The following is a 230,686-nucleotide window of genomic DNA, read 5'->3' as shown; positions in this document are numbered from 1 at the left end:
GCGGTTCCCGCGATGGCGAGCAGAAAACTCTCCGAGACCAGCAGACGCACAATCTCAAACCGCGATGCCCCGAGAGCGCTGCGCAGCGCAATCTCGCGCTCACGGCTCGCAGCCCGCGCGGCGTTCAGTCCCGCAAGGTTCAGGCAGGCCACCAGCAAAACAGCGAGCACGGCCGCCGTAAGCGCAACGATACTCGAATGGATGTTGCTCACAAGCACCTGTTGCAACGGCCACAGTTTGAACTCCGGAATCGTCTTCGCAACGCTGAGCCACTGTGTCAGAAACGGAAACTCCTTGTACAGCGGCTTGTCGAGTGAGGCGACCTCTTGTTGTGCCTGCTCGACCGTCACGCCATCGCGAAGCCGCGCGAGCATGTTGTAGTTCGTCCCGTAGTAGCCGGGGTCCGCGGTGTCGAGCGCAAGCGGCTGCCAGACGTCGGCTTCGGCGCTCAAGGAACGTGAGTCGTCGCTGCCAAAGCTCATGCTCGCGGGCATCACTCCGACGACCGCGACGCTCTCTCCGTTCAGGTGCACGACGCGATCGATGATGCCGGTGTCGCCGTTGAACATCCGCTGCCACAGACCGTAGCTCAGGATGATCGCCTTCGGCCCGTTGCGCCTGTCTTCCTCAGCAGAGAAGTTACGCCCCAGCATCGGCTGCACGCCAAGCGTCGGAAAAAAGTTGCGATCGACTGCCTGAATCGCAACCTGCACGGCTCCGTCGCTCGTCTGGTTGCCGGTTGCCAGATTTGCACCGGCGGTCCCCTCGGCATACACCGACGCCGACTGAAACGACTTCGCGTGCTGCAACAGGAAGCTCGCCGTGTTGCCTGCCTGGTTGTCATTCGGCGACTGCTGCGGCTGGGTGAAGGCCACTCCTACGAGCCTGTCCTGCTGCGGGAACGGTAGCGGCTCCAATAATGCCGACCGCACGATGCGAACCATCGTGATGGTCGCGCCGATCGACAACGCCAGAGTAAGCGCCGCCGTGATCGTGAAACCCGGCGAGCGGCGAAGCTGCCGCAGCGCAAAGCGCATGTCCTCGATCAAGCCCTCGACGGCGTTGACGCCGCGTTGGTCGCGCACCCGCTGCTCCACCTGCGCCGCGCCTCCCAGCGCCAGCCGCGCGCGACGCATCGCCTCCGCTGCATCGACGCCCGATGCGCGATGCTTCGCCGCCTCGCGCTCGATGTGGAACTCCAGCTCTTCGCGCAGGTCCTCGTTCATCGAGTCCTTGCGAAACAACGCACGCAGGCGGTAAAGCATATCGTTCACCATCGCTTGACTCCCTTCAGGCCATACGGAGTATCTGGTCGACCGCGCCGGTCAGCTTCTGCCAGTCGGCGGTCTCGGATGCCAACTGTTTACGACCCTTCGCCGTCAGTTCGTAATACTTCGCGCGGCGGTTGTTCTCGCTCACCGCCCAGTTGGCCTTGATCCACCCTCGGCGCTCCAGACGGTGCAGCGCCGGGTACAGCGATCCCTGCTGCACCTGGATCACATTGCCCGAGATCTGCTGCAGCCGCTCGGAGATCGCCCAGCCGTGCATCGGCTCCAGCTCCAGCGATTTCAGGATCAGCATATCCAAGGTTCCCTGCGGTAGTTCCAGCCTTTTATCGCCCATCGGTTTTCTCCCCTGCTACTTCGACAGCAGAAGAGTAGCGCAACGTTGTGTCGAAGCGCAAGGGGAGAAAGATGCCTGACAAATCTCTTACGTGTATTGTGACCGCCGTCACATTCTTCCCCGCGTCGTCTCGGTCATCCTTGTCTTTTCAAGGGAGATTGAGCGATGACCCTCCGCGTCCTTCAACCCGGCTCATGCGCCAACGCCTGTGCGAACTGCCCGCGCACAGCCGCTCTCCGTCGCAAGGCCTGCGACCCGCACGCGGCCTGCCCCGGCTACGGGACGAGCGCCAGTTGCCCGCCGCTGATCGTTCTCGCCGTACACGAATGCTTCAACGCCGCGCTGAGCCTGAGCCAGCCCGGCCCTACAGACCTGAGGACCATCCACGCATGAGCACCACCGCCATCCCCACCTCCGTCGTCGCCACTCCGGGGCGCGAATCCGAAGCCAGCTACCTGAACGCCTCGCACGGCCTCAAGAGCTGGCTGTTGACACAGGACCACAAGCGCATTGCCCTGCTCTATCTGATAGGCGTGACGTTCTTCTTCGCCATCGGCGGTCTGCTCGCCTTTATCCTGCGGCTTGAGCTGCTGACGCCGAAGTCCGACCTCATGGCGATGGACACCTACAACAAGGTCTTCACCATGCACGGCATCGTGATGGTCTTCTTCGTACTGATCCCCGCCGTTCCCGCGGTGCTCGGCAACTTTCTTATCCCGATGATGCTGGGAGCGCGCGATCTCGCGTTCCCGAAGCTGAACCTGCTGAGCTGGTACTGCTTTGTCATCGGCGGAATCCTGTTGCTCTATACGGTGATCGCAGGCGGCGTCGACACCGGCTGGACCTTCACGACTCCGCTCTCTACGCGCTTCGTCAATACCAACGTCATCTCAGCGGGGCTCGCGGCCTTCGTCGCCGGTTTCTCGTCCATCTTTACCGGACTCAACTTCATCGTGACGATCCACCGCATGAGGGCGCCGGGGCTGACCTGGTTCCGGCTGCCGCTCTTCATCTGGTCGCACTATGCGGCATCGATCATCATGGTGCTTGGAACACCCGTTGTTGCCATCACCATCGTGCTGATTGCCATTGAGCGGCTGATGGGCATCGGCATCTTCGATCCCGCTATCGGCGGCGACCCGCTCCTGTTCCAGCATCTGTTCTGGTTCTACTCGCACCCTGCCGTCTATGTGATGGTGCTGCCGTCGATGGGGGTCATCTCGGAGATCATCGCCTGCTTCTCGCGTAAGCGCGTCTTCGGCTACTCGGCCGTGGCGTTCTCGTCGGTCGCGATTGCCATCTTCGGCTTCTTCGTCTGGGCGCACCATATGTTCATCATGGGAATCAGCCAGTATGCCGCGCTGGTCTTCTCGCTTCTGACCATGCTCGTTGCCGTGCCCTCAGCGATCAAGGTCTTCAACTGGTCATCGACTCTCTATAAAGGTTCGATCACCTTCTCCGCCCCGATGATCTACGCCTTCTGCTTTCTGGGGCTCTTCATCATCGGAGGATGCACCGGCGTCTTTCTCGGCTCTCTCGGCATGGATGTCCATCTGACGGAGACTTACTTCATCGTGGCGCACTTCCACTTTGTCATGGTCGGTTCCGTCATCATGGGTTACCTGGGCGGACTCCACTTCTGGTGGCCCAAGATCACCGGCCGCATGTACCCCGAAGCCCCGGCCAAGCTCGCTGCCACCACCATCTTCATCGGCTTCTTCCTCACCTTCGGCCCACAGTTCATCCTCGGCTACCTCGGGATGCCGCGACGCTATGCCATGTACCCTCCGGAATGGCAGGTGCTGAACGTCATGTCCACGGCGGGGGCCAGCGTGATGGGACTCGGCTACCTGCTCACCGTCATCTATCTCTGCTGGTCGCTCTACTACGGCCCGGTCGCCGGCCCCAATCCGTGGCGGGCCTATGGGCTCGAGTGGCAGACCAACTCACCGCCGCCAACCGAGAACTTCCCCGAGCCTCCAACCGTCACGCGCGAGGCCTACGACTATGCCTCCATCGACCAACCGGAACATCAACCTCACCCCGCCGCCTGAAGCTGTGTATGACGGCCGAGGTCGAAGCCCGGCCAGACTTTATCTCAGGGCGCGGCGAAGGTGATGCCGTACTCGCTTGAGATCTGGAGGAGGCGAGGCATGTCCTGCGGAAGCTCGAGCGGCGAGATGGCTTCGAGATACTCGTCGAGGCGTCCGTCGATGGCGACGCAGTGCATCTTGCCGGCGGTCTTGCCGCAGTTGCGGAAGGTGTGCACCTGGTTGCGCAGGGCGTGCACCTGTTCGCCGGGCGGGACCTTGTTCCACTGCCTGCCGTCGAAGAGCTCGAACTCCCCTTCGATGACGGTGAAGACCTCGTCTTCAAATTTGTGGAAGTGCGGCGGCGGGCCTCCGCCGGGGGGCGATGTCTGCACCAGCATGCAGAAGGAGTAGTTGGTGGATTCGCTGGTGACGAGGATCTCGACGGTTTCGCCGAGGACGTTGAAGGTCTTGACGGGTTTCATCGTTCTGGTTCCTTGCTCGGCAGATCTGCAATGCCCTGAAAAAGACTGCGTGGTTTCAGATGCGTGACGCTGGCTACTGTCTTATTTTGTGCTTTCGCGGATGCAGCCTGTAAGAGGATACTTGCATCTGCTCATGTTTACGGCCTAATCATACGAAGAAGGGATGACGATCGTGAAGAGGATTCTTTGTACAGCGATTGCAGCAACGGGAGTGGTGCTGGCGGGCGCGGCGCCGGTCGGGGCGCAGACCGCGCCTCCGGTAAAGATGGGCCTGTGGCACGGGACGACGGTGACGAAGATGACGGGAATCAATATCCCGCCGGAGGTCGCCGAGAGGATGAAGGCGATGGGCCGCCCCGTGCCGGGAGCGGAGCCGCGAGCGATCGAGACGGAGTCGTGCCTGACGCCGGAGAAGTGGAAGGAGATGTTCACCAAGGCGCAGGACCGGCAGAACTGCAAGGTGCTGAACCTGAAGCAGGATTCGAGCGGCATGTCGGCCGACATGGTGTGCGGGTCGGCGGACGGCACCGGCAACAGCGCCAAGGGGCACATGCAGATGAGCTTCCTCAGCACGGAGAAGGTACACGGCACGATGCACATGGAGGCGGTGTCGGCACGGCAGCCGCAGCCGATCGTGGTGGACATGACGATCGACAGCGTCTACCAGGGCGCGGACTGCGGGGGCGTTTCGCCGGACACGCCGAAGGTGATCATGAAGTAGGCGGGCCACGGACGCAGCTTGCCGCACTCACCTTCGCCGCCGGCGCCATCGATGCGTGGAACAGCCTCGCCATCGCTTGCAGGTACATCCCTGTCATCTGAACGATCGGCAGCGCACCCTAAAGCGTCATCGCAGGTTTCGTCGAGCAACTGCATGACGCACGGACTGACTCACTGCAACATGCGCCAGGCATCGGCAACGTTCGCCGTACGCGCATCGCAGCTTTGTGTTGATGCGCGTCGGGATGCAGCGCATGTGTTTGTCGAAAGAACATGTACTTTTGCTGCGCGCGCGGTGCACAACGCTTTCATCGCCGCGATGGCAACAAAGTTGCATCAACAATGCAAACGATTCACGGCGCGCGAAGGTATCACAAAGGACACTTTCGTGCAGCGGATTTACACTGATGTCAGTGATATTTTCCCGGTGATGGAGAGAGAGTTTCGACTTCTTCACCATGAATAGTGCAAACAAAATTTTTCGGTCACGGGCCTTGAATCGTGCGCTGTTTTCCGTGCTACTATCAAACCCGTTCGCAAGATGTTTTTCTGCAGGTCCCCCAGCAGTTCCGCACTCTGCCTTTTGGTTGTACAACTCCTCTTCGCAATGCGTAGATCGACACGCGGGGCGGAGAGACTTCTGGCAATACAGACGAATCGACCGCTCTGTCCGCAACCGGACAGGATGGAGTTCTGTTTGCCGGGTTTGATTTTTTTGAGTGAGTCGCCGGTTTCCGTAGCCATTGCGGGCCGCTGGGTGCAAGACAGGGAATAGAAGAAGAAGGATATAGGAATGTCATTCGTCCCGACGGCAACGGCCGTATTGAATTACTGGGTACGCATCCTCGGCGCGCTCGAGAAGAAGATCAATCGCCAGTCCTACGAGACATGGCTCAAGCCGACCCGGTTCTCTCATCTTGAAGGCAGGAAGCTCTTTGTGCGGATCCCGTCATCGGACTTCCAGCACATCGGCGACCGTTACGCCGATCTCATTCAGGAGGCGATCGACAACCTCGCTCTCGATGTCGACTCCGTCACCTTCACGACGCCCGAGCAGGACCCCCGCGCTCCCAAGGTGCGCGAGGACGGCGGGTTCGCCCCGCTGCCCAGCCATAGCCAGAACGCTCCCCGGCAGGCGCGCGCCAACGGCACGCTCACGCAAGGCGCACCCGCCGCTCCCGGACCGGAGCAGTCGCGTTTCGACTGGAACACCGCCGCGCAGCTCAACTCCAAGTATCAGTTCGACTCCTTCGTCGTCGGCTCGGGCAACCAGTTCGCCACCGCCGCCGCGCAGGCCGTCGCCGAGCGCCCGTCGAAGGCCTACAACCCGCTCTTCCTCTACGGCGGCGTCGGCATGGGCAAAACCCACCTGATGCACGCCATCGGTCACGAGGTAAAGCGCCGTCAGCCGCACTCGGCCATCTGCTATGTCTCGGGTGAAAAATTCACCAACGAGATGATCGACTGCGTCCGCTACCAGAAGATGACGAGCTTCCGCGACAAGTTCCGCAACGTCGACGTGCTGCTCATCGACGACATCCAGTTCATCTCCGGCAAGGAGCGCACGCAGGAGGAGTTCTTCCACACCTTCAACGCGCTGCACGAGTCGATGAAGCAGATCGTCATCGCATCGGACCGCCCTCCCAAAGAGCTGGCCGACCTCGATGACCGGTTGCGCTCGCGCTTCGAGTGGGGACTGATCGCCGACATCCAGCCGCCGGACCTCGAGACCAAGGTCGCCATCCTGCAGAAGAAGGCCGAGTCCGAGCAGACGCAGCTGCCCACCGACGTCGCCCTCTTCATCGCATCGAACGTGCGCACCAACGTGCGCGAGCTCGAGGGCGCGCTCGTCCGCGTCATCGCGTGGAGCTCGATGCACGGCGTCGAGATCACGCTCGCCGTCGCGCAGCAGTGCCTGAAGCAGTTCATCGACACGCAGGTGCGCAAGATCACCATCGAGACCATCCAGCGCACCGTCGCCGAGAACTTCGGCATGAGGGTCGCCGAGCTGAAGCAGAAGAACAACTCCCGCCAGATCGTCGTGCCGCGCCAGATCGCCATGTATCTCGCCAAGCAGCTCACCGAGGCCTCGCTGCCGGAGATCGGACGCCAGTTCGGCGGCAAGCACCACACCACCGTCATGCACTCGATCGGCAAGATCGACGAACAGCGCAGGATGGACAAGGACCTCAACCGCACCATCAACAAGATGATGGAGACGCTGAGCTGACGCACTAAACGTCGCGCTTTTGAAAAGCCGCCTCTTTACGAGGCGGCTTTATCTCTTTGCCAGGAGCTTGTCGAAGAGACCTGCATGTTTCGCAGGATGCCTGGGAGAAGCCAACATATGCCACAAAACCGGTGCGCCCTATCTGCCAGTCTCTTCGCCAGATGTGGGACCCTCAATTCTGCATCGCACACATACCACTACAGATGCAGCGTCGTTAGTACGCTCCGCCAAGTAGCGCGGCACCAGAGAACTGCGGAAGACCTGGCCAGCTCGGAACGTTGAACGGCGTCTCTGGATGATGCGGCGCAGCATCCTCCAGGTGATGCTCGCGAAGCGCCTTGAGTATCTCGGGCAACGCCGCAAGCTGGTCGTGCCTGTCCGTGCGTTCCCAGAAGAGGCGGAAGCCCTTTTTGCAGACGGGGCATTTAACATCGGGGGCGATTTCAGTCGGCGAACAAAGGGCCTGCATGGGTCATCTCCATGAGTGCTGCAACTAGGTGCAAAACGGTTGACGTGCCGGAATCTCGTCGAACGCCGCTGCTCATCGAATACGGCCTGCAAAGATAGATGCGCCTTGGAGAGGAGAAGTTGGTGCAAGCGCCCTAAAGCAAATATGCTTGAGAGATACGTCCTATGAGTGAACAGAAGATCAAAGTTGAGCTTCCCGATGGTTCCGTCCGCGAGGTTGCGCGCGAAAGCACCCCGCATGACATTGCGATGAGCATCTCCCCCCGGCTGGCCGCCGCCGTCGTGGTCGCCCGCATCCGGCCATTGACTCCGGGTGCCCCATCGCCTGAGGTGGGCTCCAACGAGACCCAGGCCGAGACCCAGACCGAGGCCGGCATGTACTCCTCGTCCGCTGAGACCGGCGAGCGCCTCGTCGACCTCGCCGCGCCGCTCACCGAAGACGTCGCGCTCGAGCTGCTCAAGGAGAACGACGAGGCGGCGCTCAAGGTCGTGCGCCACTCCGCCGCGCACGTCATGGCGACGGCCATCCTCGAGCTCTTCCCCGAGACCAAGCTCGGCCACGGCCCCGCCACCGAGCAGGGCTTCTTCTACGACGTCTACCGCGAGACGCCCTTCACCGAGGCCGACCTCGCCGCCATCGAGGCCCGTATGGCCGAGGTCGTCGCGCGCGACGAAAAGTTCGTCCGCGAAGAAGAGACACGCGAGAAGGGACTCACCGACTACTCTGCCAACGGCGAGTTCATGAAGGTCCACTTCATCGAACGCTTCACCAAACCCGGCGACGAGATCTCGCTCTATCGCAACGGCAACTTCACCGACTTCTGCCGCGGCCCGCACGTGCCTTCGACCGGCCGCGTCAAGGCGTTCAAGGTCACCAGCATCGCCGGAGCCTATTGGCTTGGCGACGAGAAGAACCAGCAGTTGCAGCGCATCTACGGCACCGCCTTCTTCAACGACAAGGACATGACGGCGCACTTCAAGCGGCTCGAGGAGATCAAGGCGCGCGACCATCGCGTCCTCGGCAAACAGCTCGACCTCTTCTCCATCCAGGAGGTCGCCGGCGCCGGCCTCATCTTCTGGCACCCCAAGGGTGGCCTCATCCGCAAGACCATGGAAGACTGGATGCGCGACGAGTGCATCCGCCGCGGCTACGAGATGGTCTACACGCCGCACATCATGCGCCGCGAGCTGTGGAAGATCTCGGGCCACGACGGCTACTACGCCGAGAACATGTACCCTCCGATGGAGCTTGACGACGCCGAGTACCGGCTGAAGCCGATGAACTGCCCCGGCCACATCCTCATCTACAAGAACTCGCCCAAGAGCTACCGCGACCTGCCGCAGCGCTACGCCGAGCTGGGCAACGTCTACCGTTACGAGCGCAGTGGCACCATGCACGGCCTGCTGCGCGTCCGCGGCTTCACCCAGGACGACGCCCACATCTTCTGCACCCCGGAGCAGGTGGAGAGCGAGATCGCGGCCTGCGTCGAGTTCGCAGACAGCGTGCTGAAGGCCTTCGGCTTCGCAGAGTTCAAGGTGGAGCTCTCCACCTGGGACCCGAAGGACACGAAGAACTACGTCGGCAAGGCCGAGCACTGGGAGGGCGCGGTCGCGTCGCTCAAGAAGGTGCTCGACGCGAAAGCGATCGCCTACCGCGAGATCCCCGGCGAGGCCGCCTTCTACGGTCCCAAGATCGACATCAAGCTGGTCGACGTGCTCGGCCGCCTGTGGCAGCTCTCCACCGTGCAGTTCGACTTCAACCTGCCGCAGCGCTTCGAACTCGAATACACCGGCGAGGACGGCGAGAAGCACCGCCCCGTCATGGTGCACCGCGCGTTGTTCGGATCGGTCGAGCGCTTCTTCGGCGTGCTCATCGAGCACTACGCCGGTGCCTTCCCGCTGTGGCTCGCGCCCGTGCAGATCGGCCTGGTGCCCATCTCCTCTGACAAGCATCTCGACTATGCCCGCACGGTAAAAGCAAAGCTCGAGGCCGCCGGTCTGCGCGTCGAACTCGACGAGCGCAACGATCCGATGAAGGCCAAGATCCGCGACTTCGCCGTGCAGAAGGCCCCCTTCGTTCTCGTGATGGGCGACAAGGAAGCCGCTGCCGAAGCCGTCAGCGTAAGAACGCGCGGCAAGGGCGACGAAGGCTCCGTCGCGCTCGCCGCCTTCATCGAACGCGCGAAGGGGTTGGTCGCCTCAAGAGGCGTCGATCTGTAGGAAATCGCATCGAGACGCCAGGTGCCCCCTCCTTCGTGCAGCGAAGGGTGGGACCTGCGGCCTGTCTCTTCAACAAACCTGGTGAAATCCAAGGCCCATCAGCTCAGCGAGTTTGCGAAGCTGACTGCCCCTGTGCCCGATACCGATCGCGCAGTGGTGCGCGGGGCCGCAGGCACTCCATGCCTCCACAAACCCGCGCGCGCCGAGCGGAAAACGATAGCGGCTGTTTGTATTTCCAATCTCAAGCACCGGCCCTTCCACGCTCTCGCCCTCGGCTGCAAGCAGGCAGAAGCCTCTGTCCTTGTCCTCGACAACCGAGAGCAGCGTGACGGGGCCATGCTTCACGGCCATCTCCACCGAGAGACCGCGCCCCACCTTGCCGTGATAGACCTTCAGCGGACGCACGCGGATCCTGTTCTGCGCAATCCGCGCATGGCCCGGCCCGTCGTGGCCCATCAGCACAAGATCTTCGTTGAAGTCCATCGCATAATACTCGGTGAACGAACCGCCTGCTCCGAGCGCGTCCATGATCTTCATCGCAAGAACGTTCTTGATCTCATACTCACCGGCTATGGGAACTCCCTTGGCCGTAAGCATCGAGGCGCCGAGGATGATGGAGCTCATCGTGTTCTCGTTTTCCGCAATCCCCGAACCCATGTAGTAGTAAGCCAGCATGTCGAGCGCGTTGTCCGCAATCATTCTGTCCAGCGCCGCCGCTGTCGTCGCTGCGCGGTCCAACTCCTCGCGAGAACAATCCTCGTCAATCGTGAAGAAGCTGTGAAACTCCTTGAGCCTGGCTGCTGTCTGCTGCTCCGTCACCTCGCGCCGCAGGGCGCTCAGTTGATCGACCTCGACGATCTCGACATGCGCGCCGAAGCGTCCGCTCACCTGCACAAGGTCGGTCGCGATGTCGAGCATACCGCCGTAGTAATGCCCCATCAGCCCCATGCGGCTGTGGCTCAGTGTCTTCGCAATCTCAGCTGCGATCAGCCACTCCTCGATCACGGCCCAGCACACGGAATCGTCGTGCAATACGCCCGTCACCTGTTGAAACGGTATCTCCAGCCGCCGAAGAACATTCGCAATCTCGGGTACCGGACATGCACTGCAGTAGGCGAGCCACTCGCCCGTCATCTCGGCGCGGCTGCCCATCGCGTTGAAGCGAGCGTAGTCGATCGCTGCCTCGGGTTGCAGGTTCAACAAGACAACCGGAACCTGTGCCCGCAAAATGACTGGAAGGATGTTCGCCGAAAGCGCGTACGTCGTGACGTAGACCAGCAGAATGTCGATGTCCTGCTGCCGGCACGCGTGCCCTGCATCGATCGCCTTCGCGTGGCTGTCGACAAGACCGAGGTTGACGATGGTTCGGTTGCCGCCTTCGATCTTCCGCCGCACCTCGCCGAGATAGCCGCGAAGCCGCTCTTCCAGGCCTTCAAACTGAGACCAGTACGCTTCCAGCCCGATGCCCGCCAGCCCTACTCGAAGACCTTCAGCTCTCACGCACTCTCCTCGCCTTACTCAAACACAACGAGCAGCTTATGGGATTGAGTGGCGAGCGTCTACCGCTATTCTGATTCGTTATCTGAGACTTCCTTCGATTCGCTCGGAATGACACGTCTCTACGCTTCGTCGAAATGGCGGCTCACCTGGAGACGCGACCAGGCATACCCTGAGGCCCTCTATCCTACTTTCCAATGCAGAAGCTCGAGAAGATGAGCCGCAGGATGTCCTCCGCCGTCGTCGCTCCCGTCAGGCCATCGAGCGAGGCCAGCGCTTCGTAGAGATCGAGCAGCAGCATCTCGTGCGGGACGTCTGCTCCGGCAGCGGTCTTTGCATTCGTCAACGCTTCCAGCGCCGAGGTAATCGCCTGCCGCTGACGCAGGTTCGTCACCAGCGCCGTCTCCTGCTCCGGCACGCCCGCGCCTGCAAGCGCGACGATGGCCCTTCGCAGCTCGGCGATGCCCTCTCCTGTTATCGCCGAAGTGCGCACCACACCTGGCCTTTCATCCCTCTGATCGGGAATGCCGTCATTTCGACCGGAGGCCGCAGGCCGCAGCGGAGAAACCTGCTTCTCTACCGAAGAATCCCGGTCCGCCACCACACCCAAGTCGACCTTGTTGAACGCCACCAGCACCGGACGCCCCTCCATCGCTGCCAGCGTCGCCGCATTCTCGGCGTGGGCTTCGCTCGAAGCGTCGACCACAAGCAGCACGAGATCGGCATCGGCCATGGCCTCGCGCGACTTCGCGATGCCGATCGTCTCCGCCTCGTCGCTCGCCTCGCGAAGTCCCGCCGTATCGATCAGTTCGACGGGGATGCCCTCAATTGCAACTCTTTCGGTTACAAGATCGCGCGTCGTCCCCGGCGTCGCCGTCACAATCGCGCGGTCGCGTTCCACCAGGCGATTGAACAGCGACGACTTGCCCGCGTTGGGCCTTCCCACAATCGCGAGACGCAGACCATCGTGGACGATGCGGCCATACGCAAAGCCGCGCTCCAGCTCGCGCAAGGGAGCTTCGACCGCACCGATGCGCGCAGAGATCTCCTCCGCTGCCATCGTGTCGATATCGTCCTCGGCGAAGTCCACGCCAGCCTCGAGGCCTGCGATCAGCGATACCAGCCTCTCCTTGATAGGAGCGACGCTCCGCGAGAGCGCTCCTCCAAGCTGCCGCGCCGCCACCCGCGCCTGGTTCAGCGTCGAAGCCTCAATCAGATCGCGCACGGCCTCGGCCTGAGTCAAGTCGAGCCGCCCCGACAGAAACGCGCGCTCGGTGAACTCTCCCGGCTCCGCCAGCCGCGCGCCCGCGGCAATCGACTGCCGCACCAGGAACTCCAGCACCACCGGCGAGCCATGCGCGGCGATCTCCACCACATCTTCGGACGTGTACGAGTGAGGCGCTTCAAAGTACGTAGTCACCGCCTCATCCAGCACCGCGCCGCTCGCGTCCACGATCAGCGCAAACCGTGCGCGCCCCGCCTCCAGCGGGCGCTTCAGCTCGAGCAGCGATTCACCGATGATGCGGGCCTCAGGCCCAGACAGACGCACCACGCCGATCCCTCCCCGCCCCGGAGGAGTGGAGATAGCGACGATGGTCTCAGTTGCATGTTCTGAATCCATAACGATGAAGCGAACAGCCTCCATGCTCAGACTACCAAGCGTTGTCGGAGCTATATCGGTCAACACCAATAAGTGGAAGAAACAAAAAACTTAGCAAACCGGGCACACTTGCCGCCTCCGAAGAACCAACTCTGTTAACCCAGTGGAGTTTGCCCTCCCATGCCTTGCAATCTCTTGCACGAAATGCGATCCGTACCCCGCACGAAACTACAAATCTCTTGTAAATCGGTTTGGCACCCCAAATGCTCCGAAGGAAACAAAACACCTCCCCCCGGGCCTCTTACTTTTTGCGAACCAATTTAATTCTTTATCCGATGAAGGAGTTTCAATGAAGTTGTCCTGCTTCGCCTCAGTCCTGGCCATGGGCATGATCGTTCCTGCCGCCCTGGCTACGCCTCTTACCACAACCTCGCCCACCGGCGGCGCGATTCCCACGGGCGTCACCGCGGTTGGCGGCATCGTCGCCGACCTGACCGGCACGAACGGCAACCGCATCGTCAGCCAGGTCGCAGCCAGCACAGAGTTCATCGGCAATGCGCCTGCCGTCTCCACCTTCGTCTTCGGAACCCAGACCGGCTTTGACTCCTCCGTCCTCTCGCAGCTCGGCGGCGGAATCGCATCGGCCTCCTTCCGCATCTCGCTGTACGACGGCGACAGCCAGGCGGGCGACTTCGACTACAACCAGAACTTCCTGCTGGTGAACAACGTCAACTTTGGAAACTTCTCCAGCATTGCAACCAACCAGACCGATGGAACCGGCAACACGCTCATCTCCAGCGGCAACGGCTTCGGCAACGACATCCTCGACACCGGATGGTTCTCTTCGACCGACCCGGCCCTGCTTGCCGCACTCTACGCCTCGCTCACCAGCGGGCAGATGGAGTTCCGCATGTACGACCTGAGCCCCGGCGACCAGTACTACGACTTCACCCAGGGCCTTGACTCCTCCGTCATCAACGTCGGCAGCGGTCCGGTTGTCACACCCCCAACCGGCGCAACGCCTGAGCCCAGCACCTTCATCATGCTCGGCACCGGACTCGTCGGCGCAGCCGCTCAGCTCCGCCGCCGCTTCCTCAAAGCGTAACCAACGGCAGCAACAGGCAGTCGCAGAAAGCTCGGGAACGCCACACGGCGTTCCCATTTTTTTGGACTGTAGAGCACATTCCTCGCAGGTGTAGTCTTCAGGGCCGAAGGCCCGTCACATAACAGCCTGGGGCGGCAGGCCTGGGTACGCTGATTTGGAACCACCAATGTGACCCGGCAAAAATGCCGTGTGGAGTCACAAGAAGTTGTTCGCATCGAGTCCAGCGCGAGAGGCCCCGGTCAGCAGTACCTCTTCTCCATCGCCTCGGGCTCCGGCAACACCATCGTCGCCCTCGTCTGCTTCACCATGCCTTCACGGCGAAACTTCGCCAGCAGCCGCGTCACCGTCTCGCGCGAGATCCCGGCCATGTTTCCCAGCTCTTCGTGCGTCAGGGGCATGCGGAACTCCAGCGCTCCCTCGCCGCCACCCATGCGGCCCCACTCCAGCAGAACGCTCGCGAGCTTGCTCGAAGCCGATCCTGAGAGGGCCAGCCTCCGCGCGCTCAGCATCGCGCCCTCGTACTCCAGCGCCATCGTCACCGCCGTGTTGTGGCCCACATCGCGATACCTGTCCATGAATCTGAGAAACTCCGCCCGGGCGATGGCCTTCATCTCGCACTTCTCCAGGGCCTCGGCCGTCACCTTGTGGGTGCTCCCCTTCAGCACCGCCGCCAGCCCCAGCACATCTCCCGGTCCGGCGATACGCACAATCAGCAACCTGCCCTCGGGCGATGAAGCCGTCAGCTTGACCCTCCCATGGCACACCACATAAACCCTGTCGGCCGCGTACCCTTCATGCAGCACGCGCTCTCCGGCCTCGACGTACATCGGACTCCCGAGCGACTGCAGGTTGGCCAGCGACTCCGGCGTCAGGCTGCAGAAGCAGTCCGTCTTCCGCACAGCGCAAGTCTGGCAATCCCGTCCGTCCGTCTTCATTCCAGTGTGCCCCTGCTACCCATGCTACCGCTTCTCCGTTCTTCAACCAGCCTGCGAAGGACATTCGAGCGAAGTTCGAAACTGCTTTCAGCCACACCCATTTACAATCACCCTCAGCATGATTGCCCACCTGCGCGGCCGCCTCCTCTCGAAGACCCCCAACCAGGCCATCATCGACTGCTCGGGCGTCGGCTACGACGTCGCGATCTCGGTTGCCACCTTCTCCGAGCTTCCGGCGGAGAACGCCGAGGCCGCCCTCTATATCCACACCCACGTCCGCGAGGACCAGATCGCCCTCTTCGGCTTTGCCTCCACGCAGGAGAAGCGACTCTTCGAGCGCCTGCTCACCATCTCCGGCATCGGTCCCAAGCTGGCCATCACCGTCCTCAGCGGCATCTCCTCCGACCGCCTCGTCGCCGCCATCCGCTCCGGCGACCACGCCACCCTGACGAAGATCCCCGGCATCGGCAAAAAGACCGCCGAGCGCGTCGTCCTGGAGCTCAAGGACAAGCTCGACGACCTCGCCGTCCCCGGCCTCGAGACGGCGACCGGCGGCGCACATCACGGCCCGGCGGCCGACGATGCTCTCTCAGCCCTGGTCAACCTCGGCTACCCCCGCCCCGTGGCACAAAAGGCAATTGAAGTCGCCATTGAGAAAAACTCTTCCACTCGAGACGACTTCGAATCCCTCTTTCGCGCTGCCATGGCGTCCATTCGCTAGACCGAGTTCACTCACTATCAAACTGTAAATAAAAGGCTTGTCCGGAATTATTCCACTTCCGGACGGGTTTGGCCTGTGCTTTGCATAAACACAGGCATGTACTTCTCCCAGGTCTCTTCGCGGGAATTAAAGGTAAGAAAAAGAGCATGGTAACCAAAGATTAAGTTACTAATGGCTCATATTGATGTTACTCATTAAACCTCGAAGAGTCAGTACTTACGAGTGGTTCTCCTAAGTTGGCTCTTTTGGAGTGAATCTCCCACCAAAGAGTGGTGATTCACAAACAGGTGAAGGGAAACCAAAGCCCCAAAGTGGGTACGTTCTCTTCATCGGCTGTGCTTACTTGTTTTATTGCTTCGGTTCTCCCAGACAACGATTCCTCTAACTCGTAAATTGCGTAAGAACACTCGATACCGAGAGGTGTTAACCGCTTTACCAAGAAAAAACTGGAGATTCCGATGAGCTTCATTTCCTCTTTTTTCCTGGCTGTCTTTCATTTTCTTGTACTGGCTTGGTCGACGATTCACCCCGACGTTAACCCCAACCACCAGAAAGTGGCCTTCCGCCGCATCGCGCATGAGGTGCGCGTCGATTACCAGCAGCACAAGCAGAAGCATCTTGTCCTCGCCTCCACCCGCGCAGCCGATACCGGCTACTGGCACACTGCCGGAACACGGATCGTCGACGACCGTGGCAATACCGTCCGTATTCAGGGCATCAACTGGTACGGCTTTGAGACGGTACGGAAGGTCCCAGGCGGCCTCGCCGTGCAGGACTACCGCGCCATCCTCGACACCATCCACCGCAGCGGCTTCAATACCGTCCGCATCCCGCTGTCCAACGACATGGTCGAGCACCCCATCGTGCCCGAAGCCATCTCCTTCCAGAGTGAACATGGCGTCATCAACCAGCCCCTGCGCGGGTTGAACTCGCTCCAGATCCTCGACCGCATCATCGAGCAGGCTGGCGTTATCGGCCTCAAGGTCATCCTCGACAACCATCGCTCCGAGGCCGGCGACTCCGCCCAGGGCAGCGGCCTGTGGTACACCGCCGACTATCCCGAGTCCTCATGGATTGCGGACTGGCAGATGCTCACGCGCCGCTACGCCGGCAACACCACCGTCGTCGGCATGGACCTCCGCAACGAGCCGCACAACGCCAACTCCGGCGGGGCCTGCTGGTCCGGTTGCGGTTCGGCACGCGACTGGCGCGCTGCCGCAGAACGCGGCGGCAACGCCGTCCTCAGCATCAACCCGCGGCTGGTCGTCTTTGTCGAAGGCACCGATGCGGTGAACAACGACTTCTACTGGTGGGGAGGCAACCTGCAGGGCGTGCGTCACGCCCCCGTCCGCCTCAACGTGCCCAACCAGCTCGTCTACTCCGCGCACGACTACGGCCCGAACGAGTACCGCCAGAAGTGGTTCGACGGTGCGACCCAGGCCTCGCTCGAGTCAGTCTGGAACCGTCACTGGGGCTACATCAGCCGTGAGGGCATCGCTCCAGTCTGGGTCGGCGAGTTCGGAACATCGAACAAGACGCAGGACATCACCGGCTCTGCAACCGGATCGGAAGGACAGTGGTTCCAGGCCCTCGTCTCCTACCTCGGCAAGAACCCCGACATCAGCTGGACCTCGTGGGCCCTCAACGGCGAGGACGCAAACGGTCTGCTCGACTCCGACTACGCCTCGCCCTCCAACCCGTTCAAGCTCGTCGCGCTCAACAGGCTGATGCAGATGCCTGGCTCAGCTCCGGTTGAGGCGCAGCCCATGGCGCCTGTCTATGTGCAACCCACCGCGGCGCCGCGCAACGGCAATGTAGAGATCGCGCAGGCCTATCGTCCCCACCTTCCACCGTCGATTCTCCGTTTCGACGAGGAAAACAATCAGGACGCGCTGTCTCACCAACAACCGTTCCTGCCAACGCAGCAAAGAAAATCAGCTGAGGCGGACGGCTTCTAAAGGCCCTCCTCGAACCCCTCGACCTCGCGCTCCACCGGCCTCTCCCCTCTGTCTCCAGCAGGGGTGTGGAAGATCGGTGGGGCGCAATTTTCTTCTCAGCTCAATCTCGGCCGACGCTCCATATCTGGCGGTCTCATCGCCAGATGTGAATTCATTCGAGCGCATCTCGAACCATCTTTTCACTGCACCGAGGCTCCCACGATCCCACCCGGCACTCCTCATACGTATAAAGAAAACTTAGGAAACACCCGGAAATCGCCCCTTTTTGGCCCCTTGAACCACAAAAACCGGAAAAACCCTAAAAAAACCTGTGGAAACCGGAGAAATCGGGTTGACAAAGCCTTTGAAAAGGCTGAAGGTGAATTGCGGTACGGTTTCTCCGGACCCGCATGAACACTGACGATTCGCACGTTCTGAACCGCGCGACTCAGGTGATTTAGGACGGGCGAGGCGGGCGGCCCCAAATTTACAAACTGATCCACGAAGGAGCAACACACATGGCAAAGGGATTGACCAAGACAGCACTCATTCGCGCACTCGCAGAAAAGCTCGAGCTCACCAACAAGCAGACCGCGGCCTTCCTCGACCTGCTCGCCGAGACCGCCGTCAAGGAGACCAAGAAGAACGGCGAGTTCACGATCCCCGGCATCGGCAAGCTGGTCAAGGCTGAGCGCAAGGCCCGCCTCGGCCGCAACCCCCAAACCGGCGAGACCATCAAGATCAAGGCCAAGACCGTGGTCAAGTTCCGCGTCGCCAAGGTTGCGAAGGACACCATCGCTCCCCCGAAGAAGTAGTTCCATCACGCCTCTCAGGGGGTGATGGAAGCAGCAAGGCCCTCCCATACCGCAGCGCGTCCGAACGCTACAACGCGCTGCGGTAGAAGGAATTAGAAGAGCCCGCACCTCGCATCCATATCGAGGCACCGGGCTCTCTTGTTTCTACAGTTCGTGCGCAGCAGGCCTGGGCACAAACGCCCGTGCGATGAGCGAAACTCCCAGCGAAACCAGCACTCCCTGGATAATGAGGAACGAGTTGTACCTCCACCCCAGGGCGGCGAACGAAATGAAGACGCCCCAGAAATAGATCTCGGCCAGCGCCGCCAGGCCCCATGCGGGCTTTACCGTCGAAGACTGCACGCGCGGACGAAACGAGGGGAAGAAGCGAGGGACCTCGGCGCAGTAGGCGCGATACGGCTCGCCCAGCTTCTCTGCAAGGAACGCCTCTTCGGCGCCGACTAGCCGCAACTGAAACAGCCCGATGGCCACGACAGTGAACAGAGCGCCACTGGGCAGCATCAGCAGCGCCAACGCCAGCGCATGAACAAACGTTCCCCAGTAGAGCGGGTTTCGCATATAGCGGTACGGCCCTGCGGCCACAATGCGGTTGCCGTGCAGCGACGCATCGTTGACAATGCCCGCGCCCAGGTACGCTGCACCCCAGGTGCGCAGCCACGCGGCCTTCAGCGCCCATGCGATTCCCAGTACGAGCACGGCATCGGTAGCCACGCTGAAGCCCAGCCAGCCGTGCCGCGCAAGTTGCGCAGCCAGCCACTGCCACGTGCGCACTGTGTCCAGATGCAGCCAGTAGTTCCACGGCGTTGCAAAGCCAAGCACGAAGACGATCGTGTGGATTAGATAACGAAATCGAAACTCAAACGCAGATGCTTTCATTTTTTCGGGGCGAAGCAACTGGGCGCGCGGTGCGCCCATTCCTTTAGCGAGACATTGAACTCCAGTCCAGTTTATGCGAGTAGATGGCCGGGTGCCCCATCCTTGCGCAGCAAACGTGCTAAACCACCCGCCACCGGCAGCCGATAAACAACAGCAAATGCCGCCGCCATCCAAAGAGCGCCGCCGCTCACCTCGCTACGGCTGCCATGGCCCCGCCGACTTCCGCGTCCACAACTGGTACCTGCGCCGAGGACGTATCCTCGATCTCTGCCTCGACGGCTGCCTGCTTCAGCCGAACCTCTCCACCGGCTACCGGCCTGGCGATGTCATCGACCTGCGCTTCGAGATCAACCATCTCTGCTTCCGCGCCAGTTGCATCGTCCGCCGCGTCAACCCCGACAACACGCTGGGCGTCGAGCTGCTCAAGCTCAGCGGCCGCAATCATGCGCAACTGGCCGAACTCATCGCCGAACTGGACACCTCCGATAAACTGATCCCATGACCGCGCTCATCTTCCGCCTGCGCAAACACGCTGACTACCAGCGCGTCTACCAGGCCAGCCGCAAACAGTTCTCGAAGCAGATGAGCTACTTTGTCGCCGCGCGCCCGGCCGATTCGCATTTCATCGAACCCACTCCCCGCGTCGGACTCACCGTCGGAAAAGTGATGGGCAAGGCCGTCGACCGCAACCGCATCAAGCGCCGTATGCGCGAGGCCGTGCGCCGCAACCTTCACGAACTCGCGCTGCCGGTCGACGTCATCCTGCACCCGCGCCGCTCCGTCATCGATCTCGACTTCGCCACACTAAGCCGCGAGGTCGCGCAGGTCTTCCGCAACATTCAGAAGACAGAGAGTAAACAGGCAGGGAAACCCGTAAAGTTGTCATCCTGAGCGGAGCGCAGCGAAGTCGAAGGACCTGCGTTTTGCCCCCCGGCAACGCTTTACGAGGTCAGAGAAAAAATGCAGGTCCTTTGACTCCGCGTTCGCAAAAACGCGAACGCTCGCTCCGGATGACAGCGTGTGGGCGGGATGAACCCATCTCCGCCTCCTTCAACTGAGCGAAGCCGCGCTGGTTGCCTCATCCTCGCATCGCGAAGGGTGGGAGGGAACGATGGGTTCATTCGTGCGAGCGCAAGCGCGTAAACTGGCCACGCACCTCAAACGAGGCACCTCATGCTCCGCATCGCCCTTCTGTTCTCGCTCGCCCTCCCGGCCTTCGCGCAAACCGGCGACGAGGTCCGCGCCGTCGTCGTCCTCGCACGTCATGGGGTCCGCGCGCCCATCGAAAACGAGACGCGCTCCAGCGCCTTCAACGCGCTGCCTTGGCCCGCATGGTCCGTCTCCCCAGGCACACTCACGCCGCACGGCATCGACGCGCTCAGGCGCATGGGTGAGTTCTACCGCCAGCGCTACGCCTCGCTGCTCAGCGCCGGATGCGACAGCATCTCCGTCGAGTCCACCAACACCTCGCGCACGATTGCCTCGGCAAAGGCAACGCTCTCAGCTGTCGTGCCCAACTGCGTCATCGATGTTCACACCGATCTCGCGCAGGACCCCGCTACCCTCGACCGCGCGCGACTCGCCGACGCCCTCGGCGGGCGCATGGGCAACCAGCCCGCGTGGTTCGAGCACGCCTTCGCCGCGCCGCTCACCGAGATGCACAGCATCCTGACCACATGCAGCGCGAGCGACAAGGATTGCAAGCCGAACCAGCCCGACTTTCGCGCCACCATGCTCGAAGTCGCCACCGCACCCACCATGAGCCAGCCCGGCTCCGCGCGTCCGAACGCGCGGCTGGTGCCCCGCGACTCAAGCAAGGAGAGCGCCGTCGCCCTGGGCGCTGACTTCGCCGAAAACTTCCTCCTCCAATACGTCGAAGGGCTGCCGATGCAGCAGGTCGGCTGGGGCCGCGTCTCACGCCCCACACTCGACCGGCTGATGGAGATGAACACGCGCTACCACGACTTCATCCTGCGCACGCCCTACTACGCCGAGCAGGCCGCGGGGCCACTTGCGGAAAGAATAAGCTCCATACTGAGAGCGAAGGCGCACGAGACAGAGTCCGGCACGCACATTGAAACGATGCCCGACCTGCCGCGCTTCTACTTCCTCTCCGCGCACGACGCCAACCTCACCTGGCTCGGCGGCCTGCTGCGCATCGACTGGCTCGTCTCCGACGAGACCTTCAACGCCACCCCGCCCGGCTCCGCGCTCGTCTTCGAGCTGCACCACAACGCCCGCACCAATGCGGATACCGTCGAGGCCTTCTTCATCGCGCAGACACTCGACCAGATCCGCAACCTCACGCCGCTCACCGGCGGCCTGAAACCTTCCATCTCGCCCATCTACATCCCCAACTGCAGCGGCCCTGCACCCGCCTACGCCTGCTCGCTCAACGACTTCACTGCCGTAGTGGCGAACGCAACCAGACCCGGTAGCATCTCGACCCCCTGAGGAAAACCGCTCTAGCCGCTGAGGGGATCTTTGCGGACCAAATAAGAGGCTCCCTAGCCGAGCCTTAACTCTGGCCCATTCAAGAGCCTCTGAAAGTGCTCGACGAGCTGTGCAACGTGCAGGCCGTCCGTCAGCGCATGGTTCACGTGGATCGACACCGGCATGGTAGTGCGGCCATCCGCTTCGGTGATCTTGCCGAAGGTGATGCGCGGGGCGGAGTCGTTGCCCGAGAGATCGCGCGCGTGCGAGATCGAGGTGAAGTCGAACCACGGCAGCACCGAGTAGCGAATCAGATTCACGTCGGGATAGCGGTCCAGATCGTCGCGCTGCTTCACCTCGTCCACGACGCGCGAGGCTTCGGTCACGAACTCCCCGATGTCATCGTGAAAATTGTAGTGACCGAAGCCAATGGTTCCGTTTGCGCGCCCCACGGCGCTGCCGCCGTTGATCCGTTCATAGCGCCACACCGCACCGTCGACGATGCGCGTCCTGAAGTTCTCCACCATGTGCGCGGCCGCAAGCGAGCGATGCACCAGCGACAAAAACACTGAGAGGCGATGCTGCTTCGCGTAGCGAAAGGTCTCCGTGCAGTCCACGCGAAGGCACACGCCGTGGTAAGGCTCGGCAAATGTGCTGAAGAGGTTGAAGACCGCACGGCGCTCCCACGTCTCCATATCGATCCGCTGCCTGCTGCCGACGGTGAGTTGCTGCATGGTCCTATGCTAACCGTGACGGGCGGGAGCCCGTTTGCTGTGAAGACCCAGGCGATTGCCTGCTTCGCTCTATTTTTGGATATTCGTGGGCCGGCTACCGCCTATTGACTCCGGGGGAAGGTTTCGGACTGCCGCGACAGGGAATTCCACTGTGCCTGCATGGTCTCCATCCATGTCGTGCACGCCGATGCGGAGATAATAATTTCTTGTCGGGAACACTGATCTGCTGAACGAAATGCAGCCCGCCGCGAAACAGCGCTGCATATTCTGCCCGCGAAAGATTGGTGTGGACTTCGTTTCCTGCACGAGTGATGAGCTGCCCGTCCTGATCGTAGACATAGGTGACGAACTGCATCTGGCCGGCATAATTCCCGTCAGCCGTTGGGTGAGAGGTATTCACGCCCTTCGCAATCAATCTGCGAAGGGGTGGGTACCGGTCGATGTTCGGTGCGAGACCCTGGGTTTTACTCGTAACGGATCGCCGTGACCGGCTCGATCCGCGAGGCCCGCAGCGCAGGCAGGAATGAGGCTGCGCAGGCGACGGCCGTCAGCGCTACGATCGATCCGGCGAAGACCACGGGGTCGCGTGGCGACGTCTCGTACAGAAAGCTCGCGAGCACCTTTGAGAGCATAACGGCGGCGGCCACACCAGCTCCGCAGCCGATCACCGCGACCATAACGTTCTCGCGGAAGATCATCGCCATCACTCGTGAGCGCTGTGCCCCGAGGGCCATGCGAATGCCGATCTCGCTGGTACGTCGCGCCGTGGCGTAGGCCAGCGTGCCGTAGAGGCCAATGGCCGTCACCAGCAGGGCGCAGGCGGCGAAGAAGAGGCCGAGCACAGCCATCATTCTCTCCGCGCCGACCGAGCTTTCTATCAGCTCGTCGACGGGACGCATCACGGGAGCGGGAATCGCAGGGGCCAGCCGCGCTGCCAGCGAGCGCGCGGCGGCGGCCAGCGGGGCCGCAGGGCCGTCGACGCGCAGCACGGCCGTCAGCGACGGCTTCGCCTCCTCAATCTGCTGCATGGGCACGTAGGCCACCGGCCCGGCAGGCGTGCGCACATCGCGATACTTTGTGTCTCCCACAACGGCCACCACCTCGAACATAGCCTTGCTTCTGGTGTGGATCACCTGCCGTCCAACGGCGTTGCCCTCGGGGAAGAGCTGCTTTGCCGCAGTCTCGTTGAGAATCATCTTCGAGCCCGATGCCTTGGTATCGCTCCAGGCGAACTCGCGACCTTGCAGCAGAGGGGTCCTCATGGTCTTGAAGTAATCGGGCCCGATACCGTTGAGCCACAGCAGGTGCTGACCTCCGCCGGGGGCCTGGTAGTAGCCGTTCCATCCCCGCGCCGACAACGGAACCATTGACTCGAAGCTCACGTCCTTCACGCCGGGTTGTGCGCGCAGCCCGTCGCCGATCTGGCGGTATATCTCCATCAGCTGATCGCCATCCAGTTGCTGCTTGTCCATGCTGAAGGTGATGTTCACCAGACCTTTGGGATCGAAGCCGAGGCCTGCGCGATAGAGCTTGACCAGGCTCGACGCCAGCAGCCCCGCGCCCGTGACAAGCACCAGTGCAAGCGCCACCTGCGACGCCATCAGCACACGCGGGAGCGTCTTGTTGCGTTCGCGCGCGTTGCTTGCGTGCTGGCCTTCCTTGATGTGGCTGTTCAGGTCGCCGCCGGTCGCCTGTAGTGCCGGAACAAGGCCGATCACAACCGCCGCCGCAACGGAGATGATCGCTGCGAAGAGGAAGACGCGCATGTCGAGCGAGGTATCGAGGGCGACGCCCTGCGCCGCGTCCCTTCCTCCCATCAGCATCACGGCCAGCGAGTGGCTTACGACCGGGGCGAGCGCGAGGCCGAATGCGGTTCCCGCTACGGCGAGCAGAAGGCTCTCGACCAGCAGTTGCCGGATCAGGCGGCTGCGTGTGGCTCCCAGTGCGAGCCGCGTCGCCAGCTCGCGCTCGCGAGCGGCACCGCGCGCCATCAGCAGACTGGTCAGGTTGAGGCAGGCGAGCAGAAGAATTCCTCCGCACATGGCGAACATGGCGACTAGCGGCTTGCGAAAGAGGACGCGCACGTAAGCGAAGCCGTTGGAGCCTGACTCGACCGTAAAGTGGAAGTGACCCTTCTCCGCTTCCGTGATGTGCCTGGGATCGTTTGTCGACTCAAGCAGGATCGGCATCGACACTGGAAGCAGCGCGGCATTGGCCTGCTCCTGCGTTACGCCGGGCTTGAGACGTGCCATCACCGTCAGCCACCATGCGTGAACCCCGGCGTTGATGTGGTCTCGCGGCGCGTCGATGATCGGGTCGGCCGACAGGGGAGCGTAGATCTCGGGCCTCTGCGTCGGGTCGGCTCCCGTAAACCGCTTAGGCATCACACCGACGACGGTGAATGGCGTATTGGCGATCACCAGCTTGCGTCCGACCACATCGGTGGCGCGGTCGAACCAGCGGCTCCAGAAGGCTTCGCTGATGACAACGGCGAGCCCCTCCGGGCTTCCGCCAACCTGGTCATCGGCAGGCGTCAGATAGCGGCCCAGCAGAGGCGCAACCTGCATCGCTTCAAAGTACTGTCCGCTCACCAGCGCGCCGCGGATATTCTCGTTGCCCGACGGCCCCTTCACCTGTAGCGTGTCGTCGTTGTAAGCAAAGACATTCGTAAACGCATCGCGACGCGCTTCGAGGCCGCGAAAGTAAGGCGTACAGAACGCGTACTCCGGCTGCGGGCCACCCTCTTCCGTGCGCAGCACCACCATCTGTGCGGCGTCGGGCACTGGCAACGGCCGCAACAGAAGGCCGTTGATGAGCGAGAAGACCGCCGTATTCGCGCCTACGCCGAGCGCAAGCGTCAGCAGAGCGATCGCTGTAAACCCCGGCGACTTCGCCAGCAGGCGAGTCGAAAATTTTATGTCGCGGACGACGTTTTCCAGCGCGCGGAACTGCCATACCTCGCGCAGCCGCTCCTGCCAGCGGCTGGCGTTGCCGAATGCGCGTTTCGTCGCGGCGACAGCCTCGGCCTGCGAGCGGCCCTCTCGCTCGAGACGCTCGCGCATCAGCGCCTGATGGAACTCCAGCTCCTCCGTCATCTCGCGGTCCATACTCTGCCTGCGAAACAACGACTTCATGCGCCCCAAAAACTCATGTATCGCAGGAAGCATATGTTCTCCTTACGAAGCCTGCATGACAAACGCTACTGCCGCTGAGAGCCGCGCCCAGCGCTGCGATTCGGCGGTGAGCTTTTTGTGTCCTTCAGCGGTTAGCTGGTAGAACTTGGCGCGGCGGTTGTTCTCCGAAGCACCCCACTCGGCTTTGAGCAGGCCACGAAGTTCGAGCCGGTGCAACGCCGGATAGAGCGCACCCTCCTCCACCTTCAGCAACTGTTGCGATGTCTGGTGGATCCACTCCGCTACCGCGTAGCCGTGCAGTGGGCCGCGCAGCAGGGACTTGAGAACGAGCATCTCCAACGTGCCTTGCAAGAGTGCGCCGGAGTCGTTGTTTTCTTCCCTAATCATCTTAGGGGTGAGGGTAGCGATGACCGCTGAATCTGTCAACTTACTTGTGACGGACAGCACTACTCGTCTCACAACTGCCCGGGTGCCCCATCCTTGCGAAGCAAGGGTGGGATGAATACGTTCGTGCTGATTTGTAGAGTGTTCATCCCACCCTTCGCGATGGAACTGCGAAGGATGGGGCACCCGAGCGTAATACCCCTAATTTGGGTGGGTTAGGAAGAGGTTCGAGCTTCGCTCAAATGATCCCACATCTGGCGATAAGACCGCCAGATATGGGGCACCCGGCTACCTTGCTGACCTGATAGACTTTAACCATGCAGGCGGCCGGACGATCGCTGCCGCGCGGACCGCAAGGCGAGCGCGGGGGAGGAAAGTCCGAACTCCGCAGGGCAGTGTGCCGGATAACGTCCGGGACGGATGGTTCAAGCCATCCGGACGGCCAGTGCAACAGAGAACATACCGCCTCAATCGCAAGATTGGGGTAAGGGTGAAAAGGTGCGGTAAGAGCGCACCGCGCGGCTGGTAACAGACGCGGCATGGTAAACCCCACACGGAGCAAGACCAAATAGGCAGGGACTTCGCCGTCACTCTCCAGGCGGCAAAGGCGTATCGGCCCGGTGCGCCCAGGCGGAGAGGCCCCGCAAGGGGCAGCCGAAACCTGCGGGTAGGTTGCTAAAGCGCCGCAGTAATGCGTCGCGTAGAGGAATGATCGTCTAAAACAGAATTCGGCTTACGGGCCGTCTGCAAAAACCGAATGGCCCCGTGAACCGCGAACACGGTTCCGGGGCCATCAACATTTAAACCTGACGGAAGCAGGCATCTGGCAGCCTGCTCTGTGAAGACCAATGGTTAGCCGAGAGGGTGGAAGCTGACCAGGAAGGTGACAAACAGCAGACCAAACGCGATGACCAGCGCGGGCCACCAGCGGTCGATCCAGGGCTCCGATTCATGCGACGAACTCATTCGACTCTCCTTTTCCTGCTTCCCATCCTACCATCCTGCGCAGAGCACCCAGGCATTGTCCAACAACTGTCGGGGTAGCAGAACCGCCGGAAACCTGCGAAATCGAGGAACCTTCTCCGGCAAAATACGTATTCTCTGTGGGATGGACGGTATCGCATTCCCCCGGCCGGACTGATACCCTCAAGCCTGTCCATCACCAGAAGAAGTTAAAAAAACAGCTATGGAATTCAAGGAAGCCGTCAAAATCGCCCTGCAGTCCTTGTGGGCCAACAAGCTGCGCTCGGTGCTGACGCTGCTGGGCGTCGTCATCGGCGTGACCAGCGTCATTGCTGTGGTCACGCTGGTCAACGGCGCTAACACCTATGTGACGACCAAGCTCTCCAGTTATGGGGCGGACGTCTTCACCGTCTCGAAGATGCCGCAGATCATCACCAGCCCCGAGGAGTACCAGAAGTTTCAGAAGCGCAAGAACGTCCTCTTCGACGACTACAAGTACGTCGCCGCAAACTGCAAGCTGTGCACGGGTATTGGCGCGCAGCAGGCGTCGACCGGCAAGGTCGTCCGCGGCACACAATCGACGACCGATACCACCATCCGCGGCTATACCTGGCAGATGCCTTCGCTCCAGAACCTGAACATCGAGCAGGGGCGCGGCTTTACCGACGCCGATGAGGAGCACGCCTCGCACGTGGCCATCATCGGCACCGACATCCAGGACCACCTGTTTGCGGGCGTCGACCCTATCGGGCAGGAGCTGCGCGTCGACGGCCAGCCTTATACCGTGATCGGCGTCAGCGAAAAGCAGGGGAGCACCTTCGGCGCCAGCCAGGACAACTGGGTCGCCGTGCCGCTGACGGCGTATCAGCAGAGCTACGGCACATCGAAGACGCTGACGATCTACGTGAAGGCCGGCGCCGCGGGCGAGGTGCTGGAGACTGCGGCCGACGAGGTGCGGGTGCTGGTGCGGGCCAAACGGCACGACGCTCCCGGCGCGCCCGATTCCTTTGAGCTGGACACGAACAACACGCTGGTCGGCTTCTTCAGCATGATCGCAAGCTCCTTCGGCGCCGTCGCCGGTGGCGTGGCGCTGATTGCGCTGGTGGTCGGAGGCATCGTGATCATGAACATCATGCTGGTGAGCGTGACCGAGCGCACGCGCGAGATCGGTATCCGCAAGGCGCTGGGCGCGCGGCCGAAGGACATCATGATGCAGTTCCTGATCGAGTCGGGCACGATGGCGCTGGTAGGAGGCATCTTCGGCGTGATGGGAGGAATCATCGTCGCCGAGGCGGTCACCATCCTCGCCGGGTTCCCCTCGGCCGTCGCCGTGTGGAGCGTCTTTGCCGGGTTGTTCATGGCCACCAGTACGGGGATCTTCTTCGGCGTCTATCCTGCGCGAAAGGCTGCCATGCTGGACCCGATTGTGGCGTTGAGGGCGGATTGAGATGCGAATCGCCGATACAAAAGAGACGGTAACGATGGCGCTCGACACACTGCGCGCCAACAAGCTGCGCAGCGGCCTGACGATTCTTGGCATCGTCATCGGCGTGATGACCGTCATCATCATCTCGTCGGTCATCAATGGCCTGAACTCGAACGTCTCGAACCTGGTGGAGTCGCTGGGGACCAACGTCATCTGGGTCTTCCGCTTTCCCGTGATCGGCGTGCGCCCGACGACCGAGATGCTGACGCGCAAGCAGTTGACCTACGACGACGCCATGGCGATGCGAGACCTGCCGCACGTCGTCGCCGTAACGCCGGGTTTGCAGTACCGCGACCAGCGCGGCGTGCAGGGCACTGTGGCGGTGAAGTACGGCTCCAAAAATATCGAGGGCACGGTGCTCGAAGGCGACACGGCGAGCGTGAAGGACGTCTACGATCTCGATATCAAGGAAGGGCGTTTCTTTGAAGACGGCGACGTGGAGCGCGCCGCCAACGTCGTCGTGCTCGGCAACGATACCGCGGACATGCTCTTCGACGTGCAGGACCCCATCGGCAAGGACGTCACCATCAGCGGCATGGTGTTTACGGTCATCGGCGTGATGGGCAAGCGTCCGCAGGCCTTTGGAGGAGGTAAGAACCCCGAGGACAACAAGGCGTACTTCCCGGTGACGACCTTCCACAAGATCCACCCCGAGGTGCTGGACTACTGGATCAGCCTGAAGTTCGACGACCAGAAGAACAAGGCGCTGGTGCAGGACGAACTGGAGGAGCTGTTGCGGCGCAGGCGCAAGGTGAAGAACGACGCGCCGGACAACTTCGCCATCTTCGGCACCGACTCGCTGACGCGGCTGTGGGACCAGATCACCTTTGGCTTATTCGCGCTGATGCTGTCGCTCTCGGCCGTGGGGCTGATGGTGGGCGGCGTGGGCGTGATGAACATCATGCTGGTCTCGGTGACGGAACGCACGCGCGAGATCGGTGTGCGCAAGGCCATCGGCGCAACCAGGCCCATGATTATGACGCAGTTCACGCTGGAGGCGATGACGCTGTGCGCCGTCGGCGGCATCATCGGCGTGCTCGGCGGAAGCCTGATCGGCTACTCGATCCACTTCTTCTTTCCGGCGGCGCTGTCGGCGGCATGGATCTTCACGGCCTTCGCCTGTTCGTGCGGCATCGGGCTGATCTTCGGGATCTACCCGGCGTGGAAGGCCGCCAATCTGAACCCGATCGAGGCCTTGCGGTATGAATGAGCGGTGAGGCAGATGGGGGAAGACGGTTCGCGCGTTGCGCGAATGTCCCACACATGCGATGAAACTGCACGTATGGGGCACCCGGCAGTGCAGTCCCAGTATTTTGTCATCCTGAGCGGAGCGCAGCGAAGTCGAAAGGACCTGCATTTTGCACGTGCCAATGGATTACTCCTTGGGAGATGCGAAATACAGGTCCTTTCGACTGCGCGGTTGCGCCGCTTCGCTCAGGATGGCACTTTTCTCGGATACAGTAGGTACCCGGCCATCGTTCATTTCACGGTCTTGAGAAAGGCGATGACGTCCTTGCGTTCCTGCGGCTTAGCGACATGGAAGTCCATGTTGTTACCGGATACAAAAGCGTCGGGATCGGTAAGCCACTGGTCGAGTGTGGTGTCGTTCCATACGATGCCAGCCTTCTTCAGTGCGTCGGAGTATACGAAGCCCGCATAGCTTCCTGATTTTCTGCCATAGACGCCGCCCAGCGCCGGGCCTTCGCGACTGGTTTCGATCGCATGGCATCCGGTGCATCGCTTCTCAAAGACCTGCTTGCCTCGCGCGGCATCGCCCGGCGAAAGCGACGCTCCGGAGTCAGCAGGCGTAGCAGGAGACATCTCGTGCGACCACGCAACGAGACGCTGAATCTCTGCGTCGGTAAGGTTGGCGTCGCGATGAATCAGTGTGTACTGCAATACGGGCATCTTGCGCGAGCGCGCCTGCTGCACGATCTTCGCCGTCAGCGTCTGCCGGTTGTCGGCGGAGTAGGTGTCCCACAGGGTGAGGTTCATCTCGTCGCGTGCCTTCATGATGTCGCGCTCCATCAGCCAGGAGAACGGCGCGAGATGGCCGTAGAATGGCGCGCGCGTCTGCGTGGAGTGACAGTCCGCGCATTTGGCGATCAGCGTCGCACGCACCTCCGGCGGTACTGAGGAGTGCTGCATGATGCTGCTCTGCGGCGTCTTTGTCTGGGCATAGAGGCCCGCGTCACCGAAGGGATGAACGCGGGCCAGCACGAGCGATAGCGCAAGCGTTATCGTCGAATAAAAGACAATGTTCCAACGTTGCATGTCTATGACTTATCCAGCGATGCGTCGATGATGGCGAGATGGCTGTGGCGCGCGATGTAGTTCACCTCGGTGATGCCGAGGACGCTGCGCAGCTTGCCAGCGGGCACCACTATCGGCCCGGCGTTCGGAGCCTTGCCCGGGGCAGGTTGCGGAAACGCCGTCGAGGTTGCGGTGTGAAACGCCACGTTGCCCTCGACCTTCTGCACCACCTGGTGAATGTGGCCGTTGAGCACCGTGACCGAGCCAAAGCGCTTGAGGTACGAGAGCGCCTCCGCGCCGTCCTGCGTACCCCAGCCCCACTCCGGGTAGACCATCCACAGCGGAATGTGCGCGAAGATGACGATCGGCGTCGAGGCGGAGAGCGCTGCGAGATCTTTCTTGAGCCAGCTCAACTGATCCGGCCCCAGCTTGCCCATGGCATCGATCTGAAGCACGTTGTTCAGCCCGATGAAGTGCACGCCCTTGTGGTCGAAGCTGTACCAGCCGTTGCCCACCGTGCCTTTGCCGAAGCGCTCGCGGTACAGCGCGCCGTCGTCGATGGCGGTGTCGTGCTCGCCGGGAACGTAGAAGGTCTGCCCGGCGCGCGCGCCCCTGACGATCTGCTGCGCGGTGTCGAACTCGCTCGCCTTGGAAGACTGCGTGATGTCGCCCGTATGCAGCAGAAGGTCAGGCGCTGTGGGGAGGGCGTTGATCTTGTCGATCGCCGTCTTCAGCGTGCCCGTAACATCCTGGTTGGCGGCCTTGTTGAAGCCGATGTGGCTGTCGCTGATCTGCACAAAGCTGAAGCTGGAGCTGGCGGTGTGCGCGGCCTGGCCGGTCGCGGCAAACAGTTTGGACGTGGGGACTCCGCCTGCCATCGTCCACAGCAGGCCGGTGCCTGCCCAGGCCATGCAGCTCAGAAAGTTTCTGCGGTCGATCCCGTCGTTCGCGGCTGTCTCTGTTGTTGTTGATGGCTCGTGCGTGGGCGTGGGGTTATCGTTATTCTTCATCTCGTAGCTCCTCTGCCGACGTAAACTGCGGGCAGAGGAATTTATTTCATTCGCGATGAAATAAATTCAGGGCCCCCCGGTTCTCATCGTTAGAGCGAGAGGAGAGGCGAGTCAGGCGATGCGGTTGTTGCCCTGGAAACGCGCGGCTACAGAAGGTGCGGTTCAAACGCCTGCGTTTGAGGACCTCGCGCTGCCGCTGCTGCCTTCGCTCTATAACGTGGCCTCGTGGCTTTGCCGCAATCCAGCCGAGGCGGAGGACCTGGTGCAGGAGACGTTTCTCAAAGGCCTGCGCGGCTTTGCCGGTTTTGAAGCAGGCACAAACTTTCGCTCCTGGATCTTCCGCATCCTGCGCAACACCTTTCTTACATCACGTGCGGGACTCGCGGCGCGAAGAACAGTAGCGCTGGACGATGAGCTGAACGAGCAGGACGACTCCGGCCCCGCTGCGTATCCCGAGGCTGTGATCGACAGGCAGTCGCCCGAAGTAAACCTGTTGCGTATGTCCGACCGTGCCGCCGTCGAAGCGGCAATGGAGCAGCTTCCGCCGCAACTGCTGGAGGTCGTTCTGCTGTGCGACGTCGAAGAGATGAAGTACAAGGAGATCGCTGCCGTACTCGACGTTCCCATTGGCACAGTGATGTCGCGCATCTCGCGCGCGCGGCAGCAACTGCGTGAATCGCTCAACACCTATCGTCCGGCAGTCAGGGGGACCGGCGCATGACCGAGCATCTGAGTGCGGCAACCCTAAGCGCGCTGGCCGACGGCGAGCTCTCTTCCGCGCAAATGGCCAGCGTCAACGAGCACCTTGCCGCGTGCCCGCCCTGCACCTCAAACGCGCTGGCACAGGCATTGCTGAAGACCACGGTCGCAAGAACGGGCCAGCGCTACACCGCCCCGCCCGGCCTCAAGGAGCGGCTTGCCGGCATGGCAAAGCAGGAGCGTGAACGATCTGAAGAAGCCCGTCGCGCGACGGAGACAAGGTCGTCCGATAAAGGCCGGTGGGGAACGTTAGGTTGGGGCGCAGCTGCCGCTGTGCTCTTTCTCGCCATCGGTGCCGGTGTCTGGCAGCGGTCAGCTCTTCTGTCGTCGCAGACCGTAAGCGAGGTATGCGACCAGCACATCGCCACACTCGCAGCCAATGCGCCGCCGCAGGTGATCTCGTCTGACAGGCATACCGTCAAACCGTGGTTCCAGGGCAAGCTGCCGTTCAGCTTCAATCTTCCGGAGAACCTTCCGGCGGATACAACGCTGGACGGAGCCAACCTGACCTACCTGCATAATCGCCCGGTGGCGCAGCTTCTCTATAGCCTCGGCAAGCATCGCGTCTCGGTCTTCGTTCAGCAGCGATCCTCTGCAATTCCATTGAAGGGCTTGCGCGCCGAGCGCTCCGGCTTTCACGTGGACGGCTTCGTCACTGGCGACCTCGAAGCCGTCGCCGTCAGCGACGCCGATCAGGCAAGGCTCGCCGATCTGGTGAGCAGGATTCGATCGGTGCAGACGAAGTAAAAGTTCTTCCATGACAAAGCGTCGTTGCGATCCTCGACTTAAGCTCGCTTTGGATGAATCCGCTTCGCCGGGTGCCCCACCCTTCGCGGTTTCATCGCGAAGGGTGGGAGGAACCAGGCACGAACGGGCACGAACGAAATTCATCCCACCCTTCACTTCGTGAAGGATGGGCACCCGCCGATTTGTTGCTGGGGAAAATTGCACAATGCAGGTCCTTCCCATTCGACTTCGCTCAGGGCAGGCTCTCCGCTGCGGCTCGCTCAGGCTGACACTTTTAATAAACAGGTAGAACGAAACAACAACGAACACACGCATTCTCCCCGAGCCGGTAGACTGAAAAGATGCTGGCGACATGGATTGCAGGTGTCACGGCGCTGCTCGCCGTAGCCGGAATCGTCTACATGGCGCTGGCGCTTTGGAGCGCACGGGACTTCGACCGCACCGTGCGGCGACGCGCGCAGACTGGGGAGTTCGCCCCCGGCGTCACCATCCTGAAGCCGGTCAAGGGCGTGGACCAGCGCATGTACGCCGGGTTCGTCAGCCACTGCAAGCAGGAGTACTCCAGCGCCTACGAGATCGTCTTCGGCGTCTCGAGCATGGACGACCCCGCCGTCGCCGAGATCCACCGCCTGATGGCCGAGTTCCCCGAGCGTGCGATTCGGCTCGTGCTCTGCGCCCAACGGCTGGGCACCAGCGGCAAGGTCAGCAACCTGGTACAGATGTTGCCCGAGGCGCGGTACGAGCACGTGATCGTAAACGACAGCGACATCCTCGTCTCGCCAAACTATCTGACGCGCGTGATGAACGTCTTCGCGCCGCGCGGCGAAGCGAAGCCCGTCGGCATGGTCACCGCTCCCTACATCGGCCACAGCGCCGACCGCGCGGGCCTGTGGTCGCGGCTTGAAGCGCTGGGTATCTCCACCGAGTTCTTCCCCGGCGTGCTCACGGCGCGGAAGCTCGAAGGCGGCATCCGCTTTGGACTGGGCTCGACGCTGGCGACGACGAAGACTGCGCTCAACGCTGCCGGCGGGCTCGAACCCCTCGTCGAGTACCTCGCCGACGACTACGAGATGGGCGCGCGCATCGCCGCCGCCGGCTATCGCGTGGAGCTCTGCGACGAGGTGGTCGAGACCTCCGTACCCGCATATACCTTCCGCGGCTTCGTCGACCATCAGCTGCGCTGGTCGCGATCCACGCGCGACTCGCGCAAGCTCGGCTACGTGGGGCTTGGCATCACCTACTGCCAGCCGTGGGCCATCTTCGCCTGCATCGCCAGCGGCTTCGTCTTCGAGAGCTTCACGCTGCTCACCCTCGCCGTTCTGGTGCGCGTGGCCGTGGCGCTCGCGATCGGCGTCGGCATGCTCGGCGACCGCCAGGTGCTGCGCGACCTGTGGCTGTTGCCGGTGCGCGACCTGTTCGCCCTCGGCTTCTGGGCGTGGAGCTTCGCCGGCGACACCATCGTGTGGCGCGGCGAACGCTTCCACCTGCGCAACGGCCGCATATTGAAATAGGCACGAGCTTCTTCCTTCGGCAACAGTCAACCGGCGAGCAAATACCAGGCTCGACGAGCTTCCCCTTAAACCGTCATTCGTCACTTCGTCCCTGCTCTTTGCGAACTGGTCACATTTGCGGAACCTCGTGACGTGGCCCGCGTCTCTCCTCACACGAGGTGAGCCATGCGATGCTGCCCCTCCTTCCTGCGCGGAGCGACGCGCACACGCGCCCTGACGTCGCTGCTTGCCGCATCCTTGTCTGTAATCCCGGCACATGCCGTTGTCCCGCTCCCCGGGTCGCAGGACACAGCGCAGCGTATCGCCCGCTATCAAACGACAATCGCTAACGCAGCCGATCTGAAGCTGACCGAGACCCAGCTTGGCAATCTGTGGGCAAAGATGGCCTCCGCCTATCAGGACCTTGCGCAGTTCACTGAAGCCGAGACCGCCTACACGCACGCTCTTGGCCTGTTCGAGCGCGGCCATGCGCTGGAGAGTTATGCCGTAACGCTGGGCGACCTGGGCTCTCTGTATGGAATGACCGGGCAACTCGATGCACAGGAGAACTGCCGCAAGCGTTCGCTGGCCATCTTCGAAAAACTCGGCGAGCCCCTGCAGATTGCGCGGGCGCAGGCATGGCTTGCCGATGGATACCTCCTCATGGGCAAGAACAAGCTGGCGGAGCGCTACTCAGCGCAGGCGGTCCACGCCATGGCAACGTTGCCCGATGCGACCGACGAGAGCCGAGCGTCGGCGATGGTGACGTTCGTCTATGCCTCGTGCCAGAACAGTCACTGCGGCGAAGGCCTGCGCGCCGCAAAGCTGGCAATGCAGATCGTCGGCAAAAACTTCGATGCCGACTCGTTCGCTTCGGGCCAGACGCACATGGCGCTCGGCTTTGCGGAAGACCGCACCGGCGACCGCGTCGATGCAGAGCAGGACCTGCGCGAAGGCCTGCGTGTCCTTCGCCTCGACCTACCCGCAGGCCACCCTCTTCTGACAAACGCCTTGACGCTCTACCGCGACTTTCTGAGGGAGAATCATCGTGATGCCGAAGCAAAGCGCATCGGCGATGAGATCGAGCATCGCAACGGCTCCGCCCAGACGGTAAGCGTCTACGGCCTGCGCCGGCCATAGGCTTTCTGTAGGCTGCGTTCCTGCATTCACCATGCATTTCACTTGCTTGGTGCCGATGTTCGGGTGCCCCATCCTTGTCGTATGGCAAGGGTGGGATCAATTTGTTCGTACCGGGCAAGAAGGTGTTCCTCCCACCCTTTACTTCGTGAAGGATGGGGCACCCGGACTTCCTCACGATGACAAAGGTTGGAAGAAGGCTTCCCTCAGGATGGCAACGTGGTGAAGGGCTGCGCGGAACGTTCATTAAGCAGAAAAGTGCGTCCTTCTCTCCATCCCAGCGTCAAATAGGTAAAAATAAGTACATCTAACAGGACTTCCTTCAATACTTTGGCCAGCTATCTGATTACCGGCGGCGCGGGATTCATCGGGTCGCATCTTGCTCATACGCTCGTCGAGCGCGGCGAAACCGTTCGCGTCCTCGACAACTTCGAGACCGGCCTCGAAAAGAATCTCGCCCCCATCCGCGACCGCATCGATCTTCGCAACGCGGACCTGATCGATGCCGACGCCGTGCGCAGCGCCTGCGAGGGCATGGACTACGTGCTGCACCAGGGCGCGCTGCCCAGCGTCCCGCGCAGTGTCAAGCAGCCGCGTCCCAGCCACGAGACCAACATCGGCGGCACCTTCAATCTGCTGGAAGGCGCGCGTCTGGCCGGGGTCAAGCGCGTCGCCTATGCGGCGTCCTCGTCGGCATACGGGAACCAGCCGGGGTTTCCCCGCGTAGAGACCATGAGTCCGCAGCCGCTGTCGCCGTATGCGGTGCAAAAGCTGACGGGCGAGCTTTACATGCAGGCCTACTGGAGGGTCTATGGCCTGGAGACGGTGTGCCTGCGCTACTTCAACATCTTCGGCGCGCGTCAGGTCCCCGACTCGCCCTACTCCGGCGTCATGGCACGGTTCATCCTGATGATGATGCGCGGCGAGCGGCCCACGATCTTCGGCGATGGCGAGCAGGGCCGCGACTTCACCCATATCGACAATGTGGTGCGGGCCAACCTGCTTGCGCTCGATGCCCCCGCAACTTCTGTAGCCGGTCGCGTGTTCAATATCGCATGCGGTCAACGGCATACGCTGAACGAAACCTTCGGGTTGCTAGCAACCTTACTCGATTTCAGGCATCCACCTATATACGGACCCGAGCGCGAGGGCGATGTTCGTGATTCGCTTGCGGATATCTCGGCCGCCCGGGATGGCCTGGGCTATGTGCCTCACGTAGGCTTTGAAGAAGGCCTGCGCCGCACCGTAGCCTGGTACGGGGACGAATTCGCTGGGTCGTCAGGACCGGACATAGAGTAAAACAAGGAAGAGTAAATAGAGTGACCCCGATCAACTTTGCACGAACTCCAGACACTCAGACCGGCACGGAAGGTCCGGCCGGCCTTGAAAGCATGGCAGCCTGGCTGGAGGCCGTCGACCGTCGCACCGCAAAGGTTGGCATCATCGGGCTGGGCTACGTGGGCCTGCCGCTTACGCTGCTCTTCAGCGAAGAGAAGTTTCGCGTCACCGGCTTCGACATCGACACAACGAAGGTGGAGAGCCTGAACGACGGCCGCTCCTACATCCACCGCATCGAGACGGGCCACATCCGCGCGGCGCAGAAGTCCGGCTTCCGCGCCACCTCCGGCTTCGCAGAGATCGCTCAGATGGACGCCATCCTGATCTGCGTTCCGACCCCGCTCAAGGATGACCACGCGCCCGACATGAGCTACGTCACCTCGACCATCGAGGCGATCGCGCCGCACCTGCGCAACGGCCAGCTCGTGGTGCTTGAGAGCACAACCTATCCGGGGACGACCGAGGAGATCATCGTCGAGACCATCAACCGGCACGGCCGCGCCAGAGGGGTGCGGGTGCTGCGCAGCGGGCCGGTGGCGGTGGGCGCCAGCCGCGCCTCCACCGCGCTGGACGGCGTGATGGTCGCTTTTTCTCCCGAGCGCGAGGATCCCGGCAATATGATTACGCCGCGCCGCGAGATCCCCAAGGTGATCGGCGGCGTCGACGCGCGCGCCACCGCGGCAGCCGCCGCGCTCTACGGCTCGGTCTTCGCCAGGACGGTCGAGGTCTCCACGCCCGCCGCGGCCGAGATGACCAAGCTGCTCGAAAACATCTACCGCTCGGTGAATATCGCGCTCGTCAACGAGATGAAGCAGCTCTGCCTGAAGATGGGCATCGACATCTGGGAGGTGATCGAGGCGGCCGGAACCAAGCCCTTCGGCTTCCAGGCCTTCTACCCCGGCCCCGGAGTCGGCGGACACTGCATCCCGGTCGACCCCTTCTACCTCAACTGGAAGGCAAAGCAGTTCGGCTTCCAGGCAAAGTTCATCGAGCTGGCAGGCGCGGTCAACGAGGCCATGCCGCAGTTCGTCATCGAGACCACGGCGCGCGCGCTGAAGCGCAAAGGCATCCCGCTCAAGGGAGCGAAGGTGCTTGTGCTCGGCGTCGCTTACAAGCGCGATGTCGACGACCTGCGCGAGTCGCCCGCGCTCGAGATCATCGAGATGCTCCGCCACCAGGGAGCCGAGGTCGCCTACAACGACCCCTTCTTCGAGAAGGTCGGCCACGGCCGCCACTACGCCCTCGACATGCGGTCCACGCCGCTCGACAAGGTAGGCGAGTTCGACTGCGTGCTGGTCCACACCGACCACTCGCTCTACGACTTCGCCGAGATCGTCGAACAGGCAAACCTGGTCATCGACACCCGTAACGCAACACGCGCGATCGACTCCTCGAAGATCGTTCACTGCTAAGCGCCTAAAAAGATTGTCGTCCTCGGCGAAGGGTCTCAATCAGCTTGTTCATTCTGAGTACCCTTAAAATTTGTCATCCTGAGCGAGCCACAGGCGAGTCGAAGGACCTGCATTCTTTCTGTGCGCGGTAAATTCTTGCTGGGATAGGAGAAAATACAGGTCCTTCGACTGCGCTCCCGTTGGTTGCTTCGCTCAGGATGACAAAGCAATTTGTTCCACTACAAACCGGGTGATGTGGATGGGATGAACCCTCTCACCCCCTACTGCACAATCAGCGTAAGACCGACGCTCCGCGCCAGCCCCGCCCCCGTCGCCGTAACAGTGATGTTGTAGCTGCCCGCAGGAGTCGCCGCGCCTCCACCCCCCGCGCCCGGGTTCGAGGCTGCGGGAATCAGCCGGCCCGCGCCGCACCCCGAAGCCATCAGCAGCAGACAGGCCACCAGCGCGGGAAGGATCTTTCTTCTGCGCGCCGCAAACAGGCCCACAGGCATCAGCAATGCTGCCCAGAGGATCTGCCGACCGCCAAAGCGTCCGTCGGGACGTACTGTCGCGCTGGTTGTTCCGGTCAGAACCGTCACTGCGACCGTGGTTGTGTTGCCATCGACCGCAAGCGTTTGCGGCACCACTCTGCATGTCGAGTTGAGCGGCGCGCCCGCACATGCCAGCGCCACTGACTGCCCCGCAACGGCGGGGCCCGAGGTAAACAGCAGAGGGAACGCCGCGCTCTGCCCGCTCGATATCGTCGCCGACGCCGCGCCGTTCGCGGCCAGTCTGAAGTCCACACCCGCTCCCGCAAGCGTAAGCGTCTGCGGCGCGCCCGGCGCGTTGTCGCTGATGGTCAATGCGCCCGTGCGCGTTCCTCCCGCAGTTGGTGTAAAGGCAATCTGCAAGCTGCATGACGCTCCCACGGCCAGCGCGCTGCCGCAGGTGTTCGAGCCCGGCACGACGCTGAAGTCGCCGCTCACCGCCAGTGTGTTGATCGCCAGCGCAACACCGCCGCTGTTGGTGAGCGTGACCGTCTGCGGCGCGGAGCTTAACGCCACTCCGGTCGCCGGAAACGTAAGCCCGAACAGAGGCGACAGCGAGACGCCCGCCGGCGCAACGCCCACGCCGCTGAGCGCGACCGTCTGCGTGCGGTATTGGTCGGCGACGATCAGCGTGCCCGCCGCCGCGCCCAGCGATTTCGGCTGAAAGACCACGCTGACCGCGCACGTCGCATGAGCGGCCAGCGAGTTGCCGCAGGCGTTTGCCGCCGTGAAGTCGCCCGTCGCCTGCGCAGAGATCAGCGTCAGCGCAACGTCGCCGTTGTTGGTCAGCGTCACCTGCTGCGCCGCGCTGCCTGTACCCAGCGCCTGTGCGCCAAAGGTGAGCGACGGCGGCGAGAGCGCGTCGGTTGCGGGCAGCACCGCCGTTCCGCTGAGCGCGGCTGTCAGCACATCGCCTCCGCCGGTGATGGTGAAGCTGCCGGTGCGCGCGCCCGATGCCGTCGGCGCAAACGCAATTGCGACCGTGCATCCAGTGTTCGGCGCAAGCGTCGCCGCGCAGGTGTTCGCTGCAATCGCGAAGTCGCCACTCGACGCTGGCGATCCAAGCGCCACCGCAGCGCCGCCAGTGTTCGAGACGGTGATGTTCTCTGCCGCGCTCGTCGCATTCACCGCCGTCTGCGGAAACGCAAGCGACGTGGGAGTAAGCACCACAACGCCCGCCGCTGTCGCCGTGCCAGAGAGTGGGACGGTGGCCTGTCCTCCGGCGACGTTGGCGTAGATGATCATCGTCGCCGCGCGCGTGCCGGATGCGGCGGGCACGAAGCGGACGCTGATCGTGCAGCTCTGCCCCACGGCGATGCTCGCTCCCACGCATGTGTCCGTCGAGGTGAACTCCGCCTGCGGCCCCAGCGGCAGTGGCGTCTGCGAGATAGCCAATTGGCTGACGCTCAGCGCCGCCGAGCCGCTGTTGGTGAGCGTGATGATTTGCGCTGCGCTCGCCGTCGAGACCTGCTGGCTCGCGAAGCTCAGCGACGGCGGCGACAGTGTCATCGCAGGCTGCGCCGCGCCCGATGCAGTAAGCAGCGGTATCTGCCACACGCCGCGGCCATACGTTGCCACGCGCAGCTCGCCCGTGCGTCCATCGCCGGTCGGCATCGCAGCCGAAGCGGCAAGCTGCACAGCCGGAGCGTTTGGCAGCCCCGTTCCATACACGCTCCAGCAGTTCGCCGTCGCGCACGCCGCCACCTGCGTCGTCGCGAAGACGCCTGCGTCCATCGCCACGTACACCGTGTTGGCGTCGTTCGGGTCAACGGCGATGCCGTTCGCCGGAGCGTTGGGGAGGTTGCGCGTGATGTTCGTCCAGCTCGCCCCCGCGTTGAGAGAGCGATAGACGCTCGCTGCGTTGAAGCCCTTGATCGTCACATACACCGTGCGTCCCGTCGCGTCGTGCGGGTCCACGAAGATCGACGACACATCGTAGCCCGAAGCATTGAACGCGCTCGTAACGCCGTTGGTAATCACCGGCGAGCTATAGAGGTCGCTCCACGCGCTCGTGCTCGTTGCCGTATTCGCTGCCTGTGTGACAAACACATGGCCACCTGCCGCCACGCCGCCCGTCGCTGCTCCCGCCATGCCCGCATAGATCACCTGCGAGCCTGCATTCTGCGCGTTGGCGGCGCTTGCGTTTGCGCCTCCCGCTGCCAGCGAACGTACCGTTCCGTTCGCCGCGACGCATGCAGGCGACTGCGACCCTGCCAGCATCGCGCTGATCGCATTGCTGCTGCTCCACAGCGCGCCGTCGACGCCCGGCCCGCGCCACACGCGGCATGTTCCAAGCACGATGTTCGACGTCATCGCCGGATCGAGCAGCCACGGCGTCTGTATCTGCGTCACATCGCGTGCGACCTGCACGGGACCGATCGTCGGCGCGCCCGCAAAGTCTGCCGTCGTGCATGAAGCGCCATTGGCGCAGCGGTGAACGCTCACTCCCGCGGCGGTCGTGATGTACCACAGCGCGGGGTTCGCGGGATCGATGGCGACGTTGCCGCCCTCGCCCGCCGCAAGCTGCGTCCACGGCGTCGCGTTGTTGCCTGCTGCAACCGTCGTCGCTGCCGTGCCGTTGGCACCCATACCCGCAAGCAGCGTTGCGGCATCGGTCGGGTGCTGCGCGAGGCTCTGCACCTCGGCCAATGACCCCAGGCCGCTGTTGAGATTTTCAAAGTGCGCCGCATCGTCGGCCGAACACGGAGTCGCCTGCTGGTTCACGCCATCGCTCGACCGCCACAGCCCGCCATCGTTGCCGGTAAAGAGCACGGGTTGCGCACCCGTCGCCAACGCCGCCAGCGCGTGCTGCGCCGGGGCCACCTGCGCGGGCGCGGCGCACCCGTTCAGCGCGTTGGTGGTGTTGCGCATCGCGGCGCAACCCGAAGCCAGCCCGCAGCGATAGAGGTCAATCGTTCCAGCGAAGACAAGCGTGTCCGCGCTCGCTCCCGCGCCCTGCGTCACCGCCGCAAGCGAGAGATTATAGTCTCCCTGTGCGACAACTGTGCTTCCTCCACCTGTTTCAAGCGAAGTGCCGCCGAGCCGCTGCGCGAACGCGACTGTACCCGCGCACACGCCGCCGGACGCGGCACAGGCATCGCGCCACAAGCCCTGGTCGCGATTGCCTGCATCGACCGTCAACGCATAGGTGTCGCCGCTCACCGGCTCCACCGCAAGCGCGCCGCGAAAGATCGGACACGCGGTCGAGCCCGTAAGGTCAGTGTTCGCGGGACATGCCGCCGTTGTCAGTCCCACGCCCGGCTGCTGCGCCAGGCGCGTCCAGGTCAAGCCGTCGGCCGACTCGTAGTAGCCGTGATAACGCAGCGCGGCATAGAAGCGTCTGCGCACCGGGTTCCACACGACCGCCGTCGCCGCATTGCCGCTGTGCCCTGTGCCGCTCAGCGGACGCTGCACGATCTGCGCGCCATCCATCACCGTGCTCATCTGCCACGTCGCGCCGTAGTCGGTGGAGTAGAACAGTCCCATCACGCTGCTCGCCGTCACGGCGCCCACCGCCGCGCCCTCAGCCGCCTGCGACACCGCGGCCACCACCGTGCCCGGCGACGTTGTGCTCCACGCAAAGCCGCTGAAGGCAAGCCCCGCAAAACTATGGTTGCCGGTCACTCCGTCGAGCGACCTGGTGATCAGCGTCCACGTCAGACCTCCGTCGGCGGAGCGCAGAATGCCTTCTCCATAAAAGGAGTCGGCCGCATTGTTGGGGTCGCCCGTGCCCGCCAGCACCACGTTGTTCTGCGCCGTCACCGCACCAATCGAGAGCGCAGGCACCGCCGTCGCACCCGCGTTCAGGCTGAAGACCGCAAGCGTGTCCGTAAGCGGAGCAAAGCTCACCGCGGCCGCGGCGCTTCGCGCGTTCGTCGACTTCCACACGCCGCCGCCCGTTGTACCGATATAGAGAGTGTTTCCGGTCACATCCGCGGGATCGATAGCAATCGCGCTCACCCGCCCCGTCACCTTGCCGTAGGATGCCGTGACCACCTGCGCGGGACCAAGCGGCTGCCACGGCGCATTCAGCCCGCTCGTCTGCGCATCCGCAGACGTTGCCATCAACGGCAGCATCAGCGCGAGCAATCGCGTGCAGACGGCGGCGGGTTTTCGAAAGAGACGATGGCCCATGGAGGCGTGCTTGCTGCTCTGCGCAGACACCTAGCCTCGATGCTCAGGCGCAGCACACCGGAAAGTCAATGCCACGCGCGTGCAGGTACGCAGTCAGTATCGGAAAGGGATAAGAGATTTTTAATCCGCGGAGCCTCACCCTTTGCCACCCTGTCTGCTTTGTACCCCCTTACTTTGTCATCCTGAGCGAGCGAAGCGAGTCGAAGGGCCTGCATTTTTCCTGTCTCGGCAACGCTCTACAGGCATGGAAAAATGCAGCTCCTTCCCATGCGCCTTCGCTCAGGATGACAAAGTTTATGAGGTTATGCCATAAACCGACATCTCGCCTCAGAGACCTGGGTTCATGCGCTTCGTCCCGCCGCAGCTCCCGAGGCCCACGCCCATTGGAAGTTGTATCCGCCCAGCCATCCCGTTACGTCGACGACCTCGCCGATGAAGTACAGTCCCGCAGCCTTCCTGCTCTCCATCGTGGCGGCGTGAAGCTCATCGGTGCTCACGCCACCGGCGGTCACCTCGGCCTTGGCGTATCCCTCGGTGCCCGCGGGGACGATGCGCCAGCCATGCAGTGTGCGCTCGAAGCTCTCGAGCGCGGCGTTTGTCCAGCCCGCAGGTGGTTCAAGGGCGAGCCAGCGCTCCGCCAGTCGCGTTGGAAGCGCAGCACGCAGCGCGGCAATCATCGAGGCGGCATCGCGCCGCGCATTCTTCGCAAACAGAGGAGCGATAAGGTCCATGCCGGGCGCGAGATCCAACTCCACTGCCCCGCCCGGCTGCCAGTACGACGAGGCCTGAAGGATCGCTGGCCCGCTGAGCCCGCGATGCGTGATCAGCATCTTCTCGCGGAAGGCCACGGCGCGTTTGCTTCCCGTGATCTTCGCTGTGGAGGCCGAGGCTTCGGCAGCCGCAACCACCTCGGTCGAGACGCCGGAGAGATCGCACCAGCGCTCGCGCGCCTGCTCGCCGAAGACCAGCGGCACCAGCGCCGGACGGCACGGCACGATGGCCAGCCCAAACTGTGTGGCCAGTTGGTAGCCAAAGTCCGTCGCCCCCATCTTCGGGATCGAGAGGCCGCCTGTAGCAACGATGACCGACGCGCAGCGAAAGGTTTCCGCGCTCGTCTCGACGAGGAAGCGTTGGCTGCCACCCGCCGCCTGCTTTACGGAATGGATCGTCGTGCCGCTGAGGATGCGCACTCCCGCATCACCGCACTCGCGCTCGAGCATGGTCACGATCTCCTGCGCCGAGCGGTCGCAGAAGAGCTGCCCCAGCGTCTTCTCGTGGTAGGGGATGCGGTGCTTCTCCACCAGGGCGATGATGCCGGACGGCGTAAACCGTGCCAGCGCCGACTTGGCGAAGTGCGGGTTCGCGGAGAGGAAGTTCTCCGCCCGTGCGTTCACGTTGGTGAAGTTGCACCGGCCGCCGCCGGAGATCAGTATCTTTTTGCCGATTCTCTCGGCATGGTCGAGGACAACGGTACGGCGTCCGCGGCGGCCCGCCTCGATGGCGGCCATCAGGCCTGCGGCGCCTGCGCCAAGTACAACAACGTCAATGGTCTGCACAGAGTTAATGCTATCCAAATCCATGCAACTTAGGAGTCATTGTTGCCAAAACGGGACTGCCATTAAATCTGTGTGATAGTGCTCGGCAGAGCCTTTACGCAGGGACTGCCGGCAGGAGTCCTCCTTGCAAAAGCTCAACCTCCGGTTGTCCCGTGGCATGTCGTCTCTGCTGACCGCCACAGCCGCAACCCTTGTGGTACTTGCTGCCTCGGGATGCAGTCTCTCCGGCACGGCCACCTCGACCCCGATCGTGGGCCAACACTTCAGCGGCCAGATCATGGGCGGCGGCCAGCCCATCGCCAACGCAAGCCTGCAGCTCTACGCCCCCAGCACCAACGGCTATGGAGCGGCCTCGGCACCGCTGTTCACCCGAGCGATCACCTCCGACGCCAACGGCAGGTTCAACTTCACCGGGGCCTATACGTGTCCATCGGCTTCGACGCCGGTCTATCTGACCATCACCGGCGGAAACCCCGGCCTCTCCGCCGGGTCCAACAACGCGGCGCTGGGTCTGATGGGGCTGCTGGGATACTGCGGCGACCTCAACGCCTCCAGCTTCTTCGTCATCAATGAGCTGACCACCGTCGCGGCGGTCTGGTCCATGTCGCCCTTCATGCTGGACTATGCCCACATCGGCACCAGCGCAGCTAATGTAGGCGGACTGAACAACGCCTTCAATACGGCGCAGATGCTGGTGGACATCCACACCGGCAAGGCGGCCGTCAACGCCCCGGCCACCGCGCTGGTCAACACGGCGCAGATTAATACCCTGGGCGCGATCCTGGCAGCGTGCGTCAACTCCAACGGAAGCACCTCGCCAACCGCAGGCTGCGGACGCCTCTTCTCCGCCGCCACACCCTCCGGAGGGCATCCGCCCTTCGACACGCTGGGAGCCGCGCTGAACATCGCCCGCTACCCCGGCAACAATGTCACCACGCTGTACAACATGGCAGCGAGCGTCGGCACCTTTACCCCGCTGCTGGTCTATCCCCCGGCCGACTGGACCATCGCCGTCGACTACATGTCGCCCTCGTTCACGCAGCCCACCGACCTCGCCATCGACTCGCAGGGCAACGCCTGGGTCGTCGCGCAGGGATCGGGAAGCGCCAGCTCCAGCACGATCAGCGTGCTCTACACCTCGGGCGCGGTCTCGTCCTTCCCGCAGACCGGCGTGACCTATAACCGTCTCGCCATCGACCCCTATGACGGCCCCTGGATCACTAGCACCGTCTACTCCAACGTGCTCAAGCTCACCAGCTCCGGCGCGCGCGGCGCAGCCAACCCCTTTACCGGCGGAGGCATGCAGGGCCCCGGGCCCATCGCATTCGACGGCTACGGCAGCGTCTGGCTGGGCAATAACCTGGCGACGATCACCAAGCTGAACTCCAGCGGCACTGCCGTCTCACCCGTCGCAGGATTCAACACCGGCGGCACCGCGGGCGCGGCTGCCATCGCGCTCGATACCTCGGGCGCGATCTGGATCGCCGACAGCGGCAGCGACACGGTAGAGGTGCTGGCCAACAACGGCACGTCGCTTCCCGGCTCGCCCTACACCGGCGCAGGACTCAGCGGTCCCTTCGGCATCGCCGTCGACTCGGTGGGCGGCGCATGGGTTGCCAACATGAACGCAAGCAGCCTCACGCACCTCACCTCCAACGGAACGGCCGTCGCCGGCAGCCCGTATTCCGGTGCGGGACTCAGCACTCCGATCGACCTTGCCATCGATGGTCTGGGCAACGTCTGGCTGGCCAACTCCGGCAACAGCAGCGTCTCTGAATTTCTCAGCACGGGCCGCGCGCAGTCGGGAGGCTCTGGCTACGGCAGCGACATGCTGGCCAATCCCTTCCGCGTCGCCATCGACAAGTCCGGCAACGTCTGGGTCGCCAACCTCGGAACCGCACGCGCGGGAACGGGCATGATCACGCAGATCGTAGGAGCCGCAGCCCCCGTCGTCACTCCCTCATCGGTCGCGATCCAGAACAACGCGCTCAACCAGCGTCCGTAGGCATTGCATGCGGAATAGCAAAAAGGCGCCTCGAACCTGAGGTGCCTTTTACTTTTCTTGCTTCGTAAAGTGTCACCGGGACAGCAAAATGCAGGTCCTTCGACTGCGCTGCGCTTCGCTCAGGATGACAAGTGGTAATAGGTACTTGTTGCTAGAGAGTTATCGGGACGACGATCTCCTTACCCCAGTCTTCGCTCAGGTCGATCCAGGTAGGGTTGTCTTGTTTGATGAGCGCGATCTTTTTGGAGCGCGTCCGGCCTTTGAGCTGCCTTCTCGCGGGCGATGGCGAGGTGAACGTCGCCGTATCGTTCAAACCAGACGAGCCTGTTGCAGTTGTACTGCTTTGAGTAGCCTTCGTAGGCTCCTTCTTTGTGTTGTTTGATGCGGAACATCATGTCTCCAGTGAAGCCTACGTAGAGGTTGAGGCTTCGGCTGGCGACGATGTAGGTGTAGTAGAGGTGTTCTTTCATCTGTAGATGGTTTATAAGCTACCCACACTTTGTCATCCTGAGCGGAGCGTTCGCGCTTTTGCGAACGCGGAGTCGAAGGACCTGTATTTTTTCCATGCCTCGTAAAGTGTTGCTGGAGACAGTCAAAATGCAGGTCCTTCGACTTCGCTGCGCTTCGCTCAGGATGACAACTTTTGAAAACCTCAGCATGACAATTGTCTGAAAGCCGCTGCGCTCCGCTCAGGATGATACGGATGTAGATTCTTCACCACCGGCAGATTGGTAGGGAATGTGTTGATTACTCCCCGCATGTGAATGCAGGGCCTTACTTCTTCGGAACGGAAATAGTGATGTTGCGGTACATGATGACGCCGTGGTGGTCGCCCTGCAGATAGAACGGGCCGGGCTCGGCTTCGTTGCTGTCGAGCGCGCCGCCGGTGGGGCCGGGGAGCTCGGCGTTGTCGTGGTACAGCTTGCCGTCGCGGTAGACCGTGATGTGTCTGCCGACCAGCGTGACGTCGTAGCTCGTCCACTTGCCGAGGTCGTTTTGTGCGCCAGCCGGTGGCGGATACCAGCTATAGATTGCGCCCATCTCGTGCGACGGCAGCTTGCCGCCCTCGGTGCCGATCTGCAACTCATAGCGACCGCGCATATAGATGCCGCTGTTACCGCCTTCGGGGCAGTTCACTTCGATGTGCAGTTTGAAGTCCTGGAACTTTTCCGTGGTCATGATGTTGGCAGCCCCGGGGCCTCTGCGACCGGGGACTTCGGGGTTGTCATTGACCAACTCGCCGTCGCGCGCCACCCACTTGTTGTTCTCGACGTTGCCGATCGGCTCCCAGCCTTTGAGGTCCTTGCCGTCGAAGAGAGCCCGGGGCTTGGTCCACTGCTTCGGCATGGGGCGATCGAGCGAAGGAGCCTTCACGCCAACGAGCGCCGGGCCGTCAGTATCGCCGCGCTTCTCCACGCCGGTCAGCTTGCCCGCGCTGGGAGACGTAAGCTCCCAGTTGACTGCCGGGCCACGGCCCGCCGGCTCCACACCCACAATCAGCTTGCCGGAGTCCACGTGCGCGCCGACAATGGGATGCCATGCGCCGCCTCGCGGCTGGACCTTGCCCTCAATCTTCCCGCCGTTGTCCGTCAGCTCCATCCACTGCGGATACGGCTTGCCGGTGGCCGGGGTGACAGTCATATCCCAGCGGCCAAGAAACTCTTTGACGTCTTGCGCGGAGGCGGTCGAGACGAACGCGATTGCGAGGATAGGTGCAAAGACAGGCAGGAACAGACTCTTCATTCTCATTCGTTCGAGTGTAACGCTCATGCTCAGTCTTGAGAACCGCGCTCGTCCTGCCCGTCTCGACAGGTAATGGGGGTCAGTTTGAACATACTGATGCCGGGCAGTTCAGCACCCGCTCCTGTGCGACCATGAAAAGATGGCAAAAGAGCACAGGGAACGGGTGCCGCGCCTGGTCGCAGCGCAGGCGCAGGGACCGGCGGTCTCCATCACGCGGCGGGCCGCCGAAAGGCTTCGCGCCGGACACCTCTGGGTCTACCGCTCCGACGCTGAGACGCTGGTTCCGCGCGCGAACGAGGCGGAGATCGCCCCCGGCGCTCTGGTGACCGTCGTCGACAACCGGGGCATCCCTCTGGGATCGGGCATCTATAGCTCCGCCTCGCAGATCATCGTGCGCATGGTGAGCGCGGAGGCCGGGCTAACCCGCGCGGCCTACACGCAGCAGGTCCGCGACCGCCTGAACGCCGCGCTGGACCTTCGCGCCGAGCTTGCCCCGGAAGACAAAGAGAACGACTCCTGCCGTCTCGTCTTCGCCGAAGCCGACGCTCTGCCCGGCATCGTCGCCGACCGTTACAACGACCTCGTCATCCTCCAGCTTCTCGCGCAGGGCACGGCGCAGGACGATGTACGCGAGGCATTTGCCTCCACGATCAAGTCCCGGCCCGGCGCTGCGGTGAGCACTATCGTCGAGCGCCCCGACCCAAGGATTCGCGAACTGGAAGCTCTGGAAGCCCCGTCGCCCGAGCCTCTCTATAAAAAGAGCGCGGCCGCAAGGCTGGCCACCGTCTTCACCATCAACGGCCTGCGTCTGCACTACGACGCCGGCGCCGGCCAGAAGACCGGCGCCTTTCTCGACCAGCGCCTGAACTATGCCGCAGCCGCGGCGCACGCGCGCGGACGTGCTCTCGACATCTGCACCTACCAGGGCGGCTTCGCGCTGCATCTCGCCACCCGCTGCGACCGGGTCACCGGGGTCGACGTCAGCCGCGCCGCGCTCGAGGTGGCCGACCGCAACCTTGAGCTGAACAAGGGAAAGCTGCGCGCCGAGGTGGACTGGATCGAGGCAGACGCCTTCGAGCTGCTGCGCGAGTACCAGGCCGCGGGCGAGCAGTACGACACCATCGTCCTCGACCCTCCGGCCTTCGCCAAGTCGAAGCGCGCTGTCGAAGGCGCCATGCGCGGCTACAAGGAGATGAACCTCCGCGCCATCAAAATGCTGCGCAGCGGGGGGACGCTGGTCACCTGCTCCTGCTCCCACCACGTCGGGCGCGAGGAGTTCGTGGGCGCCGTGGCCTCGGCTGCCGCCGACGCCGGGCGAAGGGTGCAGGTGCTTGAAACCAGGGGAGCTGCACCCGACCACCCCGAGGTGCTCACCCTCCCCGAGACGGCTTATCTCAAGTGCCTGATCTGCCGTGTTATCTGAAATTGGCCAGTAACTTGCTCTACGGAACGACTGAGCGTTACCTGTGCCAACCTGTTGCTGATCAATGAATTAACGCAAAAGTAAACCTATTTTTAAGGTGACTTTCGGGCATTTTCCGATACTATCGTTATCTACAACTTTCGTTGCAGACCGTCACCTGCAGCATCGGCCCTCGTCTTGCTGCCGCCAGTGACCAAACGGGAAATTCCGGCACCGAGGACACCATCATGATGAAAAAAACGGCCCTCTCCATTTCAATGCTTGTGTTGGCAGCATTTGTGTTCGTTCCGCTGGCTTCGGCGGACACCATCAACCTTGCGCTGACGAACCCGGTGCAGACGGCAAGTGCCGGCAGCACCGTGTCGTTCGATGCAACGGTGACGGCGGTCTACGACAAGCTGGGGCCTGTTTATCTGAATGGCGCCAGCTTTGGCGTGACGGGGTCGCTTACTGTCAACGATGCTCCCTTTCTCACCAACTTCCCGCTGATGCTGTCCGCCGGTAACAGCGTGACGAACCTGTTGTTCACGGTCTCGCTGCCTGCCGGACTCGCTCCCGGCACCTATACCGGCTTCTTCTCGATTCTGGGCGGGCTCAATGCCAGTGCGGTGGGAACGCTGGATTCGGCGGAGTTCACCATCAACACCAGTACCGTACCCGAACCAGCAACCTGGGCGCTGATCGGCACCGGCATGACGGCGCTGATGCTGGTTGGCTTGCGCCGGCGGACAGCATTCGGGAACGCGGCGTAGTACAAAAATGGTCCATCGTGTGGGGGCCCCTGAGGCCCCCTTCCGCTTTTAGCGGTCTCTGATTAAGTCCTGTTTTGCTTAGAGCATTTTCCTCGCAGGTGCAGTCTTCAAGGCCGAAGGCCCGTCACATAACAGCCCAGGCCGCAGGCCTGGGTACGCTGATTTGGAACCACCGGAGCGCTGTAAGCCCGGCCAAACGCCAACGCCTACACCTTAAGGACAACAGTTTTAAGCAAACGGCCTCACGGCTTCGCCAATCCGCGAGGCGACGGCGGGCCATGTGTAGCGATCAAGCACCGTTTCCCGCGCGCGATGGCCCATCTCCGCAAGCCTCCCCGGATCCGACAGCAGAACGACCAGCTTCTCCGCAAGATCTTCGGCTGAACCCTTCTCCACCAGCTCGCCGTTTATGCCGGGAGTGACGAACTCGCCGAGCGCCCACGCATTGGTCAGCACGACGGGCAGTTGGTAGAGCATCGCCTCAAGCGGCGCAATGCCGAACGGCTCGTAGAGCGACGGCAGCACGAAGAGGCTCGCCGAGCGAAAGAGCTCTTCGAGCCGCTGCTTCTGTGCGGGATCGGCCTTCGAGAGGTGCCCGTGCAGCGTCGCGCCCGCGGGCAGGGTGTCCACCTGCGCCGGCCCGACGATGTCGAGCGTGGCCGCCGGCAGCGCCTCGCGCACTGCCTTGAACGCCGCCAGCAGTTGCTTCCCGCCCTTGCGAGTGAACTCCGTACCGATGAAGAGAATGCGCGGCGCGGCGTAGCTCTTCGCCGGGTCGGCGGCGGGGGGCTGGTCGAGATTGATGCCTCCGCCGACGTTGAAGACGCGATCGGCGGCAACGCCGTAGTTGCGGATGAAGGACTGCCGCAGATACTCGCTGAAGGTGAAGATGGCCGTCATGCGCTGCGCCGTGTCGATTTCGTAGCGCATGGCCTGGTCGATGCGCTTGGCCGTGACGTTCTCCAGGCCGAAGCCACTCGCAATCAGCTCCGCAAGGTTGCCGTCGTGGTACGAGACACACTTGCGCTGCGGAAAGGCCGTGGGCAGCGAGAACATGTGGCTGATCTGCATCAGCACCGGGCTTGCAACAGTGACCTTCGAGGCAGCGCGGGTCAGCGCGTTGCGATACGCCGGGTCGAAGTAGAAGTGCTTGCGCCATGCGGCGCGGTCCGGGGTGAAGTTCTTAGCCAGCAGGCCATAGTGGACCGCCTTCGGCACCTGAATGCCAAGGGCCTTGTCGAGCAGCCCCGTGCCGTCGAGCGCCTTCAGAAAATAAGCGGAGGAGCCGGACCATGTCCTCGGGGAGTAAGGGTCGGAGCCAACCGAGCCGCCGACGAAGACCGTGACCTCGCGCATGGGGTCAGGCTAGCACAGCGGTGGGATTGCGGAGATGCCTTCGGCGCTCGGTTCATACAAGGTCAAGTGATTATCGGTAAGTTCAAATTTGTAATCGGTTTTAGTACCGGATGCTTCGATGTGCAGCGCCGATCCGGAAACTTTGTAGGTGCCATGCTCAGTCTTGAATGGCATGAGAAACAATGATCTACCGCTCCCGTAAAACAACCAATGAGATTCAAGAGTACGACCAGCCATCTCTTGATTTAAGGTCCACTCGCCGATGATGGGGTTACGCTCATCAGCACGAACGCCGACGCGTGTGAGCGCGATGCCAACCGGAGAGCCGTCTGAAAGATTCACATTGTTGTCGTCGTGCCACTTGAGGGTAGACTTCCGCTCTGCACCGCCAACCGTATCAGGAGGTAATACAAGCTGATTGTTTTCGATACGCCATTGCGCTTCAACAACTGCACCGAGGCTGAAATCGGCGATACCGTCCGAGTGAAACTCATACATTGCTCCAATTCCGCCTTTGGTTGTTTCCAGCGAACGCCAGCGCCCCACGATGCTAGCGGAGGGCGACTGCCGAGCAGAATGGAACAACAAAAGCAGGAGCAGTGCCGCTGCAGCCGTGCCAATATAGGTAACCCGCCAGCCCAATTCATTACCCTCCGCGTGCAGACCATCATACGGCCGTTAAGCAAAGAGTCGCGGTTTCCGCGACCATTCCTTCCGGATTATCGGCAATTGCGAACCCACCTTAGCGACGATGAAACTGTCGCGAAGATGGGGCACCCGGCGCCGGCGACGACGCGGAAGAATGTGGGGATTCGGCTTCGCTCGGAATGACACCGTTAGGGATCGGAGGCCGCATAATGGTCTGCATGACGTCACGACGCAGTTTTCTCGTCACCGGTACCGCCGCGCTCGCGGCTGGTTCGCTTCCTTCTTCGTTACTTGCCGCAGGCGAGGAGGCGCTCTCCGCGTGGAAGCCGGGGATGCTGGACATCCACCACATCTCCACGGGACGCGGGAACTCGGCGCTGATGATCATGCCCGACGGCACAACGATGCTGATCGACGCGGGCGCTCTGCATCGCAACACGCCCTACGTCATCGACGAGAAGCCGAACGCGACACACCGGCCGGGCGAGTGGATCGGCCGCTACGTGAAGCGGCAGCTCGACGCGGCGAAGCTCGAGGGCATCGACGCCTTCATGAACACGCACCTGCACGACGACCACCTCGGCGATCTGTCGCCCGGTTTGCCCGACGCTCCCGGTGGAGGCTACAAGCTGACCGGCATCACCGACGTGGCCGAGATCGTGCCGGTCAAGCGGTTCGTCGATCGCGCCTGGCCCGATTACAACTATCCTTCGGCCGCGGTCGATGCTCCGTTCGTCAGGAATTATCGCGCTTTTCTTGCAACGCAGATCAAAACAGGCAAGCGGGTGGAGCGCTTCCAGCCGGGGTCGAAGACGCAGTTTGGCATGAAGAAACCGGGCAGCTACGCGAACTTTGAGATACGCAACCTGATTGCGAACGGCGAGGTGTGGACGGGCGAGGGCGAGGCGACGAAGAAGCTGTTTCCCGATGTTGCAGGTATGAAGGAGGCCGATCTGCCGTCGGAGAACTGCTGCTCGTGCGCGATTCGCGTGAAGTACGGCAAGTTCGGCTACTACACCGGCGGCGACCTGCCCTCGGGGACGAACTTCGGCCGCGATCCCTGGCGCGATGTGGAGACTCCCGCGGCCCAGGCCTGCGGGCCGGTGTCGGTCGCGGTCTTCAACCATCACGGCTACTACGACGCCGAGGGGCCGGGGTACGTGCGCGCGCTCAGGCCGCGCGTCTTCGTGCTGATGGCGTGGGACTCGGCGCATCCGACGGTCAGCACGCTGGCCGCGGTCTACAGCAAGGCAATCTACCCGGGCGAGCGCGACGTCTTCTCGACCGCGCTCAAACCCGAGCTGAAGATCACCAACAAGCGCACCGGCGACTTCAAGAGCTCGAACGGCCACGTCGTGGTGCGCGTCGAGGAGGGCGGCGAGCGCTTCAAGGTCGCCGTCGTGACCAACGCCGATGAGTCGGGTAAGGTGATAGGCAGCTTCGGGCCGTATGCCAGTGTGTGACGAGGGCAACGAATGACTGCTGCACGGAACAACAGGCGTTCTCCATTGTTCATGCTGGCTGTGCTGCTGGTGATTGCAGGAGCGGTTGGCGCGGGCTGGCTCAGGTGGCGCGGCCTGCGGGCCACAACGACCCCGTCGGCGTTTGAGACCGGGGCAGCGCGCAGCATTCGCAACTTCGCCATTCCCCGCAGCGAGCGCCGCAGAACGAACCCTGCTGCCGGAGACCCGGTGGCGATCGCCGAGGGGCGGCAGGATTTTCTGGCGCGCTGCGCTACGTGTCACGGCGTCGACGCGCGCGGACGGACGCCGGTCGGCGCGAACCTCTATCCTCGCGTGCCGAACCTGCGCCTGGAGCCGACGCAGAATCTCACCGACGGCGAGATCCACTACATCATTGAAAACGGGATTCAGTTTACGGGGATGCCCGCGAACGCCAGCGCGCACCGCGAGTCGGCCGCCGAGAGCTGGAAGCTGGTCGCCTACATCCGCAGCGTCCGTTTTCCGTTCGTGAAAGAAAAGGCCGTCGAAACACGAACGCTGACCGCGGCGCACTACACCGGATCGCAGGCATGTCAGAGGTGCCATGCGGAGATCTACGAGCGGTGGAAGAAGACGCCGATGGCCAACGTTGTGCGCGATCCGCGCGAACATCCGGATGCGATCATCCCCGACCTCGCGACGAACAAGGTGGCAAAGTTCACACGCGACCAGGTGGCGCTGGTCTACGGCAGCATATGGAAGCAGCGCTACTTCACGCGCATCGGCGACGACTACTATCCGCTCTCCGCGCAGTGGGACGTCGGCAACAAGACGTGGCGTCCGTACCACGTTCCCGACACCGGCGGCGACTGGTGGACGGCCTTCTATCCGTCGGACAACATGCAGCGCCCGACGGGGCCCACGTGCGATGGCTGCCACTCGGTCAACTACGACATCCACACGAAGCAGGTCACGGAGTGGAACGTCGGCTGTGAGCGCTGCCATGGCCCGGGGAGCGAGCACGTGGCGCATCCCAACGTGCGCGGCAACATCCTGGACCCCGCGCAGATGGACGACGTTGCGGCGAACGACACCTGCATTCAGTGCCACTCGCAGGGGCAGCCGCTCAACAAGCAGATCGAAGGCAAGGCCTACGACTGGCCGGTGGGCTACAACGTCGGCGGTCGTCTTCAGGATTACTGGATGCTTGAAGACGGCACACTCGGCCAGACCTCGTTCACGCACTTCGCCGACGGCACGGCGCACAAGAACCGTATGCAGGGCAACGACTATGTGCAGAGTGTGATGTACCGGCGCGGCGTCACCTGCTCCTCGTGCCACGACGTGCACGGCACGGGCAACTATGCGCAACTGCGCGAGCCGGTGGACAAGCTGTGCCTCACGTGCCACAGCCCCACGTCGCCGAACGGGCCGCATACGGCGAGCCTCGCGGAGCACACGCACCACAAGGACGGAAGCGCCGGCAGCCAGTGCGTCGCCTGCCACATGCCCAAGATCGCGAGCCAGGGTGTGCCCGGCGCGTTTGTGCGCTCGCATACCTTCCGATTCATTACACCCGCGATGACAGACAAGTACAAGATTCCGAACGCCTGCACCTCATGCCATACGGACAAACCGACGGCGTGGGCGACGAAGGAGCTGCTGAGCTGGAGTGGCGTCTCGCCGTGGCGTGTGGGGCAGTGACGGCACAGGGACTGGGTGCACTTCGTTGAGGGTCCTCCATGGAGGATCCTGCAAACCCACCTTAGCGACGATAAAGCCGTCGCGAAGATGGGGCACCCGGGTTTCGTGGCTGGCCCACTCATGCCGCGATAAAGCTGCGTCATGAATGGGGCACCCGGCAGTGAGCGTCCGAGCACCGGATTTGATGGTGCCAACGGTTGCAAGCTGAGGCTATACTTGTCTGACCAATTTCCGGCAGGGTGGGTTCTGGCCGGTATGTCTTCGCGCAAAGGGGCTTGAAAGAGCGGCATGTCGAGAACACCAGCGGTCCTGTTATCAGCGGCCGGACTCCTCTGTCTTACCGTCATCTCTTTTGGCCCGCGTACGACGCGCGTCTCGGCGCACATGCAGGAGCCCAACCTGCAACGCCAGCCCAATGCGAGCAGCGGCGCCGACCGCTCCCATGTGTTTCTCGGGCTTGGCCGCGTTCCCAATGCCGAGGCGGCAAAGCGCGGCGAGCCTCTCTTCAAGCAGAGCTGCGCTGTCTGTCACGGCGCGGACGCGCGCGGCGGCATCGGCCCCAATCTTCTGCGCTCGGTGCTGGTGCTGCACGACAACGAAAAGAACGAAGAGGTCAGCCAGGTCATCAAGAACGGCCGTCCGCAGAGCGGCATGCCCGGCTTCCCGAATCTCACCCCGGAGGAGCGCAGCGACATCGCCGAGTTCATCCAGCATGAGATCGAGCTGGCGGCCAACCGCGGCCTCTACAAATACTCCGGCGAGATGACAAGCGGCGATGCTGCCAAAGGCAAGGCGTTCTTCGCGGCCAACTGCGCAAGCTGCCATTCGGCGACGGGCGACCTGGCCGGAATCGGCAATAAGTTCTCCGACCCGACGGCGATGCTGGCGCGTATCGCCTGGCCGCGCACACGCGGTCCGCGTCAGGCCACGGTGACCACGCCCGGCGGCAAAAAGCTCACCGGAACGCTCGCCCACTACGACGACTTCGAGACGACGCTCAAGAGCGCCGATGGAACAACCTCCACATGGCCGACGCCTTCCGTCAAGGTCGAGATCCCCGACAAGCTCGAAAGACACCGCGCCCTGCTGCCCAAATACACCGACGACGACCTGCACAACCTCACACGGTACCTGTTGACACTCAAATGAAGATACGGCTCCTGCTTTCATGTCTAACGCTAACGGTTCTGTCCGGGTGCCCCATCCTTGCGCAGCAAGGGTGGGAAAGTATGACTCTCCGTTCGGGCGGTCTTCATCCCACCCTTCGTTTCACGAAGGATGGGACACCCGGAGATTCAGCGCAGGGCAACAAGGGTCTTGACCCCAGGGCCCTGTCGCTGTTCCACCAGCCGGCTGATGTATGGCCTACCTATAACGGCGACTACTCGGGGCGGCGCTTCAGCGAGATCAAGCAGATCGACCAGGCGAACATTGCGCGGCTCACGACGAAGTGGAAGTACAAGATCACCGGCGTCCCTCTGCTGCGCGGCTCGGGCCCGCTGATTATCAAGTCGACGCCGCTGATGGCGAACGGCATGCTCTACTTCACCATCCCCGACCACGTCTTCGCCGTCGATGCGCGTACCGGCAAGGAGAAGTGGCGCTTCGACTTCGAGGACCAGGGCGGGCACGTGCTGGGCCAGCGCGGCGTGGGCATGTACGGCAAGTGGATCTTCTTCCTGACCCCGGACGGATGGTTCATCTCGCTCGATGCGGAGACGGGCAAAGAGCGCTGGCGCAAAAAAGTCGCCGACGAGAAGATGCAGTATTTCACTACCATGGCCGCCGTCATCGTGAAGAACCACGTCATCATCGGCGTGGGCGGCGATGCCATGGACGTGCGTGGCTATCTCGAGTCACGCGACCCCGAGACCGGCGAGATGCAGTGGCGCTGGTGGTCCGAGCCCCTGAAGATGGGCGACCCCGGTTCGGAGACCTGGCCCAATCAGCAGTCGATGGACCACGGCGGCGGCATGACGTGGATGCCCGGCACCTACGATCCCGAGCTGAACCTGATCTACTGGGGCACCGGCAACACCAACCCGGTCTACGCCGGACAAGGCCGCAAGGGTGCGAACCTCTACACCGACTCCATCGTTGCGCTGAACCCGGATACGGGCAAGCTCGTCTGGTACTTCCAGGCTTCGCCGCACGACACCCACGACTGGGACAACGTCGAGACGCCCGTCCTCTTCGACATGGAGATCGACGGCAAGCCGCGCAAGCTGCTGGCGCAGGCGGCGCGCTGCGGCTACTTCTTTGTGCTCGACCGCACCAACGGCAAAAACCTTGTCTCGAAGCCCTTCACCAAGACTGCCAACTGGTCGAAGGGGATCGATGAGCGCGGCCAGCCGATTCCCGACCCCGGCAAGGAGCCGCACGTCGACGGTTCGATGGTCGACCTACCGGGCGGAGGCGGGACCAACTGGTGGCCGCCCAGCTACAGCCCGCTGACAAAGCTCTTCTACGTCAATGCGCAGGAGGGCTACAGCGTCGCCTATCTCTACGACACCTCGCGCGAGCCCCAGGGATACGGCGGCGGCAGCACAGGCTTCTTCGATCCGGCCTCGTCGCTGATCGCGCTCGACGTGACCACCGGCGATGTGAAGTGGAAGCACATCGCCAAAGGCGAAGGCGGCGGAGAGGGAGGCGGCATCGCGGGAGGAATTCTGACCACCGCCGGCAACCTGCTCTTCGTCGGAGACTCCGACCGGCTGGCCGCCTTCGATCCCGCCAACGGAAAGATCCTCTGGTCGGAGAAGGTCGGCGGCCGCGTCAGCAACGGCCCCTCAACCTGGACGCTCGACGGCAAGCAGAACATCATCGTGGGCGCCGGCGACACGCTGTACGCGATGACGCTCGACGGCAAGTAGCTCTTATCCCATCCTTCATGCCGTGACGGGTGGGAACGAGAACTGCCGGCCCGGGTGGCCTACAGCACGCGATTCTTTGGTGATTCGATCAGGAGAGAGCCGTCACTCCGTCCCATCCTTGCCTCAGGCTCCCAACCCTGCGATACTTAATCGTGCACACCACGCACAAACTTCCAGGTCATTCAAAGAGGTCGCGGAAATGTCTGCAAAGTACATCTTCGTAACGGGCGGCGTTGTGTCTTCGTTGGGTAAAGGCCTCGCGGCGGCCTCGATCGGCTGCCTGCTTGAGGCGCGCGGACTTCGCGTCAACCTGATGAAGTTCGATCCCTACCTGAACGTCGATCCCGGCACCATGTCGCCCTTTCAGCACGGCGAGGTCTTCGTGACCGACGACGGCGCCGAGACCGACCTCGACCTCGGCCACTATGAGCGGTTCACCCACGCCAAGCTCAGCCGCGACAACAACCTGACCACCGGCCGCATCTACGAACAGATCATCACCAAGGAGCGCCGCGGCGACTACCTTGGCAAGACCGTCCAGGTCATCCCCCACGTTACCAATGAGATCAAGAACGCCATGCGCAAGGTGGCGCAGGACACCGACGTCGCCATCGTCGAGATCGGCGGAACCGTCGGCGACATCGAATCGCTCCCCTTCCTTGAGGCGATACGACAGATGCGGCAGGACTTAGGCCGCGAGAACACCGTCTTCGTCCACGTCACCCTGATCCCCTGGATCGCCGCGGCGCAGGAGCTGAAGACCAAGCCGACGCAGCACTCCGTCAAGGAGATGCTCTCGATCGGAATTCAGCCCGACATTCTGCTCTGCCGCTCCGACCGCGCCGTGCCGCGTGAGATGCGCCAGAAGATCGCCGCATTCTGCAACGTGGAGGAGGCGGCCGTGATCGCCGCCCGCGACGTTCCGAGCATCTACGAGGTGCCGCTGAACTTCGCGCAGGAGGGCGTCGATTCTCTTGCCCTCAAGTATCTTCACATCGAGGCATCTGCTCCCGACCTCTCCAAGTGGCAGGACATCGTCTACCGCGCGTACAACCCGCGCGACGAGGTCTCGATCGCCATCGTCGGCAAGTACGTCGAGTACGAGGACAGCTACAAGTCGCTCAAGGAGGCGCTGGTCCACGGCGCTCTGGCGCACAACCTGAAGCTGCGCGTGACCTGGATCGAGGCCGAGGGCCTGGAGACGCACGACGCCGAGGGTCGGCCCACGCTCGAGTTCTCGCACCAGCTCACCGGCTTCGACGGCATCCTCGTCCCCGGCGGCTTCGGCAAGCGCGGCATCGAGGGGATGCTCAACGCCATCCGCTTCGCCCGCGAGACGCAGACGCCGTACTTCGGCATCTGCCTGGGCATGCAGACGGCCTGCATCGAGTACGCGCGCAACGTCTGCGGCCTCAAGGACGCGAACTCCGGCGAGTTCGACCCCGCCACGCCGCACCGCATCATCTATAAGCTGCGCGAGTTGACCGGCGTCGAAGAGATGGGCGGCACGATGCGCCTGGGCGCGTGGCCCTGCGTTCTCGAACCCGGCTCGCTGGCCGCACAGGCCTACGGAGCAACGGAGATTTCAGAACGCCACCGCCACCGCTACGAGTTCAACCGCGAGTACGAGGCCGTTCTCACCGGCGCGGGCCTTCGCCTCACCGGCACCACCCCTGACGCCACCTACGTCGAGATCGTCGAGATCCCCAGCCACCCGTTCTTCCTCGCCTGCCAGTTCCACCCCGAGTTCAAGTCCAAGCCGCTCGAGCCACACCCGCTGTTCCGCGACTTTGTGGCCGCCAGCTACAAAAACCGGCAGGCGCACGCACAGGCCCAGCTTCAAGAAGCGGGCGTCGCAAACGCACAGCACTGATCGTCATGGCATGATGGAATCAAGCTATGACGACGCAATATGGCCGTAGAAGCTCGGCGGGTGCCTTTGTACTCTTTCTGCTTGCCCTGGTGCTGGGGGCGGCGGCGATGGGGGTTTTTGTTCGCCACGCGACGACCGGCTTCATGTCGCGTCTCGCCAACAAGATCACCGGACGCGCGACGACGTTCGACACCTCGGTTCCCGCCGTGGTGCAGCGGATTCAACGGCTTAACCGGCTGGAGACAGTGGTCTATTCGCTGGATACCGTGGTGGAGGGGTCGCGGTCGAGCGCCGTGCTGCCCGATCTGTTGGCCGGCGACCGCATCCTGCTGGTGGTTCACGGCCAGTCCGTCGCCGGGATCGACCTGGCTCAGCTAAAGCCTGAGAATGTGCGGATTACGGAGGCCAACGGGATTCGGTCGATCCGGGTCACGTTACCTCCTTCGCAGCTCTTCCATACGACGCTGGATAATCAACACACGCGGGTCTACGCGCGTTCTACCGGGCTGCTGGTTCCGGTTGACCAGAACCTCGAGACCGAGACGCGCGCCAAGGCCGAGCAACAGTTGCAGCAGACCGCCCTCTCCGACGGCATATTGGACGCAGCCAGCCGGAACGCCCGGGCGTCGGTGATGGCGTTGCTGTATGGGCTTGGTTTTCAGAACGTAACGGTGAACTAGGCAGGTTTTTCAGGGGTTGTCATCCGTGTAGGCGGTTCGAGCTTTGCTCGAATGTCCCACATCTGACAATAAGACCGCCAGATATGGGGCACCCGGCATTCACCTCCGTTTGCTACTCCTGCGGATCATTCCGGGGTATGGCATCACCCGTGAGTCTCCCCTGCTGACGCGATGGTTGTATCTGCCAGCGATGGTCAACCTGCGCTATCATCCTTGCATGAAGTCCGCTGGCACTGACGATTCTGCATCTGTTTCAAATGTCCTGCCCTTCCCCCAGCCGGAAGAGGAGTCAACGTTGATCAAGACCGTGGGCTGGGTTTCGGCCGGTCTGGGCGCGGTCGCGCTTGGCCTTTTCCTGGGCCGCGAGCTGCGTCAGCGCTACAAGTTCAACCGGCGCACGCCGTATGACTTCTACTCCCACTCCGGCGATGAGCAGGACGTGGAGATCGGTCTGGGCACGTAAGAGGGTCGCAGATGATGGAGCGGGCTTTCAGCCCTTGAGATCATTCTCTTCCCGAGAACCTGGGGCTTCGCCCCAGGCTGGTATATAACGGGCCTTCGGCCCTTTTTTGTTTAACAGACATTTGCACCCAGTGGTACCGCCGTATAACGTTTTCCTGTAGCAGAGGGTGGCGTGTTCGCCTCCTTGGACATCCTACAAATGCAGGTCCTTCCCATTCGACTTCGCTCAGGGCAGGCTCTCGGCGGCTAGAGCCGCTTCGCTCAGGATGACAAATTCGGTGAGGAGTGGATGAATCTTCAAGGGGAAACCGTCGAAGCGTTGAATGCGACCTCCTTTGGCCGCCTCGTCCGCAGAACGGCGCGGCCTGCGGTGCATTTTGTGCGCCGCGTGCTGCATCCGGGTGTTCCGCCGCAACTTCAGCGAACGCGTCTGAGCTGCAACGATCAGCAGATAAGCATTCTGCATCGCCGCACCTTTGCGGATTATTCCGTAATCAGGCAGTGCTTCGAAGAGCGTCAGTATGAGCTTCCGCGATGCGCGCACTGTGCCATGATCAACAGCCTTTACAAAGACACCCTTGCCTCGGGGCGGCAGCCGCTCATCCTGGATTGCGGGTCGAACATCGGGGCGAGCGTTCTGTGGTTCGCCTCGCGCTATCCGAAGGCGCATATCGTTGCCGTTGAGCCTGCGCCCGACAACTTCGATCTGCTGCGGCAGAACTGCGCTCACCTCGATGTTGACCTGCGACAGGCTGGCGTTGCAGCCGGGGACGGCTTCGCCCGGCTTACCGACCCCGGCGAAGGGAGCCTGGCCTACCGCACCGTTCCCGCGGGGCCGGAGAGCGGCCTTGCCACCTTCAGCCTGGCGACGTTGCTCGGCTCGAAGCCCTCATCGAAGTACGCGCCGTTTCTGCTGAAGCTGGACATCGAGGGCGCGGAGAAGCCGCTCTTCGATGGCGACTGCTCGGCGATCGCTCAGTTCCCCGTCATCATCATGGAGCCGCACGACTGGTTCCTTCCCGGCCAGGCAACCTCGCTCGGCTTCTTCCGCTTCCATGCGGCAGAGGGGCGGGAGCTTCTGATTCAGCATGAGAACGTCGTCTCCATCGATTGCCATGCAAGTTCCCATGGACAACAGGCATAGAGAAAACCATCTATACGGAATCTGGCAGCCTGATTTAAAGTAAAGGCACGCCATCGTCCTACGGCACGCGCAAAGTTACCGGGCCATGCGTGCAGAGCGGCGGCCCCGCGCAGGTGATTCCCGTTGAGCAGCCAGCCTGAACGCACGTCCTCGGCACTTCTCTCTCAATTTGGCAGACGTCTCGCCGCGCGCATCGGCTGCATGGCGCTGGCACTGGTGTTTGCGATTCACAGCTCGCAGGCGCAACAGTTTTTCTTCAGCCACTATGGGCAGGATGAGGGCCTGCTGAACCTCGACGTCTTCAGCATGGTGGACGATGTGGACGGCGCTCTGTGGATGGCGACGGAAAATGGGCTCTTTCGCTACGACGGCGCAGGCTTTGCGCACGTCGGCGCAGCCGAAGGACTGGGCGAGCAGCTTGTGCTTGGCATGTACAAGGACGCCTTCGGCCGCATATGGGTGACGAGCAATGATCATCTCTACACCATCACCGGAACAAGGCTCACCGCGATTCCGCTGGCCGAGGCTGATAGCCACTTTGGCGCCGGGCAGTTGCTTGCCGCGATCGATTCAAACCGGGTGGCATTCATCGTTCGCGGATCGCTCCGGCTCATCGAGCAAGGCAAAAGCGGGTGGAAGACGAAGCCCTTCTTCGATGCGGCGACAGTGGCTGCGCATCCTGAACTGTCGCACCTGCACAGCGTCTTTGTCTCAAGCGCGCACGAGGTATGGCTGGGCTGCGGCGATTCGCTTTGCAGAGTGCGAGGCGACAGTGGTTCCCAGCAGATCGACAACTTTTCTCGCGACGCAGGAGTGCCTGCGGGAACGTGGCAGCGCAGCTTCGAGGACAGGCAGGGCAACCTGTGGCTGCGCAGCTCGCAGCACATCCTCGTGCTGCAACATGGGGAGAGCCGGTTCAGCGATCGCGAGATTCCTGATGGACTGGGCATCTACAGCGGCTCGGGCCTGCTGACCTTCGCGCAGGACGCGCAGGGCAACGTACTGACGCAGACCGACCGCGGCCTTGCGCGTTGGGAGCATGGCGCGTGGCGGCTGTTCGACAACAGCAACGGCGTCGTCATCAAGGACACCAGCACCATCCTGTTCGATCGCGGAGGAAACCCGTGGTTTGCGACCAGGGGGCACGGCATCTATCGCTGGCTGGGCTATGGCGAGGTGGAGAACTGGACGACGGCGCAGGGCATGAGCGACGAAGTTGCGTGGCCGATGTTTCGCGACAGCCGCGGAAGGATGTGGCTATCGGACCAGTTCCAGGTCTCACTGCTGGATGAAAAGACCCACCGCATCAGCGTGCCCAAGGCGTTCATCAAGACGCCTCTGCAACATGCGACGGGCTTTGCGGAGTCGCGCGATGGGTCGCTGTGGTTCTTCCGCATCAACGGCGAAGTGGTGCGCACCGACCCTGAGGTGCGTAGGATCACGTTTCGCGCGAAGCTGCCGGACCTGGCGCGCAACTTCACCGATTCGTCGGGGCGGCTGTGGATCATGAGCCGCGAAGGTCTGTTCGTCATCCGCGACCCCGCAGCGCATGGCCAACCTGTGATTGAGAAGATCGCGGATGCGCAGATCGCCGCCGATGCCTTCGCCGATGCGGCGGAGACACCCGATCATGACTTGTGGTTTCTGGCCGACAGCCACCTTTACCGGCTGGCGCACAACAGCGATCGCTTCGAGCGCACTGAGCTGGATGCAGCCGCAACACGCGGCCAGATGCGCGGCATCGCCGCCGCAGCCGATGGCTCCTTGTGGATCGGCGGAGGTATTCCATCGCTGCTGCATCTCAGGGTCGGCGGCGGACGGGCGCGCGTGATCGATTCGGTGACGACGCCAACGCTCGCGTCGCAGGTCGTCCAGATCGTTCGTATGGACAGGCGCGGCCGTTTGTGGATTGGCACCGACCTCGGCATCAACGTCTTCGACGGCAAGAGCTGGCGTCTGCTGACGCGGCGCGACGGCATCGTCTCGAGTGATACGGATGAGGGAGCCTTCTTCGCCGATGAAGATGGCTCGGCGTGGATCGCCGTCAATGGCGGGACGATCCATGTGCTGCACCCGGAGTCGCTGTTCTCCAATGCGCCGCTCGACGTTCGCGTGACCTCGGCCAGCCTGGGCGGCCATGCACTCTCGCTGCTGAAGACGACGATGCTTCATTGGCAGGACGACTCGTTGGATGTGGGCTTCACTTCGTCCGATCTGGCGCGCGAGCCCGCGCTCACGTTTCGCTACAGGCTTACCGGGCTCGAGAGTGCGTGGAGCGAGACCCCGGCGCACACGCTGCACTACGCCGCGGTGCCGCCCGGCGACTACCGCTTCGAGTTGCAGGCAATCGACCGCGACCGCCAGAGGCAGTCTCCGCCTGTCTCCTTCAGCTTCACGATTCGGCCTCCGTGGTGGCGTACAAGCCCGTTTTACTTCGTGCTGGCACTGCTCACGTTTCTTGCATCGATCCTGGTATGGCACTGGCGCGAGCGCCGTTTGATAAGCCGCCAGCGGATGCTGCGTCACCTGGTCGCGCAACGCACGCGCGAGCTGGAGGCGGAGAAGGCCGAGCTGGTTGCAGCACGTGAAGCCCTGCGCACGCAGGCAACGCGCGATGCGCTGACCGGCGTGTGGAACCGCCCCGCCATCCTCGATATCCTCATCCGCGAGATGGACCGCGCGCATCGCGGCGGCCTTTCTCTTGCGGTCGTACTGGCCGACATCGACCACTTCAAGCAGATCAACGACACGATGGGACACCTTGCCGGCGATGCGATTCTGCGCGATGCGACGCAGCGCATGTTCGACAACATCAGGCCGTATGACTTCCTGGGGCGCTACGGTGGCGAGGAGTTCCTGATCGTGATGCCGGGGCTGCCGTGGCAGGACCCGCACGCGCGGCTGAGCCAGTTGCAGCGGGCCATCGCCGGTGAGCCCTTCGACTTTGAGGGCCGCAGCGTGCGCGTCACATCGAGCTTCGGCGTTGCCTGGCTCGACCCCACCATCGCCACCGTCGAGGACCTTGTTCGCCGCGCCGACGAGGCGCTGTACCAGGCCAAGGCGCTGGGCCGCGACCGCATCGTGTTCTACAGCGAAGACCAGCTCGACACGCAGCTTATGCCCTGACGGCGTCCTGTCTCTGGCCTCTTAAACACGCTGGCCGTCTGCTCATTTACGATAGTCAGGCGATGAATAAACCTGTATTTCTCTTTCCCGGCCAGGGTTCGCAGACCGTTGGCATGGGGCGCAGCTTTTACGACACGCACGCCGTGGCCCGCAGCGTATTCGAGGAGGCCGACGACGCTCTTGGCTTCTCCATCTCGAAGCTGATCTTCGAGGGCCCGGAAGAGCAACTCCGGCAAACCGAGCATACGCAGCCCGCGATCCTCACCGTCTCGGTCGCGGTGGCGAGGGTGCTGATCGAACACGGCGTGGCTCCCGTAATGGCGGCAGGCCACTCGCTGGGCGAGTACTCCGCGCATGTGATCGCCGGCACGCTGACCTTTGCCGATGCCGTGCGCACGGTCCGCAACCGCGGCCGCTATATGCAGGAGGCCGTTCCCGAGGGTGAGGGCGCGATGGCCGCCATCCTTGGCCTCGACGCCGCCATCATCAGCGAGATCTGCTCGCAGGTGAGCGACCAGATGACTCCGCTGCCGACCGATCCGGCGGCGAAGACGTTCTCGCCAGCGAGTGCCGTTGTTGCTCCGGCAAACTTCAACTCGCCTGCGCAGGTTGCCATCTCAGGCGCTAAGGCCGCTGTGGAACATGCCGCCGCGCTCTGCAAAGAGGCCGGTGCCAAGAAGACGGTCATGCTGCACGTCAGCGCACCGTTCCATTGCCCGCTGATGCAGCCCGCACAAGACAGGCTCGCCGATGACTTCCTTCAGATCACTTTCATTGATCCGGCGTTCCCCGTGGCCTCGAACGTCGACGCTCTGCTGGTCACGCGCCACTCCGATATTCGCGACTGCCTGATACGCCAGGTGACGGGCACTGTGCGCTGGGTTGAGTGCGTGCATCTGCTCATCGACCAGGGCGCGACGCACCTCTTCGAGGTCGGTCCGGGCAAGGTGCTTACCGGCCTGAACCGCCAGATCCTCGGCAAGGATTCGCCCGTACACTCGGCGCACATCGACGACCTTGCGTCGATGGAGAAGGCGCTGCATACGCTTGAAGAAGCCCAGCCGGCCAGTTCGTGATTGCAAACGCAAGACGAAATACAGAGATTCTTCGGCTTCGCCTCAGAATGACGGCATGTTGTTGTTGATTTGATGGCATGTCGAATAACGGATCGAGTGAAAGGCACAACCACATGAACACTGGCGATCTCGTACAAGACTTCACGCTCAAGAACCAGGACGGCAACAACGTCTCGCTCTCGGACTTCAAGGGCTCACCCGTTGTGCTCTTCTTCTATCCGCGCGCCGACACGCCGGGTTGCACAATTGAGTCGTGCGGCTTTCGCGACGCTTTCACGAAGTTCAAGAAGGCGGGCATCGTTGTGCTCGGCATCTCGCGCGACACGGTGAAGGACCAGAAGAAGTTCAAGGACAAGTACGACCTGCCCTACGACCTTCTCGCCGACGACAAGATGGAACTGATCAATCGCTACGACCTGATCAAGCCGAAGAACATGTATGGCAAGATCGTGAAGGGCGTGAAGCGCACGACCTATCTGATCGGCCCAGATCAGCGGCTGGTCCATATCTTCGAGAACGTAAAGCCCGAGGGCCATGCCGAAGAGGTACTGACGCTGCTGAAAAAGAAGTAGCGATCAGGGCGTGGCCGTGGCAACCGGCGCCGGTGTCGCGAAGAGGTTGCGCTCCGACGTAATCCACCAAACGCCGAACTCGCTCTTCAATTTGAGCTGCGAGGGGACGAACCGCTCCTTGACCGGCTTTCCGTCTTCCTGCTGCATGTAGTGTTTTACCAGGCTGACAGTGGCCGTGTTGCCGGCGGTCCGGGTGATCTTCACCTTCTCCATCTTCACGGTCCAGATGCCTTTTCGACTGTCGATCTGCTGTTGCTTGTCGGCCTGGACCTGCGCTTTGCTGACATTGTGGCTCAGGAAGTATCGCTCCACGGGAACGGCATAAAACGAAGCCTGGGCCGCGGCATCGCGGGACTGCATGGCCAGCTCCCACTGCCGCAACAGGTCCGCCGGCTCAGCCGCGGCAACGGGCTTTGCAGGTTCAGCGGAGACTGGCGCCGGGGCAGCGACCGGTTGCGAAGCATCCGTCTGTCTGCCTTCGCGCCACGTCGAAAGATAGTGCGCCGTCGAGGGCAGCGCAGCGACGATGCAGGCGGCCAGCAGTGCCCACAGGATCCAGCGGTTGGAGCTCTCTCCGTCAGCTTCATCGAGAACGTAGCCAGCGTCGCTGAGCTCTTCGTCTTCAACGTCTGCCGTAGAACTCGCTGCCGGTCCGGACGAGTCGAAGACGGCGGTTCCAGCCTGCATGGAGTCTGACGGTGAAATGTCAGACTGCTGCGCAGCCGTACTCCGCGAGTCTGCGGATTCGGTCGCTGCGTCATCTGCCTCCAGTGGCCGTTGCGCGTCACGAGGCCTCTCCGCCACGCGCATCGACGCCGACGAGTTGCCAGCCAGCAGCGCTTCCATACGGGCGATTCGCGCGACATCGTGCCTGCTCTCAAGATCGAGCTGCTCACGCGTCTCCTCGAAGAGACGTTCCAGCTTGAGACGCATGATCTCCTCCTGGCTGGTGGCCCCTAAAAACGCCGAGGCCTGGAAGGTGACCTCGGCGCCGATGGCAGTCGCGCCATTTTCGGCCCAGACGTCGATCACGGTTGTATCGTGTTGATTGGTCGCCCGCGAGGAAGGGCCAAGGCCAAGCAGAGTAATCCGGCTGCCGTCGCGCACGACGATGCTCACCATAGCGCGCAGACGCTGTTCGAGCACCGCCAGAACTCTCTCCGAATCCTGGACCTGCACCGTTGCTACCGTGTGAAACCTCAAAGCCGGTCCTCTCTACGCAATTCGTGGCCGGTGTGCGCGCATGGATAGCGCAGCGGTGCCCTGTAGAAACGATAAACCGTTTCGTTCTGGACCGGCGCGGGCCAAATCGGCGCAACGGTAATGTCCCTCGCTGCTACCTAAGGTAATCCGCACGCGTTTCCTGTTGCAGCCTGAAGGCTTGGCGTACCTGGAAGCGGTCGCGCTCTGCGCGAATGTTCCCACATCTGACGATAAGACCGCCAGATATGGGCACCCGCTTGGAGCGTTGCCGGTATTTTCGTTTGGGGAGATGGGTGCCAGGGCAAAAATGCAGGTGCTTCCCATTCGACTTCGCTCAGGATGACAAGGTTTTTACGAGCATTTCTGTTCTTGACAAATCAATAACCATTTGGCTATGGTTTATTCTCATGAAGACGGGTCGTGCCAATCACGTGTTTCGCGCGCTTGCCGATCCTACGCGCCGGGCGATCTTTGAGGAGCTTTCGCGGCAGGGGGAGCAGACGGTTCATGCGCTCACTCGTTATGCCGGCGTGTCGCAACCTGCCGTGTCGAAGCATCTGACGGTGCTGAAGCGGGCGAAGCTGGTGCGGCATCGGCGTGAGGGGCGCGAGACGCACTACCGCGCACAGCCGGATGCGCTGGCCCCGATGGTGGACTGGTTGCGTGACTACGGTGTGTTCTGGGGTGACAGGTTCGACAAGCTGGAGAGACTTCTGGAGAGGATGGACTAGAGATGAGCGAGACCGCAGAGAGCACACGTACGCTGGTGATCGAGAGAGAGTTCGCGCATCCGCCGGAGAAGTTGTGGCGCGCGCTGACGGAGGGCCCGCTGATGGCTGAGTGGCTGCTGAAGAACGACTTCGAGCCGGTGGTGGGGCGAAGGTTCCGGTTCCGGTCGGAGCCGATGCCGCAGTGGGACGGCGTGATCGACTGCGAGGTGCTGGTGGTCGATCCGCTGAAAAAGCTCTCGTATAGCTGGAGCGCGCTGGGGCTGGATTCGGTTGTGCTGTTCACGCTGACTCCCGCGGAGAAAGGGACCCATCTTCGCATGGAACACTCGGGCTTCCGCGCCGATCAGCAGCAGGCTTATGGTGGAGCGAAGTATGGCTGGACGAACTTCTTCGGGAAGCTGGAGAGACTGCTGGCTGGAGGTGCTGCGTGACAGCGAAGTCGAGAAGCATCACGTACTGGACTGCGACGGGGCTCATCGCATTCTTTGTCGGAAGCGGCGGCGTTGCGCAGGTGATGCAATATATAGGCAACCCGCATGGGGTTGTGCCGGAGCTCGGCTATCCGATGTACTTCTTCTGCATATTGGGAGTGTGGAAGGCGCTTGGCGCGATCGCGATACTCGTGCCGGGTTATCCGCGGCTCAAGGAGTGGGCGTATGCGGGCATCTTCTTCGACCTGACGGGCGCGGCCGCATCGTGCGCCGCAGTGGGAAAGTATGGGGCGTACGGATTTCATCTGATCGCTCCGCTGGCGCTTGCGGGAGTGATGCTGGCATCGTGGTGGCTGCGGCCGGAGAGCCGGGTGATTGGCGTGCTTGGTCGAACGGCTTCCTGAAGTTCTAAGAACGCTTCGCGCTTTGTGCGAATGTTCCCGCATCTGGATGAGGCCGCCAGAGATGGGGCACCCAGCAGGATAAAACCTGTTAGATTTTTGCTACCGCAAAAATTGCCCACCTTAGCGACGATAAAACCGTCGCGAAGATGGGGCACCCGGCGGAACAGCCCCATGTAACTAGGCGCGACATTCTAATTATTGGGAAAGGCTGCTGATCTGTGAAACGGTCTGAAGGGTTGGCATTGTTACGACATGGTAGTAAGGGTGCTGTTTGCGCAGCTATCACCCTGTTGTCTATCTCGGCTGCAGCGCAACTTAACAGCGTTCATCGGCTCCATATCAACGAATCAAGTATTGCATTGCGGTCTGTTCCCGCAATTAGCGACAGGTGTTTGATAGTAGCGTCCAATGGCCACTTTCAAATTGAGACGAGAGTACAACCTAAACCAGGGCATCCATTACAGCGGACAAATTACGAGGGCTCTTTAAACACTTCGCAGATAAAATCTTTGCTTGCGATCGTGGAAGATTCGAGATTCGACAATATCCCAGAGTTTTCAGATCCCTCAATACCTGCGTCGAGCGATTCTGGTCATCTGGTCCGGATTGTGGTTAATCGACTCAATGGCACCACGCGACAAATTGGTTTTGCGACATGGTCTCGATTTGTGGATAAGAAAGGGAAGATAGAGGCAATACAACGCGAAGGAGCAAGTCCAGAACTTTCGGCGGAGCAGGATGAGAACGAAAAAAAATTGGCTCCTCTGATCTCGTGGTTTGACGGCCTGATGAGATCTCCGAACCTTCGCAAAGTCGCGACAACCACAAGTATTTGCACACTCCCAAATAGCCAATAGAGTTGAGGCATTTCAAAGATATGGAAAAGTCCGTTCCGGTGAAGCCTGCATCTGCGTCGATTGACGCGAAGATCAACGAACTTGGGGACTGGCGTGGTGAGACGCTCAAAAAAGTGCGCGAGATTATTCTGAAGGCCGACCCCGAGATTGTTGAGGAGTGGAAGTGGGCGAAGGCGACGTCGCCGGGGGTGCCGGTGTGGTCGCGCGGCGGGATTGTGTGCACGGGAGAGACGTACAAGAGCGTGGTGAAGCTGACGTTTGCGAAGGGCGCTTCGTTGGATGACCCTGCGGAAATTTTCAATTCGAGCCTTGAGGGGAATGTGCGGCGCGCGATCGATATTCGCGAAGGCGAGAAGATTAATGAGGCTGCGTTGAAGGCGCTGGTTCGCGCGGCGGTGGCGCTGAATCTTGAAGTGGCGTCTCTTAAGCACAAGAGCAGCGCGAAGCCTCAGCGAGCGAACAGTAAGCAGGGCTGACTGATTGGTTCGGCTATGCGATGACTCTCTTCAGCTCGTCGTTACTGCCACCGAGGTGTGGATAGGCCGGGGCTTCCACTGCGCGGCTTCGTTGACGAAGCGCTCAAAGATGGCGCGGGAGGCGGCGGAGATGTCGTAGCTGCGCTCGGGGTGCCACTGTACGGCGAGGACGAAGTGGGCGTTGGGATTGTGCGGGTCCTGTCCGCCTTCGACCGCTTCGATCACTGCATCCTGCGGGCAGCGGGCTACGACGCGCAGGCCGTCGCCGGGGATACCGATGGCCTGGTGGTGCGAGGAGTTGATGGGCAGCGAGAGGAAGCCGTTCTCCTCTGGTGCTTCCGGCTTGCCGTCGGAGGCTTTGCCGTCTCCGACGATTGCGCCGAGCACCGAGTCGGGTGCAACGGCAGCGTTGTGCGCGACGGCGACGGTCTTTCCGGCGGGGTGGTTGACGGGCATCGGCGCGAGATGCTGGACGAGGGTCCCGCCCCGCCACACGTTGAGCGACTGCGTGCCGAAGCAGATGCAGAGGAGCGGCTTGTAGAGGTTGTGCGCGTCCTGGATCAGGAGTTCGTCGACGTTCTCGCGGGCGGGGTCGGCGGGTGAGGTCTCGGGGGCGGGCTCGTGGCCGAACTTGTGCGGATTGACGTCGGCGGGAGAGCCGGGGAGAAGGACTCCGTGGCAGGTGTTGATGAGGTCGGCGACCTCGCGCTGCGAGAGCGAGAGCGGTATCTCGACGGGGATGCCGCCGGCGCGGGTGATGGCCTCGGCATACATCGGCCAGGACTTTCCGTTGTACTCAAGATTCGTGCTGGTGGGTACGGGGATGGCGATGCGCGGCTTCATGGCTCTCTGTAGATGATACGGCCAATGTTGGAGGGAGAGAAAAAGCAGCTTCCATTCGACCTCGCCCAGGGCAGGCTGGCGCTTGAGGGAGGCGGGTTAGCGCTTCGCATGAATGAACCCGTATCTGGCGATACGACCGCCAGATATGGGGCACCTCTGCTTCGTCTGGAATGAGAGAGGAAGGGTGCAGCGGTGTTCAGGGGTGCGTGGTGGGGAGGTTGTGTTCGGCCCAGGCGGCCATGCCCCCGTCCATGATGCTTACGTTCTGGAAGCCGCGGGCGGCGAGCAGGCTGGCGGCCGCGGCGGCGCGGTATCCGCTGCCGCAGATAGTGATGACTGGCTGGGCGGGGTTGAGTGTTGAGAGCTTTGTCGCGAGGTCGCCGAGCGCGATGTTTGTGGCGCCGGCGATGTGGCCAGTGGCCCACTCGGCGGGGTTGCGCACGTCGATGAGGAGTGGGTGCGGGGCCGCGTGCTGTGCCGCAGCGGCTGCCTCTGGAGCGGAGAGCAGCGGCGTGGCTTGCGTCTCATACTCTGCCTCGGCCCAGCGGCTGAAGGGTAGCTGGCCGGCGATGCGGTCGAGTCCGACGCGCAGCAGGGAGGTGCGGGGATTGGCGTCGTGGGACAGGGTACGATCATCGCTGCCGGTGATGATGACGATGGGCTTCTCCGGGTCGAGCAGCCATCCGGCCCAAAGCGGAAGGCTGGGTCCCGCGGCGAGGTTGATGGCGCCGGGGATGTGCGCGGTAGCGAAGCTTTCGACGTCGCGGGTGTCGAGCAGGGTGATGTTGCCCGGGTTGGCGGAGATCTGTTGCTGCAACTGTGCGGCGGAGAGGCTGGGCATGGACGGGAGAGGCGCGGGTGCGCCGACGGCGTTGAGGCGCTTCATGCGGGGGTAGTAGGCGGGCATGGGCGGCACGGAGGCGAGAATCTGCCGGACAAAATCGTCTTCGTCGAGGCGGAAGAGGTGCTGCGTCTGGCGTTCGAAGCCGAGCGTGGACTGGCCGCCTTCGCTCATGCCCGCTCCACAGAGCGACCCGGCGCCGTGGCCGGGGTAGACGGTCGCGGAGTCCGGCACAGAGGCGATGCGCTGGTGCAGGCTGCGGTAGAGCTGGTGGGCGAGCGTGTGCTTGGCCTCTTCGCCGAGCAGGTCGGGGCGGCCGAGCGAGCCGAGGAAGAGGAAGTCACCGGTGAAGATGGCACTGGGTTCGGTGGCGCTGCCGTCCAGGTCGAAGAGCAGGAAGGAGAGATGCTCGGGGGTGTGGCCGGGGGTGTGTAGCGCCTGGAGACGGAGCCTGCCGAATTCGATCGAGTCGCCGTCCTTGAGCGCGCAGTGCGGCATGGCGTACTGGTAGAGCTCGTCGTGATCGTAGCCGCTAAGGGCGAGCTCGGCATTGACCGCTTCAGCGAGGGCCTTTGAACCGGCGGCGAAGTCGGCATGGATGTGGGTTTCGGTGACGTATGCGATGGTGAGACCGTGCTCGCGGGCGTAGGCGAGGTAGGGAGCGATATCGCGCATGGCGTCGATGACGACGGCCTGGCCCTCGGAGGAGACGATGTAGGAGTACTGTGCCAGCCCGGGAACTTCAAACTGTTTGATCATTGCCTGCTCCTTTGCGCCGTCCGCTGGGAGGATACTCCCTGCAGGCGGTCGAGGGATTGCTGGGTGCGCTGGCTGGTGTTGCGGCAGACGAGATCGCAGAGCTTGAAGATGACGGGGTCGCCGATGGCGTAGAGGACCGACGTTCCGTCGCGGCGGCGGCTGACGAGTCCGGCGTCGTAGAGCACCTGGAGATGGCGGGAGACGTTGGGCTGGTTGCCGTCGAGCGCCGCAACCAGGGCGCCGACGGAGAGCTCGCCCTGCTCGAGCTGCTGGAGGATGCGCAGGCGGTAGGGTTCGCCGAGGATGCGGAAGCGGCGCGCGACGAGGTCGAGCATCGCCTCGTTCATCGCCTGTCCGTTCGTTGCCTTCTTCATATTGTTATATTACCATATAATCATATATCGATATAGAGAGGAAGAACGAGATGAGTTTGCGGTGGATCGATGTTCGCGAGTATCCGGAGTTTGCAGGCGGCCATATCGCCGGATCTGAACTGGCGCCGCTGGGCACGCTGGCGGAGGCGAGCGCCGCCTGGGAGCGCGCGCAGCCGGTGATGCTGGTCTGCCGCAGCGGAAGGAGGGCGGAGGAGGCGCGTCGGCTGCTTGCGGACAGGGGCTTTGTCAGCGTCGAGGTGCTGGCCGGAGGCGTCGAGGCGTGGCGCGAGCAGGGCAAGCCGCTGGTGACGATTGCGCGGAGGCCGTGGTCGCTCGAGCGCCAGGTCCGCGTGGCCGCCGGATCGCTGGTGTTGATCACGCTGCTGCTGGCGATAGTGGTCTCGCGGTACTTTCTGCTTGCGACGGCCGCAGTGGGCGCGGGGCTGGTTTTTGCGGGTGTCAGCGACATCTGCATGATGGCTTCGCTGTTGGGGCGCATGCCGTGGAACCGGGCGGTCTGAACGGGTTCGGTTCCCGGTTGGGTACCTGTGTGAGGATTAAACTTCTCTTGCATAACCTCACCTCAGAAAATTGTCATCCTGAGCAAAGCGTTCGTGTTTTTTGCGAACGCGCGGTCGAAGGACCTGTATTTGTTCTTTTGCTTTGTGCCGGGACGGGAAAATGCAGGTCCTTCGACTGCGTCATTGCTTCGCAATGACTTCACTCAGGATGACGAATTTATCGGGGGCCTGCGCTCGCTCAGGAGGACGGTCATTGAGAGATGGCGGGAGATTCGTCCCACCCTTTCTGTATCAGGGCAGGTATTTGCGCCACTGGTCGCCTTCGGCGATCTGTTTGAGCAGCGCCAGGCGCGCACGCAGCAGCCTGACCATGTGCGGCAGCACGAGGCGGCGCCCTGCCATTCTTCCTGCCAGGCCGAGGGGCATGGAGTAGCGCACGTAGCCGAGCACGAGGGTGTGACCGCCGACCTCGCTGAAGTTGTACTCCTGCTCGAAGCGCTTGAAGCGTCCGCGCTCCATGGTGTCGAGGAAGAGATGTGGTGGATCGTAGGTGGCGATCCGGCTCTCGTGCACGTGCGGCAGGCCGAACTTCCAGCCGTACCAGACGACGCGGTCGCCGGAGTCGAGCAGGCCTTCGGACCTGGCTCCCGTGCGGGAGACAGGCGTCATCCCTATGCTGCCGGCCATCAGCCCCAGGTGGGTTGAAAGCTGGAAACAGCGCTCGATAGGGGCGTTTACGTGCTCACAGTCCCTGATGACAAACATGCTGCAACGCTCACTTCTGGGGAGCGATTCGACAATCGTTGGGAGATAGTCTCACAGGCGTGGCATAGGCAGCAATGATCTTTTGGTGGGAGTTGGGGTGGGAGACGGCGGTTCGTGCTTCGCGCGAATGCCCCACATCTGGCGATGAAGTTGCCAGATATGGGGCGCCCGGCTCTTGTGGCCAGAGTTTGTTCGTACTAGAAGATGTACTTCGCCGCGAGTTGCAGCTCGCGGTTGTTGATCTTGGTGGATGAGATCTGTCCGAAGGAGCTGGTCCCGAAGGACGCCCCAGGATTGGAGAACTGCGGAGTGTTCAGGGCGTTGAAGGCCTCGAAGCGTATCTGCAGGTTGTGCGATTCGGCGTAGGGCATGGCGAAGTTCTTCATCACCGAGACGCTGACGGTCTTGACGCCCGTACCCGTAAGGTAGTTCCTCGGCGTTGTGCCGAAGGCCGGGCCGCTGGAGACGAAGGCGTTCTTGTTGAACCAGCCGTTGATCGCCGACTTGTTCGCTACGTAGGGGCTGACGCCCTGCACGAGGCTTGGCCGCTGCCAGGGGTTGTCGACGTTCTGGGCATCGGTGCTCTGCGTCACGTTGACCGGGCTTCCACTGGCAAGGCTGATGAGGCCGTTCAGCGTCCACCCATTGATGCCGTAGCCTGCGAGGCGGCTCTGGGTGAAGTCGGGCAGGCGGTAGACGTAGGCCAACACGAAGTTGTGGCGCTGGTCGTTGGTACCGGGAGCCCACTCGTGCGGATTGCGAACGTCCTGGCAGGTGCAGCCTCCGGTGTTGGTGGAGTTGCCCTGGTTGTCGAACATGTGCGACCACACGTAGGAGACGGTGATGTTGGAGCGCGGGTTGACGCGCCACTCGAGGTGTTCCTGTAGCGCGTTGTAGTTGGAGGCTCCGGTGAAGTCGAGCGCGCGGATGCGGGCGAAGTTGGGATAGGGGCGCCGTTGCTGCACGGCACCGGTGCCTCCCGGCTGCGGCGAGTTGAAGTATTGGATGCTGGTGTCCATGTTCGAGCCCTTCGTTCCGACGTAGGAGCTGGCGAGCACGGCGCGGCCGAACTGCTGTTCGACCGTCAGGTTCCACGTCTGCACCTGGAGGTCGGGCCTGCGGCGGTCTGCTGGCATCGTCACCACGTTGAAGAAGGGTGGGTTGGGATAGAGTGACGCGGGCACGGGAGTCTGAATGCTGGCGACTGGCGGCGTGGTGCAGGTGGCGGTCGTCGAGCAGAGAGGGTTGGTGATGGTGAGCGAGCCTGCCGTTGGAGGGTTGAGCTGCATGATATTCAGGTTGTCGAACTGCCCGCCGTAGTAGGTGATGCCGTAGCCGCCGCGGAGGATCGTCGTCGGGCGGAAGCTCCAGGCAAAGCCCACGCGCGGGGCGATGTCCTTGTAGGTGATACTCCAGACGTTGTTGAGCCGCTGTCCGGGCGCGGGCGTGAGTTGAATGGGGTTCTGGCTGAAGTCGAGCGTGCGCGAGACGTTGTTGGTGTCGACTGGTACGCCGTAGATCTCATAGCGCACACCGAGGTTGAAGGTGAGTCTGTCGTTGAGGCGGAAGTTGTCCTGGAAGTACTCGGCGGTACGCCACTGGCGGATGGCGGAGATGGGAACGCCCTCGGGAGTGACCGATGTTCGCGGAGCGCCGAGCATATAGTCGGCCGGAGCGTAGCCGGTCATGTCGCCGGTGAAGCTCTGCTGGCCGAAGGGCGTGTTGTTGGTGGTCGCGTTGCCTGCGACCTTGCGGATGTCGGCGCCGAAGAGCAACGTGTGCTTGCCTTTAGTGAGGGTGATGTTGTCGGCAAACATGAAGGTGCGGCTGTAGTCGAGGTTCGATGCGGCGCGCGAGTCGCCCATGCCGAGGAAGCCCGAGATGGAGAGCAGCGGGAAGCCCTCTTCATTGGGTGTGAGCGGCCGGCCGTTCGGGCCTCCGACGAGGAAGCCGTTGATGCCGAGCGATTCGATGGTGAAGCTGGTTCCGGTGCGCAGACTCAACTGCTTGACATGTTCAAGATTGACGCCCGCGCGCGCCTCGTTGACCAGCGACGGCGAGAAGACATGGATGTACTGAATGGCTGCGTTGTGCATCGGGTAGGTGCCGGTGTAGCGGAAGTTCGGGTTGACGTCGGTGTCGGGGAACTCGCGCTTGCCGTAGATGTAGTGGATGAAGATGGAGTTCTTGTCGTTGAACTTGTGGTCGATGCGCCCGATGTACTGGTTGTTGGACTGATTGCCGATGCTGGCGCCGGAGTAGTTCTGGCCGCCGGCGAAGGTGCCGTTGGGCAGGGGCATGTAGGTGTTGATCAGGTTCTGCGAGACGGCGTTCACGGGAATCTGCTTGTTGGCGTAGGTGCCGCCGGTGTATGGATTGCGCAGCGTTCCGGTGTAGGCGGAGAAGTCGCCGCTGCGTTGCGCGGGTGTGAGCACGTTGGCCAGCGATGGCGTCTCCGCGATCGAGCGCAGGCCCTCGTAGCTGGCGAAGAAGAACGTCTTGTTGCGGTAGATGGGCCCGCCGAGCGTTGCGCCGAACTGGTTCTGCTTGAGGACGTTCTTCTTGAGCGGGGCGACGCGGAAGTAGTTGCGCGCGTCGACCGCGTCGTTGCGGATGAACTCGAAGGCCGAGCCGTGGAACTGGTTGGTGCCGCTCTTCAACTGCACGTTGATGTTGGTTCCGGCGGAGAAGCCGTACTCGGCGGAGAAGTTGCCGGTCTGCACGCGGAACTCCTCGATGGCGTCGACGGAGGGATAGCTGTTGACGTAGGCCGAGCGCGTATTCGTCATCACCATGCCATCCACCTGCACTGCGCCCCAGTCGCCGCGGCCGCTGTTGGACGCGATGGTGGAGCCAGCGGTGGAGGAGGAGTGATTGTCGGGGTTGGAGACGCGAACGCCTGGCGTGAGCACGGCGAGGTCGTTGAACTTGCGCCCATTAAGAGGGAGGTTGACGGTGCGGTTGGTATCGACGGTGGTGCCGAGCGTGGCGTTCTCGCTTTGCAGCAGGGCCTGCGTGGCGCTTACGTCGACGGTCTGCTGCGTGCCGCTGATCGACATTGGCAGGTCAAGGTGAACCTGCTGCGAAAGCGCAAGCTGGATTCCGCTGCGCGTAGTGGGAGCAAAGCCGGCGGCGTTGACGGTGACCGTGTAGATGCCGGGCACGAGATACTGCACGCGATACTGGCCGTCGCCAGTGGTCTTTACGGTCTTCTCCTGCCCTGTAGCGTCCGCGCGGACGACGACAGTGGCATCTGCTATGACCGAACCCTGTGGGTCCACGACCGATCCAAGGATGGAGGTATCGACCGTCTGGCCGAAGAGGATCGAGCTTGAGAGAAAGAAACTTGAGAGGAAGAAGAGGAACAAGGAACAGCCAGGCAACTTGCGCATAATACCCTCCGGGAAAGCGGGTAGGAGTGGCCTCTGAGTACGCCGGATGGTGCACTCAACTCGCACTGCGTTTCAGTTGTAGGTCATGCTAGGGGGAGTTAATTTCTGATGAAAATTAGAGCGCAGATTCAGAAATACCGTTACGGCAATTGGCCTAAAGGCTGCAAATTTTGCAGGGATGAATGACGGCGGTTCGCCCGGAATGGATGACAAATGTATTGTAAGGAGGCGAAACTCCACGAAGATACACAGGGCGTGCCGCCCCAGGGGTTGTATGCGAGCACACATGATGATCTCGATACCGCTGAGATACGCTGTGTCGCAGGTGGTCGAGACCGGATCAACTACTTCTACCGAGGAGACTTCATGAAGAACGGGCGTTCCACACTGATTGCGGCGATCGGGCTGGGCTGCTTCGCCGCGCAGCCTGTGCTGCTTGCGCAGGCACCTGCAACGCCGAGCCTCAAGGTCGACTGGTCGAAGACGGTCGTCGTATCGAAGGCCACGCCGACGCTGCAAGTTGTGGTGAATCCCGAGACGATCCGCGGCTCAAAGCTGCACGACGGCACATATGCCGCACTGAAGCTGCTGGGCGCGGACTATGTCCGCTACGTTCCGTGGCTGCCGTATCCAAAGCAGTCCGTCGCCGAGCTTGAGCCGCCGGCGAAAGACAAGACGTCGTGGGAGTTCAAGTACATCGACCCCACGCTCGAGGACTTCATGAAGGCGACCGAAGGCCACTCGGTGGTGATGAACTTCAGCACCATGCCCGCATGGTTGTGGAAGACGGACAAGCCGGTGACATATCCCGTCGATCCCAACCAGGTCTATTGGGGTTACACGCAGGGCACCGAGATCAAGGACCCAACGATGAAGGAGGCTGCCGACTACTACGCGCGGCTCCTGAGCTGGTATGAGAAGGGCGGCTTCACCGATGAGAACGGCAGGTATCACCAGTCCGGCCATCACTATAAGTTCGCCTACTGGGAGGTGCTCAACGAGATCGACTTCGAGCACCACTGGACGCCGGAGAACTACACGAAGTTCTATGACGCTGTGACTGCGGCGATGCGCAAGGTCGATCCGGACATCAAGTTCATGGCGATCGCTTCCGCTTCTCCGCGCACGCATGGGGCGATGTACGAGTACTTCCTGAATCCTCGGAACCATGCGCCGGGCACGCCGCTGGACTTCATCACATATCACTTCTATGCGTCGCCTCCGGAGTCCGAGCCGTTCCCGGCGATGCAGTACACCTTCTTCGACCAGGCCGACGGCTTTCTCGCGACGGCGCGCTACATCGAGCAGATCAAGCACCGCCTCTCTCCCAACACGAAGACCGATCTCAACGAGCTTGGCGTCATTCTTCCTGAGGACGGCAAGAGCAACAGCATCCCCGGCTACAAGGCAACGCCCGAGCCGAAGGAGTACTGGAACCTGGCCGGCGCGATGTATGCCTACATTTATGTCGATGCCGCAAAAATGGGCATCGATGTCGTCGGCGAATCGCAACTGGTGGGCTATCCCACGCAGTATCCGAGCGTGAGCATGTTGAACTACAACACGGGCCAGCCTAACGCTCGCTTCTGGGTGCTCAAGCTGCTGAAAGACAACTTTGGCCCCGGCGACAAGCTGGTGGAGACGAGCGAGCGCAACCACGAGGTCGCGGTGCAGGGGTTTGTCACGGCGCAGGGGAAAAAGCTGCTGGCGATCAACAAGCGCGGCACCGCGCAGGAGATTACTTTGCCTTCGGACATGAACGCGGGCGCGGTCAGCTACGTAGCGCCGTCTACCGGCGATAACCCTATCGCGACCGGCCAGATGCAGGGAAACTTGCTGCGGCTGGAGCCATACGAGGTTGCCGTGGTGTCGATGCGGTAATTCCAATAGGGCTTGGCGGTATGAAGAATGCAGGCAGGCCCGTATCTGCCGGTAAAGTCTCAACTTAGTTGAGACGCTCCATTTTTGGGGCAAAGCAAGAGAATGTGCAGGCCGCGAAATAAATCTTGACAGTCGAAATTCAGTGCCGGTACTATCCTCGACGAAAAAATGAGACGTCTCATTGAGTCCTCAATTTCTTCCTCAAATTTTTGATTCAAAGATTCACACCGTTACGACAACCCCGGCGTTCCAGGAGCGCCGGCCACACTTCGGAGGCTTTATGAATTGCTCACCCACCCGAAACCGCTACATGCAGAACGGAAAAAAGACGACGCTGTCATTGGAAGTCCTTCTGCACAGAGTTCGCAGCGTCTCGTTCGCGCTCCTGCTGGCGGCCATTCCCGCCGTCACCTTCCATGCAATGGCGCCCTTCGCTTACGGCCAGGCCAGCTCCAGCTCCGACGCAGCGGGCAAAGTCACCGACTCCACCGGAGCCGTCGTTGCAGGCGCGACGATCACCCTGACCAGCAACGCTACCGGCGCAGAGCGTACCGCGACGTCGAACAGCAACGGAGACTGGTCCATCCCGAACATTCCTCCGGCGAGCTACAAGGTGAGCGTTGAGAAGCAGGGTTTCAAGACCAGCCAGATTCCCTCGCTCGATGTTCAAATCGGCAAGACGGCCAACGGCTCCGTCGTGCTGAGCGTTGGTGAAAGGACCGAGACCATCGAGGTGAGCACGCTGCCTCCGCAGTTGCAGACGCAGGAGGCGACCGTCGGCCAGGTCATCGACCAGAAGCAGATCAACGATCTGCCGCTGAATGGCCGCAACGTCCTCCAGCTCGCAGCTCTCGCCCCGGGCGTTTCGCCGCCGCAGAGCGGCCAGACGGGCACTCCCGCGCAGACGGGCACCCAGACAAGCAGCCGCCAGCTTTACATCGCGGTCGACGGTGGACGTGCCTCATCGACGAACTATGTGCTGGACGGCACCTATGTTCGTTCGATGCGTTTCAACAACATGTCGATCCTGCCGAACACGGACGCGATCCAGGAGTTCAACCTGCTGCGCTCGACCTTCTCGACGGAGTATGGCCAGGGCCAGGCGGTCGTATCGATGGTGACGAAGTCGGGCACGAACAGCATTCACGGCACCGCATATGAGTACGCCCGCAATGCGCTTTTTGATGCCCGCAACTACTTCACCACCTATGCCAGCACTCCTGTGAAGCCGGACTTCTACCGTCACCAGTATGGCGGCACGGTCGGCTTCCCGATCATCAAGGACAAGCTGTTTATGTTTGGCGGCTACGAAGGGATGAAGTCGGCCCGCGCCAACCCGGCGTTTGCCATATTCCCGACGCAGACAGAGCTTGGCGGCGACGCCACCGGAGCGGATCCAAATATAGCGAGCAACGCCTCGATCGTGAGCCAAAACTGCACACCGAGCGCGAGCAAAATCTGCATAGGCGTTAAGAATCCTATTGGCTGGAACCCTGCCATGTTGAATTCCAATAAGGCCTCGGCCGTACTCGCCGCAACGTATCCCAAGCTGACGAGCGATTCGGCGGTACCGGGCTACAACGGAAACAACTACGCGCTTCAGAACGCAACGTTCACCGAGAACTACAACAGCTACACGCTGCGCAGTGACTGGATTCTTTCGCAGAAGAACTCGCTCTTCGCCCGGTATATTGATTTCAATTCCGCACAGATCACGCCCCAGGTGACCGGCAGCAGCCTCTCGAATCCGCTGGTGGGCCGTAATGCTGTACTCGGCAACACGTACCTCTTCTCGTCCAACATCGTGAATGAGGTGCGTATCGGCTGGAACCAGTTCTACAACATCGGACTCGCCGTACTGCAAGACCCCAACACGCAGTGGGCCGCTGCGGCAGGATTGACCAACGTCACCGCACTCACATCGAAGCAGCAGAACGGCCGCGCCGGCTTCACGATCGCGGGTTATAACAACGTGGGTGACGGCGCGGGTGACCAGGGTGGTAAGGAGAACGTCATCAGCATCGGCGATTCGCTCTCCATTGTGCACGGCAAGCATACCTGGAAGACCGGCTTCCAGTACCAGAACCGCCGTCTATGGCAGATTGCCGATAACAACTCCCGCGGCAACGCCACGTTCGACAACTGCTCCGCGAGCAACTGCCCTGGTGTCATTGGAACCCCAACAGACCAGAAAACATATGTTGATCCGGTCACGGGCTTTCGTGTCTATTACAACAAGTTCCAGAATTATGCGCGCGGCATGTGTACTTCAGCCTGTAACGGCAACGCCGGAACGACGCTGGGCCATTATCGCGACAACACGTATGGCGCATTCTTCAACGATATATGGCAGTTCGGCCATGGCCTGACCGTCACTCTCGGCATGCGATGGGAGTACAACAGCCCGTTTGTCGAACAGAATGGCCTGGAAGGCACTCTCGATCCAACGACGGGGCTGGTCACTTTCAGCAAGATCCCGGCGAACATTCCACTCTCGTACAAGCCGTACTACGACCTGAGCAGGACCTATCGTCCCGGCATCATCGAGCCGAACAAGAAGGGCTTTATGCCGCGCGTTGGGCTGGCGTATGAGGCCCGTCCGGGAACCGTGGTCCGCGCGGGCTTTGGCATCTACCTCGACAATATCAATACCAACGAGCTTCAGTTCACTCGTTACGCCGCTCCGCTGTACTTCCAGCAGGCGTTCAACAACACCCCAGTCAACCAGCTCTGGCCCGATCCAACCCAGGCTATCGGCGTAGCACAGGTGCCTTCACCGTTCTCGATTCTTCCGAAGAACAACCGTCCTTACACGGAAGAGTGGACCGCGAGCGTGCAGCAGGACCTGGGGCACAACATGATCCTGGAGATCGCCTACACGGGCAGTGAGACACACAAGTCGTGGAAGCGCTACGACCAGAACCAGTGCACCCAGTATCCGTTTGTGGCGCCGTCGTATGCCGCGACAGGGTGCACGGTTCCCGCTGGGCAACTCAATCCCAACCGGCCCTATCAGGCGTTCAGCCAGGGTGTTCTGACCAGCAGTACCAGAGGCGATGCAAACTTCCACGGCGGCTCGGTCAAGCTCGAGAAGCGTGCGAGCCATGGCTTTTACTACCTGGCCAGCTATCAGTGGTCGAAGAACATCGACAACTTCTCGGGCGAGGCCGCGGCCAACGACTCTTCGTTCGCGACCTCGATGTCGTTCGACCGCTCGTACTCGAACTTTGACAACCGCAACAAGGGGGTTATCTCGGGTGGATATGAGCTGCCGTTCGGCAAGGGCAAGCGGTGGATGCAGTCCGGCGCGGCCAACGTGCTTGCCGGCGGCTGGTCGGTCCAGCCTGCGATACAGCTTCGCGGCGGCTACCCGTTCAACGTCTCGCGCAGCGGGTGCAATTTTGCGGCGAACATCGGCTGCCGCGCCTTCCTGGTCTCCGGCAAGAAGGTGGCGGATGCTTATCTGAGCAACCCGTCGCCCCTGCACTGGTTTGACGATTCGGTGTTCACGAACAATTACACCGGTTCCGTCAGCCGCAACTCGGCCGACAATCCTTCGGTTCAGGGCTGGGTCACCCGCAACGTGCTTCGCGGACCCGGCACGACCAACGTGGACTTCTCGGCGATCAAAAACGTCCAGGTCTATGAGCGGGTGCGTGCGCAGTTCCGCGCGGAGGCCTACAACATCTTCAACCACCCCATCTTCTCGAACCCGCAGGGGAACATCAACAACTCCCAGGTGGGCAGGGTTACGGGGACGTCGATGGACAACCGCAGCATTCAGCTCGCAGTGAAGGTGCTGTTCTAAAACCGGCAGGCGGGTTCTCGACCTGAGAGTTCGTCTGCCTCCCGAAGTTCTCCCGGATGCTGTTGCGGCACTGACACCGCGGCGGCATCCTTTTTTGCATCAATTTATAGTTTGTTGAATGGGGTAAGGCTGGGCAACCTTTGAGAGGAAGCTGCGCGTCGTAGCGGGCATAAACAAACCTCGACAGGCGAGCTAAATTATAGCGCGACCTGAATTATAGATAGCCGCTTACGTAAATGGCAGAAAGCGATTGGATCCGCGCCGTATGTCGGCAACGGTTGTCCGGCACAGCAAGATTTTGCTAGACAGGATTAACTCAGAATTTATGTCCGTGTAAGTTGCTGATAACAAGTACATCTGACAGTGGTACCCAGAGACCGACTCCGATTCGGCAACACATTAGTGCTTGACATTGCTAGGTCAGATTATCTACAACGGATTGCCCATAAAAACCTGTCGTAAGCGGTAACTTACGACGAAATATAACGACTGGCAAGATTCAACCTTTGGAGGCTGAGCTTGAAAAACAGACTGCTGTTTCCCATCTACACGGTTCTATTTCTTGTGTGCGCGCTCTTCGGAGTCTCGAGCGCGTTCGCGCAGGATACATCGTCCGTAACCGGAACCGTCGCCGACGCATCCGGCGCCGTTGTGCCGAAGGCGAACATCACCCTGCAAAACCAAGGTACTCGCGCTGAGCTCCACGCTGTCTCTAACGACGGTGGCAACTACACCATCGCAAACGTCCCCCCGGGCGTCTACAACGTGCGGGTGGAGGCCCAGGGCTTCCAGACGACCACGCTGAACGAAGTGCACGTCGACCCGAACATCGGGCGCCGTGTCGATGTCACGATGAAGGTGGGCGATACCGCCACATCGATCACCGTCGAAGCATCAGCAAACACCGTGCAGACCGAGAGCGGCGCCGTAGGCCAGTTGATCGCGCAGGAGCAGGTTAAGAACATCCAGCTCAACGGCCGTAACCCGATCTACCTCGCGCAGATGGAGCCTGGCGTGGTTCGCAGCCAATCGATGGCAGCGTTCTCCTTCGGCCTCGACAACGGCATCAACGTCAACGGAGCGCGTTCGCAGGAGAGTGTCATCACCTTCGACGGCGCACCGATGGTGCGTACACGTTCCAACGGCACCAGCGTCGGCGTGGCCGATGTGGACTCGACCTCGCAGATCCAGGTGCTTACGACCAGCTATGCGGCGGAGTATGGCCGCACCTCCGGCGGCCAGATCCGCATGGTTCCCAAGAGCGGATCGACGTCGTTCCATGGAAGCGCGTTTGAGTACTTCCGCAACAACGCCCTGAATGCCAATACGTGGAAGAACAACTTCTCCAAGGTTGCGCGTGGTCCGTTCCGCTACAACCAGTTCGGATGGAACCTCAATGGCCCGGTCTTCTTCCCCGGATTCAACAAGAACCATGACAAGCTCTTTTTCCTCGTCGGCCAGGAGTGGGTGAAGTACAACCACACCGACGTGGCATTTCAGAAGTCCCCGACAGCACTCATGCGGACCGGTAACTTTAGCGAGTTGCTGGGCTCGAACATCTTCTACGGCTCGCCTGTACAGCTTGTGAACCCTACCACCGGAACGCCGTATGCCGGCAACATTATTCCTTCGTCGCAGCTGAGCCCCAATGGCATCGGCTTGCTGAAGGCATACCCGCTCCCGAACACCAGTGCTCCGAGTTACAACTGGACCGACTCTGCGCTTTACACCGAGCGCCAGCGCAAGGACTCTGTCGTTGTCGACTTTGTTCCGACTGACAAACACCACTTCCGGTTCAGCCTGCTGAACTACAACTACGATGACTACGAGCCGCACTTCGGCAACTTCAATACCAACCCCCGTATCTTCCATCGCCCGAACCAGATTGGCGTCGTGCACTGGACCTATACGATCAGCCCCACCTGGGTTAACGATGCGTTCGCCTCCGGAGCGGCCGACCACGTCACCATCGGAATCGATACTTCTTCGGGCCTGTTCGACCGTACCAAGTACGGCATCAACTATCCGTATCTCTTCGGCTCGGCTGACAAGGTTGTGCCCAACAAGATCCCGACCATCCAGATCGCCAACTTCGGCACGCTGGACGGCGGCCCGTATCCGTCGCGCTCGGGCGGTATCGTCTATGACTTTGGCGACAACGTCACTAAGGTCTGGGGCAATCACACTCTGAAGTTCGGCGGCCAGTGGGAATATGCCGGCGAAAACAACTACGACCAGATCTCGGTCGACAACACACGGCCTGGAACCACCAACAACCAGAACGGGTTGTTCAACTTCGTCGACAAGCAGTCCGTCACATCTGGTGCTGCAATTGCCAATGCGGCTCTCGGTAATTTCAATACCTATGGCGAGATCGGGACCCGCTCCTACACGCTTTTCCGCGGCAACATGTGGAGCATGTACGGCCAGGACCAGTGGCGCGTGAACTCGAAGCTGGTGCTGGAGTATGGCATTCGTTACGACATCATGCAGTCGTACCATGCGCTGTGGGGCAACCAGGCGTTCTTCAATCCAGCAAACTACAATCCGTCTCTTGCTCCCACCGTAAGCCCGACAACTGGCTTCCTCAGTGGAGGCGATGCGTATAACGGCGTTGTTATTCCGGGCAGCGGCTTCCCTGATGCGGCCAAGGGGCATGTGCCGGCTGCGATTCTCGCCAACGGGTATGCGCGACTCTTCCGCGGATACCCCAACTACTACTCGCCAACCGTCTACAGCAACATCCAGCCGCGCTTCGGCTTCGCCTATCAGATTGAGCCGGGCACGGTCATTCGCGCAGGCGCTGGCCGTTATATGCAGCGTCTAGGTATTAGCGACACGGTTCACGTCGGCGGCAACGCTCCGTTCCAGCCGGCTTCTTCGGTGACAAACGGTAGTGTGGACGCACCCGGTGGCAATGGCGTCAACCAGCTTCCGCTGGCCTTCACATCGCATGCCTTGAAGTACCCCAGCCCCGAATCATGGGGATGGAATGTGACCGTGGAGCATGAGTTCACTAATGTTGCGGTCTTCACGCTGAGCTATGTCGGACGCCGCGGCTATCACCTGGAGCAGTTGGCCAACATTAACCAACTCCAACCGGGAACCATCCAAGCTAATCCAACCGTCTCCAAGCCCGATGCCCTTCGCCCTTATAAGGGCTTCTCGACCATCATTGAGGCCGAGAACACGGGTGGTTCTTTCTATCACTCGATGCAGGCCAACCTGAAGCGCCGTCTCACCAAGGGACTGCTCTTCGGCGCGGCATATACCTGGTCGAAGAGCCTTGACTACGGCTCGTCGAACGGCACCAACATCGTCGATGCCTTCAACAACTCCCGCATGTTCGGCCCCAGCGACTTCGATACGCGTCATGTGCTGGTGCTCAACTATGTGTACAACATCGGTCTGGCGAACAATATGAGCAACTATTTTGGCCGCACGCTGCTTGGCAACTGGCAGTTCTCCGGAACGATCCAGGCGCAGTCGGGACGTCCGCAGACCGTTTCACAGGGTAACGACTATGCCGGTGTCGGCCCCGGCTCCGGGAATCAGTTCTCGGTTCTATCCACAAATCCCCGGATTCCCCATCAGTTTGCTGGTGGTACAGGAGTCGGCCAGTGGTTTGAAGCCAGCACCTGCAAGAACTTCGGAAATAACCCCAGCGCCACTGATCGGACCTCTGGTATCTGGTGCTCACCCGTGCCTGGTACCTTTGCTCCGCGCGGCATGCGTGGCATGATCTACGGCCCGGGGTTCAACAGCTTCTCGGCTGCATTGCAGAAGGAGTTCCACATCATCCCAAGCCACGAGAACCACATGCTGGTCTTCAAGGCGGAAGGATTCAACTACCTGAACCATCCGAACCTGGACAACCCTGACATGGGCCCGACCAGCAAGACCTTTGGCCAAGTTACAACCAAGGGCGGTACCTATTCTTCGGAGCGTCAGCTCCAGTTCAGCCTCCGTTACGCCTTCTAAGCAAGACGGAGTAAAGTTGCAACAAAGAAGCCCGGCTCGATGGAGCCGGGCTTCTTCGTCTTCCAAAAGATGTAAAACGAGCAACGACTCTCGGAATGACGACATTTTGCGTTTACAGCGACCGGGAATATAGCGCTAATCCTATTTAGCTCTACTGCTGTTCTGCCCATACACATCGAGTACTTCCGGCAGCCGGTGTGTACTGGATCTTGAAGACGGTCTCGCCGAAGTCCGTTGTGCCATTGAAGGAGCCATTGCCGGAGACGCCGTAGAGGAAGGCGGCTTTGGCTTGATAAACTAGACGGATGCTCGGAAAGCTTTATGCGAAGTGGATGTACGCCTGGGAGACGGCGTTGACCACTCGCGATACCAACCGTATTGTGCGGCCCCTGGAGTGGGGTGAGGACTGGCTTGCGGAGTTTTTGCCGGGGGCTGGGCTGGGTGCGGCACGGGTAGAGGAAAATGCAGGTCCTTCGACTCCGCAGCGCTCCGCTCAGGATGACAATTTAAAAGACACAAATGGCTTAGCAAGGGATGGCTTCGAGCGCATGGTGCGCTTGAACCAATCTATCGTTGCGGGCGCGGAGGAGTTCTTTGGCTATGAGACTCCGGCTGATTTTCGTCTGGAGATACGGCATCCGCAGTTGTTTCCCACTAACGTGCGGCCGGAGACGCTGGAGCAGGCTGCAGAGTACCGGCGGCTGGAGGAGTCGGGCGAAGGCAACAAGGTGGAGTTTCTGCGCTTCACCTCTCCGGTGCGCTCGCAGTATCCGGAGAACGACCAGGTGAATGCGCGGTGGTATCCGGCCCCTGCAGAAAAACAGGCGGGCAAGCCGAGGCAGGCCATCATCGTGATGCCGCAGTGGAATGCGGACGCCGTCAGCCATAACGCGTTGTGCACGCTCTTCAACCGGTTCGGGATCTCGGCGCTGCGGCTGTCGAAGCCTTACCACGATATACGCCGGCCGGTGGAGCTGGAGCGCTCGGACTACGCCGTAAGCTCCAACGTGGGGCGCACGATCTCGGCGTGCCGTCAGGCGGTGGTGGATATCCGCAGCTGCATCGACTGGTTGCAGTCGCAGGGCTATGAGCAGTTCGGCGTGCTGGGCACCAGTCTGGGAAGCTGCTATGCCTTCATCGCCGCAGCGTTCGATCGGCGTATCCGCATCTGCGCGTTCAACCATGCTTCAACGTCGTTCGGCGACGTGGTGTGGACGGGGCAGAGTACACGCCACATCCGCGCGGCGTTTGAGCAGGCGGGCTTGACGCAGGACGACGTGCGGACGGTCTTCGACGCCATCAGCCCCCACGCCTATGTCGAGCGTTTTGCGGTGCAGCCAAAAAAAGTGCTGGTGGTGCACGCTACCTACGACCTCACCTTCATTCGCGAGCTCTCGCTGGAGGTGTTGAAGCACCTCGACAGGCTCAAGGTCGACTACGTGTCGAAGGTGCTGCCGTGCGGGCATTACACGACAGGTGAGAGTCCTTACAAGTACATCGATGGGTGGTACCTGGGGTCGTTTGTGTATCACGCCTTCAAGGCGCTGCGGGACGCGGAAGCAGCGCCCGCCTTACCAGAGCCGCAGCACTAGTCCGGTAGAGAAGGTGACGGCCTTGATGGACTGGTTGGCGACTCCGCTGTAGGCGATGTCGACGACGCGCCAGTCGAGGTGCGGGAGGATGGTGGAGTCGAGTCCGCCGACGACCTGGTAGTTGAGGTGGGTGCTGGAGGAGGTTCCGGTGCCGCTGTTATAGCTGGCGATGCCGACGAGTCCTTCGATGTAGGGCTTCAGCGGGATGACGTGCGGCTGGATGGCGATGCGCGGACCGATAGCCCCGGTGTAGTAGTGGAAGCCGTCGCGCGAGACGAAGGAGCCGCGCAGGTCCGCGCCCAGGCTGACGGTGTTGGCGGCGTGTCCGCCCTGTTTATAGATACCGACAAGCGGGCCATAGCCCCAGCTGGTCCCGGCGTTCGAGAGCGAGGCTCCCGTGCCGGCGGCATAGATCGCAATCTGCGCGTGAAGAGTGGAGGGGACAAAGAGGGTAGCGGCGAGAAGAAAAATCAGACAGCGAAGGTGTTTCATAGGGAAGGCCTCTCTTTGCTTAGGGTATCGCAGCAAGTATTGATAGAGATGGCTTTACTGGTAGTCGGACTCAACGGTAGCAACTTCGGAAGGCTGCTCCTGTGTCGTTGGATGCAGAAACGGAGGGTGCCGATTGGATGACGGTCCCCGCTCGAATGGACTCATCTCAAATCGGCGGCTCTGGCTCTCGCTTTGCCATCCTGGCGGATACCTGCACTTGACGGCCACCTTAACTTTGTCATCCCGGGCGGAGCGGCGTCGCCGCGCAGTCGAAGGACCTACGTTTCCCCGGCAAGAATCTACCGGGCATGGAAAGAATTCAGGTCCTTCGACTCCGGGTTCGCAAACAGTGCGAACCGCTCCGCTCAGGATGGCAATTTTATTGTGAGGAGGTGGCTGTGGCCTGGGTGCAATGCGCTTTCGCCCGGGGTGACACGAGTTAGTTTTTGCGTGTTCGATTTCGGACGCGCATTTGCGAATACGGACACGCGCGGTGCTGGAGAAGGCGCTAAGTTGCTGAAACCGCAGTTCCTGCGATGGAGAGCTAACTGCTTAGATGTAAGGATACTTTTATCGTTTTGCGGTGACGGAGTTGTGATGCAGAACATTCTGAGCGATCTTCGATACGCGTTGCGGCAGTTGCGGCGTTCGCCTGTCTTTACGCTGACCGTGGTGTTGACGCTGGCGTTGGGCGTGGGGGCGAATACGGCGATCTTCTCGCTGCTCGACCAGGCGCTGCTGCGGGCGTTGCCGGTCTATAAGCCCGAGCGCCTGGTGTATCTGCAAGGGACGGGCAGCGCGTGGCGCGGACACTCGAGCTCGCACGGCGGCGGCATCGCGAGCTATTTTTCGTATCCGATGTACCAGGACCTACGCGACAAGTCGGCGGCGTTTGAGGCGCTGGCCGCGACGTCGAAGACCTCTGTCGCGCTTACCCGAAACGGCTCGTCGGAGTTTGCCGAAGCCGAGATCGTCAGCGGCAATTACTTCACCATGCTGGGCGTGGCCCCGGCGATGGGGCGGTTCTTCTCGCAGGCCGAAGACCGGCAGAAGGACGCCGCTCCTGTCATCGTCTTAGGCTACGACTACTGGCAGAAGCACACCGGCGGCGACGCCTCGATTGTCGGGCAGAACATCTCGCTGAACGGTCACCCGTTCAAGGTGATCGGCGTAGCCGGTGCGGACTTTCATAGCGGCGTATGGGGCGAGACGCCCGCGCTGTTTGTGCCGATGACCATGCTCGCAGAGGTGATGCCCGGCCGCGACAAGGCGCTGACCGACCACACCGACCGCTGGCTGAATATCGTGGGCCGCCTGAAGGACGGCGTGACGGCGAAGCAGGCGGAGGTGATGTGCGCTCCGTTGTGGCATGCGCTGCGCGCGGACGAGCTGAAGGCCCTGGGCACGTCCTCGAAGAGATTCACGGATGAGTTTCTGACCAACAGCAGGCTGCTCATACAGCCGGCGGCGCGAGGCTTCTCGTACAACCGCGAAGGCTACCAGACGCCTCTGCTGGTGATGATGGGCATGGCGGCGCTGGTGCTGCTGATCGCCGCGGTAAACGTGGCCAGTCTGCTGCTGGTGCGCTCCGCGGGGCGTGTGCGGGAGTTCTCGCTCCGCTATGCGCTGGGAGCGCGTTCGGGAAGAATCGTGCAGCAGCTTCTGCTGGAGGGCCTGCTGATCGGAATCGGCGGCGGCGCGATTGGACTGACGCTGGCTCCTGTGGCGATTCGCATGTTGACGAAGCGTTTTGGCGATTCGGGCGGACCCTTCGGCGCGTCGCTCGATGGCCGCCTGCTCGCCTTCAACTTTGTCATCGCCATTGCGGTGAGCATCGTCTTCAGCCTTGCGCCTGCGGCGCAGATACTGAAGCCCGACCTGATGAAGGCGCTGCGCTCGCACACTGCGACGGGTACAGGCGGCAAGCTCGGTTTCCGCCGCGTGGTTGTGGGAGCGCAGATCTGCCTCAGCCTTCTGTTGCTGGTGGGCGCAGGTCTGTTCGTGCGCACGATGCAGCAACTGCGCTCGCACGATGTCGGCTTCAGGACGGACCATCTGGTGGGCTTCACGCTTGACCCCAAGCTGTCGGGCTACGACGCAACGCGCCTTCCCGCTGTGCGCGTCCGCATGTTGGAGGCCCTGCGCGCGATGCCCGGCGTGGAGAGCGCGGGCGCATCGAACAGTCCTCTGCTGGGGCAGTCGTCGCACTCGGGCAATGTGACCTTTGCCGGATACAAGGAAGCGCCGGATGAAGACATGACCATCACAAAGATGAACGTAGGCCCCGGCCTTCTGGAGACGGCGCGCATCCCGCTTCTTGCCGGTCGGGGCTTTACCGAGACTGACGATGCGGCCCATCCCAAAGTGGCGATCGTCAACGAGACGTTGGCGAAGCGGTACTTCGGTTCGGTGAGCAAGGCCATCGGGCAGAGACTGTACGACGGTGGCGGAGACAACCGACCCTTTGACACAGAGATCGTCGGAGTGACGCGCGACTTCGCGCAGACGGACCTTCGCGCCGAGATTCATCCGTCGATGTATGCTCCGCTGGAGCAGATGACGGGGTCGGACCTGAACCGTTCGCTCTCGTACTACGTGCGCACACAGACTCCTCCGGAGACGGTCTTCGCGACGATCCGCAGGACCGTGACCTCCGTCGACCCGCTGCTGGCGATCGACGACCTGCGCACGATGGACGACCAGATCAGCCGGGACATGGAGAACGAGCGCATGATCGCGTTCCTCGCCATTGCCTTCGGTCTGCTGGCGACGCTGCTCGCGGGCGTTGGACTCTACGGCGTGATGGCCTACACGACAACGCAACGCACCAAAGAGATCGGCATCCGCATGGCGCTGGGATCGTCGCGATGGCTGGTGTCGCGGCTGGTCTTCGGCGATGTGCTGAAGCTGGCGAGCGCAGGCATTCTCGTCGGTCTGCCGCTGGCCGTGGTGCTCGGCCGTCTGTTGCGGACACAGTTGTTCGGTGTCACTCCGGCCGATCCTTACGTGCTTGCCGGTGCTGCGTTGCTGGTGGCCGCAGTCGCGGTGGTCGCGGCTCTGTTGCCGGCGCGAAAGGCCGCTGCAGTTGAGCCTAGCGAAGTGCTGCGGGCGGAGTAGGTTTTTTCGGTTCCGAGTGTGTTGCGGGTGCCCCATCTTCGACCGCGAAGCGGGCTAAGGTGGGAGGCGTTGCCGCTAGACGTCTCAGTAGAAAACGAAGATACGGTTCGAGCTTCGCTCGAATGTCCCACCTTAGCCGCGATAGGAACGCGGCGAAGATGGGGCACCCGATTTAGAGGTCATTCAGCATCAGAATGACGACGTCCGTATTTGGTGGCTTGAGTAGCCTACTCGTGTCGCAACGCCACCATGGGATCGGTTGCGGCCGCTCGCGCGCTGGGGATGAGGCATGCTGCCAGCGTTGCGATCAGAAGGAGCGCGGGGACGAGCGCGAAGGTGACGGGGTCGAGTGCGGGGACTTCGTAGAGGAAGCTGCGCAACATCCGAGCGAAGACCACCGCTACTGTGATTCCAAGACAGAGGCCCATGACGAGCAGCGACAGGCCCTCGCGAAGGATAAGTCGCGCGATGCCTATGCGCGTTGAACCGAGCGCCATACGCAGGCCGATCTCGCCGGTGCGCTGACGAACCGAGTAAGCGAGCAGACCGTAGACGCCGACGACGGCGAGGAAGAGCGCGATGGCGGAGAAGAGGGCAAGCAGCGTGGTCTGAAAGCGGCGCGGGGCAGTGTTCTGCGTGGCAAGATCGCTCATGACGTGGATGTCGGAGAGAGCGATGCCGGGGTCGATAGAGCGGACGGCGGCGCGGATTGCAGACACAACGGCAGTCTGTGGAAGAGCGGAGTGGACGGCGAGATAAACACCATTGAGCGGCTGGTTACCGCCGAGGAAGGGGTAGTAGACCTGTGGGACGGCGGCAGTCTCGAGGCTCTCGTTGCGGGTGTCCTGCGCGACACCGACTACGGTCGACCATGGGTAATTGGTATTTTCGCGAAGGTGTTGGCCGATGGGGTCTTTGCCAGCTAAAAACTTTTTGGCAAACGCCTGGTTGATGATGACGACGGTATGCTGACCAGGCAGGTCTTCATCGGATGTAAAGTTGCGACCCTTCAGTAGTGGCGTCTGCATGGCGGTGAGATAGCCGGAGGTAATGCCGCGCTCCTCGACAAGCTGGCGATCCTCATTGGGATAACCATCGACCCAGATGGTAGAGAGGCTTTCGGAGCCGGTGAGCGGCAGGAAGCTGATGAGGCCAGCGGAGTCGATGCCATGCTGCGCCTCGACCCTTTCAAGAAGAGTTGAGTAGAACGCCTGACGCTTTGGAACGGTGTCGTAGCTTGGCGTGAGAGCAACATTGACGGCTACCGTGGAGGGCGAGAATCCGGTCTCGACGGAGAGCACGTTGATATAGCTGTGGAGGAAGAGTCCAGCACCGGTGAGAAGGACGACAACGAGCGCGACCTGTGCGGTGACGAGCATGCGGCGCAGACGGCGGCGGTCGACGACGAGGCCTCGTGTGCCGGAGCTGGAGAGGAACTCGACGAGGTTGATGCGCGTGGCGGAGAGCGATGGCAGAATGCCGAAAATGATGCTGGTGGCGAGGCTGATGACGACGAGGAAGGCGAGAGCGCGGAGGTCGAGCGATGCGCTCTCCATGCGTGGAATGTTGCCGGGGTTGAGTTTAAGCAGAGCGCGAATGAAGAGGCAGGCGAGTGCAGCGCCAAAGATGGCTGCCGCACTGCCGAGCATGAGCGACTCGGTGAGCATCTGCCGAATGAGACGGCCGCGTCGCGCGCCGAGCGTTGCGCGAACACCAAGCTCGTGACGGCGATTGGCGGCGCGAGCGAGAAGAAGATTCGCAGCGTTGCCGCATGCGATGAGCAGAACGAGGCCGACTGCGCCGAGAAGAAGCAGCATCAACGGACGAACGGGACCGAGGACGTGCTCGGGAACGGACTTGACCAGGCCGATCCAGCCAGTGGCGAAGTAGCCATGATGCAAAGGATCCAGGCGCGTCATGATGGCGCTGAGTTCCGTCTGCGCATCTTTGAGAGAGACGCCGGGCTTGAGACGCGCGAGCGCGTTGCTGCTGGAGTTGTCGCGGTCAGCTCTCAGTTGTGCGCTGAGTGCGGAGGGTGTCCAGATCTGCGTGGCTTCGATGCGTCCGTTGCCGTAGGCAAGCTCGGTTCTGCGCGGGTAGCCGAAGTTCTGCGGCATAACACCGACGATGCGGTAGGTCTGATCGTTGAGCGTGATGCTGCGGTTGAGGACGTCGGCCGCACCGGCGAAGAGTGACTGCCAGAGCGGGTAGCCAATGATGACGACATGGCTGTTGCCGGGCTGCTCGTCAGCTTCGTTGAAGTCGCGTCCGATCAGCGGAACGGCTTCAAGCGTGTGGAAGAAGCTGGTATCGATCTGCGCAGCACCGACTCGCTGCGGCTGGCCGTCAGCGTTGAGGGTGTAGATCTTCTGGTTGAAGAAGGTCATCGACTCGTAGGAGTGCGACTGTGCCTTGATGTCGAAGAAGTCTGCATTGCTCGGGCCGAAGACCTCGGGGCCGGGCAGACCCTTGATCTTGGGGTTGGGCGTGTAGAGGTAGACGAGCCGGCTGGAGTCGCCATACGGCAGCGAGCGCAGCAGGACGGCGTTGACCAGCGAGAAGATCGCGGTGCAGGCCCCGATACCAAGCGCGAGCGTGAGGACGGTGACAAGGGTGAAGGCTGGCTGGCGACGCAACGAGCGCAGGCTGTAGCGGATGTCTTGTGCGAGATCGTCGAGCAGGGCTGTGCCGCGTGATTCATAGGCAGACTGCGTTGCTTCGGCGACACTGCCGAACTCCTCGCGCGCGGCAAGGCGTGCCTGTTGCGGTGTCATGCCGCGCGCTAAGTTTCGTTCAACGAGGCTCTCAAGGTGAAAGCGCAGCTCTTCGCTCAGCTCGACGTTGCCAGTGTCTTCGTGAAGCAGCGATTGCAGGCGGCGGCGCAGACTTTGTAGCAGACGCATGAAAACCTCCGTCTTCAGACAGCTTTGAGAACACCGTGGACGGCGGCGGAGAGACGGCCCCAGGACCTCTCCTCTTTCGCAAGTCGAGCGCGTCCGGCTTTGGTGAGCGAGTAGAACTTCGCGCGGCGGTTGTTCTCCGACTCGCCCCACTCGGCTGCGATCCATGCCTGGTGTTCGAGACGGTGCAGCGCCGGGTAGAGCGCGCTCTGGTTGACGCGAAGCACGTCGCCGGAGAGCTGGCGCACACGGTCGGCGATCGCGAGTCCGTGCATGGGTCCAGTCGTGAGGACCTTGAGTATGAGCAGGTCGAGCGTGCCTTGCAGGAGCTCGTTGGAACGGGTCATTGCTTCACCTCAATGATTGAGGTGAAGAATACATAAGTATGGGCGAGAGGGCAAGCGTTTGCGTGGAAGGGTTCGCGCTTTTGCGCGAATGTCCTACACATGCGATGAAGCCGCATGTATGGGGCAGCCGGTTTTGTGGTGGGCAGAGGGTCTTCATCCCACCCTTCGCTTCCGCGAAGGATGGGGCACCCGGGCATGGATGGGGCAGCCGGCTTCGTGCTCGCTGCTTACCGCCGGCTGCGGCGGGCGGAGGCTGCGGGTGGAGGATACGCGGGCTTCAACTTCTTCGCTGCTTCTTCCGGAGTTTCAGTTTCGGCAGGCGCGGGGCGGTGCTCGGCGACCGCCTTGGCGATGGCGTACTTCAGCGCGTCGACTCCCTCGCCCGTTACTGCCGAGATCGGATAAAGCGGCATCTTGCGGCGTTTAGCGTAGGTGGTCAGCTTCTTGAGCTTGTCGGGGTTCGCGACGTCGGCCTTGGACGCGACGAGGATGGTGGGCCGCTTTGCGAGCGCCGGGTCGAAGCTCTCGAGCTCCGCGGTGATGACCTTGAAGTCCTCGACGGGGTCGGGGCGTGCATTCCCTCCTGCCGCGGCGCTTGCGTCCGACACATCGACCAGGTGGACGATGACGCTGGTGCGTTCAATGTGCTTGAGGAACTGCACGCCGAGACCCGCGCCGAGGTGCGCGCCTTCGATCAGGCCGGGCAGGTCGGCGATGACGAACGACTGCTCGTGCGGAAACTCGCCCACCTTGACGACGCCGAGGTTGGGTTCGAGCGTGGTGAAGGCGTAGTTGGCGATCTTGGGCCGGGCGGCCGAGAGACGCGAGATCAGCGTCGACTTGCCGACGTTGGGGTAGCCGACCAGACCGGCGTCGGCCAGCAGGCGCAGCTCAAGGCGCAGACGCTTCTCTTCTCCGGCGCGGCCGAGCTCATGCTCGCGCGGGGCCTGGTGCGTCGAGGTGGCAAAGTGCTGGTTGCCGCGCCCGCCGCGCCCGCCGCGGGCGACCACGATGGTCTGGTTGGGGCGGGTAAAGTCGTGCAGCAGCTCGCCGGTGTCCTCGTCGTAGACCAGGGTGCCCACGGGGACTTCGAGGTGCAGGTGCTCCCCCGCGTGGCCGGACATGTTGGAGCCCATGCCATGCTCGCCGCGCTCGGACTTGTGCTCCGGGTTGAAGCGGAAGTGGACTAAAGTGTTGTGGCTCAATGAGGAAGACATCAGAATGTCGCCTCCATGGCCGCCGTCGCCGCCGGAGGGACCGCCCCGGGGAACGAATTTTTCCCGGCGGAAGGCCATACATCCATTTCCGCCGTCGCCCGCCTTCAGGCGAATCTTTGCCTCATCAATAAACATTTCATATCCAGTTTACAAGGCTGCGCTATAAACTACCGCATACAGTTCATACTGTTGGATCGGGGCCTGCCCTGCTCTTTATATAGATACGAAGTTATAAAGAGTTGAATGTGGGAAAGAGCATACCCCGCGACATCATGATCCGGGCCGCCTTGGGCCCGGCCGTACCCTTCCGATAAAGGGCGTTTATTGCGAGCGATCGCGATGAGCCTTTCTGCACATTTTCGTTTTGCACGGGAACAGTACGGGCCGGTGCGCGCATGCGCGAGGCTGGATTTACTTTTAGGAGACCGAGATGACAATCAAAAATTTAATGCGGTACGCATTAATCGCAATGCTGTGCTGCGGAGTCTGCCTCTCCGGGCACGCACAATCGGCCACAGATGGAGCGATCGGCGGAACGGTGGAGGACACGGCCGGTTTGGCGGTGCCGAACGCAACAATCACGATTCGGTCGAACACGACGAATGCCGAGCAGACGACGACTTCAGACAGTTCAGGCTTCTTTCGGCTGGTCCATCTGCCGGCGTCGGCCTTTACGGTAACGATCTCCGCCCCGGGGTTCCAGAGCTACCAGTCGAAGAATGTCATCGTCCAGGTTGGACTGCTGACGGACATCTCTCCCAGGCTGACCGTAGGCAGCACCTCGGCGACGGTTGAGGTCACGAGCGAGGCCCCGGCGCTGAACACGGTGTCGCCCGAATTCTCGAACGTAATCCCTCAAAATATTTTGCAGGACATGCCGGTCAGCAACTATCGCTGGTCGGCCTACGCGTCGCTTACCCCCGGCGTTGTGGTGGACGCAAGTGGATTCGGCCTCCTGAGCTTCCGCGGCCAGAGTACGTTGATGAACAACGTCACCATCGATGGCGCAGACGATAACCAGGCCTACTTCTCCGAGGAGCGCGGACGCACGCGCGCCGGTTACTCCACGGCGAAGTCCTCCATTCAGGAGTTTCAGGTAAACGTCTCGAACTACTCGACTGAGTTTGGCCGTGCCGCAGGTGGCGTGGTGAACTCCGTCACCAAGAGCGGCGGCAACCAGTTCCATGGCGATCTCTACTTCCTGGATCGCGACGCCTCGTGGGGCGCGGCCAGCGCCCAGGCCAAGCTCACGACAGTGAGCCCGACCGGGACCCTGGTGACCACCCCTGTCAAGCCGACCGACAAGCGCAAGCAGTATGGTGGAGCGATCGGCGGACCGATCTGGAAGGACAAGATCTTCTTCTTCTTCGCCGGCGACCGGTTCGACCATAACTTCCCTGCGGTTGCCATCGCAACGGCGCCTCTGAATCTCTTCACGCTGCCGGACCTCACCCTGCCTGCGGGCAAGGTTTGCAACGGCACTGGCGGAGCAGCTCCCAGCACGATCGATGCCGCTGCCTGCACCCTGCAGAGCAAGCTCAATCGTCCCACCTATACCGTGGCGGCGCAGAACTACATCGACGGCGTCAACGGGCTCAACTCGATGCTGGGCACGGTACCTCGCAAGGGTCTGCAGACAATCTTCTTCCCGAAGCTCGACTGGCAGATCAACGGACGCAACCATGCTTCGTTCGAGTTCAACCGCCTGCGCTGGACCTCGCCCGCCGGCATTCAGACGGGGCTGACCAGCACCAACGGCATTCGCAGCTTCGGCAACGACGATGTGCGCGTCTCGTTCCTTATCGCCCGGTTGCAGACGCAGATCAACGACCATCTAAGCAACGAAGTTCGCTACCAGTACGGCCGCGACTTCGAGTTTGAGTACGGACAGGTCCCAACTCCCTACGAGCAGACAAACCTGATGGCCTCGGGCGGAGGCTACGCCAATCCGCTGGGCGCGCCACCGAGCGTCAGCATCACCAGTCTCTTTACCTTCGGCACGCCGAACTTCCTCAACCGTGCCGCCCTTCCGGACGAACGCCGCTGGCAGGTCGCCGATACGGCCAACTACGTCCACGGAAAGCACAACGTTAAGTTCGGCATGGACTTCATCCATACCAACGACATCGTCAACAACCTGTTCTCGGGCTTTGGCGTCTACAGCTATTCCAACCTGACGAACTACTTCACCGACTTCTATCTTGCTCAGAATGCCGCAACCCTTGGCACGGCGAGGAACTACAGCAGCTTCGTGCAGGGATTCGGAAGGCCGGGGCTGGAGTTCCAGACCAGAGACTACGCCTTCTTCGCGGAAGACAACTGGGCTGTGACCAGGAAGCTGAAGATCACCTACGGCGCGCGTTATGAGTACGAGCAGTTGCCCACGCCTTTCTCGGCGCTGGTGAACCCGGCTGTGCCGCAGACTTCAAACCGTCCGGCGAACAAGACCAACATCGGGCCGCGCGTCGGCTTTGCCTATGACGTCTTCGGCACCGGCAAGACGATCGTTCGCGGAGGCTACGGCGAGTTTTTCGCGCGCATCCTCAACGGCACGATCTACAACTCGCTGATCAACACCGGCGTCGGCGCGGGCCAGTACACCGTGTCGTACACCCCCACCTCCACGAATGCCCCAGTGTTTCCGCGAGTGATTCCTCCGGCAAATGCTGGCGCGCTCTCGGGTACGCCGAACGTGGTGTTCTTCGACTCGAACTTCAAGGCCCCCCTGATTCACCAGGCTGACCTGACGATCGAGCAGGACCTGGGACACGACTGGGTGATGGGCGTAACCTGGCTTGGGGCCTTTGGCCGTCGGCTGCCGAACTTCACCGACACCAACCTGGCCGCGCCGACTACCGTGCGATACACGGTCATCGATTCCTCCGGTCAGGGACCTCTTCAGAACGGCTCGGTACTGACGTCGAAGTTTTATGCAAGGCTTCCAAACGTCGCCGGTTCCTGCCCCAGCCAGCGTCCGAACTGCTCCTTCGGTTCGCTGACGTCGGTGTTCAGCGGATCGAACTCCAACTATGAGGGGCTTGTGGGACAGATCAGCCACCGGTTCTCGAACTCCTTCTCGTTCAACGCAAACTATACCTGGTCGCACGCGCTGGACTTTGGCGTCAACAACCAGACAAACAGCACCGCCAACAACCTGCTCGACCCGCAGGACATCCGTGCCGAGTACGGCAATGCAGTCTCCAACACGCCGAATCGCTTCGTCGTCAACTCGGTGCTCACCTCTCCCTGGAAGAAGACCGGCCTGCTGTCGTATCTGACGAACGACTGGCAGCTCTCGCCCTCTTACTCCATACAGAGTGGACTTCCCTACAACATCACTACGAGCGGAACGCTCTCGGCAGGGTTCAGCGGAACGCCGGGCACGAACCTGAGCGCTATCGGCGGCGGCATCAACGGATCGGCAGGTACGTTCCGCGTTCCCGGCATCGCGCGCAACGCCTACTCGCAGCCGAAGACGAACGTCCTCGACCTGCGTATCTCCAAGCGTTTCGCAGTTACGGAGCACGCGAAGCTGGAGCTGCTGGGTGAGAGCTTCAACCTGATCAATCACCAAAATATAACCGCAGTCAATACGCTGGGCTACACGTTGGGTACGACGGGACCGTCCGCGGCTCCGACCGGCAACACGCTGACGTTCAACACCTCTCCGGCGAATCCTCTGGTCTCTCAGTTCGGCGCTGTCTCTCAGACGAACTCGAGCAACTTCTCGTTCGCTCCGCGGCAGGTCCAGATTGGAGCGCGCTTGCAGTTCTAATGCAGACGTAGCAGCTCATGGGGCGGTGGCTTCGGCTGCCGCCCTTTTTCTTTTGCTGGTTCGCGCATGGCGGTTGCGGCTTTTTTATTTGCGGCAACTCCGCTAAGCTACGGCTATCTTCCTCAGTTCCATGTTGTGGCGAACCGGTTCTGCGGCTTATGCCAAATCGGTCGAGCTGGGAGGGTCGGTCCCCACGCGCTTCTTTTTCCGTGGTCGTGCTGAGCAGTAACCGACACAGTTATTTGCGGAGAGAGGATGTTTGAGCGGTGGGTGCGCGCCTGCGCGCGCGCGATCACGATCAGGGAGACGGTTCCCGCCTTGGGCGCAATGAAACTGCGCCGAAGATGGGGCACCCGGCTGCTGCTCGCGCTGATTCTTGCCTTTGCAGTATCGAGTGTCTCCGCGCAGGCTCCTGTGGAGGGCACGATTCGCGGTACTGCCTCCAACCGGGCTGCTGCCGCGGTCGCAGGCGCAGTGGTAGAGGCCAGCGACGAAGGCCGCGGTCTGCGATTCTCAACGAACTGCGATGAGCGGGGCAGTTTTGTGCTGGCGCATCTTCCGGCGGGCGAGTATGCCGTGAGGATTGCTGCGCCGGGATTTGCCACGCTCACGCTCGACCGCGTCGCCGTAGAGGCGGGCGGCGTGAGCGAGCTTGCGCTGCGGTTGCAGGTCGCTGGTGCGCGCGAGGTCGTGGCGGTCACCGATGATGCCGAGACTGGTGTTACAGAGATCGAGGAGACGGCGGAGAGCGCCATCTCAGATGTCGTCGGCGCGAAGGAGATCGACACGTTGCCGATCAATGGCCGCCGATGGCAGAGCTTCGCCCTGCTCGCGCCTGCGGCGAACGCCGGCGGCATGGATGCGAACACCGCGCTGGTCAGCTTTCGCGGGCTGGCCGTTACCCAGAACAGCACGTCCATCGATGGCCTCGACAGCGACAATGGCTTTCATGCCGTGGCGCGGGGAGCCGGAGGCTCCGACGACGGCGACACGATCTCTGCCGCGCAGAGCGAGACAGGCATTGAAGGAGGCGGAGCGCGCAGGAACGCAGCCTCGTGGCGGAGGTCGGGCGCGGCGTATACGTTCTCGCAGGAGGCTGTGCGCGAGTTTCGCGTGAGCACGCAGAACTACTCGGCGATGTATGGGCATGGCGCGGGCGGCGCAATCGCGACGATCTCGAAGAGCGGGACCAACGTGCTGCACGGCTCCGGTTTTTACATGGCGCGGACGAGCGTGTGGAATGCGGCGAATCCGTTTGCCATTGCGACGAGCTATCGCGACGGCACGGTCACCGCAGCCTATGTGAAGCCGCCAGACCTGCGACAGCAGTTTGGAGGGACCGTCGGCGGTGCGGCGGTGCGCAACAGACTCTTCTACTTCTATGCGTTTGACCAGCAGCGTCGCGGCTTCGAGGGCATCTCGGCTCCGGGAGACCCGAACTTCTATGCGCTCACGGTGACGCAGCGAGCGCTGCTCGCAAATCGCGGTGCCACTCCAGCGAATGTAAACGCCGCATTGAACTACCTGAACAGCCTGACAGGCCGCGTGCAGAGACGCGACGATCAGACAATCAATTTCATCAAGCTCGACTGGCAGGCGACGTCGAAGAACCGCGTGAGCGCGCAGTACAACCGCCTGCGCTCGGCAGTGCCTGCGGGGCTGCGTGGAGCACCGGTGGTCGACCGCGGTGTCGCCAGCTTTGGCAGCGGATACACGAAGGTGGATGCCGCATCGGCAAGGTGGCTGTGGGCCGCATCGCCGCGCTTTGCCAACGAGGTCCGCGTAGCTTATGCGCGCGACTTCCAGTTCGAGCAGGCGCAGATCCCGCTGCCGCAGGAGCCTGCGATCGGACTCGGCGGCCTCTCGCCGCAGATCTCGATCGGTCCCAACGGCTTCTCCTTCGGAACGCCGGCGGGCGTGGGACGAAGAGCGTACCCCGAGGAACGCCGCGCGCAGTTTGCCGATATCGCCACGCTCGCGGCAGGCCGCCATTTTTTGCAGGCGGGCTTCGATCTCAGCGCCGTACACGATCAGGTGAGCGCGCTCGACAACACGGTCGGCACGTTTCGCTACGACAGCAGTGCAACCAACGGTCACGCAGGTGGGCTGGTCGACTGGATCACGGACTACACGTTCAACGTCCGCGCGTATCCCAACGGAGGCTGCCCTTCGATCAATGCGGCTGCGCACCGGTTCTGCTTTCAGTCATACACGCAGAGCTTTGGCGAGCAAGCTGCTTCGTGGTCGACCATGGACCTCGCGGGGTTTGTGCAGGAGCGCTGGAGACCGCGCGCGAATCTCTCCATCGATGCCGGCGTGCGGTACGAGTATGAGCTGCTCCCGTTGCCGCAGCGCCCCAACGCCGCGCTGGATGCGGTCTTCGGCAGCATCGGCGCGACCAGTGTCTTCCCCGAAGACCGCAACAACCTTGGCCCGCGCATCGGTGCAGCGTGGGCCCCTTTCGGCGCGGGTCGCGGCGTCGTGCGCATCGGTTACGGCGTCTACTACGGCCGCGTGCCCGGAGCGACGGTGAGGAGCGCGCTGGTGAACACCGCTCTCGCTGCATCAGCGACAAGCGTGCGCATCACGCCGAGCACAATTACGAACTGCCCGCAGGTGGCGAACCAGGGATTCGGCTACGTGTGCGCCTATGTTGCGGCGCCACCGGCAGCGGTCGCGGCGACGACCTCGGCGACGGTCTTCAGCAGAAGATTTCGCACTCCGATGGTGCAGCAGGGGTCGGTTGCCGTGGAGCGTGGTGTGGGTGCGAACGTTGTGCTGAGCGCGACGTACCTGCTGAACATCGACCGCCAGCTTCCCGGCGCGGTCGATATCAACATCGCACCGTCGTCGGAGACAAAGTTGTTTCAACTGCAAGGCGGCGCAGCCTCGACAGGGGTTCGCGATGGCGACACCTTTGTGCTGCCCGTATATTCGTCGCGCGTGAGCAACAGCTTCGGGCCCGTGACGGCGGTGACCTCGAACGTAAGCGCAAGTTATAACGCGCTGGTGCTTGAGGCGCAACGGCGCAGCAGGAGAGGCCTCGAGTTTCGCGCCGCGTGGACATGGTCGAAGGCGATCGACAACGGACAAAGCGCCGGTGCCGTGCCGGGACTCAACGCGCAGCTCGACCCGTTCACGGTGCGATACGACAGAGGTTTGTCGCGCCTGAACTTTCCGCACAAGGTTGTGTTGAGCGCGGTGTGGCAGCCGCGGCTTAAGACCAGCGAGCAGTGGTTGTCGCGCGCAACGAATGGCTGGACGCTGTCGGGTATCTTTTACGAGACAAGCGGAAGGCCGTACAGCTATGAGATCTTCGGCGGCGTACGGCTGAACGGTGGGCGAGAGAGTATCAACGGCGCTGGTGGAGCGGTGTACCTACCGACTGTGGGCCGCAACACGCTGCGGTTGCCGGACACATCGCGGCTGGAGCTTCGCGTTGCCCGCTCCGTGCGGCTTGCGGAGCGCGTGCGCATTCGCGGAGTAGTGGATGCGTTCAATCTCTTCAATCGCGTCAACTACACGGGAGTGCAGCAGAGGGCGTTTCTTGTAGGCACGCCCGCAGCGGGTGTCACGCCGCTCATCTATCAAGACGCAACGGCAGTCGCAGCCGAGGGGCTGAACGTGCGTCCGTTTGGAACGTATACAGAGGCAGGTACCAGCCAGGCCCGCGAGCGCCAGTTGCAGATGAGCCTGCGGCTTGATTTTTGAATGGATCGAATACCGCTATCTGTTGATGCTACGTGGGATGTATTTTTCTTGAACGCTTCAAGCCTCGAATGGAGCTATCTCCGGCGTCCAAATTACATACACTACGAGTGTGCGCCGGCGATGCGCGCGATTTGGGCCGGGCCTCTTACAGTGATCCGTAAGGAGAAAAGCATCGGATGGTTGAAGCGCAGAAGGTGGAGCAGAGGGGCCAGGCGGTAAAGCGGTTCCGGTCGTTATTCGACATGCACAACATCGCGTTCGGTTCGCCGGAGAACCTGGGCGGCGTCCTGCTGAGCCTGCACGAAGACCGGCACTTCGCCATGGACTTCTGGTCGGTGGTCAATGCGCTGAGTTCGCAGGAGACGAACGCTCCAAGCGAAGACGAGGTGCTGGAGACGGTCGTCGAGAGCGCGACCGGAAGCACAAGCGTGGCGCTGCCAAAAGATGAGCAGCCCGGCGTGCATGAACTGCGGCAGATGCTGGGCGGCGTCGATACGGCGCGTCCGGAGCTGCTGCCGGACGCGATCAGCAGGCCGAGCGATGCGTTGCTGCAACCATTGCCGCCTGGGAACGCAGCCAGCACAAGCGACTCTGGCGCAAGAAGCGTTCATGCGACGCGGCGGTCGATCGGAGACGCGCTCGCGAAGCTCGAGCAGACCAGCAGAGAGCTGCGGGAGCAGCTTGCCGAGCTGGACGTGCAAGCCGTCCAGGAAGCCCTCCCCTTCGCGGCTTCAACCGCGGCTGAAACTCGCATGGCCGAATCCATCGATCCATCGAGACATGTCGATCTGGTGATGGAGCAGGAACAATCCTTCCCTCAAAGGGTAGTGGGAACTCCGTCAGCACAGGTTGCGGTTCCTCCGCTCGTTCCTCTGGTCGTTGAGAGGATCGAAGCTCCGCGCGCAGCATCGGTCGAGCCTGTCATTGCGCCGGCGGCTGCCGCGCCGGTACTCCCGCCTGCGCCTGTTGCGCCGGGGCCCGTGCCCGCCGCTTCCGTGGAGAGGGAGGTCTTCGCGCCGAGGTCGGTGCGCGAGCTCTCGCATCGCGGTCTTGCTCTGCCTGATCCCGAGGACGATCCGTCGATCGTCGCACCGCTCTCCGGATATGCCGCGCAGCAGAGCGGCGGCTCCGCTGCGCGCTATGTTATTGCCGCAGTCGTCATTGCCGCCGTAGCCGCGGGTGGATTCTACGGCAGCCGCACGCAGGCAGGGCACACGATGCTTGCATCGGCGGGCGCGTCAATCCGCGCGACATATATCAAGGCAAAAGATGCACTCGGTCAGGCGAAGACGAACGCGCCGGTAGAGACCGCGCCGGAGCAGAGCGCGGTAGAGACTGCCCCCGCGACTCCTGCGCCTGCTCCGATAACGCCCGCACCGGCACTCCAGTCTGATACAAGTGCAACGGCGGACGCGCAGAACGCTCAAACACCACCGCCACCACAGGAGGCCGCTGTTGCCAAGGAGCCGCCTGCCCCTGTTGCATCGAAACCTGCCGTCAAGGTGCCGAAGCCTGTTGCTGCGCCCCCTGTCCACAAGGAGAAGGCTGAGCCCGCGGCGAAGAAGCATTCCGACGAAGCGGCGATCGCAGCCTCTGTCGCTGCAAAGGCTTTGGAGCGCCAGCACGCTGAAGAGGCCGCCAGCGCATCGCTCGAGCGCGTGCCCGCGGCCATCATGGCGAGAAATCTTCTCGCATCGCGCGTGCCTGCCTATCCTGAAGCTGCGCGCACCCAGCAGATTGAAGGTCCCGTCGAGCTTCAGGTGGTCGTGACGCCCTCAGGCGCCGTGAAGTATGCCCACGCGGTCAGCGGCGATCGTCACCTGCGAGCGGCCGCAGAGGATGCCGTGTCGAAGTGGCGCTACCGCCCTTACATCGAAAACGGCAGCGCAGTTGAGATCGTCACTACCGTCCGCGTCGACTTCCGCCTGCCTCAATAGAATTTCACGCCGGGGGCCACCGGCCGGCTGATGTATCCTCGCTGCATTGAGGTTTGCGCGTTCTCGCGCTGTGAGGCATATGGACGTCCTGAATACATTTCTGCTGGTGCTTCTCTTCATCGTCGGCGTCATCGTCCTGGTTGCGGTGCTCAAGACGCTGTTCACCGTGCGCACCTACACGGCGGGCGTGGTCGAACGCTTCGGCAAGTTCAACCGCATCGTGCGGCCCGGCCTGCATGTGCTGATTCCCTTCGCCGAGCGCGCCTTCATCGTCGACCTTCAGGTGAAGCAGGCGCAGTTCTCCGTCGAGACCAAGACGCATGACAACGTCTTCGTGCAGATTCCGGTGAGCGTGCAATACCAGGTGCTCGAAGACCGCATCTTCGATGCGTTCTACAAGTTATCAGCCCCGCAGAAGCAGATTGAGAGCTTCGTCTTCAACTCGATCCTCGGACACGTCCCCAAGCTCACGCTCGACGAGACCTTCGAGCAGCAGTCCGGCATCTCGGTCGCCGTGAAGACGGAGCTCGACTCGATCATGTCCGGCTTCGGCTTCAACATTCTTACCGCGCTGGTGACTGACATCATCCCCGACGTGAAGGTGAAGACGGCGATGAACGACATCAACGCCGCCCAGCGCGCGCAGGTCGCGGCACAGGCGCGCGGCGAGGCCGACAAGATCCTTAAGGTGAAGCAGGCCGAGGCTGAAGCCGCGTCGAAGGCGCTGCAAGGGCAGGGCATCGCTGCCGAGCGGCAGGCGATCATCGACGGGCTCAGGGCCTCGATCGAGCACTTCCGCGACGCCGTGCCGGGAACGACCGCCGAAGACGTGATGGCGCTGGTGATGGTGACGCAGTACTTCGACACGCTGAAGGAGGTCGGCGCGCGGGCCGGGAGCAACACGCTGTTTCTGCCCAGCAATCCCGGCGCGGCGAACGACTACCTGACGCAGATCCTCGCCGGGTTGCGCGGAGCGGCAGTGGCGCCACCTGCACGCGCGCAGCAGGTCCCGGCTCCACCATCGAGCTAAGCTGTGGGGGTAACCCTAACTTCAACAGCAGGCTTTGTGACAGCAACTCGAACGTTGCCGGGCTTTTTGCTTTATACGAGCGTCTGCGCAAGCCGCTCGAGCAGAGGCTGCTGGCCTTTGAAGATGCGGTCGCTGGCGTTGACGAGGGTGAACCAGGCGCCGCGGTCGACCTCAGGGATGGTGAGGGCGCGGCCGGTGCGTGGCGGCCACTCGATGGTGCAGGTGTTGGAGACGAGGCTGCCGGGGTCGCAGTCGCCCTCAAAGGCCCAGGCGCGGACGAGCTTGCCGTTAGGCTGCGTGATGGTGCCGAGGTCGATGTAAGGGTGTGGGGCGGCGGGAGCGATGAAGCCGGTCTCTTCGGCGAACTCGCGGATGGCGGCGGCGAGTGGTTCTTCGTCGCCGGTGTACTCGCCTTTGGGGATGGTCCACGCGGCGAGGTCCTTCTTCGCCCAGAGGGGCCCGCCGGGGTGCACGAGGAAGACCTCGAGCGTGGGAGTGCGGCGGTACATCATGAGGCCTGCGGATTGCCTGGGTAGTGGCAGCGATCTTCTCCTACGTTTGATCTGACTTGTTAGTGCCTTCTTGAGCAAACAATCTATACGTTCCCTTTGGTTGTCATCCTGAGCGGAGCGCAGCGGAGTCGAAGGACCTGCATTTTCTTCCTGAACTGTTGCCGGAGAAGGCAAAATACAGGTCCTTCGACTCGCCTTCGGCTCGCTCAGGGTGACAACTTTATGGGGTAAACCCTTTCTCCTATTTCTTCTCCCGTGAAGCCAGGATCGATTCGCGGTCATAGCTCTCCCACTTCCATGGGGTGACGGTATCTCCGAAGATGCCTTCGAGCAGCGGCTGGAAGGCGAGCTCGCCGTTGTCGGAGTTGGTGAGGATGATCATGCAGTCCTTGTGTCTGGTGAAGCAGATCACGTAGTTCTGCGCGCCGTCGCCGTGTCCTTCTTTGAAGAAGGCGGGGCCGAACTTCGTTTTGGTGAGCAGACCCCAGCCCAGGCCGTAGGCGAGGCCGACGGCAGGCGCTTCGGTTCCCTTTGGTTCGTCGAAGGTCGGGAACTGGCGCTCGGTGTCGATCTGGATGACGGGCGTGAGCATGGTCTTGAAGCTCTCGGGTTTGAGCAGCGCCGGTGTGGCGGGCGCGTCGTTGTTATTCTGCGCCGCCATGCCCGTAAGGTCGCGCGTGATGCGCAGCGCGGTGCCGGTCTTCGGTTTGCTGAAGAGGTTGGTGACGAAGATGGCGAGATCGTTGGCCGTGGTGACGAGCGATCCGGCGGCGCGGGCGTGGTCGCGCTGCGTGTGCGAGATGAACTTCTCGTTCATGTCGTAGCGGTCGGCGGCCGCGTAGTTGAAGACGGTGTTGTTCCAGACCATGAAGCTGCGCGTCATGTTGAGTGGGTCGAAGATCGCTGTCTTCATCAGGTATTCGAGGGGCTTCTGCATGATCTGCTCAATGGCGAGCTGGAGCAGGTTGAGTCCTTCGCCGGAGTAGGCGTAACCCGTGCCGGGAGCGAAGTGCAGGTGCATCTTCTTGTCGGGCTCGACCATAGCGAAGTTGGCGAGGCCCGAGCTGTGCGAGAGCAGCATGCGCGGCGTGACGGTGGCGAAGCGCGGGTCGCGGACGAGCTCCGATGCCGAGTCCTTGTAGGCGGGATAGGTGTCCAGCGGTCGCGGCAGAAGCTGCGCGAGAGGCGTGTCGAGGTTGATGACGCCCTGCTCGGCTAGCTGCATCACGTAGGTGGCGAAGACGGGCTTGGTGATGGAGGCGGCCCAGGTGGGAGTCTCGGGTGTCATGCGCAGGCGGCGATCAAGGTCGGCATATCCGTAGGCGGAGATCCAGGCAAGCTGGCCGTCGTTGACGATGGCGATCTGCGCTCCGGTGATGTGGTTTTCGCTGAGCACGCGGCGGGCGAGAGCGTCGGCCTCGGGGATGGAGATCTTCGAGCCGTCGATGCGGCGGATGGTGGGTCCGGCGGCGTGGGCGGCGGTGGCGGCGGTGAGCAGAAGCGCGGCGGCGAGGGTTCGCATGGCTTTGAAGTAGCATACGTCGTCTTTGGCGAATTGTTCATGGTGGGATAGGTTCGCGCTTTGCGCGAATGAACCCACGTCTGGCGATGAGGCCCAGCTATGGGGCACCCGGCTGGTGGCTTTTCCCGAGAGATTGAGAGGCGTCAATGAAGGCGTCTCTGCTAATCTTCGACTCGCATAGGAAGATTTCCTCTCGTGCACATGGTTCAAGTGTCTTCGAGAGAGCGAAAGAGAGACCTGCATTATGCCCTGCGCACCTGAAGAGTTGAGACATGTTCCGCTGTTTGAGCTGCTGGATGAGGAAGAGCTTGCCGTGCTTGCCGCGCAGGTCGACATCAAGCACTTCGCGGCGCGGCAAAGGATATTCAAGATCGGCGATCCGGGAAGCCGTGCCTACATCATGATGTCGGGTAAGGTGCGCGTGACGACGGTGGACGAAGACCAGCAGGAGGTGCTGATCGAAGAGCCTCCGCATGGCGGGTTCTTCGGTTTTGCGTCGATGCTGGATGGGACGCCGCACCAGTCGGCCGCAATGGCGATGGAGGAGGCGGTGTGCCTGGAGCTGGACCGCCACGACATCGCCGAGCTGCTGAAGCGCAAGCCGATGGCGGGGCTCGACATGCTGACGGTACTGGGGCGGCAGTTTCATGCTTCGCAGAAGCTGATTCAGTTGCGCGCGAACCGCAACGCGAACGTGATGATCGATGAAGACGCGAGCTTTGGCGAGCGCATCGCCGACACCGTGGCGCGGTTTGGAGGCTCCTGGAATTTCATCCTGTCGTTCCTCGGGGTGTTGATCGTCTACACGAGCATCAACATCTTCGCGAAGAAGCATACGTGGGACCCGTACCCATTTATTCTGCTGAACCTGTTCCTGTCGATGCTGGCAGCGATCCAGGCCCCAGTGATCATGATGAGCCAGAACCGCCAGGACACGAAGGACCGTCTCCGCAGCGAGCTTGACTTCGACGTAAATCGCCGGGCGGAGGCCGAGATTCAGGCGTTGTCGTCGAAGCTGAACCTGATCGTGGACAAGATTGCGGATGTGGAGGACATGGTTCGCGCCGCGCGATAAGTTCTGTTCCTCCCACCTTTCACGATGAGGCCATGAAGGACGGGGTACCCGGCAGTCTATTCGATACCCCAAAAAATCCGAACGGAGTTCCCCTTCATGCGTCTGTCACGGTAGAAGAACACTTATGGCATCGTTCGAGGAAAGCCTGGTCTTGTTGTCGTCCCTTCAGAGCGCCGAGTCGGAGATCGACCTGGCCGCTCTCGTCGAGACGCACTCCGCGCTGCTCTTCCGCGTCGCCTACTCGCTGCTTCACTCCCACGACGATGCAGAAGACGTCGTGCAGGACACCTTCCTCCGCGTCCTCCAGCGCCCCGCCGCTCTGCCTGCCATCCGCGACCAGCGCACCTGGCTCGTCCGCATCGCCTGGAACCTCGCGCTCGACCGCCTCCGCCGCCGCAAGTCGCGCCCCGCCGGCTCTGAGTTCGTCGACTCCCTCATCGCCCCCGGTACACCAGCCGACCGCGCCCTCGAAGACGCACGCCACATGCAGACCGTCCTCCGCGAGATAGAACGCCTCCCCGCGCTCGAACGCCAGGTCCTCCTGCTCTCCTCCCTCGAAGAACTCGAAACCGCAGAGATCGCCTCCATCACCGGCCGCTCCGAGGCCGCCGTGCGCTCCGTCCTCTTCCGCGCACGCACACGCCTCCGCGAACGGCTCGAGAAAGCAGGCTACCGATGAATCCAACTCAGAGCCCAGACCGAAACGACCATCAGATCGACTGCGTCCTCAACGCCCTCCGCGACGCCACGCCCCCCACCGGCATGGACCGCCGTATTCTCAACATTCTCGAAGCGCACTCCTTATCAAAGAGTGTCATTCCGAGCGAAGCGACGAAATCGCACAGCCGAGGAATCCCAGCATTTCGAAATGCTCGCACCGCCGCCCTCGTCCAATGGACAGCTGCAGCCATCGCCGCACTGGTCATCGCCGCCATCTTCACCTTCACCTCACACCGCCGCACAACTTCGCCAACGACAGCAACCACCACTCACACCACTCCCGCACCGGCACAACCCGTCACCACAATCATCCACACCACACCACACAGCACCACAACAGCACACGCAAATGTAAAGCTGACACAACCACAACCCGCTGAAGCAACAGAACCAGCCGAAGACGCACAGCTAAGCCACCCCGCCCCTCCCATCCCTATCACCGACCAGGAGCGCATCCTCCTTCGCTACACCAGCCACGGTCGCACCGAAGACCTCGCACAGATCAGCAACGAACATACTGCCGCTAAAGAACAGAAGGAAGCCGCAGATTTTCAGGCCTTCTTTACACCACCAGAGATTCTCACCGGAGAAAGTGAATGACACCCGCCCGCACACTTCGTCTGCTCGCAACTCTCGCCCTCGCCTCTACGTTCGCCGCTTCTGCGCAGACCCCAGAGTCGTCAGGCTCTCCGGCCGCCGCAGCACAGACAACGCCACCTCCTCCCACCGGCCAGCCTCACCCATATACAGGACCAATGTCCTACACGTCTGTACACATCTTTCATCTCTCCAGCACCACCACTCAGCAGATGCAGAATGAGATCCTCGTCAGTATCCGTAACATCGTCGATCCGCGCGTGAAGGTCACACTATCTCCTTCGAGCAACACTATCCTCATCGCCGGCCCCGACGACCAGATCGCCCTGGCCCAAAGGATCATTACCGAACTCGATAAACCATCCAAGACCTACCGCCTCACCTACACCCTCATCGACCTCGATGGCTCCAAACGCATCGGCGACCAGCACTACAGCATGGTCCTCGTCCCCGGCCAGCGTGCCGTCCTCAAGCAGGGCAACAAAGTCCCTATCTATACCGGCGCATATGTCGACAAAACCTCCACCACCAACCAGCAGGTCACCTACCTCGACGTGGGCATGGACTTTGAAGCCACCCTCGACGACTCCCTCAACTCTCTCCGGCTCAAGACCAAGGTCGGCCAGTCGAGCGTTCTCGAAGACCGTTCTGTCGCCGCCGCACTCCAGGACCCCGTCCTCCGCCAGTCTGTTTTCGAAGGCAGCGCCATCCTCACCCCCGGCAAGCCTCTCACCATCGGCTCCCTCGACATCTCCGGAACCACCCGCCGCATCGAGATCCAGGCCACCGTCGAACCCATCCCCTAACCAACACAGAAGCGGACATTCGAGCGAGGTCCGGGGTCGACGAACGGCCAGAGCAGCTTCGACAAACGGCCGTGAGAATCTTATTTCGGGGGAAACCTCTAACACCCACCAAAGTCCACTGGTAAATGCTGCTAAGCTTCTTCGCATGAGAGCCGGCAACTTCGACCCCCGCGTTGACGCCTACATCAACCGGTCCGCGACCTTCGCGCAGCCCATTCTCGAGCACCTCCGCGAGCTCGTCCACAGGACTGTTCCCGACATCGAAGAAAGCATCAAGTGGTCCATGCCCTTCTTTACCTACAAGGGACAGATGTTCGGTGGCATCGCAGCCTTCAAGGCGCACTGCGGCTTCGGCCTCTTCGGCGCCGCCATGCGTGAACAGCTCAAGAAAGATGGCTTCGACGGCGACGGCATGGGCTCGCTCGGCAAGCTCACCAGCGTCAAGGACCTCCCGCCCAACAAGGTGCTCATCGGCTACATCAAACAAGCCGCAGCCCTCATCGACGACGGCGCCAAAACCATGCAGCGCCCGCGCAAGGCCGCAAAGCCAGCCCCCGAGGTTCCCGCCGAACTTGCCGCCGCTCTAAAGAAGAACAAAGCCGCACAAAAAGTCTGGAGCGACTTCAGCCCCTCCTGTCAGCGCGAGTACACCGACTGGATCAGCGAAGCCAAACGTGTTGAGACCAAAGAGAAGCGCGTCGTCCAGGCCGTCGAGTGGATCGCCGAAGGCAAGCAGCGCAACTGGAAGTATCAGAACTGCTAAGCTCCTCAGCGATGCCGGTCGGTCGCATCTGATAGAAGCCGCTTCAAAACCACATCCATTGACCCTCCCTGCACGACGATGGAGAAGAGGACGACGGAGTACGTCGCCACCAGGATCCATGTGCGTCCATGGTCGTGCGGCACGGCGAGAGCGAGCGCCAGCGACAACCCGCCGCGCAGACCGCCCCAGCTCAGGATGCGGACCGAGCTTCGGTAGCCGCGCCGTGCAATCCGCAGAAGCGCGATCAATCCCGCGACCACTCCCAGCCGTACCAGCGTCACGGTGGCTACAGCCAGAGCCCCCGTCCGCAGAGGCACGCGCGAGAAGGGGATGGCGAGAATCTCGAAGCCGAGCAGGACAAACAGGATCGCGTTCTGGACCTCGTCGATCACCTCCCAGAAGGTGTCGATGCTCTGGTGCGCAATGGTAGTGTGCGGATGCGTGGCGTTGAAGCGGCGCAGCGCGATTCCCGCCGCGACCGCGGCCAGAGGCGCGGAGAGGTGCCAGCGGTCGGCCAGTGCGTAGCCTCCGGTGGCCAGCGCGATCGTCAGCAGAATCTCCACCTGGTAGGCGTCGGTCCAGCGCATCAGTTGCGAGGTCACCCAGGCGAGCGCAACGCCCAGCGCGAGTCCGCCACCGGCCTCGAGGGCCAGCAGGCCAAAGAAGTGAGCGGGCGTGGGTGCGGCGCCGCGCGAGGCGTCGAGCAGGGCAAGGAAGATGACCGCGCCTACGCCGTCGTTGAACAGCGACTCGCCGGCGAGCTGCGCCTGGATATTGCTGGGTACGCCAACACGCTTCAGCATCTCGAGCACGGCGATCGGGTCGGTTGGCGAGATCAGCGCGCCGAAGAGCAGGCACTCGATCCACGGAGCGGGCACGCCCACCAGCGGAAGCGCCCAGAAGAGGATGGCGGCGGTGGCGATGGTCGATGCCGCGGTGCCGCCGACCGAGAGCAGCGCGACGGCGGCGCTCTCCCTGCGCAGCGCGTCCAGGTCCAGCAGAAACGCCCCCGCGAACAGCAGCACCGAGAGCAGGCCGTGCAGGATGAGGTTCTCGAAGTCGATGGCGCCGACCAGCGAAGCGGCCCACACATTGAGGCCAGGATAGAAATGGCTCGCCGTCAGCAACGCCAGCGAGACAGCGACCGTCAGCAGCATGGTTCCGATGGTGAGCGGGAGCCTGAGCCAGCGACGGCTGATCCAGCCGAAAACTGCGGCGGTGGCGACCATCATGCTGAACAGTTCCAGTATCTTCATTGCTGGTTTCAGTGTAACGACAGGAGCGACCGCGGAGGTACATGGATGCACGCGGAGAAAGACTTTCTTCTTGATCGCGATTGGCTTTCATCCGCGTCGGTCCGTGTCGATCCGCGCTTCCATTTGCTTGTGCGATGCGCGCAGATTAACATCGAGCCTGAAGAAACAGTGAGAGGTGGTTTTCCATGGAAATATCGAGTGCTGCGCGCCGGCCTGAAGACATCGCGCTGGACCTGCTGAAGTTCGTCGCCAGCCACGCCAACATCGCCAGCAAGACCACAGGAGCGACCGGCTTTGCGGCGACCCCGGCCGTCAAGGCCGACGACCAGGTGACACACCTTCTTGAGCTTTACGCACGCTGCCGCGCGGCGGTTGAAGCTCCCATCGAGTAAGTGGCCCCATTGTCAGCGAACGATACTCCACTTCGCGTTGCCGTGATTGGCGCGGGTGCATTTGGCCGCAATCATCTGCGTGTGTATGACGGACTGGCGCAGGCGGGCGAAGCTCTCAAGCTGGTCGCCGTTGTTGACGGCGATGCGAAGGCTCTCGCCGAGGCCACGTCGAAGTTCGGTATTCCCGGCTTCGCTTCCGTTGCAGAGTGCCTCGTCGCGACCAGGGTCGACGCCGCTTCAGTCTGCGTGCCGACGGTGCATCATCGCGCCGTGGCCGAAGAGTTGATCGCTGAGGGCGTGGACGTGCTGATCGAGAAGCCGATCGCGCCGAGTCTCGAAGACGCGGACAGCATCCTTGCATTGGCCGCAAGGCATGGCCGCATCGTGCAGGTGGGTCATCTGGAGCGCTTCAATCCTGCGGTCGCTGCCGCGCGGCGCGTCCTGAACAGGCCGATGTTCTTCGAGTCGCATCGGCTGAGTATCTTCACGCCGCGCTCGCTCGATGTGGATGTTGTACTCGACCTGATGATCCACGATCTCGACATCGTGCTCTCGCTGGTGGCGTCGCCGGTGCGCGAGGTGCGCGCGGTCGGCCTGCCCGTGCTGTCGCCGAAGGTCGACATCGCGAACGTGCGCGTCGAGTTTGAGTCGGGCTGCGTGGCCAACTTCACTGCCAGCCGCATCTCGACCGAGCGCGTGCGCAAGCTACGCTTCTTTCAGCCCCACCAGTATCTTTCGATCGACTTCGCGCGGCAGGACCTGCTGATGATCGACGTCACCGCCGCCGCCGGGATGGACATGGCGAAGCTGGTTGCCATGGCGCAACTTCTACAGGCGTCGCAGGGGACGGGCAATCATCCTTCGGCCGGGCTGTCGCTCAAGAAGGTCGACGTGCCGCCGGGCGAGCCGCTGCGGCTGGAGATCGCTGCGTTTCTCGACGCAGTGCGTACGCGGTCGACGCCGGTGGTCTCAGGCGAAGACGGGCGGGCGGCGCTGAAGCTGGCGCTCGAGATCAACGCGGCGATTGCTGCCCACGCGGGCCGGGCCGGGCTGAAGATCTAACAATCCTCCTGGCAAAGAACGGCGCAATCAACTTAAAACAAACGGTTTACGCCATATTATGGCCTGTTGGCGATTGGCCGCACCACTGCGTTGAATGAAGTTTGAGCGGCTGGCACCATCCGGCGTAACCCGGCCAGCCTTGATAGAATCAGATTAAGCAGCGAAGGAGCGCACAATGGCGACAATTCTGGAACAGCTTCGTGGAATGACCACCGTGGTTTCCGATACCGGTGACATCAATGCAATCAAACAGTTCAAGCCGACGGACTCGACCACCAACCCGTCGCTCATCCAGGCCGCCGCGGGCATGCCTGAGTATCAGTCCATCGTGGACGACGTTTTGCAGCAGGCCCGCAGGGACGCCGGAGCCAGTGCCACCGACGAGCAGGTCGCCGCGCAGGCCTTCAAGACCCTCGCCGTCGCCTTCGGCAAGAAGATTCTGGAGATTATCCCCGGCCGCGTCTCTACAGAAGTGGATGCGCGCATCTCCTACGACACCGAGAAGTCCATCGAGACGGCCCGCGACATCATCAAGCAGTACGAGAGCGCCGGCATCTCGCGTGAGCGCGTGCTGATCAAGCTTGCCTCCACCTGGGAGGGCATCAAGGCCGCCGAGGTGCTCGAGAAGGAAGGCATCCACTGCAACATGACCCTGCTCTTCGGCCTGCACCAGGCCATTGCCTGCGCCGAGGCGAAGGTCACCCTGATCTCGCCCTTCGTCGGCCGCATCCTCGACTGGTACAAGAAGGACACCGGCAAGGACTACGTTGGCGCCGAAGACCCGGGGGTCATCTCGGTCACCACGATCTATAACTATTACAAGCACTTCGGCTACAAGACCCAGGTCATGGGAGCCAGCTTCCGCAACACAGGCGAGATCATCGAGCTGGCCGGCTGCGACCTGCTGACCATCGCTCCGAAGCTGCTTGCCGAGCTGGAAGCCGGGCAGGGAACGCTCGAGCGCAAGCTCGACCCGGCCAAGGCCAAGGCGATGAAGATCGAGAAGCTGACGATGGACAAGGCGACCTTCGACAAGATGCACACCGCCGACCGCATGGCCAGCGACAAGCTGAAGGAGGGCATCGACGGCTTCTCCAAGGCCCTCGTCGAGCTGGAGCACACGTTGGCCAAGCGGCTCACCGAGATCTCGGAGCCGGCCGCAGCACGCTAACACCTGTTTTCAACCGGAAGCCGAAAAGACCGCGCATCGCGCGGTCTTTTTCTTTTCTCGCCTGCGCCAAGGCTGTCATTCTGCTGAGCGAAGCGAAAAATCCTCGCATTTTTCCACTGCCGCCATCAATTTTTTCCTCAGGATGATCCCGCCAGCTACTATCGTCTCTTTCTCGCGGGGAAATAAAACTACTGAGATTCTTCGCCTGCGGTTCAGAATGAACGGCTTGAAAGGACGATTAAGACGAACAATGCTGGAAAAAAGTTGACGCTCCAGCGTATTTTTTTGGGGAAATTCCCTTAAAAACATCTCTTCGGAAAAAGTTTCGGGTATATTGGACAAAAATTTAGAGGGCTGTTTTAGAAGATGTGTGGAATTGCAGGATTTACCCATGTCGCCCATACCTTCCTTTCCGAGAGAATTATCGAAGCGGTGGATTCCATCATTCACCGGGGCCCCGATGACCAGTCTGCGTGGCAGAGTTCGTCCGCCTCGCTTGGCGCCACCCGGCTCCGGGTAATCGACCCTGCGGCCGGAGCCCAGCCCGTAGTCTCCGATAACAAAGATTTTGTGCTCGTCTTCAACGGCGAGGTCTACAACCACGCCGAGCTGCGACGTGAGCTTGTCGCCCGAGGCCATGCCTTCCGCACCGCCTGCGACACCGAGGTCGTGTTGCACGCCTTTATGGAGTGGGACACAGCCTGCATCGAGAAGCTCCGCGGCATGTTCGGGTTCGCCATCTGGCAGGAGTCGCGCCGCCGTCTGATCCTCGCCCGCGACCGTATGGGCATCAAGCCGCTCTACTACGCCCGCAACGGACGCGACATCTACTTCGGCTCCGAGATGAAGGCTGTGCTGTGCCACCCCGAGGTCTCGCGCCGGATCGACCTCAACGCGCTGGACACCTATCTGGGCATGAACTACGTTCCCGGCTCGCACACCCTCGCCGCCGGGGTGCAAAAGCTGATGCCCGGCTGCTTCCTCGCCTGGCAGGACGGCGAGATCTCCACGCACCGCTACTGGCAGATCGATCGCGCCGATCTGAGCGCGCACACCAGCTTCGGCGACTCCACCGAGCGGCTGGGCGAGCTGATCTCGCAGTCGGTCAAGGAGCACCTGACGGCCGACGTTCCGGTTGGCGTGTGGCTCAGCGGAGGGCTCGACTCCTCCACCATGCTGCACTACGCCAGCCAGCACGCCTCCACGCCGCTCAACACCTTCTCCATCACCTTCAACGGCCGCGAGTTCAATGAAGCGCCCTACCTGCGCGAGATGGCCTCACGCTACGGCACCCGCCACCACGAGCTCGACCTCGACGCCTCGGTCGTCACGCCCGACTCCATCGTCGAGATGGCTTACTACGCCGACGAGCCCAACGCCGACGCCGGCGCTGTCCCCGTCTGGCACCTGTCGCGGATGTCGGCAAAGCACGTCACAGTAGCGCTCTCGGGCGAGGGAGCCGATGAACTCTTTGGCGGCTACATCACCTACCTGGCCGACAAATATGCACGCCGCGCCCGCATGGTTCCCCGCAGCATCCGTCGCCTATCGCTGCGCTCCGCCAACCGCCTGCGTGCGTCGAACAAAAAGATCGGCCTCGACTACAAGCTGCAACGCTTCCTGCACGGCACGCTGCTCGACGAGCGCAGCTCGCACATCTTCTGGAACGGCACCTTCTCGCAGCAGCAGCGGCGCGACCTGATGATCTCCGAGAACAGCACGCACATTCTCAAGCTGCTGGCCACCATTCCGGCCGGAGGGGACGTTCGCCGCTTCATGGCCTTCGACCAGGCGTACTACCTGCCGGACAACCTGCTGGTGAAGGTCGACCGCATGAGCATGGCGCACTCGCTCGAGGTGCGGCCGGCCTTCCTCGACCACCGCATCGTCGAGTTCGCCGCGACCCTGCCGGCCAACTACTGCATCCGTGGCCGCAACCTCAAGCTGTTGCTGCGCAACCTGATGAAGGACAAGTTGCCCCAGAGCATCCTCTGCAAGAAGAAGCAGGGCCTCGATATTCCCGTGCACGACTGGCTGCGCGGCCACCTGAAGCCGCTGCTGCTCGACACGCTCGACAGAAAGACGGTGGAGGAGACGGGCATTATCTACTGGCCGCATCTTGAATCGCTCATCAAGCTGCATATGGAAAGAAAGGCAAACTACGGGTATCATCTGTGGGGCATGATGATGCTCTTCCTGTGGATCAAACAATGGAATATCCAGTGCGACGAGGACATCGAAGCCCCGGTGGACTACTCCGCCGTCTCGGCCTGAGCCGCGTCGCGGCTGAGATGGATGGGGCACCCGGAAATCGACGCCACGACACAATCTAAATGTGTCATCCTGAGCGAAGCATCTCGCAGTCTCATCGCGAGATGCGCAGTCGAAGAGCCTGCCCTGAGCTTGCCGAAGGGACCTGCATTTTGTCTCATTCATGGAAACTGTTCTGGAAAAACCGAAGAATACAAACCGCCTGAGTGTAAACGCCATCGTCCTGATCGTCGCGGCGCTCTCGTTCCTTCCGCTCGTGCTCTCGCCACCGCACCTGATGGACGACGTCGACGCGGTGCAGGCGCAGATCGCGCGCAACATGCTTGAGAGCGGGGACTTCGTCACGGCGCGGCTCAACGGTATCGCGTATCTCGAAAAATCGCCGCTCATCTACTGGATCATGGCGGCCTCGTACAAGGTCTTCGGTGTGCACGACTGGGCGGCAAGGCTTCCGCTCGCCTTCATCAACATCGCGCTCTGCTGGGTGACGGCGCGGTTCGCGCTGTGGGCCTTCGGGCGCCGCGCGGCGATCTACTCGGGCACCATCCTCGCCACCTGCATCGGCATCTTCCTCTTCACGCGCATTCTCATCCCCGACGCCGCGCTCACGCTCACCATCACACTGGCTCTGTGGTCGATGCTGCGCCTGCTCGACGACGACGAGCCGCACCCCGCGCGCTGGTTCTTCGCGCTCTACCTCTCGCTGGCCTGCGGCTTGCTGCTCAAGGGGCTCGTCGCCGCTGTCTTCCCCGTCATCATCGCAGCGATCTATCTCGCGATCACGCGGCAGACGTCACTCGGCGAGATCATCCGCCGTCTGCGTCCGCTCAGCGGACTCGTCCTCGTGCTCGTCGTCGCCGCGCCGTGGCACATCCTCGCTACACTCGCCAATCCGCCGTACTTCGACTGGACCATGCACTCCAGCCCCGGCGAGTACCACGGCTTCTTCTGGTTCTACTTCCTCAACGAGCACCTCTTCCGCTTCCTCAACATGCGCTATCCGCGCGACTACAACACCGTGCCGCGCGTCTGGTTCTGGCTGCTGCACTTCGCATGGCTGTTTCCGTTTTCGTTGACCTTGCCCGTCGCGCTCAAGCGCGGCATCGTTCGCGGCCCCGCTGTCGCCACACGTGAAGGCCGGACGCGCATCCTCGCGCTGGTCTGGATCCTCTTCATCCTCTGCTTCTTCACGCTCTCCACCACGCAGGAGTACTACTCGCTGCCTATCTATCCCGCGCTGGCCATGCTGCTCGCGTACCACCTCGCATCGCGCGAGGAGTACCCGAAACCCGCGCGCATCGCGCTGATCGGAATTCTCGGCACGTGCCTCGCGGCGATCGTCTTCCTTCTCGCATGCACGGCGAAGCTGCCCACGCCCGGCGACATCTCCGAGGCGTTGACGCAGAACCCCGACCTCTACACGCTCTCGCTCGGCCACATGAGCGACCTCACGCTGAAGTCCTTCGCCTACCTGCGCATCCCGCTCGTCGTCGCAGGATGCGGCCTGCTGGTCGGCGTCGCCGGCCTCCTGCGTACGCGCAAGACGGGAGCGACCGTCGCCGTGCTCGCCGTGACGATGCTTTGTTTCATCCAGGCGGCGCGCCTCGCGCTCATCAAGTTCGACCCCTACCTCGGCTCGTACCAGCTTGCAGAAGCACTGGAGCAATCGCCGCCGGGACAACTCATCGAAGGCGACGCCTACTACGCCTTCTCGGCGACCTTCTTCTATACCAACCGCACAGCGCTGCTATGGAACGGCCGCAGCGCCAACCTCGAGTACGGCAGCTACGCGCCGGACGCGAAGCAGGTCTTCATCGGCGACAACGAACTCAAAGCACACTGGGAGAGCCCCGAGCGCACCTACCTGCTGGTTTGGGGCGCGGACATGCCACACCTCAAACAGCTTCTCGGCGACAAGATGAAGATCGTCGCCACGAGTGGCGGAAATTATCTGCTGAGCAACCAGTAGTCGCGATGTTTTGTTTGTCATTCCGTAGCGCAGCGAAGGAATGTGCTTTTCCAGTGAGGCACCGTACTGGGTGCCCCATCTTCTGCGCGGCTTCATCGCGCCTAAGGTGGGTATTCGAGCGAAGCTCGAACCGTTGTGTTAAGGGCACGGCTTTAGCCGTGCCGTAAGACGTTCCAGGATGGAAAAGGGCTTTAGCCCCTGAGGTCCCGTGTCTGTACGAACGAAGCATACCTCAGCGGCTAAAGCCGCTTCTTAGTGAAGCTGTGGCGGCATGGCTGAAGCCATGGCCTTAACAAAACACAACAATCTACAAAATGTACCGGCTCAGGTCCTGGTCCTTCACGATCGAGGCCACCTGCTGGCGCACGTACTCCGGGTCGACGACGATCACCTTCTCCTTCACGCCGTTCGTCTCGCGCTCGATCACCGGCAGAGGCGAGGCCTGCGTCGGCCCTCCCGTCAGAGGAGCCGAGGCCGCAATCTGCGCCACGACTCCCTCCTCCGTCGGCTCCGTCCGCGAAGCCTTCATCAGGTCGGGAGCCTGGAAGCTGATCTCGTCGAGCACGCGCTCAAGAATCGTGTGCAGACGGCGCGCGCCGATGTTCTCTGTCGTCTCGTTCACCTTGAAGGCAAACTGCGCCATCTCCGCGATGGCTTCTTTCGTGAACTCGAGCTTCAGCCCTTCTGTCTCCAGCAGCGCCGTCGACTGCTTCACCAGCGATGACTTCGGCTCCGTCAGGATGCGCACGAAGTCCTCGACGGTGAGCGATTGCAACTCGACGCGGATCGGGAAACGCCCTTGCAACTCGGGGATCAGGTCGCTCGGCTTCGATACATGAAACGCACCCGCAGCGATGAACAGAATGTGGTCGGTCGAGACCATGCCATACTTCGTGTTCACCGTCGTGCCTTCGACGATGGGAAGAATGTCGCGCTGCACGCCCTCACGCGAGACATCAGGCCCATGCCCACCCTCGCGTCCGGCGATCTTGTCGATCTCGTCGAGAAAGACCATGCCCGAGTCCTCGACGCGCTCCACCGCGAGCCGCGTCACCTGGTCCATGTCGATCAGGCGGTTCTCCTCCTCCTGCACCAGGTAGTCGAACGCCTCGGCGACCTTCATCTTGCGCTTCTTTGTGCGCTGACCAAACAACCCGGGGATCATGTCCTTGAGGTTGATGTCCATCTCCTCGGTGCCCTGGTTGGTGATGATCTCGAAGCTCGGCATGTTGCGATCGCGCACTTCCAGATCCACCATGCGCTCATCCAGCTTGCCCTCGCGGAACTGCTGCCGCAGCTTCTCGCGTGTGCGCTGCTCGCGCTCGCCGGGCTTGTCTTCAACGGGCACAGAGCCGTTTTCAGGAGTCACCGCCGGAAGCTGAATCACGTTCGTCCCCGGAACCTCGGTCGCAGCCGCTGCCACCGTCGCCGCTGGCGTGGGAGGAAGCAGCAGGTCGAGCAGGCGGTCTTCGGCGGCCATCTCGGCCTTGTCTTCCACCTCCTCCATCTTTTCTTCGCGCACCATGTCGATGGCGATCTCCACCAGGTCGCGCACGATCGACTCCACATCGCGGCCAACGTAGCCGACCTCGGTGAACTTCGATGCCTCCACCTTAAGAAACGGCGAGTTCGTCAGCTTCGCCAGCCGCCGCGCGATCTCCGTCTTACCCACGCCGGTCGCGCCGATCATGATGATGTTCTTCGGCATGATCTCGTCCGCCAGCTCCGGCGCAAGCTTCTGCCGGCGCATGCGGTTGCGCAGCGCAATCGCCACGGCGCGCTTGGCGGCCTGCTGGCCGACGACGTACTTGTCCAGCTCAGCGACGATCTCGCGCGGAGTCATCTCATCGAGCGCAAGCGCCTGGTCTTCTGCGGTTCCGGGTAGATAGATTGCCATAATTATTTACTTCTTTCTTTCTCGTAAAACTCGCGGTGAAAAGCAAAGTGTTCCGCGTTCTTTTCTTCCCACGTGATTCTGCGGATAGGAGCATCGAGGTCTACAGCGGGATCGTTTTGGTAGGCAGCCATGCTTAGCTCCAGCATTTTTCGAAAGCGCTCCGCCAACTCACCTCGCGAAGGTTCTTTCGGCTTACCTGAATTGGCAGGTGTCTTCTTCACGACGTCTTCAGCTCCTCAATGAGCACCTTGTCATTGGTATAGATACAAATCTCACCCGCGATCTTCATCGACTTCTCCGCGACCTCGCGCGCGCTTAGCTCGGTGTTCTCCATCAGCGCACGTCCGGCGGCCAGCGCGAAGCTGCCTCCACTTCCGATCGCGCAGATGCCCTCGTCCGGGTCGATCACGTCGCCGGTTCCCGACAGCATCAGCGTCGACTTGGCATCGGCCACAATCAGCAGCGCCTCCAACTGGCGCAGCATCTTGTCGGTGCGCCAGTCCTTGGCGAGCTCCACCGCCGCGCGGCCCAGATTTCCGGCGTACTGCTCCAGCTTCGTCTCAAAGCGCGAGAACAGCGAGAAGGCGTCCGCCGTTGACCCCGCAAAGCCTGCCAGCACCTTGTCCTGGTACAGCCGGCGAATCTTCTTCGCCGAATGCTTCATCACCGTCGCACCCAGCGACACCTGTCCATCCGCCGCCATCACCACCGAGTCGCCTCGCCGGACACAAACCACCGTCGTCGAGCGGACACGGCGTCCCTCCCCCAGATCGAGGGGGTGGGCAATGGAGTTCAGACTGAGCGGTTTTTCCTGCTGCAAACGGGGGGGAGACTTCGAAAGATCGCGTTTTTTAGGCACATCCCAGTATATCGCCCCGCCTGCCGGCCCGTGCCAAACCTCCAGTACGCCGGGTGCCCCATACATGCGGCTTCATCGCATGTGTGGGTTCATTCGAGCGAAGCTCGACCCGTCTTACACCGCTACAGGCCGGGTGCCCTATCCTTCGCGGTAGCGAAGGGTGGGATGAACGATCTTCGTCCCGGTACAGATCGGATTCATTCCCACCCTTGCTGCGCAAGGATGGGGCACCCAAGCACCCTGGCATGTAAAAACGAATTCGGCAGGATACCCGGAACCTCTCCGGATACGCCTCCCCCAAACCGGCCATTCGCCCACCGCCGGGGCTGGGCTATGCTTCTTCTCAGGACTCCTTCGTGCTCTCTTCTCTGCCAGAGATGCTCTCTCCCGCACTGCGCTCCCCGCGCAATACGCTGGCGATTGCCGCCACAGCGGCAGCAGTTGGAGGCATCGCCTGGTACCTGCTCCGCAAGCCGCGCCCCTCCATCGAAGACATGGAACGCGCCCGCCGCGAAGAGCTGGCCGCCAAAGGGCGCATCACCGACGGCAGCATCACCGAGACAGCCGAAGGCCACCTGCACCACTCCGCCGAGACCGAGGACAGCCACTCCACGCCGCAGGTGATCGTCTACAACTACCGCATCGCCGGAGTCAGCTACGAGGCCGCGCAGGACGTCACCACGTTGTCGGACCTCGTTCGCGACATACGCACCGACCTGCCCGTGCAGGTGCGCTACGAGCCGCACAACCCCGCCAACAGCATCGTTGTAGCAGAAAATTGGAGCGGCCTGCGCCTGAGCGCGGACACCCCCCGGCCCATCCTCGGCATCGACCGCCATCTGCAGGAGAGCCGCGACCACGCCACCCACGCGGACTGAAGCACCTTCGCAGGACTACACTTAACCCATGCACATGGTCGCCGGACCAAACCGCCGTATGCAGAACGTCCTGAAGCTCTCCATGGGGCTTACTGCGGCCTATGTGCTGGCGACGTTTCTCTTCGGCCTCAAGGCCCACTCGCTCGCGCTGATCTCCGAGGCCGGCCACAACCTCTCCGACCTGCTGGCCATTGTGCTCTCCTACGTCGCCGTCTACTTCCAGTCGCGTCCCGCGAACGACGAGAAGACCTTCGGCTACCAGCGCGCGGGCGTGCTCGCCGCCTTCGTCAACGCGGCCACGCTGGTCGTGCTCTCCGTGTGGATCGCCATCACCGCCATCCATCGCCTGAGCGTGCCGGTCGAGGTGGAGCCCGAGCTGATGATGGAGGTCGCCGCCGCCGGCGTCATCATGAACGGCACCGTCGCCGCGCTGCTCTGGAAGTTTTCGGGCGACGTCAACATTCGCAGCGTCTTTCTGCACATGCTTGGCGACACGCTCTCGACCGCCGCGGTCATCGTGGGCGGCGCCGCCATCCTCGCCACGCACCGAAGCTGGGTCGACCCCGTGCTCTCGCTGCTGATCGCCGCCATGATCCTGTGGAGTTCGGTCGGCATCATTCGCGAGACGCTCAACATCCTGCTGGAAGGGACGCCGCGAGGCATCAAGCTGCCCGCCGTCCGCGAGGCGATGGCGGGCGTCGAAGGCGTACTCGACGTCCACGACCTCCACGTCTGGAGTCTCGGCGCAAGCTCGCATGCGCTGGCCAGCCACATCACGGTCTGCGAGATGCCTGCGTCGGAGTGCGCGCGCATCCTCAACGCCATCAACACGCGGCTTCATGACAGCTTCCACATCACCCACACCACCATCCAATTCGAGACGACCGGTTGCGAGACCACGCACGGCTGCAGCTCACCCCCCGAAGCGGAAGAGGTCGGCGCGCACGGCCACCACCATCACGGCCACGACCACTCGCACTGAGCTGATCTCACCGACCGGAGTTACTTGTGTCATCCTGAGCGAAGCGGCGTAGCAGCGGAGTCGAAGGACCTGCGTTTTATCCACGCCAGACACAGTTCGAAAGACATCAGACACCCTCGAAAACCACAGATCCTTCGACTCCGCTGCGCTCCGCTCAGGATGACAAAGTTGAGGAGAGAGATCACTCGACCCGAGAACGCAAAGACTGTGCGAAAAGCATTTCGAGAAGAGCGTCCGCCATTTGGCGGATCGACACAGTTCGCAATGGTCCAGATTGCCGAACCGAGGCCCTTCCACTTCGACAAACAGATGTTCCGGGCGTGATAGCGCCAAAGATCAAGGGCACAGACAAAGCTGTGCCCTTGATAAACACCTGTATCCGTTACAAATTTAAGCCAGCGTTGCGTCCAGTGTAATCTCGGCGCCCTTCAGCACCTTCGACACCGGACAGCCGACCTTGGCGTTGCCCGCCAGCTCGTCAAACTTCGCCTTGTCGATGCCCGGCACCTTCGACGTGTTCGTGAGGTGAATCTTCGTGATCGTCGGCTTATCGTGCAGGTCGAGCGTGACGACGGCCCTGGTCTCAATACTCTCCGGCTTGAAGCCCGCTTCGGTCAACTGCGCGCTCAGCGCCATCGTGTAGCAGCCGGCGTGCGCGGCGGCGATCAACTCCTCGGGATTGGTGCCCACGCCCTCGGCAAAACGGGCGGCGAAGCTGTACTGCGTCTCCTTGAGCGTGCCGCTCTGGGTGCTGATCGTTCCCTTACCCTCTTTCAATGTGCCGTGCCATACGGCGCTTGCGTAGCGATCCATGTCCCTCTCCTTTGTCTTCAACCGGTTGCGTCAGAGTCCGTGCCGGTAATTTGACGGTACATGATTCGATGCCTCCGGGTCGCGCGGCGGCGGTTGAAAAATTCGTAAAGTGCGCTAGGCTTGCAAAATGTCTCTCTCATCCGCATCCGCAGGCGAAACGGCCGAGCCTTTGCCTGAAACGGTCCAGTGCCCGATTAAGGCTGAGCACCATCAGGTCTATTGCCCCACCTGCTCCTCGCGGCTCGAAGACAGCCGCTGCAAGCTCATCTGCCGCACCTGCGGCTACTTCCTGAGCTGCGCCGATTTTTTTTACTGAGACGTACCGAGGATACGGCCGGGCGGCGCAAAGATCTCTCATTCCCACCCTTATCCGCCATACGGCTAAGGATGGGCACCCGGAGTTTCAAATCCGGTACACGCGCCACGAAGTGACCTGCTATCGTTTCATCGATGAAGAAACGACGCGCGCTGAACGTATCTGCCTGTCTTGCCACGCTTGCCATCACTGCATCCGCGCTGGCGGCTCCGCCCAAAGGCAACATCGACGAGGTGAACAGCTACATCGGCACCGGCTCCGGCCCGATCGGCTACGGCGGGACCATGCCCTTCGTCACGCCTCCCTTCGGCATGATCAACTGGACCGCGCAGACGAGGCAGAACAAGCTCAGCGTCGTCAGCTACAAGTACGAGGACACGAACATCCAGGGCTTTATGGGCACACACCAGCCCGCCATCTGGATGGGCGACTACGGCTACATCACGCTGGTTCCGCAGGTGGGACAACCTGCAACGACTCCTGAGGCGCGGCAGATGGCCTTCAAGCACTCCGACGAGATCGCGCGGCCCGACTACTACTCCGTGTGGATGACGGCGAAGGACGGCAGCCGCATCCGCGCCGAGATCACCGCGACCGAGCGCTGCTCGTACATGCGCTTCACCTTCCCCAATGGCAAAGCAGGGCGCGTGCTGGCGGAGATGTCGCGGCCCGGTGTTCCTGGCATGGTGAACCTCAACATTGCAAAGCATGAGTTCACCGGCTACAACCCCGACCGCACCGACCGCAACCTTGGGCCGTTCGTCCTGCCGAACTTCAAAGGCTACTTCGTTGTGGAGTTCCGCAGCGCATGGAAGAACGCCACGACCTACGGTATGGAAAACTATGGCGCGAAGGTCGCGCGCGGAGCCTACGCCGAGTTCGCCCCCGGCGAGACGGTCGAGGTGCGCGTCGGGACCTCGTTCCTCTCCGTCGACCAGGCGCGCGAGAACCTGCGCAAGGAGATTCCCGCCTGGGACTTCGACACCGTGCGCAACAAGCTGACTGCCGCGTGGAACAACAAGCTCGACCGCGTCCACATCGAGGGCGCGACCAACGACCAGCGAAAGATGGTCTACACCGCGCTCTACCACGCGCTGCTCTACCCCCGCGTCTTCTCCGAGTACGGCCGCTACTACTCGGCCTTCGACGACAAGATACATAACGGAGAGTCCTACACCGCCTACTCCATCTGGGACACCTTCCGCGCCGAGAGCAGCATGATCGCGCTGATGGCCCCGGAGCGCGTGCCTGGCATGATCACGGCGCTGTTGCAGAACTTCAAAGAAGGCGGATGGATGCCGAAGTGGCCCAACCCCTCTTACACCAACATCATGATCGGCACACATGCCGACTCGCTGGTCGCCGAGGCCATCAACAAGGGCTTCACCGGCTTCGACCGCAAGACCGCGTGGGAGGCCGTCTACAAGGACGCGATGACGCCGCCCGACGGCGACACCACGCGCCGCTGGCTCGACCGCGAGCCGCACACGCCCTATGAGGCGCGCGGCGGCCTGACCTACTACAAGCAGCTCGGCTACATCCCCACCGACAAGACCGACGAGGCCTCCTCGCGCACCATCGAAGACAGCTACGACGACTGGTGCGTGGCGCAGGTCGCCAAAGCGCTTGGCCGCGAGAAGGACTACGAGTTCTTCCTCCATCGGTCGCTCAACTACAAGAACCTCTACAACCCCGCGCTGGGGCTGATGAACGGCCGCACGTCCGACGGCAAGTGGGCGCCGATCGGAGGTCCGCGCGATACGCCCGGCAACCGCTCCGTCTCCGGCTGGACCGAGGGCGATGCGTGGGTGTACACCTGGGGCGCGTTCCACGACATCGCCGGAACGCTCGAGCTGATGGGCAGCGCGGACAAGTATAACGCGAAGCTCGACCAGCACTTCGCGGGCAAGCACAACGTTCACTCCAACGAGCCCAGCCACCACTACGGCTACCTGTACGACTACAGCGGCCAGCCATGGAAGACGCAGGCGAAGGTGCGCGAGATCGCCAACGCGGAGTACGCCAACCAGCCCGCCGGTCTCGACGGCGACGACGACTGTGGCCAGATGTCGTCGTGGTACCTCTTTACGGCGATGGGCTTCTACCCCGTGAATCCCGCGAGCGGCGACTACATGATCGGCAGCCCTATGTTCTCGAAGTTCGCCATGAAGCTGGGCAACGGCAAGACCTTCACGGTGAATGCAAAGAACGCCGGCGCGGCGAACCCCGGGGTCCCCGGCGAGCCCGCTCGCTGGGGTGGGAATATCTACATCCAGTCGGCAACGCTGAACGGCAAGCCGCTCAACGAACCCGTGATCCGCTACAAAGACATCATGCAGGGCGCAACGCTGGAGTTCGTGATGGGCCCGCAGCCGTCGAAGTGGGCAAGCGCATGGCGCGGGAAGCCAGTGGGAGCGAAGTAAATGAACGGTTTTTCCGACTCGTCGAACTTTTAAGAGTTGCGAGCGTATAGCACTCCTATGGACATTGCAAAGGAAGTTATGTTACTCCTTTGCAGTATCCATAGGAGTTAGTTAATGACCACCGACAGATCGGAAGTGTTACAGGGGACTTTGGACCTGATGATCCTGAAGACCCTGCACGCCCTAGGCCCGCAGCATGGCTTCGGTATCGCGCGTAGGATCGAGCAGCTCAGTGAAGATGTGCTCACCTTGAACGAAGGAACCGTCTACACATCGCTGCTCCGTCTCCAGCAGAAGAGCTGGATCACCAGTGTATGGGGCATATCGGAGAACAACCGTCGCGCGCGGTTTTACAGCATCACCAAACGCGGCCTGAAACAGCTTGCGGTTGAGATGGAGAACTGGGAGCGGATCTCCTCTGTAATCGGCCGTGTGCTGGCTCTTGAAGCTAAGGGTTAATCCTATGCCAAGCCTGACGGACCGCATACGCATCTTTCTGTCGAGACTCAAAGCGTTGTTTGCGCAGTCGGCGGACGACACTGCGTTCAGCGAAGAGGTTGAAGCGCACATCGGGATGCTGGCCGAGCAGTACGAGCGTCAGGGAATGGATACGGCCGAGGCAAAGCGTGCGGCACGGCGGCAGTTCGGAAATCTGACACTGCTCACACAGCAGAGGAAGGAAGCGAGGACGACCATGTTCTTTTACAACGTTGCGCGTGATCTGAGATATGGTGTGCGTCAACTGGTGAAGACACCTGTGTTCACCGTTGTATGTGTCCTTACACTGGGCCTTGGCGTGGGGGCGAACACGGCTGTGTTCAGCGTGATGCATGCGGTGCTGATGAAGATGCTGCCTGTGCATGACGCATCGAAGGTCGTCTACGTGCACACCACAGGCTTTCCCACGGGTGCGCACAATACCGGCGACGAGGCTACCTCGTTTTCTTACGCCGCATATCGCGAACTGCGCGAGCACAGCGGCCTCGCGGAGGTCATCGGCTTCATCCCGATGTCTTCCAGCGGAAAGGCGCCTGTGCGGGTTGGAACTGTTCCCGAAGAAGCAGCGGGAGACATGGTCAGCGGGAACTACTTCACCGGGTTAGGCGTTGGTGTAGAGCTGGGTCGCGGCCTCATCGAAAAGGATGAAGATGATCATGCCCCAAATGTCGTCATCAGCGAGAAGTTCTGGACGACGCACTATTCCCGCGATCCGGACGCGATCGGAAAGGCGCTCTTTATCAAGGCGCACCCCTTCACGATCATTGGCGTTGCAGCAAAAGGGTTCGAAGGAACCGAAGGTAGTCTTCCACTGGACTTCTGGATTCCGCTACAAAGCGATCCTGAATTCAATGCCTGGGGAAATCCAGCGGAGGACGGGACATATCTGACGATCCCTCAGTTCTGGTGCATGCGTCTGATGGCCCGGATACCGGCTGGGGTAAGCCGCGAGCAGGCATTGGCCAAGGCGCAGGGGATCTTCCAGCAGGCTGCCTATCTCGGGATCGCACAAAAGCGCGCAGGAGAGAAGATTCCGCAACTTTCGTTTCTCCCGGCAAAGCAGTTCGACAGTCAGGATGACTCTTTCGCGCGTTCCTTGAAGACGTTGATGGCGATGGTTGGTCTGGTGCTGTTGATCGCGATGTGTAACGTCGTCATGCTGCTGATGGCGCGTAACGCCAACCGGCAAAGAGAGTTCAGCATCCGCCTGGCACTGGGCGCAGGGCGCAGGGAGATCGCAAGACAGCTGCTGACCGAGAGCCTTCTGCTGGTAACGCTTGGTGGAGCGGCAGCGTGGATCTTCGCCTTGGGCGCAACGAAGGCTCTTGGCGCATGGGCGCGAATCGACTCGAACCTTCAGCCAGACACGACGGTTCTCTGGTTCACGCTGAGCATACTTCTGCTACTGGCTCTCGTCTTCGGCCTGGCTCCGCTGCGGGCAGCCATGTCTTCTGGGCCGGACATGGCGTTGCGCAGCTCGGCGGCTGCATCGCAAACGACGTCGCAAAAGGTACGCACCGGAAACATTGTCATCGTCACACAGGTCGCGATGTGTGTCGTGTTGCTGGTAGGAGCCGCATTGCTGCTGGGAACTCTACGCAATCTGATGAACATTCCTCTCGGCCAGAAACCAGCTGGCGTTCTCGTGTTCGGTGTTCATCCGCAACATGTGAAATCGAAGGAAGAGAGCATCGCATTCTTCGTCGGGTTGCAGCAGCGGCTGCGCTCGATACCTGGAGTCGAATCCGTCTCCTTCGCCTCCAATCGACCGGGGTCGGGATGGTCGAACAATAACGGTGGCCTCCTGGTCGATGGACACAAACCGAATGGAGTTGAGCCCGAGCAGGCTCAGTATCGAGAAAACATCGTTGGTTCGGACTACTTCCGCACCATGGGAGTGCCCATTGTGCAGGGAAGAGACTTCTCCGATGGAGACTCTGCCTCAGCCACGACGGTCATCATCGTCAACGAGACATTTGCAAAGAAATATCTCGGCACAACGAATGTTGTCGGCCATGTCCTCACGAATACCAGGGGGCTTAGGCCAAAGCTGATCGTAGGTGTCGTGAAAGACCACAAATATACCGGCATCACGGAAGAGACGCGGCCCATGCGGTGGGTTCTTTTCACCCAGGGCGGCCTTGAAAATGAGCTCAACGTTGAGATGCGCGTCAAAGGCAACCCCATGGAGATGCTGCCTACAGTACGCAAGTTCATGCAGCAGATCGATCCGGATATACCGCTGCTCGATCCCATGGCGCAGAGCGAAGTCTTCGAGCAATCGATCTCGCAGCAGATCATGTTTGCGCGCCTCGCTGGATGCTTCGGCATCCTCGCCATTGTTCTCATCGCTACGGGACTCTACGGAACCCTGTCTTATCGTGTGAACAGGCGCGGTGCGGAGATTGGCGTGCGGATGGCGCTCGGTGCACAACGCGCGCAGATCGTGTGGATGATTCTGCGCGGAAGTCTGTTGCTGACGGCAACTGGTGTCGCCATTGGCATACCGCTTGCGATGGCCGCCTCCAGAGGCCTGAAGAGCTCTCTCTACGGAGTCAAACCGCTGGACCTCACCAGCTATCTCTTTGCCATTATCGGGGTCGCTATTGTTGCGCTGGCAGCAAGTGGTCTGCCTGCCAGACGCGCAGGCAGCGTCGATCCTTCCGTTGCTCTTCGCGCAGAGTAGCGCGGTAGCGTCAGGATTCTTCTGAACCGGAACGCATGTACTTCGCTACAATTCCGCTAAGCAATACCGGCCCCGTTTTTGAACTCTCTTTGGATGAACGAGGATTCTCCATGAACAGCGTGCGCCATTATCCTTTGGCGATCGTCGTTGCGACTCTTTGTTACTTTGGCCTGGGAGCGGTGTGGTTCACCATGTTTCGCAACGCTTGGCTCGAGGGCATCGGCAAGACGATGGAGCAGTTGCAGCAGAGCGGCGTAAGTCCCGCGCTGGCTTATCTGGTGGCGCTGCTGCTGACGCTGGCCCTGGCATTGTTTCTGTCGTGGCTGATTCAGGCGACGGGGGAGATGACGGTGGCTCGCGGCGTGCAGGTGGCGATCATCCTCTGGTTCTGCACCGTCTTCGCCACCTTCGCGACAGAGTACGTCTTTGAAGGCCGCAGTGTGAAAACTCTTGCACTGGTTGCGGGCTATCCTCTAGCAGGCATGACGCTTATGGGGGCCGTGCTCGGCGGTTGGACGAAGAAGAGCGAGTAGCTTCCTGTTGCAGGATCGGCTTATAACTTTGTGGCTAATAGCCCCAGTTGTTCTCGTCTTCTGTCAATTTCTCCCAAAACGGGATTAAGATCGGGGTTCCAGTTTTATCGTTGTTCTTCGGGCCCCTGTTCCTTGCTTATGAGGAGAGATTCTATGCGTCGCCTTTCCGGACTGCTTGTGCTGGCCTGCGTCTTCGCTGCACCTGTCTTCGCCCACGCTGATTCCATCACCACCTTGCCGGAGTACAACGGCACGGCACGCTTTCCCGATCCCGGTCCGTATCAGCCGTCGACGGTGATCGGCACCTTCAACATCACGCCGGGCGATACGGCGATCACCATCTCGGGCACGTTTGGCAACTCGCTGACGGGAAGCTCCTCGGGATTGGACGTTTACCTGGGGTCCATTCTGGTGGCGCAGTGCGTGGAGTTCGGAGCCTGCTACGAGAACATGACCTCGATACCGACGCCCTGGAGCGCATCGCTGACTTCGTCGCAGATCGCGTTGCTGGGCACGGGAGTGGTGGACCTGACCGTGGTGCAGACCTCGCAGTACTGGATCAGGCTGGGCGAGACGACGCTGACGCAGGTGAACACCGCGCCCACGCCGGAGCCCTCGTCGCTGCTGCTGCTGGGGACGGGTGCGCTGGGCGCTGTCGGAGCCTTGCGGCGCAGAGTGCGCGGCTGAAGAATCGCGGAGAGCGCAAGTGCAACGGTAGAGAAGCGGATTTCTCCACTCCGTGCTGCGCGCTCCGGTCGAAATGACAATTCTGTAAGTGCAATCTACCGAAGAAGACGAACTACTTCTCCGTCGCCTTGCGTGCGGCTTCGAACTCGTCGCCGTGCAGCCACTCGATCGTTCTGGGAGCGGAGATGGCCTCCCAACCGAGTTCCATGCCGAAGCGAACGAGCTTCGCGTTGCCGGCGAAGTTCCAATCGGCGTGATAGTTGTCGGAGAAGTTATGGTAGTCGTGGTCGACGAAGTTCTTGTCGATGGCCTCGCCCCATGCGCGGTCGTGGCCTTCAAAGAGCTCACCCTGATCGACGGAGAAGGCCGGGATGCCCACGCGCGAGAGCGAGAAGTGGTCGGAGCGGTAGTAGCCGCCTGCTTCAGGATGCGCCTCTGGCGTGATGGTGAGGCCGAAGCGTTTTGCCGTCGCCTGTACCGTGGGGTAGAAGGTGGTGCGCTGCGCCCCGTTGAGGTTGACCTCCTGCGGAATGCCGACGGGCAGGATCATGTCGTAGTTGATGTCGAGCGCGATTTGTCCCGGAGGAACAGGCGGATGCTGGCCGAGGTACTCGCTGCCTAACAGGCCCTGCTCTTCAGCGGCAACAGAGGCGAAGATGATGGAGTGCGGCGGCGGTGTCTTGAGCGTGGACCACGCACGCGCCATCTCCAGCAGCATGCCGACGCCGGTGGCGTTGTCGGCGGCGCCGTTGTAGATATTGTCGCCGGCCATGCCGGGCACCATGCCCAGGTGGTCGTAATGCGCCGTATACATCACCGCCTGATCGGGTTTCTTTGCTGCAACGTTCGCGCCGGGGAGCATCGCAACGACGTTCGGCGACTGAAAGCTGCGCACCTTCGCTTCGATATGCGCTTCGAGCGAGACGGGAAGCGGAATCGCCTTGAAGCCGCGCTTGCCCGCAGCGGCGATCTCGGCGTCACGGTCGAGATTGGCGGCGTGGAAGAGCGTACCCGCGGCATCGAGCGTGATCCAGCTAGCGGCCTCGAGCTGCGGATCCTTGTTATCACGCAGGTAGGTCTTCTCGCCGGTGTTCGAGTTCTTGACCACGTCCCAGCCGTAACTTGCCAGATCAGTCCGGTGGATGACGAGCGCGCCGATGGCTCCCTGCCGCGCCGCCTCTTCAAACTTGTACGTCCAGCGGCCGTAGTAGGTAAGCGCCTTGCCTCCGAAGAACTTCGGGTCGTCCGACGGCGGGTCGCCGACGATGCAGAGGACGACTTTGCCCTTCACATCGACGCCTGCGTAGTCGTTCCATCCGAACTCCGGCGCGACGACGCCGTAGCCGACGAAGACGATCGGCGCGTTGATGTCGGCGGTCTCGGTGAGCTTGCGGTTGTTGACGGTGTAGTCGTCGCCGTAGGTGAGGTCGTAGCTGTGCAGCATGATGGACATGCCTCCGCCCTTCGGCTTGTCGGGCACGAAGGAGAAGTGCGTCTTGTCGGCGATGGTCTTCGTGCCGACGAAGTTGACCTCCTGCAGATACGCGCCGTTGTCGCCCGCGGGTTTGAGGCCGTAGAGCGCGAACTGTGTGGCGATATATTGCGCGGCGATCTCGCCTCCGCGCGTGCCGGGGCCGCGGCCTTCGAGAAGATCGTCGGAGAGAAACTTTACGTGCGCGCGTATCTTTTCCGCATCGACCGAGTCGATAGCGGCTTTTACGTTTACGGGGACCGTTTGCGCAATGACCGAGACGGAGAGCGCTAAAAGCGACATTGACGCTGCGCGAAGAAAGTTCACGGGATACTCCTCAAAGAAAGCAGGCCGGTTTTGAGTTTACGCGTAAGCGCCTACTTCATGATGACCGGCTCGTCTTCAACGCCGGTTAGCCGCACCGGGCGCACAGACATGACATCGAGCCGCTGCAAGATCTTACGCGCCAGCCCGGTAAGCGCGAGCGAGTGCAGGCGGCCGGTGCGGAACCAGCGCAGATCGGTACGCGCGGCGGGAACGGCGCGGCGCAGCGCGCGGTCTCTGCTGCCCCGCGGCGCGAAGACCTGCACATAGTAGTTGGTGCTGGTGATCGAATGGCGAAGTCGCAGCATGGGCTCGCGCCCTTCCACGGCATCCTGAGGCAGAGGAGGCAGTTCATACATGCCGGCCATCAGGCTGGCATTTTGCGCGCGGCGCTCGAGCAGGACCTCGGTGATGACGCCGCGCTTGCGGATGTTCAGCAGGTAGGCGGCGGGGCGGCTCTTCTGCTGTATGCGTGGCTGGGTGATGTGCTCGCCGCGCGTGGCACACATGCCGTAGACAGGACAGTGCAGGCAGAGCGGAGCGCGGGGAAGGCAGATGGTCGCGCCCAGTTCCATCATGGCCTGGTTGTGATCGCCCGCGGCGTTGGTGTTGCCCTTGAAGCGTTTGCGCGGGACCAGCAGTCCGGCCTGCCGCTGCACGAAGGCGCGGCCCTGCGCGTTGTTCTGCTCGGCATGGCCGGTAAGGCGAAGGAGCACCCGCTCCACGTTGCCGTCGACGACGGCAATGCTCTCGCCGAAGGCGATCGAGGCGATGGCGGCGCAGGTATATTCGCCGATGCCGGGCAGCGTGCGCAGCTCGGCGGCCGTGCGCGGGAGCGCGCCGTTGCGTTCGCTGGTGATGAACTGTGCGGCCTTGTGCAACATACGCGCCCGGCGGTAGTAGCCGAGGCCGGACCACGAAGCGAGCACGTCTTCTTCGGTAGCGAGCGCAAGCGCGAGGAGCGTGGGGAAGCGGCGCAGGAAGTCGTTGTAGTGCTCGATCACGGCCTCGACGCGCGTCTGTTGCAGCATCACCTCGGAGACCCATGTCCTGTACGGGTCGCTGATGCCGCGCCACGGAAGCTCGCGCGCATGAGAGCGATACCAGCTCATCAGGCGGCGGCGGAATGAGGGCGGATCGATCGCGACACCGGTCTCGGTGAGGGCTGTGAACCCCTCGGACTCCACTGGAGTTTTGCGCGCTGACATGCCGTGACAGTCTATCGCTTCCCACGCAGCCGTACTATGGGGAATATGGCGACGGCGCACGACGAGGACGCCTCTAGCTCGCAGTGACCTGCCGTCTGGCGCCTCGTCACATCTTTTTGAGTGGTCCAAAGGTATAGGGCAATTGCCGGTTGTCAGTGGTTGTCCTTCTGCTTGATGCTGTTGAACGGCTCATTTTTCAGGGAGAAGAGATGAATCATATAGCACGCTTGAAAACCCTCGGCCTTATGGCGCTTTCGTTCGGATCGCTATATCCGGCACTGGCGCAGGGGACCGTTCCGACCTTTACGCAGAAGCATGGCGACGCAACATTGACGCTGGTGGGAAAGGACCCCGCCAATGGCGGCACGACGACGATTCCCACGGTGATCGCGCCGGTGAGGCTCGAGTTCGAGACGAAGAAGGTTGCGGGCAAGCCATATGCTCTGGACGCGGCGGGAGACGTTGCTCCGCTCGAGCAGTCGCCTGTGTTTGCGCACGCCGAGTTCAAAGGCTTGGGACGCACGCAGTATGCCGACGCGATGCTGCGCACGACGTTTCCCAAAGCAAAGGACTGGCACACGCTGCTGGGCAAGCCGGAGGTGAAGCCCATCACCGTCAAGGTGCCCGCCGGCTCGGGCTATGTGCTGACGTCGAAGCGCGAGGGTGCCGCCGCCGCGATTGTCGACATCGAGTTCCTCCAGAAAGAGGTCTTCAAGCAGCTTCCGAAGCAGGACGGCAAGCTGGTCTTCGTTGTGACGCACAACACGGCGTTCTACGCCATGGGCGACGCGACCGTGTGCTGCGGATGGGGCACGCATGGCGTGGACCGCGCGACGGGCAACTCGTTCGTGCTGGCCAGCTATCTGCGCCACGCGCCCACCGTTATCACCGACAAGGACGTGCAGCCGGTCACGCAGCAACTGGCGGAGTTCATCAACGACCCTCTGATGGACCCGCTGTATCAGCGCGAGCTGTATGAGCAGCATCTGAATCCTGCCTCGGCCCCGGGCAACGTGGTGAGCTGGATGCGCCCGGAGGGGATGAAGCCGGGCGACGCCGGGCGATGCGGCGGCAACCGCGTGGCCTCGACGTACTTCCAGCTTCAGCCGACGGACACGAACCCGAAGAACAACTTTCCCGCATCGGAGCCTTACGCCGTCGGCGCGTATCACGTACAGAACGTGGCGCTGATGTCGTGGTACACGGGCTCGTCGGAGACGATGGGCAGCACCTACAGCTTCCCCGATGCGAAGCTGTTGCCGGAGCAGGCCAAGCCCTGCCCGTCGCGCCGGCCCGGCATGGGAGGAGCGTTTCCCGGCCCCCCGAAGCCGACGGCTGAGCCCTTCGCCCAGACCTCGGCCCCGAACGGACACAAGCTGATCGGCTACTGGGCGGGCTATGGCTCGGCGGCGTCGACCTTCCCGCTGCGCGAGGTCTCGCCGCAGTGGGACTACATCCTGGTCGCCTTCGCGATTCCGGACAAGAACGCTCCCGAGGGCACGATGAAGTTCGCCCCGCCCACCGGCATGGATCCGGCGGAGTTCAAGCGCGACGTCCAGTATCTGAAGAGCAAGGGCAAGAAGGTGATGATCTCGCTCGGCGGCGGCGGACAGCACTTTACGCTGGCCGACCCGAAACGCGTGCCCAATTACGTCGACTCGGTGACGAAGATCGTCGAGGAGTACGGCATCGACGGCATCGACATCGACTTCGAGAGCCCGTCGCTGTCGATCGACGCGGGCGACACGGACTTCAGGCATCCCACCACACCCTCCATCGTGAACCTGATCGACGCGCTACGGCAGTTGCACAACCACTTCGGCAAGGACTTCATGATCTCGCTGGTGCCGGAGGGGACGCAGATCCCGGCCGGATATCCGAGCTACGGCGGGCAGTTCGGCTCGTACCTCGCGATCACGTATGCGATCCGCGATATCCTGACGTTCATCGATGTGCAGGACTACAACACTCCCCCGCTGCAAGGGCTCGACGGCGAGATCTATCAGCCGGGCACGGTGGACTACCACGCGGCGATGACGGAGCTTCTGCTGCACGGCTTCAACATCGGCGGCGACCCGAAGCAGTTCTTCCCGCCGCTCAAGGCCAGCCAGGTGGCGGTCGGCTTCCTGATCGGCGACACGACGGCGGACATCGTGAACCAGGCGATGGACTACATCATCACGGGCAAGGCGCCAAAGGGAACGACGTACAGGCTGCGCAACCCGAAGGGCTACCCGGAGATGGTCGGCGCGATGTTCTGGACGATCGACGGCGACCGGCGGCAGAACTACGTCTTCTCAAACAGCGTGGGGCCGCAACTGCATGGGTACCCCTCGTCAAAGTAAACAACGCCGATCTGAAGGTATGGCCCAGGCTTGATCGCCTGGGCCATTTTCTTTTGAACTGCAAAATAGTTTGTAGAGTGTGGTCTTCAACCGGCATGGGCTAAACCATCGCTCGACGATGATCCTTGCTTCAGTCGCCATGCTTGCCATAGGCTGCCGTACACTTTGAGATGCTATGCAAGGGAAGCCGGTTCTCCTGATCCACGGCGGCGCATGGGCCATGCCTGACAATGCGGTCGAAGCCCACAAGGCCGGCATCGCCGCCGCGCTGGCCGCGGGCTATGCTCTGCTCGAGCGCGGCGCGAGCGCCCTTGACGCTGTTGAAGCCGCGGTCACTGCGATGGAAGACGACGAGGCCTTCGACGCCGGGCGCGGGTCCTTTCTGACGCGCGATGGCCGCGTGCAGCTCGACGCCCTGCTGATGAACGGCGAGAACCTTCGCGCCGGCGGCGTGGCCTGCGTCGAGCGGCTCAAGAACCCGATCCGCGCCGCGCGCCTGGTGCTCGACCACAGCCCGCATGTGTACTTCGTCGGCGTGGGCGCCGAGAGGTTCGCGCGCCAGCACGGCATGGCGTTGATCGACAACACCGAGCTGATCGTCCCGCGCGAGCGCGAGCGGCTGATGGCCTTTCAGAAGGCCGAGCTGGAGGGTGCGACGGACACGACGTTCTCCGGGCCGCTGCATCTCGATAAGGAAGAAGAAGGCGGCGACCCAACCGGTCACTCGCACGACACCGTGGGCGCGGTCGCGCTCGACTGCAATGGACACATCGCCGCGGGCACAAGCACCGGCGGCACGCTCTCGAAGGCGCCTGGGCGCGTGGGCGACTCGTCGCTGATCGGCTGCGGCTGCTACGCCGACGACCACTCCGCCGCCGTCTCGCTGACCGGCTGGGGCGAGCCGATCATGAAGCTGGTGCTGGGCAAGTGGGCCGTCGACCGCGTGGCTTCAGGCGTTCTGCCTGAAGTAGCTGCGGAGGCTGCGATCGACTACCTGTACGGGCGGCTCGGCGGGCATGGCGGAATCATCCTTATCGACCGCCAGGGACGCATCGGCCTCGCGCACAACACGCCGCGCATGGCCTGGGGGCTGAGAACAGGGGACGGCGTACAGATAGGCGTGACCCGGAACGCGCAGGATTGAGAGCTTGCGGCCCTGCCACATCTTTCATTCCACCCTTCGTGAAGGATGGGAACGGCAAGTTACCGGGACATCCCAGCTACACTGCTTGTCATCCTGAGCGGAGCGCAGCGGAGTCGAAGGACCTGCATCTGGTCTTCCGGTGGATGATTGCTGCGGGAACTAACAAATACAGGTCCTTCGACTGCGCGGCTTTGCCGCTTCGCTCAGGATGACAAATTAACTGTCCGCATAGGAAGGCCCGCAAGATAGAAGGCCCGTCAGATGCTCTGCCTCCCTCAAAAATCACTAGAATCGATAGGCAATGCAGAATGAAACGGAGTTGTTTCCAGAGGCGGCAGAGGATGGAGCGAGCGCGCATCGCCGCCGTCCTACGCCTGAGGAAGCCGACAAGCTGCCCTACGTTCACCGTCTGCTGCTCGGTGATTTTGGTCAGCCGGAGAAGCGCGAGCCATGGGACCCGCTCTCGCAGTTCATCTACTCTCTGCTGGCCTCGCGCACAAAGACGGAGATGACTTATGCTGTGGTGCGCAATCTGCGCTCGCGCTTCGGTACGTGGGAGAACCTCCGCGACGCTCCGCTGAAGGAGATCGAAGACGCGATCCGCGACATCACTTTCCCTGAGCAGAAGGCGCTGCACCTGAAGGTCTCGCTGGAGCAGATTACCGAGCGCTACGGCTCGCTGACGCTCGACTTCCTCGCCCGCTACCGCACCGACAAGATTCGCGCCTGGCTCGAACAGTTTCCCGGCATCGGTCCGCAGACCAGCGCCGCCATCGTCAACTTCTCCACCCTGCGCCGCAAGGCCATCTCCATGGACGCGCACCACCTCCGCGTCTCGCAGCGGCTGGGGCTTACGCCCCGCGCCGACGCCGCCACCACCGAGGAGCGGCTGATGCGCCTTGTCCCGGAGACATGGACGGCCGAGATGCTCGACGACCATCACCAACTCGTCAAAAAACTCGGCCAGACGATCTGCACCTTCGACTCCCCCAGGTGCAGGCAGTGTCCTCTGCTAAAGATCTGCCCCTACGGGCAGAAGCAGGTCGGCGAGGCCAAAGACGACCCCTCCTCGCGGTAAATCTCCCATGTTTTGGGTTATTGAAATTCAGGCACTTTCGGGCTAACCAAATTCGACATGAAATCGTCTAAGCCCTTGCAGGTCATTCGTTTGACCGTGGCATCCTCTCACGGGAAAATCCACAGCAATTTGGGACGATCTTCGTGAACCGGGCCGGTTTCCGCATCGTATGTACAGGCGATGTTATGGAGCTATCTCCAGATAAACGTAACCTTAGCGACCCTCAACGCTACGCGTTCGACGGCCGCAACAAGACGGCCGCAGCCGTTTTTATAAAAGTGATGAGATTGAGACACAAACATGACACGCGGAAGGGCCGGCGATGGAGTCTCTGCGCCACCATCATTGCGCTGGCGGCCCTGCTGGCCTTGGCCATGCCCTCCCGCGCCGACGTCGCCTTTCTGATGGAGGAGCCCTACGGAGGGTTCGGCAGCGTCAACCCCACCGGACACGCCGCGCTCTACTTTAACCACATCTGCGCCGACAGCCCAACGCGGCTGCGCGTTTGCCGCGAGGGCGAGCTGGGTGCCGTCGTCAGCCGCTATCACAACATCAAGGGATACGACTGGATCGCCATTCCCCTGCTGCCCTACCTCTACGCCGTCGAGGACAGGAACCAGATTCCCCTGCTGGCCGACGTAGCCATGCGCGACCGCCTGCGCGACGCCTACCGGCGCGACCACCTGGAAACGATCGCCCCCGACGAGGTTGCCGACGACGGCACGCCAAGTACGCCGAAGGGCGAGTGGACCCAGCTTGTGGGCTCGTCCTACGATCGCAAGATCTACGGCTTCCAGTTCGAGACCACCAGCGAGGAGGACGCGCGCTTCATCGCGCGTTATAACGACCACAGGAACATCAGCCACTTCAACCTGTTCTTTCGCAACTGCGCCGACTTCTCGCGCACGGCGCTCAACAGCTACTTTCCGCACGCCGTCACGCGCAACTACCTGGCCGACTTCGGCCTGACGACCCCGAAGCAGGTGGCTCGTTCGCTCGAGAAGTATGCGAAGAAGAACCCTGATCTGCCGTACACCGTCTTCGTCATTCCGCAGGTGCAGGGCACCATTCCGCGCAGCCACAGGATCGACGGCATCGCCGAGTCACTGCTGAAGTCGAAGAAGTATGTCGTCCCCCTGGCAGTCTTCTACCCGGAGTTCACCGGAGTGATTGGCATCACCTATCTCACGCAGGGACGCTACTCGCCGCCGAAGAACGCCGAGATCGTCATGCTTCCCGGCGAAGATGCCCGCGTGGCGCTGGCGCGTCAGAGCGAGCGCGCCCTGACGGCGGACTCAGTGAACGCTCAGACCGGTATCGACGTCGAGTACAAGAAGGGCCCCCTGGACGATCATGGAGTGAATCTTGAGCGACGTCAGAGTGATGGCGTAGCCGGTACTCTCGGCGGAGCGACTGAGTAGCTGCCGCATCAGGTCGGCGGCGTTCACCTTCATCTGCTGCGGAAGCTGACGGCTCAGAAACGGTACCAGCAGGAAATTCAGCTCGCGCGAATCCGACAGGTGGTCGATGCGCGCATCGCGAAAGCCGATCGTCTCGCCCTCGGCGTCGGGCAGCACCGAGACATCGACATCGCGGGTGATCGAGACGCCGATGCACGACCCGCGAAGCGACGTCCCCAACCTGGCGCGAGTGTGAATGTGCACGACGACGCGGTCCTGCTCAAACGAGACGCGCGGATCTTCGGCGTAGACGTAGCACGCCGATTTGTGGTCGCCGCGCAGATAGTAGCGCCCATCGGAGGCATTGAAGAGCTGCGTCTTCAGCGTGCGTTCCAGCGCCTGCGCGGAGATGCCAACCTCGGTAGCGCGGGCCCGGGTGGAAAGTGCGGCAAAAACAACCAGTGCGATCGGCAAACGGCGCATGTCAGATTAAGAATAACCAAATCATCGCCGCCGCAAACACGGGTGCACGGGTGTCCTGCATCTGCACAGCGATACCGGCATCGGCGAGATGGCCAAGTACGACGCCAAGACTGCGGCAGAAAAGCGCGCCAACGCTCTTGGCGAAGCCTTCACCGGCGATAACGTCAAACATAAGGCTTACATGATGACGATCGACGCTCCCGCCTACGAGACGGAGACCACAGCGCTTGCCGCCAAGGCGTCTGACCTGATGGTCGCTGCGGTCTCGAAAGAGAAGTAGAAAATCCTGCTCCAATCAGCACCGCGAAAGAGACGGCCGGAGGCTTCTTTCGGTCGTCTTTGTCGCCGGCCCAAGCCGCCGTCAAGTAAGGGTGCTGTAGTTCACTTGCAGCTTTTTTGCGGTCACGCCCGTCTACCCTCATTACGCAGCTCGATCAGTAATTTTCCGGGGAGGTTGTATGTTACGCACACCCTCATTGGTGCTCGTAAGCGTGCTTACGCTGGCCAGTGTTTCGATGAATGCTCAGAACGCGGGGCCCCGTCCTGGGCCGGGAAACCAGCCGCCACCACCACCTCCTCCGACTGCCGGCGCGAAGCTGGAGATCGTTGACGGCTCCTCCGCAACCTATCGCGTCACAGAACAGTTTGTCGGCGTCGCCTTCACCAACGATGCGGAAGGCACCACGAACCTGGTCAGCGGTACGTTGACGATCAATGCCGACGGAACCGTTGCCCCGGGCTCGAAGCTGACGGTTGATCTTCGTGGACTGAAGAGCGACCAGGACCAGCGCGACGGCTACATCCAGAACCGCACGCTCGAGACCGCGAAGTTCCCCGACGCCGAGTTTGTCCCCACCGGGGTTACCGGCCTCGACAAGATGATTCCCTCCGCTGGGCAGGCGGGCATCTCGCTTACCGGTAACCTCACCATTCACGGCGTCACCAAAGAAGTGACCTTCCAGGGCATCGCAACCTTCAACCCGCGTACCGACACGGTGGCCGGCCGCGCCAAGACCACGCTGACCTTCGACCAGTTTGGCCTGACCCAGCCCAAGATCGGACGTCTGGCCAGCGTCGACAACAAGATCGGCCTCGAGCTCGTCTACCGCTTCAAACGAAGCATGCCTTAGCCCCCGACGGAGATGAGGAAAGGCCCGTGGCAGGGTACCAGCCTGGGGCATCGCCCCAGGTTGAAGCTATCGATTCTGAGATATGCGTTCGGAGATGCCAAGCTCGCGAGACAGACTCACACGGTAGGGACCGCAACCGGCTTCGGCTCCATCCACAGCTTGCCTACGGCCGTAAGGACGATCATCATCACCGCGCACAGGCCGAAGACCTGTCGCACGCCGATATGCTGCGTCAGAACGCCGCTCAGCACCAGCCCCGCAATCTGTGCCGCGAAGACGATCGACATAAACGTCGACCCCACGCGGCCCATCAGCTCCGGCGGAGTCGCCTGCTGGAACAGCGTCTGCGAAGGGACGATGATTCCCGCAACCGAGAAGCCGATCGCCAGGTTCCCCACGATCGTCGACCAGATATGCGGCAGCGTCGTCAGAATCACCAGCCCCAGCGCGATGCCGCACAGGCCGGAGTAGACCAGCAGCGTGTTCGACAGCTTCTTCCCGAACGTGTTCAGCCCGTTGATGCCCACCAGCATCCCTACCCCGATCATCGCCGCGACAATGCCGAAGGCGCGCGTCGACGCATGAAGCGAGTCGCGCACATAGACGGCGATCAGCGGGCCAAAGCAGCCCAGCACAAACATGCCCGCAGCCATCGCCAGAATGACGAACAGCAGAGCAGCATGATGCACGATGAAGTCGATGCCCTGCTTCATGTCCAGCCATATCTTGCTGAGCGCGGAGACGTCTCCAGCGTGGCTCTCAGATTTGCTCGCCGCCGGTGTCGTCTGCACAAAGGCCACCGAACCGATCAGCGCCGCCGACCCGACGAAGCTCGCCGAATCCAGCACATAGCAGCTCACCGAACCAAACGACGCCACCATGAACGAAGCAATCGCCGGCCCGACAATCCTCATGCCGAACATCACCTGCTGCATCAGCGCATTCGCCGAGCGCAGACCGTGCAGCGGCACGGCCGAGCGGATCGCCACTCCCTGCGCCGGCGCAAAGAAGCTCGACACGATGCTGATCGCCGCAAGGATGGCATAGAAGTGCCATGGCTGCGTCGCAAAGATCAGCAGCAGCACCAGCCCGGCGCGCAGCGAGTCGCTCGACACCATCGTCGGTTTGAGCGGCCAGCGGTCGACGAAGACCCCGGCCAGGATGCCCAGCACCGCGATCGGCAGCATGTACGCGATCTGCACCCCGGTTACCTGCTGTGCCGTGCCATGCAGCTTGAAGGTGAGGATGCTGATGACGGCAAACAGTGCAAGGAAGTCCCCGAACACAGAGATGATCTGCGCATACCAGAGACGGCGCAGCAGGGGAAAACGCAGCACCTCGGACATGGATAGAGGCGCCGGAAGTTCGGGATCGATCGGCGGGGCCGTCGGCTGTGCAGTCGCTGTGCTCATAGGGAAAGTGCGTTTGTCGTTCGATTCGATGACGCAGAGGTCATGCGGGATTCGATAAGTGGCCTTTGCCGATTCAGAAATCTTTCGACCCTCGGTTCATTAAAAATAGAGGGATGTCGACGACAGAACTGCCATCAGTCGGATCGTTCGGGTGTCATTCATCGCCATGTCGATCAACATACTGCCCGAAGGTAAATGATTGGTTTTGAGACAGTGACAGCTTTAAGAGCCAGCTACAGCGTGTCGCCGGGTTTGGGTTTGGGGGGCGCGGGGTCGGGTTTGATGGGGTAGGGTGGGCCTTTGCTGAGGGTCTTCTCGAGGGCGGCGTCGTAGCCGTAGATGTCGTCGAAGAAGTGGACCCGATTGTCTTCTTCGACCTCGGCGGTCATGTAGAAGATGACGATGGGCACGGGGGTCTTGAGGTTGACCTGGTGGTTGTCCGGGCCGTCGGTCATGGCCTCGTGGACCTTCTGGAGGTCCCAGTCTTCGCCGTCCTTGTCCTTCTGTCCGTCGAGCAGCCATGCGGCGAGGTCCTCGGGCTTCTGCACGCGGATGCAGCCGTGGGAGAAGTCGCGGCGGGTGCGGCTGAAGAGCGAGACCGCGGGCGTCGAGTGCAGGTAGACGTCGTACTGATTGGGGAACATGAACTTCACGAGGCCGAGCGAGTTCTTTGGCCCGGGCTTTTCGCGCACCATGTAGGAGCCCTGTGCGATCTGCTTGACGGTGTAGTTCGTTACGGGCTGGCCCTTGGAGGTGACGACCTCGAAGTTCTTCTGCTCGAGGTAGCCGCGGTTGGTCTCCATGTGCGGGACGAGCTCTTTTTGCGCGATGTCGACGGGCACGTTCCAGTAGGGCCGGAAGATGAGGTACTTCATCATGTGCGCGAAGACGGGCGTCTGGTGCTCGCCCATCACCTGGCCGACGACGACGCGCATGGTGAAGTCGAGCTGATGGTCGGGCGTGTAGCCGCGCAGGACGAACTCGGGCAGGTTGACCATGAGGCGCGGATTCTCATACGGCGCCGGGAGCCAGCGGAAGCGTTCGAGCGTGTAGGAGAGCTGCTTCACGCGCTCGGCCATGGGCACGTTGAGCGAGGCGATCGTCTGCGAGGTGAGCTTGCCGTCTTCGGTGAGGCCGTGACGGTGCTGGTACTCCTTGACGGCGGCGGAGAGACGTTTGGTGTAGACGTCTGAACGCTTTGACGCGTTGTCGCCAGTGCCGTCCTCGGCTTCGAGGTCGCCTTCGAGCTGTAGACGCTCGATGAGCAGAGGGGCGTCGTCGAAGGAGTCGCCGACGGTGATGGTGCGTTCGTACTCGGGCAGCGGGTCGTTGCCCCGCTCGATCTGCTTCTTCTCAAGGTCGAGATACTGCGCGAGCGCCTGCTCGGTGCGGCGGTAGAGGCTGGAATCGGGCTCGACCTTTTTGAGCAGCGCGGTGACGTCGGTGACGTCGACGGCGTTGTCGGAGACGAACTCGGCGAGATTGTATTTCTTGCCGGTGACGTCGATGTCGAAGTTGAAGTGCTGCGGATTGACGCGGCCGATGCGTAGGTCGGAGATGAAGCGCATGACGCAGACGGTCATCGCGACATCGAACTGCGCGACCTCGTCGGGGTGGCGTCCGGCGACGCCGCGCACGCGGTCGAGCCAGCGCGAGCTGTCGTAGTCCTCGGGGTTGAGGCCCTTCAGCTCCGCGTTGGCGAAGGCGATCATGAAGCCCTTGGCCGCGAGGGTGGGTTGACCTTCGCGGGTCCAGGCGATCTCGTAGTTGCGATCTTCGTAGAAGGTCTTGACGAAGGGCTGGTACTCGGCGACGTTGGGCCAGCGCAGAAAGCTGAGCTGCGGCGAGGCGACGAGCGGCTGCAGGTTGTCGGAGTAGTCGGTGGTGTTGGGAGCGGAGGTGGTCTTGCGCGGCTTGCGGCAGCCTTCAGCGCTGAGGAGAAGAGCGAGGGCGCACACTGCACCGGCGTACCTGGCGGAGAGCTTCAACATGCGAGAGTGACCGTCCTCGACGGTGGATCCGTCTTTCGTGGGCTGCGGCCATTATGCAGCATCGGCGGCTGGATTCGGTGCGAGGCGGTTCGAGCTTCGCTCGGAATGACACACAGAGGGGTGTCGTTTATAGACCATGGGCGATGGCGGGCAGCAGGGCAACTGAGACTGCGGCCTGTGCGATGAGGATCAGTCCGGCGAGCGCGAGGAAGAGCTTGCGGTGGCGCGACTCGAAGACGTCGGCGAAGACCCCTCCGGCAAAGGTGAAGAGGAACGGCAGCGCCCAGAGCCACGGTTGGGAGACGGTCTGTGTCGTGATGACGGGAAACAGCGCCAGCGCCATGAGCAGCGGCGCCGTATTGCCGAAGTAGCGGCAGCGGCGCGCCACGAGATAGAGCGCCCCGGAGACGGCAAGGGCTCCGACGATGGGCGCGTTCGCTGGACTGGTGAAGAAGCCGCGCACCGCGTCCAGCGAGAACCAGAAGCGCGCGCCGCCGCCAGTGAAGATGTAGCTGAAGGCCGCGAGGCGGAAGGCGTAGGAGGCCAGCAGGACGACGAGAGCTCCCAGCGCGGAGTAGATGAGAATCTGCATGACGTAGCTGCGGCGGCGCTCAGCGAGGTACATCATGAAGACGATAGCGGCGAGGAAGCCGAGCATCGCCGCCAGCAGGTGCGCGGCGGCGGTGAGGCCGAGCGCGAACGTCAGCAGCAAAATGCGCGGGCGCCACTTGTGCCGCGGGCCCTGCATGGCGTGTGCGACGCCGATGGCGGTGTAGACCAGCCCGTAGAGTCCCCACATGGCGAGCACGTCGTTGTTGGGTGTGACCGCGTAGCGCACTACCTCGGGGCAGAAGCAGTAGAGCCCGAGCGCGAAGAAGCCGCCTTCGTTACCGAAGAGTCGGCGACAGACCCACCACAGCCCCGCTCCGAGCCACGCGGCGAAGAAGACAAAGGGTAGGTGCATGAGGTACTTGACGCTGGTGATCTCGTGGCGCGCCTCCCAGGTGGAGCCGTTGAGCGAGGTGGCGGCGTAGAGGCGGTTCTCGGGCTTGCGGAGCTTGTCGGCGGCGAGCAGGACGAGGCGCTGCGCGGTGAGCGGGAGGCCGGCGACGCGGTAGGCAAACGTGCCGTCGCCGTTGAGGTTGCCGCAGGAGGTGAAGTAGCCGGCGATGGGCGACGGGCGCTCCCACATCTCGCGGCCGCAGCGGGCGAAGCGGTAGTCGTCGGTCGAGAGCTGCTGGCGCGAGACGACCCAGGTGCACTGCGCCAGGAAGAGAACGAGCAGTAACGCGGCGAGCTGCTGGGGCAGGCCAATCTTAAATGCAGGTAACTTCAATCCGCGTCCGCCTTCATGAATCTCAAAACTCTGGCCGGTGCGCGGACAGGCGCAACACGGCATCGTCTTCTATCGTATCGTGCCCGTTTTTTGTCGTATGGTTTAGGGATATGCAGTCGCTTACCTTTACCCCCGGAGACGCCTTTCTCTCAGCCGATTCGACCCAGCCGCCGTGGACGGTCGTCTTCGAGGACGAGGGCGTGGCCGGCTACTTCTATGCCTGCGACCGCACGAGCACGACGCACGAGCACTCGATCCTGGACGCGATGCTGATCTACAACGTCTCGGCTCTGGAGAAGAGTGACCGGGAGAACGAGCGGCCGACCACAGAGCGTATCGCCGCCGTCGAGTGGTCGAAGGATGGTTTGCGCGCCGTGCTGTATCTCGATGGAATTCCGCAGGCGCTGTACGATTTCGGCACGCGCGCCGGCTACTGCCGCATGAACTTCCCCAATTTTATGGAGGAGCAGGGCGAGACATGGCGGAAGTCGACCCATGCGTGGTCGGAGGAGGCGATTCAGCGGTTTGAGGCAGAGCTTTATGGGATAGCCACAGAGTCGAATGGCTGACGGGTCCGAGCTTCGTTCGAATGAGCTCACATCCGACGATAAGGCCGCCAGATATGGGGCACCCGGTACCCGGTGGATTGGCGGCCACCGAGGGCTGTAAGCCCGGCCAAACGGAAACATCGGCACCCTAAGGAAAAACCGCTCTAGAAGCGCAGCTCCATGAAGACGTTGGCGCGCACGTAAGGAGAGGGTCGGGGCGGAAGGTGGCGGAAGCCCAGCGTCTCATAGAGATGGATGGCGCTCGAGAGGCTGCTGTTGGTCTCAAGATAGAGGGAGCTTGCGCCGAGGGCTCGTCCCTGCTCGACGGTGTAGGAGAGCAGTGCTCGTCCCACTCCGGCGCCCTGCCAGTCGGGCGCGACCGCCATCTTCACCACCTCGTAGACGCCGGGTGAGGTGAGCGTCAGCCCGCAACAGCCGATGGGAGCTCCGTCGCCGATGGCGAAGAAGATGTGGCCGCCTTTTGCCAGTACATAGCCTTCGGGGTCGCCGAGCATCTCCCGGTCGTGTTCTTCGAGCCCGAAGTACTTCTCGATCCACCACTCGTTGAGCGAGCGGAAGGCGAGTGCGTCGCTCGGAAGTTCTGGGTGGAAGGGGCGGAGCTCGATCCGGGGTCTGTTCGAGGAAGCCCCTGTTGCGGCGCTGCCTGATGGTGCGCTGGTGTTGGAGGGGATGTCGGCGAGGTGCAGGGTCGCGGCCATGGCAATCTCCTTGTGAAGAAAGCCTAGCTCCGCGCGGGCCATACGTCCAATATCTTGTTAGTCACAATTATGATGTTTGAGATATGGATCGCGATCTCGAGCTTCGCCACCTGCGCTACTTCGTCGCCGTCGCCGAGGAGCTCCACTTTGGGCGGGCGGCCGCGCGCCTGCACCTGGCGCAGCCGCCTTTGTCGCAACAGATTCGCAGGCTCGAAGAGATTCTGGGCTACCCGCTCTTCGTGCGGACCTCGCGCGCAGTGCGGCTGACGGCTGCGGGAGAGGTCTTTCTCGAGCGCGCGCGGCGCACGCTGCGCAACGTGGAACAGGACATCGAGGAGGCGCGTTCGATCGGCCGCGGCGACGAGGGCTCGCTGCGCGTAGGCTTCATCGGATCGGGCATGTTGACGCCGTTGCCCGCCATGCTCGGACGCTATCGCCAGCTCCACCCGCGTGTCGAGCTTCAGCTGTCGGAGACCTACACAGCCAACATCGCGGCGTCGATCCATCGCGGCACGCTCGACGCCGGATTTCTACGCGATGGCGGGCCGATCGAGGGCCTGCATGTGGAGTCGTTGTTCTCCGAGGCTTATGTTGCCGTGCTTCCCTCGACGCACCGGTTGGCGGGCCGTAGCGCGATCTCGCCGGCCGATCTGCGCGACGAACCGTTCGTCTTCTTCTCGCCCACGGCGGGCAAGCTGGCGTATGAGAAGACGATGTGGCTGTTCGACGAATACGGCTTCCGCCCGCGCGTGGTGCAGGAGGCGCCGCAGTGGCTGACGATCCTGCGGCTGGTGGGCGCTGGGCTTGGCGTCTCGGTTGGACCGGCGTGCACGCGGCAGATCGCCGGGACGGAGATCGCCTGCCCGGGGCTGCGCGGCGCACGGGTTACGAGCAATATCGAACTTGCCTGTCGGGCAAACGAAGACCGCGCAGTGGTGCGTGCTTTTGCATCTGTGGCGCGAAAGAGCTTTGGAGCTCTTGCAGGCTTTAGCCCAAAAACATCTTCTCGACATCGAGCCAGTCGTTGACGCGGCGGTAGCCTTCGACGCCGGCGTTGTGCGGCGAGCTGAAGAGGATACCTTCGCCCTTGAACCTGCGGAACTGCCGCACGTTGTCGTCGATCAGGTAGTCGGCGTCGAGGATGCCCTTGTCGCCGCAGTAGACGATGTGCGACGGCGCGATGAAGGGGAAGTGCTTTTCCAGCCACACGAACTTCTGCTGGAACGAGGTCGGCACCTCCATGGCGGCAGTGGCGATGAAGACCTCGTACTTCTCCTGTAGACGCTTCATCACGCGCTGCGACTCGGGCATCACGGCCAGGCTCTCAAAAAAGTCTTCAGAGCGCAGGTAGCCGGCGAGCGTGTTGTGGCGGTCCGAAGAGACAACCTGCCACAGCCACTTGCCCTGCAGGTCGGCCAGCGTGATGTTTTCGTTGTGGTCGCGGTTGTAACGCAGAAGGTGTTCGCCCAGCGCATCGGCCATCACCTCGTCCATGTCGACGCAGATTCTTTTCACAGCGAGGCTCTCACAATCGAAGCGGCGATGCTCTCGGTTTGCGCGGGCTTCTTCTGCGGCGCGTCGCGCGCGGGGTCCCAGTAGAGGATGCGCCCGCAGGTCTCGCAGGCAAGCATCGTCTCGTCGTTGGAGCGGTCGCGGAGATCGTTCCAGCGCTGCGGCCGCACCATCATCTGGCAGGCCGAGCACTTCTGGTCGACGCCCTCGGACAGCGCCGTGCCGCGTCCCCTGGCGATGCGGTCGTACATGGAGAGCGCGCTCTCACCGATTTGCGGACGAAGATCGGTGCGCTTCGCCTCCACCTCGGCCAGCAGAGTGCGATCGCGCGCCATGGACTCGGCCCCGCTTGCCCGTTCTTCTTCATAACGCCGGGTAAGGTTGGCGACGGTCTCTTCGGCATCCTTCTTCTGCGTTTCGAGCGTCTCGGTGCGCTCCATGCTCTCAAGCTCGGCGTCTTCAAGCCGCGTGACCTCGCCCTCGGCAAAGGCGATCTCGTGTTCGAGAGCTGCGGCCTGCGCCGTGGTGGTGACGACATCCATCTGTTTGCGCAGGCGGGCGGCCTTCTGCTGGTGGTCCTTGACGTCCAGCTCCTGGCGGCGGCGCAGCGCCTCTTCCTTCTGAATGCCTTCGACGATTCCCGCGAGCTGCTTCTTTGCAGCGTCGACCTCTACCGCCAGCTTTGCTGCGCGTTTGGGCAGCGCGGCCATCTCGTCGTTCAGCCGCCGGGCTTCTACATCGAGGCCCTGCAGCACAACCATCTTTTCAAGATCCGGATGCATCGACTCTGCTCCAACCGACCGCGAATTCGCGCGGAAAACACGGGTTTCTTCTTCTGGATCTGGACCCGTGCACATCCGCGGCCATCTGCGGTCGAAAAAGGAAGTCTAGCACTGGACAGAGTGCGAACCAAAACTGGAACAGGCGCACTGTACCCGCGTTGAGAAACCTGCATCCAATGGGGGATAATGGACTGGATTGCGAGGCGCTTCCACTCTGTGTACGGGTCCAGGTGGGCGTCTTTTTTTGCATGACTTGCCCTCGCGGGCATTCTCCCTTGATTGAAATCCCAAGGACTGGTGTGCGTTATGAAGCTCTGGAGCGATTACGAAGGCCGAACCATCGCAGAGGCCTATCCCCTGAAGAAACTGGTGCGCCCCGAAGGCCGCAGCGCCTTCTTCTTAACAACGAATGGCACAGGAACTCCCGCGCTGGTGCGCGTGATTGAAGCGCACTTCGACGAATCGGAGATTCTCACCCGGTGGAAGACCGTCTCCGAGATCGGGCAGGAGAACCTGATGGTGATGCGCAAGTTCGGCGAGACCGAGCTTGATGGCACACCGCTGGTCTATGCCGTGATGGAGCCGACGGAGATCTCGCTGGAAGATCTGCTGTATAACCGCACGCTGACGGTGGATGAGGGCCGCGAGCTTGCGCAGAGTTTGATCGCGGCGCTTGAAGCGCTGCACACGCGCGGCCTGATCCACGGGCAGGTTGAGCCGGCCAACATTCTGGCTGCTGGAGATCTGGTGAAGCTGCGCAGCGACTGCGTCAAGGTAGCAGCCGACGATCCCGACGGCGGCCCAACGGTTGCCGAGCAGAAGGCCGCCGACGCGCACGCGCTTGCCGTGGTGCTGTTGCAGGCGCTCACCGGCCGCACCAGCCTGCAGGGCTCGGCGACGCTGCTGCCTTCGCCGTTCGACGGCATCATTCGCAACGGACTCAGCGGAAGGTGGGGGCTGGCGGAGATGTCGTCCGCACTTGGTCCGGTGAAGCCAAAGCAGGTGGCACAGCCTCCGGCTACGTCGGTCCAACAGCCAGCCGCACCAGCAGCAGCTCCTGAGGCCGCAGTTGCGTCCATCGCACCGCAACCGGAAAAATCTGTAGAAGCGGTAGCTCCTGCGAAGCGGGAGACACCTGCAGTTGCAACAGCCGCAGTTGCGACTGCAACCGCACCCACGCAGGCGAATCTGTTCTCTCCAAAGCCTCAACCGGCTGCGGTGCCTAAACCGGAGGTGTTTGTCTCGACGCCAAAGACTGCCCCGGCCCCGGCTTCGCCGGCATATTCTCCGAGGGCGGTTGCCGACTCGCTCGCCGCAACCGCCGAGAAAAAGCCGGTCACGCCAACACAGGCCCCCGATGTTCGGCATCGCATTGTGAAGCCGGTTGAAGAAGAGCCGCGACGCACGCGCATCTGGATCGCAGCGGCAGCAGCGATCATTCTTCTGCTGGTGCTTGGCTGGAGACTGATGCGCAGCGAACCGGCAACCGATGCAAACGGAGCGGCGAAGCCGGTCTCGACTCTCGGGGCGACGAATGCAAACGCAAAGGAAGGCGCGGCAACTCCTGCTCCCGTAGCAGCGGCGGCGAAACCCTCTGCGTCGAAATTTGCCGGGAAGACTTCGGCTCCGCGCGTACCTGCTCCATCATCAGCCCCAGTCGCGAGTGCGGTGTCTTCTGCAAATGCAGGAGCGAAGACGCAGTGGCGCGTGGTGGCATACACCTACAACCATCAGGATCAGGCACAGCATAAGGCCGACTCCATTGCGCAGCAGCATCCGTCGCTAAACCCTGAGGTCTTCTCGCCCACTGGCCGCGCGCCGTATCTGGTTACAGTGGGCGGACCGATGGGCCGCGAACAGGCGGAGGCCTTCAGGCAGAAGGCGCGCGGCGAAGGCCTGCCGCACGACATCTACACCCAGAACTACTCGCGCTGAGTCTTATGCTTCCTTCGCATACTGCCCGGTGCCCCATCCTTCACAGTCTCATCGTGAAGGGTGGGAGGAACAATCTCATCCGTTGCCACTGAAACGAGTGCCCATTCTGGTGTGCACATTTTCCGGTGCGATCCATGGGGTTTTCCGGGGCAATCTGTCACAACTGCCTGAGAAATTGAATCCGGGGGCCGCGCGGATGAATCCGAACCTAAGCGCATGGCTACGACCACTTTAGAGTTATCTGAATCCCACCTGCTTGAAGCGCGGGAACATGCGGCTCCCGCCCAGGCGTGGAAGCCGCGAATCAACCCGTGGATCGTCGCCATGACGGTGACTCTGGCGACGTTCATGGAGGTGCTCGACTCCTCCATCGCCAACGTCGCCCTGCCGCACATCGCAGGCTCACTTGGCTCGACGCAGGACGAGGCGACCTGGGTACTGACGGCATATCTCGTCGCCAACGCCATCATTCTTCCGGCCGGCGCCTACATGACCACGTTCATCGGGCGCAAGAAGTTCTACATGATCTGCGTGGCGCTGTTCGGCATCAGCTCGGCGCTGTGCGGCATCGCTCCTTCGCTTCCGATCCTGGTCTTCTGCCGCATCCTGCAGGGCATCGGCGGCGGCGGTCTGGCGCCGTCGGAGCAGGCCATTCTCGCCGACACCTTCCCGCCGGAGAAGCGCGGCCAGGCCTTCGCGATGTACGGCCTCGCCGTCGTCTGCGCTCCTGCGATCGGGCCTACGCTTGGCGGCTACATCACCGACAACTTCGACTGGCGCTGGATATTCTTTCTCAACGTACCCATCTGCCTGCTCTCGCTCTTTCTCACCTCGCGCATCGTCGAAGATCCGCCGTGGGTCGAAAAGCAGGTGAAGGAGTCGCAGAAGGGCGGCATCAAGCTCGACTTCCTCGGCTTCGGCCTGCTTGGGCTGACCTTTGGCTCACTGGAGTTCGTGCTCGACAAGGGGCAGGAGGACGACTGGTTCGCCTCGCACCTGATCACCTTCTTTGCTGTGGTGATGGTGGTCGCCTTCATTACCATGATCTGGTGGGAGCTGCGCCAGCTCCGCGTCGGCCATCGCCCCATCATCAACCTCACGCTCTTCAAGAGGAAGAACTTCTCCTTCAGCTTCGTGCTGATGTTTGTCCTCGGTTTTGCGCTCTACGGCACAACGGTGCTGATTCCGCAGTTCGTGCAGACGCTGCTGGGCTATACGGCGGAGCTCGCGGGACTCGTCCTCTCGCCCGCCGGCCTCATGATGATGGCGATGATGCCCGTCGTCGGCGTGCTGTCGGGTAAGGTCGACCCGCGCAAGCTGATGGGCTACGGCTTCGGCATGCTCACGCTCTCGCTGATCGCCATGCACACCATGGACCTGAGCATCAGCTACGGCCGTCTCGTGTTTCTGCGCTGCTTCCAGGCATCGGGACTCGCATTCCTCTTCATCCCGATCAACACCGTCGCCTATATCGGCGTAAAACAGACGGAAAACAACGACGTCTCCGGCCTGACCAACCTTGCGCGCAACATCGGCGGGTCGTGCGGTACCGCCTTCATGGCCACCATGTTGACGCGCAGGACGGCCGAACACGAGAACAACATGGTCCGCAACCTCACCACGGGCAACCCCGCCTTCGTCGAACAGGTGAAAAAACTCAAGGGGATGTTCGGGGGACACGGCGGCGGCAACCCGATGGTCGGCGACGCCGCCCACTCAGCGCAGGCATACATCTACCAGCAGCTTCACCGCCAGGCCGGAATGCTCGCCTACCTCGACATCATCCAGTACCTGGCAGTCTTCTGCGCCTGCATGCTGCCGCTGTTGTTCTTCATCCCCAAGCCGCCGAAGCACCTCGACCCGGGCGCGGGCCACTAGTTAGAGGCGACCGCGGATGCTCGCGGAGACCACGGATAAAACATTGCTTTGTCTTTATCTGTGCTATCCGCTTTTGATCCCGCGCTGGTTCTGTTTACCTCTTCTCGTAGCGCCGTTGAACCCGCGGCAACCCCCGCTATCTAGAACATATGTGTTGCGCCTTCAGCGCTCTGGTTACTCTTCGGCCCAGGCTGGTATGTTGGCGGGCCTTCGGCCCTGAAAGCAGGAACCAGACCTATGAGAAAACGCCGCTAGAACTTGTAGATCAGGTCGACGCCGAAGAAGAGCTGGTTCCTGGCCTTGCCGTTGTTGTAAGCCGGCCGGTCCCAGGAGTGGTCGAAGCGCAGCTCGGAGCGCAGCATGACGGTCGATCCGAAGTCTTTCGTGATGTAGAGCGCATTCGCCGTATGCCTGCCCGGCGTTCCCGTGCGCTGGCCTTTCTTGTCGTTGACGAGCCCGGAGCGCAGGCCTATGTACAGCTTCGAGTTGATGGCGCGATTGAGATAGTTCATCGCCCCATACTCGGGCGCGGTGCAGGTGAGCTGGCCAGGCGCGCAGAAGGCGCCGTTCGCGCCCGTCTCCACCGGCAGCGGCTTCGCCACGTTGTGCGCGAGGTTGGGCACCTCGCGCTCGTACATGAACCACGCCTCTGTAGCGGTATTCCACCTGGCGTTGAAGCGATGGTTCCATGTGGCATCGTACTGCTGCACATTGTTGTAGGCGTACCTGCCGTCGTTGATGCCGTTCGCGCAGAGATACAGGTTGTCGTGATTGCTCGCGGTCGAGTAGTTCACGCATGCAATCGCCGAGGGTTTGCGGTCTTCGGTCCAGGGCGCCACATCGTGTCCGGCAGAGATCCCCAACTGCACCATCCACTGCTTCGTCAGCTTCAGCGTGGCCAGGGCTCCTGTCTCGGTCGAGGGCGTTGCCGAGAAGACCAGCGAGTGCGTCATCGTGTAGTTGCCGGGCGCAAGCTGCGTCTCGATGCCCGGCATCGAGAGAAAACGCCCCAGGCGAATGACGAGCCCTTGTTTCACGGGGAAGTAGAGGTCGAGCGACTGCCAGAGCGGGTCGAAGCCATACTGCCGGTTGTGCTCCAGCAACTGGCCGCTGAAGTATCCCTTCGCCGTGGTGTAGCGGTAGTCGGTGCCGAACATTCCCGAAAGATGAAAGCCCCAGTCGAAGTGCGCGCGCTGCGCGGTGTCGGGCAGCCGTTCCAGCGTGAGCATGGCCTGGTTCAGCACCAGCCGGTTGGGAACGAAGCCGTAGGTGATCGGGTAGCTCGTCTCGGAAGATGTGCTGGCATTAACGGACGCATCGATCCAGCCATACACCTTTGTACGGCCCTTCTCCTGCTTCATCACCGACATTGCCGGATACACATTTCCGTCGGGCACGCCGATCGTCGGCGCTCCGCCATACCCCCAGTCCGCGGAGGGAAACGGCGGCGAATCCAGAGGAGCGTCCAGCGCTGTGCGTACAGCAGGCGCGCTCGCCGCTGCTGTGCCGTTCCAGTCAGCGCGATAGAAGCCGCTCATCCGGCCCCACAGTCCCGCGCTCTGCTGAAGAGTTTCAACAGTGGAGGCAGTCTCGTTCACCGAGGAAGACGGGGTATCGAGGCGCGTCTTCACAATCGCGTTTTCGCCGTCTGCAGCGGCGCGCTCTATCTTGTTCTCCTGCGCACAGGCGCACAAGCACCCAAGCGCCAGTACAAGGCCAAGGCGCATCGCCCGGCCCAACCGGTGTTTTGTCAAATGGGTTCTCTCCGTGGACCTGTGACCCTTCGAGCGTTCCTGCGGCGGAACGCGGGTTACACAGAACGGAGAAAGTCTAACATTATGGGGATTGAATGCAACAGCATGAAACTGAAGAAGATATTTGTATAGACGTCTGTAGAGATCTCTGAGAAGTTCCCTCGCTGCGGAAGCAGGCACTCTGCCTGCTTCCTTTTTGCATACGTTCTGCAAGGCGGCTAGAACTTCACCAGAATCGCCGCCGTCACGCGGTCTTCGCTCTTGCGAAGATCAGGCGACCAGCCTGGCACTGTCGAACCGGCTGCGCCCGTGTTCCCTCCCGGAGGTGTTACGCCTCCCGGCCCGCTGAAGTAGGGAACGTTCGCCGCGCGGTGGTTGTACTCCAGCCTGTAGGTGAAGTACTGACTCGGCATCCAGTCTCCCGTCACCGAGATGTCCCACGCCTTGAACGGATCTCCCGGGTTCTGCGTGAAGTATGGCGTGCCAGAAGTAGCCGTCGCACCATTGATCGGCGGCAGCAGCACAAGATAACGTCCCGGATTATTGATGCGTCCTCCGCCGACAGTGACGGCGTAACGGTCGCGATCGAACCACAGACGGTTATAGATCATAAAGCCGAGGAAGCTCTGCTTCGGGCCGTTCTTGCCGTTGCCGAAGCAGCTTACCCCGCCACCCGACTCGCACCCGATGTCGCCGGTCAGCGTCATCGCCGCCTTGCTCACGCGGCTCAGAGGACGGTCGTAGTACTTGTACTCGATGCTGTCGTCGGAGTGAAAGCGCGTGCGGCCCGTTACGCCCAGCGTGTCGCGGCCCACAGCATACTGGTTGCCCAGAATGGACCACTTGCCGTTCGGACGATAAAGAATCTGCCCTCCGATGCCGGGCCGTTTGTTGAAGCGGCCATACGACTGCCATCCATTCGTCACCCACGGCTCGATCTTCAGCTTCGCCGTCGGGAACCACTGCACACGCAGTCCGTTGAAGAACCACGGCGTGTTCGACGAGACATACGACGGCTGATACGCCCAGTTGTCGAACTGGTAGTACGAGAACAGACCTACATACGACATAAAGATTCCGGCGTCGACATTGATGCCGTGCTGCACATTGAAGTGATAGCCGCCATACGCCTCCGAGACGTAGCGATACGCATCGGCCAGGTTCCACTGTCCGCGCGCCGGCGAGGCGTCGTTGCGAGGCGTGGTCTGCGAGTACATGCCGAACTGCGTCATCAGCCGCGCGCGCACGTTGTCGTAGTGGAAGTCTCCGCCTACGCCGAGCTGCGTCAACTGGAACTCGTTCGCTCGAAAGACCTCGCTCGATCCGCTGATGGTGTTGTCCTGCGGATGATTGAAGTCGTACGTGTAGTTCACGTCGGAGCGAATCTCCGGCGTGAAGAACTTCGTCGCGTATGGCGTGTCCTTGGTGCGCGCGTTGCCGTTCAGCCAGGTGAAGTCCGCAAAGGCGAACGGCTCCGAGTGTGGATCGTTGGCGCTTGACTTTACCGGAGGAGGCGGCATCGAACGCTGGGGAGCAACAACAGCCGCGCGCTCAGCCGCATCGCTGGCCGACGACGAGGACGACGACACCAATCCCTGTGCTGCCTCTGGCTTCGCCTGTGTCGATCCAGGAACTTGCTGCGCCTTTTCCTTCGCGCGTGCCTGCTTCAGCGCAAGCAGCTCCTTCTGAATCTCCTCAAGCCTCTGCTGAAGCATGTCGATTCGCTGGTCGTCACTCACCGTATTGCTGACCGCAGACGGAGCGGTCTCACTCCCCTGCGCAACACTGTGCGCGCCATTCACGAACACGCCGGCTAAAAGGGACGCCCCTAAAAAACGCACTGCAACATTACAGATTCTCTGGCTCTTCACGGTATCTCTCGCTCCCTCGCGAACATGCGCGCAGCCTCCTGGCCGCGACGCAGGTCGTACAGGCTTCATCGTAGGAAGCCTGCGATAACGAAACCGTCAGAAAGTCATAAAGAAGACGTAAAGGTGATGCGCAAGAAAAAGGGCGAAGCCTCCCGGCCTCGCCCTCTTAAGTCGCTGCACGGTATTGGGCTTACACCGGCAGCGGGTTGCGCTCCGTGAACTGCTCCTGGTGCCAGTACGGATACGCGCGCGGCAGGGCGCTCGCTGCATCCAGCTTCGCTACCTGCTCCGGCGTCAGCTTCCAGCCCACCGATGCAAGATTCGCCCTCAACTGCTCCTCGTTGCGCGCGCCGATGATCAACGTCGAGACCGTCGGCCGACCGAGCAGCCAGTTCAGCGCGATCTGCGGCACCGTCTTGCCTGTCTCCTTCGCCACCTCGTCGATTGCATCGACCACCTTGTAAACATACTCGTCATCGGGCCGCGGTCCGCTGTCGAGAACGACCTTGGTCTGCAAACGACTGTCCTTCGGCAGCGGTTGTCCGCGGCGAATCTTTCCCGTCAGGCGGCCCCATCCCAGCGGCGACCACACCAGCGCGCCCACGCCCTGGTCGAGCGCCAGCGGCATCAGCTCCCACTCATAGTCGCGGCCAATCAGCGAGTAGTACACCTGGTGCCCCACATACTTCGCCCAGCCGTAGCGCTCGCTCACGCTCAACGACTTCATCAGATGCCAGCCCGAGAAGTTCGAGCACGCGATGTAGCGAACCTTGCCCTCGCGCACAAATTTGTCCAGCGTGTTCAGCGTCTCGTCGACGGGCGTCGTCGCGTCGAAGGCGTGCATGTGATAGACGTCGATGTAGTCCGTGCCCAGCCGCTTCAGGCTTCCTTCAAGCTGCTGCACGATGTGATACCTGCTGGAACCAACATTGTTTGGCCCCTCGCCGAAACGAAACGTCGTCTTGGTCGAGATCAGCACATCCTCGCGCTTATACGCCTTGAGCGCCTTGCCCAGAGCCTCTTCGCTCGATCCGTTCGAGTACACGTCGGCGGTGTCGAAGAAGTTCAGCCCCGCATCCATACAGATGCCGATGATGCGGTCAGCCTCGTTCTGCGTCGTCTCCGACCACGCCTTGAAGAACTCGTTGTTCGCACCCAGCGTGCCCGCGCCGAAGCAAAGCTCCGGCACCTTCAGTCCCGATTTACCAAGCTGTCTGTATTCCATGGCAATAAGATGCCTCCAGTTGCAGGATTGTTTCAACAGCAGGCCATTTCCATTGGAACCCCCAGGATCATGTGCTAAGTGTATAGACCATGAGAACCCTGCTCTGCATCATGCTGCTCTGCACCTCGTTCGCCATCGCCGCCCCAAATCCATCGGATTACAACGTCAATGTTCACGTCGTCGAATCGAAGACGCGTTATTATCCGAATCCCGTCCGTGGCTATCAGCAGATTACGGTCGTTATCGACGGATACAAATATGAGCTGGAAGCTCTGAGTGAAGGCGTTCTCGCACTGGGCGATTACAAGGCAAAGCTCACTGAGACGAGCAAAAACGGATACGACATCAACCGCACCTATACGTTTCTTCTCCCCGATGGCAAAACGCGGGACTTCAACCTGTCCGGCATCTTGCAGTAATTACTCTTCCGGAGACGAGATCTTCCCCGTCAGCTTCGCAATGGCTCTCCGCAGAGCAGCAATATCTCTCTCGAAGTCCCATTCGTTGATGCGCTCAAACGCGGCGCGGCCCATGCGCTCGGCCTCTCCGGGCGTGTCGATCACACGATGCAGCGCCGTTGCCAGCGCCTCAATATCGCCAACCGGATACACATAGCCCTCCACCCCGTCAGTCACAAGATCGGGATGCGCGCCGACATCGCTGCTCACGATCACCGGACGCTGCGCATTCATCGCCTCGTTCACAATCAACCCCCAGGGCTCGTGGCGCGCGGGCAGCACGAAGACCGTCGCAAGATCGAAGTAGCGCGGCAGCTCCGACTGGTTGCGGAAGCCGCAGAACCTCACATCGGCAAGCCCCTCTGCCTCGCGCTCCAGCATTTCGCGCGTCTCGCCATCGCCCACAATCAGCAGATAAGGCCGCTTGCCGGTGCGAGCAAGAAGCAGCCTGTAGGCTTCCAGCAGATGATCCGCGTGCTTGCGCTGCTGCAGCTTCGAGGCGAACAGAATGACCGGCCTTCCCGGCTCGATCCCCCACTCGGCCATCAGCTCCGCGCGTCGCGGAGCAGCCTCTTCGCTTCTGCTTTGAAAGTAGGCATTATCGACCGCATAGGGCATCAGAAACCGCGGCACCGAGTCTCCAACAGCATGTTGCCAGTAAGCATCGTTGAGCGTGCCCACCGTCAACACGCCATCGATCAACTGACGCAGGCCAAGAAAGAACAGCCGCTTCGCCGCCAGCTTCATCTCCGATCGAGAGCGGTCGATCATCGTCGAGTCCGACCGCATCAGCACCGGAATCCCCAGCGCCTTCGCCGCCAGCATCGCCGCCATCGAGTTCACCATGGCGTAGCCATGAACCCACAGCAGGTCGAATGGCGGCTCTCCATTGCGGCCCTTGAGGCGTCGAAGAAATCCCCGATTCAGCGGAGCAGTCACCGTCTGTGTGCCGATATCGCGAAGGACCGGAAGAAACTCGTGCTTGTAGCCGCCCAGCAGCGGAAGGTCCCACTTCAGGTCGACGCCGAAGCCGTCGTCTTTATAACCGCGAACGGAAAAATCGGAGCCGTAGAACACGGTCAGATCGATATCCGGTTCCTGCGCGATCCTCCTCAGCAGGGGCACCTGATATTGGATGGGATGACTGACAAGATACGCGATGCGGACGGGGAGTCTCACTGCCAACATGCTACCGCACGATGCCGCATCGCTCACTCCACCGGCTTGTCGGCCTGCGGATCTCTGGAGGTCTTGTCGCCACGTGTGGGTTCTCTCTGCGCCATGGATTCTCGCGCATTCATCAGATCGAACCCTCCGCGCCAAGATCGCCATGCCTCTTGCGAACCCATCTCCAATGGATGCACAAACTCGTCGCTCCATCTAGAATCTTCCCTGACCTCAGAAGCGCACGGGCCTCCATCTCAATCACAGGAGTCACGAGTGGGACATCTCTATGCAAACATCCTTGAGACCGTCGGCCATACACCGGCAGTCCGCATCAACCGCCTTGCGCCGGAAGGCGTGAATCTCTACGTCAAGGTCGAGGCCTTCAATCCTCTCGGCTCCGTCAAAGACCGGCTCGCCGTCGGCGTGATCGAAGACGCCGAGCGCACCGGCAGGCTGAAGCCCGGCATGACCGTCATCGAGGCCACCAGCGGAAACACGGGCATCGGTCTCGCCATGGTCTGTGCGCAAAAGGGTTACCCGCTCGTCCTCGTGATGGCCGACACCTTCTCCATCGAACGGCGGCGCCTGATGCGCTTCCTCGGCGCGAAGGTCATCCTCACCCCCAGCGCCGTGCGCGGCACCGGCATGGCTGCCAAGGCCGCCGAGCTTGCCGAAAAACACGGCTGGTTCCTCACCCGTCAGTTCACCAACGAGGCCAACCCCGACTTCCACTCCAGGACCACCGCCGTCGAGATCCTCGACGACTTCAAAGGCCAGCGGCTCGACTACTGGGTCACCGGCTTCGGCACCGGAGGCACACTCAAAGGCGTCGCCCGCGTGCTCGCAAAGGAGAGCCCCGAAACAAAGGTCGTCGTCTGCGAACCCGCCGACGCGCCCATGGTCTCCAGCGGCATCCCGCAGCAGAGCGACGCCGCGGGCGAACCCCTGGGCAGCCACCCCTCCTGGAAACCGCATCCGCAGCAGGGCTGGAGCCCCGACTTCATCCCCAAGCTGACGCAGGACGCCCTCGCCGCAAACAAGATCGACCAGGTCGTGACCGTCGAGAACGCCGAGGCGCTGAAGTGGAGCAAAGAACTCGCCCGCAAGGAGGGCATCTTCGTCGGCATCAGCTCAGGGGCAACCTTCGCCGGGGCCATCAAGATCGCCGAAAAGGCCCCCAAAGGCTCGACCATCCTCTGCATGCTGCCCGACACTGGCGAGCGCTATCTTTCGACGCCGCTCTTCAGCGATGTCGCAGCCGACATGAACGAGGAGGAGACCGCCATCTCGCACTCCACCCCCAGCGCGTGGCTGCCTCCTGCACCGGCTTAGGCCGCAAGAGAAATACTTCCACCGCTCTATGCAAAAATTTGCGCTTTGCTGCTGAAGCTCGCTCGTAAGTGACTCTTGTTCAAGCACCTGCCTTTGGTACTCCACATGCATCAGCTAAGGCTCAGGCCTTAAGTCAAAAAATAGAGGAGTGTTCTCATGAACTTGCGAGCGGTGACTAGACTGTGCCTTGCGGCATCCCTGGCTTTGGGTGTTTCCGGAGTCGCATTTGGCGATACCTACGCCCTTACGAACAGCAACGGCGGCGACGGCTACGTCGTCGGTTCGGCGCCTACGTTCCAACTGTGGGGCTCCGACAACGGCGCTCAGAACAATTATGCGGTCTACAGCACGACCGTTTCGGCTGCTGAGACCGTGAGCTTCAACTGGGCATACTCCACCTTCGACTGCTGCGGCTCCGTCTGGGACCCGGCCGGCTACGTCCTGAACGGCGTCTATCACCAGCTGAGCACGAACTCTGATATCCAGTTCCAGCTCGACACCAGCGGCGTCCTGACCCTCAGCCTGGCTGCGGGCGACAAGTTCGGCTTCTACGTCTTCTCGCCGGATAGCATCCAGGGCCGCGCCGAACTGGCAGTCAGCCCCGCCTCGGCCGCCACCCCCGAACCCGGCACCCTGCTGCTCCTCGGCACAGGCCTGCTTGGCTTCGCCGGCGCCGCCCGCAGAAAGCTGATGGCGTAAAAAACATCGTCGCAGCAAACAATTCTAAGGATGCCCACCTCACAAAGGTGGGCATCGGTTTTTAAGTGCGGCCACACACCGGGTGCCCCCTCTTCGGCGCGGTCTCATCGCGCCTAAGGTGGGCATTCGAGCGAAGCTCGAACCGTCTCTGACTCAATCCTCATCCTGCAAACCCACCTTAGCCCGCTTCGCGGTCGAAGATGGGGCACCCAGATGTTATCTGCTTCCGAGACGTGCGGTGATCCTGTCTACCCTGTCACCGCGACGGATCTTCGCTGCCTGGCGATGCAGGTGCCGTACAGGATCGTCAGGGCCGCCTGACTCTTCTTCTTCCATCTCTTCATCCAGCTTCTCTTCGATCACATATCGCATCTGCGGTTCAGCGATGACCTGTAGCTGATGCAACGCATTTCCAAGAGAGGCAATGCTTGGACGAAAACCTTGCCGTCTTCGTCTCCAGCGCAATCGCTGCCACACAAAAACTATGCTGAACACCAACATCACAACATCTAGCCAAACGGCCAGAATCTGATCGAAACGCACAAGGCTCCTCCCGAGTTGGAAGACAAAGACAGATTCACGCGTCCATCACGAACGTGAAGACAGATCGCAGCAACTCTTAAGTAAGAAAGGGAGGAGGTCGTCGAAACAGCGACGGCGAACCGTCTTCAAAGACACAGCCGCGTTCCCGCTCGTCTTCGCCGTCGTAGGAAGGCAGCACAACCAGCGCGAACAAAAACATAGGGACAAGAACGATGCCGCAGACCGCGACCGGGCTATGGCTAATGGCTGACAGCAGAACGACCAGCAGCAAAAGCGTCACAACAGCCACTATCCACGGCTGCTGAGTCAAACTTTTATGCTGGTGATGCAGAAGCATAGGCACAGTATAAGCACCCGCTAATTTCCTCACCGCATCGCATGGCAGGGGAGTAACATCTATATAGAGATGCGATTCGCAGCCGAAATTCCGGTGTCTTCCCCCGGCGTGACCCCCACCCGTCACGACTTCGCCTAGCTGCGCCAAATCCTCGCTACTCTCTACCCCCTATTCCCTACACCCTAAAGGATTTGCCATGTTCGACCGCCTCGACCAGATGGAAGCGCGCTACGAAGAGCTCGGCCAGCAGCTTGCCGACCCCGCGCTCGTCACCGACCAGAAGAAGTTCTCCGCCACCGCCAAGGCGCACCGCGACCTCGAGCCCGTCGTCGAGAAGTTCCGCGAGTACAAGAACGTGAAGCAGGGCGTCGCCGATGCGAAGACAATGCTCGCCGAGGACGACGCGGACATTAAGGAGATGGCCCAGGCCGAGCTTCTCGCGCTTGAGCCGCGCATGGCCGAGATCGAGGAGGAGCTGAAGGTCATGCTCCTGCCTAAGGACCCCAACGACGACAAGAACATCATCATCGAGCTGCGCGCCGGAACCGGCGGCGACGAGGCCGCCATCTTCGTCTCCGAGATGTTCCGCACCTACCTCCGCTTCGCCGAGCAGCACCGCTGGAAGGTGCAGGTGCTCTCCAGCTCCGAGACCGGCATCGGCGGCGGCATGAAGGAAGTGACGGCCATCTTCGAGGGTGACAAGGTCTACTCGCAGATGAAGTACGAGTCCGGCGTGCACCGCGTGCAGCGCGTCCCCGCCACCGAGACGCAGGGGCGCGTCCACACGTCTGCGATCACCGTCGCCGTGCTGCCCGAGGCCGAAGAGGTCGACATCAAGATCGAGGCCAAGGACCTCCGCATCGACACCTTCTGCTCCTCCGGCCCCGGCGGGCAGTCGGTGAATACAACGTACTCCGCCGTGCGCATCACGCACATTCCGACCAACACCGTCGTTAGCTGCCAGGACGAGAAGTCGCAGATCAAGAACCGCGAGAAGGCGATGCGCGTCCTCCGCGCGCGGCTGTACGAGGTCGAAGAGGAGCGCATCCACCAGGAGCAAGCCAAGGACCGCAAGCAGCAGGTCGGCACCGGCGACCGCTCCGAGAAGATCCGCACCTACAACTTCCCGCAGAACCGCCTCACCGACCACCGCATCGGCCTCACCACGCACCAGCTCAACATGGTGATGGAAGGGATGCTGCAACCGACGATCGACGCGCTGATCGCGCACGATATCGCGGAGAAGATGAAGGCCGAGACTGCGGCGTAAGTCCGCAGTTGGTACAACAGGCACCCGATTTGTTGACTGTGCGAGAATGCACCACAAGGCATTCCCAGGGGACAACGGTGCGGTCTCGTCTCGTCAGCGTCATTCTTTACGCAGTCTTTGTGCCCATCGCGTGCTTCGCGCAACAGCATGCGGTCAACTCCGCCGCTCCCGCGCCTTCGCTGCATGAGATCCTCATCCGCCTGCAGCAGAACCTGTGGGACTACGAGAGCAACGTCCCCAACTTCTTCGCCGAAGAGCACGTCGTCTCCGTGTTGCAGCAGGAGGGCGCGCGCGACATCAAGACGACGACCGACTCCATCTTCCGGCTGCGCCGCTCCGCCGCCGCCATCGGAGAGCCGCATACCCTGACAGAGACGCGCGAGATCAAGACCGTCAACAAAAAGGCCGCGAAGGGAAGCGACATTCAGGGCCCGGCCATCTTTACCGGAGCCTTCAGCACCGGCCTCAGCGTCGTCTCGCTGGAGATGTCGCGTTGCCTGGACTATACGCTCGAGCCCTCCGGGGAGCTGAATCACGCGCCCGCCATCGTCATCAGCTACGTCATCAAGCCCGACATGCTCGGCGACGAGAGCTGCCCCGGCCCGGAGAAGCAGTCGGGCCGCGCCTGGTTCGACCCCGCCGGTCTCCACGTCCTGCGCATTGAGATGGCCATCCCCAACCACAAGGACAACCACGACGTCCGCACCTTCTGGACATGGTCGGTCGACTATGCACCGGTCACCTTCGATTTCCGCCAGTTCTGGATGCCGAAGACGATCACCTCAAAGGCCGTGGCCAACAGCGACCCCATCGTCTGGTCCTTCACGGCAACCTACAGCAACTATCATAAGCTCACCGTCAGCTCGCACATCATCACCGATGTCGGCGACAGCCCGCCGCCCCAGTAATTCTTGCTCCGGTTGCAAATGCCCTTTTTGCAGAGGAGAATTCACCCAGGCCGTTTTCAGGAGCACCATTGCGGTTCCACTTCGCCATCCTCATCTGGATCGCCTCTGCGTTGTGCGTGATTGGAGCAGCACAGCAGTCTGTCCCTCCAGCGAAAAGCACAACTGTAACTCGCTCTCTCCACGATATACTGCTTCGCCTGCAACAAAACCTCTTGGACTATCAAACGAACGTTCCCAACTTCTTCTGCGACGAGCACGCCATCTCCGATATCGTGCTGCCCAACCGCCGCCGCACATTCAGGACAACGACCGACTCGATCTTCAGCCTGCAAAGAGCATCTGCCGGCGCAAACACTCTCAGCGAAAGCCGCGAGGTCAAACGTGTCAACGGCGCGCCTGCATCCGGCGGGTCGGTTCAAGGCCCGGCGATCTTTACCGGCGCCTTTAGCGGTGCGCTCTCCGTCGTCTCACCCGAGATGGCGCGCTGCTATGACTACACCCTTGAAGGGGCGGGGCAGTTGGACATGACGCCGGCAATCTCGATCTCGTATGCCACCAGGCCCAGCGCGAATAAGGACCCATTCTGCCCAGGGCCGGAGAAGGAGTCCGGCATCGCGTGGATCGATCCCGTCAGCTTCCATCTGTTGCGCATCGAGATGCGCACCCCGAATCACGCAATGGATCCAGGAACACGCGCCATGTGGACGTGGGCCGTCGACTACGCTCCGGTCACCTTCGACAACAAGGAGTTCTGGGTGCCTCGAGCGATCTCCACCCAGGCCCGGGCAAACGATATCCCGGTGGTATGGTCCTTCGCTGCAAGCTACAGCAACTACCACAAGCTCACCGTCAGATCGCACATCATCACCGATGTCGGAGACAGCCCATCAACGCCGCCGCAATAGCACGGCGATGCCGGGGATGCGGCTACGAACCGCGAACCCGCAGTCGAAGGACCTGCACTCTTCATCGCGCAGATGTTCACCGCGACAGGAAAAAATGCAGGTCCTGCGACTCGCCTTCGGTCCGCTCAGGATGACAACATGATCCCGAGTATCCTGTTACGAGCGCCTCAGCCCGAAGAAGTATTGAATCAGCAGGTACGTGTCGTAAAGCAGAAAGACGATCCAGCCCGCGGTGTAGATGCCGACCGACCACGCGAGGAAGCGCTGCCGCTTCTCCTTGCCGATCAGTGTTCCGGCGATCAGCAGCGCCACCGCCAGAAGGACAACCAGGCCGATTGCGGCGATCTTCAGCAACATGGCGACTGGATAGGCTCCGCCCATGTCTGCCATGCTCTCATAACCGGCGGGCGAAGGGGCCGCGGTTCTTCCAGTAGAAGCTCTCTTCGATCGCAACAATTGACAAAGCCTGCCTCACCCCGTCTCATGGTTCAGACCGAACAACCCACAGAGGAGCATCACCGAATGCGCCGTTGCTTATCGCTCGCCGTCGCCCTTGTTGTAGCCGCACTACCCATCTCTGCACAACAATTAGCCGCCACGCCGCCCATGGGCTGGAACTCCTGGAACTGGTTCGCCGGCAAGGTGACGGACGCCGACATCCGCAAAGCCGCCGACCTGATGGTCTCGAGCGGCATGCGCGACGCCGGCTACGTCTACGTCAACATCGACGACACCTGGGAGGGCAAGCGCGACGCGCAGGGCAACATCACCTCCAACGAGAAGTTCCCCGACATGAAGGCGCTTGCCGACTACGTGCACTCCAAGGGCCTCAAGATCGGCATCTACTCCTCGCCCGGCCCGCAGACCTGCGCCAGGTACGAAGGCTCCTTCGGCCACGAGGAGCAGGATGCCAAAACCTACGCCGCGTGGGGCTTCGACTACCTCAAATACGACCTCTGCAGCTTCGGCAAGAACATGCGCGACGCCCACCCTAACGACTTCGCCGCGCAGAATCAGATGATGCGCGACGCCTACACCAAGATGCACAACGCGCTCGTCAAGACCGGCCGCCCCATCGTCTTCTCTCTCTGCCAGTACGGCTTCGACCAGTCGTGGCAGTGGGCGCCCTCGGTCGGCGGCAACCTCTGGCGCACCACCGACGACATCCGCGCCAACTACGACAGCATGATTCTCATCGGCCTCTCGCAGGCGGGCCTGTCGAAGTTCGCCGGCCCCGGCCACTGGAACGACCCCGACATGCTTGAGGTCGGCAACGGCAAGATGAACCACGACGAAAACATCTCGCACATGACGATGTGGTCGATGCTTGCCGCACCGCTGATTGCCGGCAACAACTTCACCGAGATGAGCGACGACGTCCGCTCCATCCTCACCAACAAGGAGGTCGTCGCCATCGACCAGGATAAGCTGGGCCACCAGGGCGACCGCCTCTGGGCCGGCGAAGAGACCGAGATATGGTCGCGCCCACTGGCCGACGGCTCCGTCGCGCTCGCCATCTTCAACCTCGCCAACAACCGCAGCACGATGCGCGGTCTGCGTCTTCACCTCAAGGAGGCAGGCTTCCCCAGCGGAACAGCTCATGCCCGCGACCTCTGGGAGCATAAGGACCTCGGCGTCCTCAAGGACACCGACGTCTTTACCATCCCACGCCACGGCGCCGTGATGCTGAAGCTGACGAAGTAGCTCTTCTCAATGGGCAATAGCGGTGCCCTATACATGACGCAGTCTCATCGCGGCATGTATGGGTTCATTCGAACGAAGCTCGAACCCTGCCGGGGTCGTCCCACATCTCAAGCCCGGGATGTGGGGCACCCGGCGTTGTCTGCGGAGTATTGTCATGGAGGCGTAGAATCCCGCACATGGAGATCACGCGCGCAGGTTCACAGCCCTCAGGCAAAGGCCCTTCAGACTGGTTTACCGGCACGGTGCGCATCGACCCGCTGTTTCAGGCGCCCGACCCGGCGCTGGTCGCTGGTGCCAGCGTGACCTTTGAGCCGGGAGCGCGAACCGCGTGGCACACGCATCCACTGGGCCAGACGCTGATCGTCACCGCTGGCTGCGGATGGGCGCAGCGCGAAGGCGGTACCGTCGAAGAGATCCGCCCCGGCGACGTAGTCTGGTTCGCGCCAAACGAAAAGCACTGGCACGGCGCGACGCCGGCCACGGCGATGACGCACCTTGCCGTTCAGGAGCGGTTGGACGGCAAGGTCGTCGACTGGATGGAGCAGGTTAGCGACGAACAATACCGGCGATAGACCGGGACACTCAAATTGCTGTATTCCCTCGATCCGAGGGGCTGGAACGGGAGATGACGCGACGTTATCATGGAGACGTTATGCCGTTCCCGATCAAAACATGTGCAGTATGTGGCGAAGAGTTTGAGTTGAAACCCGGCAAGCCTGGCTTTGCCAATCGCTGTCCCACGTGCAGCGTTGAAGACGAAGAGGCCAGCGAAAAAGGAACGCTCGACGCGGGCAACAAGGAGCAGAACGCGCACCGCCGGGCCGCGATCAAGGACTTGCTCTACCGCAAGGACAGATAAAACCTGCGTCCTAATATGACCAGGACTGGGGCACCCGGCGCCGGTTCAGTTTTGATAGCGCAGAGCACTCCGCGCCTTTGCCTTTGCGGCCTCTTCTTCGCGGTTCTTCGGTTCGGCGGTGGTTTCAAGCGAACGCAGCAGCATCGCCGAGACCTGCATCACACCTTCGACGGCCTCGTTGAATATCTGCTCGTTTGCCTTCGACGGCTTGCTGAAGCCGCTGATCTTGCGCACGAACTGCAAGGAGGCGGCGCGGATCTCGTCGTCGGTGACGGGCGGATCGAAGTTGAACAGCATCCTGATATTCCGGCACATGGGACAGCCTCCGCACTATTTTCATCCCCCTGCACATCGCCGTGCAATCCTTTGCGCATCTACTATCTGGATTACAGGAGCGGGATTTGTAAGAATTCCCTCGACAATATCCGATGATGGACGCGGAGAATGGCTGCTGAGATGTACGCCCAAAGTGCCCACAAACAAACAGTATGGCGCGGACTCTACCTACGGTTGGCGATCCAGACCGCGCTATTGACAGGCTTCCTTCCCTTTACGGCGCTGTCCATGTACCTGGCGGGCGACGCGTGGTTCTTCCTTGTTGTGCCCTACCTGCTGATGTGGCTTGCGATGGGGTATCTGTTGAGCGAGTGGAAGTGTCCCGGCTGCCTGCGGAGCTACCTCAAACGCGGACAGTACGGGTTGACCTTCCCGGGAAAGCTGCAGTGCGTGAACTGCGGCCTTGCGGTGGGTGAGGAGCGAAATCCCGAATTCTCCGCGCGCGGGGCGGTGGCTGCGCGCAACCGCTAGCTCTGCCTGCATCATGCCCGGCGCGGGGCGACCCGGTTATCGGCCAGGCTGAAGCCCTTGACAGCTTCGGTACTCTAAAATGTCTGGGGTACCTCGAGAAGGAGATGGCTTTGGCAGATACGATCTTTGACGTTGTAGTTCTTGGTGGCGGCCCTGCGGGTTACACCTCGGGCATTCGCGCGGCGCAGTATGGACTGAAGGTGGCGCTGGTCGACGCAAACGACCGCCTGGGCGGCACATGCCTGCTCTGGGGCTGCATCCCGACCAAGGCCCTGCTGCATACGGCCGAGATATGGGACCACCTCAAGCACGGCGAGACCTACGGAATCGACGGCGTCTCCGCGCCCAAGCTCAACTGGAAGAACGTGATGGCGCGCAAGGACGACGTCATCACGCGCCACACCAAGGGCCTCGACTTCCTGATGAAGAAGAACAAGATCACCACCTTCAAGGGCTTCGGCACATTGACCGGCCCGGCGAAGGACGGCGTCTTCACCATCAGCGTCAAACTCGCCGACGGTAAAACCGATACCATCAAAGCGAAGAAGGTCGTCCTTGCCACCGGCTCCGACGCCCGCGTTCTCCCCGGCTACAAGCCCGACGACACCATCCTGACGAACTACGAGATCCTGAAGATCGCCCAGGCGCCGAAGTCGCTGATTGTTATCGGGTCGGGCGCAGTGGGCGTTGAGTTTGCGTCGATCTTCAAGAGCTTCGGCGCGGACGTGACCGTGCTCGAGGTACTGCCGCGCGTCGTGCCGGTCGAGGACGAGGAGATATCCAAGGAGCTGCTGCGCCAGTTCAAGAAGCGCGGCATCGACGTGCACCTCTCCATCAAGGACACGAAGATCGAGAAGACCAAGGGCGGCGTGAAGGTGACCTGGACCGACTCGAACGGCAAGCCGCAGTCGAAGGAGGCGGAGAAGGTGCTGATGGCCGTGGGCCGCGCGCCCCGCACCGAGGGCATCGGCCTAGAGAAGACCAACATCAAGCCCGAGCGCGGCTTCATCATGACCAACGAGTGGATGGAGACGACCGAGCCCGGCGTCTACGCCATCGGCGACATCGTCGGAGGCATGCCCCAGTTGGCGCACGTCGGCGCGATGGCTGGCCTCGTCGTCGCCGCGCGCATCGCGGGCAAGTACGCCAAGGCCATCAACCGCCTGCGCATCCCCGGCTGCACCTACACCGAACCGCAGATCGGCAGCGTCGGTCTCACCGAAGCTCAGGCCAAGGAGAAGGGCTACAACGTCAAGGTCGGTAAGTTCCCCTTCGTCGGCAACTCGAAGGCAACGATCCTCGACGCACACGACGGCTTCGTCAAGGTGGTCACCGACGCGAAGTACGGCGAGATCCTCGGCGTCCACATCATCGGCCCCTACGCCACGGAGATCATCGCCGAGGCCGTAACCGCGATGCAGCTCGAAGCCACGGTGGAGGAGATGATGTTCACCATCCACGCCCACCCAACCGTAGCCGAAGCTCTGCTGGACGCGTTCTCCAGCGTAGAAGGCAAAGCCATCAACGTGTAAGAGCGTTTCACCAGCATCGTAAGAAGACGGCCTATGTAGGCCGTCTTCTTATTGCCCTTCTATTCTTCCTACAAGGACGCAGGCATGTCTGACATAATTACGTTTCTTGTCAAATGGGCCATCGGCTTCTGCACCTTAATACTCATATTTCTACTTTATGTAGTTTTTGGTGACATGCCATTTGGCATTCAGCTTGTAACTCTCATCGCTTACTCCATCGTGGTCTTTTTCTCGCTATTCTGCGATTCGAAGCTGGGGAAAGGCTTCGACTTTTACGGTGAAGCTAGAGAGAAATCGACCTCTCGTCTATTGACCATTCATTCTTCGTTCCTGATTCTGGTCTTTACGATCCAGACGCTTACGTTCAGCCTTAAGCCAAAACTGCCGCATTGGTGGACCTATAAAAGCAATCCAACGGCTGACTCACGCGTGGAAGTTACTCTCTGCCTGCTAATCATCGCCCTTGTAACAACCCAAGTGATCTGGTCTCGGAGGATCCTTTCAAAAGCCGAGAAAGAAACTATCTCACCTAAGTAATGGACAGTCTGCTGCCGGGTGCCCCATTTATGCAGCTTCATCGCATGATTGGGCATTCGAGCGAAGCTCGAACCGCCTCGCTTAAGGACACCCATTCGACTTTGGTCAGGGCAGGCTCTTCAGCGGTGTCGTTCGTATGTCCGGAGACATCGGGGCATTAGCCCCGAGGGCAACATTGGTGATTGACATCATGATGCTTTTCATGGAAGCATCATGATGTGCGAACCACCCTCACCCTCGACGACGATGTGGTCCTACTGCTCCGCAAAGAGATTCGCCGTTCCGGGGAACCCTTCAAGCAGGCGGTCAATCGTTGCCTCCGCGCGGCCCTCTCTTCGTCCACGGGCAAGGCCACGGCAAAGCCGTTCAAGGTGATACCTATCGACCTGCAGCTTCCTGAGGGCATCAATCTCGATAAGACCTCCGCAATCCTCGAAGCTCTCGAAGGGCCGCTGCATCGATGATCGTGCTCGATGTGAACCTGCTTCTCTACGCGCATATGAGTGCTTCCCCCTCTCATGCCGCCGCGCGCAAGTGGTTTGAAGAGACGCTATCTTCCACTACTGACGTCGGCATTCCCTTACAAAGCGCAATGGCCTTTCTTCGCATCACCACCAACCAGAGCATCCCTCTTGGCAGATTGGAGATGGGAAGGGCGCTGGAGATTGTCGAGAGGTGGCTTGGCCAGCCGAATGTTCGCCTGCTCTATCCAGAGGAAGGCCACTGGCCAATCTTTCGGAAGATGCTTCTTGAAGGCCGTGCGAGCGGAGTGCTCAGCACCGATGCTCATCTTGCCGCGATCACGATCGAGTACGGAGGGACACTCTACACAACAGATGCCGACTTCGCGCGCTTCCCCGGGCTGCGCTGGAAGAACCCTCTCGCCACAGCCCGCTGAATTGCTCCTGCTTATCTGATTGCCTTCGCGATCGCTAAAAAGCGCATCCCCTCTTCCGTGTGTCGAAGAGGGGATGCGGTGTGTGCTGCGATTTGTTTGTTGCCTTCCTATGTTTAGAAGGTGAGTTTGAGTGCGAGCTGTATCTGCCTCTCGGCGCCAACCACGCCGGTGATCTGGCCGAAGTTGCTGGACGAGGTGCTGTTGCTCGGCGGCGCGAGGCTGGTCGTGTTCAGCACGTTGAAGAAGTCCGCGCGGAACGCAAGCTCCCTTTCGCCAACGATGGTGAACGACTTGCTAAGAGCGGCGTCGAGGTCCTTGTAGCCGGGAGCGCGCTCCGAGCCGACCTTCGCCGTACCGAAGCCCGTCGACGATTCTTCGCCATAGGCGCAGGTGCCGTTGTTGGTATCGGAGAGGCACGGCGTGGCCGATGGGTCGGTGCCGAACCAGTGGTCGACGCCGCGGTTGACGATCTTCAGCGAACGATAATGGTTTCCACGATCGCCGCGCTGGTTGACGAGCCAGTAGGTGTTCGAGGCGACGGTGACCGGCATGCCCGAGTGCAGGCTTGCGACTGCGCCGAGCTTCCAGCCGCCGAGCGCCATGTCGGCGAAGCGGTTGATGTTGGAGCCGTACAACCTTCCGCGTCCAAACGGCAGGTCGTAGTAGCCAGAGAAGGAGAACAGGTGCTTGGTGTCGAAGAACGCCGGACCGTAGTCTCCCGGGCCGTTGTAGGAGTCCTGCCAGTAAGCGCCCTGCGAAGCCGATGCACCGCCGCCCGCGCCGTAGTAGCCGAGGTTGTTGGTGAGCGACTTGGCCCAGGTGTAGTTGGTGAGGAACTCAAGCCCGTGCGTCAGCCGGCGGCGGCCGGTGATCTGAAGCGAGTTGTAGTTCATGTTGGCCTGCGACTCCGTGAGGCTGACCTGCGAAACCAGGCCAAGTCCGGGGAGCGAGGAGACGGGGAACGCGCAGGTGGGGCACTTCTGTTGGTTGCCCTCGCGCGGGTCGACGAGATGGTCGCCGGCCTGTCCGAGGTACGCGACGACGAGCGAGGTGGCGTTGTTCACCTCATACTCCGTTGTCAGGTTGTACTGCTGGATCAGCGCGGGCTTCAGGTTGGGGTCCCATGCGCGGACGTTGCCGGAGAAGGTGCCTGCGCCGGGCGGCAGCGGGAAGCCGTTCTGCACCTGGAAGAATGCTCCGCCCAGGCTGTGCTTGCCCGAGGCGTCGGTGAAGAACGGGGGATTGAGCGGCAGACGCAGGTTCGCGCCCGTGCCTTCGAGAAAGTTGGTCAGGCCGTATCCGCCGCGAACGACGAACTTGCCGTTGAAGCGCTGCGGTGTGTAGGCGAAGCCGACGCGCGGCATGAAGCCACCCCAGTAGGCGTTATACAGAGCACGGCTGTTACCGTTCTTGCCGGCGAACAGGATGGCCCCGGTGGTCAGGTTGATGTTGGTCTGCTTGTTGTTGACCTCATACAGAGGCTGGTCCCACTCCCAGCGCATGCCGAGATTGACGGTAAGGTTCTGCGTCACCTTCCAGTCGTCCTGGACGAAGAGAGCGTCGCGCCACTGGCGCTGGCCCCACTCGTCGGTATAGGAGCCTTGCCCATATTGGAAGGCCTGGTTGGTGAGGAAGTCGCCCCATGCGTCGCCGGTTGCGGCAGGGTCTCCGGTGTAGCTGAAGAAGCCGCGCGCGCCATCGTTGCCGGAGTAGTTGCGGTTGGCCTGGTAGCGAAGCGCCTGCGCGCCGAACTTCAGCGTGTGGCGTCCCTTCTGCCAGCTTACGTTGTCGCCGTAGGTGAAGGCATTGACGATGCTGTCGGACTGTACGCCGTTGCCTCCGCCGGAGCCTCCGCCGATGGCGTCGACGCCGGAGCTCGACGCGTCGAGCGTCGTGATGCCGGGCGCGACCTGCGTGCCGGGGATGCCGAGCTTCTGGTTGCCCGTCAGGCCGAGCAGGCCGGCGACATCAGCCGCTTCGTTGGTGTAACGCGTGCGTCCAAAGCCCGCGCGCGCCTCGTTGACGATGGTGTTGCCGATCTGGTGCGTCCAGTTGAGCACGAAGCCGGTGTAGGGGTCGGAGTTGTTGGCGGGGGTGTCGGTGGGAAGCGAAACCTTGGTGTAACCGCTGCCCTCGCGGCCGATCGAGAAGCGCCCGGAGACGCTGTCCTTCGCGGTCAGCTTGGCGTCGATCTTGACGTCGGCCTGGTCGTTGTGCACGCCCTGGGCGGTGATGCCGCGATAGTTGCCGATGATGCCGTTGGGGTTGGTGCTGGGGGTGTTGGGCAGCGGGTACAGTTCAGGATGCGCGAACAGGTACTTGGCCGCGGGGTTGGTGATTGCCACGGAGGTTCCAAGGCCGGGGACGAAGCCCGTGCGCATGGCAGCGGTGGCGACGGAGCGAACCTCGACTCCGCTGTTGTGCTGGCGCGCGCCCTGGTAGTCCATAAAGAAGAAGACGCGGTCGCGGAAGATGGGGCCGCCGAGCGTGCCGCCGAAGATGCTGCGGTTCAGCGCCGGGACGGGACCGATCGAGGCCTTGTCCGAGGTGTGCTTGTTGGCCCAGCTGTTGGCGTTGAGGTTCGTGTTCTGCAGGAACCAGAAGGCGTTGCCGTGGAACTGGTTGGTTCCGCTCTTGGTGACCATGACCACCTGGCCGCCGTTGGCGTTGCCGTACTCGGCAGTGGCGTTGCCGGAGATGATGTGCATCTCGCCGATGGCATCGACGTTGGGGCTGTAGCCGATGTAGTTGTCGATCGACTCGTTGATGTCCATGCCGTCCAGCGTGTAGTTGTTGGACTGCTCACGGTTGCCGTTGATGAAGAAGCCGCCGTTGTATCCGCTGCGGCCCACCATGTTGTGCGCCGTGGGGTCGGGAGCGACAGCGCCCGCGACCAGCGTCGTCAGGTTGGCAAAGTTGCGCGCCTGCACGGGAAGCTCCGTCGCCATTGTCGCCGTAATGGCGTCGCCGGTGGTCGGGTTCTCGGTGTCGATGATTGGGGCCGCGGTGGTGACCTCCACGTTCTCATTCAGCGAACCGACCTTGAGCTTGGCGTCGATCCTCGCCTCCTGGGCGACCTCGAGCGCGAAGGGACCAGCCGTGGACGAGCTGAAGCCCTGCGCCGTGATGTTGACCTTGTAGTGGCCGATCTGCAGGAAGCGCAGCGTGTAGACGCCGTCGCCATTGGTGGTTGTAGGCGTCTGCACGCCGGTGTCGACGTTGGCCGCGACGACCTTTGCTCCGGGGACAGCGGCCCCGCTGGTATCGGTGACTGTGCCTGTGATGGAGCCGGTGATCGTCTGTCCCCATGCGACGGAGAAGGCGAGCACAAAGAAAAAGAGACTGCTTAGAGCAGTGCGTACTTTCATTGGTGTCTCCCGTTTGGAATCGTTCAAAAGACTGCTGGTTGAAAACTTCGCTTCGGAAAAAAGCCTCCACTTCGCGATTGGCAAAGACTCGCCGCGTGTACTCCGCAGCTTGGAATTGGCCAGAAGTTAAGGTGACTCAATGTATATACAACTGGACGAACGTGACAAGACAAAAAAGCCCCATTCGTCACTTAATTTGCACCTCGCGCAGTGGTTGGACCGTGCGGTTTTGCAGCGAAAGATGCGGCGATGCGAATGCGAAAGAAAGAGGTGAATGCTGGAAATAAAAAGACGGCATTGCGGTGTTCAATTCTGAATGATCGGTATACAAGGTCGCGTTTGAACGGCGCTCCAAGGGAGTTTTACGCGACCGCTTACACTGGATATGCTGGCGTCGATTGCGCAAAGTTTCCTGCGACGCAGCGACAGCATTCGATGTACATCCACCTCCTCCAGCTCGGACGCATCCCCTACGCGGAAGGCCTCGCCATGCAGAAGCGTGTGATCGACGCGCGCAAGGCGGGCGCGATCGGCGACACACTGCTGCTGCTCGAGCATCCTCCGGTGCTCACTCTCGGCCGCAACTCGCACCGCGAGAACGTCGTCGCAAGCGAGGAACTGCTGGCCGCGCGCAACGTCGAGCTGCACGAGATCAATCGCGGCGGCGACGTGACGTATCACGGGCCAGGCCAGCTCGTCGGCTATCCCATCTTCGACCTGCGGGGTGAATGGCCCGGCAAGCGCGGCCCGCACCTCGGCCCCGTCGACTTCATGCGCATGTTGGAGGAGGCGGTCATCCGTGCCTGCTACGACTTCGGCGTACCGGCGCAGCGCATCGCCGGTCGCACCGGCGTGTGGACGATTGCTCACGGCGACATTCAGGAGAAGAAGCTCTGCGCCATGGGTATCCACGTCTCGCAGGGAGTGATCTCGCACGGCTTCGCACTCAACGTCACCACCGACCTGCGCGACTTCCAGCTCATCGTGCCCTGCGGCATCACCGACCGCGCCGTCACCTCGCTCGAGCTCGAAGCACAAGCGACCGATGACCCCACGCGCCAACCCACGATGCAGAACGCCATCAACTCCACGTCGCGGAACATCGGCCGCATCTTCGAACGCCAGATGATTGCGGTGAATTCGCTCGATGAGTTGTTTTCAACCCAACCTTAGCCGCTGGCGTCTAAGGTTGGGGCATCCGGCCTTCGCCGTGCTTCCACAACTGACAGGGTGCCCCATCCTTCACGGAGTGAAGGGTGGGATGAAGGATGCCTGAGGAGAAATTTGTACGGTGGCATCATGGGCCTGGTTCATTCCCACCCTTCGCGGTGAGACTGCGAAGGATGGGGCACCCGGTCGTATGAATCCGCTAAACATTCCCACCTAATTTCCTGGTATCTCACCATCCCGTCTGCGCCATGCGCCGAAGAATGATCCCGCTGTAGCTGTTCATTCTCTCCGGCCTGCGCCGCAGCGGTGCAGGCAGAATCGCCGCAAGCCGCGCAGCCTGTTGTCTGCTCACGCGACGCGCCGGAACGCGGTAGTAGTATTCGCAGGCGGCGTCCGCGCCGTAGACTCCCGGCCCCCACTCCACCACGTTGAGGTACAGCTCGAGAATTCTGCGCTTGCCGAGCACAAGCTCTGCCACCGGCACCAGTCCTGCCTCGGCGGCCTTTCGCAGCACCGATCTGCCTGTGCCGAAGAAGAGGTTCTTCACCAACTGCTGCGTCAGGGTGGAGGCTCCGCGCACACGCTCGCCCTCCTTGTCCTCTGCCGCGGCGATTTTGATCTCTGTCCAGTCGAAGCCGTGGTGCTGGTAGAAGCGCCCGTCTTCTGCTGCGATCACCGCGTGCTGCATGTCGGGTGAGATCTGTTCCAGCGGAACGAAGCGATAGCGCAGCTCATACGGTTTCGGGCTAAACCACGACTGCACACGCCGCTGCATGTGCACGGCGGTCGTCGGCGGGTCGATCCAGCGTAGCGCCACCAGCGATAGCGCGGCCATCAGCCACATCGCCACCAGCGCAACGCCAAACGCCAGCACCGCTGAGAGCACCTTCTGCTTCCCGCTCTTCGCGAGCCAACCTGTCAGCCATGCGCGCGGCCACGTCACATCTCAAACTATACGTTGCCGTCGTGGCGGGTCTGCGGTGCTGCATCCCGGAGGTGTCATGCTGTGCGAAACCCACACCCTCCCCAGACTTGTCATCCTGAGCGAAGGGTTCGCGCCTTTGCAAACCCGCAGTCGAAGGACCTGCATCTGCATCCTGGAATGAAGACCCTACCCGCCATGAAAAATACAGGTTCTTCGACTCGCTACGCTCGCTCAGGATGACACTTCATCTTAAGCTCTACATTTAGCGACAGCCGGCACACCCCCGTTTTCAACTGAAGGTCTGATCGTCGAAGGACTGCTTCTCGTCCCACATCGGCGTCGGTTCAAAGTAGCCGACACCCGGGGCGAGGTGCTGTTTGACGACCTCGTCGTTCAACGTCACGCCGAGGCCGGGTGTGTCGGGCACGAGGATGTATCCGTGCTTGATGATCGGCTTGTCGACCTCGTTCACCAGGTCCTGCCACCACGGCACGTCGAGCGAGTGGTTCTCGAGCGCGAGAAAGTTTCTCGTCGCCGCGGCGCAGTGCACGTTGGCCATGCAGGAGATGGGCGTTCCGGCAAAGTGCATCGCCATGGGCACGCCGTAGCGGTAGGCCATGTCGCCGATCTTGTGCGTGCGCAGGATGCCGCCCGAGGTGGCGAGGTCGGGATGGATCTTGTCGACGGCGTGCGTCGAGCACAGCTTCTCGAAGTCCGCGATCTCGTAGATGTCTTCGCCGGTGATGGTGGGTGTGGTGGTGGAGTCGGTGATTTGCTTGAGCAGGTCGGTGTACCACCAGGGGATGACGTCTTCCATCCACTCGAGGTTGAACTTCTCGTACGCGCGACCGAGGCGGATGACGGAGTTGACGCCGATGTGGCCGAGGTGGTCGGTGGAGAGGGGCATGTCGTAGCCGATGGCCTCGCGGATGGCGGAGACGTACTCGCAGTAGACGTCGATGCCTTTGTCGGTGAGCTCGTTGCCGGTGAACATGTGTGGCAGGCGCTTGTCGTACTCGTTGCTGTGCTGGTCGGCAGGCTCGACGAGGGTGCCGGGGCGGCCTTTGAGGAGGTCGGTGCCGATGTCGACCTTGATCCAGGTGAGGCCCATGTCTTTGCGGCCTTTGGCCTTGGCGGCGAAGGCCTGCGGGGAGTCGGCCTCGGGCGTGTCGGCGTAGATGCGAATCCTGTCGCGCCACTTGCCGCCAAGCATCTGGTAGACGGGCGCGCCGTAGACCTTGCCGGCGATGTCCCACAGCGCCATCTCGATCGCGGCAACGCCTCCCGCCTGCCGCGCGACGCCGCCGAACTGCGCGATCTTCTCAAACATGTAGTCGACGTTGAGCGGGTTCTCGCCCATGATGCGCGACTTCAGCACCATGGCGTACTGGTAGTTGGCGGCATCGCGCACCTCGCCCAGGCCGTAGACGCCCTGGTTGGTGTCGATGCGGATGATGGGGCAGGGGCTGGGGCCGGGCTTTTTGACGACGGTGTAACGCAGGTCGGTAATCTTCAGCGTCGAGGGGCTTGAGTGCTTGTTGACGTTCTGGATCGCGCTCTGCGCCTCCGCCGTCGGCATGCCCTTGCCGAGCATGCCGGCGGCAAACAACGCCATGGTGGACTTCATCATCTCGCGGCGGCTGGTATAGCGGTTGTAGAACATGGCGCTCTCTCCTCGACGATTCGTTTGTCTGCACAATCATAAGGGGATCGGCGCCGGAGAATGCAGTCATCGGCGCTTTCTGCTTCCGGCAGGAAAAAAATCTGCCTTCGTAGCCGGAGAGGTGTAATGAAAACCCGGTTCCCGCGTTTACAAGGCAGACGCACAAGAGGCGTCCTAAAGGAGAACGACCATGAAATGCCAGAATTGTCAGTGCGGTTCCAACTGTGAGTGCATCATCTGCGCCTGCAAGCGCAGCTGAGTGCTTCGATATGTACCAGGCTGGAAAGCAACATCGTGATTTCGAGACAGTGCCATCCTGAGCAGAACGGAGTCTTCCGCAAACCACGCGGAAGACTCCGCTCAGAATGACGGCTGTTAGTTTGGATGGCGCACTCACAAGAAGATCAACCAGTGCAGATCCTTGAAATCCGTAGTCGGCTTTGCTGGCACCTACGAGGGCTCGCGTCCGCGCTCTTCCCACTCGCGTTCGCGGTAGGGACGATCCAGGCGATCGCTCTGGTCTTCCTTCTCGCGCCATCTGCGGCGCTGCTCCTGCTCTTCGCGCTCCTCGCGTCCGTCGCTCACGGCGGCCCTCCTCCATCAGTCTACGGCTTATCGCAGGGTCACGCGGATGCCGATGCCGTAGCCGTCGTTGAAGGAGACCTCACGGTCGCTCATCACCGTGTCCGGCGAGTAGCTCGCGCTGCCGAGTGGAACCATCTGTGGATGATCGGCGTCTGTCCAGCAGACGATGCCCCGAAGGCAGGCGATCGCACGGGGAGTGCCGGGAACTTTGTTCCAGTTCTGCACGATGTACGTGCGCTGCCCGCCCGGCTCCTCGACCAGCACGTCGTTTGAGTAATTGATGTACACCCGGGCGTCATCCGTCTCGACGCCATTCTTCGTCACCTTGCCCAACGGGTCGCGCAGAAACACTCTCTGCCGGTTGATTGCCAGCACCACGACAAGCGCAACCGCGATCAGTACAAGCAGCTTTCTCACGTCCCACGTACCTCGTTGAGAGATGAAGAACCGTCACAAGCGTTGTAATCAAGCGGCGTGCCGGTTGTCTTCAGCAATCTTCAACGGGGGAAACTGGTTCGGAAATATGGGACGGCAGGAACGGGCCGGCAAAGAGCTGTGATGACACTTCGTTTTCGAATCGGCTTGCCCGGCGTTACTTGCCCGCCTGCTTGCCGCTCGCACCCGAGTACGTCACCAGCCAGATCGAGTTGGTTCCGTCGTCAGTGACCAGCAGCGATCCGTCATGTGCTACGGTCACTCCCACGGGCCTCCCCCAGACCTGTCCGCTGGGCAGAACGAAGCCCGTCAGGAAGTCCTGGTACTCGCCCGTTGCGTGTCCCGTTCCGTGAAGCGGCACGCGGATGACCTCGTAGCCAACGCGCGCCGCGCGGTTCCACGAGCCGTGCTCCGCCGCGAAGATGTCCCCGTCATACTCCGCCGGAAACTGCTTGCCGTTGTAGAACGTCATCTGGAGCGAGGCGTTGTGCGGGTTCAGCAGGACGTCGGGCGTGATCACCTTGCTCTTCAGCTCCGGGTGCTTGCCCTCGTGGCGGGGGTCCTGGTGACCGCCCATGTACCACCACGGCCAGCCGTAGAAGCCGCCGGGCTTGACGCTGGTGATGTAGTCGGGGACGAGGTTGTCGCCGAGAGCGTCGCGCTCGTTCACCGAGCACCACAGCTCGCCCGTCTTCGGGTTCACCTCTTCGCCCACGCAGTTGCGGATGCCATAGGCGTAAATCTTCTTGCCGGTTCCGTCCGGGTTGAACTCAAGGATGTCGGCGCGGTCCTTCTCGGCGGGGGTCGTGTCGGGATCGTCGACGTTCGAGCCCGAGCCGACCGAGACCCACATCTTCTTGCCGTCGAGCGAGAAGCGCACGTCGCGCGTCGTGTGGCCGCGGCCTCCGGGGATGTCGGCGATGTGCTCCGGTGCGGCTGTCGCCTTCAGGTCGCCGTTCTTGTAGGGGAAGCGGACGACCGAATCCAGATTGCCGATGTAGACCCACTTCGGGTTCGGCCCCTGCGGATAGAACGCGATGCCGAAGGGCCGGTTCAGGCCGGTCGCGAAGACGCTGTCCTGCTGCGGCTTGCCGTCGGCGGTAATTCCGCGAAAGACGTGTATCTCGCCCTTGGACGTCTCGGCGACGAAGAAGTCGCCGTTCGGTGCGGTGCGGATCAGGCGCGGATTGGTGAGGCCCGTCGTATAAAGCTGCACCTTGAAGCCCTCGGGGGCCTGCGGCCACACGCCCTCGGGACGCGCAACCAGCCTGGCCGGGTTGCCAGCCGACTCGGTGCCGAAGGGCTTCGGGAGGTCGGCGACCGTGATCTTGCGGGTCAGGCCCGGCTTCTCAAAGCGGAAGTCGGTGAACGGCGCCGTGGGAGGAGGAGCGTCGAACTTCGCGGCTTCAGGAGCGGCAGCCGGGGCCGAAGCCGCAGGTGCCGTGCCGCCACCGCCGCCGCCGAGCGACTTCAGATAGCCGATCACCTGCCAGCGCTGCTCCTCGCTTAGGGTCTTCGCCCACGAGGGCATTCCGTTGGCCAGGTCGCCCCTGGTGATGTACCAGAAGATCTCGCCGGGCTTGGCCGTCTGCGTGGGGCCGGTGGCGAGGGCCGGAATATTGGCGACTCCCTTCGCGTTCATGCCGTGGCAGGCCGCGCACGTCTGCGAGTAGGTGGCCTTGCCCGCATCGACATCCGCTGGAGAAAGTTTGGGAGGCTCCTTGGCGTCCGCATCGGCAGGAGCGTTGTGGAAGCTGGCGTTCTGTGCCGACGCAGCGGTGGCGATCGCAAAGACCGCAATAGCAAGTGCTGAAACAGATTGTCTCGAGTTCAAGCGTGCCTCTTTTCGGTGAACGTCGCTGTGACCTTGCGTCTGGAAGACAGGATGGGTTGAATGCCTGATCGTTGACGGGAACGCGAACACCCTCAAAAAAACTCAGAAGCCTACTTTACCAGCAACATGCCGCCACGGGCATGTGCCGTTTATCCACCCGCCTGCCATTGCGGCCGGTGCGCAGGCAACGCCGCGTGTAGCCTGCCGCCCCGCCGCTCGATACAATTAACCAAGGCCGCGCGCCCAGCGGCTGCGACGGAAGGAATCTCCGGGTTATCCATATGAAACTGCGCCCAGTTCTGCTTGTCCTGCTTCTGCTTAGCGGCTTTTACTATGTCACGACGCACTCCTCGTCCGCCGGAAAGCTCTTTCCCTGGCTGCACTCCACGCAGCGCGCCGAGGCCACGGGCACGGCCACCGTCAGCGGACCACTGGGCAGCTTTCAGTTGACCAACGCCGCCGCCGCGCCCGCCTTCGATTCCGAGGAGCAGCAGAACATCGGCGTCTACAAGAAGGCACTGCCTTCGGTCGTCAACATCACCTCCACCGAGGTGGCCTTCGACTTCTTCTATGGCCCCGTGCCGCAGCAGGGCCAGGGTTCGGGCTTCGTCCTCACCAAGGACGGGCTGATCCTCACCAACAACCACGTCATCGGCAACGCGCAGCGCGTTGAAGCCGCGCTTGCCGACAAGCACAAGTACAAGGCCAAGGTGCTGGCTCGCGACCCCAACCACGACCTCGCGCTGATCAAGATCGACGCTCCCAACCTGACCCCGGTCACGCTCTCCGACTCGCGCAACCTGATGGTCGGCCAGCGGGTCTATGCCATCGGCAATCCCTTCGGCCTCAACGGCACGATGACGCGCGGCATCATCTCCGCCATCCGCTCCATCCGCGGCCCCAACGGCAACCCGATTGAGGACGCCATCCAGACCGACGCCGCCGTCAACCCCGGCAACTCCGGCGGCCCGCTGCTGAACTCGCGCGGCGAGGTTATCGGCATCACCACCATGATCGCCTCCAACGGCGCCGACCAGAGCTCGGGCATCGGCTTCGCCATCCCCATCAACACGGCGCGCGCCATCCTCGACGACTACGCGAAGTACGGCTACATCCGCCGCCCGACGCTCGACATCGTCACCCTGCCCATCGGGCCCGACCAGGCCGAGCAGATTGGCCTCGCCGCCGACTACGGCATTCTCATCGAGCGCGTTCTGCCCGGCGGGGCCGCCGAAAAGGCCGGCCTTCGCGGCGGAACCCAGCGCTACTACCAGGGCAACACGCCGGTCATGCTGGGCGGCGACCTGATCGTCGCCATGGACGGCGACGAGATCACCAGCCCGCAGGACCTCTCCGCGGCCATGAACTCCCATCGCGCAGGCGATGTCGTCACCGTCACCATCTTCCGCGGACGTAGGAAGATGGACGTCAAGGTCACACTCGGCGACGCCAAGGACCAGCGCGGCGGACAGACGACATAGCACAGCGGCATCTCGTCAACCGCCGGATGCCCCATCCTTCGCGGCAGCGAAGGGTGGGATCGAAGCCATCAAAGAGAACACGAGCTACTTCACGGGCAAGAACCGTCGTCCCTCGACGCGATACGCTCCGCTCAGCACGCGCGCAATCGCCTCGGGATAGGCGATGTGTTCCTGCTCCAGGATCCGCGCCGATAGCAACTCCGCTGTGTCCTCGTCGAGCACCGGAACAGTCTTCTGCAGGATGATGACACCGTGGTCGACCGCCTCGTCGACAAAGTGAACCGTGCAGCCTGCCACCTTGGCACCGTAGTCGAATGCCTGGTGCTGCGCATCGAGCCCAGGGAACGCCGGCAGCAGCGACGGATGCACGTTGAGGATGCGGTTCGGGAACGCCTCCACGAACGCCGGAGTGATGATGCGCATGTACCCGGCCAGGCAAACAAGATCGACGCCATGGTCCGCCAGTGCCGCGATCATCTTTGTATCGTGAACGGCGCGCGCCTCCGGGCCCTTTCCCTCCTGTGGGATAGCCAGCGCCTTCAGGCCGAGCGACCGCGCCGCATCCAGCCCCGGGGCCTCGGGTTTGTTCGAGAGCACGACGGCAATCTCCGCGCCGGAAATGCGCCCATCAACGATGGCGCGATGAATCGCAAGAAAGTTGGAGCCTCTACCGGAGAGGAGAATGCCTAATCGATGCACTGTGATGAGCCCTTAGTCCCGATTCTAAGCGAGCACCTGCCCTCAATGTGCGGGATCAGCTCTCCTCAAGGAACACGATCGGCTACAAGTCTCCAGATGAGTTCTACAGGATGGGGAACGGTTGTGGCTCGACCTCAGGAGCGGTGTTTGTAAGCGCGCTCTTTGCTGATCGCCAGGCGCTGCCCATTCGATCAGAGGCAAAGAACAGGTGTCCCGCGGTCAATGGCCCCGCGACGCGATGGTGTCCCACTGCGGCGAGGCCCATCGATGCAATGCAACCGCACTGCGAGCAGTCGGGATTGCCTCCGAACTGGCACGGCGTAATCTTCGTCTTCAAATCCGCCGAGATCGTGTGCGTCGTTCGCGCAAAGATGCAATCCTTCGGGCTGGCGGGAGGGTGAAGTATCTCCCGGATCAGCGTGTCGTGCATGTCGAGGATGGGATACTGCACGCGCAGCCTCAGAAGATCTTCGACCACAAAAGCGCGTTGCTCGCGCGTCAGGATCTCCGGCCCCGTCGCGCCAACCTGCGGAGTAAACAAGCTGAACCAGACCTTGTTGATCTCCGGACGCGAACTCCAGAAGCGAAGAAACTCTTCCAGGTATCCCGGACGCGCGGCGATATTGCCCGTGATCGTCGAGTGGATCGTCACTTTTGCATCGGCGATATTCTTCAGGATGCGCTCATAGGTCGCCGGCTTGCGCCGCTCGTCGTGTTCCGGTTGCAGGCCATCGATCGACACCACCACATTCAGGCGCTTGAACCTCTTCCACTCCGCGGGAATCACGCGGAACGCGCTCGTCACGACCTGGGTGTGAATGCCGCGCGCGTTCAGCTCAGGGAGCAGCATCTCCAACTCGCGATATCGCACCAGCGGGTCTCCGCCTACCAGGGAGACGTGCAGCGGCCTTTCCCGGTCTACGATTGCCAGGATCCTCTTCACCAACTCATCGCCTTTAAAATCAGACAACTGGCGCAATGCGGTCTCCCCACCGAGGTGGGCAGCGTCAAATGCGTAACACCCAGGACACCGGAGCGGGCATTCCTTTGTGATCTCTATGGAAAGAGATGGTTTGTAGCCTTTCAGGATTCCGGCCCACGCATGTAACACTTCGCTGGTCTTCATTTACACCCCATCTCTTGTGAGGTAGGATGCTTTTTTCACGGTCACGCGCTTTTGCATCAGATGTGATGAAATGATCTCTCCATAAAAGGGAGAACCTGCTTGACTTATACCGAGAACGGATTCGCAAATGAGCGTGATCTGGCCCGCGAGCTGGTCAGGTTCGGCAGATGGCTATCGCGCATTGGATTCACGCCGGGAACATCCGGCAACCTCTCGGTACGGATCGCGCCCGACCGCATACTCGCGACCCCAACCGGTTGCAGCAAATACCTGATGAAGGCCGGGGAGATGGTGACGGTCGACCTGGCCGGACGCCAGCTCTCTGGATCGAAGAAGGTCACCAGCGAGATCGGGATGCACCTTGCGGTTTACAAGGCCCGCCCCGACGTCAACGCCGTCGTCCATGCGCATCCGCCTATTGCAACAGGCTTTGCCTGCGCAGGACGCGCGCTCGACGAACCTCTGTGCGCGGAAGCCATCATGACCATCGGCCCCGTTCCGCTTGCCCCATACGCGACCACAGGCACGGACGATCTCGCCGCCAGCCTCGCGCATCTCATCCCCACGCACTCCGCCATCCTGATGGCGAACCACGGCGCCGTCACCTACGGCGACAGCCTGCTCGATGCCTTCCTCAAGATGGAGACGGTCGAACACTTCGCCCACATCTGTCTCGTCGCGCATCAACTGGGGTCAGCGCGGCCGCTGCAACCGCTCGCCATCAGCGACCTGCTTCAGGCGAAGGAACGCTACGTCAGAAACATGCACTGAGCGTTTGCAGCCAGCGGTATCGGCATGGCACTGGGCAGAGTCGAATGGAAGGACCTGCATCACTTTGTCATCCTGAGCGGAGCGCAGCGGAGTCGAAGGACCTGCATTTCCGCACTTCCCATGATGAGAATCTACCAGTCACAAAAAATACAGGTCCTTCGACTCCGGGTTCGCGAAAAGCTGCGAACCCTTCGCTCAGGATGACAAAGTGGCGGGGAAACCCACATAGCTCCACGCAAGAATGACTCTGTCTCAAAAAAAACAGCTTAGCCACCGCGCAAAGCACGCCGCTAGTTGTAGCTCACCTTGCGCTCGCCGCGAACGATCCTGCCGATGATGAAGTGCCGCTCGTTGGCGCGGTTCAGGATCGCCTTGGCCTTCTTCACCTTATCCGCCGGCACTACCACGATCATCCCGATGCCCATGTTGAAGGTGCGCAGCATCTCGTCGCGCTCGACGTTGCCCAGCTTCTGCAGATGCTCGAAGAGCGGCGGGACCTGCCACGACGCAAGGTCCACCTGCGCGCCCACGCCCTTGGGAAAGATACGCGGCAGATTTTCCGTAATGCCACCGCCGGTGATGTGCGCCATGCCGCTCACCACGTCGCCGTTCGTCAGTTTCTTGACGATCGCAAGATAGCTGCGGTGGACGCGCATCAGCGCCGCGCCGGTCTTGTCCTTCAGCTCGTTGACGTACTGGTCCGGGCCATACTTCGCCACCTCGAACAGCAGCTTGCGCGCCAGCGAGTAGCCATTGGTGTGCAGGCCGTTCGACGGCAAACCGAGCAGCACATCGCCCACCTGGATTCCATCGCCGGTAATGATCTTGTCGCGGCTCACCGCGCCGATGATCGTTCCGGCAAGATCGTACTCGCCGTCGGAGTAGAAGCCCGGCATCTGCGCCGTCTCGCCGCCGATCAGCGCGCAGCCGTTGGCGCGGCAGGCGTCGGAGATGCCCTGCACCACCGTCTCGACGACGGAGTTCTCCAGCTTGCCTGTCGCCAGGTAGTCGAGGAAGAACAGCGGCGTCGCGCCCTGCACCGCAATGTCGTTCACGCAGTGGTTCACCAGGTCCTGCCCGACCGTGTGATGAATGCCGAGGTCGAAGGCGACCTTCAGCTTCGTCCCCACGCCGTCGGCCGACGACACCAGCACCGGGTCCGGGTACTTCTCCAGATCGAGCGCAAACAGGCCGCCAAAGCCGCCGATTTCGCTCAGCACCTGCTTGTTGAACGTCTTGCGCGCCAGCATCTTGATGCGATGCTTGGACTTGTCCGCCGCCGAGATGTCGACCCCGGCATCGGCATAGCTCACCGGCTTCTTCGACGGCGCGGCCGCCTTGCCTGAGACACTCTTCGTCCCACCGGACTTCTGTTTCGATCGATCGGCTGTTGCCACATCAGGGGCGGACAGATTCTCCGGCAAGGGTGCTCTCCAGGGGAAAGAAATATGAAGTCGTGCAGAGTTTTCAGTCTAGCAGCATGAGGCGTGTATACGTTAAATGGCCTGTAAACAAAGGATTTTTCGCGTTCTCTATTCGCCCGCGCGCACAAGGCCGGCAAATCGTCCGCGCGTCTCCACCGGCGGAAGCGGACAGACCTCATATCGCCCGAAGAGCAGGTATCGCAGCCGCGCCACCACGCCGTACCCCGCCTCGCGCACCGCTCGCGGCACCACGGCCAGCGCCCTCGCCAGCCAGCGATGCCCTAACAGACGGAGCGCTTCCACCACCGCATCCGTTCGCCGGTAGACGCGCTGCTCCGCGGTAAGCGCCGCGGCAACCAGCACAACGCCGTCCAGCGCAACTGCTCCGTCACCCACAAGCTCCCGAGCCACATCGCTCTGCAGCGCGGCGAACCGGAAGATGCCCATCGCATCACGCTTCAGCACAAAGCGAACCAGGCCGTTGCACAACGCGCAAACGCCGTCGTACAGCAGCACCGGATGCCCTTCGATCTTCGCGCGATCGGCCTCAGTCATGCTCCTCACCCGCAAATCTTGTCTGCCGTCATTCAATCTCAACCCCGTGTCATCTCGACCGAAGCGGCGAAGCCGCGTAGTGGAGAGATCCGCTTCTCTACCGCAATCGCTCGTTGCCCCTCGATCGAAAGCAGATTCCCATTCGATTTCGCTCAGGGCAAGCTCTCCACTCCGCTCCGGTCGGAATGACACCTCAAGAAGAGATGGCAATCCCAGCAAGGTTAGTACCCCGGGTGCCCCACCCTTAACGGCTTCATCGTGAAGGGTGGGATGAACCAACCCTCCGCCGAAAACCTCGCGCCCTCCACACGCTTTTATACTGAATTCGATGCCGCTCTCCCACACACGCTCCCGCCAGTTGCAGCAACGCGCCGAATCCCTCCTCCCCGGCGGGGTCGACTCGCCCGTCCGCGCCTTCCGCTCCGTCGGCGGCGACCCGCCCTTCGTCGCCCGCGCCGAGGGCGCCTACCTCTACGATGAGGACGGCAACCGCTACCTCGACATGTTCGGCTCCTGGGGGCCGATGATCCTCGGCCACGCCTTCCCTCCCGCCGTCGAGGCCATCCGCGAGGCCGCCGGCCGCAGCTCCAGCTTCGGAGCCTCCACCGCCGCCGAAGCCGACCTGGCCGCGCTCGTCCAGAAGTGCTTCCCCTCCGTCGAAAAACTGCGCTTCGTCAACTCCGGCACCGAAGCCTGCATGACCGCCATCCGCCTCGCCCGCGGATTCACCGGCCGCAACTTCGTCATCAAGTTCGAGGGCTGCTACCACGGCCACTCCGACGCCATGCTGGTCAAGGCAGGCTCCGGGGTCGCCACCCTCGGCATCCCCGGCTCCGCGGGGGTTCCGGCGGAGACCGCCATGCACACCATCGCCGTGCCTTTCAACGACCTCGATGCCGTTCGCGCCGCCTTCGAGGCGCGTCCCAAAGAGATCGCCTGCATCATCGTGGAGCCCGTCGTCGGCAACGCAGGCACCATCGCCCCGTTGCCCGGCTACCTCAAGGGGCTACGCGACATCGCGCACCAGCACGGCGCTCTGCTCGTCCTCGACGAGGTGATGACCGGCTTCCGGCTCTCGCTCGGCGGCGCGCAGCAGATCTACGGCATCACCCCCGACCTCACCACCCTCGGCAAGATCATCGGCGGCGGCCTGCCCTGCGCGGCCTTCGGAGGACGCGCCGACATCATGAGCCACCTCGCGCCACTCGGCCCCGTCTACCAGGCCGGAACGCTGAGCGGAAACCCGCTCGCCATGGCCGCAGGCATCGCCACGCTCGAACACCTCATCGCGAACGAGCAGAGCATCTACCCGCAGCTTGAAAGGACGACCGCCGCCATCGCCACAGGCGTCGCCGCCATCGCACACGAAGCTGGCGTTAAGCTGACAACGAACCAGGTCGGCTCCATGTTCACTTGGTTCTTCACCGGCAACGAGGTCACGGACTTCGCCTCTGCCGCGACCTCCGACACCGCCGCCTTCGGACGCTTCCACCGCGCCATGCTCGACGCCGGCGTCTGGCTGCCACCCAGCCAGTTCGAGGCCGCCTTCGTCTCAACAACCCACGGCCCCAAAGAGGTCGCGCTCATCCTCGAAGCCGCCCGCAAGGCGTTCCAGTCACAACCGGCCTTCATCTCATAAACAGGCGTGCATTCCGGGCGAAGCGCCGCCCGTCTCATTTCGGTGTCATTCCGAGCGAAGCCGAAGAATTCCCGCATTTTCCGAGGCGCCACGAAATTCCGCTATTCCCCCCACGCATCCACCGCGACAAACTTCGCCGCGGCATACCGCTCGATCAACCGCTCCGTCGCCCGCACCGTATCCATGCGCGACACGCCAAGCCCATGCTGCCCGCCGTCGTGCAGCACCACGTTGGCCGCGAACCCATGCCGCCGGCTGCGTTCGATGCCACGCGCCGCGCGGCCCACAATCTTCTCCACTCCGATCGGGGCCCAGTCGCCGCAGATCACGTTCCACTGCACCGGCTCCATGCCCATCTCACGCGCCGTCTTCAGCACCCGTGGCCGCCGGGCGCCGTGCGGCGCTCGAAAATAGCGCACCGGCTCACCCAAAACGTCTTCAATCGCCGCGCTCGCGCCGTAGAGCTCTTCGCGAATCCGCGCCGCGCTCTGCCACGCCAGCCACGGGTGCGTCATGGAGTGATTGCCAACCAGGTGTCCAGCCGCGGCGATATCGCGCACCAGCGCCGGACACTGCCGCACGTACCTGCCGATCAGAAAGAAGCTCGCGCTAACACCCCGCTTCGCCAGCACCTCCAGCAGCTGCGGCGTCGCGGCGGGGTTCGGGCCATCGTCGTACGTCAGCGCAATCTCATCGGGTCGCGCGGGAGCGACCAGCGTCCGTCCGAAGATCTGCGACTGCGGCGACAGCGCAGCCCACGTCAGCGTGCCCCCCACGGCCACGGCTGCGACCGTCGCACCACCAAGAATCTCCGTCGTCACCTTCCACTCCTTTACTATCGCGATCACGCCCAGGCATGCTGAACCGTTTGTTCATCATGGAATCCATAAACTTCGTTATACGCCGTCATCCTGACCCCTGGTGTGCTCAGAGCACGAATCGAAGTCTGTATGCAATCTCCTCGCAAATCCCCCCGGACAGGTGCGCCTCTCTTCATAGAAGAATGACGGCATAGGAAACGCCGGGAGCAACGTCTTCAACGGGGGGAGGCGCGTGCGAAGAAAGGGCAAATGGTTGCGGCAGGTCGTTCAACTTTAGTTGCAATGGATTGTGCCGAATCCGGCTGAAAACCAAAACTTCGCAAACGGATGCGTGTCTACCTGTCTGTGAGTTGAAAGTAAGTCGATTTTCCGAGGTTATCAAGATGGGTTCCCTGAAGACAGTACGTGCGATGGTTCTTGCGGCGGCCGCTGTGGCTGTTGCTGCCGTTCCTGCAGCTTCGTTTGCGTCAGTGAATATTGCAATCGGTGTTTCGGTGGGCACGCCTCCTCCGGTGTTGCCGGTGTATGCGCAGCCAGCAATTCCCGGCCCGGGCTATCTATGGACGCCGGGCTATTGGGCGTGGGGGCCCGCGGGCTACTACTGGGTTCCGGGCGTGTGGGTGATGCCTCCTGCGGCTGGCATGTTGTGGACGCCGGGCTATTGGGGCTGGGGCGGCAGCGCGTACATCTTTCATCCTGGCTACTGGGGTCCGCACATCGGCTTCTATGGCGGCGTGAACTACGGCTTCGGCTATACGGGCTATGGATATGAGGGCGGCTACTGGAACCATGGCGTGTTTGCATATAACCGCTCGGTGAACAACATCACCAATGTGCACGTCACCAACGTCTACAACAAGACTGTCGTGGTGAACAACGTCAACCGCGTGAGCTACAACGGAGGCAACGGAGGCGTGCAGGCCCGTCCTTCCGCCTCGGAGCAGTCCGCGTTCAACGAACGCCACATGCAGGCGACACAGAACCAGGTGGCCCACGAGCAGGCGATGCGCAACGATCGCGGACAGCTTGCTTCGGTGAACCATGGCCGTCCGCAGACGATGGCAATGTCGACGGTGAATGCGCGCCGCGAAAATCAGCAGCAGAGGATCGCCAACGGCATCGGCAGCGGGCAGATGAATGCTCACGAAGCTGCGCGCGCGGAGAACAGGCAGGCGCAGATCAACCAGCAGGTGCACACCGACAGACAGGCGAACGGCGGTCACCTGAACCAGCAGGAGCGGCAGCAGGTGAACCGCGAACAAAACCGCGCGAGCCAGCAGATCTACAACGAGAAGCACAACGATCAACGCGCTCCACGATAGACGGGGTCTTTCTGGTTAGAGTGGCGGCCGGGTTCAACCCCGGCCGCCTTTTACTGGACCCTTGTTAAGGGCACCCGGCTAAGAGCCTGCCTTGAGCGAAGTCGAACGGGTGCCCTTAACAAAACGAGAGGCTGATCTTCAATGCACCCTAAAATAGCAATGTGAAACCCGGAGATTTGTTGGAGCGCGTGGTGGTAGTGCTGGTGCGCGCGCGGAACCCGAACAACATCGGTGCGGTGGCGCGGGCGATGCACGACTTCGGCTTCCGGCACCTGCGCGTGATCAACGAGTACGCCGTGCCTCTTGAGACTGCGAAGTCTGCGGTGGATGCGTCGAAGGTAATCGCCGGGGCGCAGGTGTGCGGTTCGGTTGCCGAGGCGGTCGCCGACTGTACGCTGGTAATCGGAACGAGCGCCGTGGGCGAGCGTACGCTGGAGCATCCGCTGCACGCGCTGCCCGAGGCCGCGGCGCTGGTCCGCGCGGAAGCCGCGGCGCCGAAGGGGCGCGTGGCGCTGCTCTTCGGTTCGGAGAAGACGGGGTTGAGCAACGAGGAGCTGGGTCACTGCCACTGGATGCTGACCATACCGATGTATGAGCACGAGGACGTGCGGCATCCTTCGATGAACCTGGGGCAGGCGGCGGCGGTATGTCTTTACGAGCTGGTGCGCGCGACGGGAGTGGATGTTGGCGCGGGCGTTCGCGAGGCGGCGCCGGCGGCCGATGTGGAGCGATTCACATCGCTGCTCGGCGAGGTGCTCGAGAGGACGGGATACACGCGGCGTCATCCGGCCAATGCCAGAGAGGATGACGTGAGACGGCTGGTACGGCGCATGGGCCTGAGCGTGGAGGACGTTCCGGTATGGATGGGCGTGCTGCGTCAGGTGCTGCGCAACATGGGGGCCCCGTAGCGCAAGGAAGAGCAGTGAGTTTCTTGCTGTCCCGGCCGGAGCGGAGGAGCGTAGACTTGCTCCACTCATTCAGGATGCAACAGTTTCAGAAGCAGTTGGAGGCGAACGAATGTCGTCAGGAAAGACTTTTTGCGCGGGGGCGGCGCTGCTGCTCGCACAGCTTGCAGTAACGGGATGGTCACAGCAGCAGGGTAGGCAGCTCACGGCGGCGGACTACGCGCGCGCCGAAAGCTTCATGAACTACAACGTCAATCCGCTGGCGTATCACGGCGTGGAGAACCCGCAGTGGCTGGGGGATGGCCGCTTCTGGTATCGCGATCGCGGACCCGACGGCACAACGGTCATGCTGGTTGATCCGGCGAAGAAGACGAAGGGGCCGGCGTTCGACCAGGCGAAGGTAGCGTCGGCGCTGAATGCTCTTATCGATTCGGAACGCACCTCAAATGCCTCGGGTGCTGGTGGGACGCGGTTCGAGCGGAACTTTGTTCCCTCGGAGTTCGCCCTGAGCGATGGCGACAAGGTGCTGACCCTGACGACTGGTCTGCGTCGCTGGCGCTGCGACCTGGGCGCAGACGTCAAGTGCGTGTCGACCGGTGCGCGGCCCATTGCAGCAGGATCGCGTTCAGGACGCCGTGCGCCGGTCGCGCTCTCTCCCGATGGCAAGAAGGCGGCGTTCATCCGCGACTGGAACCTGTGGATCCGCGATGTGGCCACGGGCGCGGAGACGCAACTTACAACCGACGGCGTGAAGGACTACGGCTATGCGACCGACAACGCAGGCTGGTCGTCGAGCGACAGGCCGATTCTTGTGTGGTCGCCGGATGGAAAGAAGATTGCGACCTTCCAGCAGGACCAGCGCAAGGTGGGCGAGATGTACCTGGTGCCGGTGACGAACGGGCACCCGAAACTCAAGGCGTGGAAGTATCCGCTGGTGGGCGACAAGGACGTGACGATGATCGAGCGCGTGATCGTCGATGTGGACATGCCGAAGGTGGTGCGGCTGAAGATGCCGCCGGACCAGCATCGCTCGATGCTGTGCGACGACATCACCTGTCGCGGCGGTGACGGAGAGTGGGAGGACGTGCAGTGGAGCGACGACGGCAAGCAACTGGCCTTCGTTTCAACATCGCGCGACCACAAGCAGGAGTGGCTGCGCGTGGCCGACGTGGCCACGGGCGATGTGCGCGAGGTGATGACGGAGACGGCGCCGAAGTTCTTCGAGCCGGGCAATGGCAAATCGAACTGGAGGTTTCTACCGGAGTCGAACGAGTTTCTATGGTTCAGTGAGCGAGACGGCTGGGGCCAGATGTACCTGTACGACGGCAACGGCAAGCTGAAGAACCAGATCACGCACGGCGATGGCAACGTAACGCAGGTGCTGCTGATCGATACCAGGGCGCGTGAGATTTATTTCCTCGCGGTGGGCAAGGAGAAGGGCCGCGACCCGTATTTCTCGCACTACTACAGCATCAACTTCGACGGCAGCGGCATGAAGCTGCTGACGCCGGAGAACGCGGACCACGCGGTGACGCCTTCGCTCGACGGCAAATACTTTATCGACGTCGCCTCGACGCCCATCCAGCCGCAGACGACGGTGGTGCGCGACACTAACGGCGACCTTGCGATGGATGTGGCGCGTCAGGACATCGCGAAGCTGATGATGATGGGCTGGGTACCGCCGACGCCGATCACAGTGAAGGCGCGCGACGGCAAGACGGACCTCTACGGCTTCCTATTCAAGCCAACGAAGTTCGATCCCGCGAAGAAGTATCCGATCGTCAACAACGTGTACCCTGGGCCGCAGACAGGCTCGTGCGGCAGCCGCAGCTTTTCGGCGTCGCATCGCGATATGCAGTCGCTGGCGGAGCTTGGCTTCGTCGTCGTGTGCATCGACGGCATGGGAACGCCATGGCGCTCGAAGGCGTTCCACGAGTTCTACTACGGCAACCTGGGCGACAACACGATTCCCGACCAGGTCGCCGGCATGAAGGAGCTGGCGAAGAGGTATCCGTGGATCGACATCAGCCGCGCAGGGATGTATGGGCATTCGGGCGGCGGTAATGCGACGGCGGCGGCGATGTTCAATTATCCCGACTTCTTCAAGGTGGGCATCGCCGAGAGCGGCAACCACGACCAGCGCGACTACGAGGACGACTGGGCGGAGCGCTGGGCCGGGCTCGAAGTAAAGAACGCTGACGGCACCAGCAACTACGACAGCCAGGCAAACCAGACGATCGCGAAGAACCTGAAGGGCAAACTGCTGCTGGCGCACGGCACGATGGACAACAACGTTCCGCCGAACAACACGCTGCTTGTCGTCGATGCGCTGATCAAGGCGAACAAGGACTTCGACCTGCTGCTGATTCCAAATGTGGCGCATGGCTATGCAGAGGCTTCGCCGTATATGACGCGGCGCAGGTGGGACTACTTCGTGAAGAACCTTGCGGGCAACGCTCCTCCGCTGGAGTACAAGATGAAGCCGTGGGTACAGGCGCAGGCTGCACTTGCGGGTGGTGGTCCGAGCGACGACGAACAGTAGCGTCTGGTGCGGTCGCATGGATGCGGTATCCATGAATGCCGTATGCAGGAGCGCTGCTTTGTTAAGGGCATGGCTTTAGCCGTGCCGCAAGCGCCTGTAGCGAGACGGGGCTTCAGCCCCTGAGGTCTATGCCTGTGCTGGCTTGTACCTCAGCGGCTAAAGCCGCCCTTCTCTTGGAGGAATCTGATACGGCACGGCTGAAGCCGTGCCCTTAAGCAATACGGTTCGAGCTTCGCTCGAATGAGCCATCTGCGGTGCCTCGACATTATGCAGAGAACATCTGTATGACGTCGGCCGGGGTCTTTCCTTGCTCGCGCAATGTTCGGAGTGCAAGCGCGTCGTGACGTTTTGCGAGGCGCATGCCGTGTTCGTCGCGCAGCAGCCGCGTGTGGAAGTAGTCGACGGGTGGCAGTGAGAGGGCGCGCTGAAGGAGGATCTGGCGAGCGGTGGATTTGAGCAGGTCGGCTCCGCGGACGACCTCGGCGATCTGCGAGTCGGCGTCGTCGACGATGCAGGCGAGCTGATAGCTGGGCAGATCGTCCTTGCGCCAGATGAGGAAGTCGCCGAAGTCTTTGCCTGCGATGAAGTTCTGTGGGCCAAGGTTCGCGTCGTGGAAAGTAATGACCTCGCCATCGGGCACGCGGAAGCGATAGTTTGTGTTCGGCTGGAGCGATTGAGCAGGCGAGCAGCGAGTGGGACGGCATTTGCCGGTGTAGACAGGCTCGTCGTCCGTGTCTTCATGCGGCGCGGCGACCATCTCCGCAAGCTCCTTGCGCGAACAGGTGCAGGCGTAAACATGGCCTGATGCGAGGAGACGAACGAAGGCCTCGCGGTAGAGCGCGATGCGTTGCGACTGCGTGATGATCGGCGGTGTCCACGCGATGCCGAGCCATGCGAGGTCTTCGAGCATGGCTTCGACGTAGTGTTGTTTGGAGCGCTGCGGGTCGAGGTCTTCGTTGCGGAGGAGCAGTGTGCCGTTGTGTTCCTTTGCTCGCTGATACGCAGCCCAGAATGTGGCGGCGTGGCCGAGGTGGAGCAGGCCCGTGGGCGATGGGGCGAGGCGGCCGATGTAGCGTTCAGTCACTAAAAAAGCGTACCTCAGCGGCTGAAGCCTCTTGAACGGGTTGATATGTTTGGCGGCACGGCTAAAGAGCCTGCCCTGAGCGAAGTCGAATGGGTGCCCTTAAGCAAGGCGGTTCGAGCTTTGGTAGTGGGCCAGTTTGAATTCCGGGACAACCAAAGTTGCCTATAACCCCGTTTTCCGGACACCAGTGATGATCTGGTATGGAGGTCTCCTTTGGATATGGTTGAAAGGATCAAGCTCAAATCAATGCGGGACTACAATTCCTATATAAAAATGGCTGCTAGAAAAAACATTGGTCTTTTGCTTTTGTCATTTGTCATTCTGACTCCGCTCGTGGCATGCAACACATGCAGCGACGCCTTGACGTCTGAACTGACGTCCGACGATGGCCAATTAACCGCACGTGTTTTCGAGCGGAACTGCGGGGCCACAACCGACTACAGTTCAATCGTGAACCTGCAGAAAGCATCAGACAAGTCTAATGCCAATGATGGCGTTCTTTTCGTGGCAAGAGGGCAACACGCAATATCAGTGAAATGGACTAAAACCAGACAACTTCTGATTTCCTGTCTTAGCTGTTCGCGGAAGGACATCTTTAGCCAAGCAGCAGTGGTTGGTGACATTGACATCAATTATTCATTCGGCGCAAGCCAATAAAGACTCGCAAACGTAACTTCAGCAGGTCGAGAGAAAGAACATCCGGGATCTGTTTCAACGATACGCACCATCGTTCCCGCAAAGTCGGGTTTTCGGAAACTTCAGTCATTTACTCCAAACTGACCCACTGCCCGAGCTTCGCTCGAATACCTGCAACCGCAGGTCCCTTCGACAAGCTCAGGGCGGGCTCTTCGACTCCGCTGCGCTCTGCTCAGGATGACACATGATTTCGATTACAGATTTGATTGCGCAGCGTTACATGTAGTCCACCCCGTACTGCACGGGAATCTGCGTGAACGCGATGCGTGTGGGCGCGCTCTCGCGGGCGGGGAGCATGCTGCCGAAGTGCAGTGTGGTGTGGCCGTACTTGAGGTTGAGCTTGTCCATCGTGGCTGAAAGCTGGGTGCGGTTGTCGGGGTCGCCGAAGAGTTCTTCCTGGTGTTCGTCTTCGGGGATGAGGTCGCGCAGCGTGACGCCGACGAAGAAGGGCTTGCGGAACTCCTCTCCCTGCGGACGCCGCTGCCACATGCCGCGCATGGCTTCGAGCAGGGTGAGCGTGTCCTGGCATTGGCGGAAGCGCGCCTCCATGCCCCAGCCGGAGTGCTTGATACCGCTGAAGTGGCGCTTTGACTTCACGCGCTCGGCCTGCTCGCGCGTGAGCTGGTAGCGGATCGTGACGGCCATCGAGCCGGTGTAGAACTTTTCCATGCGCAGGCGCATGGCGGCCTTGTGCAGCAGCTTGTTGGCGATCGACCACGCGCCCTCTTCAGTGCGAAACTCCGGCGCCATGACGTGCGAGTGGCCGAGCGACTTCTGCACGTCGCTGGTGACGGTGGCTCCGTCGTCGCCAGTCTCGCCGCCGCGCAGCCAGTGGTACATGCGGTCTCCCCAGACGCTGTTGAAGAGGTTGTGCATGCCGGTGCGGTCGAGCGCGAGCAGCTCGGGCATGGTGCGGATGCCCTTGGCGTTGAGCCGCACTTCGGTGCGCGCGCCTACGCCGGGGAGGTCGCGCAGGTCGAGATGCGCGATGGCGCGGGGAAGCTGCGATGGCAGCAGCCCGATGAGGCCGTCGGGCTTCTGCATGTCGCTGGCGATCTTGGCCAGGTAGCGGTTGGGGGCCATGCCGATGGAGCAGCGCAGCGCCTCGCCCACATTCTTATAGATGGACTGCTTGATCTCGAGCGCAATCTTCCGCGCGCGCGGAGGCTCCTGCTCGCGGCCCATGAGCTGGCAGCACATCTCGTCGATCGACGGATTGTGCGCGACGGGGCAGGCCAGCTCGACGGCGTCGTTGATCGCCTTCGAGTACTTGGCGTAGTTGGTGTGGTCGCCCTCGACGAGGATGATGCCGGGGCACATCTTCTTCGCCTCGCCAACCTGGGTGCCGGTCTTCACCTTAAAGGCTTTGGCCTCGTAGCTGGCGGCGATGCAGCAAGTGGTGTCGGCCATGGTGGGCACGACGGCGATGGGCTTGCCGCGATACTCCGGGTGCAACTGCTGCTCGACCGAAGCGAAGAAAGAGTTAAGGTCGATGTGCAGGAAGCCGAAGCGGTCGGGATGGGGGGCGGAGGGCATCGCGAAGATGGATGAATTGTATTCGCTTTTTGTTTGCCAAACAAAATAGTGGGAACCCCACAAGCAGACCCCCTGCTCATTTTCAGAGCGGGCTTTAACTGGTGGAAAACATCCACTTACGGTAGAACAGCAAGTGCTGTTGTGATCTGTTTTGGAGCCCCTTTCTCATGTTGAGTTATTGCCTGCCGTATGTCTTGGTTCGGAAATTTTCCTTCTCGCTTTTTGCATTCTTTATACTTAGCTTTGTGCTTGGTTGTTCTGGTGGGTCAAGCAGTTCCACAGCAACGCCCGCACCTTCCAACCTTGTCTACCAGCAAACGACCGTTACGGTTACTGTGGGACAGGCGATCACGACAAACACTCCTACGGTTACAGGCACGGTAACGTCGTATTCGATCAGCCCAGCACTCCCTGCAGGGTTGACGTTGAATACTTCTACCGGGGCGATCTCCGGTACTCCAACTGCTGCAAGTGCACAGACGGCTTATACCATCACTGCCTCAAACTCCGCAGGATCCACTTCGGCGACGATTCAACTCTCAGTGATTATCCCGCTTGCTCCTCCATCCGGATTGAGCTACTCTCCATCGACGATTTCGGCCACTGTCGGTCAGACAATTGCACCCGTCACACCTACCGTAACTGGTACTGTCACCTCCTATAGCGTCTCTCCAGCGCTTCCTGCTGGCCTTAGTCTCAACTCCACCTCAGGCGCCCTATCGGGAGTCCCTACAGCAGTGACGGCCCTGGCGACGTATACGGTAACTGCAACGAACTCAAGTGGGTCGACGTCAACGAATCTTCAGATCACGGTGAATGCTCCTGTCCCCGCGCCTACAAACCTGTCCTATGCGCGAAGCCCAATTACAGCTACCGTGGGCAAAGCATTCACGCCTGACCTCCCTTTGGTCACCGGCGTCGTCAGCTCCTACACAGTCAGCCCGGCCCTTCCCGCTGGCATGACCCTTGATTCCACAAATGGAGTGATTGCCGGAACCCCTACGTCAATTACAGCAAGCGCCAACTACACCATCACAGCAACGAACTCTGGCGGCAGTACCACGGCTACAGTTGCAATCGTCGTCAACAAGGCCTATACCACGCTTCTGGATCTGGGACATGGGACGTATATTGATCTCATGCGAGCCACTACCACGCGTCTTTTCAGCAGAGACGCCGATGGTCATTGGGTTCTATGGGACTATGCCGCCGGCACACAGCTCGTTAGCGGAGATCAGTTTCCTCGTGGTGGAGGGGTTACCTGGGATGTTGATCTTGCCGGGAATACTCTGATGGTTGGCATCCCTGGTGGTGTCCAGGTCTTTTCAGCTAATGGGAATCTACTCTCCAACATCGCTATCCCGAAGATGAACATTCCAGGCAGCAACTGGGTTCCGAGCTGGCTGAAACTGGCTAGTGATGGCAGTTACATCGCCGCTGGGTCTACAGACGGCTTCACCGTCTGGTCTCCTGCAGGGAAACTCCTTATATCTCGGTCCGGCGATTACCACCTCGCAAAGGCCTTCGCGACGCCTCAGCAAGTCATGGTAGCGCAGGGGCCGGCAGGGCAAAATGTAATCGAAACAATCTCAGTAGCCACAGGAAATTCGTCGGTCGGGCCAGCCTTTTCAGGCTATTTTTATTCCTGGTTTCAGGATGGCAATCGATTCTTCACAAATACTGGATCAACAGTCTGGGTTTATTCCAGTGCGAGTGTTCAAGAAGCGATAATGACATCCCCAATAGCTCCGGTATTGCTAGATCCGGATCCCCCACTGCTTAACTTTGTGGGTCAGGGGAATTGGATGACGTTTTCGGGGGGTAGCTCGACATACGTCTATGCCGTAGGTGCAAATTCCCCAACCGTCACCTACAGCAGCGCATCCACACAGTCATACCTTATCCCATCCGGTTCCATGCTGGCCGTGGGGGGCGTGGGCGCACCATCATTTGTCGTCGACCTGTCAGGTTCTTCGCCGGTCAAAACGAACCTGTCGACTAATCCTCAGGCCTTCGCTGCTGCCACTACGTCTCAGTTGTTCTTAGCTGGGTCCAGTCTTGTGGTTGATGAGTCACATCAACACACTTTGAATCATGGTGCTCTCAAGGCCATCGCCGGAAGTCCAGCAAGGATCGCACTCTCAACATACGACGGGCAGATCACCTACTTCCTTGCCGGAAACACTCAACCCGACGGAAGCTTTGCCCATGCCGCTTCTAAATTACAGCTATCGGACGATGGCACGGTACTTGGAATTGGGTACGGCAATAACATCGATTTCATATCCCTGCCTTCGCAATCACTCATCAACACCTTTACTTACCCGCCTGGTAGCTATACAGACTTTACTATGGCGCGAACCGGAACTTTATTCGGGAAGCGGCTTGCCACAACATGGCAGGTAATTCCCGTTGGCGGCGGATCGCCCCTCTTCTCCATAAACGGCGCCTCGCAACCAATCAGCTTTTCGCCGGATGCCACTCTTGCGGCAATCTCTCCATTCGGATCGGGCGATAATATGTCAGGGAGTTATACCGTCAACGTCTATAAAAATGGTCAGATACAAACCGCAGTGAATGGTTTGCTCTCGGGGTGGCTGGACAATACGAAGTTTCTTGTAAATACCTTTAACCAGTTTCCTACCTTCATGACATATGCTACCGCTGTAATCTACGACGCCGGCGGGAACCAGATATCGACTTCACCCATTCCCCAGCTCTTTCCAATTCAATCTGCGTCTGGAAATCAGGTGTATTCGCCATCCAACAACATCATCTATTCGCTCAGCTCCGGCTCCCCAACCTGGACGGGTCCTGCACCGGTAGACAAGAACGGTAGTATCGCAGGCCCTTATGTTGTGTTTCGAGCAGGCACTCAAGTCGTTCAGGACACGTATTAGAACCAGCACTAGCAGGTTTCCCACTCATGCCGAAAGACATGAGTGGGAGTTCGTGTATAAGCGCAAACCCACTTCTAAAGGTAGGCTCCAACGATCTCTCAAAAAAGCCTGCTAAAATCGCACCTCATGGCTGCTGCTGAACCTCCCGCGACCCCCAAGGAACACGACACGAAGCTGACGCCGCACCAGGTGCGTCTGGCCGAGTTGGCTGCTCGTCATGCCATCGCCGAAGAGGGTGGTGGGCCGGAGCGGCGCGCTCGCGAGCGCAAGGCGGGGAAGCTCACGGCGCGGGAGCGTGTGGACCTGCTGCTCGATGAGGGCACGTTCGAGGAGACGGACAAGTTCGTTACGCATCGCGCCTCGGAGTTCGGCATGGACGAGCAGCGGGTTCCCGGCGATGGCTTTGTCACCGGACACGGGCGCATCGATGGGCGCGTGGTGTTTGTGTTTGCGCAGGACTTCACCGTCTTTGGCGGGTCGCTCTCGGAGGCGAACGCCGCGAAGATCGTCAAGATCATGGACATGGCCATGAAGGTGGGCGCGCCGGTGATCGGGCTGAACGATTCGGGTGGCGCGCGCATCCAGGAGGGCGTGCTCTCGCTGGCCGGTTACACGGACATCTTTTTGCGCAACACGCTGGCGAGCGGCGTGGTGCCGCAAATATCGGCGATCCTCGGTCCGTGCGCAGGCGGGGCCGTCTACTCACCGGCCATTACCGACTTCACGCTGATGACGGAGAAGACGAGCTACATGTTCGTGACCGGGCCGGACGTAATCAAGACGGTGCTGCACGAGGACGTGACCAAGGACAAGCTGGGCGGGGCGACGACGCACAACGAGATCTCCGGCGTGGCGCATTTCATGGCGCACGACGATCGCGAGTGCCTGGCGATGGTGCGCGAGCTGGTGGGGTTCATTCCGTCGAACAATCTCGATGACCCTCCGCGGCGGGCGGCGAGTGATCCCGCCGACCGGGCCGATGCCGCGCTCGAGACGATCATTCCCGAGGAGTCGAACCAGCCTTACGACATGGTCGACGTGATTACGAAGATCGTCGACGATGGGTATCTCTTCCAGGTGCATGAGCACTTTGCGCGCAACCTGGTCGTCGGCTTTGCGCGGATGAACGGGCGGACGGTGGGCCTCGTGGCGAACCAGCCTGCGGTGCTGGCCGGCGTGCTCGACATCGACGCGAGCGTGAAGGGCGCGCGGTTTGTGCGCTTCTGCGATGCGTTCAATATTCCGCTGATCACGTTTGAGGATGTTCCCGGCTTTATGCCCGGCACGGGGCAGGAGCATGGCGGCATCATTCGCCACGGCGCGAAGCTGCTGTATGCGTTCGCCGAAGCCACCGTTCCGAAGCTGACCGTCATCACGCGCAAGGCCTACGGCGGAGCGTACTGCGTCATGAGTTCGAAGCACCTGCGCACGGACGTGAACCTGGCGTGGCCGACGGCGGAGATCGCGGTGATGGGGCCGGAGGGCGCGGTGAACATCGTCTACAAGCGCGAGTTGGACGCCGTGGTGCGGCGGGCGCAGGCGGTGATGCCGCAGGGCGTCTCGCTGACCGAGGAGCAGAAGCTCGAGGTGCTGGCCGAGGCGCGCAAGGAGAAGGTCGACGAGTTCCGCGAGCGCTTCGCGAACCCGTACGTCGCCGCGGAACGCGGCTATGTCGATGCTGTGATCCGGCCGAGCGAAACGCGGCGGCGGCTGAATACGGCGCTCGATATGCTGGCGACGAAGCGCGAGAAGTTGCCTCCGAAGAAGCATGGGAACATCCCTCTGTAAAGGCAGGGATTAGGGAAAGAGGAAGTAGGGAATAGAAGGCCATCTCGCGCTTCATTCCCATTCCCTGTACGCTGTAGCTCTATGCAGGCGAAGGTCATCTCAACCGCAAACGCGGAGCACTACAAGTGGGGCGGTCCGAATGGCACGGAATGCGACGGTTGGTACCTGGTCCGCACGCCGGAGCTGAACGTTATTGAGGAACTGATGCCTCCAGGGGCCTGCGAGCGCCGGCACTACCATATGCGAGCGAGGCAGTTCTTCCTCGTACTGGACGGTGAGCTGACGATGGAGGTTGAGCGCCAGGAGTTCGTGGTTCGCCAGGGTGAGGGGATTGAGATTGCTCCGGGAGAGAAGCATCAGGTGATCAATCGCGGAAAAACGCCTCTGCGCATCATCGTGACAAGCCAGCCTCCAAGCCATGGAGATCGTACCGATGACGAGGGCTAAACTACAGCAACAAACCACTTACCTATAGTTTCTCGATGAATGTCAAGGCGGTTTGTCCCCATATTGCGTAATCTGTCACAAGAAAATTGAATTTCATCACATTTTTCTATTGACGTTTCGATTATCGAAGGATACGTTCTCCACCATACTTAAACCCCGGTAAGGCGGCCGAGATGCCCCTTACTGCTCCAGCAGACACTGACGTTGCGTGCCTGAAGGGCGCACTGTTTTTGTTTGCAGTGGTTGTATGGCGAACCGCGGCCAACGAGCGAGCCGCGGAAGTTGGCAAGAACCCTCCGGCCAAGGCCGGAGATTACTTTGAGAGGCCACACGAAGATGATCAATTCCCCATCAACAATGCTTCGCCGTCTGACGACGGCGTTTTTCCTGCTTGCGCTCGCGTTGATCGCAACGCCGGGCACGGCAACAGCCCAGGAGACTACCGCCGCTGTTCAAGGAGTTGTCACCGATCCCACAGGCGCTGTGGTGCCGAATTCTACCGTAACGGCGACCAGCGTCAGCCTGATCAAGCCGGCTATGACCACGACGGACTCGCACGGTTTCTATCGGCTCAATGCACTGCCTCCGGGCACCTACGAGATCACGGTCAACGGCGGCGGCATGTCGTTCAAGGCGACCCAACTGAAACTTGCCGCAGGCGATCTTCCCAATTTCAATATCAGACTCACTGCTGCTGGTACGGTGGCAGTTGTTGACGTTAGCTCATCGGTTGCGATGGTCGACGTGACGCAGAGCAAGGTCGAGACGGTGATCGACAAAGAACAGATTGATGCTCTGCCGAAGTCTGGCCGCTCGTTCCAATCGTTGCTTACGCTGGTTCCGGGAGTTCGTCAGGAGCCGTTGCAGAGTCTTGCGGTTGTGAACGGCACGACCACACCGAACGCTGCCGGCAATGCCAACATAGGGGGCGGCTCGAGCCGTATGAACGGCTTCCAGGTGGATGGTGCATCGGACTCCGAGAACATCTACATGATGGATGGCGTGAACATCACAAATGTTCAGGGTGGCGGAATCGGCATCAATGTCCCCGGCGAGTTCTTCGAGCAGGTTTCCGTCAAGAATGGGTCCATTGATGCCCAATACGGCGGCGCATTGGGCGGCGTGATCAATGTGATCCCCGCTCGCGGCACCAACTCCTGGCATGGTGCAGTTTCGTTGGGGTACCGCTCGAGCCTCATGGACGCTAACGACCAATGCGTGTACAGCACGGTCTGCTTCCTGCGCTACGATCCTGCAACATCGGCGAACTCATCGACGCGCGTCGATGCGACTGCGCAGTACTACATTGCGAAGCAGGATCATTATCGCTATGTAGACCCGAGCTTCCAGGTCGGCGGGCCGCTGTTGACTGACAAACTGTTCATATTTGCCAGCTATGCGCCAGACTTTCAGCGGACGCGGCGTGATGCGACGTCCACGTTCCTGGGCAACGCCGGCCCGCATAGTTACTACAATGCTGCGGATACACATTCTGCCGTTGGCCGCCTGGATTACAGTCCTACCGGCAAGCTGCGCCTCTTCGCCGGGTGGGACTATAACTTCGTCCGCATTGTGGGCCAGTTGCCGAATCCTGACAGTAAGCTGGGGCAGACGAGCACGAGCGCCAGCACGAACCCGGCAAACTTCCGCCCTGACGGCGGCTTTGTGAACCCGATCTCGGTGTACTCATTTGGCGCCGATTACACGCTGGGCACGAGGACGCTGATCTCGGCGCGCTACGGCTATCTGTTCAACAATACGCACACACTGGGTACCGCGTCAGGTCTGCGGTATGTGTACCAGAACTCTGTAACCGGGACGACCTCGACGCTCTCCGGGGCTGCGATCCCAACCACATATCAGAACACGTCGGGCTTTGCGAATATCGGGGCGAACCAGCCGACGTTCTTCAACACCTATACACGGAAAGGGTTGAGCGTCGACATCTCTCACATAAAGACCGGGTGGGCGGGTACGCACAACTTCAAGGGAGGCTACCAGTTCGCGCGCACCGGAAACAACGTAAAGACGCTCTTTGACTATGCGCAGGTGCTTCTATTTTACGGCTCAGGCCAGACTTACTCGCCTGGCACCAGTCCGACGGCATGCGATGCTGTTATCTCGGCTAATCAGGCGGCATGGGGAGTTTCCAATGCCACGAAGAACTGCACCGGCAACTACGGCTACTTCATCGTCCGTGATGGTACGGACGTTCTGGGCAAGATCGACTCCAATGCGCATGGCCTGTATGCGCTGGATGACTGGACGGTGGGACATACCGGCCTGACACTCAATGTGGGTGTTCGCTTCGATCGTGAGTACCTGCCGCCGTATGCCGCAGGCGATCCGAGCATCACGTTTGGCTGGGGCAGCAGAATCGCTCCTCGCCTTGGCGGTGCCTACGACCTGCTGCACAACGGCAAATTCAAGATATTTGCGAGCTACGGCAAGTACTTCGACATTCTGAAGTTCTCGCTTCCGCAGGGCAGCTTCGGCGGCAACTACTGGCACGATTGCGTGTACACGCTCGACAACCCGAACTTCAATCTCATCCTGCCGACGGCACCAGTAGCAGGGGACGGCTTCCGTCACGGCTGCCCGTCGACAGGCCTGGCTCCGGGCGTGGCCTCCAACGCTGTCAACGATACAGGGGCAACTGGCGGCAATGCTGGCCGCTTTATCGAAAACCTGGACTACCGTGCTGTGAATAACAGCTCGGATGATCCCGGTGTCGATCCGAACATCAAGCCGACCGCTCAGCACGAGGTTCAGGCAGGTGCGGAGTATGCAATGACACCGACCCTGTCGTTCAACGCCCGTTACGTTCGCAAGGCCCTCGACTCTACGACGGAAGACATGGGTCTGAATGATACGTATGGGTACTACATCGGCAACCCCGGTTCAGCGTATGGCGACTTACTACATCGTCCGCTTCCGAACGTATATCGCACTGCCATCACGAATGGTATGGCCCCCGCTACGGCAGCAGGGTTCCTGAATCCGGCGGGTATCTGCTCTACGTGCCCATCGACTCCGGCTGCATCGCGCGTATACAACGGCCTGGAGTTCCGCGTGGAGAAGCGGGCGAACAACTATCAGGTGACGGCCTTCTACACTTACAGCCGCCTCTATGGCAATTATCCGGGACTGACGAGCACGTTTATCACAGACGGCTCTGGCGGACGTCATAACCCAAATAACAACCGTTCGTTCGACAATCCGACGATGCAGTTCACGGCGGCCGGCAAGCCCTTCGGCGGTCCGCTTCCCACCGACCGTCCGCACTCGTTGACTTTGTTCGGTTTCTACCGGTTGAAGTCCTTCCTGGGCGAGTCCACTCTGGGCCTTACGCAGATCGCTTCGTCGGGAACACCCGTAAGCACCTGCCTCGGCAATCTGGCTTCGAACAGCGCCTGCCAGTTCGTCGAAGACCAGAGCCACTATGTGAATCTCTCACGTCAGGCAGACGGCTCGATCACGAAGAGTTCTGTAGGTTTGCGACGAACGGGCGCTTTCACACAGACGAGTACCAACATTGGCCATTACATCCATGTAAGCAAGGACCACGAGAATCGCCGCTTCGGTGGTGAGTTCAACGTGAACAACCTGCTCAACCAGCATGCTGCTATGGCCTACAACGTAACGCCGACGACCTCGGCTCCAACTATCGGTTCCACGGCGAACCCGGTCGGGACCGACTACTACCAGCTCATGACCGGCTACGATTACATGGCGGAGATGAATGGTACGATCGGTACGACCAGCAAGAACGGTGCAGTCAGCCCGAAGATTCTCTCGAATCAGTACGGTCTGCCGAACACGTTCCAGACGGCGCGTTCGGTCCGCTGGAAGCTGGCCTTCATCTTCTAAACAACCTGTTGCACGACTCGATGGGGCCGCGTCTGCGGCCCATTTTTTTTACGACGATTTCAACATCGACCGATAACAACGAGGTTGGTCCCCGTCTGCTACTTATCGATCTTCAGGTTGATATAGAACTGGTTCTTGCTGTCGAAGGAGCTGATGGTCTTCACCGAGCTCTTCTTGCCGTTCAGCTCGGCCCAGATCTCGTAGTCGGTGTTCTGGGCCAGTTGGCCGAAGCGGTACTCTCCCTGGTCGTCGGCGATAAAGCTCTTGACCGAGAGCGTGTGGCCGTCCTTCAGATAGACGACCGCCCCTTTCAGCGCGGCGTTCGCGCCGTCGGTCACCTTGCCCTGGACCACACGCTGCACCGGGCCGCGTTGCTGCGCGGCTGCTGGGACGGCAAGCATTCCGGGCGCGAGCGTGAATGCAAGCAATGACGAAGAGACCAAAGCGGCTTTACCGGCAAGGGAGCAGAGCATCGAGGTTCTTTTCATGCTTTCAGTATACGGACTCCGGCCAGAGACGCACTCAGCAGACGCACTCGGCCTGAGTGCGCGCGAGATTACTCGTCGTCTTCGGTCAACGGGTGGGCAAGCTCTTCGTCGTCGTAACCGGCCTCTTCGATCGGGGCCAGTTCGATTGGGTCGACCGAGACCACCTCGAGCTCGACGCCGCACTCTTCGCACTGCACCGTTTCGCCTGCGTCGACGTCTGTATCCAGGTCGATCGGGCTATCGCATTCGGGACATACCACAGCCATACGGTCCTCCGTGTACAGGTTGCACCTGCCGTCTGTGATGCGGGATCGCCGGCCGGCGCAACGCCTCCGCTTCTAATTTAGCGGCACGTCTCGGCTGTGCGTCAAGCGCATGCGGAAAACTCTCGCGGCTTGCTTCATCCTGGAAGCGGCAAGCGGCTGGGCTGTGGTGAAATAGACTCCAGCGATGCCTCGTTCCAGCCAAATCCCGTTTGCCCTGCCGTCCTTCAGCGGAGCGGTGCGAAGACTCATTCTGCTCAACATCGCGGTCTTCTTCGGCCTGGCGGTCCTTCACTGGGTGTCTGTCCCGGCGGAAGGTTTTCTGTTGACGCACCTGGCCCTGCGGCCGGTCGCCGTGCTGCACGGAGAGATCTGGCAACTGGCAACCTACTCGCTGATTCAGCCCGGCATTCTCTCGATCATCTTCAGCATGCTGACGCTGTGGTTTACGGGGTCGCTGCTCGAGGGGTCCTATGGCAGCCGATGGCTCAGCGAGCTTTATTGGACGTCGGTGATCGGCGGCGCTGTGGTCGCCTCGGCGATCTCGTTTACGCATGTGTTTGGCCTGCGGCCCGATGTGGGCGCCGTCAGCGCCTGGGCCGGCATCTTCGGACTCCTGATCGCCATTGCCATGGTCTTCGGCGAGCAGGAGTTTCTGCTCTGGTTCGTGCTTCGCATCAAGGCGAAGTACATGGTCGCGGTCTACATTCTCATCGCGATTGCCGTGCTGCTGAAAGAGGCTGACAGCTTTGGCGCGCTCTTGCAGCTATCGGGCGCGCTGGCCGGCTTTCTCTTCGTGCGCTTCGCTCCGCGCCGCGGTATTGCATTCGGTTTTTCCGAGAGGCTCTATGGCGTTCGCAACTCCTACTATCGCTACAAGCGCCGCCGCGCCGCCCGCAAATTCGAGGTCTACATGCGCAAGCAGAACCGCGAGGTCCACTTCGACAAGGACGGCCGCTACATCGACCCCGACGAACTGCGGCGCGATCCAAACGACAAGCGCTGGATGAACTGAAATCTGCAATCGATATCACGTTGAAAACAGAGCAGTTTCGTGCTTTAGGCGAAAAGTGGTATGTACTTTTGCTGGCCGCTGACGCATCTTCAGGCTAAGGTGGAAGTAAGTTTCCCTTAGAGAACGATGGCGGGCCAGGACTCTGCATTAAGCACTGCTTCACTTGTTCCGAGAAGCGACCTCCCCACGGTGCTCCGCATCGAGGAGAGGCATTCGCTCGCCGTTCGCTGGATGCACTGGATCAACTTTCCGCTCCTGGCCATCATGATCTGGAGCGGCCTGATGATCTACTGGGCCGACTCGATCGACCTCAACATCCTCGAACATCGCGTGTACAGAGTGGGCGTTGGGAACTTCACGCTCTTCCGCTTCTTCCCTGACTGGTTCTACAACGCCTTCCGGCTGAACAATCACTTCACGCGCGGGCTTTCCTTTCATGCACTCGTCATGTGGCCGTTCGCTATCAATGGGATCGCCTATCTTCTGTTCCTTGCGATCTCTGGCGAGTGGAGACGGATCGTCCCCGGCGCGCGCGACTTCAGGCAGCTTGCGCGCACTGTGTGGAACGACCTGCTGAACCGCGAAGCGGCCGGGCACGGTGAGACGTACAACGGCGCGCAACGTATCGCCTACACGCTGGTGCTGATGATTGGTGCGATTTCTGTCATCAGCGGAATCGCGATCTGGAAGCCGACGTCACTGCCGTTTACGACTGCGATGATGGGCGGATACCGTGCTGCGCGGTTGATTCACTTCTGGACCACGATTGCATTCTGCATCTTCATCTGCGTTCATCTCTTTCAAGGTTTGCGTGCAGGTTGGGGACGGCTGCAATCGATCGTGACTGGTTTTGATATCGTCGCTGAGCCTGAAGCGAATAAACCTTCGCTGGAAGCCGAGAGCGTTCATGGCGACTGACCCTCGACGCGACGGCATAGAAGCGCGGAACGCCGCAGTTGCGGCTGAGGCCAAACGCCGCGCGCGCCGAAGTTTTATCGCCGCGGCAGCCGCCGCTGCGGCCGGTGGGGCAGGCTTTGTCGCGCTGATGAAGAGTCATACCATCGGTATGCTCCGGGCTCCCCTGCGCAGGGCCGAGGAGTTCAACAGGCTGCTTGCAGAACATGTCGTTGGCGAGACCGCGCTGGCGAAGACGTATCCTCTCCACAAAGCGGTGAAGCGCGCACGCGTCAATGGCCTCGGCCTGCGTCGCGACATGGACCCCGAAAGCTGGCGGCTGCAGGTTGCGGGTCTTTCGCCTGAGGTGTCGGCGCACCCCCGGTTTGTCAGCAACCTGGCGGCGTGGAAGTACCGCTACTCCGACGAGTTCGTCGCGCGGACGCTCGAGCTGGATGGAGAGGCTGCTTTTCAGCCGGCAAGCACGATGAAGGACAACTCCACGAAAGATGAAAACCCTTTAATCGAAGTGCCCGAGCGCCTTCCACCTGCACCTGGCCTTCTGTTGACCATGGACGACCTCAGGGCACTGCCCTTCACCGAGTATGCGACCGAGTTCAAGTGCATCGAAGGCTGGAGCGACATCATGCACTTCGGCGGCGTGCGCTTTCGCGATTTTATGGAGGCGTTTCCCCCCGGGCGCGGACCGGGCGGCGCATTGCCGAAGTATGTCGCCATGACGACGACGGATGGCTCCTACTTCTCCGCATTTGAGATTGCCGCAATGGTGCACCCGCAGACACTGCTCTGTTACCAGATGAGCGGCGAAGACCTCCTCCCCGCGCATGGAGCGCCGCTGCGCCTGTCCATGCCGCTCAAATACGGCTACAAGCAGATCAAACAGATTGGTCGAATCACTTACACCAACACGCGTCCTTACGAATACTGGGAGCGGTTTGGCTACGACTGGCACGGCGGAATTTAATCCACTGTCTATGTGATTCATCTCGCTGGGGATCGCCAATTCTTACGACTTTTGACGTATAGACAGGTGCAAGATTCTGCATCAATAATGCAAGTTATTGCATGTCATTTGAAAGAACTTTTCTCCTCTAAAAAAGGACCTCAAAAGCTGACCTTGATATTTTTAGCGCTCTCACTTTGAGGGCCACCAAGGAGTAGTGCATGCCAGGAACCCTCCCCAGACTGGCTTTGCTGACTCTTGCTGTCTCCGTGACAGGCTGCGGTTCAGGCCTGATTCCCGGCGCAGCAGGCCTCGGCGTCGGAACCCTGTCACCCGTTTCCAGCCCCTCATCGGCCCCCACGAGCACGTCGTCCGGATCAAGCTCAACCACCACGACGACAACGACTTCGACGACAGCCACAAGCGACCCAGTCCATACGCCGGTTTCGGCCCCGGCACCTGCGCCCGCGCCTCCGGTAACGGCCCCGGCGCCAACGCCCACTCCAGCGCCCCCAGTGGCAACGCCTGCGCCGACGCCTGCACCTGCTCCTACGCCACCCATGGTCACTCCGGCGCCAACTCCAGATCCAACCCCTGCTCCCCCTGTAGTTGCCCCGACGCCGGCCCCACCCGTAACGACTCCTACGCCAGAACCTGCCCCCACTCCGGCTCCGCCTGTTGTAACGCCGGCTCCTGACCCCACTCCGGCCCCGGCGCCTCCAGTGGCCACACCCACCCCAACACCTGACCCAACTCCAACACCTGCACCAACACCCACGCCCACCCCGCAGCAGCTTGCCTGCAGCGTGATGAGCCTCGGCCAGGGAGCCAACCTCAACGGCTTTCTCCCCTTTGCGGCAAATGATGCCTGGCGTCAGGACATCTCCGTTGCTCCGCTCGACGGCAACTCCGCCAACTACATCAGCTTCATCGGCAACTCGCATCTGTATGCGAACTTCGGTGCGGGCCAGTACGACGGTTCGACGATCGGGATTCCCTACACCGTGGTCAGCGGTACTCCGTTTACTACGGTCAACTACACCGACTACGGCGACGAGAGCGATCCCGGCCCCATGCCCTTCACCAGCAGCACGGCGATTGAAGGCGATCCGAACCCTGGAGACGGCGACCGCCACTCGCTCGTGCTCGACCGCAACAACTGCTGGCTCTACGAGCTGGGCGGCGCGTACTCGCAGGGCGACGGAACCTGGCAGGCTGCTGCCGGAGCGGTGTGGGACCTGCTGAACGTCAACGCGCGTCCCTTCCGCTGGACCTCGACCGATGCGGCCGGCCTTCCCGTCTTCCCCGGCCTCGTGCGTTACGAAGAGGTCGCAGCCGGCCACGTCGACCACGCCATTCGCGTCACGTTGCAGCGCAGCAAGGCGGCGTTCGTCGCACCGGCCACGCACTGGGCGGCGAACAACTCCGACCCCAACGCCGCGCCCATGGGAATGCGCATGCGCCTCAAGGCGGACTTCGACATCTCGTCGTATCCTCCGCAGTCGCAGGTCATTCTTACGGCGTTGAAGAAGTACGGCATGATCATGGCCGACAACGGAAGCAGCATGTTCCTGATCGGCGCTCCCGACGATCGCTGGAACAACGACGATCTACAGAAGCTGAAGCAGGTCCCAACCTCAGCATTCGAGGTGGTGCAGTCGGGAACGGTCTACACGGCCGCAAACGTTCCGACGGGCGCAGCTCCGGCGATCAAGAGCTTTACTGCGGACAACCTGACCGTCGCATCGGGAACCGCCGTGACTCTGACATGGGCGGCGGACAACGCCTCGTACTACGTCATCTCGCCCGAGGTCGGCGCCGTGCGCGGCAACACCGTTACGGTCCACCCAACCAAAACGACCACCTACACGCTCTACGCCACCAACCAGTTCGATCGCAGCACGCAGACCATCACCATCACCGTGCAGTAGTCGGATACTTACTTAGCCGCGACAGGAGAGATACCTCCGTCGCGGCTTTTTTATGCGTAATTAAACGGCGGGGTGGCGTGTGCGGTTGAGGTCATCCACCACGGGCACGGCCGCGAGCAGAACTAGTATCGCCGCGAGCGGCAGGGTGAACAGGAAGCCGACGTACTTGAACCCGAGCGCGCCGACGACGCCGCCAACGAAAAAGAGAACGATCAGCGAGCCCAGCAGACGCAGCTTCGACCACTCATGCGGTGCATCGATTCCGCCGGGGTCGTCTTTGTATTGCCTGCTGATGATACGACCCAGCGCGATCCCGATATCTGTGACCATGCCGGTGAGGTGCGTGGTCCGAATCACCGAGTCGGAGATCTTGGAGATGATGGCGTTCTGCAGCCCCATCGTAAAGCAGAGAAGAACGATGATGTCCATCGCGCGGCCGCCGGTAAAGATTCTGCCCCTTGCCCCGAAGGCGATCAGCATGCCTGCTTCGATGATGAGCGGCAGCGCGTACTCGCTCTCAAACTGGCGCGAGCGCGCCCAGCGCACCAGCAGCGTCGTTAGAAATGCGCCTGTGAGGAAGGACAGCACGGAGACGAAGCCATCGAGCACAAACTGCATCCTGGTCAGCGCAAAATCGTCGGCCATCGTAGAGATGATGCCCGACATGTGCGACGTGTAGTGCCCCACAGCCAGCAGGCCGCCTGCATTCGTCGCACCGGCAATAAACGCCAGGTATCGTGCGAGGTGGCGGTTTGCCTTTTCGCTACGCTGGCTTCCGGTGAGACGACGCAGGTAGAAGAGGGGCATAGGTTCGTCAGCTCCGTGGAGCGATCTTCAGGTGCAACTCCTTCAACTGCTGTTCCGTCGCAGGGCTTGGCGCGTCGACCATCAGGTCGATCGCCTTGGCCGTCTTGGGGAAGGCGATGACCTCGCGCAGGCTGCTTGCTCCTGCGAGGATCATCACGATGCGGTCGACGCCGAGCGCGATGCCGCCGTGCGGAGGCGTGCCGTACTCCAGCGCGTCGAGGAAGAAGCCGAAGCGCTGCTTCGCCTCCTCGTCGCTCATGCCGAGCGAGCGGAAGATCTCAGCCTGCACGTCCTTGCGGTGGATACGGATCGAACCCGAGCCCAACTCCGTGCCGTTGAGCACGATGTCGTAGGCCAGCGCGCGCACCGCGCCCTTGTCGTTGAACAGCGCGCCCGACTTGATGTCGTCCTCGTGCGGCGAGGTGAAGGGATGGTGCGCCGCGTTCCAGGTCTTCGCCTCCTCGTCCCACTCGTACATGGGGAAGTCGGTGACCCAGAGAAACTTGAAGTCGTTCGCCGTGCCGGTTTGCTCAAAGAGCTTGTGCTTGTCGGCGAACTTCTGCGCCAGCTGCAAACGCAGCGCGCCGACGCGCTTGTAGATCCACTGCGGATCGTAGTTCCACTTCTCCGGCGTGCCGAGCTTCGGCGTCACGACGACCAACAGATCGGGTGCCCCATCCTTCGCGGTCTCATCGCGAAGGGTGGGATTGTTCACTCCCAGCTTCGCTTCGATCGCCGCAGCCAGCGGAGCGAACGTCTCGTTCGTCTTCAGGCGCTCGGTGTCGAGCAGGTCGAGACCACTTTCGCCAAAGTTGGCGCGGACTTCGCTCAGCAGCTTCTTGCGCTCGGTGCCGCTCAAGCCACCGGCCTTTGGGATGATGAAGCCGAGCACAGGCAGCTTCTGCTCGATCTTCAGCGTCTCGCGCAGCGCGGGCGTCAGGTCGTCAGTAAGTTCGGCCATCGCGGGCAGGCGCATGTCGGGCTTGTCGATGCCGTATTTGCGGATGGCGTCGTCGTAGCTCATCTCGAGGAACTGGCCTTCGGGCAGCGTGATGCCTGCGGTCGCGAACGCCGCCTTCAGAAAGCCTTCGACGACGCGGAAGACCGTCTCCTGCCGGGGGAAGGTCATCTCGAGGTCGATCTGCGTGAACTCGGGCTGGCGGTCGGCGCGGAGGTCTTCGTCGCGGAAGCAGCGCGCAATTTGAAAATACCGGTCGAAGCCCGAGATCATCAGAATCTGCTTGAAGATCTGCGGCGACTGCGGCAGAGCGTAGAACTCGCCGGTGTGGACGCGGCTCGGTACGAGGTAGTCGCGCGCACCCTCAGGGGTGGAGCGCGTCATGAACGGCGTCTCGATCTCGAGGAAGCCGTTCTCGGAGAGGTACTCGCGGATCGCGCGCGCGACCCTGTGGCGCAGCGCGAAGTTCTTCTGCATCTGCTCGCGGCGCAGGTCGAGGTAGCGGTACTTCAGCCGCACCTCTTCGTTGGCAATCGCATCTTCGGCGGGCGAGAAGGGAGGCGTCTTCGCCTCGTTCAGCAACAGCAACTCCTTGGCGACGACCTCAATCGCGCCGGTGGGCATGTTCGGGTTGTCGAGCCCTTCGCCGCGCTTGCGCACGCGACCCACAACGGCGACGACATACTCCGAGCGGGCAGTCTCGGCCTTGGCATGTGCCTCGCTCGAAACCTCTTTGTCGAGAACCACCTGCGTGATGCCGGTGCGGTCGCGCAGGTCGAGGAAGATGAGATTGCCGTGGTCGCGCCGCCGGTTGACCCACCCCATCAGAACAACGTCGTTACCATCCTGCTCCACACGGAGCTCGCCGCACTTGTGGGTGCGCTGCAAAGTACCTAAAAAGTCGAGTGTCACGATGTTTCTATTGTACGAAGGGTAAGGCAGATTGGCTAAATGTTGGGCGAAATACGGCATGGATAGTGACTGCTACCCGGTTGGAGAGCGGTCTGTCATCTTACCTGCCGCCTGTGATTTTCCTTACCGAACACGAAATTCGACTGTCGCTGAGCAATCAAGTGGATCATGCGGAGCATCGTTCTTCCTAAAGCTGTGATGAGTTACTTCGACCGCATACCTGCCCTTTGCGCTGAGATCCAGGTAGATACTGAGGTCTATATCCTGAATAAACGTCGCCCCCGGTGAAATCATGACGTGTTGGAACTGTCCATTGAGAATGCAGGTATTGCCGCGATTTCGGTCTATCTTCAAAGTTTTCGGTTGATGAATAACCTTTACCGTGTAGCCCGCGCATAACGGCTGGCCGGGGAAGCCGGTTGTATCAAGACGATAGGGCTGGCTTGTAGAGTTAGTGACTTTGAAGCGAACAACAGCCGTCTGGCCGACCGGTATTGCCGATTTGTATATGTAGAAACGACCGGAGACCTGAGCGAGTGAGGACGCCGAAAGAGCGCCGAATAACAACGTGGCGAGAAGTCTCATCAGTATTCAAATGCGCTCAGCATGAGCGCGAATGTACTCGTCCAGCGAGTGGTCCGGGCCGATGTAGTGGAACTCCTCGGCGTACTCCAGGCCATACTTTGCGCCGACGCGCTTGTCGCGCTCGATGAACGCTGCCTGAATGTAGGCTTCGTTCGCCGCATCCTGTCCCCCGGCAAATGCAGGGACGCGCATACCGCGAGCGGCCAGCGAGTCGTTGGTACTGCGCACCATGTTCGTGATCATGTTTTTGCACGACTTGATGTAGGCGACCTTCTGCTGCAACGTCGGGCCAATGTCGACGACGCGGTTCACAAGCTGCGGTCCGCGAGCGAAGTAGTACTTCTCGCTGACGCCCTGCGGCTTCAGGCCCACCTCGAACTGCTCGGGGAAGTCGAGATGGTCGGCGGACATCCAGCACGCCGCCTCGACCGCCTGCGCGGTGACGTAGTGGTCGGGGTTCTCCTCGTAGTGGCCCCAGGGGTCGTAGCTCAGCACGGTGTCCACCTTCAGCAGGCGGAAGAGGAAGATGAGGCGAACGCGAATCTCCATGCGCGAGACGTCGTCGAGGCCGTGGTTGCGGTATTGCAGGTCGTAGCGCTTCTTCAGCCCGGCCACCTCGACAAAGCGCGCCGCGTCCTGCTCGTTCGCCAGCACGGTCTCGCCCAGCGTCAGGTTGTAGGAGTCCTTCTCATCGTTGCTTACGCGAATGAAGTAGCCGGTGTAGCCCTCGTTGAGCAGCTTGGCCACCGTGCCACCGGCGAAGATGGGGCCGTCGTCGAGATGCGGTGTGATCAGCGCGAAGACCTTGCCCTTTGAGGGCTGGCCCGGAGTGGCGCGTTCGATGAGGGGCGGTTGCGTTGCGGTGCCGCTCTGCGCTCCAGCCTGCGCTGCCCCGGCAAAACCCGCAGCCGCAGCCATCTTAAAGAACCCTCGTCGCTCCATCAGCCCTCCTCAGCCCTTCAACACCGCCGCCAGCTCCGCACGCGGAACCTTCTCCTGCTCGCCCCTGGCGAAGTTCTTCACCGTAAACAGGCCGGAGTTCACCTCGTCCTCGCCGACAATGATCATCTTGCCGGCCAGTTTGTCGGCGGTCTCGAAGGACTTGCGCAGGCGGAAGGAGCCGTCGCCGACCTCGATCCGCAGCCCGGCGGCGCGCAGCTCGCGGGCAAGTTCGAGCGCAGCAGGATTCTGTGCAACGCCCATCGGCGCGACGAAGGCGTCGAGCTTGGCGGGCTCCTTTGCTTCCATCTGGGCCAGCAGCGTCAGGATGAGGCGGTCTTCGCCGATCGCAAAACCGATGCCGGGAGCCTTTGGCCCGCCCAGCATCTCGGACAGACCGTCGTAGCGGCCGCCGCCCAGCAGGGCGTTCTGCGTACCCAGACCGCTGCCATCGGGAACGGTGAACTCGAAGGTCGTGCGCGTGTAGTAGTCGAGTCCGCGAACGAGGCGCGGCTCAATCGTATAGGGCACGCCGCAGGCATCGAGCGCGGCCTTCACCTGCTCGAAGTGCCCGCGCGAGTCCTCGCCGAGGAAGTCGGCGATCTTGGGCAGCGCGTCGATGATCTCCTGGTCGTGCGCGTCCTTGGAGTCGAGCACGCGCAGGGGATTCGTCTCGGCGCGGCGCTGGTTGTCCTCGCACATCTTGTGCTTCACAGGCTGCAAGGCTTCGCGGAGCGCCTCCGAATAACGCCTGCGGTCGTCGGCCGAGCCGACAGAGTTCAGCGCCAGCCGCCAGCCCTTCACGCCGAGCTCGTCGAGCAGCGTGGCCAGCATCTCCAGCACCTCGGCGTCGCGCAGCGCCGAGTCCGAGCCCGAGAACTGCGGCCCAAGCACCTCGGCGCCGATCTGCCAGAACTGCCGGTAGCGCCCGCGCTGCGGCCTCTCGCGCCGGAACTGCGGCCCGATGTAGAAGAGCTTCTGCAGCAGGCCGCTCTCGTCGAGATGGTGCTCGATGTAGGCGCGCACCACGCCGGCCGTGTTCTCCGGCCGCAGCGTCAGCGAACTCCCTTTGTCGCTCTCGGCGCGCCCGCGGTCCTCCCACGTGTACATCTCCTTGGAGACGATGTCGGTCTCCTCGCCCACGCCGCGCGCGAACAACTCGGTCGCCTCGAAGATCGGCGTGCGAATCTCGCCGAAGCCATACCGCGCAAAGACACTCCGCGCCGTCGCCTCGACGCGGTTCCACAACTCCGTCTCAGGGGGAAGCAGGTCCCGCGTCCCCCGCACTGCTTTGATCATCGCCATTTCACTTATCAGTGTAGCGGCTGCTACCCTCCCTCCCCCTGTTTTCGCACAAAGTCTTCCATCGAGAGACTTTAGATCCGGACCTCTGATGCACGTCAGATGCCAATCTTTATAAGAAGCAGAAAGCCCGGCTCGTGGCCGGGCTTCTTGCTGTTCTTGATTTAAGGTTATCAGGCGTGTCAAGGCGCGGCTGTGGATTATTGATGTGCCTGGATACGCAAAAGCGTACCTCAGGCTGAGAGCCTCTTCTCCTGGTGCGGCTCCTGAGGCACGGCTGAAGCCGTGCCTCAGGAGCGGTTCGCGCTTGCCCGAATGTCACACACATGCGATGACGCCGCATGTATGGGGCAGTGGCCTACATAGGATGAATGACCAAGTCGCAGATGCCGCTATGGCAGTTGAGTGTGGCCTTGCGGATGATCTTTGCCCTGGAGTTTGCGGGGGTCCAGCCTGCGGCCTTTGCCTTCAGCACCAGCGCCGTGTGTGCTACTGTACCAGCCGCACCTAACCCATGATCGGAATCAGGAATCGATGCAACTACATGGTCTCCTGCCAGAGCGACGACATAATCCTCAAGGAGATTTTTCCCCGGCCACGGACCTATCGAAAGTGTTCGTTCCTTCATCTGCTCAGCTGCGGGGTTTGCAGAAGGAGCTGCTATACCGCGTTTCTTCAATGCGTCAATGTGAGCCGTAAGCATGTCAACCGTAGGGTTCGGAGTACGCTGCACGATAGTGAGCTTATTTCCAACCGGCATCAGAGCGTTCATCGCAGAGAGGCCCATATAGTAGTAAGCCATTGCACGTACATTATTGCCGCGTTTCTCTTCAAATTCGCCCATATGTATAGCGCCCTCACCAGAGGGCATATTCCGCCATGAGGCACGCAGCCAGGGTTCAGCGGCATCAACGTTGCCATCTTTGAAGAAGGCCCATCCCAGCGTGTCCCAAGTGGCTATAAGCAGATTTTGCTTGGCCGCTTGATCCTTGGAGGTGCTGCCGGGAGACCAGGCTGCTGCTTCCTCGGTGAGGATGTCAATGGCTTTGCTGGAGGCGGCCTCGGCCTGAGGAAGAGCTTGACCAGCATCTGCAAGGTCGTAGGAGATTTCGTTCATTTCTAATGGCGTTGTGGCTTTAGGCAGAATGGCGGTGAGTGTACGTGTGGCTTTCTCCCTTTGCCCAGTCTTCATCTGTGCCGCGCCGAGACTCCGCTGTAGCTTCAGGTCATCGGGCTTGTCGGCCGCCATCTTTTCAAGCAGCGGTAGTGCCTCCTCGTAGTGATTGGTTCGAGTGAATATCTCTACCGCAGCATGCCGATCCTGATCGCCGACTGAATCCTGTTTCAACAGTACACGCGTGGCGTCAAGAATCTCGTCTTGCTGACCCTGCAGCGCCTTGATCGTGACCTGTGCACGGTAGCCCCATATGGACTTGGGATCTGACTTCCGTATCTTCTCTACTGTTTCCGCTGCACCTTTCACGTTATTACCCTGGACTTGTTCGGAAAACTGCTGGAGCAGCGTTGCAGTCTCGGGCGAGATATTCGCGCCAGGGGCTATCTCCATTGCACTGTTCGGAACAGTTAAAGTAATGTACGGTTCACCATCGCCGAGGGCCGCGTCGTACCACTTCTTGTAGGCCTTCCACTCCGATGCCGGAATCTCGCGCTGCAAGACCTCCATGCGCCGTTCCGTCGTCAACGTGTCGTCCTCGATCTTGTAGGTCTTGTCGAGCGTGATCCATGCCGTCTTCTGGTGGACAGCGGCAGGCAGTTCCGCACCCCATCCCGCTGGTAACTTGATGGTCGACAGCGCGGTTTCCACCCGCAACTCGCCCAGTTGAATCGGCTGTTTCTGCGGCGGATTCTTTTCATCGACGTTGGCGAGGAAGACCGGTGGAATGAGAGGCACAATGCGGTGATTGTCCCAGTCGCCCGTCTTCTCGCGCTCGTAGTCGTAGCCGATGTGCGCCGGGTCGGCGGTCGCGTCGGGACGGCCGGCCTCGGCGTGGCTGGTCGTCCCGCTAAAGCCCAGGCCCTGCGAGAGGCGCTGCGCGAGATCGTCCCACTGCCCTGGCGGAACCTGCCGCAGTAGTGTGCGCAGGACAATCTCGTCGTCGCCGCGCGTTGTGTACTCGATCTGCGCCTTCATTGTGCCTTCCTTGTTCAGCGTTCCCTTGGCGGCGAAGAGGCTGAATGAAGCGAAGGGCGGAGCCTGCGGTGTCTTTTCGAGTTTTGCCGCGCCAGTGTCCGGAACCACGAGCGCCTGCTTGTCACGAATGACCGGCAGCAGCATCTCCCAGGGCGCAACCTCTGCTGTCGAATCGAGCCACACCTGTTTGCCTCCCACGGGCACCATCGTGATCATGTGGTTGAACGCGCCGGGCGAGGGAACGTCCTCGTTGGTGCGTATCCCCGCGCCGATCAGCGCTGCCGAAGGATGCAGCCCCGCCGCCGCTAGCATCGCGGCCAGCAGCGTGTGCTTGTCCTTGCAGTCGCCGTACTGGTTGCGGAGGACCTCGGCTGCGGGATGGGGCTGGTAGCGGCCTACTCCGAACGCGACGCCAATGTAGCGGATCTGTGCGGCCACGTAGCTATAGAGCGCGCGGGCCTTGTCTTCCTCGGTCATCTTGCCTGCTGTCAGCTCGGCCACCTTGGCTTTGATCTCGGCATCGGGTGTTGCGCGGTCGGCCTCCAGCCCGCGATACCAGGCCCCAACATCCTCCCAGCTCTTGAAGGTGGTCCACGCAATCGTCGGCAGCTCGCCCCTGGGATCGATCTCCCTCTGCTTCGTCTTGCCGTCCTTGCCGACCGTCGGCTCGAGATGCGAGCCCGTCCAGCGATAGACCGTCTCCTCCCCCAACTCCGTCTTCACGGGATCATGCCCCGGACTCCACACCTTCACATACTTTGTCTTCGGCACATGCAGCTCGATGCTTTCGCCGAGGATGACGGCCCACAACCCCAGGGTCTCCTGTCCCCAGAACTGCCCCGGCGCCTCGGCCTTTGTTCCGACGACGCGCACCTTGTACTCCAGCCTGTCGCCCATGCGCAGGTTGCGGACAGGCACCTGCTTTTCCTTGAGGTCGCTGTAGAAGGGGGCCTGGCGGGTGACCTCCTGCGGCATCTCCTGTGCGCCGGAGGGCGGTGTCTCGACCACGCTGCCGTCCGGCTTGCGCGCGCGAACGTAGTCGATCTCCACGTGCTCGCTGTTGCCCGCAAAGGAGAAGTTCAACACACCGTACTGGCGCGCTGCCGCGTCGGATTGGATGCGGAGGACTGCGCTGACCTCGCGCGAGCCGGTACCATCGGCAGCGAAACGGTAGACGCTATCCAGCCGCTCCACAACGACGGATTCAGCGGAGTAGTCCGAAGCTTGCGCGGCGGCCGCAGGCGGGGCAGCGCTCTGGCTCAGCACAGGGGCGGTTGGCGTCATCAAGGCGAGGGCAAACAAAACAGCAGTGGAACGCATGTCTACAGATAACGCACTACCGGGCAGTTCGCTATCAAAAAAGATGCAACGACGTACCCAGCTTCCCCGGGCGGTGGTCGCAGTACGAGGCACGTTCTCGGCAGCGCGCTGTGCATCGTAGACCTCAGCCGCATCAGCCTGAAGAATGGTTCCGGGAAATTCAACCCGTTTTCCGAAAAGCCGGGCTTTCACACAGATTGAGAAGGTCGCGCGGAGTTATTGCGAAAAGCCCTGGCCAGCCATCTCTTCCATGTCTTCGGTCCAGAGCAGACCGCCAGATGGGCTTCGATCCTCTGCCGGTTATAGAGTGGGGCCCGCTCCGTGCGCACGTCCCTGCGCACCAGATCGCCGCATGCGGCGCAGACCAGGTCGTAACTCAACCCGGACGGAACCAGTCGTGTCGCCGCCACTACATCCAGCTCGCCGTCAATTTGTGTGCTGTGGCCCAAAGCCTCATCAGTATGGCACCACGAAACGCAGAGCACTCTACAACTTGAGTCGTAGGAATCACTAAGGACAACGAATCACGAAAGCCTGTCGAAAAAGAGATAGACCGACGCGATGCGGCCGTCTCGAGCAACAATAAAATCGGTTCCCGCATAAGCTGGCGGTTTCCCGGGAGGGCCAGATACCCACACAACCCGCCCGGCATTCCCTGCTTCCTGCGGAGGGAAGAGGGGCCGATACTCGAAATCGGGATGTGTCGCCTTGATCACCCCGGCAATACGGTCGATCTCGTCGCGGCCGCGAAATATACCCCCATTGGGGTCATAGAAGACTGCGTCTTCGTGAAACAGCTCGTCGATTGCAGCGCGGCGGCGCACCGGATCATTTTCCCCAAACACGTCACTCAGATTGCGAAGCAACAAAGTAGATATGCTGTTGGACACATTGCTCTCCGTTTCAGATCGCACCGCCACAGTACCATCAATTTCACTACGATATCGGGCTCCCATCATGACGCAGCCTCATCGCTCTGCCCCATCCACAAACTCGGACACATCCTACTTCGCCATCTCCGCCAGGTAGATCGCCGTGTAGTCCAGATAATTCTGTGCGTACTTCAGGATCATCTTTCTGTCCTCGTCACCCAGCGTCTTCTTCACCTTGCCCGGCACACCGGCCACCAGCGAGTTCGGCGGAATCACCGCCTGCTCCGGTATCACCGCGCCCGCGGCAATAATCGAGCCCTCGCCGATCCGCGCGTTGTTCAGGATTGTCGCGCCGATCCCCACCAGCACCGCGTCTTCAAGCACACATCCATGCACCGTCGCATTGTGGCCGATCGTCACCATCTCACCCACAATCACCGGGTACACATACCTCATGCCGTGGAGCACCGCGCAATCCTGCACATTCGACCGCGCTCCCAGACGGATCGCGTTCACATCGCCGCGCAGCACGGCGTTCATCCACACGCTCGAATGCTCGCCCAGCTCCACGTCGCCAATCAGTTGCGCGGAGACATCCACATAACAGCTTGCGGGAACCACTGGCGTCTTGCCCTGATAACTCCTGATCATGCCCCGATTCTAAGCCCGCCCAACCTTGTCAAGTCCTGGTTGCCATTAACTCTATATTTATGAATGAGTTAAATTTGCCGATTCACCCCTCGCGATTTGCTAATCTTAAATCAGCAACCTTGATAGGGGAGCTAATACCGGGTAACGTATCGTCAAAAATAGAATAAGTGTTTTACTTTGAATATTTTACCGCCAAGTACAATAGATGGAATACTTTACGGAATAGATCCACCCATAAGTCTTATCGATTGAAGACTTTGCATGAAATAACCCGGGGTACGGCGCAATAAGACTTCCAATACATGCAATCTTAAGGCCAAGTACCTCATGGTGCCTAAAGATTAGCGAGTTACCCCTTCAAATCCAGCAAAAATAAGGTATTCTTACAGCATCCCTTGCTGGGAATGTTTGGAGGTGTATCTCTCTTGGCAGAGGTTCGAGTTCAGGAAGGCGAGCCCCTTGAAAATGCCCTCCGTCGCTTTAAGCGTAAAGTGCAGACGGAAGACATCATCAAGGAGGTCAAGCGCCACTCCTTTTATTTGAAGCCGGGTGAAAAGAAGCGCGTCAAAGAAGCGCTCGCCCGCAAGCGCAATCGCAAGAAAGTCCGCAAGGAGCAGGACTAGCTGTAAGCTCCAGTACCAGGCAGGCGCCGTCTACCTTCTCATTCAGAAGACGGCGCCTCCTGAACAAAGCCAGGCGATGGACTCCCGCTATCTCCTGGCAAGGCAGTGAAACCAGAGTCACACGCCACTGCTGGCTGTGCCATGCAGCACTCCGCCGTTATCGGCGGTCCCGGGCCCCTGAAATCCAAAGATGTGCAAGTCATAAAGACAGTCGATCTGCTCTTAAATGTGCTTATCGCCTGTCCCGCTGACGGGAGACGCGGTTATGGAATTCGTGGATCGGCTACTAACCTGTGCAGACTGTGGTGGTGAGTTCATCTTCACTGCCGGCGAACAACTCTTCTTCTTCGACAAACAATTCAAGAACGACCCCAAGCGCTGCAAGCCCTGCAAGTCCAAGCGCGCAGGAGCGGCGATGCGTTCGGGCTCAGGCCCCGCAGCCGCCGGTATCTCGCGCACCGAGACCCGCACCACCTGCTCGGAGTGCGGCATCGAGACAACCGTGCCCTTCAAGCCAACGCAGGGACGACCCGTGCTCTGTCGCGGTTGCTTCCAGGCCAAAAGACCTGCTGCCGCAGCGACTCCTGGCGATGCAACCTCGTCTGACCTTGTCGGTATGGGAAGCGATCACTCCGACATGGACATGATGGCGCGAGCCTCCTGAACTCTTCGCCCCTCCCCATCGGTCATCCCCGCTCAAGTACGATGTGAAGGGATGACCGATACTCACCGCCTCCCCGGCCTGGCCGACCTTGTGCGAGCAAGAACGCACCTCGGCGACTTCGAGCTGACCATCTGCACCGACGGCAGCTATCGCCTCGACGGCGGAGCCATGTTTGGCGTCGTGCCCAAGACGCTCTGGCAGAAACGCGCGCCCGCCGACGCGAACAACACGATCCTGCTCGGCCTGAACACCGTCGTCGTGCGCACCGGCAAACACACGGTCGTCATCGAGACGGGAGTCGGCAACAAGCAGTCCGAGAAGATGCGCCAGATCCACCAGAACCAGGAGCTGCTTCCGCAGTCACTCGCCGCCGCAGGCGTTCGCCCCGAAGAGGTCGACATCGTCATCAACACCCACCTGCACTTCGACCACTGCGGCTGGAACACGACGCTCCACTCCGACGGCTCCGTCACTCCCACCTTCCCCAACGCACGCTACTTCGCGCACAAAGGCGAGGTCGAGCACGGACACATGCAGTACGACCGCG

Annotated in this window: 182 protein-coding genes, 1 other RNA gene and 2 pseudogenes (2 of these 185 cut by a window edge); 109 read left to right on the top strand and 76 right to left on the bottom strand. The window is 61.6% G+C overall.

The features are described 5' to 3' along the window. Positions 1 to 1,277: the 5' end (the start) of an ABC transporter permease gene (locus tag JSS95_08980; GenBank protein ID MBS1799943.1), read on the bottom strand. It extends 1,447 nt beyond the left edge of the window; only the first 1,277 of its 2,724 coding nucleotides appear in the window; it begins with the start codon at positions 1,275 to 1,277; the stop codon falls past the left edge of the window. 13 nt (positions 1,278 to 1,290) lie between these two features. After that, positions 1,291 to 1,623: a PadR family transcriptional regulator gene (locus JSS95_08975; protein ID MBS1799942.1), complete on the bottom strand. Its 333-nt coding sequence runs from the start codon at positions 1,621 to 1,623 to the stop codon at positions 1,291 to 1,293. Between the two features lie 165 nt (positions 1,624 to 1,788). Here JSS95_08975 and JSS95_08970 point away from each other — a divergent pair, with 165 nt between their 5' ends. Together JSS95_08970 and JSS95_08965 are read left to right on the top strand one after the other, a co-directional pair. Beyond that, entirely contained in the window at positions 1,789 to 2,016 is a 228-nt protein-coding gene (locus JSS95_08970) for a hypothetical protein (protein MBS1799941.1), read from the top strand. After that, entirely contained in the window at positions 2,013 to 3,677 is a 1,665-nt protein-coding gene (locus tag JSS95_08965) for a cbb3-type cytochrome c oxidase subunit I (protein ID MBS1799940.1), read from the top strand. Before JSS95_08970 ends, JSS95_08965 begins: the two co-directional genes overlap by 4 nt. Positions 3,678 to 3,721: 44 nt before the next feature. On the opposite strand, the gene JSS95_08960 is transcribed toward JSS95_08965, so the two are convergent. Further along, complete coding sequence (locus JSS95_08960) at positions 3,722 to 4,138, bottom strand: cupin domain-containing protein (GenBank protein ID MBS1799939.1); 417 nt, start codon at positions 4,136 to 4,138, stop codon at positions 3,722 to 3,724. Positions 4,139 to 4,301: 163 nt separating this feature from the next. Between JSS95_08960 and JSS95_08955 the strand changes: the two genes are divergently transcribed. From JSS95_08955 to dnaA, 3 genes are all read left to right on the top strand, one after another. Next, positions 4,302 to 4,859, top strand: a complete 558-nt coding sequence (locus JSS95_08955; protein ID MBS1799938.1) for a DUF3617 domain-containing protein — start codon at positions 4,302 to 4,304, stop codon at positions 4,857 to 4,859. Positions 4,860 to 5,012: 153 nt separating this feature from the next. Continuing rightward, positions 5,013 to 5,324, top strand: a complete 312-nt coding sequence (locus JSS95_08950) for a hypothetical protein (protein MBS1799937.1) — start codon at positions 5,013 to 5,015, stop codon at positions 5,322 to 5,324. 327 nt (positions 5,325 to 5,651) lie between these two features. After that, complete coding sequence (gene dnaA, locus JSS95_08945; protein ID MBS1799936.1) at positions 5,652 to 7,088, top strand: chromosomal replication initiator protein DnaA; 1,437 nt, start codon at positions 5,652 to 5,654, stop codon at positions 7,086 to 7,088. Positions 7,089 to 7,302: 214 nt separating this feature from the next. Here the strand turns inward: dnaA and JSS95_08940 are convergent, their stop codons facing one another. Further along, positions 7,303 to 7,557: a hypothetical protein gene (locus JSS95_08940; GenBank protein ID MBS1799935.1), complete on the bottom strand. Its 255-nt coding sequence runs from the start codon at positions 7,555 to 7,557 to the stop codon at positions 7,303 to 7,305. Positions 7,558 to 7,721: 164 nt separating this feature from the next. On the opposite strand from JSS95_08940, the gene thrS reads away from it, so the two are divergent. Next, positions 7,722 to 9,776, top strand: coding sequence for a threonine--tRNA ligase (thrS, locus tag JSS95_08935; GenBank protein ID MBS1799934.1), 2,055 nt, complete (start codon positions 7,722 to 7,724; stop codon positions 9,774 to 9,776). 69 nt (positions 9,777 to 9,845) lie between these two features. Here the strand turns inward: thrS and JSS95_08930 are convergent, their stop codons facing one another. Together JSS95_08930 and mnmE are read right to left on the bottom strand one after the other, a co-directional pair. Then, a complete protein-coding gene (locus tag JSS95_08930; protein MBS1799933.1) occupies positions 9,846 to 11,276 on the bottom strand; it encodes an arabinose isomerase in 1,431 nt (476 codons plus the stop codon). Between the two features lie 184 nt (positions 11,277 to 11,460). Next, positions 11,461 to 12,894 carry a tRNA uridine-5-carboxymethylaminomethyl(34) synthesis GTPase MnmE gene (mnmE, locus tag JSS95_08925; protein MBS1799932.1) on the bottom strand — a complete coding sequence of 478 codons (1,434 nt, stop codon included), beginning with the start codon at positions 12,892 to 12,894 and terminating at the stop codon, positions 11,461 to 11,463. Positions 12,895 to 13,771: 877 nt separating this feature from the next. Here mnmE and JSS95_08920 point away from each other — a divergent pair. Beyond that, positions 13,772 to 13,978: a PEP-CTERM sorting domain-containing protein gene (locus JSS95_08920; protein ID MBS1799931.1), complete on the top strand. Its 207-nt coding sequence runs from the start codon at positions 13,772 to 13,774 to the stop codon at positions 13,976 to 13,978. A 239-nt stretch (positions 13,979 to 14,217) separates the two neighbouring features. Here JSS95_08920 and JSS95_08915 read toward each other — a convergent pair whose 3' ends face one another. Beyond that, complete coding sequence (locus JSS95_08915; protein ID MBS1799930.1) at positions 14,218 to 14,913, bottom strand: Crp/Fnr family transcriptional regulator; 696 nt, start codon at positions 14,911 to 14,913, stop codon at positions 14,218 to 14,220. Between the two features lie 118 nt (positions 14,914 to 15,031). Here JSS95_08915 and ruvA point away from each other — a divergent pair, with 118 nt between their 5' ends. The 3 genes from ruvA to JSS95_08900 all read left to right on the top strand — a co-directional run bounded on the left by ruvA (position 15,032) and on the right by JSS95_08900 (position 18,386). Then, the gene (gene ruvA, locus JSS95_08910) at positions 15,032 to 15,634 is read left to right on the top strand and encodes a Holliday junction branch migration protein RuvA (protein MBS1799929.1); all 603 of its coding nucleotides are present in this window, start codon (positions 15,032 to 15,034) and stop codon (positions 15,632 to 15,634) included. A 458-nt stretch (positions 15,635 to 16,092) separates the two neighbouring features. Continuing rightward, a complete protein-coding gene (locus tag JSS95_08905) occupies positions 16,093 to 17,592 on the top strand; it encodes a glycoside hydrolase family 5 protein (GenBank protein ID MBS1799928.1) in 1,500 nt (499 codons plus the stop codon). A gap of 497 nt (positions 17,593 to 18,089) precedes the next feature. Beyond that, on the top strand, positions 18,090 to 18,386 hold the full coding sequence (locus JSS95_08900) for an HU family DNA-binding protein (GenBank protein MBS1799927.1): 297 nt from the start codon (positions 18,090 to 18,092) through the stop codon (positions 18,384 to 18,386). A gap of 144 nt (positions 18,387 to 18,530) precedes the next feature. Here the strand turns inward: JSS95_08900 and JSS95_08895 are convergent, their stop codons facing one another. Further along, positions 18,531 to 19,262, bottom strand: coding sequence for an isoprenylcysteine carboxylmethyltransferase family protein (locus JSS95_08895; protein ID MBS1799926.1), 732 nt, complete (start codon positions 19,260 to 19,262; stop codon positions 18,531 to 18,533). Between the two features lie 157 nt (positions 19,263 to 19,419). Here JSS95_08895 and JSS95_08890 point away from each other — a divergent pair, with 157 nt between their 5' ends. The 3 genes from JSS95_08890 to JSS95_08880 all read left to right on the top strand — a co-directional run bounded on the left by JSS95_08890 (position 19,420) and on the right by JSS95_08880 (position 21,716). Beyond that, positions 19,420 to 19,764: a PilZ domain-containing protein gene (locus tag JSS95_08890; protein MBS1799925.1), complete on the top strand. Its 345-nt coding sequence runs from the start codon at positions 19,420 to 19,422 to the stop codon at positions 19,762 to 19,764. Next, positions 19,761 to 20,153, top strand: a complete 393-nt coding sequence (rnpA, locus tag JSS95_08885; protein ID MBS1799924.1) for a ribonuclease P protein component — start codon at positions 19,761 to 19,763, stop codon at positions 20,151 to 20,153. Before JSS95_08890 ends, rnpA begins: the two co-directional genes overlap by 4 nt. Before the next feature lie 282 nt (positions 20,154 to 20,435). Further along, positions 20,436 to 21,716, top strand: a complete 1,281-nt coding sequence (locus JSS95_08880; GenBank protein MBS1799923.1) for a histidine-type phosphatase — start codon at positions 20,436 to 20,438, stop codon at positions 21,714 to 21,716. Positions 21,717 to 21,769: 53 nt separating this feature from the next. Here JSS95_08880 and JSS95_08875 read toward each other — a convergent pair whose 3' ends face one another. The 3 genes from JSS95_08875 to JSS95_08865 form a co-directional block, all read right to left on the bottom strand. Continuing rightward, on the bottom strand, positions 21,770 to 22,429 hold the full coding sequence (locus JSS95_08875) for a chloramphenicol acetyltransferase (GenBank protein ID MBS1799922.1): 660 nt from the start codon (positions 22,427 to 22,429) through the stop codon (positions 21,770 to 21,772). 464 nt (positions 22,430 to 22,893) lie between these two features. Next, complete coding sequence (locus JSS95_08870) at positions 22,894 to 25,596, bottom strand: ABC transporter permease (GenBank protein MBS1799921.1); 2,703 nt, start codon at positions 25,594 to 25,596, stop codon at positions 22,894 to 22,896. A gap of 9 nt (positions 25,597 to 25,605) precedes the next feature. After that, positions 25,606 to 25,950, bottom strand: a complete 345-nt coding sequence (locus tag JSS95_08865) for a PadR family transcriptional regulator (protein MBS1799920.1) — start codon at positions 25,948 to 25,950, stop codon at positions 25,606 to 25,608. 316 nt (positions 25,951 to 26,266) lie between these two features. Between JSS95_08865 and rnpB the strand changes: the two genes are divergently transcribed. The 3 genes from rnpB (at position 26,267) to JSS95_08850 (ending at position 29,606) form a co-directional block, all read left to right on the top strand. Then, an RNA gene (rnpB, locus tag JSS95_08860) (RNase P RNA component class A) lies at positions 26,267 to 26,699 on the top strand. Positions 26,700 to 27,133: 434 nt separating this feature from the next. After that, on the top strand, positions 27,134 to 28,357 hold the full coding sequence (locus JSS95_08855) for an ABC transporter permease (protein MBS1799919.1): 1,224 nt from the start codon (positions 27,134 to 27,136) through the stop codon (positions 28,355 to 28,357). Between the two features lies 1 nt (position 28,358). Further along, a complete protein-coding gene (locus JSS95_08850) occupies positions 28,359 to 29,606 on the top strand; it encodes an ABC transporter permease (GenBank protein ID MBS1799918.1) in 1,248 nt (415 codons plus the stop codon). A 269-nt stretch (positions 29,607 to 29,875) separates the two neighbouring features. Here JSS95_08850 and JSS95_08845 read toward each other — a convergent pair whose 3' ends face one another. Together JSS95_08845 and JSS95_08840 are read right to left on the bottom strand one after the other, a co-directional pair. Beyond that, complete coding sequence (locus JSS95_08845; GenBank protein ID MBS1799917.1) at positions 29,876 to 30,670, bottom strand: heme-binding domain-containing protein; 795 nt, start codon at positions 30,668 to 30,670, stop codon at positions 29,876 to 29,878. Positions 30,671 to 30,672: 2 nt separating this feature from the next. Next, the gene (locus JSS95_08840) at positions 30,673 to 31,659 is read right to left on the bottom strand and encodes a metallophosphoesterase (GenBank protein MBS1799916.1); all 987 of its coding nucleotides are present in this window, start codon (positions 31,657 to 31,659) and stop codon (positions 30,673 to 30,675) included. Positions 31,660 to 31,777: 118 nt separating this feature from the next. Here JSS95_08840 and JSS95_08835 point away from each other — a divergent pair, with 118 nt between their 5' ends. From JSS95_08835 to JSS95_08810, 6 genes are all read left to right on the top strand, one after another. After that, entirely contained in the window at positions 31,778 to 32,380 is a 603-nt protein-coding gene (locus JSS95_08835) for a sigma-70 family RNA polymerase sigma factor (protein MBS1799915.1), read from the top strand. Next, complete coding sequence (locus JSS95_08830; protein ID MBS1799914.1) at positions 32,377 to 33,165, top strand: anti-sigma factor; 789 nt, start codon at positions 32,377 to 32,379, stop codon at positions 33,163 to 33,165. The genes JSS95_08835 and JSS95_08830 overlap by 4 nt, the downstream gene beginning before the upstream one ends. A gap of 341 nt (positions 33,166 to 33,506) precedes the next feature. Next, the gene (gene hpnI / locus JSS95_08825) at positions 33,507 to 34,676 is read left to right on the top strand and encodes a bacteriohopanetetrol glucosamine biosynthesis glycosyltransferase HpnI (GenBank protein ID MBS1799913.1); all 1,170 of its coding nucleotides are present in this window, start codon (positions 33,507 to 33,509) and stop codon (positions 34,674 to 34,676) included. 165 nt (positions 34,677 to 34,841) lie between these two features. Next, a complete protein-coding gene (locus JSS95_08820) occupies positions 34,842 to 35,795 on the top strand; it encodes a tetratricopeptide repeat protein (protein MBS1799912.1) in 954 nt (317 codons plus the stop codon). A 327-nt stretch (positions 35,796 to 36,122) separates the two neighbouring features. After that, the gene (locus JSS95_08815) at positions 36,123 to 37,091 is read left to right on the top strand and encodes an SDR family oxidoreductase (protein ID MBS1799911.1); all 969 of its coding nucleotides are present in this window, start codon (positions 36,123 to 36,125) and stop codon (positions 37,089 to 37,091) included. A gap of 92 nt (positions 37,092 to 37,183) precedes the next feature. Further along, positions 37,184 to 38,542, top strand: a complete 1,359-nt coding sequence (locus JSS95_08810) for a nucleotide sugar dehydrogenase (GenBank protein MBS1799910.1) — start codon at positions 37,184 to 37,186, stop codon at positions 38,540 to 38,542. A 260-nt stretch (positions 38,543 to 38,802) separates the two neighbouring features. Here JSS95_08810 and JSS95_08805 read toward each other — a convergent pair whose 3' ends face one another. Both JSS95_08805 and JSS95_08800 read right to left on the bottom strand, forming a co-directional pair. Continuing rightward, positions 38,803 to 43,203 (bottom strand): choice-of-anchor D domain-containing protein, encoded by a 4,401-nt coding sequence (locus JSS95_08805; GenBank protein MBS1799909.1) that lies wholly within the window; start codon positions 43,201 to 43,203, stop codon positions 38,803 to 38,805. 341 nt (positions 43,204 to 43,544) lie between these two features. Further along, positions 43,545 to 44,783: an aminoacetone oxidase family FAD-binding enzyme gene (locus JSS95_08800; GenBank protein ID MBS1799908.1), complete on the bottom strand. Its 1,239-nt coding sequence runs from the start codon at positions 44,781 to 44,783 to the stop codon at positions 43,545 to 43,547. A gap of 100 nt (positions 44,784 to 44,883) precedes the next feature. Between JSS95_08800 and JSS95_08795 the strand changes: the two genes are divergently transcribed. Further along, positions 44,884 to 46,764, top strand: coding sequence for a hypothetical protein (locus tag JSS95_08795; protein ID MBS1799907.1), 1,881 nt, complete (start codon positions 44,884 to 44,886; stop codon positions 46,762 to 46,764). 151 nt (positions 46,765 to 46,915) lie between these two features. On the opposite strand, the pseudogene JSS95_08790 reads toward JSS95_08795, so the two are convergent. Both JSS95_08790 and JSS95_08785 read right to left on the bottom strand, forming a co-directional pair. Then, positions 46,916 to 47,234, bottom strand: a pseudogene (locus JSS95_08790) (GIY-YIG nuclease family protein). A gap of 304 nt (positions 47,235 to 47,538) precedes the next feature. After that, on the bottom strand, positions 47,539 to 48,507 hold the full coding sequence (locus tag JSS95_08785) for a DUF1080 domain-containing protein (protein ID MBS1799906.1): 969 nt from the start codon (positions 48,505 to 48,507) through the stop codon (positions 47,539 to 47,541). Between the two features lie 139 nt (positions 48,508 to 48,646). Here JSS95_08785 and JSS95_08780 point away from each other — a divergent pair, with 139 nt between their 5' ends. Both JSS95_08780 and JSS95_08775 read left to right on the top strand, forming a co-directional pair. After that, positions 48,647 to 49,930, top strand: a complete 1,284-nt coding sequence (locus tag JSS95_08780; GenBank protein MBS1799905.1) for a class I SAM-dependent rRNA methyltransferase — start codon at positions 48,647 to 48,649, stop codon at positions 49,928 to 49,930. Positions 49,931 to 50,157: 227 nt separating this feature from the next. Next, the gene (locus JSS95_08775) at positions 50,158 to 50,682 is read left to right on the top strand and encodes a PEP-CTERM sorting domain-containing protein (GenBank protein MBS1799904.1); all 525 of its coding nucleotides are present in this window, start codon (positions 50,158 to 50,160) and stop codon (positions 50,680 to 50,682) included. Positions 50,683 to 50,910: 228 nt separating this feature from the next. On the opposite strand, the gene JSS95_08770 is transcribed toward JSS95_08775, so the two are convergent. After that, the gene (locus tag JSS95_08770; GenBank protein MBS1799903.1) at positions 50,911 to 52,038 is read right to left on the bottom strand and encodes a glycosyltransferase family 4 protein; all 1,128 of its coding nucleotides are present in this window, start codon (positions 52,036 to 52,038) and stop codon (positions 50,911 to 50,913) included. A gap of 9 nt (positions 52,039 to 52,047) precedes the next feature. Beyond that, positions 52,048 to 52,680 (bottom strand): lipocalin family protein, encoded by a 633-nt coding sequence (locus tag JSS95_08765; GenBank protein MBS1799902.1) that lies wholly within the window; start codon positions 52,678 to 52,680, stop codon positions 52,048 to 52,050. A gap of 224 nt (positions 52,681 to 52,904) precedes the next feature. On the opposite strand from JSS95_08765, the gene JSS95_08760 reads away from it, so the two are divergent. From JSS95_08760 to bcp, 11 genes and pseudogenes are all read left to right on the top strand, one after another. Beyond that, on the top strand, positions 52,905 to 54,149 hold the full coding sequence (locus tag JSS95_08760; GenBank protein MBS1799901.1) for a hypothetical protein: 1,245 nt from the start codon (positions 52,905 to 52,907) through the stop codon (positions 54,147 to 54,149). Positions 54,150 to 54,200: 51 nt separating this feature from the next. After that, positions 54,201 to 55,832, top strand: coding sequence for a c-type cytochrome (locus JSS95_08755; protein MBS1799900.1), 1,632 nt, complete (start codon positions 54,201 to 54,203; stop codon positions 55,830 to 55,832). A gap of 288 nt (positions 55,833 to 56,120) precedes the next feature. Continuing rightward, positions 56,121 to 56,981, top strand: a complete 861-nt coding sequence (locus tag JSS95_08750; protein ID MBS1799899.1) for a c-type cytochrome — start codon at positions 56,121 to 56,123, stop codon at positions 56,979 to 56,981. An 80-nt stretch (positions 56,982 to 57,061) separates the two neighbouring features. Continuing rightward, positions 57,062 to 58,705, top strand: a complete 1,644-nt coding sequence (locus JSS95_08745; protein MBS1799898.1) for an acido-empty-quinoprotein group A — start codon at positions 57,062 to 57,064, stop codon at positions 58,703 to 58,705. Between the two features lie 199 nt (positions 58,706 to 58,904). Further along, the gene (locus JSS95_08740; GenBank protein MBS1799897.1) at positions 58,905 to 60,578 is read left to right on the top strand and encodes a CTP synthase; all 1,674 of its coding nucleotides are present in this window, start codon (positions 58,905 to 58,907) and stop codon (positions 60,576 to 60,578) included. A 26-nt stretch (positions 60,579 to 60,604) separates the two neighbouring features. Continuing rightward, positions 60,605 to 61,258, top strand: a complete 654-nt coding sequence (locus JSS95_08735; protein MBS1799896.1) for a DUF4230 domain-containing protein — start codon at positions 60,605 to 60,607, stop codon at positions 61,256 to 61,258. Positions 61,259 to 61,535: 277 nt separating this feature from the next. After that, positions 61,536 to 61,721: pseudogene (locus tag JSS95_08730) on the top strand (hypothetical protein). Positions 61,722 to 62,009: 288 nt separating this feature from the next. Further along, on the top strand, positions 62,010 to 62,864 hold the full coding sequence (locus tag JSS95_08725) for an FkbM family methyltransferase (GenBank protein ID MBS1799895.1): 855 nt from the start codon (positions 62,010 to 62,012) through the stop codon (positions 62,862 to 62,864). 123 nt (positions 62,865 to 62,987) lie between these two features. Beyond that, positions 62,988 to 65,990 (top strand): diguanylate cyclase, encoded by a 3,003-nt coding sequence (locus tag JSS95_08720; protein MBS1799894.1) that lies wholly within the window; start codon positions 62,988 to 62,990, stop codon positions 65,988 to 65,990. Between the two features lie 62 nt (positions 65,991 to 66,052). Beyond that, positions 66,053 to 67,066 (top strand): ACP S-malonyltransferase, encoded by a 1,014-nt coding sequence (gene fabD / locus JSS95_08715; GenBank protein ID MBS1799893.1) that lies wholly within the window; start codon positions 66,053 to 66,055, stop codon positions 67,064 to 67,066. 113 nt (positions 67,067 to 67,179) lie between these two features. Then, positions 67,180 to 67,638, top strand: a complete 459-nt coding sequence (bcp, locus tag JSS95_08710) for a thioredoxin-dependent thiol peroxidase (GenBank protein ID MBS1799892.1) — start codon at positions 67,180 to 67,182, stop codon at positions 67,636 to 67,638. 3 nt (positions 67,639 to 67,641) lie between these two features. Here bcp and JSS95_08705 read toward each other — a convergent pair whose 3' ends face one another. Further along, positions 67,642 to 68,841 (bottom strand): hypothetical protein, encoded by a 1,200-nt coding sequence (locus JSS95_08705; protein ID MBS1799891.1) that lies wholly within the window; start codon positions 68,839 to 68,841, stop codon positions 67,642 to 67,644. Positions 68,842 to 69,248: 407 nt separating this feature from the next. Here JSS95_08705 and JSS95_08700 point away from each other — a divergent pair, with 407 nt between their 5' ends. The 4 genes from JSS95_08700 to JSS95_08685 all read left to right on the top strand — a co-directional run bounded on the left by JSS95_08700 (position 69,249) and on the right by JSS95_08685 (position 71,740). After that, positions 69,249 to 69,572, top strand: a complete 324-nt coding sequence (locus JSS95_08700) for a winged helix-turn-helix transcriptional regulator (GenBank protein MBS1799890.1) — start codon at positions 69,249 to 69,251, stop codon at positions 69,570 to 69,572. A gap of 2 nt (positions 69,573 to 69,574) precedes the next feature. Further along, positions 69,575 to 70,003 carry an SRPBCC domain-containing protein gene (locus tag JSS95_08695; protein ID MBS1799889.1) on the top strand — a complete coding sequence of 143 codons (429 nt, stop codon included), beginning with the start codon at positions 69,575 to 69,577 and terminating at the stop codon, positions 70,001 to 70,003. Next, positions 70,000 to 70,407 carry a DoxX family protein gene (locus JSS95_08690; protein MBS1799888.1) on the top strand — a complete coding sequence of 136 codons (408 nt, stop codon included), beginning with the start codon at positions 70,000 to 70,002 and terminating at the stop codon, positions 70,405 to 70,407. Before JSS95_08695 ends, JSS95_08690 begins: the two co-directional genes overlap by 4 nt. 877 nt (positions 70,408 to 71,284) lie before the next feature. Further along, the gene (locus JSS95_08685) at positions 71,285 to 71,740 is read left to right on the top strand and encodes a DUF1801 domain-containing protein (GenBank protein ID MBS1799887.1); all 456 of its coding nucleotides are present in this window, start codon (positions 71,285 to 71,287) and stop codon (positions 71,738 to 71,740) included. Positions 71,741 to 71,770: 30 nt separating this feature from the next. Here JSS95_08685 and JSS95_08680 read toward each other — a convergent pair whose 3' ends face one another. From JSS95_08680 to JSS95_08670, 3 genes are all read right to left on the bottom strand, one after another. After that, positions 71,771 to 72,583 (bottom strand): gamma-glutamyl-gamma-aminobutyrate hydrolase family protein, encoded by an 813-nt coding sequence (locus JSS95_08680; protein MBS1799886.1) that lies wholly within the window; start codon positions 72,581 to 72,583, stop codon positions 71,771 to 71,773. 196 nt (positions 72,584 to 72,779) lie between these two features. After that, on the bottom strand, positions 72,780 to 74,183 hold the full coding sequence (locus JSS95_08675; protein MBS1799885.1) for an MBL fold metallo-hydrolase: 1,404 nt from the start codon (positions 74,181 to 74,183) through the stop codon (positions 72,780 to 72,782). After that, positions 74,180 to 74,557 (bottom strand): helix-turn-helix transcriptional regulator, encoded by a 378-nt coding sequence (locus tag JSS95_08670; protein MBS1799884.1) that lies wholly within the window; start codon positions 74,555 to 74,557, stop codon positions 74,180 to 74,182. Before JSS95_08670 ends, JSS95_08675 begins: the two co-directional genes overlap by 4 nt. 50 nt (positions 74,558 to 74,607) lie before the next feature. On the opposite strand from JSS95_08670, the gene JSS95_08665 reads away from it, so the two are divergent. Beyond that, positions 74,608 to 75,078 (top strand): rhodanese-like domain-containing protein, encoded by a 471-nt coding sequence (locus JSS95_08665; GenBank protein ID MBS1799883.1) that lies wholly within the window; start codon positions 74,608 to 74,610, stop codon positions 75,076 to 75,078. 291 nt (positions 75,079 to 75,369) lie between these two features. On the opposite strand, the gene JSS95_08660 is transcribed toward JSS95_08665, so the two are convergent. Together JSS95_08660 and JSS95_08655 are read right to left on the bottom strand one after the other, a co-directional pair. Further along, complete coding sequence (locus JSS95_08660; protein MBS1799882.1) at positions 75,370 to 75,843, bottom strand: hypothetical protein; 474 nt, start codon at positions 75,841 to 75,843, stop codon at positions 75,370 to 75,372. 197 nt (positions 75,844 to 76,040) lie between these two features. Beyond that, positions 76,041 to 79,235: a TonB-dependent receptor gene (locus JSS95_08655; protein ID MBS1799881.1), complete on the bottom strand. Its 3,195-nt coding sequence runs from the start codon at positions 79,233 to 79,235 to the stop codon at positions 76,041 to 76,043. A gap of 540 nt (positions 79,236 to 79,775) precedes the next feature. Here JSS95_08655 and JSS95_08650 point away from each other — a divergent pair. The 4 genes from JSS95_08650 to JSS95_08635 all read left to right on the top strand — a co-directional run bounded on the left by JSS95_08650 (position 79,776) and on the right by JSS95_08635 (position 90,497). Further along, positions 79,776 to 81,116: a glycosyl hydrolase family 39 gene (locus tag JSS95_08650; protein ID MBS1799880.1), complete on the top strand. Its 1,341-nt coding sequence runs from the start codon at positions 79,776 to 79,778 to the stop codon at positions 81,114 to 81,116. A gap of 421 nt (positions 81,117 to 81,537) precedes the next feature. Continuing rightward, positions 81,538 to 84,924, top strand: a complete 3,387-nt coding sequence (locus JSS95_08645; protein ID MBS1799879.1) for a carboxypeptidase regulatory-like domain-containing protein — start codon at positions 81,538 to 81,540, stop codon at positions 84,922 to 84,924. A 531-nt stretch (positions 84,925 to 85,455) separates the two neighbouring features. After that, the gene (locus tag JSS95_08640; GenBank protein MBS1799878.1) at positions 85,456 to 88,905 is read left to right on the top strand and encodes a TonB-dependent receptor; all 3,450 of its coding nucleotides are present in this window, start codon (positions 85,456 to 85,458) and stop codon (positions 88,903 to 88,905) included. A 305-nt stretch (positions 88,906 to 89,210) separates the two neighbouring features. Continuing rightward, the gene (locus JSS95_08635; GenBank protein ID MBS1799877.1) at positions 89,211 to 90,497 is read left to right on the top strand and encodes an alpha/beta hydrolase family protein; all 1,287 of its coding nucleotides are present in this window, start codon (positions 89,211 to 89,213) and stop codon (positions 90,495 to 90,497) included. On the opposite strand, the gene JSS95_08630 is transcribed toward JSS95_08635, so the two are convergent. Continuing rightward, positions 90,477 to 90,989, bottom strand: a complete 513-nt coding sequence (locus JSS95_08630; GenBank protein MBS1799876.1) for a hypothetical protein — start codon at positions 90,987 to 90,989, stop codon at positions 90,477 to 90,479. The two genes, JSS95_08635 and JSS95_08630, sit on opposite strands and share 21 nt — an antisense overlap. A 597-nt stretch (positions 90,990 to 91,586) precedes the next feature. On the opposite strand from JSS95_08630, the gene JSS95_08625 reads away from it, so the two are divergent. Then, the gene (locus JSS95_08625) at positions 91,587 to 94,106 is read left to right on the top strand and encodes an ABC transporter permease (protein MBS1799875.1); all 2,520 of its coding nucleotides are present in this window, start codon (positions 91,587 to 91,589) and stop codon (positions 94,104 to 94,106) included. A 227-nt stretch (positions 94,107 to 94,333) separates the two neighbouring features. Here JSS95_08625 and JSS95_08620 read toward each other — a convergent pair whose 3' ends face one another. From JSS95_08620 to obgE, 3 genes are all read right to left on the bottom strand, one after another. After that, on the bottom strand, positions 94,334 to 97,009 hold the full coding sequence (locus JSS95_08620) for an ABC transporter permease (GenBank protein MBS1799874.1): 2,676 nt from the start codon (positions 97,007 to 97,009) through the stop codon (positions 94,334 to 94,336). Positions 97,010 to 97,023: 14 nt separating this feature from the next. Further along, positions 97,024 to 97,353, bottom strand: a complete 330-nt coding sequence (locus JSS95_08615) for a PadR family transcriptional regulator (protein ID MBS1799873.1) — start codon at positions 97,351 to 97,353, stop codon at positions 97,024 to 97,026. Positions 97,354 to 97,580: 227 nt separating this feature from the next. Next, a complete protein-coding gene (gene obgE, locus JSS95_08610) occupies positions 97,581 to 98,705 on the bottom strand; it encodes a GTPase ObgE (GenBank protein MBS1799872.1) in 1,125 nt (374 codons plus the stop codon). 295 nt (positions 98,706 to 99,000) lie between these two features. Here obgE and JSS95_08605 point away from each other — a divergent pair, with 295 nt between their 5' ends. The 4 genes from JSS95_08605 (at position 99,001) to JSS95_08590 (ending at position 109,023) form a co-directional block, all read left to right on the top strand. Further along, on the top strand, positions 99,001 to 102,345 hold the full coding sequence (locus JSS95_08605) for a TonB-dependent receptor (GenBank protein MBS1799871.1): 3,345 nt from the start codon (positions 99,001 to 99,003) through the stop codon (positions 102,343 to 102,345). A gap of 327 nt (positions 102,346 to 102,672) precedes the next feature. After that, on the top strand, positions 102,673 to 106,056 hold the full coding sequence (locus JSS95_08600; protein ID MBS1799870.1) for a carboxypeptidase regulatory-like domain-containing protein: 3,384 nt from the start codon (positions 102,673 to 102,675) through the stop codon (positions 106,054 to 106,056). Positions 106,057 to 106,232: 176 nt separating this feature from the next. Then, positions 106,233 to 107,993: an energy transducer TonB gene (locus JSS95_08595; GenBank protein MBS1799869.1), complete on the top strand. Its 1,761-nt coding sequence runs from the start codon at positions 106,233 to 106,235 to the stop codon at positions 107,991 to 107,993. Positions 107,994 to 108,072: 79 nt separating this feature from the next. Next, positions 108,073 to 109,023, top strand: coding sequence for an SPFH domain-containing protein (locus JSS95_08590; GenBank protein ID MBS1799868.1), 951 nt, complete (start codon positions 108,073 to 108,075; stop codon positions 109,021 to 109,023). A 71-nt stretch (positions 109,024 to 109,094) separates the two neighbouring features. Here the strand turns inward: JSS95_08590 and JSS95_08585 are convergent, their stop codons facing one another. Both JSS95_08585 and JSS95_08580 read right to left on the bottom strand, forming a co-directional pair. Then, the gene (locus tag JSS95_08585) at positions 109,095 to 109,535 is read right to left on the bottom strand and encodes an NUDIX domain-containing protein (GenBank protein ID MBS1799867.1); all 441 of its coding nucleotides are present in this window, start codon (positions 109,533 to 109,535) and stop codon (positions 109,095 to 109,097) included. Between the two features lie 241 nt (positions 109,536 to 109,776). Beyond that, entirely contained in the window at positions 109,777 to 111,057 is a 1,281-nt protein-coding gene (locus JSS95_08580; GenBank protein ID MBS1799866.1) for a beta-lactamase family protein, read from the bottom strand. Between the two features lie 244 nt (positions 111,058 to 111,301). Here JSS95_08580 and JSS95_08575 point away from each other — a divergent pair, with 244 nt between their 5' ends. The 5 genes from JSS95_08575 (at position 111,302) to JSS95_08555 (ending at position 115,018) form a co-directional block, all read left to right on the top strand. Continuing rightward, the gene (locus JSS95_08575) at positions 111,302 to 112,132 is read left to right on the top strand and encodes a DUF1003 domain-containing protein (GenBank protein ID MBS1799865.1); all 831 of its coding nucleotides are present in this window, start codon (positions 111,302 to 111,304) and stop codon (positions 112,130 to 112,132) included. Positions 112,133 to 112,256: 124 nt separating this feature from the next. Next, entirely contained in the window at positions 112,257 to 112,811 is a 555-nt protein-coding gene (locus JSS95_08570) for an RNA polymerase sigma factor (GenBank protein MBS1799864.1), read from the top strand. Beyond that, positions 112,808 to 113,452: a hypothetical protein gene (locus JSS95_08565; protein ID MBS1799863.1), complete on the top strand. Its 645-nt coding sequence runs from the start codon at positions 112,808 to 112,810 to the stop codon at positions 113,450 to 113,452. The genes JSS95_08570 and JSS95_08565 overlap by 4 nt, the downstream gene beginning before the upstream one ends. Beyond that, positions 113,449 to 114,255, top strand: a complete 807-nt coding sequence (locus tag JSS95_08560; GenBank protein ID MBS1799862.1) for a hypothetical protein — start codon at positions 113,449 to 113,451, stop codon at positions 114,253 to 114,255. The genes JSS95_08565 and JSS95_08560 overlap by 4 nt, the downstream gene beginning before the upstream one ends. Positions 114,256 to 114,400: 145 nt before the next feature. Further along, on the top strand, positions 114,401 to 115,018 hold the full coding sequence (locus tag JSS95_08555) for a YdeI/OmpD-associated family protein (GenBank protein ID MBS1799861.1): 618 nt from the start codon (positions 114,401 to 114,403) through the stop codon (positions 115,016 to 115,018). A 5-nt stretch (positions 115,019 to 115,023) separates the two neighbouring features. Here the strand turns inward: JSS95_08555 and JSS95_08550 are convergent, their stop codons facing one another. Continuing rightward, on the bottom strand, positions 115,024 to 116,274 hold the full coding sequence (locus tag JSS95_08550; protein ID MBS1799860.1) for a sodium:proton antiporter: 1,251 nt from the start codon (positions 116,272 to 116,274) through the stop codon (positions 115,024 to 115,026). A 185-nt stretch (positions 116,275 to 116,459) separates the two neighbouring features. Here JSS95_08550 and JSS95_08545 point away from each other — a divergent pair, with 185 nt between their 5' ends. The 3 genes from JSS95_08545 (at position 116,460) to JSS95_08535 (ending at position 118,899) form a co-directional block, all read left to right on the top strand. Beyond that, positions 116,460 to 116,666 (top strand): hypothetical protein, encoded by a 207-nt coding sequence (locus JSS95_08545; protein MBS1799859.1) that lies wholly within the window; start codon positions 116,460 to 116,462, stop codon positions 116,664 to 116,666. Positions 116,667 to 116,708: 42 nt separating this feature from the next. Further along, entirely contained in the window at positions 116,709 to 117,728 is a 1,020-nt protein-coding gene (locus JSS95_08540; protein ID MBS1799858.1) for a Gfo/Idh/MocA family oxidoreductase, read from the top strand. Between the two features lie 175 nt (positions 117,729 to 117,903). Next, positions 117,904 to 118,899: a transaldolase gene (locus JSS95_08535; GenBank protein MBS1799857.1), complete on the top strand. Its 996-nt coding sequence runs from the start codon at positions 117,904 to 117,906 to the stop codon at positions 118,897 to 118,899. Positions 118,900 to 118,974: 75 nt separating this feature from the next. Here JSS95_08535 and JSS95_08530 read toward each other — a convergent pair whose 3' ends face one another. After that, positions 118,975 to 119,349: a hypothetical protein gene (locus JSS95_08530; GenBank protein ID MBS1799856.1), complete on the bottom strand. Its 375-nt coding sequence runs from the start codon at positions 119,347 to 119,349 to the stop codon at positions 118,975 to 118,977. Here JSS95_08530 and asnB point away from each other — a divergent pair. Beyond that, entirely contained in the window at positions 119,266 to 121,173 is a 1,908-nt protein-coding gene (gene asnB / locus JSS95_08525; GenBank protein ID MBS1799855.1) for an asparagine synthase (glutamine-hydrolyzing), read from the top strand. The genes JSS95_08530 and asnB overlap by 84 nt on opposite strands. Positions 121,174 to 121,447: 274 nt before the next feature. Next, positions 121,448 to 123,139, top strand: coding sequence for a glycosyltransferase family 39 protein (locus JSS95_08520; GenBank protein ID MBS1799854.1), 1,692 nt, complete (start codon positions 121,448 to 121,450; stop codon positions 123,137 to 123,139). Between the two features lie 307 nt (positions 123,140 to 123,446). On the opposite strand, the gene hslU is transcribed toward JSS95_08520, so the two are convergent. From hslU to hslV, 3 genes are read right to left on the bottom strand one after another with little or no spacing between them, the layout of a single operon-like run. Then, positions 123,447 to 125,036 carry an ATP-dependent protease ATPase subunit HslU gene (gene hslU / locus JSS95_08515; protein MBS1799853.1) on the bottom strand — a complete coding sequence of 530 codons (1,590 nt, stop codon included), beginning with the start codon at positions 125,034 to 125,036 and terminating at the stop codon, positions 123,447 to 123,449. A gap of 2 nt (positions 125,037 to 125,038) precedes the next feature. After that, positions 125,039 to 125,257, bottom strand: coding sequence for a hypothetical protein (locus JSS95_08510; protein ID MBS1799852.1), 219 nt, complete (start codon positions 125,255 to 125,257; stop codon positions 125,039 to 125,041). Beyond that, complete coding sequence (gene hslV, locus JSS95_08505) at positions 125,254 to 125,805, bottom strand: ATP-dependent protease subunit HslV (GenBank protein MBS1799851.1); 552 nt, start codon at positions 125,803 to 125,805, stop codon at positions 125,254 to 125,256. Before hslV ends, JSS95_08510 begins: the two co-directional genes overlap by 4 nt. 446 nt (positions 125,806 to 126,251) lie before the next feature. Here hslV and JSS95_08500 point away from each other — a divergent pair, with 446 nt between their 5' ends. Continuing rightward, positions 126,252 to 126,773, top strand: coding sequence for a DUF3592 domain-containing protein (locus JSS95_08500; GenBank protein ID MBS1799850.1), 522 nt, complete (start codon positions 126,252 to 126,254; stop codon positions 126,771 to 126,773). A 28-nt stretch (positions 126,774 to 126,801) separates the two neighbouring features. Continuing rightward, the gene (locus JSS95_08495; protein ID MBS1799849.1) at positions 126,802 to 127,755 is read left to right on the top strand and encodes a cation transporter; all 954 of its coding nucleotides are present in this window, start codon (positions 126,802 to 126,804) and stop codon (positions 127,753 to 127,755) included. Positions 127,756 to 128,145: 390 nt separating this feature from the next. On the opposite strand, the gene JSS95_08490 is transcribed toward JSS95_08495, so the two are convergent. Further along, on the bottom strand, positions 128,146 to 128,568 hold the full coding sequence (locus JSS95_08490) for an OsmC family protein (protein ID MBS1799848.1): 423 nt from the start codon (positions 128,566 to 128,568) through the stop codon (positions 128,146 to 128,148). Positions 128,569 to 129,018: 450 nt separating this feature from the next. On the opposite strand from JSS95_08490, the gene JSS95_08485 reads away from it, so the two are divergent. From JSS95_08485 to JSS95_08465, 5 genes are all read left to right on the top strand, one after another. Continuing rightward, positions 129,019 to 131,307, top strand: a complete 2,289-nt coding sequence (locus JSS95_08485; GenBank protein MBS1799847.1) for a GH92 family glycosyl hydrolase — start codon at positions 129,019 to 129,021, stop codon at positions 131,305 to 131,307. Positions 131,308 to 131,421: 114 nt separating this feature from the next. Beyond that, positions 131,422 to 131,766 carry a PadR family transcriptional regulator gene (locus tag JSS95_08480; GenBank protein ID MBS1799846.1) on the top strand — a complete coding sequence of 115 codons (345 nt, stop codon included), beginning with the start codon at positions 131,422 to 131,424 and terminating at the stop codon, positions 131,764 to 131,766. A gap of 13 nt (positions 131,767 to 131,779) precedes the next feature. Then, positions 131,780 to 134,491, top strand: a complete 2,712-nt coding sequence (locus tag JSS95_08475; GenBank protein ID MBS1799845.1) for an ABC transporter permease — start codon at positions 131,780 to 131,782, stop codon at positions 134,489 to 134,491. Positions 134,492 to 134,601: 110 nt separating this feature from the next. Then, positions 134,602 to 135,024 carry a DUF1761 domain-containing protein gene (locus JSS95_08470; protein MBS1799844.1) on the top strand — a complete coding sequence of 141 codons (423 nt, stop codon included), beginning with the start codon at positions 134,602 to 134,604 and terminating at the stop codon, positions 135,022 to 135,024. A 138-nt stretch (positions 135,025 to 135,162) separates the two neighbouring features. Further along, positions 135,163 to 135,711: a PEP-CTERM sorting domain-containing protein gene (locus tag JSS95_08465; protein MBS1799843.1), complete on the top strand. Its 549-nt coding sequence runs from the start codon at positions 135,163 to 135,165 to the stop codon at positions 135,709 to 135,711. Positions 135,712 to 135,823: 112 nt separating this feature from the next. Here the strand turns inward: JSS95_08465 and JSS95_08460 are convergent, their stop codons facing one another. Both JSS95_08460 and JSS95_08455 read right to left on the bottom strand, forming a co-directional pair. Continuing rightward, positions 135,824 to 137,485, bottom strand: a complete 1,662-nt coding sequence (locus JSS95_08460; GenBank protein MBS1799842.1) for a M28 family peptidase — start codon at positions 137,483 to 137,485, stop codon at positions 135,824 to 135,826. A gap of 74 nt (positions 137,486 to 137,559) precedes the next feature. After that, entirely contained in the window at positions 137,560 to 138,714 is a 1,155-nt protein-coding gene (locus tag JSS95_08455) for an A/G-specific adenine glycosylase (GenBank protein ID MBS1799841.1), read from the bottom strand. A 209-nt stretch (positions 138,715 to 138,923) separates the two neighbouring features. On the opposite strand from JSS95_08455, the gene JSS95_08450 reads away from it, so the two are divergent. The 3 genes from JSS95_08450 (at position 138,924) to JSS95_08440 (ending at position 143,281) form a co-directional block, all read left to right on the top strand. Further along, positions 138,924 to 141,059: a glycoside hydrolase gene (locus JSS95_08450; protein ID MBS1799840.1), complete on the top strand. Its 2,136-nt coding sequence runs from the start codon at positions 138,924 to 138,926 to the stop codon at positions 141,057 to 141,059. 175 nt (positions 141,060 to 141,234) lie between these two features. Then, positions 141,235 to 142,203, top strand: coding sequence for an isoaspartyl peptidase/L-asparaginase (locus tag JSS95_08445; protein MBS1799839.1), 969 nt, complete (start codon positions 141,235 to 141,237; stop codon positions 142,201 to 142,203). A 301-nt stretch (positions 142,204 to 142,504) separates the two neighbouring features. After that, positions 142,505 to 143,281 carry an iron-sulfur cluster loop gene (locus JSS95_08440; protein ID MBS1799838.1) on the top strand — a complete coding sequence of 259 codons (777 nt, stop codon included), beginning with the start codon at positions 142,505 to 142,507 and terminating at the stop codon, positions 143,279 to 143,281. Positions 143,282 to 144,576: 1,295 nt separating this feature from the next. On the opposite strand, the gene JSS95_08435 is transcribed toward JSS95_08440, so the two are convergent. Further along, positions 144,577 to 145,164 (bottom strand): hypothetical protein, encoded by a 588-nt coding sequence (locus JSS95_08435; GenBank protein ID MBS1799837.1) that lies wholly within the window; start codon positions 145,162 to 145,164, stop codon positions 144,577 to 144,579. An 88-nt stretch (positions 145,165 to 145,252) separates the two neighbouring features. Here JSS95_08435 and JSS95_08430 point away from each other — a divergent pair, with 88 nt between their 5' ends. Together JSS95_08430 and JSS95_08425 are read left to right on the top strand one after the other, a co-directional pair. Beyond that, complete coding sequence (locus JSS95_08430) at positions 145,253 to 145,444, top strand: hypothetical protein (GenBank protein MBS1799836.1); 192 nt, start codon at positions 145,253 to 145,255, stop codon at positions 145,442 to 145,444. 178 nt (positions 145,445 to 145,622) lie between these two features. Beyond that, the gene (locus tag JSS95_08425) at positions 145,623 to 146,294 is read left to right on the top strand and encodes a YceI family protein (protein ID MBS1799835.1); all 672 of its coding nucleotides are present in this window, start codon (positions 145,623 to 145,625) and stop codon (positions 146,292 to 146,294) included. A gap of 116 nt (positions 146,295 to 146,410) precedes the next feature. Here JSS95_08425 and JSS95_08420 read toward each other — a convergent pair whose 3' ends face one another. The 3 genes from JSS95_08420 to JSS95_08410 all read right to left on the bottom strand — a co-directional run bounded on the left by JSS95_08420 (position 146,411) and on the right by JSS95_08410 (position 151,033). Then, a complete protein-coding gene (locus tag JSS95_08420; protein ID MBS1799834.1) occupies positions 146,411 to 147,706 on the bottom strand; it encodes an MFS transporter in 1,296 nt (431 codons plus the stop codon). A gap of 233 nt (positions 147,707 to 147,939) precedes the next feature. Then, positions 147,940 to 149,697: a L,D-transpeptidase family protein gene (locus JSS95_08415; GenBank protein ID MBS1799833.1), complete on the bottom strand. Its 1,758-nt coding sequence runs from the start codon at positions 149,695 to 149,697 to the stop codon at positions 147,940 to 147,942. Between the two features lie 127 nt (positions 149,698 to 149,824). Beyond that, complete coding sequence (locus JSS95_08410; GenBank protein ID MBS1799832.1) at positions 149,825 to 151,033, bottom strand: hypothetical protein; 1,209 nt, start codon at positions 151,031 to 151,033, stop codon at positions 149,825 to 149,827. 110 nt (positions 151,034 to 151,143) lie between these two features. Between JSS95_08410 and JSS95_08405 the strand changes: the two genes are divergently transcribed. After that, positions 151,144 to 151,602 (top strand): DUF2251 domain-containing protein, encoded by a 459-nt coding sequence (locus JSS95_08405; GenBank protein MBS1799831.1) that lies wholly within the window; start codon positions 151,144 to 151,146, stop codon positions 151,600 to 151,602. Positions 151,603 to 151,745: 143 nt separating this feature from the next. Here the strand turns inward: JSS95_08405 and JSS95_08400 are convergent, their stop codons facing one another. Continuing rightward, the gene (locus JSS95_08400) at positions 151,746 to 152,300 is read right to left on the bottom strand and encodes a GNAT family N-acetyltransferase (GenBank protein ID MBS1799830.1); all 555 of its coding nucleotides are present in this window, start codon (positions 152,298 to 152,300) and stop codon (positions 151,746 to 151,748) included. Between the two features lie 83 nt (positions 152,301 to 152,383). Here JSS95_08400 and JSS95_08395 point away from each other — a divergent pair, with 83 nt between their 5' ends. Further along, on the top strand, positions 152,384 to 153,328 hold the full coding sequence (locus JSS95_08395) for a LysR family transcriptional regulator (protein MBS1799829.1): 945 nt from the start codon (positions 152,384 to 152,386) through the stop codon (positions 153,326 to 153,328). On the opposite strand, the gene JSS95_08390 is transcribed toward JSS95_08395, so the two are convergent. Continuing rightward, positions 153,288 to 153,794, bottom strand: a complete 507-nt coding sequence (locus JSS95_08390) for a 5'-3'-deoxyribonucleotidase (protein ID MBS1799828.1) — start codon at positions 153,792 to 153,794, stop codon at positions 153,288 to 153,290. The two genes, JSS95_08395 and JSS95_08390, sit on opposite strands and share 41 nt — an antisense overlap. A gap of 17 nt (positions 153,795 to 153,811) precedes the next feature. Further along, positions 153,812 to 154,594, bottom strand: a complete 783-nt coding sequence (locus JSS95_08385) for a hypothetical protein (protein MBS1799827.1) — start codon at positions 154,592 to 154,594, stop codon at positions 153,812 to 153,814. A gap of 306 nt (positions 154,595 to 154,900) precedes the next feature. Here JSS95_08385 and JSS95_08380 point away from each other — a divergent pair, with 306 nt between their 5' ends. Together JSS95_08380 and JSS95_08375 are read left to right on the top strand one after the other, a co-directional pair. Then, complete coding sequence (locus tag JSS95_08380; GenBank protein MBS1799826.1) at positions 154,901 to 156,529, top strand: hypothetical protein; 1,629 nt, start codon at positions 154,901 to 154,903, stop codon at positions 156,527 to 156,529. A 216-nt stretch (positions 156,530 to 156,745) separates the two neighbouring features. Continuing rightward, positions 156,746 to 158,407, top strand: coding sequence for a DHA2 family efflux MFS transporter permease subunit (locus JSS95_08375; protein MBS1799825.1), 1,662 nt, complete (start codon positions 156,746 to 156,748; stop codon positions 158,405 to 158,407). Positions 158,408 to 158,658: 251 nt separating this feature from the next. Here the strand turns inward: JSS95_08375 and JSS95_08370 are convergent, their stop codons facing one another. The 3 genes from JSS95_08370 to JSS95_08360 form a co-directional block, all read right to left on the bottom strand. Further along, positions 158,659 to 160,134, bottom strand: a complete 1,476-nt coding sequence (locus JSS95_08370; protein ID MBS1799824.1) for an outer membrane beta-barrel protein — start codon at positions 160,132 to 160,134, stop codon at positions 158,659 to 158,661. Positions 160,135 to 160,379: 245 nt separating this feature from the next. After that, complete coding sequence (locus JSS95_08365) at positions 160,380 to 161,681, bottom strand: porin (GenBank protein ID MBS1799823.1); 1,302 nt, start codon at positions 161,679 to 161,681, stop codon at positions 160,380 to 160,382. 541 nt (positions 161,682 to 162,222) lie between these two features. Further along, a complete protein-coding gene (locus JSS95_08360; GenBank protein MBS1799822.1) occupies positions 162,223 to 163,257 on the bottom strand; it encodes an aldo/keto reductase in 1,035 nt (344 codons plus the stop codon). Between the two features lie 89 nt (positions 163,258 to 163,346). Between JSS95_08360 and JSS95_08355 the strand changes: the two genes are divergently transcribed. Next, positions 163,347 to 163,676, top strand: coding sequence for a hypothetical protein (locus JSS95_08355; protein MBS1799821.1), 330 nt, complete (start codon positions 163,347 to 163,349; stop codon positions 163,674 to 163,676). Here JSS95_08355 and JSS95_08350 read toward each other — a convergent pair whose 3' ends face one another. Further along, complete coding sequence (locus tag JSS95_08350; protein MBS1799820.1) at positions 163,677 to 164,903, bottom strand: glycosyltransferase family 4 protein; 1,227 nt, start codon at positions 164,901 to 164,903, stop codon at positions 163,677 to 163,679. A 93-nt stretch (positions 164,904 to 164,996) separates the two neighbouring features. Between JSS95_08350 and cysK the strand changes: the two genes are divergently transcribed. After that, positions 164,997 to 166,214, top strand: a complete 1,218-nt coding sequence (gene cysK / locus JSS95_08345) for a cysteine synthase A (protein ID MBS1799819.1) — start codon at positions 164,997 to 164,999, stop codon at positions 166,212 to 166,214. Positions 166,215 to 166,370: 156 nt separating this feature from the next. Then, the gene (locus tag JSS95_08340) at positions 166,371 to 166,913 is read left to right on the top strand and encodes a PEP-CTERM sorting domain-containing protein (protein MBS1799818.1); all 543 of its coding nucleotides are present in this window, start codon (positions 166,371 to 166,373) and stop codon (positions 166,911 to 166,913) included. A gap of 216 nt (positions 166,914 to 167,129) precedes the next feature. On the opposite strand, the gene JSS95_08335 is transcribed toward JSS95_08340, so the two are convergent. Together JSS95_08335 and JSS95_08330 are read right to left on the bottom strand one after the other, a co-directional pair. Beyond that, entirely contained in the window at positions 167,130 to 167,456 is a 327-nt protein-coding gene (locus JSS95_08335) for a hypothetical protein (protein ID MBS1799817.1), read from the bottom strand. 76 nt (positions 167,457 to 167,532) lie between these two features. Continuing rightward, the gene (locus tag JSS95_08330; GenBank protein ID MBS1799816.1) at positions 167,533 to 167,745 is read right to left on the bottom strand and encodes a hypothetical protein; all 213 of its coding nucleotides are present in this window, start codon (positions 167,743 to 167,745) and stop codon (positions 167,533 to 167,535) included. Positions 167,746 to 167,989: 244 nt separating this feature from the next. On the opposite strand from JSS95_08330, the gene prfA reads away from it, so the two are divergent. The 3 genes from prfA (at position 167,990) to JSS95_08315 (ending at position 170,876) form a co-directional block, all read left to right on the top strand. Beyond that, a complete protein-coding gene (gene prfA, locus JSS95_08325; GenBank protein MBS1799815.1) occupies positions 167,990 to 169,063 on the top strand; it encodes a peptide chain release factor 1 in 1,074 nt (357 codons plus the stop codon). A gap of 77 nt (positions 169,064 to 169,140) precedes the next feature. Continuing rightward, the gene (locus tag JSS95_08320; protein ID MBS1799814.1) at positions 169,141 to 169,971 is read left to right on the top strand and encodes a hypothetical protein; all 831 of its coding nucleotides are present in this window, start codon (positions 169,141 to 169,143) and stop codon (positions 169,969 to 169,971) included. A 212-nt stretch (positions 169,972 to 170,183) separates the two neighbouring features. Beyond that, the gene (locus tag JSS95_08315) at positions 170,184 to 170,876 is read left to right on the top strand and encodes a hypothetical protein (GenBank protein MBS1799813.1); all 693 of its coding nucleotides are present in this window, start codon (positions 170,184 to 170,186) and stop codon (positions 170,874 to 170,876) included. 156 nt (positions 170,877 to 171,032) lie between these two features. Here JSS95_08315 and JSS95_08310 read toward each other — a convergent pair whose 3' ends face one another. Continuing rightward, positions 171,033 to 171,266: a hypothetical protein gene (locus JSS95_08310; protein MBS1799812.1), complete on the bottom strand. Its 234-nt coding sequence runs from the start codon at positions 171,264 to 171,266 to the stop codon at positions 171,033 to 171,035. Between the two features lie 132 nt (positions 171,267 to 171,398). Between JSS95_08310 and JSS95_08305 the strand changes: the two genes are divergently transcribed. From JSS95_08305 to JSS95_08295, 3 genes are all read left to right on the top strand, one after another. Further along, the gene (locus JSS95_08305) at positions 171,399 to 172,580 is read left to right on the top strand and encodes a glycoside hydrolase family 27 protein (GenBank protein MBS1799811.1); all 1,182 of its coding nucleotides are present in this window, start codon (positions 171,399 to 171,401) and stop codon (positions 172,578 to 172,580) included. A gap of 176 nt (positions 172,581 to 172,756) precedes the next feature. After that, on the top strand, positions 172,757 to 173,152 hold the full coding sequence (locus JSS95_08300; protein MBS1799810.1) for a cupin domain-containing protein: 396 nt from the start codon (positions 172,757 to 172,759) through the stop codon (positions 173,150 to 173,152). Between the two features lie 80 nt (positions 173,153 to 173,232). Then, positions 173,233 to 173,439, top strand: coding sequence for a hypothetical protein (locus JSS95_08295; GenBank protein ID MBS1799809.1), 207 nt, complete (start codon positions 173,233 to 173,235; stop codon positions 173,437 to 173,439). A 45-nt stretch (positions 173,440 to 173,484) separates the two neighbouring features. Here the strand turns inward: JSS95_08295 and JSS95_08290 are convergent, their stop codons facing one another. Then, on the bottom strand, positions 173,485 to 173,754 hold the full coding sequence (locus tag JSS95_08290) for a DUF2277 domain-containing protein (protein ID MBS1799808.1): 270 nt from the start codon (positions 173,752 to 173,754) through the stop codon (positions 173,485 to 173,487). Positions 173,755 to 173,883: 129 nt separating this feature from the next. Here JSS95_08290 and JSS95_08285 point away from each other — a divergent pair, with 129 nt between their 5' ends. From JSS95_08285 to JSS95_08265, 5 genes are all read left to right on the top strand, one after another. Beyond that, positions 173,884 to 174,246, top strand: a complete 363-nt coding sequence (locus JSS95_08285) for a hypothetical protein (GenBank protein ID MBS1799807.1) — start codon at positions 173,884 to 173,886, stop codon at positions 174,244 to 174,246. Positions 174,247 to 174,356: 110 nt separating this feature from the next. Then, positions 174,357 to 175,778 (top strand): dihydrolipoyl dehydrogenase, encoded by a 1,422-nt coding sequence (gene lpdA / locus JSS95_08280; protein MBS1799806.1) that lies wholly within the window; start codon positions 174,357 to 174,359, stop codon positions 175,776 to 175,778. An 84-nt stretch (positions 175,779 to 175,862) separates the two neighbouring features. Next, complete coding sequence (locus tag JSS95_08275) at positions 175,863 to 176,315, top strand: hypothetical protein (GenBank protein ID MBS1799805.1); 453 nt, start codon at positions 175,863 to 175,865, stop codon at positions 176,313 to 176,315. 218 nt (positions 176,316 to 176,533) lie between these two features. Next, positions 176,534 to 176,779 carry a hypothetical protein gene (locus JSS95_08270; GenBank protein MBS1799804.1) on the top strand — a complete coding sequence of 82 codons (246 nt, stop codon included), beginning with the start codon at positions 176,534 to 176,536 and terminating at the stop codon, positions 176,777 to 176,779. After that, positions 176,776 to 177,213 (top strand): PIN domain-containing protein, encoded by a 438-nt coding sequence (locus JSS95_08265; GenBank protein MBS1799803.1) that lies wholly within the window; start codon positions 176,776 to 176,778, stop codon positions 177,211 to 177,213. The genes JSS95_08270 and JSS95_08265 overlap by 4 nt, the downstream gene beginning before the upstream one ends. 113 nt (positions 177,214 to 177,326) lie before the next feature. Here the strand turns inward: JSS95_08265 and JSS95_08260 are convergent, their stop codons facing one another. Next, on the bottom strand, positions 177,327 to 180,581 hold the full coding sequence (locus tag JSS95_08260; GenBank protein ID MBS1799802.1) for a TonB-dependent receptor: 3,255 nt from the start codon (positions 180,579 to 180,581) through the stop codon (positions 177,327 to 177,329). A gap of 435 nt (positions 180,582 to 181,016) precedes the next feature. Here JSS95_08260 and lipB point away from each other — a divergent pair, with 435 nt between their 5' ends. Beyond that, positions 181,017 to 181,754: a lipoyl(octanoyl) transferase LipB gene (lipB, locus tag JSS95_08255; protein MBS1799801.1), complete on the top strand. Its 738-nt coding sequence runs from the start codon at positions 181,017 to 181,019 to the stop codon at positions 181,752 to 181,754. Between the two features lie 226 nt (positions 181,755 to 181,980). Here lipB and mtgA read toward each other — a convergent pair whose 3' ends face one another. The 4 genes from mtgA to JSS95_08235 form a co-directional block, all read right to left on the bottom strand. Continuing rightward, positions 181,981 to 182,595, bottom strand: coding sequence for a monofunctional biosynthetic peptidoglycan transglycosylase (gene mtgA / locus JSS95_08250; protein MBS1799800.1), 615 nt, complete (start codon positions 182,593 to 182,595; stop codon positions 181,981 to 181,983). A gap of 370 nt (positions 182,596 to 182,965) precedes the next feature. Next, positions 182,966 to 184,339 carry a mandelate racemase/muconate lactonizing enzyme family protein gene (locus JSS95_08245; protein MBS1799799.1) on the bottom strand — a complete coding sequence of 458 codons (1,374 nt, stop codon included), beginning with the start codon at positions 184,337 to 184,339 and terminating at the stop codon, positions 182,966 to 182,968. Between the two features lie 612 nt (positions 184,340 to 184,951). Beyond that, entirely contained in the window at positions 184,952 to 185,341 is a 390-nt protein-coding gene (locus tag JSS95_08240) for a hypothetical protein (GenBank protein ID MBS1799798.1), read from the bottom strand. A gap of 175 nt (positions 185,342 to 185,516) precedes the next feature. Continuing rightward, positions 185,517 to 187,262 carry a PQQ-dependent sugar dehydrogenase gene (locus JSS95_08235; GenBank protein MBS1799797.1) on the bottom strand — a complete coding sequence of 582 codons (1,746 nt, stop codon included), beginning with the start codon at positions 187,260 to 187,262 and terminating at the stop codon, positions 185,517 to 185,519. A 212-nt stretch (positions 187,263 to 187,474) separates the two neighbouring features. Here JSS95_08235 and JSS95_08230 point away from each other — a divergent pair, with 212 nt between their 5' ends. Further along, a complete protein-coding gene (locus JSS95_08230) occupies positions 187,475 to 188,674 on the top strand; it encodes a trypsin-like peptidase domain-containing protein (protein MBS1799796.1) in 1,200 nt (399 codons plus the stop codon). An 84-nt stretch (positions 188,675 to 188,758) separates the two neighbouring features. On the opposite strand, the gene JSS95_08225 is transcribed toward JSS95_08230, so the two are convergent. Both JSS95_08225 and JSS95_08220 read right to left on the bottom strand, forming a co-directional pair. Beyond that, complete coding sequence (locus JSS95_08225; protein ID MBS1799795.1) at positions 188,759 to 189,373, bottom strand: phosphoribosylglycinamide formyltransferase; 615 nt, start codon at positions 189,371 to 189,373, stop codon at positions 188,759 to 188,761. 103 nt (positions 189,374 to 189,476) lie between these two features. Further along, the gene (locus tag JSS95_08220; GenBank protein MBS1799794.1) at positions 189,477 to 190,499 is read right to left on the bottom strand and encodes a radical SAM protein; all 1,023 of its coding nucleotides are present in this window, start codon (positions 190,497 to 190,499) and stop codon (positions 189,477 to 189,479) included. A gap of 138 nt (positions 190,500 to 190,637) precedes the next feature. Here JSS95_08220 and JSS95_08215 point away from each other — a divergent pair, with 138 nt between their 5' ends. Beyond that, positions 190,638 to 191,270 (top strand): class II aldolase/adducin family protein, encoded by a 633-nt coding sequence (locus JSS95_08215; GenBank protein MBS1799793.1) that lies wholly within the window; start codon positions 190,638 to 190,640, stop codon positions 191,268 to 191,270. Between the two features lie 290 nt (positions 191,271 to 191,560). On the opposite strand, the gene JSS95_08210 is transcribed toward JSS95_08215, so the two are convergent. Next, entirely contained in the window at positions 191,561 to 192,667 is a 1,107-nt protein-coding gene (locus JSS95_08210) for a phosphoribosylformylglycinamidine cyclo-ligase (GenBank protein MBS1799792.1), read from the bottom strand. Between the two features lie 135 nt (positions 192,668 to 192,802). Beyond that, complete coding sequence (locus JSS95_08205) at positions 192,803 to 193,249, bottom strand: DUF393 domain-containing protein (protein ID MBS1799791.1); 447 nt, start codon at positions 193,247 to 193,249, stop codon at positions 192,803 to 192,805. A gap of 328 nt (positions 193,250 to 193,577) precedes the next feature. Between JSS95_08205 and hemL the strand changes: the two genes are divergently transcribed. Next, positions 193,578 to 194,888 carry a glutamate-1-semialdehyde 2,1-aminomutase gene (gene hemL / locus JSS95_08200; GenBank protein ID MBS1799790.1) on the top strand — a complete coding sequence of 437 codons (1,311 nt, stop codon included), beginning with the start codon at positions 193,578 to 193,580 and terminating at the stop codon, positions 194,886 to 194,888. A 101-nt stretch (positions 194,889 to 194,989) separates the two neighbouring features. On the opposite strand, the gene JSS95_08195 is transcribed toward hemL, so the two are convergent. Further along, entirely contained in the window at positions 194,990 to 195,709 is a 720-nt protein-coding gene (locus tag JSS95_08195; protein MBS1799789.1) for a polysaccharide deacetylase family protein, read from the bottom strand. 383 nt (positions 195,710 to 196,092) lie between these two features. Here JSS95_08195 and JSS95_08190 point away from each other — a divergent pair, with 383 nt between their 5' ends. The 3 genes from JSS95_08190 to JSS95_08180 all read left to right on the top strand — a co-directional run bounded on the left by JSS95_08190 (position 196,093) and on the right by JSS95_08180 (position 200,478). Continuing rightward, entirely contained in the window at positions 196,093 to 197,031 is a 939-nt protein-coding gene (locus JSS95_08190) for a YXWGXW repeat-containing protein (protein ID MBS1799788.1), read from the top strand. Positions 197,032 to 197,192: 161 nt separating this feature from the next. Next, positions 197,193 to 197,939, top strand: coding sequence for a TrmJ/YjtD family RNA methyltransferase (locus tag JSS95_08185; GenBank protein MBS1799787.1), 747 nt, complete (start codon positions 197,193 to 197,195; stop codon positions 197,937 to 197,939). Positions 197,940 to 198,174: 235 nt separating this feature from the next. Then, positions 198,175 to 200,478: a DPP IV N-terminal domain-containing protein gene (locus JSS95_08180; GenBank protein MBS1799786.1), complete on the top strand. Its 2,304-nt coding sequence runs from the start codon at positions 198,175 to 198,177 to the stop codon at positions 200,476 to 200,478. Between the two features lie 265 nt (positions 200,479 to 200,743). Here the strand turns inward: JSS95_08180 and gluQRS are convergent, their stop codons facing one another. Then, positions 200,744 to 201,562 carry a tRNA glutamyl-Q(34) synthetase GluQRS gene (gene gluQRS, locus JSS95_08175; GenBank protein MBS1799785.1) on the bottom strand — a complete coding sequence of 273 codons (819 nt, stop codon included), beginning with the start codon at positions 201,560 to 201,562 and terminating at the stop codon, positions 200,744 to 200,746. Positions 201,563 to 201,775: 213 nt separating this feature from the next. On the opposite strand from gluQRS, the gene JSS95_08170 reads away from it, so the two are divergent. Further along, positions 201,776 to 202,219: a hypothetical protein gene (locus JSS95_08170; protein MBS1799784.1), complete on the top strand. Its 444-nt coding sequence runs from the start codon at positions 201,776 to 201,778 to the stop codon at positions 202,217 to 202,219. Positions 202,220 to 202,474: 255 nt separating this feature from the next. On the opposite strand, the gene JSS95_08165 is transcribed toward JSS95_08170, so the two are convergent. Beyond that, a complete protein-coding gene (locus tag JSS95_08165; GenBank protein ID MBS1799783.1) occupies positions 202,475 to 203,794 on the bottom strand; it encodes a DNA polymerase in 1,320 nt (439 codons plus the stop codon). A gap of 425 nt (positions 203,795 to 204,219) precedes the next feature. Here JSS95_08165 and JSS95_08160 point away from each other — a divergent pair, with 425 nt between their 5' ends. The 4 genes from JSS95_08160 (at position 204,220) to JSS95_08145 (ending at position 212,799) form a co-directional block, all read left to right on the top strand. Beyond that, complete coding sequence (locus JSS95_08160; protein MBS1799782.1) at positions 204,220 to 206,694, top strand: putative Ig domain-containing protein; 2,475 nt, start codon at positions 204,220 to 204,222, stop codon at positions 206,692 to 206,694. Between the two features lie 126 nt (positions 206,695 to 206,820). Next, complete coding sequence (locus JSS95_08155) at positions 206,821 to 208,482, top strand: acyl-CoA carboxylase subunit beta (protein MBS1799781.1); 1,662 nt, start codon at positions 206,821 to 206,823, stop codon at positions 208,480 to 208,482. 81 nt (positions 208,483 to 208,563) lie between these two features. Further along, entirely contained in the window at positions 208,564 to 208,929 is a 366-nt protein-coding gene (locus JSS95_08150; GenBank protein ID MBS1799780.1) for a cupin domain-containing protein, read from the top strand. Positions 208,930 to 209,265: 336 nt separating this feature from the next. Beyond that, on the top strand, positions 209,266 to 212,799 hold the full coding sequence (locus JSS95_08145) for a TonB-dependent receptor (GenBank protein ID MBS1799779.1): 3,534 nt from the start codon (positions 209,266 to 209,268) through the stop codon (positions 212,797 to 212,799). A 98-nt stretch (positions 212,800 to 212,897) separates the two neighbouring features. On the opposite strand, the gene JSS95_08140 is transcribed toward JSS95_08145, so the two are convergent. Then, on the bottom strand, positions 212,898 to 213,272 hold the full coding sequence (locus JSS95_08140; GenBank protein ID MBS1799778.1) for a carboxypeptidase regulatory-like domain-containing protein: 375 nt from the start codon (positions 213,270 to 213,272) through the stop codon (positions 212,898 to 212,900). A gap of 83 nt (positions 213,273 to 213,355) precedes the next feature. Continuing rightward, positions 213,356 to 213,553 carry a hypothetical protein gene (locus JSS95_08135; GenBank protein ID MBS1799777.1) on the bottom strand — a complete coding sequence of 66 codons (198 nt, stop codon included), beginning with the start codon at positions 213,551 to 213,553 and terminating at the stop codon, positions 213,356 to 213,358. 184 nt (positions 213,554 to 213,737) lie between these two features. Here JSS95_08135 and JSS95_08130 point away from each other — a divergent pair, with 184 nt between their 5' ends. From JSS95_08130 to JSS95_08115, 4 genes are all read left to right on the top strand, one after another. Continuing rightward, complete coding sequence (locus tag JSS95_08130) at positions 213,738 to 214,565, top strand: rhomboid family intramembrane serine protease (GenBank protein MBS1799776.1); 828 nt, start codon at positions 213,738 to 213,740, stop codon at positions 214,563 to 214,565. Between the two features lie 126 nt (positions 214,566 to 214,691). Next, positions 214,692 to 215,483: a cytochrome b/b6 domain-containing protein gene (locus tag JSS95_08125; protein MBS1799775.1), complete on the top strand. Its 792-nt coding sequence runs from the start codon at positions 214,692 to 214,694 to the stop codon at positions 215,481 to 215,483. Next, a complete protein-coding gene (locus JSS95_08120) occupies positions 215,473 to 216,444 on the top strand; it encodes a molybdopterin-dependent oxidoreductase (GenBank protein ID MBS1799774.1) in 972 nt (323 codons plus the stop codon). Before JSS95_08125 ends, JSS95_08120 begins: the two co-directional genes overlap by 11 nt. A 200-nt stretch (positions 216,445 to 216,644) precedes the next feature. Beyond that, positions 216,645 to 218,354: a hypothetical protein gene (locus JSS95_08115; protein ID MBS1799773.1), complete on the top strand. Its 1,710-nt coding sequence runs from the start codon at positions 216,645 to 216,647 to the stop codon at positions 218,352 to 218,354. Positions 218,355 to 218,414: 60 nt separating this feature from the next. Here the strand turns inward: JSS95_08115 and JSS95_08110 are convergent, their stop codons facing one another. The 8 genes from JSS95_08110 to JSS95_08075 all read right to left on the bottom strand — a co-directional run bounded on the left by JSS95_08110 (position 218,415) and on the right by JSS95_08075 (position 228,852). Further along, entirely contained in the window at positions 218,415 to 219,161 is a 747-nt protein-coding gene (locus tag JSS95_08110; protein MBS1799772.1) for a DUF1275 domain-containing protein, read from the bottom strand. A gap of 7 nt (positions 219,162 to 219,168) precedes the next feature. Next, positions 219,169 to 221,091 carry an aspartate--tRNA ligase gene (aspS, locus tag JSS95_08105; GenBank protein ID MBS1799771.1) on the bottom strand — a complete coding sequence of 641 codons (1,923 nt, stop codon included), beginning with the start codon at positions 221,089 to 221,091 and terminating at the stop codon, positions 219,169 to 219,171. A gap of 63 nt (positions 221,092 to 221,154) precedes the next feature. After that, positions 221,155 to 221,616, bottom strand: coding sequence for a hypothetical protein (locus JSS95_08100; protein MBS1799770.1), 462 nt, complete (start codon positions 221,614 to 221,616; stop codon positions 221,155 to 221,157). Positions 221,617 to 221,622: 6 nt separating this feature from the next. Next, positions 221,623 to 222,558: a PIG-L family deacetylase gene (locus tag JSS95_08095; GenBank protein ID MBS1799769.1), complete on the bottom strand. Its 936-nt coding sequence runs from the start codon at positions 222,556 to 222,558 to the stop codon at positions 221,623 to 221,625. 9 nt (positions 222,559 to 222,567) lie between these two features. Next, a complete protein-coding gene (locus JSS95_08090; GenBank protein ID MBS1799768.1) occupies positions 222,568 to 223,860 on the bottom strand; it encodes a histidine--tRNA ligase in 1,293 nt (430 codons plus the stop codon). A 355-nt stretch (positions 223,861 to 224,215) separates the two neighbouring features. After that, positions 224,216 to 227,329, bottom strand: coding sequence for a DUF3857 domain-containing protein (locus JSS95_08085; protein ID MBS1799767.1), 3,114 nt, complete (start codon positions 227,327 to 227,329; stop codon positions 224,216 to 224,218). 524 nt (positions 227,330 to 227,853) lie between these two features. Beyond that, positions 227,854 to 228,219 (bottom strand): nuclear transport factor 2 family protein, encoded by a 366-nt coding sequence (locus JSS95_08080; protein MBS1799766.1) that lies wholly within the window; start codon positions 228,217 to 228,219, stop codon positions 227,854 to 227,856. A 114-nt stretch (positions 228,220 to 228,333) separates the two neighbouring features. Beyond that, complete coding sequence (locus tag JSS95_08075; GenBank protein MBS1799765.1) at positions 228,334 to 228,852, bottom strand: gamma carbonic anhydrase family protein; 519 nt, start codon at positions 228,850 to 228,852, stop codon at positions 228,334 to 228,336. 425 nt (positions 228,853 to 229,277) lie between these two features. Between JSS95_08075 and JSS95_08070 the strand changes: the two genes are divergently transcribed. The 3 genes from JSS95_08070 to JSS95_08060 form a co-directional block, all read left to right on the top strand. Beyond that, positions 229,278 to 229,475 (top strand): 30S ribosomal protein S21, encoded by a 198-nt coding sequence (locus tag JSS95_08070; protein ID MBS1799764.1) that lies wholly within the window; start codon positions 229,278 to 229,280, stop codon positions 229,473 to 229,475. Between the two features lie 265 nt (positions 229,476 to 229,740). Continuing rightward, positions 229,741 to 230,139, top strand: a complete 399-nt coding sequence (locus tag JSS95_08065) for a zinc-ribbon domain containing protein (GenBank protein ID MBS1799763.1) — start codon at positions 229,741 to 229,743, stop codon at positions 230,137 to 230,139. Between the two features lie 51 nt (positions 230,140 to 230,190). Next, positions 230,191 to 230,686: the 5' portion of an MBL fold metallo-hydrolase gene (locus JSS95_08060; protein ID MBS1799762.1), read on the top strand. The gene runs 422 nt beyond the window's last position; only the first 496 of its 918 coding nucleotides appear in the window; the start codon lies at positions 230,191 to 230,193; its stop codon lies beyond the right edge, outside the window.

This window comes from Acidobacteriota bacterium, assembly GCA_018268895.1.
GTDB lineage: Bacteria > Acidobacteriota > Terriglobia > Terriglobales > Acidobacteriaceae > Edaphobacter.
The sequence above is the reverse complement of the archived record's forward strand: the minus strand, read 5'-3'. Positions and strand labels throughout refer to the sequence as shown.

Bases quoted from the DNA above. Each gene is read 5' to 3' on its own strand.
- JSS95_08975 (MBS1799942.1), bottom strand. From the start codon at position 1,623: ATGGGCGATAAAAGGCTGGAACTACCGCAGGGAACCTTGGATATGCTG.
- JSS95_08970 (MBS1799941.1), top strand. From the start codon at position 1,789: ATGACCCTCCGCGTCCTTCAACCCGGCTCATGCGCCAACGCCTGTGCG.
- JSS95_08965 (MBS1799940.1), top strand. From the start codon at position 2,013: ATGAGCACCACCGCCATCCCCACCTCCGTCGTCGCCACTCCGGGGCGC.
- JSS95_08960 (MBS1799939.1), bottom strand. From the start codon at position 4,138: ATGAAACCCGTCAAGACCTTCAACGTCCTCGGCGAAACCGTCGAGATC.
- JSS95_08955 (MBS1799938.1), top strand. From the start codon at position 4,302: ATGACGATCGTGAAGAGGATTCTTTGTACAGCGATTGCAGCAACGGGA.
- JSS95_08950 (MBS1799937.1), top strand. From the start codon at position 5,013: ATGACGCACGGACTGACTCACTGCAACATGCGCCAGGCATCGGCAACG.
- dnaA (MBS1799936.1), top strand. From the start codon at position 5,652: ATGTCATTCGTCCCGACGGCAACGGCCGTATTGAATTACTGGGTACGC.
- JSS95_08940 (MBS1799935.1), bottom strand. From the start codon at position 7,557: ATGCAGGCCCTTTGTTCGCCGACTGAAATCGCCCCCGATGTTAAATGC.
- thrS (MBS1799934.1), top strand. From the start codon at position 7,722: ATGAGTGAACAGAAGATCAAAGTTGAGCTTCCCGATGGTTCCGTCCGC.
- mnmE (MBS1799932.1), bottom strand. From the start codon at position 12,894: ATGGATTCAGAACATGCAACTGAGACCATCGTCGCTATCTCCACTCCT.
- JSS95_08920 (MBS1799931.1), top strand. From the start codon at position 13,772: ATGGAGTTCCGCATGTACGACCTGAGCCCCGGCGACCAGTACTACGAC.
- JSS95_08915 (MBS1799930.1), bottom strand. From the start codon at position 14,913: ATGAAGACGGACGGACGGGATTGCCAGACTTGCGCTGTGCGGAAGACG.
- ruvA (MBS1799929.1), top strand. From the start codon at position 15,032: ATGATTGCCCACCTGCGCGGCCGCCTCCTCTCGAAGACCCCCAACCAG.
- JSS95_08905 (MBS1799928.1), top strand. From the start codon at position 16,093: ATGAGCTTCATTTCCTCTTTTTTCCTGGCTGTCTTTCATTTTCTTGTA.
- JSS95_08900 (MBS1799927.1), top strand. From the start codon at position 18,090: ATGGCAAAGGGATTGACCAAGACAGCACTCATTCGCGCACTCGCAGAA.
- JSS95_08895 (MBS1799926.1), bottom strand. From the start codon at position 19,262: ATGAAAGCATCTGCGTTTGAGTTTCGATTTCGTTATCTAATCCACACG.
- JSS95_08890 (MBS1799925.1), top strand. From the start codon at position 19,420: ATGCCGCCGCCATCCAAAGAGCGCCGCCGCTCACCTCGCTACGGCTGC.
- rnpA (MBS1799924.1), top strand. From the start codon at position 19,761: ATGACCGCGCTCATCTTCCGCCTGCGCAAACACGCTGACTACCAGCGC.
- JSS95_08880 (MBS1799923.1), top strand. From the start codon at position 20,436: ATGCTCCGCATCGCCCTTCTGTTCTCGCTCGCCCTCCCGGCCTTCGCG.
- JSS95_08875 (MBS1799922.1), bottom strand. From the start codon at position 22,429: ATGCAGCAACTCACCGTCGGCAGCAGGCAGCGGATCGATATGGAGACG.
- JSS95_08870 (MBS1799921.1), bottom strand. From the start codon at position 25,596: ATGCTTCCTGCGATACATGAGTTTTTGGGGCGCATGAAGTCGTTGTTT.
- JSS95_08865 (MBS1799920.1), bottom strand. From the start codon at position 25,950: ATGATTAGGGAAGAAAACAACGACTCCGGCGCACTCTTGCAAGGCACG.
- JSS95_08855 (MBS1799919.1), top strand. From the start codon at position 27,134: ATGGAATTCAAGGAAGCCGTCAAAATCGCCCTGCAGTCCTTGTGGGCC.
- JSS95_08850 (MBS1799918.1), top strand. From the start codon at position 28,359: ATGCGAATCGCCGATACAAAAGAGACGGTAACGATGGCGCTCGACACA.
- JSS95_08845 (MBS1799917.1), bottom strand. From the start codon at position 30,670: ATGCAACGTTGGAACATTGTCTTTTATTCGACGATAACGCTTGCGCTA.
- JSS95_08840 (MBS1799916.1), bottom strand. From the start codon at position 31,659: ATGAAGAATAACGATAACCCCACGCCCACGCACGAGCCATCAACAACA.
- JSS95_08835 (MBS1799915.1), top strand. From the start codon at position 31,778: ATGCGGTTGTTGCCCTGGAAACGCGCGGCTACAGAAGGTGCGGTTCAA.
- JSS95_08830 (MBS1799914.1), top strand. From the start codon at position 32,377: ATGACCGAGCATCTGAGTGCGGCAACCCTAAGCGCGCTGGCCGACGGC.
- hpnI (MBS1799913.1), top strand. From the start codon at position 33,507: ATGCTGGCGACATGGATTGCAGGTGTCACGGCGCTGCTCGCCGTAGCC.
- JSS95_08820 (MBS1799912.1), top strand. From the start codon at position 34,842: ATGCGATGCTGCCCCTCCTTCCTGCGCGGAGCGACGCGCACACGCGCC.
- JSS95_08810 (MBS1799910.1), top strand. From the start codon at position 37,184: ATGGCAGCCTGGCTGGAGGCCGTCGACCGTCGCACCGCAAAGGTTGGC.
- JSS95_08805 (MBS1799909.1), bottom strand. From the start codon at position 43,203: ATGGGCCATCGTCTCTTTCGAAAACCCGCCGCCGTCTGCACGCGATTG.
- JSS95_08800 (MBS1799908.1), bottom strand. From the start codon at position 44,783: ATGGATTTGGATAGCATTAACTCTGTGCAGACCATTGACGTTGTTGTA.
- JSS95_08785 (MBS1799906.1), bottom strand. From the start codon at position 48,507: ATGAAGAGTCTGTTCCTGCCTGTCTTTGCACCTATCCTCGCAATCGCG.
- JSS95_08780 (MBS1799905.1), top strand. From the start codon at position 48,647: ATGGCAAAAGAGCACAGGGAACGGGTGCCGCGCCTGGTCGCAGCGCAG.
- JSS95_08775 (MBS1799904.1), top strand. From the start codon at position 50,158: ATGATGAAAAAAACGGCCCTCTCCATTTCAATGCTTGTGTTGGCAGCA.
- JSS95_08770 (MBS1799903.1), bottom strand. From the start codon at position 52,038: ATGCGCGAGGTCACGGTCTTCGTCGGCGGCTCGGTTGGCTCCGACCCT.
- JSS95_08760 (MBS1799901.1), top strand. From the start codon at position 52,905: ATGACGTCACGACGCAGTTTTCTCGTCACCGGTACCGCCGCGCTCGCG.
- JSS95_08755 (MBS1799900.1), top strand. From the start codon at position 54,201: ATGCTGGCTGTGCTGCTGGTGATTGCAGGAGCGGTTGGCGCGGGCTGG.
- JSS95_08750 (MBS1799899.1), top strand. From the start codon at position 56,121: ATGTCGAGAACACCAGCGGTCCTGTTATCAGCGGCCGGACTCCTCTGT.
- JSS95_08745 (MBS1799898.1), top strand. From the start codon at position 57,062: ATGACTCTCCGTTCGGGCGGTCTTCATCCCACCCTTCGTTTCACGAAG.
- JSS95_08740 (MBS1799897.1), top strand. From the start codon at position 58,905: ATGTCTGCAAAGTACATCTTCGTAACGGGCGGCGTTGTGTCTTCGTTG.
- JSS95_08735 (MBS1799896.1), top strand. From the start codon at position 60,605: ATGACGACGCAATATGGCCGTAGAAGCTCGGCGGGTGCCTTTGTACTC.
- JSS95_08725 (MBS1799895.1), top strand. From the start codon at position 62,010: ATGAATCTTCAAGGGGAAACCGTCGAAGCGTTGAATGCGACCTCCTTT.
- fabD (MBS1799893.1), top strand. From the start codon at position 66,053: ATGAATAAACCTGTATTTCTCTTTCCCGGCCAGGGTTCGCAGACCGTT.
- bcp (MBS1799892.1), top strand. From the start codon at position 67,180: ATGAACACTGGCGATCTCGTACAAGACTTCACGCTCAAGAACCAGGAC.
- JSS95_08700 (MBS1799890.1), top strand. From the start codon at position 69,249: ATGAAGACGGGTCGTGCCAATCACGTGTTTCGCGCGCTTGCCGATCCT.
- JSS95_08695 (MBS1799889.1), top strand. From the start codon at position 69,575: ATGAGCGAGACCGCAGAGAGCACACGTACGCTGGTGATCGAGAGAGAG.
- JSS95_08685 (MBS1799887.1), top strand. From the start codon at position 71,285: ATGGAAAAGTCCGTTCCGGTGAAGCCTGCATCTGCGTCGATTGACGCG.
- JSS95_08680 (MBS1799886.1), bottom strand. From the start codon at position 72,583: ATGAAGCCGCGCATCGCCATCCCCGTACCCACCAGCACGAATCTTGAG.
- JSS95_08675 (MBS1799885.1), bottom strand. From the start codon at position 74,183: ATGATCAAACAGTTTGAAGTTCCCGGGCTGGCACAGTACTCCTACATC.
- JSS95_08670 (MBS1799884.1), bottom strand. From the start codon at position 74,557: ATGAAGAAGGCAACGAACGGACAGGCGATGAACGAGGCGATGCTCGAC.
- JSS95_08665 (MBS1799883.1), top strand. From the start codon at position 74,608: ATGAGTTTGCGGTGGATCGATGTTCGCGAGTATCCGGAGTTTGCAGGC.
- JSS95_08660 (MBS1799882.1), bottom strand. From the start codon at position 75,843: ATGTTTGTCATCAGGGACTGTGAGCACGTAAACGCCCCTATCGAGCGC.
- JSS95_08655 (MBS1799881.1), bottom strand. From the start codon at position 79,235: ATGCGCAAGTTGCCTGGCTGTTCCTTGTTCCTCTTCTTCCTCTCAAGT.
- JSS95_08645 (MBS1799879.1), top strand. From the start codon at position 81,538: ATGGCGCCCTTCGCTTACGGCCAGGCCAGCTCCAGCTCCGACGCAGCG.
- JSS95_08635 (MBS1799877.1), top strand. From the start codon at position 89,211: ATGCTCGGAAAGCTTTATGCGAAGTGGATGTACGCCTGGGAGACGGCG.
- JSS95_08630 (MBS1799876.1), bottom strand. From the start codon at position 90,989: ATGAAACACCTTCGCTGTCTGATTTTTCTTCTCGCCGCTACCCTCTTT.
- JSS95_08625 (MBS1799875.1), top strand. From the start codon at position 91,587: ATGCAGAACATTCTGAGCGATCTTCGATACGCGTTGCGGCAGTTGCGG.
- JSS95_08620 (MBS1799874.1), bottom strand. From the start codon at position 97,009: ATGCGTCTGCTACAAAGTCTGCGCCGCCGCCTGCAATCGCTGCTTCAC.
- JSS95_08615 (MBS1799873.1), bottom strand. From the start codon at position 97,353: ATGACCCGTTCCAACGAGCTCCTGCAAGGCACGCTCGACCTGCTCATA.
- obgE (MBS1799872.1), bottom strand. From the start codon at position 98,705: ATGTTTATTGATGAGGCAAAGATTCGCCTGAAGGCGGGCGACGGCGGA.
- JSS95_08605 (MBS1799871.1), top strand. From the start codon at position 99,001: ATGACAATCAAAAATTTAATGCGGTACGCATTAATCGCAATGCTGTGC.
- JSS95_08600 (MBS1799870.1), top strand. From the start codon at position 102,673: ATGAAACTGCGCCGAAGATGGGGCACCCGGCTGCTGCTCGCGCTGATT.
- JSS95_08595 (MBS1799869.1), top strand. From the start codon at position 106,233: ATGGTTGAAGCGCAGAAGGTGGAGCAGAGGGGCCAGGCGGTAAAGCGG.
- JSS95_08590 (MBS1799868.1), top strand. From the start codon at position 108,073: ATGGACGTCCTGAATACATTTCTGCTGGTGCTTCTCTTCATCGTCGGC.
- JSS95_08585 (MBS1799867.1), bottom strand. From the start codon at position 109,535: ATGATGTACCGCCGCACTCCCACGCTCGAGGTCTTCCTCGTGCACCCC.
- JSS95_08580 (MBS1799866.1), bottom strand. From the start codon at position 111,057: ATGCGAACCCTCGCCGCCGCGCTTCTGCTCACCGCCGCCACCGCCGCC.
- JSS95_08575 (MBS1799865.1), top strand. From the start codon at position 111,302: ATGCCCTGCGCACCTGAAGAGTTGAGACATGTTCCGCTGTTTGAGCTG.
- JSS95_08570 (MBS1799864.1), top strand. From the start codon at position 112,257: ATGGCATCGTTCGAGGAAAGCCTGGTCTTGTTGTCGTCCCTTCAGAGC.
- JSS95_08565 (MBS1799863.1), top strand. From the start codon at position 112,808: ATGAATCCAACTCAGAGCCCAGACCGAAACGACCATCAGATCGACTGC.
- JSS95_08560 (MBS1799862.1), top strand. From the start codon at position 113,449: ATGACACCCGCCCGCACACTTCGTCTGCTCGCAACTCTCGCCCTCGCC.
- JSS95_08555 (MBS1799861.1), top strand. From the start codon at position 114,401: ATGAGAGCCGGCAACTTCGACCCCCGCGTTGACGCCTACATCAACCGG.
- JSS95_08550 (MBS1799860.1), bottom strand. From the start codon at position 116,274: ATGAAGATACTGGAACTGTTCAGCATGATGGTCGCCACCGCCGCAGTT.
- JSS95_08545 (MBS1799859.1), top strand. From the start codon at position 116,460: ATGGAAATATCGAGTGCTGCGCGCCGGCCTGAAGACATCGCGCTGGAC.
- JSS95_08535 (MBS1799857.1), top strand. From the start codon at position 117,904: ATGGCGACAATTCTGGAACAGCTTCGTGGAATGACCACCGTGGTTTCC.
- asnB (MBS1799855.1), top strand. From the start codon at position 119,266: ATGTGTGGAATTGCAGGATTTACCCATGTCGCCCATACCTTCCTTTCC.
- JSS95_08520 (MBS1799854.1), top strand. From the start codon at position 121,448: ATGGACGACGTCGACGCGGTGCAGGCGCAGATCGCGCGCAACATGCTT.
- hslU (MBS1799853.1), bottom strand. From the start codon at position 125,036: ATGGCAATCTATCTACCCGGAACCGCAGAAGACCAGGCGCTTGCGCTC.
- JSS95_08495 (MBS1799849.1), top strand. From the start codon at position 126,802: ATGCACATGGTCGCCGGACCAAACCGCCGTATGCAGAACGTCCTGAAG.
- JSS95_08490 (MBS1799848.1), bottom strand. From the start codon at position 128,568: ATGGATCGCTACGCAAGCGCCGTATGGCACGGCACATTGAAAGAGGGT.
- JSS95_08485 (MBS1799847.1), top strand. From the start codon at position 129,019: ATGAAGAAACGACGCGCGCTGAACGTATCTGCCTGTCTTGCCACGCTT.
- JSS95_08480 (MBS1799846.1), top strand. From the start codon at position 131,422: ATGACCACCGACAGATCGGAAGTGTTACAGGGGACTTTGGACCTGATG.
- JSS95_08470 (MBS1799844.1), top strand. From the start codon at position 134,602: ATGAACAGCGTGCGCCATTATCCTTTGGCGATCGTCGTTGCGACTCTT.
- JSS95_08465 (MBS1799843.1), top strand. From the start codon at position 135,163: ATGAGGAGAGATTCTATGCGTCGCCTTTCCGGACTGCTTGTGCTGGCC.
- JSS95_08460 (MBS1799842.1), bottom strand. From the start codon at position 137,485: ATGTCGCTTTTAGCGCTCTCCGTCTCGGTCATTGCGCAAACGGTCCCC.
- JSS95_08455 (MBS1799841.1), bottom strand. From the start codon at position 138,714: ATGTCAGCGCGCAAAACTCCAGTGGAGTCCGAGGGGTTCACAGCCCTC.
- JSS95_08450 (MBS1799840.1), top strand. From the start codon at position 138,924: ATGAATCATATAGCACGCTTGAAAACCCTCGGCCTTATGGCGCTTTCG.
- JSS95_08445 (MBS1799839.1), top strand. From the start codon at position 141,235: ATGCAAGGGAAGCCGGTTCTCCTGATCCACGGCGGCGCATGGGCCATG.
- JSS95_08440 (MBS1799838.1), top strand. From the start codon at position 142,505: ATGCAGAATGAAACGGAGTTGTTTCCAGAGGCGGCAGAGGATGGAGCG.
- JSS95_08435 (MBS1799837.1), bottom strand. From the start codon at position 145,164: ATGCGCCGTTTGCCGATCGCACTGGTTGTTTTTGCCGCACTTTCCACC.
- JSS95_08430 (MBS1799836.1), top strand. From the start codon at position 145,253: ATGGCCAAGTACGACGCCAAGACTGCGGCAGAAAAGCGCGCCAACGCT.
- JSS95_08425 (MBS1799835.1), top strand. From the start codon at position 145,623: ATGTTACGCACACCCTCATTGGTGCTCGTAAGCGTGCTTACGCTGGCC.
- JSS95_08420 (MBS1799834.1), bottom strand. From the start codon at position 147,706: ATGAGCACAGCGACTGCACAGCCGACGGCCCCGCCGATCGATCCCGAA.
- JSS95_08415 (MBS1799833.1), bottom strand. From the start codon at position 149,697: ATGTTGAAGCTCTCCGCCAGGTACGCCGGTGCAGTGTGCGCCCTCGCT.
- JSS95_08405 (MBS1799831.1), top strand. From the start codon at position 151,144: ATGCAGTCGCTTACCTTTACCCCCGGAGACGCCTTTCTCTCAGCCGAT.
- JSS95_08400 (MBS1799830.1), bottom strand. From the start codon at position 152,300: ATGGCCGCGACCCTGCACCTCGCCGACATCCCCTCCAACACCAGCGCA.
- JSS95_08395 (MBS1799829.1), top strand. From the start codon at position 152,384: ATGGATCGCGATCTCGAGCTTCGCCACCTGCGCTACTTCGTCGCCGTC.
- JSS95_08390 (MBS1799828.1), bottom strand. From the start codon at position 153,794: ATGGACGAGGTGATGGCCGATGCGCTGGGCGAACACCTTCTGCGTTAC.
- JSS95_08385 (MBS1799827.1), bottom strand. From the start codon at position 154,594: ATGCATCCGGATCTTGAAAAGATGGTTGTGCTGCAGGGCCTCGATGTA.
- JSS95_08380 (MBS1799826.1), top strand. From the start codon at position 154,901: ATGAAGCTCTGGAGCGATTACGAAGGCCGAACCATCGCAGAGGCCTAT.
- JSS95_08375 (MBS1799825.1), top strand. From the start codon at position 156,746: ATGGCTACGACCACTTTAGAGTTATCTGAATCCCACCTGCTTGAAGCG.
- JSS95_08370 (MBS1799824.1), bottom strand. From the start codon at position 160,134: ATGCGCCTTGGCCTTGTACTGGCGCTTGGGTGCTTGTGCGCCTGTGCG.
- JSS95_08365 (MBS1799823.1), bottom strand. From the start codon at position 161,681: ATGCCGCCTCCTCCGGTAAAGTCAAGCGCCAACGATCCACACTCGGAG.
- JSS95_08360 (MBS1799822.1), bottom strand. From the start codon at position 163,257: ATGGAATACAGACAGCTTGGTAAATCGGGACTGAAGGTGCCGGAGCTT.
- JSS95_08355 (MBS1799821.1), top strand. From the start codon at position 163,347: ATGAGAACCCTGCTCTGCATCATGCTGCTCTGCACCTCGTTCGCCATC.
- JSS95_08350 (MBS1799820.1), bottom strand. From the start codon at position 164,903: ATGTTGGCAGTGAGACTCCCCGTCCGCATCGCGTATCTTGTCAGTCAT.
- cysK (MBS1799819.1), top strand. From the start codon at position 164,997: ATGGATTCTCGCGCATTCATCAGATCGAACCCTCCGCGCCAAGATCGC.
- JSS95_08340 (MBS1799818.1), top strand. From the start codon at position 166,371: ATGAACTTGCGAGCGGTGACTAGACTGTGCCTTGCGGCATCCCTGGCT.
- prfA (MBS1799815.1), top strand. From the start codon at position 167,990: ATGTTCGACCGCCTCGACCAGATGGAAGCGCGCTACGAAGAGCTCGGC.
- JSS95_08310 (MBS1799812.1), bottom strand. From the start codon at position 171,266: ATGGCAGACATGGGCGGAGCCTATCCAGTCGCCATGTTGCTGAAGATC.
- JSS95_08305 (MBS1799811.1), top strand. From the start codon at position 171,399: ATGCGCCGTTGCTTATCGCTCGCCGTCGCCCTTGTTGTAGCCGCACTA.
- JSS95_08300 (MBS1799810.1), top strand. From the start codon at position 172,757: ATGGAGATCACGCGCGCAGGTTCACAGCCCTCAGGCAAAGGCCCTTCA.
- JSS95_08295 (MBS1799809.1), top strand. From the start codon at position 173,233: ATGCCGTTCCCGATCAAAACATGTGCAGTATGTGGCGAAGAGTTTGAG.
- JSS95_08290 (MBS1799808.1), bottom strand. From the start codon at position 173,754: ATGTGCCGGAATATCAGGATGCTGTTCAACTTCGATCCGCCCGTCACC.
- JSS95_08285 (MBS1799807.1), top strand. From the start codon at position 173,884: ATGGCTGCTGAGATGTACGCCCAAAGTGCCCACAAACAAACAGTATGG.
- JSS95_08275 (MBS1799805.1), top strand. From the start codon at position 175,863: ATGTCTGACATAATTACGTTTCTTGTCAAATGGGCCATCGGCTTCTGC.
- JSS95_08265 (MBS1799803.1), top strand. From the start codon at position 176,776: ATGATCGTGCTCGATGTGAACCTGCTTCTCTACGCGCATATGAGTGCT.
- JSS95_08260 (MBS1799802.1), bottom strand. From the start codon at position 180,581: ATGAAAGTACGCACTGCTCTAAGCAGTCTCTTTTTCTTTGTGCTCGCC.
- lipB (MBS1799801.1), top strand. From the start codon at position 181,017: ATGTACATCCACCTCCTCCAGCTCGGACGCATCCCCTACGCGGAAGGC.
- mtgA (MBS1799800.1), bottom strand. From the start codon at position 182,595: ATGTGGCTGATGGCCGCGCTATCGCTGGTGGCGCTACGCTGGATCGAC.
- JSS95_08245 (MBS1799799.1), bottom strand. From the start codon at position 184,339: ATGTTCTACAACCGCTATACCAGCCGCCGCGAGATGATGAAGTCCACC.
- JSS95_08230 (MBS1799796.1), top strand. From the start codon at position 187,475: ATGAAACTGCGCCCAGTTCTGCTTGTCCTGCTTCTGCTTAGCGGCTTT.
- JSS95_08220 (MBS1799794.1), bottom strand. From the start codon at position 190,499: ATGAAGACCAGCGAAGTGTTACATGCGTGGGCCGGAATCCTGAAAGGC.
- JSS95_08205 (MBS1799791.1), bottom strand. From the start codon at position 193,249: ATGACTGAGGCCGATCGCGCGAAGATCGAAGGGCATCCGGTGCTGCTG.
- hemL (MBS1799790.1), top strand. From the start codon at position 193,578: ATGCCGCTCTCCCACACACGCTCCCGCCAGTTGCAGCAACGCGCCGAA.
- JSS95_08190 (MBS1799788.1), top strand. From the start codon at position 196,093: ATGGGTTCCCTGAAGACAGTACGTGCGATGGTTCTTGCGGCGGCCGCT.
- JSS95_08180 (MBS1799786.1), top strand. From the start codon at position 198,175: ATGAACTACAACGTCAATCCGCTGGCGTATCACGGCGTGGAGAACCCG.
- JSS95_08165 (MBS1799783.1), bottom strand. From the start codon at position 203,794: ATGCCCTCCGCCCCCCATCCCGACCGCTTCGGCTTCCTGCACATCGAC.
- JSS95_08155 (MBS1799781.1), top strand. From the start codon at position 206,821: ATGGCTGCTGCTGAACCTCCCGCGACCCCCAAGGAACACGACACGAAG.
- JSS95_08150 (MBS1799780.1), top strand. From the start codon at position 208,564: ATGCAGGCGAAGGTCATCTCAACCGCAAACGCGGAGCACTACAAGTGG.
- JSS95_08145 (MBS1799779.1), top strand. From the start codon at position 209,266: ATGATCAATTCCCCATCAACAATGCTTCGCCGTCTGACGACGGCGTTT.
- JSS95_08140 (MBS1799778.1), bottom strand. From the start codon at position 213,272: ATGCTCTGCTCCCTTGCCGGTAAAGCCGCTTTGGTCTCTTCGTCATTG.
- JSS95_08135 (MBS1799777.1), bottom strand. From the start codon at position 213,553: ATGGCTGTGGTATGTCCCGAATGCGATAGCCCGATCGACCTGGATACA.
- JSS95_08130 (MBS1799776.1), top strand. From the start codon at position 213,738: ATGCCTCGTTCCAGCCAAATCCCGTTTGCCCTGCCGTCCTTCAGCGGA.
- JSS95_08125 (MBS1799775.1), top strand. From the start codon at position 214,692: ATGGCGGGCCAGGACTCTGCATTAAGCACTGCTTCACTTGTTCCGAGA.
- JSS95_08120 (MBS1799774.1), top strand. From the start codon at position 215,473: ATGGCGACTGACCCTCGACGCGACGGCATAGAAGCGCGGAACGCCGCA.
- JSS95_08115 (MBS1799773.1), top strand. From the start codon at position 216,645: ATGCCAGGAACCCTCCCCAGACTGGCTTTGCTGACTCTTGCTGTCTCC.
- JSS95_08110 (MBS1799772.1), bottom strand. From the start codon at position 219,161: ATGCCCCTCTTCTACCTGCGTCGTCTCACCGGAAGCCAGCGTAGCGAA.
- aspS (MBS1799771.1), bottom strand. From the start codon at position 221,091: ATGCCGTATTTCGCCCAACATTTAGCCAATCTGCCTTACCCTTCGTAC.
- JSS95_08100 (MBS1799770.1), bottom strand. From the start codon at position 221,616: ATGAGACTTCTCGCCACGTTGTTATTCGGCGCTCTTTCGGCGTCCTCA.
- JSS95_08095 (MBS1799769.1), bottom strand. From the start codon at position 222,558: ATGGAGCGACGAGGGTTCTTTAAGATGGCTGCGGCTGCGGGTTTTGCC.
- JSS95_08090 (MBS1799768.1), bottom strand. From the start codon at position 223,860: ATGGCGATGATCAAAGCAGTGCGGGGGACGCGGGACCTGCTTCCCCCT.
- JSS95_08085 (MBS1799767.1), bottom strand. From the start codon at position 227,329: ATGCGTTCCACTGCTGTTTTGTTTGCCCTCGCCTTGATGACGCCAACC.
- JSS95_08075 (MBS1799765.1), bottom strand. From the start codon at position 228,852: ATGATCAGGAGTTATCAGGGCAAGACGCCAGTGGTTCCCGCAAGCTGT.
- JSS95_08065 (MBS1799763.1), top strand. From the start codon at position 229,741: ATGGAATTCGTGGATCGGCTACTAACCTGTGCAGACTGTGGTGGTGAG.